The sequence below is a fragment of the Flavivirga jejuensis genome (genome assembly GCF_030540765.1).
Taxonomy (GTDB): Bacteria; Bacteroidota; Bacteroidia; order Flavobacteriales; family Flavobacteriaceae; genus Flavivirga; species Flavivirga jejuensis.
The window spans coordinates 403,700-634,385 of the sequence record NZ_JAUOEL010000003.1 but is presented as its reverse complement, the minus strand read 5'-3'; the positions used below and the strand labels follow the sequence as shown (position 1 = coordinate 634,385).

General features: G+C 32.7%; 177 protein-coding genes and 2 tRNA genes (1 of these 179 only partly in view). 101 read left to right on the top strand and 78 right to left on the bottom strand.

The features are described 5' to 3' along the window. Positions 1-383 carry the 5' portion of a MarC family protein gene (locus Q4Q40_RS11230; RefSeq protein ID WP_303301888.1) on the bottom strand. 205 nt of this gene lie to the left of the window's left edge, so the window shows 383 of its 588 coding nt (coding positions 1-383); the start codon lies at positions 381-383; its stop codon lies beyond the left edge, outside the window. A 90-nt stretch (positions 384-473) separates the two neighbouring features. On the opposite strand from Q4Q40_RS11230, the gene Q4Q40_RS11225 reads away from it, so the two are divergent. From Q4Q40_RS11225 to Q4Q40_RS11210, 4 genes are all read left to right on the top strand, one after another. Continuing rightward, the gene (locus Q4Q40_RS11225; RefSeq protein ID WP_303301887.1) at positions 474-1,046 is read left to right on the top strand and encodes a DUF3109 family protein; all 573 of its coding nucleotides are present in this window, start codon (positions 474-476) and stop codon (positions 1,044-1,046) included. 292 nt (positions 1,047-1,338) lie between these two features. Then, the gene (locus tag Q4Q40_RS11220) at positions 1,339-2,319 is read left to right on the top strand and encodes a ribonucleotide-diphosphate reductase subunit beta (protein ID WP_303301886.1); all 981 of its coding nucleotides are present in this window, start codon (positions 1,339-1,341) and stop codon (positions 2,317-2,319) included. 215 nt (positions 2,320-2,534) lie between these two features. Next, positions 2,535-5,024: a ribonucleoside-diphosphate reductase subunit alpha gene (locus Q4Q40_RS11215; RefSeq protein WP_303301885.1), complete on the top strand. Its 2,490-nt coding sequence runs from the start codon at positions 2,535-2,537 to the stop codon at positions 5,022-5,024. Positions 5,025-5,105: 81 nt separating this feature from the next. Continuing rightward, entirely contained in the window at positions 5,106-5,552 is a 447-nt protein-coding gene (locus tag Q4Q40_RS11210; protein WP_303301884.1) for a DinB family protein, read from the top strand. Between the two features lie 103 nt (positions 5,553-5,655). On the opposite strand, the gene Q4Q40_RS11205 is transcribed toward Q4Q40_RS11210, so the two are convergent. The 3 genes from Q4Q40_RS11205 to Q4Q40_RS11195 all read right to left on the bottom strand — a co-directional run bounded on the left by Q4Q40_RS11205 (position 5,656) and on the right by Q4Q40_RS11195 (position 10,022). Then, entirely contained in the window at positions 5,656-6,375 is a 720-nt protein-coding gene (locus Q4Q40_RS11205; protein WP_303301883.1) for a DUF6503 family protein, read from the bottom strand. Between the two features lie 85 nt (positions 6,376-6,460). After that, positions 6,461-8,764 (bottom strand): inorganic phosphate transporter, encoded by a 2,304-nt coding sequence (locus Q4Q40_RS11200; RefSeq protein ID WP_303301882.1) that lies wholly within the window; start codon positions 8,762-8,764, stop codon positions 6,461-6,463. Positions 8,765-8,834: 70 nt separating this feature from the next. After that, positions 8,835-10,022 carry a porin gene (locus Q4Q40_RS11195; protein WP_303301881.1) on the bottom strand — a complete coding sequence of 396 codons (1,188 nt, stop codon included), beginning with the start codon at positions 10,020-10,022 and terminating at the stop codon, positions 8,835-8,837. A 385-nt stretch (positions 10,023-10,407) separates the two neighbouring features. Between Q4Q40_RS11195 and Q4Q40_RS11190 the strand changes: the two genes are divergently transcribed. Then, positions 10,408-10,761 (top strand): toxin-antitoxin system YwqK family antitoxin, encoded by a 354-nt coding sequence (locus Q4Q40_RS11190; protein ID WP_303301880.1) that lies wholly within the window; start codon positions 10,408-10,410, stop codon positions 10,759-10,761. Between the two features lie 259 nt (positions 10,762-11,020). On the opposite strand, the gene Q4Q40_RS11185 is transcribed toward Q4Q40_RS11190, so the two are convergent. The 3 genes from Q4Q40_RS11185 to Q4Q40_RS11175 all read right to left on the bottom strand — a co-directional run bounded on the left by Q4Q40_RS11185 (position 11,021) and on the right by Q4Q40_RS11175 (position 17,091). Next, the gene (locus Q4Q40_RS11185; RefSeq protein WP_303301879.1) at positions 11,021-13,075 is read right to left on the bottom strand and encodes a beta-helix domain-containing protein; all 2,055 of its coding nucleotides are present in this window, start codon (positions 13,073-13,075) and stop codon (positions 11,021-11,023) included. A 251-nt stretch (positions 13,076-13,326) separates the two neighbouring features. Next, a complete protein-coding gene (locus Q4Q40_RS11180; RefSeq protein WP_303301878.1) occupies positions 13,327-16,077 on the bottom strand; it encodes a TonB-dependent receptor in 2,751 nt (916 codons plus the stop codon). A 642-nt stretch (positions 16,078-16,719) separates the two neighbouring features. Further along, positions 16,720-17,091: a carboxypeptidase-like regulatory domain-containing protein gene (locus Q4Q40_RS11175; protein ID WP_303301877.1), complete on the bottom strand. Its 372-nt coding sequence runs from the start codon at positions 17,089-17,091 to the stop codon at positions 16,720-16,722. 165 nt (positions 17,092-17,256) lie between these two features. On the opposite strand from Q4Q40_RS11175, the gene dgt reads away from it, so the two are divergent. Then, positions 17,257-18,600, top strand: a complete 1,344-nt coding sequence (gene dgt / locus Q4Q40_RS11170; protein WP_303301876.1) for a dGTP triphosphohydrolase — start codon at positions 17,257-17,259, stop codon at positions 18,598-18,600. A 51-nt stretch (positions 18,601-18,651) separates the two neighbouring features. Then, a complete protein-coding gene (locus tag Q4Q40_RS11165) occupies positions 18,652-21,840 on the top strand; it encodes a PA domain-containing protein (RefSeq protein WP_303301875.1) in 3,189 nt (1,062 codons plus the stop codon). 251 nt (positions 21,841-22,091) lie between these two features. Here Q4Q40_RS11165 and dxs read toward each other — a convergent pair whose 3' ends face one another. Further along, a complete protein-coding gene (gene dxs / locus Q4Q40_RS11160) occupies positions 22,092-23,855 on the bottom strand; it encodes a 1-deoxy-D-xylulose-5-phosphate synthase (RefSeq protein ID WP_303301874.1) in 1,764 nt (587 codons plus the stop codon). 41 nt (positions 23,856-23,896) lie between these two features. On the opposite strand from dxs, the gene Q4Q40_RS11155 reads away from it, so the two are divergent. Then, positions 23,897-24,346 carry a nucleoside deaminase gene (locus Q4Q40_RS11155; protein WP_303301873.1) on the top strand — a complete coding sequence of 150 codons (450 nt, stop codon included), beginning with the start codon at positions 23,897-23,899 and terminating at the stop codon, positions 24,344-24,346. 250 nt (positions 24,347-24,596) lie between these two features. On the opposite strand, the gene Q4Q40_RS11150 is transcribed toward Q4Q40_RS11155, so the two are convergent. From Q4Q40_RS11150 to aspS, 3 genes are read right to left on the bottom strand one after another with little or no spacing between them, the layout of a single operon-like run. Further along, entirely contained in the window at positions 24,597-24,827 is a 231-nt protein-coding gene (locus tag Q4Q40_RS11150; protein WP_303301872.1) for a hypothetical protein, read from the bottom strand. 3 nt (positions 24,828-24,830) lie between these two features. Beyond that, positions 24,831-26,618: a chloride channel protein gene (locus Q4Q40_RS11145; RefSeq protein ID WP_303301871.1), complete on the bottom strand. Its 1,788-nt coding sequence runs from the start codon at positions 26,616-26,618 to the stop codon at positions 24,831-24,833. Positions 26,619-26,665: 47 nt separating this feature from the next. Further along, positions 26,666-28,420 (bottom strand): aspartate--tRNA ligase, encoded by a 1,755-nt coding sequence (aspS, locus tag Q4Q40_RS11140; protein WP_303301870.1) that lies wholly within the window; start codon positions 28,418-28,420, stop codon positions 26,666-26,668. A 257-nt stretch (positions 28,421-28,677) separates the two neighbouring features. Between aspS and Q4Q40_RS11135 the strand changes: the two genes are divergently transcribed. The 3 genes from Q4Q40_RS11135 (at position 28,678) to Q4Q40_RS11125 (ending at position 36,069) form a co-directional block, all read left to right on the top strand. Beyond that, positions 28,678-31,545, top strand: a complete 2,868-nt coding sequence (locus Q4Q40_RS11135) for a TonB-dependent receptor (RefSeq protein WP_303301869.1) — start codon at positions 28,678-28,680, stop codon at positions 31,543-31,545. Between the two features lie 195 nt (positions 31,546-31,740). Beyond that, positions 31,741-34,734 carry a SusC/RagA family TonB-linked outer membrane protein gene (locus Q4Q40_RS11130; RefSeq protein WP_303301868.1) on the top strand — a complete coding sequence of 998 codons (2,994 nt, stop codon included), beginning with the start codon at positions 31,741-31,743 and terminating at the stop codon, positions 34,732-34,734. Positions 34,735-34,752: 18 nt separating this feature from the next. Then, on the top strand, positions 34,753-36,069 hold the full coding sequence (locus Q4Q40_RS11125; RefSeq protein ID WP_303301867.1) for a RagB/SusD family nutrient uptake outer membrane protein: 1,317 nt from the start codon (positions 34,753-34,755) through the stop codon (positions 36,067-36,069). Positions 36,070-36,229: 160 nt separating this feature from the next. On the opposite strand, the gene Q4Q40_RS11120 is transcribed toward Q4Q40_RS11125, so the two are convergent. The 5 genes from Q4Q40_RS11120 to Q4Q40_RS11100 form a co-directional block, all read right to left on the bottom strand. Next, a complete protein-coding gene (locus tag Q4Q40_RS11120; protein ID WP_303301866.1) occupies positions 36,230-39,763 on the bottom strand; it encodes an efflux RND transporter permease subunit in 3,534 nt (1,177 codons plus the stop codon). A 99-nt stretch (positions 39,764-39,862) separates the two neighbouring features. Then, positions 39,863-41,032 carry an efflux RND transporter periplasmic adaptor subunit gene (locus Q4Q40_RS11115; RefSeq protein ID WP_303301865.1) on the bottom strand — a complete coding sequence of 390 codons (1,170 nt, stop codon included), beginning with the start codon at positions 41,030-41,032 and terminating at the stop codon, positions 39,863-39,865. A 30-nt stretch (positions 41,033-41,062) separates the two neighbouring features. Continuing rightward, complete coding sequence (locus tag Q4Q40_RS11110; RefSeq protein ID WP_303301864.1) at positions 41,063-41,323, bottom strand: four helix bundle protein; 261 nt, start codon at positions 41,321-41,323, stop codon at positions 41,063-41,065. 30 nt (positions 41,324-41,353) lie between these two features. After that, positions 41,354-42,673, bottom strand: a complete 1,320-nt coding sequence (locus Q4Q40_RS11105; RefSeq protein ID WP_303301863.1) for a TolC family protein — start codon at positions 42,671-42,673, stop codon at positions 41,354-41,356. Between the two features lies 1 nt (position 42,674). Further along, positions 42,675-43,280 carry a TetR/AcrR family transcriptional regulator gene (locus Q4Q40_RS11100; protein WP_303301862.1) on the bottom strand — a complete coding sequence of 202 codons (606 nt, stop codon included), beginning with the start codon at positions 43,278-43,280 and terminating at the stop codon, positions 42,675-42,677. 124 nt (positions 43,281-43,404) lie between these two features. Between Q4Q40_RS11100 and Q4Q40_RS11095 the strand changes: the two genes are divergently transcribed. The 5 genes from Q4Q40_RS11095 (at position 43,405) to Q4Q40_RS11075 (ending at position 47,701) form a co-directional block, all read left to right on the top strand. Continuing rightward, positions 43,405-44,379 carry a polyprenyl synthetase family protein gene (locus Q4Q40_RS11095; protein WP_303301861.1) on the top strand — a complete coding sequence of 325 codons (975 nt, stop codon included), beginning with the start codon at positions 43,405-43,407 and terminating at the stop codon, positions 44,377-44,379. Continuing rightward, the gene (locus Q4Q40_RS11090; RefSeq protein WP_303301860.1) at positions 44,379-44,729 is read left to right on the top strand and encodes a hypothetical protein; all 351 of its coding nucleotides are present in this window, start codon (positions 44,379-44,381) and stop codon (positions 44,727-44,729) included. Before Q4Q40_RS11095 ends, Q4Q40_RS11090 begins: the two co-directional genes overlap by 1 nt. Before the next feature lie 57 nt (positions 44,730-44,786). After that, on the top strand, positions 44,787-45,221 hold the full coding sequence (locus Q4Q40_RS11085) for an RrF2 family transcriptional regulator (RefSeq protein WP_303301859.1): 435 nt from the start codon (positions 44,787-44,789) through the stop codon (positions 45,219-45,221). Positions 45,222-45,271: 50 nt separating this feature from the next. After that, positions 45,272-46,003: an iron-sulfur cluster repair di-iron protein gene (ric, locus tag Q4Q40_RS11080; protein ID WP_303301858.1), complete on the top strand. Its 732-nt coding sequence runs from the start codon at positions 45,272-45,274 to the stop codon at positions 46,001-46,003. A 501-nt stretch (positions 46,004-46,504) separates the two neighbouring features. Further along, on the top strand, positions 46,505-47,701 hold the full coding sequence (locus Q4Q40_RS11075; RefSeq protein WP_303301857.1) for a hypothetical protein: 1,197 nt from the start codon (positions 46,505-46,507) through the stop codon (positions 47,699-47,701). Between the two features lie 133 nt (positions 47,702-47,834). On the opposite strand, the gene Q4Q40_RS11070 is transcribed toward Q4Q40_RS11075, so the two are convergent. The 8 genes from Q4Q40_RS11070 to Q4Q40_RS11035 form a co-directional block, all read right to left on the bottom strand. Next, complete coding sequence (locus Q4Q40_RS11070; RefSeq protein ID WP_303301856.1) at positions 47,835-48,617, bottom strand: ABC transporter permease; 783 nt, start codon at positions 48,615-48,617, stop codon at positions 47,835-47,837. Beyond that, complete coding sequence (locus tag Q4Q40_RS11065; protein ID WP_303301855.1) at positions 48,610-49,317, bottom strand: ABC transporter ATP-binding protein; 708 nt, start codon at positions 49,315-49,317, stop codon at positions 48,610-48,612. The genes Q4Q40_RS11070 and Q4Q40_RS11065 overlap by 8 nt, the downstream gene beginning before the upstream one ends. After that, positions 49,311-50,546, bottom strand: coding sequence for a nitrous oxide reductase family maturation protein NosD (locus Q4Q40_RS11060; protein WP_303301854.1), 1,236 nt, complete (start codon positions 50,544-50,546; stop codon positions 49,311-49,313). The genes Q4Q40_RS11065 and Q4Q40_RS11060 overlap by 7 nt, the downstream gene beginning before the upstream one ends. A gap of 4 nt (positions 50,547-50,550) precedes the next feature. Further along, a complete protein-coding gene (locus Q4Q40_RS11055) occupies positions 50,551-50,988 on the bottom strand; it encodes a nitrous oxide reductase accessory protein NosL (protein WP_303301853.1) in 438 nt (145 codons plus the stop codon). Between the two features lie 50 nt (positions 50,989-51,038). Beyond that, positions 51,039-51,635, bottom strand: a complete 597-nt coding sequence (locus Q4Q40_RS11050) for a hypothetical protein (protein ID WP_303301852.1) — start codon at positions 51,633-51,635, stop codon at positions 51,039-51,041. A gap of 239 nt (positions 51,636-51,874) precedes the next feature. Continuing rightward, on the bottom strand, positions 51,875-53,839 hold the full coding sequence (gene nosZ, locus Q4Q40_RS11045) for a Sec-dependent nitrous-oxide reductase (protein ID WP_303301851.1): 1,965 nt from the start codon (positions 53,837-53,839) through the stop codon (positions 51,875-51,877). Between the two features lie 28 nt (positions 53,840-53,867). Beyond that, entirely contained in the window at positions 53,868-54,437 is a 570-nt protein-coding gene (locus Q4Q40_RS11040) for a fasciclin domain-containing protein (protein WP_303301850.1), read from the bottom strand. A 104-nt stretch (positions 54,438-54,541) separates the two neighbouring features. Beyond that, positions 54,542-55,042, bottom strand: a complete 501-nt coding sequence (locus Q4Q40_RS11035; RefSeq protein WP_303301849.1) for a c-type cytochrome — start codon at positions 55,040-55,042, stop codon at positions 54,542-54,544. A gap of 118 nt (positions 55,043-55,160) precedes the next feature. Between Q4Q40_RS11035 and Q4Q40_RS11030 the strand changes: the two genes are divergently transcribed. Beyond that, on the top strand, positions 55,161-55,592 hold the full coding sequence (locus Q4Q40_RS11030; RefSeq protein WP_303301848.1) for an RrF2 family transcriptional regulator: 432 nt from the start codon (positions 55,161-55,163) through the stop codon (positions 55,590-55,592). Positions 55,593-55,839: 247 nt separating this feature from the next. Here Q4Q40_RS11030 and Q4Q40_RS11025 read toward each other — a convergent pair whose 3' ends face one another. Continuing rightward, on the bottom strand, positions 55,840-56,370 hold the full coding sequence (locus tag Q4Q40_RS11025) for an alpha-ketoglutarate decarboxylase (RefSeq protein WP_303301847.1): 531 nt from the start codon (positions 56,368-56,370) through the stop codon (positions 55,840-55,842). 157 nt (positions 56,371-56,527) lie between these two features. Between Q4Q40_RS11025 and Q4Q40_RS11020 the strand changes: the two genes are divergently transcribed. Together Q4Q40_RS11020 and odhB are read left to right on the top strand one after the other, a co-directional pair. Then, a complete protein-coding gene (locus Q4Q40_RS11020; RefSeq protein ID WP_303301846.1) occupies positions 56,528-59,269 on the top strand; it encodes a 2-oxoglutarate dehydrogenase E1 component in 2,742 nt (913 codons plus the stop codon). 46 nt (positions 59,270-59,315) lie between these two features. Next, on the top strand, positions 59,316-60,524 hold the full coding sequence (gene odhB, locus Q4Q40_RS11015; RefSeq protein ID WP_303301845.1) for a 2-oxoglutarate dehydrogenase complex dihydrolipoyllysine-residue succinyltransferase: 1,209 nt from the start codon (positions 59,316-59,318) through the stop codon (positions 60,522-60,524). A gap of 519 nt (positions 60,525-61,043) precedes the next feature. On the opposite strand, the gene Q4Q40_RS11010 is transcribed toward odhB, so the two are convergent. The 6 genes from Q4Q40_RS11010 to Q4Q40_RS10985 all read right to left on the bottom strand — a co-directional run bounded on the left by Q4Q40_RS11010 (position 61,044) and on the right by Q4Q40_RS10985 (position 68,656). Further along, complete coding sequence (locus tag Q4Q40_RS11010) at positions 61,044-61,676, bottom strand: response regulator (RefSeq protein WP_303301844.1); 633 nt, start codon at positions 61,674-61,676, stop codon at positions 61,044-61,046. Between the two features lie 48 nt (positions 61,677-61,724). Next, on the bottom strand, positions 61,725-62,177 hold the full coding sequence (locus tag Q4Q40_RS11005) for a retropepsin-like aspartic protease family protein (protein ID WP_303301843.1): 453 nt from the start codon (positions 62,175-62,177) through the stop codon (positions 61,725-61,727). Further along, the gene (locus Q4Q40_RS11000) at positions 62,146-64,746 is read right to left on the bottom strand and encodes a CHAT domain-containing protein (RefSeq protein ID WP_303301842.1); all 2,601 of its coding nucleotides are present in this window, start codon (positions 64,744-64,746) and stop codon (positions 62,146-62,148) included. The genes Q4Q40_RS11005 and Q4Q40_RS11000 overlap by 32 nt, the downstream gene beginning before the upstream one ends. A gap of 29 nt (positions 64,747-64,775) precedes the next feature. Then, positions 64,776-66,734: a DUF7849 domain-containing protein gene (locus Q4Q40_RS10995; RefSeq protein ID WP_303301841.1), complete on the bottom strand. Its 1,959-nt coding sequence runs from the start codon at positions 66,732-66,734 to the stop codon at positions 64,776-64,778. A gap of 317 nt (positions 66,735-67,051) precedes the next feature. Then, positions 67,052-68,080, bottom strand: a complete 1,029-nt coding sequence (locus Q4Q40_RS10990; protein ID WP_303301840.1) for a hypothetical protein — start codon at positions 68,078-68,080, stop codon at positions 67,052-67,054. An 81-nt stretch (positions 68,081-68,161) separates the two neighbouring features. Further along, complete coding sequence (locus tag Q4Q40_RS10985) at positions 68,162-68,656, bottom strand: hypothetical protein (RefSeq protein ID WP_303301839.1); 495 nt, start codon at positions 68,654-68,656, stop codon at positions 68,162-68,164. Positions 68,657-68,787: 131 nt separating this feature from the next. Here Q4Q40_RS10985 and Q4Q40_RS10980 point away from each other — a divergent pair, with 131 nt between their 5' ends. The 10 genes from Q4Q40_RS10980 (at position 68,788) to Q4Q40_RS10935 (ending at position 75,546) form a co-directional block, all read left to right on the top strand. After that, positions 68,788-69,369, top strand: coding sequence for an RNA polymerase sigma factor (locus Q4Q40_RS10980; RefSeq protein WP_303301838.1), 582 nt, complete (start codon positions 68,788-68,790; stop codon positions 69,367-69,369). Between the two features lie 5 nt (positions 69,370-69,374). Further along, positions 69,375-70,106, top strand: coding sequence for a tetratricopeptide repeat protein (locus Q4Q40_RS10975; protein WP_303301837.1), 732 nt, complete (start codon positions 69,375-69,377; stop codon positions 70,104-70,106). A 101-nt stretch (positions 70,107-70,207) separates the two neighbouring features. Beyond that, entirely contained in the window at positions 70,208-70,975 is a 768-nt protein-coding gene (locus Q4Q40_RS10970) for a TatD family hydrolase (RefSeq protein WP_303301836.1), read from the top strand. A 3-nt stretch (positions 70,976-70,978) separates the two neighbouring features. Next, entirely contained in the window at positions 70,979-72,010 is a 1,032-nt protein-coding gene (locus Q4Q40_RS10965) for an asparaginase (RefSeq protein ID WP_303301835.1), read from the top strand. Positions 72,011-72,086: 76 nt separating this feature from the next. Further along, positions 72,087-72,174, top strand: a tRNA-Ser gene (locus tag Q4Q40_RS10960). Between the two features lie 72 nt (positions 72,175-72,246). Beyond that, positions 72,247-73,017, top strand: a complete 771-nt coding sequence (locus tag Q4Q40_RS10955; protein ID WP_303301834.1) for a MotA/TolQ/ExbB proton channel family protein — start codon at positions 72,247-72,249, stop codon at positions 73,015-73,017. 19 nt (positions 73,018-73,036) lie between these two features. Continuing rightward, positions 73,037-73,468, top strand: coding sequence for a hypothetical protein (locus tag Q4Q40_RS10950; protein ID WP_303301833.1), 432 nt, complete (start codon positions 73,037-73,039; stop codon positions 73,466-73,468). A gap of 3 nt (positions 73,469-73,471) precedes the next feature. Further along, a complete protein-coding gene (locus Q4Q40_RS10945; RefSeq protein WP_303301832.1) occupies positions 73,472-74,059 on the top strand; it encodes an ExbD/TolR family protein in 588 nt (195 codons plus the stop codon). A 16-nt stretch (positions 74,060-74,075) separates the two neighbouring features. Further along, a complete protein-coding gene (locus Q4Q40_RS10940) occupies positions 74,076-74,552 on the top strand; it encodes an ExbD/TolR family protein (RefSeq protein ID WP_303301831.1) in 477 nt (158 codons plus the stop codon). A gap of 301 nt (positions 74,553-74,853) precedes the next feature. Further along, positions 74,854-75,546, top strand: a complete 693-nt coding sequence (locus Q4Q40_RS10935; protein WP_303301830.1) for a porin family protein — start codon at positions 74,854-74,856, stop codon at positions 75,544-75,546. On the opposite strand, the gene Q4Q40_RS10930 is transcribed toward Q4Q40_RS10935, so the two are convergent. From Q4Q40_RS10930 to Q4Q40_RS10870, 13 genes are all read right to left on the bottom strand, one after another. After that, entirely contained in the window at positions 75,541-76,146 is a 606-nt protein-coding gene (locus Q4Q40_RS10930; protein ID WP_303301829.1) for a hypothetical protein, read from the bottom strand. The genes Q4Q40_RS10935 and Q4Q40_RS10930 overlap by 6 nt on opposite strands. Then, entirely contained in the window at positions 76,146-77,603 is a 1,458-nt protein-coding gene (gene rpoN, locus Q4Q40_RS10925) for an RNA polymerase factor sigma-54 (RefSeq protein WP_303301828.1), read from the bottom strand. Before rpoN ends, Q4Q40_RS10930 begins: the two co-directional genes overlap by 1 nt. Positions 77,604-77,671: 68 nt before the next feature. Beyond that, positions 77,672-79,105 carry an asparagine--tRNA ligase gene (gene asnS, locus Q4Q40_RS10920; protein WP_303301827.1) on the bottom strand — a complete coding sequence of 478 codons (1,434 nt, stop codon included), beginning with the start codon at positions 79,103-79,105 and terminating at the stop codon, positions 77,672-77,674. Between the two features lie 96 nt (positions 79,106-79,201). Further along, complete coding sequence (locus Q4Q40_RS10915) at positions 79,202-81,589, bottom strand: efflux RND transporter permease subunit (RefSeq protein WP_303301826.1); 2,388 nt, start codon at positions 81,587-81,589, stop codon at positions 79,202-79,204. Between the two features lie 47 nt (positions 81,590-81,636). Continuing rightward, positions 81,637-82,911 carry a DUF5686 family C-terminal domain-containing protein gene (locus Q4Q40_RS10910; protein ID WP_303301825.1) on the bottom strand — a complete coding sequence of 425 codons (1,275 nt, stop codon included), beginning with the start codon at positions 82,909-82,911 and terminating at the stop codon, positions 81,637-81,639. Positions 82,912-82,990: 79 nt separating this feature from the next. Continuing rightward, positions 82,991-83,548, bottom strand: coding sequence for a ribosome recycling factor (frr, locus tag Q4Q40_RS10905; RefSeq protein ID WP_303301824.1), 558 nt, complete (start codon positions 83,546-83,548; stop codon positions 82,991-82,993). A gap of 149 nt (positions 83,549-83,697) precedes the next feature. Next, on the bottom strand, positions 83,698-84,405 hold the full coding sequence (pyrH, locus tag Q4Q40_RS10900; protein ID WP_303301823.1) for a UMP kinase: 708 nt from the start codon (positions 84,403-84,405) through the stop codon (positions 83,698-83,700). Between the two features lie 458 nt (positions 84,406-84,863). Beyond that, positions 84,864-85,838 (bottom strand): translation elongation factor Ts, encoded by a 975-nt coding sequence (tsf, locus tag Q4Q40_RS10895; RefSeq protein WP_303301822.1) that lies wholly within the window; start codon positions 85,836-85,838, stop codon positions 84,864-84,866. 86 nt (positions 85,839-85,924) lie between these two features. Further along, positions 85,925-86,731 (bottom strand): 30S ribosomal protein S2, encoded by an 807-nt coding sequence (gene rpsB, locus Q4Q40_RS10890; RefSeq protein ID WP_303301821.1) that lies wholly within the window; start codon positions 86,729-86,731, stop codon positions 85,925-85,927. 213 nt (positions 86,732-86,944) lie between these two features. Beyond that, entirely contained in the window at positions 86,945-87,331 is a 387-nt protein-coding gene (gene rpsI, locus Q4Q40_RS10885; protein WP_303301820.1) for a 30S ribosomal protein S9, read from the bottom strand. Continuing rightward, positions 87,331-87,786, bottom strand: coding sequence for a 50S ribosomal protein L13 (rplM, locus tag Q4Q40_RS10880; RefSeq protein ID WP_303301819.1), 456 nt, complete (start codon positions 87,784-87,786; stop codon positions 87,331-87,333). Before rplM ends, rpsI begins: the two co-directional genes overlap by 1 nt. A 168-nt stretch (positions 87,787-87,954) precedes the next feature. Then, complete coding sequence (locus Q4Q40_RS10875; protein WP_303301818.1) at positions 87,955-88,098, bottom strand: hypothetical protein; 144 nt, start codon at positions 88,096-88,098, stop codon at positions 87,955-87,957. Positions 88,099-88,407: 309 nt separating this feature from the next. Further along, entirely contained in the window at positions 88,408-88,572 is a 165-nt protein-coding gene (locus Q4Q40_RS10870) for a hypothetical protein (protein ID WP_303301817.1), read from the bottom strand. 125 nt (positions 88,573-88,697) lie between these two features. On the opposite strand from Q4Q40_RS10870, the gene Q4Q40_RS10865 reads away from it, so the two are divergent. The 4 genes from Q4Q40_RS10865 to Q4Q40_RS10850 all read left to right on the top strand — a co-directional run bounded on the left by Q4Q40_RS10865 (position 88,698) and on the right by Q4Q40_RS10850 (position 93,767). After that, positions 88,698-90,647, top strand: coding sequence for a YgiQ family radical SAM protein (locus Q4Q40_RS10865; RefSeq protein ID WP_303301816.1), 1,950 nt, complete (start codon positions 88,698-88,700; stop codon positions 90,645-90,647). Between the two features lie 519 nt (positions 90,648-91,166). Further along, positions 91,167-91,751: a YceI family protein gene (locus tag Q4Q40_RS10860; RefSeq protein ID WP_303301815.1), complete on the top strand. Its 585-nt coding sequence runs from the start codon at positions 91,167-91,169 to the stop codon at positions 91,749-91,751. 32 nt (positions 91,752-91,783) lie between these two features. Further along, the gene (locus Q4Q40_RS10855) at positions 91,784-93,055 is read left to right on the top strand and encodes a hypothetical protein (protein ID WP_303301814.1); all 1,272 of its coding nucleotides are present in this window, start codon (positions 91,784-91,786) and stop codon (positions 93,053-93,055) included. Positions 93,056-93,194: 139 nt separating this feature from the next. Beyond that, on the top strand, positions 93,195-93,767 hold the full coding sequence (locus tag Q4Q40_RS10850) for a YceI family protein (protein ID WP_303301813.1): 573 nt from the start codon (positions 93,195-93,197) through the stop codon (positions 93,765-93,767). A 312-nt stretch (positions 93,768-94,079) separates the two neighbouring features. Here the strand turns inward: Q4Q40_RS10850 and Q4Q40_RS10845 are convergent, their stop codons facing one another. Then, complete coding sequence (locus Q4Q40_RS10845) at positions 94,080-94,445, bottom strand: endonuclease domain-containing protein (protein WP_303301812.1); 366 nt, start codon at positions 94,443-94,445, stop codon at positions 94,080-94,082. Between the two features lie 497 nt (positions 94,446-94,942). Continuing rightward, on the bottom strand, positions 94,943-97,783 hold the full coding sequence (gene polA, locus Q4Q40_RS10840) for a DNA polymerase I (RefSeq protein WP_303301811.1): 2,841 nt from the start codon (positions 97,781-97,783) through the stop codon (positions 94,943-94,945). 177 nt (positions 97,784-97,960) lie between these two features. Here polA and Q4Q40_RS10835 point away from each other — a divergent pair, with 177 nt between their 5' ends. Further along, positions 97,961-99,196 carry a metallophosphoesterase gene (locus Q4Q40_RS10835; RefSeq protein ID WP_303301975.1) on the top strand — a complete coding sequence of 412 codons (1,236 nt, stop codon included), beginning with the start codon at positions 97,961-97,963 and terminating at the stop codon, positions 99,194-99,196. A 55-nt stretch (positions 99,197-99,251) separates the two neighbouring features. After that, complete coding sequence (locus Q4Q40_RS10830) at positions 99,252-99,548, top strand: thioredoxin family protein (RefSeq protein ID WP_303301810.1); 297 nt, start codon at positions 99,252-99,254, stop codon at positions 99,546-99,548. On the opposite strand, the gene Q4Q40_RS10825 is transcribed toward Q4Q40_RS10830, so the two are convergent. Both Q4Q40_RS10825 and Q4Q40_RS10820 read right to left on the bottom strand, forming a co-directional pair. Continuing rightward, on the bottom strand, positions 99,545-100,219 hold the full coding sequence (locus Q4Q40_RS10825; protein WP_303301809.1) for a polysaccharide deacetylase family protein: 675 nt from the start codon (positions 100,217-100,219) through the stop codon (positions 99,545-99,547). The genes Q4Q40_RS10830 and Q4Q40_RS10825 overlap by 4 nt on opposite strands. A gap of 226 nt (positions 100,220-100,445) precedes the next feature. Next, complete coding sequence (locus Q4Q40_RS10820; protein ID WP_303301808.1) at positions 100,446-103,760, bottom strand: glycosyltransferase family 117 protein; 3,315 nt, start codon at positions 103,758-103,760, stop codon at positions 100,446-100,448. A 238-nt stretch (positions 103,761-103,998) separates the two neighbouring features. On the opposite strand from Q4Q40_RS10820, the gene Q4Q40_RS10815 reads away from it, so the two are divergent. Together Q4Q40_RS10815 and Q4Q40_RS10810 are read left to right on the top strand one after the other, a co-directional pair. Further along, positions 103,999-104,071 (top strand) — tRNA-Gln (locus tag Q4Q40_RS10815). Between the two features lie 297 nt (positions 104,072-104,368). Next, positions 104,369-107,416: a choice-of-anchor I domain-containing protein gene (locus tag Q4Q40_RS10810; RefSeq protein ID WP_303301807.1), complete on the top strand. Its 3,048-nt coding sequence runs from the start codon at positions 104,369-104,371 to the stop codon at positions 107,414-107,416. Between the two features lie 129 nt (positions 107,417-107,545). On the opposite strand, the gene Q4Q40_RS10805 is transcribed toward Q4Q40_RS10810, so the two are convergent. After that, positions 107,546-108,370 carry a universal stress protein gene (locus Q4Q40_RS10805; protein ID WP_303301806.1) on the bottom strand — a complete coding sequence of 275 codons (825 nt, stop codon included), beginning with the start codon at positions 108,368-108,370 and terminating at the stop codon, positions 107,546-107,548. A 135-nt stretch (positions 108,371-108,505) separates the two neighbouring features. On the opposite strand from Q4Q40_RS10805, the gene rimP reads away from it, so the two are divergent. The 7 genes from rimP to Q4Q40_RS10770 all read left to right on the top strand — a co-directional run bounded on the left by rimP (position 108,506) and on the right by Q4Q40_RS10770 (position 116,105). After that, entirely contained in the window at positions 108,506-108,967 is a 462-nt protein-coding gene (rimP, locus tag Q4Q40_RS10800) for a ribosome assembly cofactor RimP (RefSeq protein WP_303301805.1), read from the top strand. Between the two features lie 12 nt (positions 108,968-108,979). Then, positions 108,980-110,212 carry a transcription termination factor NusA gene (gene nusA / locus Q4Q40_RS10795; protein WP_303301804.1) on the top strand — a complete coding sequence of 411 codons (1,233 nt, stop codon included), beginning with the start codon at positions 108,980-108,982 and terminating at the stop codon, positions 110,210-110,212. Between the two features lie 29 nt (positions 110,213-110,241). Continuing rightward, positions 110,242-113,139 carry a translation initiation factor IF-2 gene (gene infB, locus Q4Q40_RS10790; protein ID WP_303301803.1) on the top strand — a complete coding sequence of 966 codons (2,898 nt, stop codon included), beginning with the start codon at positions 110,242-110,244 and terminating at the stop codon, positions 113,137-113,139. 187 nt (positions 113,140-113,326) lie between these two features. Next, positions 113,327-113,911, top strand: a complete 585-nt coding sequence (locus Q4Q40_RS10785; RefSeq protein ID WP_303301802.1) for a phage tail protein — start codon at positions 113,327-113,329, stop codon at positions 113,909-113,911. 443 nt (positions 113,912-114,354) lie between these two features. Further along, entirely contained in the window at positions 114,355-114,456 is a 102-nt protein-coding gene (locus Q4Q40_RS24205) for a tail fiber protein (protein WP_437439724.1), read from the top strand. A 360-nt stretch (positions 114,457-114,816) separates the two neighbouring features. After that, positions 114,817-115,404, top strand: a complete 588-nt coding sequence (locus tag Q4Q40_RS10775) for a phage tail protein (RefSeq protein WP_303301801.1) — start codon at positions 114,817-114,819, stop codon at positions 115,402-115,404. A gap of 11 nt (positions 115,405-115,415) precedes the next feature. Further along, positions 115,416-116,105 (top strand): T9SS type A sorting domain-containing protein, encoded by a 690-nt coding sequence (locus Q4Q40_RS10770; protein WP_303301800.1) that lies wholly within the window; start codon positions 115,416-115,418, stop codon positions 116,103-116,105. 449 nt (positions 116,106-116,554) lie between these two features. On the opposite strand, the gene Q4Q40_RS10765 is transcribed toward Q4Q40_RS10770, so the two are convergent. Continuing rightward, the gene (locus Q4Q40_RS10765) at positions 116,555-116,947 is read right to left on the bottom strand and encodes an SPOR domain-containing protein (protein WP_303301799.1); all 393 of its coding nucleotides are present in this window, start codon (positions 116,945-116,947) and stop codon (positions 116,555-116,557) included. Positions 116,948-117,164: 217 nt separating this feature from the next. Here Q4Q40_RS10765 and Q4Q40_RS10760 point away from each other — a divergent pair, with 217 nt between their 5' ends. The 12 genes from Q4Q40_RS10760 to Q4Q40_RS10705 all read left to right on the top strand — a co-directional run bounded on the left by Q4Q40_RS10760 (position 117,165) and on the right by Q4Q40_RS10705 (position 139,964). Then, positions 117,165-118,463, top strand: coding sequence for a c-type cytochrome (locus Q4Q40_RS10760; protein ID WP_303301798.1), 1,299 nt, complete (start codon positions 117,165-117,167; stop codon positions 118,461-118,463). A 63-nt stretch (positions 118,464-118,526) separates the two neighbouring features. Continuing rightward, positions 118,527-121,634 (top strand): TAT-variant-translocated molybdopterin oxidoreductase, encoded by a 3,108-nt coding sequence (locus Q4Q40_RS10755; RefSeq protein WP_303301797.1) that lies wholly within the window; start codon positions 118,527-118,529, stop codon positions 121,632-121,634. A gap of 30 nt (positions 121,635-121,664) precedes the next feature. Further along, positions 121,665-123,413: a helix-hairpin-helix domain-containing protein gene (locus Q4Q40_RS10750; protein WP_303301796.1), complete on the top strand. Its 1,749-nt coding sequence runs from the start codon at positions 121,665-121,667 to the stop codon at positions 123,411-123,413. A gap of 9 nt (positions 123,414-123,422) precedes the next feature. Beyond that, positions 123,423-123,953, top strand: a complete 531-nt coding sequence (locus Q4Q40_RS10745) for a DUF3341 domain-containing protein (RefSeq protein ID WP_303301795.1) — start codon at positions 123,423-123,425, stop codon at positions 123,951-123,953. An 8-nt stretch (positions 123,954-123,961) separates the two neighbouring features. Continuing rightward, entirely contained in the window at positions 123,962-124,513 is a 552-nt protein-coding gene (locus Q4Q40_RS10740) for a c-type cytochrome (RefSeq protein WP_303301794.1), read from the top strand. 22 nt (positions 124,514-124,535) lie between these two features. Then, on the top strand, positions 124,536-125,891 hold the full coding sequence (locus Q4Q40_RS10735; RefSeq protein ID WP_303301793.1) for a quinol:cytochrome C oxidoreductase: 1,356 nt from the start codon (positions 124,536-124,538) through the stop codon (positions 125,889-125,891). 29 nt (positions 125,892-125,920) lie between these two features. Beyond that, positions 125,921-126,988: a cytochrome c oxidase subunit II gene (locus Q4Q40_RS10730; protein WP_303301792.1), complete on the top strand. Its 1,068-nt coding sequence runs from the start codon at positions 125,921-125,923 to the stop codon at positions 126,986-126,988. Positions 126,989-127,015: 27 nt separating this feature from the next. Continuing rightward, positions 127,016-128,809, top strand: a complete 1,794-nt coding sequence (locus tag Q4Q40_RS10725) for a cytochrome c oxidase subunit I (RefSeq protein WP_303301791.1) — start codon at positions 127,016-127,018, stop codon at positions 128,807-128,809. A gap of 350 nt (positions 128,810-129,159) precedes the next feature. Further along, complete coding sequence (locus tag Q4Q40_RS10720; protein WP_303301790.1) at positions 129,160-133,377, top strand: Ig-like domain-containing protein; 4,218 nt, start codon at positions 129,160-129,162, stop codon at positions 133,375-133,377. Between the two features lie 29 nt (positions 133,378-133,406). Continuing rightward, on the top strand, positions 133,407-134,363 hold the full coding sequence (locus Q4Q40_RS10715) for a PorP/SprF family type IX secretion system membrane protein (RefSeq protein WP_303301789.1): 957 nt from the start codon (positions 133,407-133,409) through the stop codon (positions 134,361-134,363). 18 nt (positions 134,364-134,381) lie between these two features. Then, positions 134,382-136,268 carry an OmpA family protein gene (locus Q4Q40_RS10710; protein ID WP_303301788.1) on the top strand — a complete coding sequence of 629 codons (1,887 nt, stop codon included), beginning with the start codon at positions 134,382-134,384 and terminating at the stop codon, positions 136,266-136,268. Positions 136,269-136,478: 210 nt separating this feature from the next. Then, the gene (locus Q4Q40_RS10705) at positions 136,479-139,964 is read left to right on the top strand and encodes a T9SS type A sorting domain-containing protein (protein ID WP_303301787.1); all 3,486 of its coding nucleotides are present in this window, start codon (positions 136,479-136,481) and stop codon (positions 139,962-139,964) included. 79 nt (positions 139,965-140,043) lie between these two features. Here the strand turns inward: Q4Q40_RS10705 and Q4Q40_RS10700 are convergent, their stop codons facing one another. Continuing rightward, positions 140,044-142,725 (bottom strand): TonB-dependent receptor, encoded by a 2,682-nt coding sequence (locus Q4Q40_RS10700; RefSeq protein WP_303301786.1) that lies wholly within the window; start codon positions 142,723-142,725, stop codon positions 140,044-140,046. Positions 142,726-143,056: 331 nt separating this feature from the next. Here Q4Q40_RS10700 and ruvB point away from each other — a divergent pair, with 331 nt between their 5' ends. The 4 genes from ruvB (at position 143,057) to queG (ending at position 147,178) form a co-directional block, all read left to right on the top strand. After that, a complete protein-coding gene (gene ruvB / locus Q4Q40_RS10695; protein ID WP_303301785.1) occupies positions 143,057-144,079 on the top strand; it encodes a Holliday junction branch migration DNA helicase RuvB in 1,023 nt (340 codons plus the stop codon). Between the two features lie 54 nt (positions 144,080-144,133). Next, positions 144,134-145,471 carry a cytochrome P450 gene (locus tag Q4Q40_RS10690; protein ID WP_303301784.1) on the top strand — a complete coding sequence of 446 codons (1,338 nt, stop codon included), beginning with the start codon at positions 144,134-144,136 and terminating at the stop codon, positions 145,469-145,471. A 217-nt stretch (positions 145,472-145,688) separates the two neighbouring features. Continuing rightward, positions 145,689-146,000 carry a GIY-YIG nuclease family protein gene (locus Q4Q40_RS10685; RefSeq protein WP_303301783.1) on the top strand — a complete coding sequence of 104 codons (312 nt, stop codon included), beginning with the start codon at positions 145,689-145,691 and terminating at the stop codon, positions 145,998-146,000. A gap of 248 nt (positions 146,001-146,248) precedes the next feature. Beyond that, entirely contained in the window at positions 146,249-147,178 is a 930-nt protein-coding gene (queG, locus tag Q4Q40_RS10680) for a tRNA epoxyqueuosine(34) reductase QueG (protein ID WP_303301782.1), read from the top strand. 4 nt (positions 147,179-147,182) lie between these two features. Here queG and Q4Q40_RS10675 read toward each other — a convergent pair whose 3' ends face one another. Then, positions 147,183-148,217 (bottom strand): LacI family DNA-binding transcriptional regulator, encoded by a 1,035-nt coding sequence (locus Q4Q40_RS10675; RefSeq protein ID WP_303301973.1) that lies wholly within the window; start codon positions 148,215-148,217, stop codon positions 147,183-147,185. A 158-nt stretch (positions 148,218-148,375) separates the two neighbouring features. Between Q4Q40_RS10675 and Q4Q40_RS10670 the strand changes: the two genes are divergently transcribed. From Q4Q40_RS10670 to Q4Q40_RS10620, 11 genes are all read left to right on the top strand, one after another. Continuing rightward, complete coding sequence (locus Q4Q40_RS10670; RefSeq protein WP_303301781.1) at positions 148,376-151,006, top strand: TonB-dependent receptor; 2,631 nt, start codon at positions 148,376-148,378, stop codon at positions 151,004-151,006. 270 nt (positions 151,007-151,276) lie between these two features. Next, a complete protein-coding gene (locus tag Q4Q40_RS10665; RefSeq protein ID WP_303301780.1) occupies positions 151,277-152,503 on the top strand; it encodes an MFS transporter in 1,227 nt (408 codons plus the stop codon). After that, positions 152,487-154,352, top strand: coding sequence for a trehalase family glycosidase (locus Q4Q40_RS10660; RefSeq protein WP_303301779.1), 1,866 nt, complete (start codon positions 152,487-152,489; stop codon positions 154,350-154,352). Before Q4Q40_RS10665 ends, Q4Q40_RS10660 begins: the two co-directional genes overlap by 17 nt. A gap of 84 nt (positions 154,353-154,436) precedes the next feature. Further along, complete coding sequence (locus tag Q4Q40_RS10655; protein WP_303301778.1) at positions 154,437-156,734, top strand: NADP-dependent malic enzyme; 2,298 nt, start codon at positions 154,437-154,439, stop codon at positions 156,732-156,734. Positions 156,735-156,784: 50 nt separating this feature from the next. Then, positions 156,785-157,366, top strand: a complete 582-nt coding sequence (gene ruvA, locus Q4Q40_RS10650) for a Holliday junction branch migration protein RuvA (RefSeq protein ID WP_303301777.1) — start codon at positions 156,785-156,787, stop codon at positions 157,364-157,366. Positions 157,367-157,372: 6 nt separating this feature from the next. Beyond that, positions 157,373-164,662 (top strand): T9SS outer membrane translocon Sov/SprA, encoded by a 7,290-nt coding sequence (gene sov / locus Q4Q40_RS10645; protein ID WP_425555947.1) that lies wholly within the window; start codon positions 157,373-157,375, stop codon positions 164,660-164,662. Positions 164,663-164,731: 69 nt separating this feature from the next. Then, the gene (gcvH, locus tag Q4Q40_RS10640) at positions 164,732-165,112 is read left to right on the top strand and encodes a glycine cleavage system protein GcvH (protein WP_303301776.1); all 381 of its coding nucleotides are present in this window, start codon (positions 164,732-164,734) and stop codon (positions 165,110-165,112) included. Further along, on the top strand, positions 165,105-165,482 hold the full coding sequence (locus Q4Q40_RS10635; protein WP_303301971.1) for a VanZ family protein: 378 nt from the start codon (positions 165,105-165,107) through the stop codon (positions 165,480-165,482). Before gcvH ends, Q4Q40_RS10635 begins: the two co-directional genes overlap by 8 nt. Positions 165,483-165,542: 60 nt before the next feature. Then, positions 165,543-166,262 (top strand): energy transducer TonB, encoded by a 720-nt coding sequence (locus Q4Q40_RS10630; RefSeq protein ID WP_303301775.1) that lies wholly within the window; start codon positions 165,543-165,545, stop codon positions 166,260-166,262. 180 nt (positions 166,263-166,442) lie between these two features. Further along, entirely contained in the window at positions 166,443-167,180 is a 738-nt protein-coding gene (locus tag Q4Q40_RS10625; RefSeq protein WP_303301774.1) for an energy transducer TonB, read from the top strand. Between the two features lie 356 nt (positions 167,181-167,536). After that, a complete protein-coding gene (locus tag Q4Q40_RS10620) occupies positions 167,537-169,636 on the top strand; it encodes a gliding motility protein RemB (RefSeq protein ID WP_303301773.1) in 2,100 nt (699 codons plus the stop codon). A gap of 219 nt (positions 169,637-169,855) precedes the next feature. Here Q4Q40_RS10620 and Q4Q40_RS10615 read toward each other — a convergent pair whose 3' ends face one another. Next, positions 169,856-170,722, bottom strand: coding sequence for an MBL fold metallo-hydrolase (locus Q4Q40_RS10615; protein ID WP_303301772.1), 867 nt, complete (start codon positions 170,720-170,722; stop codon positions 169,856-169,858). 152 nt (positions 170,723-170,874) lie between these two features. On the opposite strand from Q4Q40_RS10615, the gene cyoE reads away from it, so the two are divergent. The 16 genes from cyoE (at position 170,875) to Q4Q40_RS10535 (ending at position 184,203) form a co-directional block, all read left to right on the top strand. Then, positions 170,875-171,768 carry a heme o synthase gene (cyoE, locus tag Q4Q40_RS10610; protein WP_303301771.1) on the top strand — a complete coding sequence of 298 codons (894 nt, stop codon included), beginning with the start codon at positions 170,875-170,877 and terminating at the stop codon, positions 171,766-171,768. Positions 171,769-171,770: 2 nt separating this feature from the next. Next, entirely contained in the window at positions 171,771-172,352 is a 582-nt protein-coding gene (locus Q4Q40_RS10605) for a cytochrome c oxidase subunit 3 (protein ID WP_303301770.1), read from the top strand. Positions 172,353-172,489: 137 nt separating this feature from the next. Further along, positions 172,490-173,473 (top strand): cytochrome c oxidase subunit 3, encoded by a 984-nt coding sequence (locus Q4Q40_RS10600; protein WP_303301769.1) that lies wholly within the window; start codon positions 172,490-172,492, stop codon positions 173,471-173,473. A 69-nt stretch (positions 173,474-173,542) separates the two neighbouring features. Then, the gene (locus tag Q4Q40_RS10595; protein WP_303301768.1) at positions 173,543-173,923 is read left to right on the top strand and encodes a cytochrome C oxidase subunit IV family protein; all 381 of its coding nucleotides are present in this window, start codon (positions 173,543-173,545) and stop codon (positions 173,921-173,923) included. A gap of 283 nt (positions 173,924-174,206) precedes the next feature. Next, positions 174,207-174,923: a hypothetical protein gene (locus Q4Q40_RS10590; protein ID WP_303301767.1), complete on the top strand. Its 717-nt coding sequence runs from the start codon at positions 174,207-174,209 to the stop codon at positions 174,921-174,923. Between the two features lie 155 nt (positions 174,924-175,078). Further along, a complete protein-coding gene (locus Q4Q40_RS10585; RefSeq protein WP_303301766.1) occupies positions 175,079-175,822 on the top strand; it encodes an SCO family protein in 744 nt (247 codons plus the stop codon). Further along, complete coding sequence (locus Q4Q40_RS10580) at positions 175,815-176,351, top strand: DUF420 domain-containing protein (RefSeq protein ID WP_303301765.1); 537 nt, start codon at positions 175,815-175,817, stop codon at positions 176,349-176,351. The genes Q4Q40_RS10585 and Q4Q40_RS10580 overlap by 8 nt, the downstream gene beginning before the upstream one ends. Before the next feature lie 9 nt (positions 176,352-176,360). Next, positions 176,361-176,579, top strand: coding sequence for a hypothetical protein (locus Q4Q40_RS10575; protein ID WP_303301764.1), 219 nt, complete (start codon positions 176,361-176,363; stop codon positions 176,577-176,579). Positions 176,580-176,668: 89 nt separating this feature from the next. Beyond that, complete coding sequence (locus tag Q4Q40_RS10570) at positions 176,669-177,370, top strand: ABC transporter ATP-binding protein (protein WP_303301763.1); 702 nt, start codon at positions 176,669-176,671, stop codon at positions 177,368-177,370. After that, positions 177,363-178,592 carry an ABC transporter permease gene (locus Q4Q40_RS10565; RefSeq protein WP_303301762.1) on the top strand — a complete coding sequence of 410 codons (1,230 nt, stop codon included), beginning with the start codon at positions 177,363-177,365 and terminating at the stop codon, positions 178,590-178,592. The genes Q4Q40_RS10570 and Q4Q40_RS10565 overlap by 8 nt, the downstream gene beginning before the upstream one ends. A gap of 1 nt (position 178,593) precedes the next feature. After that, positions 178,594-179,838, top strand: coding sequence for an ABC transporter permease (locus Q4Q40_RS10560; RefSeq protein WP_303301761.1), 1,245 nt, complete (start codon positions 178,594-178,596; stop codon positions 179,836-179,838). Positions 179,839-179,915: 77 nt separating this feature from the next. Next, positions 179,916-181,049, top strand: a complete 1,134-nt coding sequence (locus Q4Q40_RS10555; protein ID WP_303301760.1) for an efflux RND transporter periplasmic adaptor subunit — start codon at positions 179,916-179,918, stop codon at positions 181,047-181,049. 13 nt (positions 181,050-181,062) lie between these two features. Further along, complete coding sequence (locus Q4Q40_RS10550; RefSeq protein ID WP_303301759.1) at positions 181,063-182,427, top strand: TolC family protein; 1,365 nt, start codon at positions 181,063-181,065, stop codon at positions 182,425-182,427. Positions 182,428-182,492: 65 nt separating this feature from the next. Continuing rightward, on the top strand, positions 182,493-183,176 hold the full coding sequence (gene tsaB, locus Q4Q40_RS10545; RefSeq protein ID WP_303301758.1) for a tRNA (adenosine(37)-N6)-threonylcarbamoyltransferase complex dimerization subunit type 1 TsaB: 684 nt from the start codon (positions 182,493-182,495) through the stop codon (positions 183,174-183,176). A 142-nt stretch (positions 183,177-183,318) separates the two neighbouring features. Continuing rightward, complete coding sequence (locus Q4Q40_RS10540; RefSeq protein ID WP_303301757.1) at positions 183,319-183,612, top strand: hypothetical protein; 294 nt, start codon at positions 183,319-183,321, stop codon at positions 183,610-183,612. Positions 183,613-183,657: 45 nt separating this feature from the next. Next, positions 183,658-184,203 carry a hypothetical protein gene (locus tag Q4Q40_RS10535; RefSeq protein WP_303301756.1) on the top strand — a complete coding sequence of 182 codons (546 nt, stop codon included), beginning with the start codon at positions 183,658-183,660 and terminating at the stop codon, positions 184,201-184,203. Positions 184,204-184,962: 759 nt separating this feature from the next. On the opposite strand, the gene Q4Q40_RS10530 is transcribed toward Q4Q40_RS10535, so the two are convergent. Continuing rightward, complete coding sequence (locus Q4Q40_RS10530; protein ID WP_303301755.1) at positions 184,963-185,853, bottom strand: LysR family transcriptional regulator; 891 nt, start codon at positions 185,851-185,853, stop codon at positions 184,963-184,965. 134 nt (positions 185,854-185,987) lie between these two features. On the opposite strand from Q4Q40_RS10530, the gene Q4Q40_RS10525 reads away from it, so the two are divergent. Together Q4Q40_RS10525 and Q4Q40_RS10520 are read left to right on the top strand one after the other, a co-directional pair. Beyond that, positions 185,988-186,380: a rhodanese-like domain-containing protein gene (locus tag Q4Q40_RS10525; RefSeq protein WP_303301754.1), complete on the top strand. Its 393-nt coding sequence runs from the start codon at positions 185,988-185,990 to the stop codon at positions 186,378-186,380. 11 nt (positions 186,381-186,391) lie between these two features. After that, positions 186,392-186,835, top strand: a complete 444-nt coding sequence (locus Q4Q40_RS10520) for a GNAT family N-acetyltransferase (RefSeq protein ID WP_303301753.1) — start codon at positions 186,392-186,394, stop codon at positions 186,833-186,835. A gap of 818 nt (positions 186,836-187,653) precedes the next feature. Here Q4Q40_RS10520 and Q4Q40_RS10515 read toward each other — a convergent pair. From Q4Q40_RS10515 to Q4Q40_RS10495, 5 genes are all read right to left on the bottom strand, one after another. Beyond that, positions 187,654-188,466 carry a mechanosensitive ion channel family protein gene (locus Q4Q40_RS10515; protein WP_303301752.1) on the bottom strand — a complete coding sequence of 271 codons (813 nt, stop codon included), beginning with the start codon at positions 188,464-188,466 and terminating at the stop codon, positions 187,654-187,656. A gap of 21 nt (positions 188,467-188,487) precedes the next feature. Continuing rightward, a complete protein-coding gene (locus Q4Q40_RS10510; RefSeq protein ID WP_303301751.1) occupies positions 188,488-188,841 on the bottom strand; it encodes a DUF1304 domain-containing protein in 354 nt (117 codons plus the stop codon). After that, a complete protein-coding gene (locus Q4Q40_RS10505; protein WP_303301750.1) occupies positions 188,838-190,874 on the bottom strand; it encodes a thioredoxin domain-containing protein in 2,037 nt (678 codons plus the stop codon). Before Q4Q40_RS10505 ends, Q4Q40_RS10510 begins: the two co-directional genes overlap by 4 nt. A 145-nt stretch (positions 190,875-191,019) precedes the next feature. After that, entirely contained in the window at positions 191,020-191,220 is a 201-nt protein-coding gene (locus Q4Q40_RS10500; RefSeq protein WP_303301749.1) for a dodecin family protein, read from the bottom strand. A 72-nt stretch (positions 191,221-191,292) separates the two neighbouring features. Beyond that, a complete protein-coding gene (locus Q4Q40_RS10495) occupies positions 191,293-192,201 on the bottom strand; it encodes a NifU family protein (RefSeq protein ID WP_303301748.1) in 909 nt (302 codons plus the stop codon). A gap of 168 nt (positions 192,202-192,369) precedes the next feature. Here Q4Q40_RS10495 and Q4Q40_RS10490 point away from each other — a divergent pair, with 168 nt between their 5' ends. Next, complete coding sequence (locus Q4Q40_RS10490; RefSeq protein ID WP_303301747.1) at positions 192,370-193,371, top strand: PorP/SprF family type IX secretion system membrane protein; 1,002 nt, start codon at positions 192,370-192,372, stop codon at positions 193,369-193,371. Between the two features lie 190 nt (positions 193,372-193,561). Here the strand turns inward: Q4Q40_RS10490 and Q4Q40_RS10485 are convergent, their stop codons facing one another. The 4 genes from Q4Q40_RS10485 to Q4Q40_RS10470 all read right to left on the bottom strand — a co-directional run bounded on the left by Q4Q40_RS10485 (position 193,562) and on the right by Q4Q40_RS10470 (position 198,615). Next, entirely contained in the window at positions 193,562-195,790 is a 2,229-nt protein-coding gene (locus Q4Q40_RS10485) for a TonB-dependent receptor (protein ID WP_303301746.1), read from the bottom strand. Between the two features lie 215 nt (positions 195,791-196,005). Continuing rightward, complete coding sequence (locus tag Q4Q40_RS10480) at positions 196,006-196,452, bottom strand: hypothetical protein (RefSeq protein ID WP_303301745.1); 447 nt, start codon at positions 196,450-196,452, stop codon at positions 196,006-196,008. Positions 196,453-196,895: 443 nt separating this feature from the next. Continuing rightward, a complete protein-coding gene (locus Q4Q40_RS10475) occupies positions 196,896-198,053 on the bottom strand; it encodes a VWA domain-containing protein (protein ID WP_303301744.1) in 1,158 nt (385 codons plus the stop codon). Positions 198,054-198,066: 13 nt separating this feature from the next. Further along, positions 198,067-198,615, bottom strand: a complete 549-nt coding sequence (locus tag Q4Q40_RS10470; protein WP_303301743.1) for a rhodanese-like domain-containing protein — start codon at positions 198,613-198,615, stop codon at positions 198,067-198,069. A gap of 210 nt (positions 198,616-198,825) precedes the next feature. On the opposite strand from Q4Q40_RS10470, the gene Q4Q40_RS10465 reads away from it, so the two are divergent. The 3 genes from Q4Q40_RS10465 to Q4Q40_RS10455 all read left to right on the top strand — a co-directional run bounded on the left by Q4Q40_RS10465 (position 198,826) and on the right by Q4Q40_RS10455 (position 202,409). Then, the gene (locus tag Q4Q40_RS10465) at positions 198,826-201,000 is read left to right on the top strand and encodes a histidine kinase (RefSeq protein WP_303301742.1); all 2,175 of its coding nucleotides are present in this window, start codon (positions 198,826-198,828) and stop codon (positions 200,998-201,000) included. Between the two features lie 68 nt (positions 201,001-201,068). Next, positions 201,069-201,803, top strand: a complete 735-nt coding sequence (locus Q4Q40_RS10460) for a LytR/AlgR family response regulator transcription factor (RefSeq protein ID WP_303301741.1) — start codon at positions 201,069-201,071, stop codon at positions 201,801-201,803. Positions 201,804-201,893: 90 nt separating this feature from the next. Next, entirely contained in the window at positions 201,894-202,409 is a 516-nt protein-coding gene (locus Q4Q40_RS10455) for a gamma carbonic anhydrase family protein (RefSeq protein ID WP_303301740.1), read from the top strand. A 19-nt stretch (positions 202,410-202,428) separates the two neighbouring features. On the opposite strand, the gene murI is transcribed toward Q4Q40_RS10455, so the two are convergent. The 8 genes from murI to Q4Q40_RS10415 all read right to left on the bottom strand — a co-directional run bounded on the left by murI (position 202,429) and on the right by Q4Q40_RS10415 (position 210,965). After that, the gene (gene murI / locus Q4Q40_RS10450) at positions 202,429-203,208 is read right to left on the bottom strand and encodes a glutamate racemase (protein WP_303301739.1); all 780 of its coding nucleotides are present in this window, start codon (positions 203,206-203,208) and stop codon (positions 202,429-202,431) included. A gap of 163 nt (positions 203,209-203,371) precedes the next feature. After that, on the bottom strand, positions 203,372-203,872 hold the full coding sequence (locus Q4Q40_RS10445; RefSeq protein WP_303301738.1) for an OmpH/Skp family outer membrane protein: 501 nt from the start codon (positions 203,870-203,872) through the stop codon (positions 203,372-203,374). Between the two features lie 29 nt (positions 203,873-203,901). After that, positions 203,902-204,873, bottom strand: a complete 972-nt coding sequence (locus Q4Q40_RS10440) for an OmpH/Skp family outer membrane protein (protein WP_303301737.1) — start codon at positions 204,871-204,873, stop codon at positions 203,902-203,904. A gap of 178 nt (positions 204,874-205,051) precedes the next feature. Continuing rightward, entirely contained in the window at positions 205,052-207,706 is a 2,655-nt protein-coding gene (locus Q4Q40_RS10435) for a BamA/OMP85 family outer membrane protein (protein ID WP_303301736.1), read from the bottom strand. Further along, entirely contained in the window at positions 207,639-208,379 is a 741-nt protein-coding gene (gene uppS, locus Q4Q40_RS10430; protein WP_303301735.1) for an undecaprenyl pyrophosphate synthase, read from the bottom strand. The genes Q4Q40_RS10435 and uppS overlap by 68 nt, the downstream gene beginning before the upstream one ends. 3 nt (positions 208,380-208,382) lie before the next feature. Continuing rightward, positions 208,383-209,072, bottom strand: a complete 690-nt coding sequence (porG, locus tag Q4Q40_RS10425) for a type IX secretion system protein PorG (protein ID WP_303301734.1) — start codon at positions 209,070-209,072, stop codon at positions 208,383-208,385. A 263-nt stretch (positions 209,073-209,335) separates the two neighbouring features. Continuing rightward, a complete protein-coding gene (locus Q4Q40_RS10420) occupies positions 209,336-210,220 on the bottom strand; it encodes an NAD kinase (protein WP_303301733.1) in 885 nt (294 codons plus the stop codon). 85 nt (positions 210,221-210,305) lie between these two features. Further along, a complete protein-coding gene (locus Q4Q40_RS10415; protein WP_303301732.1) occupies positions 210,306-210,965 on the bottom strand; it encodes a CBS domain-containing protein in 660 nt (219 codons plus the stop codon). A gap of 135 nt (positions 210,966-211,100) precedes the next feature. Between Q4Q40_RS10415 and Q4Q40_RS10410 the strand changes: the two genes are divergently transcribed. From Q4Q40_RS10410 to clpX, 6 genes are all read left to right on the top strand, one after another. Further along, complete coding sequence (locus Q4Q40_RS10410) at positions 211,101-211,823, top strand: pyridoxine 5'-phosphate synthase (protein WP_303301731.1); 723 nt, start codon at positions 211,101-211,103, stop codon at positions 211,821-211,823. A gap of 325 nt (positions 211,824-212,148) precedes the next feature. Further along, positions 212,149-212,913 carry an alpha/beta fold hydrolase gene (locus tag Q4Q40_RS10405; RefSeq protein WP_303301730.1) on the top strand — a complete coding sequence of 255 codons (765 nt, stop codon included), beginning with the start codon at positions 212,149-212,151 and terminating at the stop codon, positions 212,911-212,913. 135 nt (positions 212,914-213,048) lie between these two features. Beyond that, positions 213,049-213,396, top strand: a complete 348-nt coding sequence (locus Q4Q40_RS10400; RefSeq protein WP_303301729.1) for a phage holin family protein — start codon at positions 213,049-213,051, stop codon at positions 213,394-213,396. A gap of 230 nt (positions 213,397-213,626) precedes the next feature. Beyond that, positions 213,627-214,955, top strand: a complete 1,329-nt coding sequence (gene tig, locus Q4Q40_RS10395; protein ID WP_303301728.1) for a trigger factor — start codon at positions 213,627-213,629, stop codon at positions 214,953-214,955. A gap of 141 nt (positions 214,956-215,096) precedes the next feature. Then, a complete protein-coding gene (gene clpP, locus Q4Q40_RS10390) occupies positions 215,097-215,771 on the top strand; it encodes an ATP-dependent Clp endopeptidase proteolytic subunit ClpP (protein ID WP_303301970.1) in 675 nt (224 codons plus the stop codon). 76 nt (positions 215,772-215,847) lie between these two features. Further along, on the top strand, positions 215,848-217,080 hold the full coding sequence (clpX, locus tag Q4Q40_RS10385) for an ATP-dependent Clp protease ATP-binding subunit ClpX (RefSeq protein ID WP_303301727.1): 1,233 nt from the start codon (positions 215,848-215,850) through the stop codon (positions 217,078-217,080). A 245-nt stretch (positions 217,081-217,325) separates the two neighbouring features. Here the strand turns inward: clpX and Q4Q40_RS10380 are convergent, their stop codons facing one another. The 3 genes from Q4Q40_RS10380 to Q4Q40_RS10370 form a co-directional block, all read right to left on the bottom strand. Further along, positions 217,326-218,924: an OmpA family protein gene (locus Q4Q40_RS10380; RefSeq protein WP_303301726.1), complete on the bottom strand. Its 1,599-nt coding sequence runs from the start codon at positions 218,922-218,924 to the stop codon at positions 217,326-217,328. Positions 218,925-219,550: 626 nt separating this feature from the next. Continuing rightward, positions 219,551-221,116 (bottom strand): OmpA family protein, encoded by a 1,566-nt coding sequence (locus Q4Q40_RS10375; RefSeq protein ID WP_303301725.1) that lies wholly within the window; start codon positions 221,114-221,116, stop codon positions 219,551-219,553. A gap of 118 nt (positions 221,117-221,234) precedes the next feature. Further along, positions 221,235-222,758 (bottom strand): GH3 auxin-responsive promoter family protein, encoded by a 1,524-nt coding sequence (locus Q4Q40_RS10370; RefSeq protein WP_303301724.1) that lies wholly within the window; start codon positions 222,756-222,758, stop codon positions 221,235-221,237. 42 nt (positions 222,759-222,800) lie between these two features. Between Q4Q40_RS10370 and Q4Q40_RS10365 the strand changes: the two genes are divergently transcribed. After that, positions 222,801-223,595: a DUF2797 domain-containing protein gene (locus tag Q4Q40_RS10365; RefSeq protein ID WP_303301723.1), complete on the top strand. Its 795-nt coding sequence runs from the start codon at positions 222,801-222,803 to the stop codon at positions 223,593-223,595. A gap of 146 nt (positions 223,596-223,741) precedes the next feature. Here Q4Q40_RS10365 and Q4Q40_RS10360 read toward each other — a convergent pair whose 3' ends face one another. The 4 genes from Q4Q40_RS10360 to Q4Q40_RS10345 form a co-directional block, all read right to left on the bottom strand. Then, positions 223,742-224,365: a LysE family transporter gene (locus tag Q4Q40_RS10360; protein WP_303301722.1), complete on the bottom strand. Its 624-nt coding sequence runs from the start codon at positions 224,363-224,365 to the stop codon at positions 223,742-223,744. Positions 224,366-225,053: 688 nt separating this feature from the next. Continuing rightward, on the bottom strand, positions 225,054-225,248 hold the full coding sequence (gene rpsU, locus Q4Q40_RS10355) for a 30S ribosomal protein S21 (protein WP_274182812.1): 195 nt from the start codon (positions 225,246-225,248) through the stop codon (positions 225,054-225,056). Between the two features lie 205 nt (positions 225,249-225,453). Beyond that, complete coding sequence (locus Q4Q40_RS10350) at positions 225,454-228,150, bottom strand: AsmA family protein (protein ID WP_303301721.1); 2,697 nt, start codon at positions 228,148-228,150, stop codon at positions 225,454-225,456. An 88-nt stretch (positions 228,151-228,238) separates the two neighbouring features. Beyond that, entirely contained in the window at positions 228,239-228,952 is a 714-nt protein-coding gene (locus Q4Q40_RS10345) for a queuosine precursor transporter (protein WP_303301720.1), read from the bottom strand. Positions 228,953-229,102: 150 nt separating this feature from the next. Here Q4Q40_RS10345 and folK point away from each other — a divergent pair, with 150 nt between their 5' ends. Continuing rightward, positions 229,103-230,233 carry a 2-amino-4-hydroxy-6-hydroxymethyldihydropteridine diphosphokinase gene (gene folK, locus Q4Q40_RS10340; protein ID WP_303301719.1) on the top strand — a complete coding sequence of 377 codons (1,131 nt, stop codon included), beginning with the start codon at positions 229,103-229,105 and terminating at the stop codon, positions 230,231-230,233. The last annotated feature ends 453 nt before the right edge of the window (positions 230,234-230,686 follow it).

Below are 230,686 nucleotides of genomic sequence, written 5' to 3'. Positions count from 1 at the left end.
GCTCTTAACGATAATAAGGTGGTTAAACTACCAGGCCCCGCAATTAATGGAAAAGCTATAGGGAATACAGCGGTAGTCAAAGCGTTGCTTTCTTCTTGTTTGTATAACGTAATACCTAAGATCATTTCTAAAGCAATAAAAAACAAAATAAAAGCGCCAGCTACAGCAAAAGAATTTACATCAATACCAATAAGGTTTAAAATGCTTTTTCCTAAAAATAAAAATAGAATTAATATAATACCAGCGATTATAGAAGCCTTTTCGCTTTGTATATGACCCGCTTTTTTTCGTAAATCTATAATTATTGGAATGCTTCCAATAATATCTATAACGGCAAATAACACCATAAAAGCCGTAAAGATTTCTTTAAAGTTTAATTGCATTTTTTTGGTTATTAAATTTGTAGGCAAAGTTCGGTATTAAATACGAAATTATTGCATTAAATAATTCTAAAGATTGTCTATTTTTGCCTAATGTTTCAATTAGGAAAAACCATCGTATCTGAAGATATTATAGAGAAAGATTTTATGTGTAATCTTTCGGCATGTAAAGGGGCGTGTTGTGTAGATGGGGATGCAGGAGCTCCTCTGGAGGCCGATGAGGTTAAAATACTTGAAGATATATACCCTAAGGTAAAGCCTTTTTTACGTAAAGAAGGTGTAGAGGCTATTGAATCTCAAGGAACATATATAACGACCCAAGAAGGCGAATTAGAAACCCCTTTAATTAATGGAGCAGATTGTGCGTATGTTATTTTTGATGAAAAAAAAGTAGCCCTTTGTGGTATAGAAGAAGCTCACAACCAAGGCGAAATTTCTTGGAAAAAACCAGTATCTTGTCATTTATACCCAATAAGAGTTCAAAATTATAGTGAATTTTCAGCAGTAAATTATCATAAATGGCAAATTTGCGACGATGCTTGTGCATTAGGTAAAGAATTGCAAATACCTATCTATAAATTTGTAAAAGAAGCCTTAATTAGAAAATTTGGAGAAGATTGGTATATGGAATTAGAAAAGGTAGCAGATTCCAAAAAAAATGAATAAAAATTTCTTTTTATTTTTAAAATGGAACACTTATTTGTTTGTAATTTTTGCAAACAAAGAACCCTTACTCTATAGGGGTTGAGCGAATTCTGTTAAATATAAAACACTGATAATAAGCAACTTATAACTTGTCAAAGTTTTCCTTAAAAACATAAATTTGTTTAGTTTTGTTAAAAACTTGTTGACAATGTTTATAACTATGCCTTTCTTTTATCGCTACATTTTTCGTTCTTTGTTACTCCCAAATCGAATGCTATTTTCGTCCAATATTTTATAAAATTTAAAAAAAACAATGTCTCAGTCCATAGAACCGATTCTGCAAGAAAACAAAGACCGATTTGTTATTTTTCCAATTCAACACCACGATATTTGGGAGTGGTATAAAAAATCGGAGGCTAGTTTTTGGACAGCAGAAGAAATTGATTTACATCAAGATCTTACAGATTGGTCTACAAAGCTAAATGATGATGAGCGTTATTTTATAAAACACATTTTGGCATTTTTTGCTGCAAGTGATGGTATTGTAAACGAAAATTTAGCTGAGAATTTTGTTAACGAAGTACAGTATAGCGAGGCAAAATTCTTTTATGGATTTCAAATTATGATGGAAAATATTCATAGTGAAACCTATTCGCTTTTAATAGATACCTACGTAAAAGACGAAAATGAAAAAGATTTGCTATTTAATGCTATTGAAAATTTTCCTGCTATTAAAAAGAAAGCAGATTGGGCTTTAAAATGGATTGATTCGCCAAGTTTTGCAGAGCGTTTAATCGCTTTTGCTGCCGTAGAAGGGATTTTCTTTTCTGGAGCGTTTTGTTCTATTTTCTGGTTAAAGAAAAGAGGGTTAATGCCAGGTTTAACGTTTTCTAATGAGCTAATCTCTCGTGATGAAGGTGTACACTGTGATTTTGCAGTACACTTACATAATGAACATTTAATAAATAAAGTTCCAAAAGCTCGTATTAGAGAAATACTAGTAGATGCTTTAGATATTGAACGTGAATTTATAACAGAGTCATTACCAGCTAGTTTGATTGGTATGAATGCTGTTTTAATGTCACAATACTTAGAATTTGTAACCGATAGATTGTTATTTGAATTAGGTTGCGATAAAGAATACAATACAGCAAACCCATTTGATTTTATGGATATGATTTCGTTACAAGGAAAAACTAATTTCTTTGAGAAACGGGTGTCCGAATATCAAAAAGCGGGTGTCCTTAATAAAGAAGAGGATGAAGATAAATTCAGTTTTGACGCCGATTTTTAATTGAGCCCCTAGTTTTTAAAGAGCTTTTTTTTTTGAAAATTCAATTAGAATGATATTTCCATAATATGGGAAATTAAGAACCAACCTTTTATTGTAGTAAACGGAGTAACGGAGTAACTGAGTTTTGTCTAATTAATCATTAGAACTAAATTTTAGAGTAACAGACTAACCATTTTTCTGAAGGTGTATCAGAAAATCTAAAAAGTGTAATAAATATGTATGTAGTAAAAAGAGACGGAAGAAAAGAGCAAATCATGTTCGACAAAATCACTGCTAGAGTGAGAAAACTATGTTATGGATTAAACGAATTAGTAGATCCATTAAAAGTAACCATGCGTGTTATTGAAGGATTGTATGACGGTGTTACCACAAGCGAACTTGATAATCTTGCAGCAGAAATTGCTGCAACTATGACGACAGCACATCCAGATTATGCACGGTTAGCTGCACGTATTTCGGTTTCTAACTTACATAAAAACACCAAAAAGACCTTTAGTGATGTTATGGAAGATTTACATAAATATGTAAATCCAAGAACAGGTAAAGACGCGCCACTTTTAGCAGACGATGTATACGAAGTAATTATGGCGAATAAAGAACGTCTTGATTCTACCATTATATATAACCGCGATTTTGGTTACGATTATTTTGGTTTTAAAACACTAGAGCGTTCATACCTTTTAAAATTGAATGGGGAAATTGCAGAACGTCCTCAGCATATGCTTATGCGTGTTTCAATAGGAATTCATTTAAATGATTTAGATGCTGCTATTGAGACTTACGAACTCATGTCTAAAAAATATTTTACACACGCTACACCAACATTATTTAATGCGGGTACACCAAAACCGCAAATGTCGTCTTGTTTTCTTTTAACTATGAAAGAAGATAGTATCGATGGTATTTATGACACTTTAAAACAAACAGCCAAAATTTCACAATCTGCAGGAGGTATTGGTCTGGCTATGCACAATGTTCGTGCTACAGGTAGTTATATTGCAGGCACCAACGGGACTAGTAATGGTATTGTACCTATGCTTCGTGTGTTTAATGATACAGCTCGTTATGTAGATCAAGGTGGCGGAAAACGTAAAGGAAGTTTCGCTATTTATTTAGAAACTTGGCATGCCGATATTTTTGATTTCTTAGATTTAAAGAAAAACCACGGTAAAGAAGAAATGCGTGCACGTGATTTATTTTATGCGATGTGGATTTCAGATTTATTTATGAAGCGTGTTGAAGAAAATGGCGATTGGACGCTAATGTGCCCTAATGAATGTCCTGGAATGGATGAGTCTCATAGTGAAGAATTTGAAGCCTTATACCTAAAATATGAAGCCGAAGGTAAAGGTCGTAAAACAATTAAAGCACGTGAACTTTGGGAAAAAATATTAGAATCTCAAATTGAAACGGGCACCCCGTATATGCTATATAAAGATGCGGCAAATCGTAAATCTAATCAGCAAAATATAGGAACCATTCGTTCTTCAAATTTATGTACTGAAATTATGGAGTATACAGCTCCAAATGAGGTGGCGGTATGTAACTTAGCATCTATTGCATTACCAATGTTTGTTAAAAATGGGGAATTTGATCATAAAGAATTATTCCGCATTACAAAACGCGTTACTAAAAACTTAAACAGAGTTATTGATAGGAATTACTATCCTGTTGTTGAAGCAGAATATTCAAATTTAAAGCACCGACCAATTGGATTAGGCGTACAAGGTTTAGCCGATACGTTTATTCAATTACGCATGCCTTTTACAAGTGATGCTGCTAAAAAATTAAATCAAGATATTTTTGAAACACTTTACTATGCAGCGGTTACTGCAAGTATGGAGGAATCAAAAGAGTTTGGCCCTTACGAAACCTATGAAGGGTCTCCAATAAGCAAAGGGAAGTTCCAACACAACTTATGGAATTTAAAAGACGAAGAATTAAGTGGTAACTGGGATTGGGAGAAATTACGTAAACAAGTGCTTAAAAATGGTGTGCGTAACTCGTTATTAGTAGCACCTATGCCAACAGCATCAACATCTCAAATTCTTGGTAATAATGAGTGTTTCGAGCCTTATACTTCTAACATATATACGCGCCGTGTGTTATCTGGGGAGTTTATTATTGTGAATAAACATTTATTGGAAGACCTTGTTGATCTTGGTCTTTGGAATGAAAGTTTAAAACAAGATATCATGAGAGCCAATGGTTCGGTACAAGATATTGACATCATTCCTCAAGATATTAAAGACCTTTATAAAACAGTTTGGGAATTAAGTATGAAAGATATTATAGATATGTCTCGTCAAAGAGGTTACTTTATAGATCAGTCACAATCACTTAACTTATTCTTAGAAGGAGCTACGATGGCTAAACTAACATCCATGCATTTTTACGCATGGAAAAGCGGTTTAAAAACAGGTATGTATTACTTGCGTACAAAGAGTGCCGTTGATGCTATTAAGTTTACTTTAAAAACAACCAAAAAAGAAGAGCCTACAGCAGCAGAAGTTGTTGAAGTAGTAGATGATCAAGTTGATTTGAAAGAAGAAACAAAAAAGAAACGTGTAGCAGCTAAAAATGCGGCTAAATTTGCTAAACAAAATGCACCAGAGGTCGAGCCTATGAGTGCAGAGGAAATGAAAGCGCTCATAGCGCAATCTAAAGCAGGACAGGGTGATGATTGCTTGATGTGTGGATCTTAAGAATAGATTTTAATATATTTATCAAGTAGAAAGCACTCTGAAAAGAGTGCTTTCTTGTTTATATAATAAATTGTAAATAAAATGAAAGAAACAGTTTATAAATTAGAAAGCTTAATGGATAAAGGGTTAGACTGTTTATCGCAATCTTCCGAAATAGAATTGACTCAAAAATTATCACCAGGGAAGTGGTCAAAAAAAGAGATTTTGGGACATCTTATAGACTCTGGAATTAATAACCTACAACGGTTTACCGAAATTCAAACTGAAAATAAACCTTATAAAATAAGACCCTATAAGCAGAACGAATTGGTAAAAGCGAATGATTATCAAAATGCCGAATTAAAAGAAATTACTAGTTTATGGTTAGCAATCAATAATAGAATATTGAGTTTGATAAATCAACAAACAGAAGACACGCTTAGTTATAAAATAGAGATCAATGATGGAGGAATATCCGATTTAAGATTTCTAATTAAAGATTATGTAGACCATTTAGAGCATCATTTAGAGCAAATAATTCGCCTTTGAATAAGTGTGACTGTTATCAAGAAGCTCTGCCGTTGTTCAACTCAATGACATTGAGCTGTTGGTCAGACAAGGAGTAACGACTAGAAGAATCTAAAATTATTTCTTATTTTAAAATATCTGTTCCTAAATACGTATTATCCTTGTTATAATACCAAGCTCTGTTTTTGGGTATTCTAATATCGTTAATAACCTTTTCTTCAGTTAATATAATGTATTCGCCAGAGTCATTAATTTGTTCCCCGTTCTTATCAGTTTTAAAAAACTGATAAACTTCCATGGCATAAGATTCTGGATTAAAGTAAAAATACCAAAGGTCACTTCCAACACCATCCTTATAAGAAACCTTTAAAACCAAATAGTTTTTTCCTTTAAAGACTTTCTTATCAACCTTTTGCTCTATAATTGTTCCAGGATCTTTTAATTTCATTGGTAAACCATATAGGTATGTATAATAGTTTTTGTAAAGTTTAGCACGTTTACAACTAAGACCATATTTTTTTATGTTTTCTTCCGAAATATTTGTTGAATTATTTAAAGAAAAATAGCAGTTGTCTTTATTAATAGTATATCTGGTAGTTACTGAGTCTTTGGTTGCAATAACTTGAAAATAGTCCTCAGGTAAATTTATGATAATATTACTATTTCTGGGCGACTTATTAGGTGTTTCCATAGTCACATTCAATATCTCATTAAATGAAGACCAATTTCCATTTATATCATGATAGGTTATAGCTTTTTCAAGAAGTTGAGTCCCAGTTAAATTTTGGCAATTTAAATGTGATAGGAAACAAATAAAGGTTAATGTGAAGACTAGTGATTTCAAAATGGCGTGTTTTATGGCTAAGGTACAAAACAAAAAAACACCTCAATTTAGAGGTGTTTTTTTAATGATATTAAAATTTGTTCTTCTATTCCCCTTCAGGAATTGTAAGGGTTGCAGGTGCAACAGAGCTGTCATGAGCATTATGATATTCTTCTAAGAGGTTCATGGTTGCCGTTAACAAATCTTTTGTTTCTAAAAGAAGACTAAAGTATAAGGTCGTATTTTTTGGACTAGATTCTTCTGTTCTGGTACGTTCTACTTGTTTTCGTATTTTTTCAGAGACTAGGTCAAAAACTTCTTTTTTGTTATTTAAAATAGCACCAATTTGTTCGAAAGATCGAGAATCGAAAGCTGTTTTGGTGGTATTAAATAACGTTTCCATAGCTTCATCTATTTGTTTAAGCTCTTTAATCTGATTGAATTTAAGCTTTTTGTGGTTGTTGTTCACATGTTTATGACTTACTTTAGAAATGTATTCTAACGACTGTATCATATCTTGTAAGTATCCTAAAATATTAATATAGAAATTACTTGCATCAACACTGGATTCATCTAAATTTTTAATGAAATAAAAGATATTATCTCTTAGATCATCAACTTCATTCGATAATTTATCAACTTGCTTTTTATTCTTTTTAAGTGATGCTAAATCTTGTTTAGCAAGCCCTTTAATAGCATTAGAATAAATTTTATTTCCACGTTTAACAACATTTGAAATGTTGTTTGCACTTTCATGAATAACGCCTTGTACAGAACTGCTTTCTGCTTTTGTTAAGCTATCTTCGGCTCTAACTTCTTTAGATTTTTTACTATGTACGATAGAACTTCTTATTAACAACGCAAAAGCTGTTAATAATAAGATAGGGAACATAACCTCTAGATTTAGGTTCAATAAATAAGCTACCAATGCAGCAGCTGTGAAAGCACTTAAAGCTGTAAAGAACCAACCTCCAATAACATTTATTACACCAGCAACTCTGTAAACAGCGCTTTCTGCTCCCCAAGCTCTATCTGCTAAAGAGGTACCCATGGCGACCATAAATGTAACGTAAGTTGTAGAAAGAGGTAATTTGTACGACGTTGCTATAGAAATTAAAACCGCAGCTACCATCAAGTTAACGGCCGCCCTAACTAGATCGAATGCTGGTAATTCGTGTACTTTATCTTTAGACAATTTAATGACTGGAGCTTGAAATTGTTTTTCAATTTTTTCTTGCCATGATTTTGGTAATATATAAGATGACATTTGAGACATTAGCATAGCAGATCTTACAAATCCACGAGACAATGAGTTTGGTTGAAAACGTTCTTTTGTTTCTCCTTGGCTTGCCAGATCTAAAGACGTTTTTACGACTCCTTTTGCCTTTGAAGAAAACCATAAGGTTAATACCATGATTAGACCTGCTCCAAGCAATAACCAGTTATTTGTTGGTACTTTAGCAGCTAATGCATCCATAGGGAATTCACTGGCAGAAACACCAGAAGCGGTCCACTCTAAAAAAGCATTATAGGCAGCAACTGGTACACCTATAAAATTTACTAAATCATTACCAGAAAAAGCAAGTGCTAAAGCAAAGGTGCCTACAACAATAATTAGTTTGTAAATATTTGTTTTAGCTACTGTTATTAATGTGTATGAGAGCAGTGACCAGAAAACAGAACTAACCAAAACAATGGGTAATACTTGATTTTCTAAGAAATCTTTCATAGTGCCTCCCCCAAGAATACTAAAAGATTCTTTTGCATATGAGGTTCCTTTTAAACCTTTCATAAAAATGAAATAGGTAATAGCAGTTAAGGCAACCCCTCCAAATAGAGCACCGACCCATTTTGCTTTATTTTCAAAATTATAAGACAAGAGTAACCGTGAAACCCATTGTACAAATGCGCCAATAGAGAACGCGACGACGACCGATAGAAGGATGCCGAATATAATCTGTGATGCCTTGGATGTGTTAATGTAGTTTATTAAATCACTAAAGTTTCCTCCATCAGAACCAATTTTAATTAAAGCCATAGCTACAGCAGCACCTAATAATTCGAATACAATGGATACTGTAGTAGATGTTGGCATACCTACAGAATTAAAAAAGTCCAATAATAGAATATCTGTTATCATTACTGCCATGAAAATGATCATGATCTCATTAAACATAAATTCACCAGGGTTAAAAATACCTTTTCTGGCGACCTCCATCATACCGCTTGAAAATACTGCTCCAACAGCTACGCCAATACTAGCGACTATCATAATAGTTTTAAAAGAAATGGCCTTGGAACCAATGGCCGAATTTAAAAAGTTTACGGCATCATTACTAACCCCAACCACTAAATCTGCTATAGCTAAAATAGCAAGGGCTATAATCATGTATAAATAAATATTGTCCATAATTTAATTAAAATTAAGTTTACAAATATCTTAAGTGTTTCTATGTGTTATGTTAAGTAAATGTTATGTTTTAAAAATGAATATCGAATTGTAATCGCCACATAAGTTCATTATTACTGCCGTCTACCTCTAAATGACTAATATCGGTTTGTACCTTTAAATTATGACCTGCTATATATTTTGAAACCCCTAAAGTATATTGGTTTTCTGGATTTTCACCAGTAATAACTTTGTCTAATTCGATATTTGTATACCGACCAGAAATTTCCCAGTTGCTTTTTAATAAATAACCCGTTTGTAAGTTTAAACCTTTTCCAACTTGAACGACATATGCAATAGAATCATCAGAGTTTCTAGCAAATGGGTCTTTAGCATCTCTATCGGCATATTCAGCCATAAAAGAAAACCCTTGATATTTAAACATGGCATCAATAAATAAGGTGCTTATATTGGTTTCATGAAAACCAGTATCTGTAACCATATACGAACCTTGATTTCCTCTATTTTTAACAGCATTATTGTTAAAATCGTAAGCTGCAGCAACAGATAATTTAGGCGTTTTTTCACGTTTTAAATCACTCCCTTTGTAATCTCCTTTGCTGGAAAAATTCCCAAATGGAAATAGTTCAATACGTCCTGTATATTGATGACCACCTAAGTTTCCTGTTGTTATATTTCTTCCTTCTCCCTGGGCAATAGAAATTATTTCTTTTATAATAAATGTATCTGAAAGAGCGGTTTGATGCCTTAATTGAATTCCCATATCTCTATCAATCGTAAATCTACTATTTAATAAAGAACGATCTACTTGCTGAAGATTTGCAGATGAAATAACACGTTCTCTATTTCCTGGTAATTTTGTTTGACCAAACCATAACTCAAAATTTGGTGCAAAATTCCATTTCATAACCGCATCCAATATATATCGTGGTGCGTTACTTGTATATATAGAAGCTCCAGAAAGATCTCTATTTGATAATCCAAGTTCTATTTTATATTTAAGTTTTGGTGTAAATGCATAACCATCAAATTTTAAACGAGAACGTCTTACCAAAAAGTTTGACTCATTGCTTTCGCCATCTGGCCAAGTAGATGTAGCTAGTATTTGGGCTCTTAATCCAATTTTCATGGTCCAGCTACTATCCTTTCCTACCAGATTAAATAATCCTTTTCCAAATTTTGGAGCATTGGATTCTTGTGCACATACAGAAAAAAGAGCAAATAAAGATATTGCTACTAGAGTAATTTTAAGTCTCATTGTAAGTATTAGTTTTTGTCGCTGCAAATAACCAATACTAATGTTAACTCAATGTTAACTAAGGATTAAATAAAAACGAATAAAAAAGGCTGCCTTGGCCAAGGCAGCCTATTAGAAATCATAATAATGTAGTCGACAAAAACTAATAGATTATAATGAAATACTAAATTGTTTGTCTCAAGACATTACAAATTTCTTAGTTTAAAGTGATCTAAATGTAATGAGAATATTAAGTAATTATTAAGGTTTTTCAATGTTAAATCTTTAGTGTTAATTTTCTTGTAATCAGCTATTTATGTTTTCAATGTTAATTTAATGTTATGGAAAGGTTGATTTAGTGTTATCTAATTTGTATATTTGATATATAATGTTAAAACCCATAATTATGAAGAACTCAATTTTATTTTATTTTGCCTTTTTAATTACTGTGGTATCTTTTGGTCAACAAAAGAGAGATTTAAAACTTAATAAAGACACGAACTTAATTGAAGTGGTTTATTATCATGACAATGGTGTTGTAAGTCAAACAGGAACTTACACAGCAGATGGTAAATTACAAGGTGAGTGGTTGAGTTTTAACACAGAAGGCAAAAAAGTAGTTTCTGCAAATTATGATAATGGTAAAAAAGTCGGCAAGTGGTTTTATTGGAACAATAAAACTGTAAAAGAAGTAGATTATAGTGCTAATGTTATAGCTGGTTTAAAGGAATCTGAAACTAAAGGAAATAACGGTCTTTGAACCTAGTATGGCTAAAAAAATATAAAGAGATCGTCTAAAAAGCAATTTTAGGCGATTTTTTTTTTAGGTTTAGTTTAGTGATTTTCACTGATATTTTAAGATAAAAATCATTCAAAAGAAAAGCTAAGCTATATTTTTTAAGGTTGTGTGCCTGCTATAGCTATAAGCCTTATCTTCAACATTGACTCTATCAAGAAGAAACAAAAAAGACTACCTTTTCAGGCAGTCTCTTTTTTTTGTCAAACAAATGAATCATATTCTATAATCCCGCATCTTTCCAAGTCCACCCTGAAATATCTAATACAGTAGCATCTTTACCTGAATTAAGCGAGTATAAAGTAGTCTCTCCTGAAATTAGAGTAGCATTAGCATCAGTTCCTTCTATTTGAACGTTAGATAAAGCGCCTCCGTCTACCATGTCTAAATCAACATCATATCCACTTAAATGTAAACCAGTAATAATTCCTCCAGATGTTTTCTTGAATTGCAAAGCAGTTCCACCTACAGTAGATATAGCTGTGATATTAGTAAACGTTGGATTTCCATTGTCTTTATCTCCTTCAAAAACAGTAGAAAAATCAGCAATAGTATGAGAAATGTAGGCGTTCGTTACAGAGCCATTCCACCCTTCAGTCCAGTCGATAGAATCATCATCGTTGTTTTCTAAATATAAATTTGTTGCAGAAACAGTTCCTCCAAAAAACTCTATTCCATCATCAGAACCGTTTATAACAGCAATGTTTTCTATTGTTGTTCCAGATCCAACAGCATATAATGAAAGACCATTGTATTGAGACTCTGAGTTAATTTGAGCTCCAGTACCTTTAAGTATTAAGTATTTAATAGATCCCGAATTATCAGTATCTGTAGTCCCTCCATAAATAAAACCTCCAATTTCAGCTTCGGCATCAACACCTGCAGAGGTTGTTGCATTACCACATATTGTTAATCCTCCCCAGTCTCCACGTTCAGCATTTGCAGAAGCAATTACAACTGGATTATCAGAAGTTCCTTGAATATCTATTTCTCCACCTTGTAGAACAGCAATATAAACTCCTGTTCCTCCATCTCTTGCAGTAATTTTAGTTCCTGCTGGTATAGTTAATTTACCACCATCTTGAACTATATAAGACGAATTTAATATATAGTTTATCGAAGCATTTAAAGTTACTTCACCTGTAACAGCACCTTGTAACAAACTACTTTCAAAAGATATATCAAAATCTACCCAATCAAAATCTGAAACATCTACAGTAGGAACAACGGTCGTATTTAAAGCAAATGTATAAGCACTTTCATCTACATCTGGTGTTTCATCGTCATCTTCAACCATTGCTACAGGAGTATATCCATCAGAGAAGATTATATTATCAGAAGGATTTACACCATCCTTCATATCTAAATCTATATCGTATCCACTTAAAGATAAACCAGAGATAGTTCCTCCAGATGTTAATTTGAATTGCAAGGCAGTTCCACCTACAGTAGATATAGCTGTGATGTTAGTAAACGTTGGATTTCCATTGTCTTTATCTCCCTCAAAAGCAGTAGAGAAATTAGCTATAGTATGAGAAATATAAGCATTAGTTACAGATCCATTCCATCCTTCAGTCCAGTCGATAGAATCGTCATCATTGTTAACCAAGTATAGGTTTGAAACTTCAACAGTTCCTCCAAAAAACTCTACTCCATCATCAGCACCATTTATAACAGCTAAATTATCCACCAACGTACCAGAACCTACAGCATAAAAAGAAACACCATTATATTGAGAATCTGTGTTAATTTGAGCTCCTGTGCCAACAATCTGCAAGTACCTTATAATTCCAGAACTATCAGAATCTTCAGATCCGCCATAAATAAATCCACCAACTTCAGCTTCAGCATTTGCACCTGCTGTAGTAGTTGCTTTACCACAAAGTGTTAAACCACCCCAATCTCCAGAGTTTCCATTAGCAGAAGACATTACTACTGGATTAGTAGCATTCCCATTAATGTTAATTTTACCTCCTTGCAAAACAGCTATATATACCTCAGTACCACCATCATCAGCGAGAATTTTTGTTCCTGCAGGAATATTTAAAGTAACTCCATCAGTTACAATAAATTGTCCAGTTAAATTATATACAGTTGAAGCATTAAGAGTATAGTCTTCTTCTAAAGTACCATTCATTATTCCAGAATCTAAATTTTCTATAACTTCTTCTTCAGATTTTTCTATAGGATCTGGGTCGTCAGAGCTACAGCCAGTTAAGTTAATAGTAGCAAAGGCTAATAATACTACAGCAAATAGTTTTAAAGATAAATTTTTCATTTTTTTTTATTAGTTTTATTATTATGCAAAGAAAATTGATTAGTGTCTCTTCATGTTTATTAGAATATTAAGCATAGGTTACGTTTTCTTATTAAAAATATCTGTTTTGTTACCTTAGTGTTAATGGGGAAAGCATACAAATTTATGCTTAGGATTATGTACGCTTTTTGTAATGATATTCGAGTTTGTCATTTAAATAAAAACCCCAAGTTAAACTTGAGGTATTTTATTATGTCAGATTTTAACTTAGGCTAAAATGTATATTTTAAATTTAAGCTTAACAAGCTTCCCTTTTTGTATGAACTTACAGTTTCATTAGTCTCAACACTTGTATTAATGTTTCTAACTAACTGTGTTTGTTCTATATCTGGATTGAGAAGATTTCTTCCAATAAATTTTGCTGTTAGCTTATCTGTAATTTTTTTGCTAATTACTAAATCCATAGTAAAAAAACCTTTTTCTATAATTTCATCATTATAAAATGTATCACTATTTACAAAATCTTCTGGAGATCCTAAGGCAAATATTTTGTCTGATGAATAATTGCCCGTTAATGTAGCAATGAATTCCTTTTCTTTTTGATTATTGTAACTTAATGACCCATTTAAAATTAAATCTGAAGCGCCTTGTAAATCTGATTCTGTAACATCTTTATATTGGAATTCTTCCAGTAAATCCTGATTAAACCACATCTTTGTTATATTAGTGTTAAAATTAAGGATTGGATCTTCTTCTTCATTTTCAATTAAATTCAGTCGTGTTTCTAATTCAATACCAAATACATTGGCTTTATCACCAGTATTTGAAAACTGAAAAATTCCAGCAGACCCTCTGGTTAAGGCTAAATTAATTGGATTTTTTATTTGTTTGTAAAATGTCGTAGCTGAAATTAACTCTCCTTGTTTAGGAAAAAGTTCCCATTTTAAATCGACATTAAAAACATCCGATTTTTCCAGATCAGGATCACCTCTTGTAACACGCCCCGTTGGAGAAACGTATTCAAAAGGAGATAATTCTTTAAACTCAGGTAGGGTTTGGGTAAAGCTTGAAGCAAAACGTAAAAAGTTTTTCTCGTTTAACTCATATTTTAAATTAACACTTGGGTATATATCATTATATTCTTTTTCTATAGAACCAACACGACCAACATAGTTAGCCACATCCCATAATACATTTATTTCATCTCTTTCATATCTTATCCCTAGATTCCCAGAGAATCTTTTATTTAATCCAAAATCTAAGTTTACAAAACCAGCCATGATTGCTAAATCTGCATCATATCTATCTGAATCTGGTTCTCTTAAAACCAGTCCATTCTCAAAATTAGCTTCGGTAAAAGTAAGTGAAAAATCATCAACAGACGGCACTTGAAACCCCCTAGCTCTCACACCAATAAATAACGAGCTAAATACTCTTTCCTTTTTACGGAAATTAGCCCCTGCAGTTAGTTTGAATGGCTTCTTATCGTCCTCATCTAATTTTCCAAAACTTATTTCGTCTCTTAAAAATGTATTGTATTCAATATCTTCAATTTTCTGGTTAGATTTTCTTTGTTGAAAATCACCAACATGGGCATATTGAGTTAGGGTAGATGTTGTTATATCTAAAATATTTGCTTCGTTTCTTACTCTGTTAGGTTCTTCAGCTAACACAAAATTATAACCAGCTGCCCATTTTAAAGTATTGTTTTCACTTATTTCGTGATCCCCAATTATTTGGTTAACGAGTAACTTAGTTTGTTTAAAATTTTGGTCTCTTACAAAAGCCCCTTCTTCTTGAGGGTCTTGATCGAATACGTAACCTAAACCATTTCTACCTTGCTCATAAACGTTATCCTCGCTTCTGTTAACCGATAAACTGCTTATTTTTATTCTGTGGTTGTTACTCAATTTAAGCCCCAGATTTATATATCCAGTAGAATTTGTATTAGTTGTAAATGATTCGACATCAGTAAACTTATTATCTAATACATTTGATCTAAAGCTTCTAAACACACCTTCTTGATATACATAAGACTTTGAATGAGATCCAGAAGCAAAAACGCTTAACTCTTTTCCGAAAATATCAAATTTATACCCCCCCGATAAAGACAGACTATAATTCCCAGTACTTTTTTGCTCTACTGGCTCCCAACCCTGTCTTGTAATCAAGTCAACTGTGGCATATTGCTTTTTATGAAAACCAAGTGTAACATCTTCAGAAGCTATACTTCTTTTAAAATCACCATCTAATCCTAAAACATTAGTGTTATAGCCTGAACCTAAGCTAACTGAGAATTCCTTTTTAGAATATTCTTTTGAAGAAATATCTACATTTCCAGAAGATTGGTCGGCATAACCAGAAGTAGCATACGTTTTACTAATTCCAACATTTTCAATCATGTTAGTTGAAAATAAATTCAGATTAATATTTTTATTATCAACATCATCAGAAGGGATAGGCAGACCATTCATTGTAGTTGATAAATACCTGTCTCCTAAACCTCTTATGTATATTTCTCCAGTTCCCTCACTTTTAGTAACTCCAGAAATTTTAGTTGTTGCCGTTGCAGCGTTTGAAACTCCAATTTTACCTAATCTATCTGCTCCAATACTTTCCTTGATTACTACAGCTTTTTTCTGCTCTAATAATAAGGCCGTTTCACTTTCCCGTTTAGTTGTTGTAGTAATTACAATTTCATCTAAAGAAGCAGCACTGGCTGCCATAGGTACATTAAGCTCAGTTGCTTTGCCTGCAACTATTTGTACGCTTGTTTCTTGAGTTTCATACCCAACAAAACTAAATATTAATGTATACGATCCAGGGGTTAAACCTTCCAAACGATAATACCCATCAAAATCTGAAGTTGTTCCTTTAGTAGAACCTTTTATTAGCACATTAGCAAAAGCTAAAGGTTCATTGTTATACTCTTTGTCTATTAGTTTTCCAACTACAGAACCTGTACTTTGAGCTTGCAAAAAACTAGCAGTAAATACTGCTAATAAAACTATAAATTTTTTCATTATTTTCTTTTGATTTCTAGCTGCAAAGAACGATAGCACATGTAAACACTATGTTACCTTTAGATTAAAGAACAGTAATTAAAAAGTTATCTTAATGTTACTTAAGGGGTGTCTGTTTTTTAATTTGGAAACAATAAATTAACATTGAAAACACTTTTTGGGAAATGATTTTTTTTTTTTTTATGAAGTTACAAGGAAAGTTGATTAAGCTTTATAAGTGATAAATAATCAATAACACCAATTATCACTAAAAATGAGCAATAAATAATAATTGGTATAAGACCTGGAAAAGTATTCTTGTCACCTTACCTTTTTTAATCTAAAAATTCTCCGACTCTTGGGTCGGGGTTTCCAATTAACCTCTCCTCCTTTGGAGAGGTCAGAACTGCCTTTTTTTGCAGTTCTGGGTGAGGCAAAATAAAAAATTCGATTTTTGCCTCTATAAAAGGCAAAATGAAACTGGCGAAATACCCCTATGGCTTGCGGGGATAGTCAGTTTCAAAATTTTTTTAATAGTTAAAATGGCGGTAAGTTTTTGTTTCGTATGAGAAGGTTGAAAAAATAGATATAATAGGAATAAACACAATAGTAATATAATAAGTTGCTTGAACCTTTCTTTGCGCTTTGCCTACAAATTTAATGCTATTTTATTGTGGCTTTTTCACTTACACTAGCAATTGATGCGAGTTCAATTAAAGAAATAGTGCTAGCGCTTAAAGACGTTTTTATATATTCAGATTCCCCCGAAATAACTTTTACTTTTAATTCTTTAGTGTCGTAACCTGTAAAACTACAAACTAAAGTATAGTCACCATCTTCTAAGTTTTCGATAACAAATAATCCTGTTTGATCTGTAGTCGATTTAATAGAAGTGCCTTTAATAGAAACATTAGCAAATACTAAAGGATTGTTATCAAACTCTTTATCCATTAGTTTACCAGCAATCAGCCCTGTGTTTTGTGAAAAACAAAAAGAAGTAAAAACCAGTACAAAAAGTGTTATTAGATGTTTCATTTAGTTTATAGTAAAATAATCGAGTACAAATAACTAATTTTCAGACCATCCAAATGTTATCAAATCATTAAAGAACAATCATTAAAATGTTACTTTAATGTTAACAAGTTTTGAGAGCTTATTTATATTGAATTTAATTATCTTGCTTGTTCTTAAACATATAAAATGAACTGGGAACAATTATTATCCTTAAAACGATTTGGTGACACTAATAAACGCATACGAAAAGAACAAGATGAAACTCGTTTAGGGTTTGAGGTAGATTACGATCGGGTTATTTTTTCTTCAGAATTTAGAAGTCTTCAAGACAAAACACAAGTAATTCCTTTATCACAAACCGATTTTGTACATACCAGACTAACCCATAGTTTAGAAGTAAGTGTGGTTGGACGTTCCTTAGGAAGATTAGTAGGTAAGAAATTATTAGAAAAACATCCACATTTATATAGTGTTCATGGATATCAAGCTAACGATTTTGGGGCTATTGTTGCAGCAGCAGCTTTAGCTCACGATATTGGTAATCCGCCTTTTGGGCATTCTGGAGAAAAAGCTATTGGGGAGTTTTTTAAAACAGGAGAAGGAAAGCAGTTTAAAAATGAGTTGACTGAAAAAGAATATCAAGACTTATGCGATTTTGAAGGTAATGCTAATGGGTTTAAAATTTTAACTGAGAGTAGAGCAGGGCGTGATGGCGGACTTCGCTTAAGTTACGCCACTTTGGGCGCTTTTATGAAATACCCAAAAGAGTCTTTACCTAAAAAACCAACAAATCATATTGCTGATAAAAAGTATGGTTTTTTTCAAAGTGAAAAAGAAGCGTTTATTGACGTTGCCAATGAATTAGGTTTATTAAAAAGAAGCAAAGAAGCTATTAGTTTTTCCAGACATCCACTCGCTTTTTTAGTTGAAGCTGCAGATGATATTTGCTATACGATAATCGATTTTGAAGATGGTATAAATCTGGGTTTAATACAAGAAGAGTTTGCTTTGGAATATTTAATAAACATAGTAAGAGACAAAATTAAAACTAAAAATTACTACGAACTTTCAAATAAAGAAGATAGAGTAAGTTATTTAAGAGCTCTGGCGATAGGAACATTAATAGACGAAGCTGTTGCTATTTTTATGAAAAATGAAGAAGCTATTTTAAATGGTAGTTTTGATTGTGCCCTGTTGGATAAAAGTAAATACGAAGCGCAAATAAACGATATTATTAGAATTAGTATTGAAAATATCTATCAATCAAATGAAGTTGTAGATAAAGAAATAGCGGGTTATGGTGTTATAAATACATTATTAAAAGCGTATACAAATGCTGTAAATAATTGTTATGATAATACCGCATCAAATTATGATAAACTCATTTTAAAAAGCTTACCAAAAACCATTAAAATTAATGATGTTAGCTTGTATATACGTTTATCCAGTATATGTCATTTTGTATCCTTACTTTCAGATAGTAAAGCGATATTGAATTATAAAAAATTGAAAGGTTTTCAATTTAGTTAAGACGAACAAATCTGCTAATCAATTTATATTTAAATATAACCTACCTAAATAATGAAAAAAAGCCTACTTACTGTATTCGTGATGTGTTTTTTACTTGCTTCGTATTCTGTTTATTATTTTAATTCAAACGTAGTTAACGATGATTTATCTATTGAAAAATTAAAATCAAAACACAAAGCTTTTTTAGAGAATAGTCCATTTAAAGACACTAAAAAACTATCAAAGAAAGAACGGAAATCGAGAGGAATACCGCCAAATAGTTATTTTGAAAGAGAGTGGGAGCTTACAATGAACCCAGAATTAGGAAGACCAACTTCGGAAAACTTAAGTAAAATACAAAAGGACATTAAAAACTCTAGTGCTAATATTTTCGCAAGGGTTTCTGGTGACAAAACTGATAATGGCTGGGTAGAACGAGGTCCTAATAATGTTGGAGGAAGAACCAGAGCCATTATGTTCGACCCTAATGATGCAACTAATAAAATTGTATTTGCTGGCGGTGTTAGCGGTGGCATATGGAAGAACACAGATATAACATCATCTTCATCTTTATGGGAAAGTGTTGATATTCCAGAAAATCTTAGCATTACAAGTTTGGCTTTTGATCCGAATAATACAAATACTTTTTATGCTGGCACAGGAGAATCTTATGTAGGAGGGGACGTAAATGGAAGTGGGCTTTGGAAATCAACGGATAGAGGAGTGACTTGGGAAAGAATTTTTGGAGGCGCTACAGCTAATGGTGAAGGTGCCAAACTTACTGTAAATGTTCCAGGTTCTATAGCTGGAGAATACAATGCGCTTCAAGCAGCTTTTGGTAGTCCTTTAACTGAAATTACTGGAGATTTAGTATTGGTTGATGACGGTGTAGCAACAACAACAGATGGTTGTAGTACTTTAGTAAACGGCGCAGCAATAAATGGAAAAATAGCAGTTATTGAAAGAGGAGCTTGCAATTTTGATATAAAAGTTAAAAACGCGGAAAATGCCGGAGCTATAGCAGTCGTTGTTGTTAATAATATATCAGATCCAATATTTGCTATGGGAGGTGGTGATTATACCATTTACATACCAGCAATTATGGTTTCTCAAGCAGACGGACAAGCTATCATGGCACAACTTGGTAGTACAGTGAATGTAACTATAGCGCCTGACGCTACTCCTTCAACTGGAAATTTTATTTCAGGAGGGATTCAACATATTAACGATGTTGTGGTTAGGGATTTAGGGAGTACTAGTGAAATTTATGTAGCTGCTGCTGCTAGTTCATATACTGATGCAAACCCTACAGGGTTTAGTGGAACAGGAACTTATGGTTTATATAAATCTACCGATAATGGAATCACTTGGACTAAAATTGTTTTACCAACAAACGGTACCAATAGTGATATAGCACCAAATAATATTGAAATTGGACAGGATAATAAAATTTGGATTTCAACAACACGAAGTTTAGTTACTCCTTCAGACCCTGGTGGTCAAATCTTATCCTCTTCAGATGGAATAACATTTACTTTAGAACATACCATTACAAATGGAAGGAGGACAGAAATTGCAGTTTCATCTTCAAACCCTGAAAAAATTTATGTATTGGCCGAACTGTCCTCTGGAACAAATGGAGTTGAATTGATTAGAACAGATAATGCCTTTGCATCTACTACCAATTTGGCTTTACCAGATGATGTAGATACAGGTATTCCATCTACTGATTTTACAAGAGGTCAAGCTTTTTATAACTTGGTAATTAAAGTAGACCCAACAAACGATGCTAATGTCTTTGTTGGGGGTATCGATTTGTTTAAATCAAGCAATAGCGGAACATCTTGGTCACAAATATCCAAATGGTCGAATAATAATAATTTATCAACCTTAAGTGTTCCTTTGGTACATGCAGATCACCATGCTATAACTTTTGGTAATAATAATGCAGGTGCGATGCTTTTTGGTAACGATGGAGGGGTCTATTATTCAAGTAACGGAGGAACAAACATTAATAGTAGAAACTTGGGATATAATGTAACACAGTTCTATAGTGTAGGAGTAGCACCTACTACCGCTATTATTGGAGATTATTTTTATGGAGGAACCCAAGATAATGGCACTCAATTCTTCGAAAACTCTAATTCAGAGATTGATGGTTCAGTAACAAATCCAACAGGTGGGGATGGTGCAGCAACTATGGTCGATCAAGATGGAACGGATACTTATTTTATTTATAATTTTGTTTACAATAACAGAATTACCAAAAGGGACTATCCGTCGGGTGTAGAAACGACAATTAATGATGAAGATTTAAATAGAGGGGATTTTATCAATCAAGAAACCCTGGATTCTAATTTAAACATCTTGTATACAAATTATTCTACGGGATCGACATACGAGGTTAGAAGATATGACTTTAGTGGGGCTGGGGCAGTAAATAAATCCATTTTATCAAACGGATTACTTGATGGGAACCCTACTGCTTTTAAAGTATCCCCTTTTACTATGGCATCTACAACATTATTAATTGGTGATGAAAATGGGAAGTTGATTAAGGTTACTAATGCAGATGGAGCAGCAACACCTACTTGGGCAGAAATAGGAAGTACTAATTTTATTGGAAGTATCTCTGATATTGAATTTGGTCAATCTGAAGCCGATATTTTTGTAACCATGCATAATTATGGCGTTATAAACATTTGGTACAGTTCTAATGGAGGAGCCACATGGCTTGAAAAAGAAGGAGATTTACCAGATTTACCAGTTAAAGCCATACTCCAAAACCCCTTAAATATAGAGGAGGTTATTGTAGGGACAGAATTAGGTGTTTGGTATACCAATAATTTTTCTTCTACGAACCCAACATGGAATCCTGCATTCAATGGTATGAGCAATGCTAAAGTCACAGATTTAGATCTAAGAAATGATAACGTAATTTATGCTTCTACCTATGGAAGAGGGATTTTTTCTGGTGAATTTACCGCAACATCGTTAAGTGTTATAGATAACGAATTGGAATCTCAAATAAAATTATATCCAACAGTTTCAAACGGAAAAATGGTTATATCAGCAAACGGAATTACAGGAAAAGTTGATTTGCAAGTATTTGATTTGAATGGAAAAAGCATTTATAAATCTGAGCTTGAAATGAATGGAATAAAAAGGCCTTTAATTTTAAAGGATTTGTCTTCAGGGCTTTATCTAGTCAGGTTTAGCAACGATAATTTTTCAGAAACTAAGAAAATTATTATTAAATAATTAGTGGGTTCAATATAACAAAAAGAAGTTTGATTTTTGTCCGTTCGAGCGCAGTCGAAAACTAAAACACGTCATTAAATATGAAGGTTTCAACTTTAGCCTGTCTTGAGCGGAGCCGAAAGGCTCAACTGGACATTCCATGTTTTATGGGGTATTTGAGTTATAATTGGTAAATACCCCGAAGTAGTTTATTTACCTTTTTAGAGAGTCTCTTTTTTGATACTATTTATAGAGTTATAAGCCAAACCCAATCACAAATCATTAATATACTTAAATAAGCTTTCAACATCTAACCCAATAGATTGTTGTAGCTGATTAACACTGCCATGTTCAACAAAATGATCGGGAACACCCAGCATGTTTATATTATTTTTATAATTGTTTGTTGATGCAAACTCTAAAATAGCACTTCCGAAACCGCCTTTTATAGTATTATCTTCAATAGTTATAATGGTGCTATGTGTTTTAAGAATATGATGCAGAAGTTTTTCATCCAAAGGTTTTACAAAACGCATATCGTAATGTGCAATATCTTGTGGTGTGTTGCATTTTTGAATGGCCTCACTTATGTTTTTAGCAATAGTTCCAATACTTAAAACGGCTATCTTATTGCCTTTTTTTAGTTGTATGCCCTTACCTATTTCTATTTTAGAAAAAGGTTGTCTCCAATCTATGGTAACTCCGTGTCCACGAGGATAACGAATCGCTATAGGTTGATCTAAACCCAACTGTGCGGTGTACATAATGTTGCGTAATTCGATTTCGTTTCTTGGAGAAAAGATGATAAGATTAGGGATGCATCTTAAATACGATAAATCATAAACCCCATGATGTGTAGCACCGTCTTCTCCAACCAGCCCAGCCCGATCTAAACAAAAAATAACAGGTAGTTTTTGAAGTGCCACATCATGTATTACTTGATCGTAAGCGCGTTGCAAAAAGGTTGAGTAAATATTACAAAAAGGAACCAAACCTTGTGTTGCCATACCAGCTGCCAATGTTACAGCATGTTGTTCTGCAATACCAACATCAAAAGCGCGTTCAGGAATTTTTTCCATCATATATTTTAATGAACTTCCTGTAGGCATGGCAGGTGTAATACCTACAATACTTTTATTTTGTTTCGCTAATTCTACAATAGTAAGCCCAAATACATCTTGATATTTAGGAGCTTGGATGGGTTTAGATTTTACAATTAAATCCCCTGTTTGTGCATTAAATTTTCCTGGGGCATGGTATTTAACCTGATCTTCTTCAGCCTGTTTTAAGCCTTTTCCTTTTGTAGTGATAATATGCAAAAACTTAGGGCCTTTTATAGTCTTTAGGCGTTCTAATTCAGCAATTATAAGATTGATATCATGGCCATCAATAGGCCCTGAGTAATCAAAATTTAAAGCCTCAAAAATATTGTCTTGCTTTTGAGTCCCTTTTTTAACATTGGTTAAATACTGTTTAAGGGCACCAACACTTGGGTCGATGCCTATAGCATTATCATTTAAAATAACCAGTAAATTAGCATCGGTTACACCAGCATGATTTAAACCTTCAAATGCCATTCCGCTAGCTATGGAAGCATCTCCAATAATAGCGATGTGTTGTTTTTTAGTATCGCCTTTTAATTGTGAAGCGATGGCCATACCCAATGCTGCAGAAATGGATGTAGAAGAATGTCCGACCCCAAAAGTATCGTAGTCACTTTCACCTCGTTTTGGAAAACCGCTTAAGCCTCCAATTTGTCTATTGGTGTGAAATATGTCCTTTCTGCCAGTTAGTATTTTATGTCCGTAAGCCTGATGTCCTACATCCCAAATTAATTGATCTTCAGGTGTATTAAAAACATAATGTAATGCAATGGTTAATTCTACGACACCTAAACTAGCCCCCAAATGCCCCTCTTTAGTGGCCACAATGTTAATTATGAATTTCCGTAATTCTTTTGCAAGTTGCGATAAGTCTTTTTGGTTTAAAAGACGAAGTTCTGAAGGTGTGCTAATATGGTTTAATAATTTTTGCATGCGATTACAAATGTACTATTTGAAATTGTATTTTTGCTTTTATGTTAGAACCTTTTGATGATACCTATTTTATGAAAAAAGCACTTCAGGAAGCTGAGGCTGCTTATGAAAAAGGAGAGATTCCTGTGGGAGCTGTTATTGTTATCGATAATAAAATAATTGCCAGAGGACACAATTTAACTGAAACATTAACAGATGTTACTGCGCATGCGGAAATGCAGGCGATCACTGCAGCAGCTAATTTTTTAGGTGGTAAATACTTAAAGAATTGCACCTTGTATGTAACCTTAGAGCCTTGTCAAATGTGTGCAGGTGCTTTATATTGGAGTCAGATTTCTAATATTGTTTATGGCGCTAAGGATGAAGAACGTGGTTGTATAAACTTAAATACAAAATTACATCCTAAAACCGTTATAAAAGGTGGTGTTATGGCAGATGAGGCTTCTGAACTAATGAAGCGGTTTTTTATTGAAAGGCGGAATTTGAATTAAAAATCCTGAGACACGAGTTGTTTCGCAGAGATTCACAGAGCTAACACAGAGATACGCAGAGTTTTTTATATAAGGACTGAATACTGCAACTGAACACTGCTAACTTTTATTTTCACGCTCACACATTTAATCTAAATTTTCTTTAGTAAGCATGTAGTCTTTAAGGTCTTATAAATAAATTGTTTCGCAGAGATTCACAGAGTTTCGCAGAGTTTTTTATATAAGGACTGAATACTGCAACTGAACACTGCTAACTTTTATTTTCACGCTCTCGCATTTTATCTAAATTTTCTTTAGTAAGCATGTAGTCTTTAAGGTCTTTGTCTTTCCAACGGTAATAGGAAAACAAAGGGAATACAACGAGAAATAATCCAAGAACACCAAAACCAATAAGTTTTTGGGACCATTCATTGTCTATAACATAGCCTGTTACTATACTTCCTAAAGCTGCTAAAAACAAAAAAAGAATAATATATTTCATTAGTTATTTTGTAAAATTGATTAGTTGCTGTCTGTAAGCCGTTAGCAATTTAGATTTCGAAATGTATCCGTAATATTTACCATGTTTAATAACTGGTAAATTCCATGCACCACTACTTTTAAACTTATCCATGATATCATTCATAGAGTTTTCTTCGTAAATAATAATATCTGCATCTGCATGCATTAAACTTGAGGCATCAACTTTATCATAAAGGTGTGAGTTGAACATAATGTGCCTAACATCATCTAAGCGAATAACACCTAAAAGTTCATGGTTATCGTTAACCACAGGAAAATGGTTTCGAGAAGATTTTGCAACAGCTTGTTTTAATATAGCACCTAGTTTCATGTCTGGTTTTAATGTGATGAAATTAGTTTCTATGATCTTATCAATATCTAAAACCATTAATACATTTTGATCTTTATCATGGGTCATCAATTCACCTCGTTGTGCTAGCCTAAGTGTGTAAATAGAATGAGAAACGTAATATTTAGTGATGGCAAACGATATGGTTGATACGATCATTAAAGGGACAAATAACTCGTAACCACCTGTAATCTCTGCAATAAGGAATATTGCTGTAAGCGGGGCATGTAGTACCCCAGCCATTAACCCTGTCATACCAATTAAGGTGAAATTCGATTCGGATACTTGAAAATCTAAGCCAATATTATTGATGATTTTTGCAAAAGCATTTCCCAGAGCACTACCCATAACAAGTGTTGGGATAAAAACACCACCAACACCACCAGCACCAAAGGTAGTCGTCATAGCAATAGCTTTAAACACTGCAATACCAAGTAATAGAGCAATAACGACCCAGATATTAGATAAATCTAAATTAAAAGGGGTTGTACCTATAGCAGATAAATGATCACCTTTTAAAAGATTATTCATAATGCCATAACCCTCACCATAAAGAGGCGGAATAAAATATAATATAGAACCAATAGCAATCCCTCCAATTAACAATCGTTTAGCACGACTTTTAAATTGCTTAAAGAAATTGGTAATACCAAAGAATACTTTTGAAAAATATACCGATGCGATACCCGTAACAAGTCCTAAAACAATATAGAATAAGATATCGTTAACTTCAAATTTATCGGTTAATTGAAATCGTAATAATACATCAGTTCCTAAGAACATATAGGATGTTACGACTGCAGAAACAGAAGCTAATAAAAGGGGGATTAATGAGGTAAAAGCAATATCTAAGCTAAATATTTCGACAGCAAAAATAATAGCAGCAATGGGCGCTTTAAACATAGATGCCATTGCACCAGCTGCGGCACAACCAATTAAAAGCATTCTCGTTTTTGTATTCATATGGAATAAGCGTGCTGCATTAGATCCTAAAGCAGATCCAACGCTTACAGCAGGGCCTTGCAAACCTACCGATCCACCAAAACCAACCGTTAAAGGAGCGGTTATTAATGCGGCATAAATATTATATCTAGGTATAATACCGTTTAGTTTTGAAATGGCATATAAAGTTGAAGAAATGCCATGACCTATATGTCTTTTTAACCAGATTTGTTTTATCATGTAAACGACTAGAAGACCAATAATTGGAAATATAAAGTATAGGGAGTTTTGGTTGTTGTTAAAGAAATCTAATTCAAAAAGTAATCGAATATAATGTGTTAAGTTTTTAAGAAGTACCGTACCCATTCCTGCTAAAAATCCAACCAGAATACTAAGTATATAGATAAATTGAAGTTCAGAAATATGCTTGTATTTCCAGATTAAAAACTTTCTTAAAAGACTTTTAGTACTTAGAGGCATTTTATAAAATTACTAAAAAAAATCCTGCAAAGAGCAGGATTTAAATTTTATGGTTTTAAATTAAGCTTTAAACTTAATTCTGTTAACTGTTCATCGTCAATTGGAGCAGGTGAATCAATCATGACGTCCCGTCCAGAATTGTTTTTAGGGAATGCAATAAAATCCCTAATAGTTTCTTGTCCACCTAAAATAGCGACCAATCTATCCAGTCCGAAAGCTAAACCACCGTGAGGCGGTGCGCCATATTGAAAGGCATCCATTAAAAACCCAAATTGAGCTTTGGCTTCTTCGGGAGTAAATCCTAAATAATCAAACATTAATGATTGGGTCTCTTTATCGTGAATCCTGATGGAACCTCCACCTATTTCGTTTCCATTCAAAACTAAATCGTAAGCATTGGCTTTTACATCTCCTGGATTCGTTTTTAATAATTCCAGTTGACCAGGTTTTGGTGATGTGAACGGGTGATGCATGGCATGGTAACGTTCTGTATCCTCATCCCATTCTAATAATGGAAAGTCCATAACCCAAAGTGGTGCAAATTCATCTGGTTTACGTAAACCTAAACGTTCTGCCAATTCCATACGTAATGCACTTAATTGTGCACGCACTTTATTTTTGTTGCCAGACAGCACACAAATTAAATCACCTGCTTTTGCACCAGTAACTTCTGCCCATTTAGCTAAATCGTCTTGATCGTAAAATTTATCGACTGAAGATTTAAAAGTACCATCGTCGTTACAACGAGAATAAACCATACCTAAAGCTCCAACCTGTGGACGCTTTACCCAATCAATTAATTTATCTATGTCTTTTCTGGTATAACTATTCCCTCCAGGTACAGCGATACCAACTACTAATTCTGCATTATTAAAAACACCAAAATCTTTATGTTGAGCAACGTCATTCAGTTCGCCAAATTCCATGCCAAAACGAATGTCTGGTTTGTCATTACCATACAAACGCATAGCATCGTCATAAAGCATTCTTGGAAATTTTTCTACGTCTACACCATTCACTTCTTTTAATAAATGACGTGTCAATCCTTCAAAAGCATTTAAAATATCTTCTTGCTCTATAAACGCCATTTCACAATCTATTTGTGTGAATTCTGGTTGTCTATCAGCACGTAAATCTTCATCTCTAAAACATTTTACAATCTGGAAATATTTATCCATACCACCAACCATGAGCAGTTGCTTAAAGGTTTGTGGTGATTGAGGTAATGCATAAAACTGACCTTCATTCATACGTGATGGCACTACAAAATCACGTGCTCCTTCTGGTGTCGATTTAATTAAGTATGGTGTTTCAACTTCAATAAAACCTTCTTTAGATAAGTAGTTTCTAACTTCTTGAGTGACTTTGTGTCTAAAAATCAGACTATCTTTTACAGGGTTTCTACGAATATCTAAGTAGCGATATTTCATTCTTATATCTTCGCCACCATCTGTTTTATCTTCTATTGTAAAAGGAGGAAGTAATGATTCGTTTAATATATTTAGTTCCGAAACCAATATTTCTATATCTCCAGTTGAGATATTAGGATTTTTTGAAGTACGTTCAATAACAGTTCCTTTAACCTGAACTACAAATTCACGACCTAGGTTTTGAGCTTGTTGCAGCATGTCTTTAGAAGTGCGTTCTTCATCAAAAACCAATTGGGTAATACCGTAACGGTCTCTTAAATCTACCCAAACAATAAATCCTTTATCACGGGATTTTTGAACCCAACCTGCAAGGGTTACTTCTTCATTTATATTTGTAACGTTTAATTCGCCACAATTATGACTTCTATACATAGTTGAAAATTGAAGTGCATTCCTATTGCTTTCAAGTTAATTAAACAATCGTAAAATGCATTAAACAGATTGCAAATTTATGAAGATATTACTTTGTAGTATAACCTTTTTTGCAAAGATTTAAATAAAAACCACTTTGTTATATTCTTAAAATTCAATAGTATTTTTTATTAAATTATGAATTTACATGTCTTATTTGTGTGAATACTCGTATTTTTTTTGCATATTTAAGGAAACTAATTCAAAAAAATGACATTATGAGCAAACTTTTACAATTTAAGATGTTTCTATCTTTGTTACTTTTTATGCCTGCAATGATTTTTTCTCAGCAGGTTTCAGGTACGGTAACAGACGGAGAAACAAATTTGCCTTTAGCTGGGGCAAATATTATTATTAAAGGAACTAGTACAGGAACCATTTCAGATTTTGATGGAAACTTTACTTTAAACACAGAGGGCTTTCCTGTAACTTTGGTAGCCTCCTCGGTAGGGTATGAAACTCAGGAAGTTACTGTGTCTTCTTCTCAAAAGGTGATTATTGCTTTAAAGGAAGGTGTTGCTTTAGATCAGGTTATATTAATTGGATCGAGAAACCCGAGTAGAACTGCTGTCGATACACCAGTTCCAGTTGATGTTATTAACATTTCTGAACTAACATCGCAAGGACCACAAGTTAATTTAAATCAACTTTTAAATTTTGTGGCACCTTCATTTACATCAAATACACAAACAATTTCGGATGGAACGGATCATATCGATCCAGCTTCTTTAAGAGGTTTAGGCCCCGATCAAGTACTTGTTTTAATTAATGGAAAACGAAGACATAACTCATCTTTGGTTAATGTTAATGGAACTTTTGGCCGTGGTAGTGTTGGTACTGATTTAAATGCAATCCCTTCAGGATCTATTAAAAGATTAGAGGTTCTGCGGGATGGGGCAGCAGCTCAATACGGTTCTGATGCTATTGCAGGAGTTATTAATATTGTTTTAAACGATAATGTTAATGAACTTACTTTAAATGTGACCACTGGAGCTCATTTTGCTAAAAATGCGAATGATCAAACAGGAGGTGTAGATGGTGAAACAATTAATGTGAGTGCAAATTATGGCGTGTCTTTAGGAGACAAAGGGGGCTTTGTTAATTTTACTGGTGATTTTGATTATAGAGAGGATTATAGTAGAATGAAAGAATGGGAAGGAGATATTTTTAATCTTTATAATACGGTTGAAAGATTTGCTAATAATGATGGGTATAATTTATCAGATTTGTTAGATGATGATGTTTCCGATGTTATTCAATATGGAAATGCTGCGGGGTTAGGTTTAGATCCTTTGGCAACTAAAGCAGATTTACAGGGCATTTTAAGTGCAGATAATACAACTGCAGAGTTAGCAGCAAGAAATTTAGTTCGTAGCGATTTTAATATGCGCGTTGGTCAGTCCCAAGTTCGCGGTGGTCGTTTCTTTGCTAACTTATCATTGCCTTTAGATGATAATGGTACAGAATTATACTCTTTTGCAGGGACGAGTTCCAGAAAAGGAAACTCTGCAGGGTTTTATCGTTTACCAAATCAGAGTAGAACCTATACACCTGCATATATAAATGGGTTTTTGCCAGAAATTAATTCAACTATAACAGACAAGTCTTTAGCAGTAGGAATTAAAGGTAAAATAAATAATTGGCATGTGGATTTGAGTAATACTTGGGGGAAAAATGCCTTTCTATACACCATTGGAAATACCTTTAACGCATCAAGACAAAATGCTTCACCAACAACATTTGATGCAGGGGGATTTAATTTTGCACAGAATACAGTTAATTTAGATATCAATCAATTTTATGACGATATCTTTAATGGTTTTAACGTAGCATTTGGTGCTGAGTATCGATTAGAGAATTATGAAATTGTTTCTGGTGAAGAAGCATCGTATGGTCAATATACAAGCGAAGGAGAGTTAATCACTTTGCCAACTCAAGTTCCTTCAAGTGACTTTTTTGAAAGAGGAAGACCAGGAGGTTCTCAAGTATTTCCAGGATTTAGTCCTGCTAATGAGTTATCTAGAGATAGAAGTAGTATTGCAGGGTATTTCGATTTAGAAGCAGATTTTTCTGAAACGTTTTTAGTCAGCTTCGCGACCCGTTTTGAAAACTATTCAGATTTTGGTTCAACCATTAACTTTAAGTTAGCAACTAGATTAAAAGCTAGTGAAAATGTTAATATTAGAGCTGCATTAAATACAGGTTTTAGAGCACCTTCTTTACATCAGTTAAACTTTAATTCTACGTCTACAATATTTCAGGATGGTATCCCTGTTGAGGTAGGAACCTTTTCAAATGATAGTAGAGCAGCAAACCTTTTAGGCATTCCAGAATTAAAAGAAGAAACATCTAAAAGTATCAGTTTAGGATTTACGGCTAAATTACCTGATGCTAATTTAACCGTTACTGTTGATGGTTATTTTGTAGCGATTGATGATAGAGTGGTTTATACAGGTCAGTTTGCAGGCCCTGGAACAGGAACAGAGTTAGATAATTTATTATCCCAAGCGAATGCTTCGGCAGCGTCATTTTTTGCCAATGCTATAGATACAGAGTCAAAAGGATTAGACATTGTATTAACACATAAAGCGAATATTGGTACCAAAACGGGATTAAAATCTGATTTGTCGGGGACATTCTCTAAAACGAAAAAAGTAGGACCTATTAAAGCATCTCAGGTTTTAGAAGATGCTGGTTTGGTAAATACTTATTTCCCAGAAGATAGTAGGATTTATCTAGAAGAAGCAGTGCCAAGAACTAAACTAAATTTAACGAATAGTTTAACAACTGGTAAGTTTAATATATTCTTAAGGAATGTTTGGTTTGGTGAAGTTTCCGAGGCCACTACCAACATTGCGAATCAACAAGTTTTTGGTTCTAAACTTGTTACCGATTTGTCTTTTGGTTATAAAGCGTCAGAAAGTTTAACAGTAACTATTGGAGCAAATAACCTTTTAGACATTTATCCAGATAGAGCGATTGAAGCTAACCGAAGCAGTGGTCGTTTTGATTGGTCTAGACGTTCTCAGCAATTTGGTATTGGTGGTCGTTTTCTTTTTGCCAGACTTAGCTTTAATCTGAAATAAGAATATCCATATAAAAAAAATATTTATAAGCCCCATGAAGATGTTCATGGGGCTTGTAGTGTTTGTTCTAGTTTTTGATATATTCTTAAAAACACGCGTTCATTTTTATTAAATTATTAATTTATAGGCGTAATATTTATGAATATTCATATTTTTTTAAGATATTTAAGCTGACTAATTTCAAATAATTATATTATGAACAAACTTTTACAAATCAAATTACTTTTGACTTTGTTGTTTTTTATTCCTGTAATTGCTTTCTCGCAACAGGTTTCAGGAACAGTAACAGACGGAGAAACAAATTTGCCTTTAGCTGGGGCAAATGTTATTATTAAAGGAACAAGTACTGGAACGATATCAGATTTTGATGGACGTTATAGTTTAAATGTTAGCAGTTTTCCTGTTACATTAAAGATTTCTTCTTTAGGCTTTGAAACGCTTGAAAAAGTAGTGAGTGAGGCTGGAACAGTAAATGTTACTTTACAAGAGTCGGCAGAATCTTTAGAAGAAGTGGTAGTTACAGGATTAGCATCTTCAATTAAGAGAAGTAATGCTGCGAATGCTGTAGCATCTGTTTCTGCTGATGACTTGGTGGGTAGAACACCACCACAAACTTTAGATGGTGCAATGGCTGGTAAATTTGCTGGAGCTCAAATAACAGCAGCATCTGGTGCTCCTGGTGGTGGAATGTCTGTAAAATTAAGAGGGGTAACCTCTATTAATGCTAATGGACAACCTCTATATATTATAGATGGGGTGTATGTAAACAACAATAGTATTTTTGCAGGTGGATTAAATGAAGTTTCTGATGCAGCAGGTGGTGGAGCAACTTCTGTTGATTCTCAAGATAATGCATCTAACAGAATTGCAGACATTAATCCTGATGATATTGCGAATATTGAGATCCTAAAAGGAGCTTCTGCTTCTGCCATTTATGGAGCTCGTGCTGCTGCGGGTGTGGTGATTATTACTACTAAAAGAGGTAAGCAAGGAAAAACAAAAATTAAATTTACGCAAGCTTTAGGTTGGAATGAAGCCATTAACCTATTAGGTACAAGAAAATGGACAGCTGATTTAGCCGAGAATGGAAATGCTGCTGGTGCTGGTATTGGAGGGCGAACAGGTGCAGGTGCTTTATTTACTGCTGCCCAAAACGCAGGTAAGTTGGTTGATTGGGAAGATGAGATTTATGGAGAGAAAGGATTTATTACGAACACCAATCTAAGTGTTTCTGGGGGAAATGAAAAAACAACATTCTTTAGTAGTTTTACTAGCAACGAAGAAGATGGTATTGTGAAAAATACAGGCGCTGAAAAAAAGTCATTTAGAGTAAATGTGGATCACAAAATAACGGATGATATTAAATTGTCTTTAACTGGTAATTATATAAATTCTAGTGCAGATAGAGGGTTTTTTAATAATGAAAATAGTGGAACTACAATTGGAGTGACACAATTATTTTCTAGACCATGGGATGATTTTTTTCCAGTTAATGGTATTTATCCTGATAATTTAACAGGAAGTTCAAACCCAATACATACCCGTGATGTGATTACTAATAATGAATCAGTAGACCGGATTATTGCTGGATCAGGTTTAGATATTAATTTATTTAGTACAGATAAACAAAGCCTAAAATTGTTTTTAAAGGCAGGATTTGATAGTTATACATTAAGAACAACAGTGTTTTTTCCTAGAGAATTACAGTTTATGAATCCAGTAACTGGTTCATTGGGATTGGATGGATTGACATCAGATGGAACGACTCAAAATACCGATGCTAATTATTCTGCTTTTTTAGTTCATAATTATACTACGGATAACGATCTTAATTTTAAAACTCAGGCAGGGGTAACTAATAACCAATTTGATCAAAATACGATTAGAGTGACTTCAAATGGGCTAATAGCTTCAGAATCAAATGTAGATCAATCCACAAATGTAGGAGTCTCACAAACTAGACTAGTGCAGGAGGATTTTGGTTTTTTCGTTCAAGAAGAAGTGAATTATCAAGATAAAATTATAGGAACTTTAGGTATAAGGGGAGATAAATCATCAAACAATGGTGATGCTAATGAACTTTTTTATTATCCTAAAGTATCTATAGCAGCTAATTTACACAATCTATTTACGATGCCTGAATCTATGCAATTAAAACTTAGAACTGCATATGGTGAAGCTGGGAATTTTGCGCCTAATGGTGCCTTGTTTACTCGTTACTTAAACACATTAATTGGAGGTAATGTAGGAATCGTAACGTCTAATACATTAGGAGATCCAACAATTCAACCAGAACGTCAAAAAGAATTAGAATTGGGGTTTGATTTGGGGTTATTTAATAAACGCGTGTCTTTAGAATTTACTTATTATAAAAAGGCAGTGGAGGATTTAATTCTTTCTGCCGATAACCAGGGGTCTTCTGGCTTTTCATTTCGTTGGGCAAATGCTGGTGAATTAGAAAATAAAGGTGTTGAAATAGCATTGAATGGAAAAGTGTTTGAGGAAGAAAATTTTTCTTGGGATACTGGAATTATTTTCTTTAAAAACGAATCTGAAATTACTAGATTGGATGTAAACCCATTTAACACGCAAGGGTTCAGAACAAGTTTAGGAACCTTTAGAATTGTAGAAGGTGAAAGTGCTACAGCAATATTTGGAAATGATGCTAATGGTATGCCTGTTGTGATGGGTGATTCAGAGCCAGATTTCCAAATGTCTTTTAATAATAATCTTAGATATAAAGATTTTACTTTATCGTTTTTCTGGCATTGGAAACAAGGCGGAGAAAATGTTAATTTAACACGTCTTCTTACAGATGATTCGGGAACTAGTCATGATTTTGACAGTACTAGTTTAGATCCAACTGGTGCCACTGTAAATGGGTTGTTTAGACTTAATTCTTTAGGGAATGGTACAAATGCGTACATCGAAGATGCTAGCTATTTAAAATTAAGAGAGGTTGGTTTATATTATAACATTCCTAGCAATAACATAAAGAAATGGTTTAATGGCAATGTTTCCGATATAAAAGTGGGACTTTCAGGACGGAACTTAATCAATATTTTTGATTATGATAGTTATGACCCAGAAGTATCAAACTTTGGTTCAGCAGCGGCAGGTATAGGAATTGAGGTAGCACCTTTTCCATCATCTAAAAGATTTATGTTTCACTTATCTGTTGGACTTTAATACTTAAAAAATAATAATATGAAAATTTCAAATAAAATAAAATTTTTGAGCATACTCATTGTATTGGGTATAACTTTTTCTTGTAGTCTTAACGAAGGGGAAAGTTTAAATGGACCTCAAATTACTTCAATTTCTGAAGGACTTTCAAGACCTGAACTTCCACAGGTGGTTGCTGGGATATTATCAGATATGAGAGTTGACATGGAAACAGAAAGAGATGTATTATCTGTATTAGGGAGAGAATATTGGCATCTTCAAAGTTCTGACCCAGGATGGGGTACAGAATTAGCTGCTGGATTGTTGAGTAATGCGTCATTTTTTATAAATAGACCGTATACTGCAAGGTACGCTACTGTTAAGGCATGTAATATTCTATTAGAAAGTTTAGAAGCAGAAAGCACTACTACAATTTTTTCAGCAAATGAAATAGCCGCTATTAGAGGATTTGCTAATACCATTAAAGCTCATGAATTATTGTCGGTTTTAAACTTGGTATATCAAAATGGGATACGTACAGATGTGGCAAATCCTGATAATTTAGGCCCTTTTGAAACTTATGATACTGCCTTAACTACTATTATGGGACTTTTAGATTCGGGCTTTACAGATCTTACTACTGGAGGAGATGTTTCTCCTAATACCTTAGGTGTTTCTTATTCAGAATTTAATAGAGCGATTGCAGCTAGAGTTGCAGCATATCAAGGAAATTCGGCTGGAGTTTTAAGTGCTCTAGCAGATTCTTTTATGGATATGAATGGTGATATGAATTCGGGTGCTTATTTTCGATATTCTGCGGCAGGAGCAGATGTGTTAAACCCATTATTTATTGCTTTGAATTCTGGTGATACAGGGGCTGCGATAGCTTATCCCGATTTTATAGAAGATCCTTCTGCACCTGCCTTTGAGGCTGGAGATAATAGATTAGATAAGGTTGTTGCTCGTTCAAACTTTCCTGTTCAATTAGAACTTGCTGGTATGGCTGGAGCATATGATGTATGGATATATCAATCTAGTACAGCTCCTGTAGGAATAATAAGAAATGAGGAATTACTATTATTATATGCAGAAGCGAGTATGGTGTCTGATCCAGATGGGGCAGCAGATGCGATTAATGCTGTAAGAAGCGCTGCTGGATTATTGCCAGTTGTTTCAGGAACTGTAGATGAAGATCGGATTATATTTGAAAGAAGATATTCTCTTTTTGGAGAAGGTCATCGTTGGATTGATATGAGACGCTTTGGAAGACTTACTGATATAAACCAAGATCATGATAGAGCTGGTGATTTATCACCTGTGCCTAGTGAATTTCCAATTCCTCAAAGTGAGGGACTATAATGTTTTTATGCCGATTTATAAGTTAAATTGGTATAACTCATAATTAAATAAAATTGAAAAGCCTCAACATAACGTTGAGGCTTTTCTGCTATTAACCCTTTGCTAAAGTAAAAGATTATTGTAATAGTTACATTTCAAGTTGTCTTAGTTCGATTGGAAATTAATCTAATTGTTTCCCTTCATATTCAAGACCTTCTTTTAATTCGTTTTGAGAATATTTAGCTACTCTGTTGTTATATAACCACATTTTAAATTTAGTTACTAAATAGAATAGTATTGGTACTACAATTAGCGTAAGGAACGTAGCGACAAATAATCCGTAAATAACGGTCCATGCAAGAGGCCCCCAGAAAATAACATTATCACCTCCCATGTAAATATGCGGATTGAACTCGCTAAACAAAGTAAAGAAGTTAATGTTTAATCCTGTTGCTAGTGGTATTAACCCTAAAATAGTAGTGATAGCTGTTAACAGTACAGGGCGTAAACGCGCTTTTCCACCTTTTATAATAGCTTCTAACAAATCAGAAGTTTCAAGGTATTGATCATCTTCTAAATTGTGTTTTATTTTTTGTCTGTCGATTAAAAGTTGTGTATAATCTAAGAGTACCACACCGTTGTTTACAACAATACCTGCCAGCGATATAATACCCATCATGGTCATCATAATTACAAAGGCGCTACCGGTTGCGACAATACCACCAAATACACCAATTAAACTCAGGAAAATAGCAAGCATAATGATACCCGGTTTAGATACGGAGTTAAACTGGAAAATAAGAATAAAGAAAATTAAACCTAAACCTGTAAAGAACGCTCCCATTAAGAAGGCCATTTGTTTGTTTTGCTCCTCTATTTGTCCGGTATAATCAACTTTAACCGTAGCAGGTTTTTCTGTGAAACTTTGCATCTCATTTTGAATTTTTGAAACAATGGCTCCGGCATCAGTAAACCCGGGTGCTAAAGCAGAGTATAAGGTTACCACACGTTTTACATCTCTATGTTTTATGGCACTAAATCCAGAGGTGTTATTTTGTTTAGCAACGGTAGAAACAGGAACTTCTTTTATTTGCCCGCTGGCAGGGTCTCTAAATGTTATTTTCTGGTTGAAAATAGCACTGGTATTATACCTGTTTTCTTCATTAAAACGCACATAAATATCATAATCTTCACCGTCTTTTTTGTAAATACCAGCTTTAGATCCAAAGATAGCATTACGCAATTGTTGCCCTACTTGTCCAGAGGTTACACCTAATTCTCCTGCTTTTTTTCTGTCCACCTGAACCTGCATAGATGGTTTCGATTTATTTACATCGATTTTTAATTCGTCTATACCTTGAATGTTTTTCGAATTTATAAAATCACGCATTTTTTCAGCAGTTGCTATAAGTTCTGAATAGTCGTTTCCTTCTAATTCAAGATTTATAGGATAACCTGCCGGAGGTCCCACAGCATCTTTTTCAACAGAAATAGCAACGCCAGGGTAAATATCTTTTAAGTTTTCCTGTACTTTTTTAAGAAGGACATTACTATCGGCACCATCTCTATATTTATATTCACGCATGGTCGCCGTTATTTTACCACGATGTGGCATTTCTGCTTGCGACCCTCCATCTGTTTGTGGATTTCCAGCACCTTCTCCAACTTGAGATACGGCACTTTCTGTCAGGAAGTTATAATCACCATGCATATAAGCTTCTTCGTTTATAATTTTATAAACACGCTCTTCTATATCTTTTGTAATAGCATTGGTTTTTTTAATATCTGTTCCTTCGGGATATTCTATATATACTATAATTTGATTTGGCGTATTATCTGGAAAAAATTCAACTTTGGTACGTTGACTTCCAACAGATGCTCCAAATCCCATAAAGGCTATGATGAGTAGAACAAATGTTCCGATGGCAATAAATGCTGGTTTTCTTCCACTTAATGCAGCGCGAAGTGATTTTTCATAAAAACGTTCCCACTTAGGTAGCACATTATTTTGAAATCCGTTAGCCCAACCTCTTAGAAATAAACGATATAACCAAAGTAAAATAACAGTTACGATCATTAAGGTTCCCAAACCTCTGTAGCTTCCGCCAACAAGCATGATGAGTAAGCCAATACCCCCAACTATCGCGGAAATTTTGATAATGTTTTTTAAAGGCATGTCTTTATCCTCAGTAGTCATAAATTGAGATACCATAACAGAGTTAAAGAAGATAGCCACAAACAACGAGGAACCTAATACAACCGACAAGGTAATAGGAAAATAAATCATAAATTGTCCCATAACGCCAGGCCATAAACCTAAGGGTATAAAGGCCGCTACGGTGGTTGCTGTAGATATGATAATAGGAAATGCGATTTCGCCAATCCCTTTTTTAGCCGCTTCTATACGACTCATACCTTCTTCACTCATTAAGCGATATACATTTTCTACAACGACAATACCATTATCAACCAACATTCCAAGTCCCATGATAAGTCCGAAAAGAATCATGGTATTCATGGTATACCCCAACATGTTTAAAATCATAAGCGACATAAACATAGACATTGGAATTGCAAACCCAACAAACAAGGCATTTTTAAATCCTAAAAAGAACATTAAAACAGTAACCACGAGAATAATACCAAAGATAATATTGTTTACCAGGTCATCAACCTGTCCAATGGTTTTTGAAGATTGATCATTTGCTACAGTAACTGTTAAGTCTGGAGGAAATACATTGGCAATAGCCTCTTTAATAATAACCTCTATTTGTTCTGCCGCAGCTACCATGTTTTTTCCTGCCCGTTTTTTAACGTCTAACATCACAACAGGTGCTCCAAATTCTCTTGCGTAAGTCGTTTTGTCCTCATCTTTAAAGGAAACTTGAGCAATATCTTTTAAATAAATAGGGTGCTCCTTTTCAGACTTTACAACAAAGGTTTCAAGCTCATCAGGGTCATCAATTTCACCAATAATTCTAATAGTACGTCTTTGTCCGCTAGTAATTAAATTACCTGCAGACATGGTCATGTTTTCATTGCTAATGGCATTGGTAATATCTTGAAAACTAACCTGAGCAGCCATCATTTTATAAATGTCTACAGCTACTTCTACTTCTTTTTCCTGAGCCCCACGAATATCAACTTGCTTAATTTCCTGTAGGCTTTCAATTTCGTCTTCAAGGTATTCTCCGTATTCCTTTAATTTATCAACCGGGTAATCTCCAGAGATATTAATATTGAGGATTGGTGTTTCCTCAGATATACTTAAATCGAAAATATTAGGTTCTACTTTGGCACCGTTAAATGTTGGCCAATCTTCACTTGAAGTTTCCGTGTCTACTTCGTCTTTTACTTTTTGTTTTGCAGCTTCAACCGTAATATTCTCATCGAATTCTACAACAATAATAGAATAGTCTTCTTGAGATGTTGAGGTGATTTCAATAACATTACTAACTGTCTTAAGTTTGTCCTCAATAGGGTCGGTTATTAGTTTTTCAATATCCTCGGCGGTATTTCCTGGATACAAGGAACTAATATAGATTTTGGTTTCCTTAATTTCTGGGAAATTCTCTCTTGGCATACTAAAATAAGCACCAGCTCCAAGAAACAAGATTAAAGTAATTAAAACATACATGGTTGTTTTATTATTAATGGCCCATGATGATAAACCAAACTCCTTATCTACGTTCTTTTGTTTTTTATTTTTACTCATTAGTTCTTTATTTTTTGTCATTCCTGCGAAGGCAGGAATCTAATATTTAGAAACTGAATTTTAATAAAATGGATTCCTGCCTTCGCAGGAATGACAAGTTTATTCTACAACAAGTATTTTTATATCTTGTCCATCTTTAACACTTCTAGCACCTTCATCAATAATCTCACTTCCATTTGATAAACCAGAAAGAACTTCAATGTCATCGCCTTGTGTTTTTCCTGTTGTGATGATAACACGTTTCGCTTTTGCTTTATTTTCAACTTTATTGGTCACAGTATATACATATTGATCACCTTCTGCATTTTCTGAAATAATACTTTGTGGTATTAGTATCGCTTTTTCGTTTGTATAATCATTAATCTTAAGCTTCGCTGTTAAATTAGGCTTAATAGATTTGTCTTTATTTGAAACAGCTACTTCAATTTTAAAGGTTCGGTTGGCTGGGTTTATAAAGTTTCCAGCTTGGCGAATTTCAGCATCTATCTTTTTTCCTAGTATTGGAAATTCTACCTGTACATTTTTTCCAGGTGTTATATTAGAAATATAACGTTCTGGCACATCAGATTCAATGTACATGTCTTGAAGATTTACAATTCTAAAAAGCTGAGACTGACCAGGAGCAACAACACTTCCTTGCTCTGAAATTACATCGTCTATAGTACCAGAAAAAGGGGCGCGAACAACTGTTTTTCCAACTTGTTGTTGTAATTGATTAACGGCTCTTTGTTGTGCTTCGTAGTTAGATTTAGCTTGTAAATACTGAATTTCACTACCAATTTTCTGATTCCATAAGCGTTCTTGACGCTCAAAAGTTGTTTTTGCTAACTCAGCTTGAATTTGTAGTTGTGCTACTTGTTGGCTTAATCCGCCATCATCAATTTTTGCTAACATTTGTCCTTTAACTACTTTCTGTCCTTCTTTAACGTAAACTCTTGCTAAGGTTCCAGAATACTCTGGGTATATTACAAGGTTTTTCTTTGTGCTTACATTTCCTTGCAATTCTACAAAGTGATTGAAAATACCTTCTTTAGCAGCAAAGGCTGTTATTAAAGGAACTCTTTCCTGTGGATCCAGTTTTTTAATTTCTAATTGTAATTGTTTTAATTGTGAAGAAATTTCTTGAGCAGAAGCATCTAACTCCGTTTTCTTTTGTCTTATTTGCTCTAAATTTCCAGAAGCTATAATATCTTCAACAGACATTTTTTTATCGCTCCCACAAGAAGTTAAAAGTAGTGTTACGATTACTAGTGAATATATATTTTTCATTTTTAATTGAGTTTAATAGGTTGATTTTGTTTATGAGTTTATTTTTGATTGTGATTTATATAGGTCATCAAGCATAGCGGTTATTTCTGTAAACCTTGCTTTGTCTTTTGCTGAATGTCTTCCAGTTTCTTCTGCAATGTTTGATGAAATTGAAATAGTACATCTTCTCATTTGACTAATTAATCCAAAGGGTTCATCGTCAGGGAATAACTTTGTTAATTTATATGTTTTAACAGCTAATTTTATTGATTTTTGCCAAACGGATAATTTTTCGAAAGAATATGTTTTCATCTTTATTTTTTTTAAACTTTAAACAATAAACTAATCAACTTTATTTAATACGGTTTCTAATTCAGCTTTTTTGTTTATAACATCAAGCATAGCCTGTAAAAATTCTTGTTGAGAACTGTACAGTTGTGTTTGCGCTTGTCTTAACTCAAAACTTGAAGCAATACCTTCAAAAAACTTAGTTTGATTTTTCTGTTCGATACGTTCTGCCAGATTTAAATTTTGTTTTTTGTTGTCGTAATCTTCAATAGCAAATTGATAATCGCTTTTAGCTGATGCTATTTGAAGTTTTAATTTTTGCTGCGTTTCTGTTAGATCCTCTTTGGCTTTTTCAAGATTAATTCTAGCACGTTGTGTTGACGCGCTTCTTTTTCCTGAACTAAAAATAGGGATGTTCATACTAACTCCAAAAGCAGCAGTTCCTGCCCAAATTTGGTTACTATCTAAAAATTTAAAATTTTGATTATTTCCAACATAAGAAGCGTTTGCAAAAGCACTCAATGTTGGTAGTGCTTTGCTTTTTTCTAATTTTAAAAGAAGTTCTTTAGAAATTTTATCGTTTTCTGCAATTTTAAAATCTATATTGTTTTCAACCTTATCTTCAGCATTAAGAAGATCAAAAGTAATGTTTTGAGTTGTTAAACTTTCTAAATTATCAGTTAATACAGTTTTAGAATTTATATCTGTACCTAAAGTAATATTCAACATTTGGTAAGCTAAAGTTTTTAAGCGTGATGTATTGCTTAAATTACTTTCAACTCCAGATAATGTAATTTGTAACTGTTCTACACTTTCCTCTTCTTCTAAACCATTTTCATAAATTTTTGTAGTTTCGTCAAGGTTTTTCTTTAAGACAGCTATGTTGCGTTCTAAAATCTTAACACTCTCTTCAGCGAGTAAAACATTGCCATATGCATTAACAACGGCTTTTCTAATCTCTAAATCGGTTTTTTCTTTGGCATTTTCAGAAATTTCCAGGAATACTTTTGCAGATTGCAATCCGACTAAATAAGACCCGTCAAAAAGTAATTGATCCACTCGTATTGAAGGAGTAACAGATTGTTTAGCTCCGAAATCTATAACACCATCTTGGTCAAAATCTATGGCGTCAAATTGTTGTTTTATATTATTTTGATAATCTATATTAGCACTTATTTGTGGAAGTCCTGTTGCTGTGGTTTCCCATTTTTGTTTTTCGGCTACTTCAATATCTCGTGTAGCATTTTTTGCAGTTCTATTATTTTCTAATGCAAAGTTTATGGCTTCTTGTAAAGAAAAACTTTTGGTGTTTTCTTGAGAAAACATGGCAATAGAGCATAATAAACTAAATATTAAAATTAGTTTGTTCTTCATTTCATGATTGATTTGATGTTATAAATTTGTTTAAATATTCTAATCCTTTAGGAGTACATATGCCTCTTAAATGATATTCTAAATAGTTTTCCATAAGCATTGGCATGGTGAAGTCTTTATTGGGAAATAACTCTTTGTCTTTTATTGCTAATATGAGTGAGAAATAAATTCTTGAAATAAACTCAACATGTATCGATTTTCTATAAAGCCCAAGATCGATGCCTCGGTTAAGGTTATCAATAACACATGTTTGCATGATCTCGAATTGTTTGTTTTTTAAAGTATTAAATATGTTTGGGTAATATTTTTGTAATTGGTATTGGGGTGAGGATTTTTCATCTTTTAAATGTTCCATCACGAATTGTTTAATACTAAAAGTTTCTTCAATAGGGTTTTTTCCTAAAGAACAAATGTTGTCTATACCTTGTGATATAAAATCGAACAAGCATGTAGAACAGGCTTCGACTAACTTAATTTTATTGTCGAAGTGCTGGTAAATAGTTTTTTTAGATATGCCCAGGTTGTTAGCAATATCATCCATGGTAACACTCTTAAAACCATAGTTTAAGAATAAATCTGTTGCGCCTAATAATATTTTGTCTCTCATAATCAGGCACAAAACTAGTGAAGGAAACTTTAGAAACCTAAAAAGTTTCTGTAGTTTTAATAATTATTTAACATATCATTTGTATTAGGCTTTTAAATGTGATGAATTCCTTTATTTTTGCTAAATGCTATCAATAGAGAAATATCAAGAAGAGTTTGTTGCATATTTAGAAGAATATGCCACTATTAAGGAACCTGAAAATCTATATATCCCTATTCAATATATCTTAGGCTTGGGGGGTAAAAGGTTGCGCCCCGTTTTAACTTTAATGACTGCCGAGATTTTTAATAGCGATTATAAGAAAGCTTTAGATGCTGCATTAAGTATTGAAGTTTTTCATAATTTCTCGTTGGTTCATGACGATATTATGGATGATGCTCCTTTGCGCCGCGGACAGGAAACTGTACACGAAAAATGGGACATTAATAGAGGGATTCTTTCTGGAGATGCTATGTTGATTATGGCGTATCAATTATTCGAAAATTATGAAGCCAATACGTTTCAAGCTTTAGCAAGATTGTTTAGCAAAACGGCGATAGAGGTTTGTGAAGGTCAGCAATATGATGTTGATTTTGAAACCAGAAACGATGTTACTATCCCAGAGTATTTAAAAATGATTGAATACAAAACTGCTGTTTTGGTGGGAGCAGCTATGAAAATGGGAGCTATTGTTGCTAATGCATCTGAGGCTGATCAAAATAGTATTTATGAATTTGGACGACATTTAGGTGTTGCCTTCCAGTTACAAGACGATTATTTGGATGCTTTTGGGAATCCAGAAACATTTGGAAAGCAGGTTGGCGGTGATATTATTGAAAACAAAAAGACCTATTTATACTTAAAAGCTTTGGAGTTTTCTAGTAAAGAAGATCAACTCAAGTTAAGGGACTTATTTAATACAACCCCTAAGAATAATGATGCCAAAATTAGTATAGCTAAGCAAATTTTTAATACTTCTGGAGCATCAAACGTCACTCAAGAAGAAATAAAAAATTATACCAATAAAGCCTTTTTGGTTTTAGAATCCTTAGATATTTCTGAAGAGAAAAAAACACTTTTATATGATTTTGGTACTGACTTAATGAATAGAAACGTTTAATGAAATTACCTACTACTTTCGAAAATCTAATTGAAGAAGCCAATCAATTAGGTTTATATAAAAAATTAATTATTCAACTTAATAAAGATTTTCTTTTAGCTAATCTCGATTTAGATTTTCATGAAGAAGTGCTGCCTTCAAGTTTGAAATTGATACTCCACGAAGCGGTTTATAAGTTAATTCAAGAAAAATTCACCGAATATTTGAATCTGCTTTATATTATTGATGTTCCCGAAAAAGAGGTTAAAGCCTTAAATGGAGATGATCTATTAGAGTTGTCGGAAGCCGTGTCTTTTTTAATCCTTAAACGCGAATGGCAAAAAGTATGGTTTAAAAACAATTTTAATTAGGATAGTCTTGTCCTAATTAAAAAAATCACTTATTTTTGTATCAAATTATAATCAATTATGTTTTCTAAAGCCTGTGAATATGGTATTAAAGCGTCAATTTTTATTGCGCTTAGTTCTTATAAGGGAGTTCGTGTTAGCCTTAAAGGTATAGCCAAAGAAATTAATTCCCCCGAGGCATTTACTGCTAAGATTCTTCAGGATTTGGTAAGGCATGATGTTATCAATTCTATAAAAGGAGCTCATGGTGGTTTCGAAATTGAAAAAACGTTAATATCTTCAATAAAATTATCACATATAGTAAACGCTATTGATGGTGATTCTATTTATAGTGGTTGTGGGTTAGGGCTTGATACTTGTGATGAAGATCATCCATGCCCGGTTCACCATAAGTTTAAGTCTGTTAGGGAAGAATTAAAGTTTATGTTAGAAAATACGAATCTTGAGGAGTTGGCTCTTAATATTAAGTCGGGAGCATCATTTTTAAAAATGTAAAAAAAATTAACTAAAAATAGGATAAAATTATCCGAATTAAAATAATTATTATGGAAACAATACTTAAAGATTCACAAAAACAAATCGGACAATTTGTTGCCGAAGATTTTAGAACGGCTGCAATTTTTAGTAACTATGGTATCGATTTTTGTTGTCGCGGACATAGAACAGTGGAAGAGGTGTGCGATAAAAATGGTATAAACACATCTGAACTATTAGATAAACTTCAGAAGGTTTTAAGTGCTACTACGGAGCAGAACATAGATTATAAATCATGGCCATTAGATTTGTTGGTTGATTATATTGAAAAAAAACACCATCGCTATGTTGCAGAGAAAGTGCCTGTGTTACTTCAGTTTTTGGACAAGCTTTGTAAAGTTCATGGAGAAAGACATCCTGAATTAATTAAAATCAATGAACACTTTAAAGCGTCTGCAGGCGAGTTGGCTGCACATATGAAAAAGGAAGAATTAATTCTGTTTCCATTTATTAAAAAAATGATTCATGCAACTATTAGCCAATCAGGAATACAAGCGCCTCATTTTAGAACCGTAGAGAATCCAATAACCATGATGAAGGAAGAGCATGATAATGAAGGAGTACGTTTTAGAGAAATTGCAGAATTAACAAACAACTACAACCCGCCTGCAGATGCTTGTAATACTTTTAGGGTTACTTATGCCATGTTAGAGGAATTTGAAAAAGATTTGCATTTGCACATTCATTTGGAGAATAATATTTTATTTCCAGAGGCCATTAAATTAGAGAAACAGTTTGGTTAATAGTGAGTTCTAAATTAATTTGTAATCGTTTGTTCAGAGCGCAGCGAAGAATCTTTATAATTAATTTCTATAGATTCTTCAGTCGTACCTCCTTCTGAATGAACAAACCTTTTGCAAACATAGGATGAACACGAACCTTTTGAGCAAAAATGGAGTTGCCATCATCCAGAAGCCTACCTAAGAATCGGCAGACAGGGGGGGTACGACTGAAGAATCTGGAAATTATTTTTATTTACCAATAAGTATATAAATGTAGTAGTTATATGGATTTTTAGTTTTTGTTTGATAAAGTAAAGTGAGATTCTTCGACTCCGACAATTGTCGGAATGCCTCTGGATGATGTGGTATCTTAGATGTCTAACTTAGTACTTTCTAAGTGGATGCCCGCCATAGTTTATCTTGAGCGAAGACGAAAGGAAGGAATGATAAAACAAACCAATTAATAGGTTAAATTTGTTTATTTAAACCGAACTTATCTTTTAAATAAGAGAAATAAATTTTATGCCAAAAAAACTTGTAATTACATGTTTAATTAATTTCCTGATAGCTGCTCTAATGGGGTTGGTATTAAGATATACGCATATTAACTCAATATCTTTTAATTATAGGTTTTTAACACATGCGCACTCTCATGTGGCCATGTTGGGTTGGGTTTACCTTATGTTGTTTACCCTTTTTGTACATTATTTTGTTCCTGAAAAAAGGGCTATATACAATCGTTTATTTTGGGTTACAGAATTTGCTGTTGTTGGTATGATGCTAAGTTTTCCTTTGCAAGGTTATGCCGTTGTTTCTATATCATTTTCTACATTGCATATATTCTGTAGTTATTATTTTGTTTACCTTATCTGGAAACATCAAAAAGCCGATTCGTTAGTAACCCGTTATTTACTACGAGCTTCTCTTTTGTTTATGCTCTTGTCTACCGTTGGCGTTTGGTGTTTAGGTCCTGCTGTATCAATACTTGGTCAGGCTTCAGCATTTTATCAAATCGCAATACAATTCTTTTTACATTTTCAGTTTAATGGTTGGTTTTTAATAGCCGTTTTTGCTATACTTTTTCATGTATTACATATTCAGAATTCTAAGCAATTTCAATATTTTTTTTGGGTATTGATAGCTTCAACAATCTTAACTTTAGCTTTGCCAGTACAATGGTTTGCACCTCATGATGTGTTGTTATATATTAATGGTATTGGGGTGTTTCTTCAAATAGTGATGTTGTTTTTCTTTTTTAAACTGATACATCCAAAACTACAAGGCGTTTTTAAGAAGCAACCAAAACTTATAAATGTCACACTTGGTTTTGCGATATCTTTTTTTGTATTAAAAACAGTTTTAGGTTTATTATCGCTATTCCCTGAATTTTCAACTGGAGTTTATCAGCATCGCAATTTTATAATTGGATTTATCCATTTAGTCATGTTGGGTGCTATTTCTGGGTTTTTGTTTGCCTACATATTACAAAGTCGATTGGTAACCTTCAACAGAATTTTAAATGCAGGGGTCTTCATTTTTATTTTCGGTTTTATTTTTACCGAATTAATCTTAGGTATTCAAGGGTTCATGTTTTATTTCAAACTAGGGTTATTACCAAACTATTACCTGCTATTGTTTCTATTTAGTTTGTTATTACCTATCGGAATTGTTTTTATTATAATTAATATTATTAGAACGAAACAAGTTATTGTGGTTTGATGTGACAAATGTTAATGTATAGATAATAAATAGATATATTTAAAAAAGAATACTAATACTATAAAAGGCAGACATAAATTTTGCGTGTTTATATTTATTGCCTTTTAATGGTTACATGTAATTTTTAGTTTAACTAAAAGTCTTTCTTTTTCGATTTTATTACAATTCGCAATACAGGTAAAACAACCCAAATGCTTAGCATTATAAAAGATATAATGAGTCCGAAATTGGTTCCAAAGAATTTTTTAAAGACAGCTCCAGTATATCCTAACAATGCTGAAATATCCAATTTTAACAAAATGAGTGTTCGGGATAAATCTATGGGGTTTAGCATGGTGCCAACTAAAGATAGTTTGTCTAATGGGTAATCTTCAAACAATACCAAAGACATTAAAAACAAGCCGTCGTAAATAATGGCTAAAAACAGCCAAAGTAATATGGCATATCCGAAACCTTTAATCTTATTTTCGTTGGTGAGTGCGATATTAAAAGCCAATGCTGTAAAAATGAGCGTTAAAAATGTTCCTGTAATAAGTAGTAACGAGAAATCCCAAATGGCATTCGATTTGAATAAACCATACGCAATAAATGGGATGCCTAAGCCAAAAATTAAACTCATGGATAAAGAGATGGCGACGCCTAAGTATTGTCCTAGAAATATGGACGAGCGTTTTAAGGGTTGTGCTAATAATAGTTCTGTAAATTCTTTGGAATTATAATAATACATCACACCAAAAATGGTTCCTATGAGAGGGACTAGCACGATAATGACATTCATTAATGTAATGACTGCTTTTGATAAATCGTTATTAAGAAATAGTAAAACGATTCCTAATAATAAGTAGAAAGCAAAATAGACATAACTCCAACGGCTACGCATTAAATCGAAAAAACTATATCTTAGTATTTTAAGCATGATTTTCTATTAAAATGGATGCGATGGCGTGTTCAAAATCTGGTTGATTGGTTTTGTTTTTTAATTCTGAAATAGAACCTTTAAAGTAAATCTGTCCTTCTAAAAGAAATACAATTTCATCTGAAACCTCTTCAACAAAACTCATAATATGAGAGGTGATTAGAATGGTTTTTCCTTTTGTTTTTTCTGTTTGGATTAACGCTTTTAATCGGATGAGCGAAATAGGGTCTAAGCCTGTAGTAGGTTCGTCTAAAATAATTAGAGGGCTATCAAACATAAAGGTTAAAACCAAATTTACTTTTTGTTTAGTTCCACCAGAAAGATTGCCTAGTTTTTTATCTAAAAAGGGCTCTAGCGTAAAGCGTTCGATTAAACGTTGGTCTTCATTGGTATGGCCTCGTAAATCTTTTATCATCTTAATAAGTTCTTTAACTTTTAAGTTGCTAGGAAAATTTGCAATCTGCGGTAAGTAGTCAATTTTATGTCTGTAACTGGAACTGTTTTTAATGTTTTTCCCAAGCACATTAATAGTCCCTTTATTTGGAATAACCATACCCAGAATAGATTTAATAAGTGTTGTTTTTCCCGATCCGTTTGGTCCAAGAATAGCAAAAATCCCCCCTTCTTTAATGTTTAAGTCAACGCCGTTTAGCACAACATTTTTATTAAATTTTTTATGTAAATTTTCAATGCTTACCATGTTATCCTCTTTGTTAATGGGTTTTTGTCTAGTAAGTTGTCGGGTGTGAAAACTGGTGAGACTTTTTCGGAAAAATCAATAATATCAATAAATAAACTGCGTAACAGAATAATGGTTTCTGGTGTTCTGTTTACAATGTATGAAAACAACTTTACGGGTCTGTATGGCACATCACCAATACCATTTTTATCCAGATCGTAACCAGTATAGCTAGTCCAGTAATTTTTATTAAAAACATTATCATTTATCTTACTGTTATATGAAATATCAAAAGAGTTGTAGAGAAAGTTATTTTCTGTAAAACTGTTAGTATAGCAGGCGCCACGGACTTTAATAGCCCATCCGTTATTGATAAAATTATTGTTTTTATAGATGATGCGGTTGGAACCTTCTATGTTAATACCTATGGTGTTTTCTTCAAAAGTATTTCCTATAATTTCAGCATCATTTATTTCTTTTAAAAGCATACCGTAAGATGCTGTTCCCCAGTTTTCTTTAAAAGTGTTATTTAACATCTTTATTTTTTTCGAAAACATAACGGCTACACCAGCACCGTTTTTTTCAAACGTATTATCCTGATAGATATCGTTGTTAGAAAACATAAAATGTAAGCCATAACGTAGGTTCTCTGCGCTAACATTATTCTTAATTAAACAATCATCAGAGAATTCTAAATAAATACCATCACGTACATGTTGTACATAATTGTGTTCAATTTCAATATTTTTACTATACCATAATTGAATCCCATTTCCAGAATTATATTCTTGAATAGCGTCTCCAATAATCTTGTTATGAAACACTTTTCCGTCTCGTGATTTTTCTATATAAATTCCAAAAAACAGCTTTTCTAAAACTAAATTTTGAATTACAAAATCCTTACTTCTTCTTACCCGAATGGCAGCATAGTCTTCGGTATAACTAGTGCCTACATTTATAATAAATAAGCCATCTACGGTTACATTATCGGAAACAATCGTTATAATTTCACCTTTTAGCTCACCGTCGATTACTGGGTAATTTTCACCAATAATGCTTAAAGGTTTGTCAACCAAAATATTGTGCTCTTTGTAAGTGCCTTTTTTTATCCGAATAGTGTCAAAATCTTTGGCAATTGAAATGGCCTTTTTTAAAGTTGAAACAACGCATGTGTTACAAACTTCAATATTTTGAGCATATATAGGGTAGACCATTAAAATGGCAGCGAAAAAAAGCAATGTGTTTTTCATAAGATTAGCCTTTTAAATGTGCTAATAATGCTTCCCAATTATATAATATTCCACCTTTTTCTTCCTGAGTTTTTTTAGCGTCTTCTTGAGATTTGAAAGCTGATAGGAATGCACCCATAGGACTCGGAATGTTTTTACTTATTAAGAATGTTGCTTGTGTGGCGTCTATTAAAACTTCTGGTTCTTTATAATTGTTCGATAAGTAAAGTTGAATTTTTGATGTGTCAAATTCTTTTATGAAATTGATCATGCATTCTGTAGCATCAAATTTATAGGTCTTGCCTTTTTTTGTAACAATTTCGGCCGCATGAACCTTGTCTACAATAGTCATTTTACAAAAATGACAACTGTCATTTCCGTAATCAATGGCTTGTGGTTTAACATTACAGCTAAAGAATAGCAGCAATAATGTTATTGTTGAATAGTATCTTAGTGTTTGCATGCTTTAGTGTTTTATCCCATCTTAAACCCTTCCCAAAAGGAAAGACTTGATTAAGATGAGTTTTTTTGTTTGTTTTTCTTTCCAGTTAAATAGGCTATGAAGGAAGCAGCAATTCCAAGTCCTAAGAAGAGCGCACCTAATCGTGGATAAGAATGTGCTTTGAAATTTAGGATGTCTTTACTACCAAAAAGAGGGGGTTGAAAGCCCATAACACTCCCATCTGGGTTTGTGAATTTCATAATGGCTTTAGGATCTAAATCATGACCATAATCGTGTTCCCATAGATAGAAATCATAGAGACCTGCACTGCTTAAAACGATCATTAAAATAAACCAAAACAGGAACCATTTATAATTGCCTTTAAAAGCAATTATTAGGCCTATAAAAGATGTAATAATAATTCCTATAGGGAAGATCTTAAATTCTGGGATCGCTTCAGGAATGTATTTCATTCCCACATAGTGATTCATTAAATTAATGTTTTTAATGTCATGTGGGTGTACATCGGAAAAATCATTAATATGAATATACATACCTAATGGCGTAGGGTATTGTGGTGCTTCTAGTGTTATTTTCCAAAGAGGAAAGAAGAATAACCCCAGTGGCAATAACACGGCGATAAGCATGATGATATTTGATCTTTTCATCTGTTAAAGTTCTCGTGGAAACGAGAATCTCGTTTTAAGTTATACTATTATTCTTTAGGGTATTAGCCTTATCTAAGAACATTAAACATTTAAATGTTAATTAGTGGAATGTTTTTAAGGTTCTTGCCTTCGCAGGAATTTTAGTATTTTAAAAAGAAAAGCGAGAGCGAAATAAATTACTCTCGCCTTTTTAAATAGGGAAATAAACACTAAAACAAAATTCCCCTAATATTATTTATCTATTCAATATCTTCACCAAGCGACCATTTTAATGGTGTGTTAGAGTTTGCTGGAGATACGCGAACATATCCTTGCATTTCTTGGTGTAATGCAGAACAGAAATCTGTACAATAAAAAGGCCATACTCCTATTTGTTTAGGTTCCCATAGGAAGGTCTCTGTTTGTCCTGGCATAATTAGTAATTCTGAGGTATTAGCTCCAATAATACTTACACCGTGAGGTACATCGTAATCCTGTTCTAAATTTGTTATATGGAAATATACTTTGTCTCCTACTTTAACTCCTTCAATATTATCTGGCGCAAAGTGACTCCGAATCGTGGTCATATAAATATGAACTGTTTTGCCATCTCTAACAACTTTTGTGTCTGCTTCATTTAAAGTAGCATATGGATGTTTATTGTCTTCTAATTTGAAAAGCTTTTTAGAACGTGGTTTTATTAGATCTGCAGGGCATCCAGCGGCATAATGGGGTTCTCCAACTGTTGGGAAATCTAATAATAATTCCATTTTCTCCCCAGAAATATCGTAAAGCTGGGCTGATTGTGTTACTTCAGGTCCTGTTGGTAAATAACGGTCTTTAGTAATCTTATTCATTGCTAACACATATTTTCCAAATGGTTTTTGAGAGTTTCCTCCAGGGATCATTAAGTGACCAACTGAATAGAAACAAGGTTGTCTGTCTACAACTTCCCAAGTTCCTAATTTCCATTTTACGACTTCAGAAGAAATAAAGAAGGTCGTATAGGCATTTCCTTTACCGTCAAATTCTGTATGTAAAGGCCCTAGACCTGGTTGTTCTACAACGCCAGCTAATACATCTTCGAAATTTAAGATAGGAATGCCGTAAGCATCACCAGCTACTTTATTGTTTTCAATGGCGGCTAGCATTTTAGTAAAAGAATGCACTGTTAAATTAGCCGATAGTTTTCCGTTACCAACAATATATTCGCCAGAAGGGTCGACGTCGCAACCATGTGGCGATTTTGGTGTTGGTAAGAAGTAAACAGCTCCAGGAACATCTAAAGGATTTACAACACGTACTTCTTTTTTCATAGTTGATGTTGCAGAATGTGTAGCTTCATCATATACATTATGTGCATAGTTTGCTGGCATCATAGTACCACCACCATTATTTACATAGTCTTCAATTTTTTTCCAGTTAACAGCGGCAATAAAATCTTTGTCATTTTGAGAGGCGTTTACTTCTAAAAGAGTACTCGCTTCTTCGGTATTATAAGTAGTAAAGAAGAACCAACCGTGAGATTTACCACGACCAGGATGCGATAAATCATAATCGAAACCAGGCATTATTAATTGGAATTTAATATCCATATGACCGTGTTTTGGGTCTATAGAAATAAAAGATAAAGCGCCTTTAAAGTTGCTTTTATAATCTTTTATAGGCATATCTTTTTGAGGTATTGGTATAGAAAAGCGAGTTCCTGCAACAACATACTCCGAATTTTCAGTTACAAAAGAAGAACTGTGGTTACCAGCACTATTTGGAACTTCAATGATTTCTGTAGTTTCAAAAGTCGATAAATCTATTTTTGCAATACGAGGTGTGTTATTACCATTAATAAACACCCAACGCCCATCTATTTCACCATTTGTTTGGGAAATGTCTGGGTGATGCGAATCATCCCAAGGCACAAAACCATGAGACGTGTTTAGCATCGGTTTTGTTTCTTCGTTATATCCATAAGCTTTTTCTGCATCTAGAGAGAATACAGGGATTACTTTAAATAAACGTCCAGATGGTAATCCGTAAACGGAAAGTTGTCCACTAAAACCACCAGATATAAAGGCGTAGAATTCGTCATGTTCTCCAGGAGCGACATAAACTTTTTCTGCTGCACTACTAGAAAGTGCTCCAGAGTTAGATTTTGATGCCGTATCACAGCTTGTAAATGCTACAAGAACACTTAATAAAGCAACAGTTGATTTTAAAATATTTCTCATTGTCTTTTAATTTAGTTAGTGTTTTTTATTATTCTGTAGGCAATAATACTTTATCAATTACATGTACAATACCGTTCCCTGCTGGGATACTCGCAATAATTTTAGCACCACCAATTAGCGGTTCACCATCTACAACTTCTACCTTAACATAGCCGTTGTTAGCTTGTCCTAGTTTTTTAAATTTTTTAAGAAAATCTTTTGAATAGTTTCCAGGGGTTACGTGGTATTTTAAGATATTAGCTAAAGCGTCTTTGTTTTCTGGCTTTAATAAGTTTTCTACAGTGCCTTCTGGTAAAGATGCAAATGCTTCATTTGTTGGAGCAAATACCATTAACGGTCCTGCATTTACTAAAGCATTCTCTAACGATGCTGCTTGAACTGCCGCGACCAAAGTCGTATGATCTTTAGAGTCAATGGCAATATGTAAAACGGTTGGTTTCCCTTCATCATCTTTAATAAAAGCTTGGCCAGTTTTTTCTGTTGCAGGTGTTACTTGTTCAGGTTTTGAACTCGTTGGGATCTCTTTGTTTTCGTTTTTACAAGCGGTGAATGCTATAATACACAACAATGTAAGAACGGTTTGCTTCAATGTTTTCATCTGTGTTATATTTATTGTTAGTTAGTAATCAGATGGTATTCGCATAGAAACTATTTCGGTCTGCATTGAAATTTTTAACTATGCTAATTCTTATTTCATAGGGGCTATTTTAATGTTCTAAAGTATTCTAATATAGCTCTGGCATCTTCTTCAGATAAATTTTGATTTGCCATAGGAGATCCATTAAATTCAATAAGTAATGCTTTTGCTAATGGATCTTTTTGTACCATTTCATCAGGATTCAATATCATATTCATAATCCATTCAGGTGAGCGTCTGCTTAAAATATTTGTTGGAGCAGGACCAATGAATTTTTTATCTAGTCTATGGCAAGCAGTACACAATTTTTTAAATACATCTGCACCGTGAGTTACCATGGTTTGATCAATTTCAGAAGGAAGACTTATAGAAGTGATTGGACCAACACCTTTATTTGCTAGATCTATTTTTTTTGAAGCAGGAACAGACTCATCTTTTTTTACTTTTTGTTCTGTAGGGGCTTTTTTCTCATAAGAGAACCCTTTTTTCTTCTTTTCTTCTTTACCGCCACAACTCATTAGAAGGGAAACAAATAATACCATTACAAAGTTTAGTGTTTTTTTCATAATTGATGTAATTTTGTGCCCAAATTTAAAGCCATATACTTTAATATAATATGATAAAAATCATATTTAGGACAAAAACATCCTTTTTATATTTGTTCTGGTTTTATTATATAAAAAAATGTTATCAAACTCATCAAAATACGCTATTAAGGCAGTATTGTTTTTAGCTTTAAATTCCAGTGAAAAAAATAAGGTTATGGCTAAGGACATCTCTCAACCCATAAATGTTCCACAAGCTTATATTGCTAAATTGTTGCAAGAATTGGTTAAAGAAAAAATAGTATCGTCTGTTAGGGGGGCTAAAGGAGGGTTTTATTTAGACGACAAAAATTTGAATCATTCTATAATGAGTATTGTGAATGTTATAGATGGGGAAAAAAGATTAAATTCTTGTATGATGAGTTTAAAAAAATGTAATGAAGAAAAACCTTGTCCGCTACATTCTATATTAAGCACTTCCAGGAGCCAAATATTAAACAGTTTAAAGTCTAAAACTATTAAAGATTTGGTTGAGGAAGTTGAATTAGGGAATGCTTTTCTTCCTCTTTAAAACCTGAGTTCGACGTAAGGAAAATGAGGTTGTTTTTTAAAACACTGTTTATTAAATTTTTATATTAAACAAGTGGATTCCTGATATCTGAAACATATTCAAATCTATTAGTTTCAAGCTAAAAACCAATAAGTATACCATCTTCTTCCTTAAATTATCATAAACTAGCTAGCTAGTCTATGATAATTATAAGTTGAATCTAGCATATTTATTGCCTTTTATCTACGATCCTACGTCGAACTCAGGTTTAAAAATAGAATCTTACAAAAGGGACCCAAGGATCAATATAAATGCTTTTATTTTCGTCATATAAAACATCGTATCGTATTCCAAAAGTAACATTGCCATTTCTATAACCAGCACCAAGAAATAAGGCAGGTGACCAATAATTTTCGTTTGGAATATTTAAATTAAAATTATAGCGTCGGTTCACATTAAGTTGTTCAAATTCTGCCGAAAGTTGTATCTCATCAATTACATTAAATAATCCGAGTAAACTACCTCCTAAAATAGTTGATTTATAAACACCTTTTTGGTTATCGAAGGTTCCATTGAGTCCTAAACCTAAAGCAAAGGGTTTATCAAATTCGTAAATAGCACTAGGAGCAAGGGTTCCGCTAAAAAAATTATTACTAAAATTTAATCCAATACCACCACCAAAACGTACATGACTCCAAAAATAACTATTTTTTTGCTGCGCCATTAAATTAGTTAGACTAAACAAAATAATAATGATAATTAATACTGTTTTTTTATTAATGTTAAGAAATGTCTTCATGAAATCAGAAATCGTTAAAAAATTAACATGTAATAATATGATATTCGTTAAAAGGCTATTACATGCTTATAAATATAGTCAAAGAAACATCTAATTTTAGTAAAAGTTGTATTTTTGGAGAATATTTTGACTAACCTACACGGTATTAAGAATAACAATGGATAAATTTTCATTTTTAAACGCGGCACACACAGCATATTTTGCTGATTTATACGATCAATATTTACAAAACCCTGATGCGGTAGAACCAAGTTGGAGAGCTTTTTTTCAAGGTTACGATTTTGGTAGCGAAAACTATGGCTTAAGTGGCGAGATTGTAGAAGGTGTTTCTACTCAAATTCCAGAACACGTTCAAAAAGAATTCAATGTCGTTAGACTTATTGATGGTTACAGAATGCGGGGTCATTTGTTTACTAAAACAAATCCTGTAAGGGAACGTAGAAGTTATTCACCTACTTTAGATTTAGTAAATTTCGATCTTTCCGAAAACGATTTAGATACTGTTTTTAATGCAGGAGAAATTTTAGGTATTGGTGTTAAAACCTTGCGTAGAATAATTGTTCATTTAGAAAATATCTATTGTAGTTCTATTGGCGTTGAGTATATGTATTTGCGAAACCCTGAGGTGATTCGTTGGTGGCAGGAACAGCTTAATAAAAACGATAATCAACCTAATTATTCGGTTGAAACCAAAAAATATATTCTTTCTAAATTAAACCAAGCTGTAACGTTTGAAAACTTTTTACAAACCAAATATGTAGGGCAAAAACGTTTCTCTTTAGAAGGAGGAGAGTCTTTAATACCAGCTATTAGTAATGTGCTTTTTTCTTCAGTAGAAAAATACGGTGTAAAAGAATGTGTTTTAGGAATGGCGCATCGTGGACGTTTAAGTACGTTAGTTAATATTTTTAGAAAACCAGTAAACGAACTTTTTAGTGAGTTTGATGGTAAAGATTTTGAAGATGAGAATATTGATGGTGATGTAAAATATCATTTAGGTTTAACATTAGATAAAACGTATCAAAACGGAAAGAAAATAAAGATGAATTTGGTTCCAAATCCATCCCATTTAGAAACTGTTGCTCCAGTAGCAGAAGGCATTACACGAGCAAAGATTGATACGGATTATGATGGTGATAATTCAAAAATAGTACCCATTATTGTACATGGAGATGCTGCTATTGCTGGTCAAGGCGTTGTATATGAAGTAGGGCAAATGAGCCAATTAAATGGCTATAAAACAGGGGGGACTATACATATTGTAGTTAATAACCAAATAGGTTTTACTACTAATTATTTAGATGCGAGGTCTAGTACCTATTGTACCGATATTGCTAAGGTAACTTTATCACCTGTTTTGCATGTTAATGCGGATGATGCTGAGGCTGTAGTACATGCTGTTGAAATGGCTTTAGAATATAGAATGCGTTATAAAAAGGATGTTTATATAGATTTATTAGGCTACCGTAAATATGGGCATAACGAAGGTGATGAACCTCGCTTTACGCAACCAAAATTGTATAAAAAAATATCAAAACATGCCAATCCGTTTAAAATATACTCTGATAAATTAATTGCAGAAAACACTATAGATAAAGCTTATTTAGATAAAATTGTTGCAGATTTTAAAGAGACACTAGAAAGCGAATATGCAAAATCTAAAAAAGCAGAGTCTTCAAAAGTTAGAGAGTTTATGCAAGAGCGTTGGACAGCGTTTGAGCGTAAAGGCTTAGATGGGATGCTTGAAACCGTTAAGACTGCGTATCCAAAAAATAAATTAGAAGGTATTTCGAAAGTGGTTTCGACAGTTCCAGAGGGGGTTAAATTTTTGCGTAAAGCGGAAAGAATTCTTGATGGACGTAAAAAAATGGTTTTTGAAACCGACACATTGGATTGGGGAATGGCTGAAACTTTAGCCTATGGTAGTTTGATGGAGGAGGGCTTTAATGTGCGTATCTCAGGTCAGGATGTGGAGCGTGGAACCTTCAGTCACCGTCATGCTATTTTACGTGATGAAATATCAGAAGAACGTATTAATTTATTAAATATAAATCCAGAGAATAAAGGTAAAATGGATATTTATAATTCCTTTTTATCTGAATATGGTGTCCTTGGTTTTGATTATGGTTATGCCATGGCTAACCCGAATACGTTAACCATATGGGAAGCACAATTTGGTGATTTTAGTAATGGCGCACAGATTATTTTTGATCAATATTTATCGGCTGCAGAAGATAAATGGAAATCTCAAAATGGTATTGTTGTTTTATTACCTCATGGGTATGAAGGACAAGGATCTGAGCATTCGTCTGCTAGAATAGAGCGTTATTTACAATTGTGTGGAGAAGATAATATGATTGTTGCAGATTGTTCTACACCAGGAAACTTTTTTCACTTATTGCGTCGTCAAATGAAACGTGATTTTAGAAAACCATTAATAGTATTTACGCCTAAAAGTTTGTTGCGTCATCCTAAAGCTGTGTCATCCATAAATGAATTAGCTAATGGTGAATTTGAAGAAGTTATAGATGATACTATTGATCCTAAAAATGTAAAAAAATTAGTTTTCTGTACTGGTAAATTCTATTATGATTTATTAGCAGAAAGAGAATCATTAGAAAGAGAAGATGTTGCTTTGGTAAGAATTGAGCAATTGTTTCCATTGCATTTAGAAAGAATACAAGAGGTTATAAACAAGTATCCAAATGTAGAAAAATATGTTTGGTCGCAAGAAGAACCTAAAAACATGGGGGCTTGGAGCCATATGGCACAACGCATGGATTTGGTTAAGTTAGAAGTCGCTTCAAGACCATATAGTTCGGTGCCAGCACCAGGATCAAGTACACGAGATAAAAGAAGACAACAATCTGTAATTGATGCTGTTTTCAATATCGACTAGTTTATATTAAAAAGAAATAATTCATATACAATTAAAATTATAAAGAATGATTTTAGAAATGAAAGTGCCTTCGCCAGGGGAATCCATTACAGAAGTGGAAATAGCAACATGGTTAGTGGAAGATGGAGATTATGTTGAGAAAGATCAGGCTATAGCTGAGGTAGATAGTGATAAAGCAACATTAGAATTACCAGCAGAAGTTAGTGGAATAATTACGCTTAAAGCTGAAGAAGGTGATGCTGTTGAGGTTGGAGCTGTTGTATGTTTAATAGATACGAGTGCTGCAAAACCTGAAGGGGCTGCTCCTGCAGAAGCCAAAAAAGAAGAAGCACCAAAAGCTGAAACACCAAAGCCAGCTGCTACTGAAGCAAAAACATATGCAACAGGTTCTGCAAGTCCAGCAGCTAAAAAGATTTTAGCAGAAAAGGGTATGGATGCAGCTTCTATTTCTGGAACAGGAAAAGACGGAAGAGTTACTAAAGAAGATGCTGTAAACGCAGTACCTTCTATGGGAACACCAACTGGAGGTAGTAGAGGAACATCGCGAAGTAAAATGTCTATGTTACGTCGTAAGGTGGCAGAACGTTTAGTTGAGGCTAAAAATACAACAGCTATGTTAACCACTTTTAATGAGGTTGATATGTCTCCTGTTTTTGCATTACGTTCTGAATATAAAGAAACATTCAAAGCCAAACATGGTGTTGGTTTAGGATTTATGAGTTTCTTTACATTGGCAGTTGTTAGAGCTTTACAAATGTATCCTGCAGTAAACTCTATGATTGATGGGAAAGAAATGTTGAGCTATGACTTTTGCGATATTAGCATCGCTGTTTCTGGACCAAAAGGATTAATGGTTCCTGTAATGCGGAATGTAGAGAATTTAAGTTTTAGAGGTGTTGAGGCAGAAGTAAAACGTTTAGCGATTCGTGCTCGTGACGGACAAATTACAGTTGATGAAATGACAGGAGGAACTTTTACAATATCTAATGGTGGTGTATTTGGTAGTATGCTATCTACACCTATTATTAACCCACCTCAAAGTGCTATTTTAGGAATGCATAATATTGTAGAACGACCAGTAGCAATAGATGGAAAAGTGGAAATACGTCCAATTATGTATGTGGCGCTTTCGTATGATCATAGAATTATTGATGGTAAAGAAAGTGTAGGCTTTTTGGTTGCTGTAAAAGAAGCTTTAGAAAATCCAGTAGAATTGTTAATGAATAATGATGTTAAGAAAGCTTTAGAGCTTTAGTAAATATTTTATATTTTATAAATTAAAAGGAGCTATCAATTGCAATTGATAGCTCCTTTTTAACTAATAGACTAATATGAAAATTAACTAAAACACATCATAAGGTTTATAGTAATAACAATAATTACTAAAACAGCTAATCCTATTATACAATATTTGTCAAGAATATCATTGTCTTTTTCCATTGTTATTACTTTAAAATTTATTAATCTTTTTTAAATGGTTAATGTTTAAATGTCTTTTTTTTTGATTAAAAACTCTGCGCCTAAGCAACGCAGAGTTTTGTAAAAAATTCTCTCTCAAAGAATTAATTAATAGCTTGGTAAAGGTATGTTACAAGGACGAAAAAAAAAATACGCACTTCTACGTATTTTTAATTTAGAGACTAGTTTTATAAAAAGCGAAAGCTCTAAATCATTACAATTTAGAGCTTCCAATAATTCTCCCTAAGAACTAATTAATAGCTCTACAAATATATGTCCTAGATATGAGATAAAAAATACGTACTTCTGCGTATTTTTATAAATATTTTTTATTTAAATTGGCCCAAATTGAAAGTGATGTAGGTTTGTTATCCAAATTTAATTTGGCAACGATATTACTTCTGTGTTTATCTACTGTGCGAACTGATATTGAAAGCTCTTTAGCAATATCATGACTCGTTTTGTTTTCAGAAATGAGTTTCACTATTTTTAGTTCAGATTTGGTTAGTAAATCTAATGCATCAGGTTTTTGTTCTAAATTACTGGAGTTTAAATAAGATGCTATTTCTTCGCTAAAGTATGGCGTGTTATCTATAACGTGTTTAATACATGTTTCAATTTCTTCAATAGCAAACTCTTTTAAAATATATCCAAAAACATTAAACTCCTTAGCTTTATCATAGAGCTCTTCTTCTTTATCAAAAGTGATAAGGATAACTTTGGTGATTAAATTATTTTTTTTACAAGCTTCTGCTATTTCTAACCCAGTTTTATGCGGCATTCTTATATCAAGAATGGCAATTTCAGGTTTTAGTTTTACTATTAGATTATATGCGGTATTTCCATCTTGGGCACTACCTATGATATTGTACCCTTTCGAAGTCAAAAAATCAGTGAGGCCTCTTAACATTAGCGGATGGTCGTCAGCAATTACTATTGAGGTATTCATTAATTAGAGGAGAATTAAAAGCTATTAATTAAAAATATTTAGATTTGTTTAAATATGTTTAAGTTTTAAATATAGATATTTCTTTTCATAATCTATAATGGCTTTCGCTTTTTTTAAGATATCAGCACCAATAATTCCGTCTACGGGCTTCGAATTATGATTTATTAAAGCTGTATTTACATGAGCGAGGTTAAATAAAACTAAAACAACTTTATTGTGTTTCCATTTTCCGATTTTCACTTTGTTTTTTTTAGACATTTTGGTCTCCATATCGGTAGCTCCTGCACCTGCAGCCTTAATAATAGAGTCTTCAGCTTTAAGGTTAAAAGTCTCAATGGCTTCAAAACCAACACAAGAACTTGATGCGCCAGTATCTAAAATAAATAATCCTTTGCGGCCATTTATAGTCGCTTTTATTTCAAAGTGGTTTGTTTTAGTAAGGTGTAATTTTACTTTAGTATATCTTTTTTCATGAAGGAATTCCTGTAGTGTTTTTTCCATAAGCCCTTTTGGTTTTCAACAATAAAAGTAATATAATAAGTAAAATAAATAAGCCGATGAGGGCATAAATTAATTTGCTGCTATTAGTTGGCTTTGTTAATTCACCATAATAAACAAATGCGCTCCAATAATAAGGAGACTTTTTTATGTTGCTAACGGCTTCATTTTTTAAATAATCTAATTTAGACTGATGGTTTGAAATATAAGCAGATTGATTGTCGCTATAATTTTTATAAAAGGATTGCATGATTTGAGACGTAGATAAATCGTTTATCTGCCATAAAGAAAATAATACGTTTTGTGCCCCAGCATATTGAAAGCCACGAGCTATACTCATAGCGCCTTCTCCTTTATATAACTTCCCAATGCCAGTTTCACAAGCGCTTAAAACGACAAGATCTGTATTTAAGTTAAGACTGTATAACTCGTTTAGAAACATGGTGTCTCCATAAAATTCGATATTTGCAGGGGTTGAAATATTGCCACTATTGGCATGGGTAGATAGATGTAAAATACTATAATTTGAACTATTCTTAATGAAGGCTCTTTTTGTTGCTTTTTCCTTTAAAAAAAGATCGGAATGCATTTCTTCTTTTATAGCGTTTGCTTCATTAATAGAATATGTTAAACTGTTTTTTGTATTTTCAAACACAGGAAAGATTCCAAGAAGATTGTTTGCTTTGTTTTTTACTTCTTTTTTTAGATAAAATGCGGTACTTGTATTGTAAACGATATGCTGTTTTTTTACAACAAATGGCATTTTTGAAAAGTTTGTTGTATTGGTTTTAGAAGTAAGCAAAGCTTCAAATGGGATAAAATTTAATATCCCATCTGGAATAATAATAGCGTTTTTGAAGGTTGCTGTTTTTGTGAGCTCCAAGATGTTATAAAGCGTAAAAGCAGCGGTTGTAAATTTGTCTATGTCATTATTTATTATGGAAGCGGCATCAAATAAATGAATAAAATCTGTGATGTGTTTTTTTGTAGAGGCATCTAAATTGATTTTGTTAAGATGCATGCCTTCATTATTAATTATAAATTGATAGATGTTTTTTTTACCATAAAAGTATTCAACCAAAACAGCATTTTCCTCCAATAGTTTATTTTGGATCTCATCAACCAAAAAAATACGGTCTTCTAATTCGGGATATTTTTTATTTATAGTTTCTTTAAGTATTTTTAATTTAATACTTATAGTATTTAGATCGGAGCTCAAAGCTGTAATTATTGATGCTTGAGATTTGCCTAATTGTTCATTTATTAAAAGGTTGGTTATTTTTTCTTGTTCTTTAAGTAGATTCGCTTCTTTAAGTAGTAAGCTATCGTTAGGGTGCTTATGTAAAAGTGTTTTTTTTATAAATCGTTCTTTTAATATCCCCGATTTATTAAGTTCTGCATATTTAAAAGCGGTGAATAAGAGTGTGTCATTTTTAGTGTTTTGGTAGGCATTAAAGATAATATCTATACATTTTTCGCTGCGAATTCTGTTTGCTGTCTGATTTGATATTTTGTTTTCTTGCGAGGTCCAATTGTTTTCTAATAATCGGGATACATAAAAACTTAGATCATAATAATTAAGTGCCAATTTAGGATCTTCTTGAAGAGTAGCGTACAGGTCGAAAATATCTATAAATGTGTTTTCGGCATATAAGTTGTTTTTATTAAGAAGATCAATAGAACTTATATTTGGCAATAACATTTTGAGAGCTAAATTAGCACTGTTTTTAGCGTCGTCTAAATGGTTTAATAGTTTATTGAGTTGAACCTCTTCTAGATAAAATTTTGCTAAATATCTAGACGATAAATGATTTTTTGCATGGAGTATCTTCTTTGCTTTGTTATGTGCAATTTGTGCCTCTTGATAATTACCTTTTTGTAATTCGATAAGATAGCTGTTATTAAGTATATTGAATTTAGAAAGAATGTGCGGATTGTTATTTGCAATTTTAGCATTATCAAATTGTTCTAAAATTACCAAACTAAATATTTTTGCGTTTAAGAATTTCTCTTTTTGTGTGGGTTTAAGTTGTTTTAGCTTTAAGGCATCGTCACAAAGTTTTATTACCGTTTTATGCTCTCCAAGGGTTTTGTAGAGTGTGATAAGATTAATTAAACCACCTATTTGATGTTTTAAGTTCTTACTCTTTTTAGCAAAATGGATGTATCGTTTTATTGTATTAACGGCATTGGTATAATCTCCTGTTTTAGTATATAAATTCCCAAGAGGTTTCAGGCAGTTTTCAATAATATCGAAATCGGAAAGTTTCGAAAGTTCATTTATCTTAAAACGATCTAAAGCATTTTCGAAAGTGCTAATGGCTTCTTTTAATTGCGAGTATTGTTCTAAATAATAGCCTTTATGACATTGTAAAAAAACAAGCGCTAATTGTTCGTTTTTGCTTTTTACCTGTTTCTTGAACGTAGATTCTTGTTCGCATAAAAGTTTAAGTGACGCATTATTCGTCTTGTTTAGAAATGTCTCGGTCGCTACATAAATGTCTTCTTCAAGGTTTTGAGCAAAACCAAATGAACTTAAAAAAAAGAATATAATGTATGCGTTTCTTACCATAAGAATGAATTGCCAAAAGAATCTTAAGGTTAGAATTTCCAAATGGCGTAGAATTGCCAATAGTTAAAATCGTTTTCAAAATTCATTATATAACGCGCACCCAAACTCGGGCCTATTCTAGCAAAACCAGCAGTAGCCTCAAACAACAATCCAGTTCTTAAATTGGTGAAAGAATTGGTTTCACTAAACGTGTTTTCTTCAGTGCCAAAAGCGAAAGCGTCTGGAAAATCTCCTTCAAATTGTTCTATTAAAACATGTTGATCTTTTTTTTCACTTAAAGAGATGGTATTTTGTATCCCTGCACCCAAACCTAAATAATTATTAATGTTATATCGAATTAAAATGGGAATATCCCAATCAATATTCTCATAAGAAACGTCCGTTGTGGTACGTTGCAAAAAACGAAATCCTTGAGCTCCTTCTTCTATAAATTCATCAACGACATTCGTTTCATTATCGTAGTTATGCAGATTATTCATTAACTCTACTTGCCAATACCATCTATAAGATTTAAAAGGAGAAAGTGTTGCGCCAAAAAAATAGCTTTCAGAATTTTTTAAACTATTAAACGAATTATAGCCAACTTTAGCACCAATGGAAATACCAGGTAAAAAACGAGTGGTTGAATAGTTAGTCATAATAGGATCGTTTTTATCAAAAATAATGGCCGTTCTACTTTTAGTTTTTTTCTTATGAAAATCTTTGGCAAATTTGATACTATATTTTACGAAGCCTTTCGTAGAATCGTATTCTTTTACGTTTTTTTGTTCACTTCCTGGGAGGTAAATATTTTTAAAGGTAAAAATGGCTTGTGTATCTGTGAATGTAGTGTCTAGGCAACTATACAACACGTCTCGTTTGGGGCATATATCACATTTAGGATACATGTCTATCACCTTTAAGGTTGATTTATCCAACATTTCTGGAATATCGGTTTCCAATCGTATGGTTCTTGCTGGACCTTCGCCATTATTTTGAAATTTAATTTTATATTTTAAGGTTTTAAAGCGAACCAATCTATAATTCATAAATGTACCGTTTGATGACATTTTGTTAGGATCATGTGAGGTAACAATTTCCATTTCCATGTCTTTTACTTTATGATTATCATAATTATCGTCTGGCACATAAATACCTCTAACCGATATAATAGCACTGGTATCTTTAACCATTTCTGGTGTGGTTTTTAAACTGAAAAAAATATGGCGTTCTTCGTTAGGTTGTATGTTATCGAATTCTAAAAGACTCCAGTCTTTATAATATGTTTTAGATTGTGCGATGGTTAAAGGGAGGTTTGTTTTTTCTGTTGAATCTTGTAATACGGCACTCGATTTAATAATATCATTATTTAAAGACGCTAAATAAGTGCCTTCGTTATCAATGTTATGCGTATATGCAAAACCATCTGTTGAAACGTCCTTTTCATTATGATGGGTTCTGGTCTCTAGCAATTCGAAATTATTGGTTTTATATTTAAGCTCGTTATAGAACAGGTATATTTTACCATTGGCAACATATTCTTTAGTGTTTTTATAACTCATTACAACCACCATTTCTTCTTCGGGGACAGGCTCGCGATTGCGTTTTAATGTAAAGTCTTCATCCATAGTGGCGAGATCCTCATAGTTGGTTGTCATGGAAGTAATGGCAATTTTTTTAGGTCTTGTTGTTGGTGGTTTACCCGTATCGTAATTATTGGTGGCCCATAGCTTTACTTCGTATTCACCTTTGTTTTTATAGACATGCTTTGGTTTTTCTTCGGTGCTATAATGCCCGTCTCCAAATTCCCAAAAATGGGTATAAAACGCTTTTGGTGCACCAGCAATTTGATTTAAAGCTGGTGTTTCTGGAGTAAAAATTATTTCATTGCCATTTGTAGTACTCTTAATAGTTGCTGTTCTAGTAAGGCTATCGTTTACAAGCAAGTGTTGCGCATAACTATATGAGCATATAAATGAGAGACAAATAAAAAGGGATAGTTTGTTCATGAAAGTTAGTTAAATAGGTTTAAATATACAAAAAGTGCATCTTTAAAATACTTTTACATGATTCTAGCTTAAGATGCTGTATGAAAATTAGATATAGTTATTATAATATTAGCAATTAATACTAATATTATGATAATAATTGCAACTAATAATTGAGTTGTTTTTTTCACAGTACTTTTATCTTTATATACATAGTACATACATTTTGTTACCCCCTTTTTTATAAAAAAACCAGAAACACAAGGTTTCTGGTTTAAAAGCAAGTTAACCATTGAAGCTAACCAATATAAGCAGGCAATTAAAATGAGTAGATATTTTTAAGGTAAACCATTAATAATGGTTGTTAATTGTGCTTCTGTAGCTATAGATGTATCGCCTTCTACAAATGTTATAATACCGTTTTCTTCAATAGTTACAGCTTTAATAGCGTATTTCCAGTCGTCACCATCTTCGGTAGCAAAAATAATATGACATTCTAATCCAATAGGGATTTGTCCGTAATGCTCACTAAATAAGCCTGTATTAGCATCATAAGTATCTAAATTGGCTAAGCCAGCATCTTCTCCATCATAAGAGATAAAAACAGAACTATTTGTGTTATCATATCCTTCAGGTACAGCAACTAGGATAGTTGTTTTTTCACGTGGGTCGTTATAAAAACGATCTACGTTAGACCATCCAAACGATTGAAAAAAACCATAGTATTGGTCTCCCTCTCCAAATATACCACCATCTTGTCCAGCATCTTCATCAACTTCAGCCCATGCAAGGTTTCCGTCTTGATCGACTCTACCTTCCCAAAGTGTCATATCATTATCTACGCCTCCTGTTAAATCTCCAGGAATTAACATTTGAAATCCGCAATTGGTCTCTAGAGCAGCGCCATTTTGAGTCGCATTCACAAAGAATTCTCCTCCAGAAATAAGCAATGCTTTATCGCCATTTGGTAAAGTTCCCATGGTTGGCTTATTTGTTGTAAGCATGCTACCTTTGTCAAAAAGTTCAACAAATTCTACATCGATAGTTCCAGTTACAGCGTCTCCATTTAAAGTTAAACAAGAACTACTAATGCTAATTTGTACACCCTTATCAGATGTTAGTGTTACATAGCCGTCATCTGTATTAAACTGAAATGTTTGCGTTAAGTTTTCAAGGGCAGCTTCTTTTAACTGATTAAAATCTTCAGCTGTTGGACGAATTAAAATATCGCCATCGTTATCGTCATTATTAGAACAGCTAGTTAATAATAAAGCTGACATAAAAATGGTTCCTAAAAAGTGTTTTAAATTTTTACTCATGTTGTTTAGATTGTTTGAGTGTGTGTGAAATTGTTTTGTAATTTTCATGATTAATTGGGTTTTAAATTGTTATTCAAGTTTATATAAACAGGGTTATTGTTTTGTTACCCTGTTTTGGTAATTATTTTTTTATTGTTGTGGTTGACTGATTATTTTTTTAGATACAATAGCATCTCCAGAGGCAACTAATTGTATCATTTTATGTGCGTATGCCTCAGTTGAAGCATATCCTTTTGCAAATCCTGTTATAGTTTCTACCTCCCAGAAATAATTTCTTTTAGAGTTGTTTTTTACTTCAGCCTTTAAAACAAAATAACTTTCAATTTTTGATGCTCTTACAATGTCTCCAGAACTTGTTAATGCAATCATTCGTTTTGCGTCTTCTACAGAAAAAGATGTTCCAGAATAAGATCTTTTATTCGTTTCTACTTTCCAGTCATAAGCTTTAAGTACGTTTTCATTTGTAATGTTCGCACTAATAGTAATTGTGTTAAGATCTGCTGTTAGGGCTGTAGCATGAGAGTTTAATATTGATAGTACTACAGTGCCAATAATTAGAATTGATTTTTTACGCACATCATTAATATTGTTTAAGTGCTCGTGAAATTTTTTTGTAATTTTCATGATCTTTAATTTTTATGGATTAATTAATTGTTCCAGTATTTTTACTGTTACACCCTTATATCAGAACCATTTAAAAATTGTTACCCTTTTATTTCAAAGTTTTTTTATTTTAGTAGCAAATACAAGGGGTAATGAGTGAAAAAAAAATACACGAAGACCAGAAATATATAGATGGATTGCTTAAAAACAATTCGTTTATTATACAAGCTATATATGATAAGTTTGTTCCTAAAGTGATTAACTATATAAAGCAGAATAGTGGAGATAGTGATAAGGCTCAAGATGTCATACAAGATACTTTGTTAACGATCTACAATCAGGCAAGCGAAAATAAATTACAGCTTACTTGTCCTTTTGATGCCTATTTCTTTTTGCTGTGTAAACGGAAATGGTTAAACGAATTAAAAAAATCTTCTAATAAAGAGGTAACAATTAGTGAAGATCTTTTATCTAAAGGTGACGATGCTCAGGAATTAGCTTTTGAAACATCTGTATTTGGAGAAAAACAAGCCTTATTTACAGAAATGTTTCAAAAATTAGGAACCGCTTGTAAAGATTTATTAACAGCTACTTTTAAAATAAAATCTATGGAAGAAGTAGCAAAAAAATTAGGTGTGACGTATGCTTATGCCAGAAAAAAGAAATCTTTATGTATTGGTAAATTAACAGAGCTGGTTCGAGAGTCACCAAAGTTTAACCAACTTAATAATTAATAGCCATGGAAGAAAATCACATATTATTCGAATCCTACTTATCTCAAGAGTTGTCTCAAGATGATATCATTACTTTTGAATCAAGATTAAAAAATGAATCAGATTTTAATCAAGCGTTTAATACGTATAAAGAATTATCGTCTTTTTTAGAACATAAATTTAAAAATGAAGCAGATTCTACCGCATTTCAGAATAATTTAAAAACCATTTCTAATACTTATTTTGAAAAACACGAAACCGCTAAAAAAGGAGTTCGTTTTAAACCTTGGCAATATGCTATGGTAGCAAGTGTTGCTTTATTAATAGGAATCTTTACATTTAATAATTTCTCTAGCCCAACTTTTAGCGATTACAATAATTATGAGACCATTAGTTTGACAGTTAGAGGAGCTCAGGATGACCTTTTGAAAGACGCTGAGAATGCTTTTAATAATAAAGATTTTGTTAAAGCAAAAGCTGTTTTTGAGAAATTATTAGTTCAAGATGATTCAAATAAAGAATTGCACTTATATAGAGGTATTGCGCTGTTAGAATTAGACGAATTTGATGAAGCCGATAGTTTGTTCAGTAAACTTTCCAAAGGATCATCTGTTTATAAAAATAAAGCAATATGGTATTTAGCTTTAAGTAAACTTAAACAGAAAGATAATGGTGCTTGTATAAAAATATTAAAAACGATACCAGAAGATGCAGATGCTTATAATGAAGCCCAAAAACTCATTCATAAATTAGAATAAAGATGGGGCTGTTAGAATGTAAACAAGACCTAATGTTTGATACAAAATAAATAAACTTGAAGAAGTCATCAATTTAATGGTGACTTTTTTATTTTTACCAAATGATTATTACAGATACGCATACCCATTTATATAGCGAAGCTTTTGATGAAGATAGGAACGAGATGATTGATCGTGCTATAGAAGAAGGGGTCTTACGGTTTTTTATTCCAGCAATAGATTCTGAGTATACAGAAGCGATGCTTCAACTTGAAAAAGATTATCCCGATAATATGTTTTTAATGATGGGCTTGCACCCCACGCATGTAAAAGACAATTATAAGGAAGAGTTAAAGCATGTAGAAAACATGCTTGGTAAACGTCCTTTTTATGCAGTAGGTGAAATTGGAATAGATTTATATTGGGATAAATCAACGTTAGGAATTCAAAAAGAAGCATTTAAATATCAAATCAGACTTGCTAAGCAATATAAGTTACCAATAGTGATACATTGTAGAGAAGCATTTGATGAGATATTTGACGTTTTAGAAACAGAAAAAAGTGATGACTTATTTGGTGTTTTTCATTGCTTTACTGGAACATTGGAACAAGCGCACCAAGCTATTTCTTATAATATGAAACTAGGCATAGGTGGTGTGGCTACTTTTAAGAATGGGAAAATTGATACGTTTTTAAATCAAATAGATCTAAAGCATATTGTTTTAGAAACAGATGCCCCTTATTTAGCTCCTGTACCATACAGAGGAAAACGAAATGAAAGTGTTTATGTCATAAAGGTATTAGAAAAATTAGTAGATATATATGGTGTACCTTTAGAAGCTATAGCAGCAATAACCACTCAAAATTCTAAAGATATCTTTAAAGTTTAAAATATGAGCGATATAAAACCAAAGATATTACTAATATATACTGGGGGAACTATTGGTATGGTTAAAGACTTTAATACAGGATCGCTTCGTGCATTCGATTTTAAAACGCTTTTAGAAAAAATTCCAGAATTACAACTTTTAGATTGTAATATAGATACCGTATCATTTAAAGAGCCTATAGATTCAAGTAATATGAATTCAAAATATTGGATTCAAATTGCCGAAATAATAGAAGATAACTATAAAGCATTTGATGGTTTTGTGGTTTTACACGGAAGTGATACCATGAGTTATACAGCTTCAGCATTGAGTTTTATGCTAGAAAATTTAGCAAAGCCAGTCATATTTACAGGCTCTCAGTTGCCAATTGGAGATTTAAGAACCGATGCAAAGGAAAATTTAATTACATCTATACAGGTAGCTTCGTTACAAAGTGAAGGCAAGCCTATAATTAAGGAAGTGTGTTTGTACTTTGAATACAAACTATACAGAGCTAATAGAACTACAAAAATAAATGCAGAACACTTTGAGGCTTTTGCATCTTTAAACTATCCTGATTTAGCAGAGTCTGGTGTGCATCTAAAAGTTAATAAAGAATATTTGTTTAAGCCTGATTTAACGAAGGGGCTAACAGTTCATAAAAAATTAGATGATAATATTGCGCTAATAAAACTTTTTCCTGGAATTAGAGAAGACGTATTGCAAAGTATTTTTAATACCTCAAATTTAAAGGCGGTTATTCTTGAAACCTACGGAGCGGGGAACTGTACCACAGAAAAATGGTTTATTGATATGCTAAAAGAGAATATTTTAAAAGGCATACATATTATAAATATTACACAATGTTCTGGAGGAAGTGTTATGATGGGGCATTATGAGACGAGTAATGAGCTAAAAAATATAGGCGTTATTTCAGGAAAAGACATCACAACCGAAGCAGCAATAAGTAAATTAATGTATCTGTTGGGACAAAATATGTCCAGAAAATACCTCAAAAACATCTATGAAACATCCTTAAGAGGCGAAATGTCTTAAAATTAACTCATAAAGTTTTAACGTTTAAAGTTTTTTTTGTTATTTGAGCCCTCGTAATTAAAGAATGATAAAATAAAGAGAGGTGGCCGAGTGGTCGAAGGCGCACGCCTGGAAAGTGTGTATACGTCAAAAGCGTATCGAGGGTTCGAATCCCTTTCTCTCTGCTGTTATTTTATCTTTAATTGCTTTTTTTTTAATATCTTTAACACTTTAACTAATATTTTAAGATCTAGAACATGAAAAGATTATTTTCTCTCCTTGCCATAACAGGAATGATGGCATTCGGAACAACTAATGCAACAACAATTGCAAACACAACTGCAGCCGTAACAACGACAATACAAGAAGATGCGACAGAGGCTGTTGCTGATGAAGACCTTGGGTTTCATCAAGAATTGAAAAAACGTTTTATTGAAGGTGGTGCAGGCTTTATGGGTATCGTATTACTATGTTTAATTCTTGGATTAGCAATTGCTATAGAAAGAATTATCTTTTTAAACCTCTCAACTACAAATACAAAAAAATTAACACAGAGTGTTGAAGATGCTTTATCTTCAGGTGGTGTTGAAGCAGCAAAAGAAGTATGTAGAAACACTAAAGGACCAATCGCGTCTATTTATTATCAAGGACTTGATAGAACAGATGAAGGTATAGAAGCGGCCGAAAAAGCTGTTGTAGCTTATGGTGGTGTTCAAATGGGACAATTAGAAAAAAATGTATCTTGGATTTCATTATTTATCGCTTTGGCACCAATGCTTGGTTTCATGGGTACGGTAATAGGTATGATTCAAGCATTTGATAAAATTGAAGCTGCTGGTGATATGCAACCATCGCTTGTTGCTGGTGGTATTAAAGTAGCACTTTTAACAACCGTATTTGGTTTGGTAGTAGCTATTATACTTCAAATTTTTTACAATTATATTATTGCTAAAATTGATAGTATTGTTAACGATATGGAAGATGCTTCTATTACGTTAATGGATCTATTAATTAGAAATAAAAAGTAATAATTAAATATAAAGAATTATGAATTTACATAAAATTTTAAAAATAATAGCTTTTGCACTTGCTATTATTGGCGCGATTTTTGCGCTAATGATAATATCGGGTGACGATGAATCTGCTCTAAGTATGAGTGGAAACATGCTATATATTGCATATGCTGTACTTGGATTAGTATTAGCAATGGTTTTAATATTTGTTATTAAAGGACTATTTGCAGGAAATATAAAGAAGACATTGATGACTGTAGGAGCGTTTTTAGCCATTATAGTTATTTCTTATACTATGTCATCTGGTACAGATTTAGATTTAACACCTTTTATAAACAAAGGATTAGATGTTACTGAAGCTACTTCAAAACAAGTAGGTGCTGGATTATACGCATTTTATGTATTAGCTTTTTTAGCTATAGCATCTATGTTATTTTCAGGAGTTAAAAAAATATTTAATAAATAAATTATGGCGAAAAGAGCAGCACCAGAAGTAAATGCAGGCTCCATGGCCGACATTGCGTTCTTACTATTAATATTTTTCTTAGTAACAACTACTATCGAAACAGATTCTGGGATTAATCGAAAACTTCCTCCTATAGAAGAGTCTGAAGAAGATGTTGTTATCAAGAAAAAAAACATTTTTACTGTTATGTTAAATGGTAACGATCAACTGATGGTAGAAGATGAGTTAATGGAGATTGGAGATTTAAGAAAAGCAGCCATTGAATTTTTAGATAATGGTGGCGATAAGTCGTGTGATTACTGTAAAGGAAAAAAAGATGAAGCATCTTCAGATAATCCAGACAAAGCGATTATCTCTTTAAAGAATGAACGTGAAACAACTTATAAGATTTATATAGCTGTTCAAAATGAATTGGTAGCAGCTTATAATGAATTAAGAGATAGAAGAGCTCAAGAGCAATTTGGATTGTCTTTTGCTGAAATGGAAGCAAATTATGAAGATGTAAATTGGCCTGGGAATAAGGAGAAGTTAAAAGCTAGGATCGATCAAATAAAAATTGATTACCCTCAAAAACTTTCGGAAGTACAATAATTTAACATTTATAAATATGTCTAAATTTAAAAAGAAAAAGAGTGGCGATTTGCCAGCGGTTAATACAGCATCATTACCAGATATTGTATTTATGTTATTATTCTTTTTTATGGTAGCCACAACAATGAGGGAAACTACTTTAAAGATTGAAAATAACTTACCATTTGCAGATCAGGTAGAAAAGTTAGATAAAAAAGGTTTGGTAATGTATATATATGCAGGTAAGCCAAGTGCTAATTATACTAAGTTTGGGACAGAAGCTAGAATACAGCTTAATGATGATTTTGCAAGTGTAAATGACATTGCTGCTTTTATTGCTGCAGAGCGAGCTGATAAACGTGAAGAATTAATACCATTTTTAACTACTGCTTTAAAAGTAGATAGTGATGCTAATATGGGATTAATCGGAGACATTAAGCAGGAGTTAAGAAAAGTAAATGCGCTTAAAATTAACTACACTACTAAAAAAGGTACTGTGCTAGGAAGAAATTAGTTTTATACTTTTGATATTATATATAAAAGGCGTTTTGATAATTCAAAACGCCTTTTAATTTTTAATTGAAAAGAATTCTCTAAGCTCTGACTTTGGGTTTTTGCTGAAATTGTCATTCCGTGAACCTGTAAAGGAACGGGAATCTAAATACAGAATTTTGGTTTTTGACCTTTTTAGGTCAAAATGAAGCCAGCGAAATATGGCTATGGCTTTGCATCGAAGATAGTTGGTTTCAAGAAATTCTTTATTACTTAGACAATTTTAATTATAATTGCATGTTAGTAAAATAATACTGTTATTAATGAAACATCCATCCGTTATCATATTTTTTTTATTGAGTTATGTGTGTTGTTTTGCTCAAGAGCATACTAATAAAGAAGTTGATTCTCTTTACAAAGAAGACCAATTTTATGCAGGCATAACGTATAATTTGCTAGGCAAAATACCAGAAGATGTTTCGCAAAGTGGATTTTCTTTGGGCTTTCATTTAGGCTTTATTAAGGATATGCCTATTAATAAAAACAGAAACGTTGCTATAGGTTTAGGCCTTGGATTTTCTGCCAATTCATACAATCAAAACTTGCTCATCAATAAAGATGATTTAGGTAATACGACCTATACTGTTATAGAGGATACGGGCACATATACAAAAAACAAATTCTCTAGCCATTTAATAGAACTTCCGATTGAGTTTAGATGGCGTACATCAACTGCAACAGATTATAACTTTTGGCGCATTTATACGGGTTTTAAACTAGGTTATGTACTTACGCATAGAACCAAGTACATAGGTGATTTAGGAAAGATTAGATATAGTAATATTGAGGATTTTAATAATTTTCAATACGGATTAACACTTAGTGCTGGCTATAATACGTGGAATTTATTTTTGTATTATGCCTTGAATCCTATTTTTTCTAGCGATGCTAGATTAAACGGAAGTGAAATTGATATGAATGCTGTGAAAATAGGATTGATATTTTATATCCTATAGCCAATAGGGTACTAAAATTAACTGTGGAATTACTCCAATAAACATGCCCATAATAAGTTCTTTATAAGTATGAGCGTTTAAGAGTAGTCTAGATGTTGCAACTGCACCGATTATTATTACCATTAAAGCTAGTGTATTATTAATGTTAATACTAAAATGGATACTTAAGATAGCCATAAACATAAATAGTCCAGAAATAGAGATCATATGTATGCTTGCTTTAAACTTAAAAATGGCTAAGATTAGGCATACCATGGTAGAAATTAGTATGCCAACAAAGAAAAAATAGAGCTCTATAGTTTGAGAAGGCGTTATAATACGTTGTAATATTATTATAACAACAAAGCAGTTTAGTATTAGAGGAATAATACGTTCGTTTGTAGTTTGTAGGTAAATTGATTTGACCTTGCCCAATGTTTTTAATAAAAAATAAAGGAGAATAGGTAATATAACTGTTAGTATAAAAAGGGATACTAACTTAGCCTTCACCATTTCTTCTGGTATAAATCGTGGTGATTTAAAAAAATAGAAAATAACACCTAGTATAGGTATTAATAATGGATGAAAAATGTATGAGATACTTTTTAGTATTTTATCCATTATATTTTTTTACGTAATCGAGCCACTGGAATATCTAATTGTTCTCTGTATTTTGCAACTGTACGACGTGCGATAGGATATCCTTTTTCTTTTAAGATAGCTGCTAATGTTTCGTCGGTTAAAGGTTTCTTCTTGTTTTCTTCTTCTATTACAGTTTCTAAAATTTTCTTTATTTCTCTTGTAGATACATCTTCTCCTTGGTCATTTTTCATAGATTCAGAAAAGAACTCTTTAATTAACTTAGTACCGTAAGGCGTATCTACATACTTACTATTTGCAACCCTTGAGACTGTTGAAACATCCATAGAAATTTCATCGGCAATGTCTTTTAGAATCATCGGCTTTAAATTGCGCTCATCGCCTGTTAAAAAGTATTCTTTTTGATAATGCATAATAGCACTCATTGTAATGAATAAAGTTTGTTGACGCTGTTTTATAGCCTCAATAAACCACTTTGCAGCATCTAATTTTTGTTTGATGAAAATAACAGCATCTTTTTGCGATCTAGATTTGTCTTTGGTGTCTTTATAGCCTTTAAGCATGTTGTTGTACTCTCTTGATACATGAAGTTCTGGAGCATTTCTTCCGTTAAGTGTTAACTCTAGTTCTCCATCAACAATTTTAATAGCAAAATCGGGTACGACGTGTTCTACAATTCTATTATTTCCAGCATAAGAACCTCCTGGTTTTGGGTTTAAATGTTCTATTTCCGAAATGGCACCTTTCAATTGTGCCTCGGATATATCAAACTTTTGAATTAATTTCTTATAATGCTTTTTTGTAAATTGATCGAAAGCATTGTCAATTATTTTAATTGCTAATTCACAATGTTGAGTTTTCTCTTTTCTATGTAATTGAATGCTTAAACACTCTTGTAAGTTTCTTGCTCCGACTCCAGCTGGATCTAATTGATGTACAATTCTTAAAACATGTTCAATTTTCTCTTCGGTGGTATAAACGTTTTGAGTAAAAGCCAAATCGTCCATAGTATCACTTAACTCTCTACGTATATAGCCGCTTTCATCAACACTGCCTACTAAAAATTCCGCGATCTCCCGTTCTTCTTCATCAAGGCGGTAGGTGTTTAATTGATTTATTAAATGTTGCGTGAATGAGGTTCCTGCAGCATAGGGTATCGTCTTTTCATCATCATCACTACTATAATTATTTACTTGTGTACGGTAATCTGGAACTTCATCATCACTTAAATATTCATCAACATTAATATCATCAGCATTTATAGATTCAGTGTCACCAAAGTCATCAGTATTATCGAATTCAGAATCATATTCGTCTGTATTATCATCTTTACCACCCTCAAGCGCTGGATTTTCTTCCAGTTCTTGTTTTAAACGTTGTTCAAAAGCTTGTGTAGGCAGCTGTATCAACTTCATTAGTTGAATTTGCTGCGGTGATAGTTTTTGTGATAATTTAAATTGTAAATACTGCTTAAGCATATTGTGATTTGGTTTAAGATAAAAGTAAAAAAAACTTTTACCTGTAAATAGCTAAAGAACGATTTTTTTTAAAATTCTGCATTTTGAGGTGTTCTTGGGAACGGAATAACATCTCTAATATTACTCATTCCTGTTGCAAACATAACTAAACGTTCAAAACCTAAGCCAAAACCAGAATGTACAGCTGTACCAAATTTTCGCAAATCTAAATACCACCAAAGGTCTTCTTCTGGAATATTTATGGCTGCCATTTTTTGTTTTAATACATCCAATCGTTCTTCCCGTTGTGCACCTCCAACAATTTCGCCTATACCAGGGAATAGAATATCCATAGCGCGAACCGTTTTTCCGTCTTCATTTAAACGCATATAGAAAGCTTTAATATTTGCTGGATAATCAAATAAGATTACTGGACATTTAAAATGTTTTTCTACAAGAAAACGTTCATGCTCGCTTTGCAAATCTGTTCCCCATTCGTTAATTAAATACTTGAATTTCTTTTTCTTATTAGGTTTGCAATTGCGTAAAATATCAATAGCTTCTGTATAACTAACGCGTTTAAAATGATTATCGGTAACAAAGTTTAACTTTTCTATTAAAGTCATTTCGTTTCTTTCGGCCTGAGGCTTTGTTTTATCCTCGTCTTGTAAGCGCTTATCTAGAAATTCTAGATCCTCACGATTATTTTCTAAAACGTATTTTATAACAGACTTCATAAAACCTTCAGCTAAATCCATATTGCCAGCTAAATCCATAAAAGCAACTTCTGGCTCAATCATCCAAAACTCAGCTAAGTGACGTGATGTATTTGAGTTTTCCGCTCTAAAAGTAGGGCCAAAAGTATAGACTTTACCTAAGGACATCGCATAGGTTTCTGCTTCAAGCTGACCAGAAACCGTTAAATTGGTTTCTTTTCCGAAGAAATCTTTTGAATAATCTATACTCCCTTCATTAGTTAAAGGTGGATTTTTAGCGTCTAGATTAGAAACTTTAAACATTTCTCCTGCTCCTTCAGCATCACTTCCTGTTATAATAGGGGTGTGCATGTAGTAAAAACCATTCTCGTTAAAATATTTATGTATAGCAAACGACAATGCCGAGCGTAAACGCATAACGGCACTAAATGTATTTGTACGCGTGCGTAAATGTGCGTTTTCTCGTAAAAACTCAAACGAATGCTTTTTGGGTTGAATAGGGTAGGTTTCTGGATCTGAATCTCCTAAAATAGAAATATCACTTACTTGTATTTCAACTTTTTGCCCTTTGCCTTGGCTTTCAACTAACGTGCCTTTAACATGTACTGCGGCTCCTGTTGTAACACGTTTTAAAAGATTTTCATCGAAACTTTCAAAATCAACAACACATTGGATATTATTTAGTGAAGAACCATCATTTAAAGCAATAAAACGATTTGCTCTAAAGGTTCTAACCCAACCTTTAATTTCTACTTCTGGAAAAACAATATCTTGAGATAATAATTCTGAGATAGTTCGTGATTTCATATGTCTGTCTTAAAATTTATAATGTAAATATAAAAAAGCCAATTGGCTTTCTAGCATCAAAATATTTAAAAAACGAAATCAGTTTTACATTAGGATTTACTCCTTTTCGTCTTCTTCGGGAATAATATTAATAGCGGGTTCTCTAAGTACTTCTTTATTAGCAATACTACGCTCTAGTGATAGTAATAAAGAAGGTAATAACAGTAAATTTGATAACATGGCAAATAGTAAAGTGGCAGACACTAAAGCTCCTAAGGCTACTGTGCCACCAAAACTTGAAATAGTAAATACCGAAAACCCAAAGAATAATACGATGGATGTATAAAACATACTGACGCCAGTTTCTCGTAAAGCTCCATAAACAGAGACTTTTATTTTCCAATGGTTTGCTTGAAGTTCTTGACGGTATTTTGCTAAAAAGTGAATGGTATCATCTACAGATATCCCAAAAGCAATACTAAACACTAATATTGTTGAAGGTTTTATAGGAACTCCTAAATAGCCCATTAAACCTGCTGTTACTAATAATGGTAATAAATTTGGTATGAGTGATACTATGATCATTTTTCCAGATCTAAACATATATGCCATAAATAACGATATTAAAAAGATGGCAAGCGATAATGATATAGCTAGATTCTTAACAAGGTATTTGGTGCCTTTTTGAAAGACTAAAGCTTTACCTGTCATGGTAATCTCATATTTTTCTTTAGGAAAAACTTTATCTATCTTAGTTTGAAGGTCTTCTTCGATGCGTTCTATTTTATCGGTTCCAACATCTTTCATAAATGTTGTAATACGGGCATATTGACCAGTACTGTCAACAAAATTCTTAAGTAAGTCTACATTTGAAGACGAATTTTTAGCATACGATAGAATGAAACTATTTTCTTGTGATGTTGGTAATTGATAGAATTTAGTATTACCGTTATAATAAGCCTGTTTAGAGTATTTAACTAAACCTACTACAGAGATTGGCTTGGATAGTTCTGGAATTTCAATAATTAGATCTTCTAATTGATCCATACGTTTTAAAGTAGAAAGTTTCATAACCCCTTTTTTACGTTTGGAGTCAATCATAATTTCTAAAGGCATAATGCCATTAAACTCTTCCTCAAAAAAACGGATGTCTTTAAAAAACTCAGTATTCTTAGGCATGTCTTCTATCAGACTACCAGAAATTTTTATTTGGTAAATACCAATAATGCTTACTATTAATAAAACCAAAGAAGTGCAGTAAATGGCAATACGTTTTTGTCTTACCATATGTTCCATCCAATTTACAAAACCACCTATCCAACGCTTATTTAAATGCTCTAAGTGCCTTTCTTTTGGATAAGGTAAAAAAGTGTAAATAATTGGAATGATAAGTAAACACAGAATAAAAATTGCTAGAATGCTTAATGATGCTACGATACCAAACTCTTTTAAAAGCTTGCTCTCTGTTAAAATGAATGTTGCAAACCCAGAAGCGGTTGTTACATTAGTCATTAAAGTGGCATTACCAATCTTAGTAATAACACGTTGCAACGATTTTACTTTGTTACCGTGTAATTTTACTTCGTGTTGGTATTTATTAATTAAAAAAATGCAGTTAGGGATCCCTATAACAATGATTAGCGGTGGGATAAGGGCGGTTAAAACGGTTATTTCGTAGTTTAATAAACCAAGAATTCCTAGAGTCCACATCACGCCAACACATACTACTATAAGTGAAATTATAGTAGCTCTAAACGATCTGAAAAATAAAAAGAAAATAAGAGATGTGACTAATAGCGCAGCGCCTATAAATAAACTAATTTCATCAACAATGTTTTGCGAATTTAAAGTTCTAATATAAGGCATCCCAGATATTCTAACATCTAGGTCATAAGATTTTTGAAAGGCATCTATACTCGGTATTAAAACATTAACTACAAAGTCTTTTCTAATAGAAGTATTTACAATATCCTTTTTTATATAAAGTGCTGTACGAATCGTTTTTGTTTCCTTATTAAACAAAAAGTTATCATAGAATGGGTATTTTTCAAAAAGCTCTTGTTGGAGCGTTTCAATCTGTGCAACAGAAGAAATAGAATCTTTTATAAAAGGTTCTAAATTAAATTTTTCATTTTTAGAATCTTTTATAAGCTTTTGAAGATCTTTAATAGAAATAACTGTTTCAATTTCATTATATTTTTTAAAGCTTTCCGAAAGTTTATTCCAGGCATTTAACTTCTCAACAGTAAAGAGTGTACTATCTTTTAAACCTAGTACAATAAGATTCCCTTCTTCTCCAAAGGTTTTTAAAAAGTTATTGTAAGTTATATTTACCTCATGCTCATCTGGTAACAAATTTGCCTCAGTATAAGTGAAACGCATGTTTTCCCACTTTGTACTAAAGAATATAGTAACTAATATAATACCAATAAGAATAATAATTTTATTACGCAAAATGAGTCTTGCAATAATATCCCAAAAACCTGTACTAAATAATTTAAACATGCTATATATAAAAGAAGCGCAAAGGTAGAAAAAAGAAGTATAACACTTTATAAAGAGACGTTAAATGTAAATTTAAAAGCAATATTATCACTAAATTCTGGTAAGTGGTAGAATCCGTATCGGTATGTGAAGCTTAAACCGAAGCCATAGAGGAATTTATTAATTTCAAACCCAGATTCTGTATAACCCTTTTTTAAAGACCCGAAAGTTACATTTTGATGTAATTCGGGTTTTTTTATGTCACCTATGGCATATCGGGTAATTAAGACGACTTGTGGTTTATAATGTTCTGAGATATTAAAAGGTTTTAAATAATGTTTTAATTGGACTGTAGTGAACTTATCTGAAAAGAATTCATTGAAATACATGGTTTCAAAGCTATTTAATCCAGCTACCGAAAAGCGTTGTAAAATGGCTTCTTTAGTAATGTTATTAGGGTAAGCGTGGTATAAATGTGTTAATGGGGTATTCCCATTTGTTATTCCTGAAACCAAAGTTATTTCGGAAAGGCCTTCATCTTCATTTCCAATTTTATAAATAGTTCTAAAATCTAATTTAGAAAAGTTAAAATCACTTTTAAAAACATTTTTAAAGCTTTTTGTGTATTGAAGTGTAAACTGTGGATAGCCTTTTTTAGTTTCTTTTAATTCATTTTTTATGGTTTCGAATTTACTAAAGGGATTCCACTGCAGTGATACTTTAGCGGTACTTAAATGAAAAGAGTTTACGATGATGTTATTGCTTAAAACATACCCATAGTTGTAAGTCGGGTCTATGTTGCTAACAGCGAATTCTGCTTCGGTAAATAATTTGGGGTTTAATTGATGTTCTAAATTTATAGATTTTGTGATAAGCTTGTGAAATAAATCTATGTTTAATAAACGGGGCTCAAAAAATTGAAAGAACCGACCATCTGTTAAAAATTTAGTGCTTCCTGTTTCTTGTAAATCATCCGTATAAGAAAGGTTTATCCAAGTATTTGTTTTTTTGTCTACTCTAAAACCACCCCCAGCACTATATTTGAAACGATGATCTCTAAAACCATATACGCCATAACCATTTAGACGGTATTTTTCTGAAAAGGCGTCATTAGTAACACCTCCTATACCAGTTCTTACACCTTCATATTGATTGTATTTAATTAAATACCTTAGATCGAAGTTAAAATATCTGGTAGGCATATAGCCGTTACCAAGATGTTTTATAAACTCTCTCTTTTTTATAGAATCTTGAGTGGGTTCTAAAAAGTTTTCTGACGAAGATTGTGCTTGTGCAAAAATTGCACAAATAAAAAAAAGTATGGGAGTAACGTGTTTTGACATTTAACAGTGAGGGAAACCGAAAAAATTATGAAAAGTAAAGTTTGGTACTGATCGTAACCTAAGTCTATTACTTTTTTAATTATACAGTCATGATTTCTTTTTCTTTTGCATCGAAAACATCCTCAATCTTTTTAACGTAAATGTCGGTCATTTGTTGCACATCAATTTCAGCATTCTTTTTTAAATCTTCCGATACATCGTCCAACTTTTTAATTTCGTTATTAGCATCTTTACGTGCTGTTCTTATACTAACTTTGGCATCTTCAGATTCGGCTTTTGCTTGTTTTGCTAAATCACGTCTGCGTTCCTCTGTTAATGGTGGTACATTAATAATTATAGTTTCACCATTATTCATTGGGTTAAATCCAAGATTGGCATAAGCAATACCGCGTTCTATTTCTTGTAGCATATTTTTTTCCCAAGGTTGTACCGTAATAGTTCTCCCATCTGGTGTATTTACATTGGCAACTTGACTTAATGGTGTTTGTGAACCATAGTAATCTACCATTACACTACCAAGCATAGCTGGACTTGCTTTTCCTGCTCTAATATTAACAAATTGCTTTTCTAAATGCTTTATCGCATTATTCATAGCCTCTTTTGTAGAATCTAATATAAATTGTATGTCTTCGTTCATTGTATCAAACTTTTTAGGTCAATATAAATAGTTATCTGTGCATATTCGTTCGTTATATAACATAACTTGTACAGATGTGATTCGTATTTTTAGTTTATTGGCTCAAAAACCAAATCTGATATATTTAATTTCAAAAATTAAGCCAAGATTTATAAATTGACTTCGGTACCAATTTTTTCGCCAGAAACAACTTTTAATAAATTACCTTTTTTATTCATATCGAAAACAATGATAGGTAATTCATTTTCTTGACTAAGCGTAAATGCCGTGGTATCCATTACTTTTAAACCTTTGCGTAAAACATCGTCAAAAGATATGAAATTAAATTTAATCGCGTTGTTATCTTTTTCAGGATCTGTATTGTAAATACCATCAACACGAGTGCCTTTTAAAATAACATCTGCTTCAATCTCTATAGCTCTTAAAACTGCAGCCGAATCTGTCGTAAAATAAGGATTTCCTGTACCTCCACCAAAAATAACAACACGTCCTTTTTCTAAATGACGCATGGCTTTTCTTCTAATAAAGGGTTCTGCTACTTCGTTAATTTGAATGGCTGTTTGTAAACGAGTTGGGATGTCTGCATCTTCTAAAGCACCTTGTAGCGCTAAACCATTTATAACGGTTGCTAACATACCCATATGGTCTCCTTGCACTCGATCCATGCCTTTACTAGCACCTGCGACGCCTCTAAAAATATTTCCACCTCCAATAACTATGGCAACCTGTACACCTTGGTCTGTAATGGTTTTTATGTCTTGAGCATATTCTGCTAATCGTTCTGGATCAATACCATATTGGCGGTCTCCCATTAATGCTTCACCAGATAATTTTAGTAGTATTCTTTTATATTTCATTTGTAATGAATGGTTTTTCGCTTTCGCAGAAAAATGAGTTGAGCAAAATTACATAATTTTTTTATTCTTAGGATTTATATGAATATTGAATTCAATATAAAATTTTGGATTGTTTGAACATTAATAGTACAGAGAAGAATTTTTGTGTAAAATAGGTTCATTGATTGTCCTCTTTCTGAATAAAAACAAGCATTTTTTAGATAGGTGTTTTGAATGGAATTTTGTCATCCAGAAGGAGGGACGACTGAAGAGTCTCTTAAATTTTGATGTTTTTGATTTTTAAATAAAAATTTTCCGTTTTACTTTTAATGATAGAGTTAATCCCTTTTTAGATTTCTTCTTTTTTCGCTAATTGTCGTTAGCGGCTATATTCCTTTAGCATTAATAAAAAAAACCACTATTCTAAAATTAGAATAATGGTTTAAATTTATAAGATTTCTGCTTTTGCAGGAATATATCTAGCCTAAAGAAGCACGTTTGAAATCTGTAATTTCAACCTCACCATAAGATGCTACATATTTAGCAACATTTAGCTTTTCATCTTTAATAAAGTTTTGATCTAATAAACATTTTTCTTGATCAAGTGTTGTATTGTCAGAAATAAAACGTTCCATTTTTCCTGGTAAAATTCTATCCCAGATTTGTTCTGGCTTACCTTCAGCTTTTAATTCCGCTTTAGCAGCTTCTTCAGCTTTAGCCAAAACTTCTGGCGTTAATTGTGCCATAGAAATAAACTGAGGTACATTTTTAAGTGTTTTACCTAAACGACCTAATTCGATATTGTCTTTTTCAATAACAGCAATTCTAGATTCTGTTTCTGAAGCAATGAATGCAGGATCGAAATCTTTATAAGATAATGTTGTTGCTCCCATAGAAGCTACTTGCATCGCTACATCTTTAACTAATATTTCGGCTTTGTCAACTTTAGAAGATAAACCTACCAATGCAGCAATTTTATTGATATGCACATAAGTTCCAACAAAAGGAGCTTCTAATTTTTCAAAAGCAGTGATATCTAGTTTTTCACCAATAACACCAGTTTGTTCAGTTAACTTTTCTGCAACTGTCATACCGCCAAAATCTGCAGCTAAAAACTCTTCTTTTGTATTATAGTTTAAAGCAACTTCAGCAAATTGATTTGCTAATGCTACAAAATTCTCGTTTTTACCAACAAAATCAGTTTCACAACCTAATACAATGGCCACACCTTGAGTTTGGTCTGCATTAATTTTAGAAATAGCAGCACCTTCAGAAGATTCTCTGTCAGCTCTTTTTTCAGCTACTTTTTGTCCTTTTTTACGTAATACTTCAATGGCTTTGTCAAAATCGCCTAGAGCTTCAACTAAAGCTTTTTTGCAATCCATCATACCTGCACCAGTTGCTTGTCTTAGCTTGTTTACTTCTGCTGCTGTAATTTTTACTGTAGATTCCATATTTTTTTATTTAAAAAAAAGTCGTTCAAATAATTTCAGCTAAGAAAAAAATTAAACGACTTATTTGTATTGTGTAATTGATTAATTTATTCTTCTTCTTCGGCTGCAACTATTTTAGCTGGAGCTTCCTTAGCAGGAGCCTCTTCTTTAGCTTTTGGAGCTTTAGCCGCAGGAGCTGTAGTCTCTTTAGCTGTAGCATCTTTTTCAGCTTTACGTTCTGCTAATCCTTCAGAAATAGCATCCGTTACGTGAGTTAAAATTTTATCAATCGATTTAGAAGCATCGTCATTTGCAGGGATTACATAATCAACTTGACGTGGGTCTGAGTTGGTATCTACCATTGCAAAAATAGGAATGTTTAATTTTTGTGCTTCTTTAATCGCGATATGCTCACGTTTAATATCTACAACAAATAAAGCGCCTGGTAAACGAGTCATATCATTAATAGAACCTAAGTTTTTTTCCAACTTAGCTCTTAAACGGTCTACTTGTAAACGCTCTTTTTTAGAAAGCGTCATAAACGTACCATCTTTCTTCATTCTATCAATAGAAGCCATTTTTTTAACAGCTTTTCTAATAGTAACAAAGTTTGTTAACATACCACCTGGCCATCTTTCTGTGATGTAAGGCATGTTAATAGAGCCCGCTTTTTCTGCTACGATATCTTTTGCTTGTTTTTTTGTTGCAACGAATAAAATTTTACGACCTGAATTAGCAATTTTGCTTAATGCAGCACCTGCTTCATCAATTTTAGCCGCTGTTTTATAAAGGTTGATAATATGGATGCCATTACGCTCCATATATACGTAAGGAGCCATGTTAGGATCCCACTTACGTGTAAGGTGACCGAAGTGTACACCTGCTTCAAGTAATTCTTTTACTTCTACTGCCATTTTGTAATAGTTTACGTTCTGTTGAATTAGCAATGATTAAGTGGTCATTTTTTAAATCGCCTTAATCATTTAGATGCTAAACTAAATCCTGTCTTTTGGACAAGGACAACAATAACTAGTTTATTTTTTTAAGCTGAAATTTTTTCAGCTTCTTTTAATTGTCTTGAAAATGGTTCTAATATCTGATATACAAATACTGAAACACGTTCAATATTAACGTTTAGAGAATTGGAATTTCTTACGCGCTTTCTTCTGACCGAATTTTTTACGCTCCACCATTCTTGGATCTCTAGTTAATAAACCTTCTGGTTTTAAAATTAATCTGTTCTCTGCATCAAGTTCGCACATAGCGCGAGATATTGCTAAACGAACAGCTTCTGCCTGACCTGTAATACCTCCTCCAAATACATTTACTGTAATATCAAAGTTGCTATCATTGTTAGTCATAACTAAAGGTTGTTTTACTTTATACTGTAATGTTGCAGTAGTAAAGTAAGACGTCATGTCTTTTTTATTAATCGTGATGTTCCCTTTTCCTGGGGCTACATACACACGAGCAACAGCCGTCTTTCTACGGCCAATTTTGTGAATTACTTCCATTATTTGAATTCGTTTAGGTTAATTGTTTTAGGTTTTTGAGCTTCATGAGTATGAGCTGAACCAACAACAACGTTTAAATTACGGAATAAATCTGCACCTAATTTGTTTTTAGGTAACATTCCTTTTACTGATTTTTCTACCACTCTTGCAGGGTCTTTCCCAAACAATTCTGTAGCAGTTAAACTTTTTTGACCACCTGGGTAACCTGTATGACGAATGTACGTTTTATCGTTCCATTTGTTTCCAGATAAGCTGATTTTTTCTGCATTGATAATAATAACATTATCTCCGCAATCAACATGTGGTGTGAAGTTTGGCTTGTGCTTACCTCTTAAAAGTTTTGCAACTTTAGAAGCGAGGCGACCAAGTGCTTGACCTTCAGCATCAACTAAAACCCACTGCTTATTTACAGTAGCTTTGTTGGCTGAAATCGTTTTGTAGCTTAATGTATCCACACTAATTAATTTTTATTTATTAAACATTCCTCTCTCGAAAAGAGTTTGCAAATTTACGATTATATATTTGATTACCAAACAGTGAAGAGAGATAATTTTACGTAAATTTTAATGTGTTAAATTGATAAATAAAATATAAGCTGAATGCTAGGTTTTAATTAGCTATTATTAAGGTGTGTAAACTTCTGGATTTGGATAAAATGCAGCTATAGAAAACCAATAAGTCATAACAGATTTTACACCTATAAAGTGTTTCTCCTGTTCTGGGATTTTTAATAGCTTTTCCGAAAATAGACCATGTGTTTCCTTCATCGTCTTTAAAGAAAATTTCTGAGCTACTAAAATCATAATTGAACGTGAGACTTTCGTCTTTATCAGATAAATTAAATCTTCATTACCTACAATTAAATAATTTGTACCGTTAAAAGATACGCTGGAGAAGTGTAAGTGTCTTAAGAAAAGTAAACTGATCTGAAAAGCTTAATAAAGCTTGAAATTCATTACCAAATTTGTATGTTGAATTAATTACCCAGAAAATCATTATCTGTTCCTGTGCTTCTATATAGAAAATACAGAATCTTGTGTTGTCATTTAGAGTTTCAGTTCCAGAGTTTAATGTGTTTAAATTGTGTAATCGTAATTTAAACCTATTTGAATTGTGCCTTTTTCAGATAGTGGTAAGCTAATGTTGTTTGATAATGGAATCCACCCTGAGCAACATGTTTGAGCATCAATTTGAGTGTAAGCCAAAATGAATATAGTGAAAAAAAGTTCTTTGGAATTCATGGCAAATCTTTTAAGCAATATATATGGTGTCGTTAAAAAAGCTTAGCCTTACTAATTTTAACATTGGTAATGATTCGTTTAAGGATTCTGTTTAAGAGTCAATTTTTGTCTATTTTTGCAACGTTATGCAAGAATTAAAACTTTCAGATTGGTTACCTACCACAAATAAAGAGGTTAAAATACGCAGTTGGGAAGAGCTAGACGTGATTTTATTTAGTGGTGATGCTTATGTAGATCACCCATCGTTTGGACCTGCAGTAATTGGTCGTATTTTAGAGAGTTATGGTTTGCGTGTTGCTGTGGTGCCACAGCCCAATGTTAACGACAATCTTCAAGATTTTGTAAAGCTAGGTGCTCCAAAATTATTTTTTGGAGTTACTGGTGGTTGTATGGATCCTATGATTAGTAACTATAATGCTAATAAAAAACGTCGAGATAAAGATGCCTATACACCCAATGGAGATATTGGATTCAGACCAGATTATGCGACTACCGTTTATTCTAAAATTTTAAAAGAAAAATGGCCTGATGTTCCTGTTTTAATTGGAGGGATTGAAGCGTCGTTGCGTCGTGTAACGCATTACGATTATTGGAGTGATATGTTGATGCCAACTATTTTAGAAAGTTCTAAAGCAGATATGTTGGTTTATGGTATGGGCGAACAGCCTTTGCGTGAGGTGGTGCGTTTGTTACAAAAAGGGGTGCCTTTTAGTAGTATTACAACTATAAAACAAACGGCAGTTCTATTAAACAAAGATGCCAAAGTACCTAAGAATAGTAATTGGGAAGATGTTGAAATAGCTTCGCATGACATTTGTTTAAAGGATAAGAAAAAATATGCTTCGAACTTTAAAGTGATAGAGCAAGAGTCTAATAAATTGGCTGCACGACGAATTTTTCAGAAAGTGGGGGACAAAACCCTGATGATTAATCCGCCGTATCCTACCATGACAGAAGATGAGATTGATGCGTCTTTTGATTTACCGTATACACGATTACCACATCCAAAATATAATAAACGTGGGCCAATTCCTGCGTTCGAAATGATTAAGTTTTCCATTAACATACATCGTGGGTGTTTTGGGGGCTGTAGTTTTTGTACTATTTCGGCACATCAAGGAAAGTTTATTGCATCTCGTAGTCAGGAGTCTGTATTGCGAGAAGTCGATACTGTGGCAAATATGCCAGACTTTAAGGGGTATTTATCTGATATTGGCGGTCCAAGTGCGAACATGTACAAAATGAAAGGGAAGGTTCAGGCTATATGTGATAAGTGTGTAGCGCCTTCGTGTATTTCGCCTGTTATTTGCAGTAACTTAGATACCTCTCATAAACCATTAACCGAGTTATACCAAGCAGTCGATAGTCATCCGAAAGTTAAAAAATCGTTTATTGGTAGTGGTATTCGGCATGATATGCTAGTACCTGAATTCAATAAAAATGCCGACCCAAAAGAATTAGATGATTATACTGAAGAAGTGATGACTAAGCATGTGTCTGGGAGACTTAAAGTAGCACCAGAACATACTAGCGATCCCGTTTTAAAATTGATGCGCAAACCATCGTTTACTTATTTTCATAAGTTTAAAGAGCGTTTCGATAAGATTAATATTAAAAAAGGGTTGAAGTTGCAATTGATTCCTTATTTTATTTCTAACCATCCCGCGTGTGAAGTTGAAGATATGGCGAATTTAGCTGCCGAAACTAAAGACATGGGTTTTCAATTGGAACAAGTACAGGGGTTTACACCAACACCTATGACGGTGGCTACCGTAATTTATTATAGTGGATATCATCCTTACACGCTTAAAAAGGTAAACACACCCATAACCCGTAAAGAAAAAGACGAGCAGCATCGTTTTTTCTTTTGGTATAAAGATGAAAACAAAGCTTGGATTAAAAAGACTTTAAATAAATTGGGGCGTCATGATTTATTAAAAGTATTACTTCCAGAAAACGACAAGTGGCGTAAAAATAAACCTAGAGGAGAAGCGAAGCATACATTTGATGATGCTATTCCTTTTAATCGACGTAAAAATAAGACTAAGTTTAGGAGTAAGAAGAAGCGTAGGTGATTTTTAAGCTTTTGATTACTTTCCTAAGGGGCTTTAGAGTTTCTTTTAGGGAATTATTTTTTTAAACAATACCATTAATTTCTTCATTTTATTTATTAAAAAGTATTCAATAACTAGATTTTTAAGTTTATTCAATTTTTAACAAGCTTGCTTAGTTATTTATCTATAATAAAATGTCAATCATAAAAATGATGGTCTTCATCTTACTGATTCTGATAGATTAAAGCTGTTCGTTTGCTTTTTTTATTAAGTGATACTTCTTAAATTTTATGATTTACATCTTTGTCATCCATACCTGTTATTTACGGTTAGAGTAAGTTCTTGATTTTTAGTAATCAGAAAGTTTTTTCTTTTAAAAATCAACATTTTATTTAAGGAACTCTTCGCAATATGTATCGGAGGTGATTTACTTCTAAACTCCGATTATTTTTAGGATTGCCTCATATTATATTATGATAAAAATCATAGTTTTCGATTCAATTTGGACAGAGATTTGTAGCATAATTAAAAAATATAGTCATGAAAATATTCAAAGAAACAAGGAAAAAATATTTAAGTTTAATAGTGCTTTTTGTCATAACCGCAAATGTAATTCAGGCGCAAGAATTTAATTTAATAAATAGCGAATCATCTTTAACGGTTTCAGGAACATCAAGTATACATGATTGGGATATATCAGCCGAAAAGCAAGATGGAAAAATAAGTTTTAAAGATGTTAAAACTTGCCAAGTAGAAAAAATCACCATAAACATAGTGGCAGAGAGCTTGAAAAGTGGAAAATCCTCAATGGATAAGAACACTTATAAAGCCTTAAAAACAGATCACAATAAAACCATTTCATTTCAATTAATTGAAGTTAAAAACATTGTCAGTAAAGAGGACGGTGTGTTTTTAGTAAGCACGCTGGGTGACTTAACTATTTCTGGAGTAAAAAAAACTATCACATTAGATTTTACCGCGAGTATCATCAAATCTAAGATAACGTTAACTGGTGAGAGAAAAATTAAAATGACAGATTTTAATATAAGCCCACCAAAAGCCCTATTAGGCACAATTACTACTGGGGATGATGTAACAATTAAATTTTCAACAGTATTTAAATAAATTAAATAATAAACAGTTAAAAAATAGAAGTTATGAAATCAATTTTAAAAAAATCATTATTATTAGTAATCCTATTTATCGGATTTAGTTTTTATGCACAGAACAGAGATCTAGATAATTATAGGCAACCAGATCAAAGAGGGGTTAATGTATTCGAGAGTCCAAAAGCAAAAGATACAGTCTCAAATTTTAATGGTGTACAAGTAAGACTAGGTGGAGCCTCCACACTCCAGTTTCAAGCTTTAGACAATGAGAATTCTGGTGCCATTCCTTTGTTAGAAGTAGGTAGTAATTTTAATTTAGCAACAGCTAATTTAGATTTAGATGTGGTACTTTATGATGGTGTGAGAATGCATTTAAGAACTTATTTGTCTTCTAGACATCACAACGAACCTTATGTTAAAGGGGGATATTTCCAAATAGATAAGCTAGATTTTATTAGTGAAGGCTTTATGGAAGGTCTCATGAAACATACTACCATTAAAATTGGACACATGGAAAACAACTATGGAGATGCCCATTTTAGAAGAAGTGATAACGCTCAAACCATTCACAACCCATTTGTGGGAAACTTAATTATGGATTCATTTACAACAGAAGTTGGAGCCGAGTTTTATTATCGTAATAATGGATTTTTAGGTATGGTTGGATTTTCTAATGGTAAATTAAACCAAAATGTAGAAGAGTCCAATGGCACAACAGGAGGAGGTGCTTTTTTAGCAAAATTAGGGTATGACAAACAAATAAATGATGATTTTAGATTTAGGTTAACAGGCTCTTTATACAATACAGGTTATGCAAAAAGTGTTTATTTGTATAGTGCAGATAGAGCAGGTTCTAGATATTACGATATTATGCAAGATGCAGATGCCGCTAGTGATAATTTTAGATCAGGGCGTTTTAATCCAAGTTTTAATAATAAAATTACTGCTATTATGGTTAACCCTTTTATCAAATACAAAGGAGTTGAAATATTTGGAACTGCAGAGATAAGCTCTGGAAGAAGTTTAAGTGAAGTTGATAGGAGAGAAGCAAAACAATTTGCGGGTGAGATTATATATAGATTTGGTAAAACAGAAAACTTATATTTAGGCAGCCGATACAATACAGTAAGTGCTGAGTTAACGAGTGGTGATGATATAAATATTAATAGATTTCAATTAGGTGCTGGTTGGTTTATGACCAAAAACATCTTGATGAAGGCAGAATATGTAGTTCAAGAATACAAAGATTATCCTACTGGAGACCTTTTGGAAGATGGTGAATTTAATGGGTTTATGTTAGAAGCGGCTATAAGTTTCTAAAGACTAATTAAAAAAATAAATGTGAAATTAAGTCTAAAAGTAGCATTATTGAGTTACTAATTTAATTAATAGTGCAAATACTTTTAGACTTGATTTTTATATTTGATAACACAAAAAGTATATTGGTTAAAAAAAGAATATGAAAAAAGTATTGTTTTTTATTTTTATCTTCACAATGTTGGCTTTTTCAAGTTTAGGGGGTATCTCTGTAATAATTACACCTAGTAGCCAACTTGTTATTAAGGGAAAAACCAATGTTAATAGTTTTAAGTGCCAATACAATATCTTGAAACTAAATAAACCAATCCCTGTTTTTTTTAAGAGGGATAAAGAAAAAATTATTTTTAATAAAACAACTTTAGTATTAGAAAATACTGATTTTGATTGTGGTGGAAGAGGGATAAATGCTGATTTTCAAAAGCTTTTAAAATCTGAAACACATCCACAAATATATATTAAATTAAAAGAGATAAGTAAAGATCCCAAAGATGAAAATCTTGTAAATGCACTATTAGATTTAGATCTGGCAGGAGTTACAAAATCTTATGTAATTCCAGTAGAATTAGAAGGTGAAGATATATTAATTGTTAAAGGGGTGCTGAGTTTAAATATTCGAGATTTTAATTTAGAACCACCTAAAAAAGCCTTGGGATTGATAGTGGTTGAAGATCTTATTGAAATCGATTTTCAATTGAAGGTTAAAGAGTATTAATTTAGTTTTAGATAAAAAGACACTATCCTTTTGGATAAATTAATATTCAATATTTATTAAAAGTATTACTTCATGCTGCTGCTATTCCTTTTAACCAGCGTAAAAACAAGACTAAGTTTAAATCTGAGAAGAAACGGAGGTAGTAATACCCCTGTAATCCCCTTGAGTAGGCAATCTAAATCATGAAACCTAAATACAAACTAAAGTTATTAATATAGTAATAATATTTGAGCTGCGTACATAGATATGCCGTTATAATTGTCCCCTTGAGGGGACTTTAGGGGTGTATTGTACAGAATTAGTTTTTTATAATTATTCCATCAATTCTTTTACAGTCTCTTCAATAACCAATAAAATACTGAACATATTTTTCTTGACTTCTTCATTTGAAAATCTCAAAAATTTAACATCATAAACTTCTAATTCTCCTTGCCTTTTAGCATCGTATAAAAAACTATGGTCATGACTATTATCATCAATTTCAATAGCTAAACCAATTTCATGACAATAAAAATCAACAATATAATTAAGCATAGGAACTTGTCTGTGAAATTGAACACCGTAAGCACGTTGCTTAATATTCTGCCATAACAAAACTTCGGGTAAAGTGCTGTTTTTTCGAAGCTGTCTTGCGAGTTGTTTTAATTTAGGGTTGTATGGGATTACTTTATTTCTCATGGTTTACATTTTGTACTCTGACACCCCTAAAGTCCCCTCTAGGGGACAATCCTCAAATTAAACTTAGGAACTAATATCCTCTTGAGGGGATTATAGAGGTGTTTTTCAGTTTAAATTTAAAACAACATTATTCGTTACTAGTCCACTAAGGTAAGTTTACTTTTCTTACTTTTAATAAAAATAATAATGAATACAATTTTAATCATACTTGTTTTTGCTGTTTTAGTTTTCACAGTTTGAAATATAAATATGAATTCATTGTTGCAGTTTTTTCAATAATTGTTGCTGTTAGGAGATTATTAGGTTATCATTCAATTGATAGAGCTAAGGAAGAAATTAAAAAAGAATTATCAAGTGAGCTAAAACCTTTAAATTTTTTAATTAAGGAGTAGACGTATTTAATATCAATACTGAAAGTTTTCAAGTTAGGGTCACTTTTGGTTATGGGAATGAAAGAAAAACTTATTTCAATGTAATGATAATTGAAAATAAATAATTTAATGTGCCTCTAACCAATTATCACCAATATCTAAATCAACATCTAAAGGAACTTCGAGTTTATAAGCATTTTCCATTTCGGTTTTAACGAGAGATTTGATAGTTTCTAATTCGGGTTTATACACATCGAAAACCAATTCATCATGCACTTGTAAAAGCATTTTAGTTTTATAATTTCCAGAAGATAGCTTATTATAAATATTAATCATAGCTATCTTAATAATATCGGCAGCACTTCCTTGTATGGGTGCATTTACGGCATTACGCTCGGCAGCACCTCGAACAACAGCATTACGGGAATTTATGTCTTTTAAATAGCGGCGACGTCCTAAAACGGTTTGTACATAACCATTATCACGAGCAAAATCAACTTGTTCGCTAATAAAGCTTCTAAGTTTAGGGTAGGTTTCATAATACGTATCGATGAGCTCTTTAGATTCGCTTCGCGATAAATCTGTTTGATTACTTAATCCAAAGGCAGAAACGCCATAAATAATACCAAAATTGACTGTTTTAGCATTACTACGTTGTTCGCGAGTCACTTCATTTAAAGGCACATTAAATACTTTTGAAGCTGTAGATGCGTGAATATCTTCTCCGTTTTTAAATGCAGAAATCATAGTTTCTTCCTCGCTTAAAGCAGCAATAATACGAAGTTCTATTTGAGAATAATCGGCAGCTAAAAGGGTGTAATTTTCGCTTCGCGGAATAAAAGCCTTTCTTACCTGTCTACCACGCTCGGTACGAATAGGAATATTTTGAAGATTAGGATTGTTACTGCTTAACCGTCCTGTAGCTGCAACAGTTTGCATATAATCGGTGTGTACACGACCTGTTGACTCTTCAACCTGACTTGGTAAAGCATCCACATAGGTGCTTTTAAGTTTAGCCAAACCTCTATAATCTAAAATATTTTGAATAATATCATGCTCTTTTGCTAAATAGGATAGAATATCTTCGGAGGTTGCATATTGACCTGTTTTGGTTTTCTTAGGTTTGTCTACAAGTTTTAATTTTTCAAAAAGTATAATCCCAAGTTGCTTTGGTGATGCTATATTGAATTCCTCACCAGCGACCTCATAAATTTTAGTTTCTAATGAAGTAATATCTTTGTTTAATTCTTCCGAAAGAGAATTCAAGAAATTTTTATCTAAATTGATGCCTTCTAATTCCATAGCAGCCAGTACACGAAGTAATGGGACTTCAATATCATCGAAGAGTTTTTGAGTATTGGCTTCGCCTAACTCTTTTTCAAAATGTTCTTTTAATTGAAGTGTAATATCAGAATCTTCAACCGCGTATTCGGTTTGTTTTTCTAAAGGAACTTCACGCATCGATAATTGGTTTTTTCCCTTTTTCCCAATAAGCGATTCAATAGAAATTGGTGTGTAATTCAAATATGTTTCCGCTAGCACATCCATATTATGTCGCATATCTGGGTTTATGAGATAATGTGCCAACATGGTATCAAATAATTTACCTCTAACTTCAATATGGTATTTACCCAGAACTTTAATATCATATTTTAAATTCTGACCTATTTTCTGAATCGTTTCACTTTCAAAAAACGGACGTAATTGTTCAATAAGTGCTTGTGCTTCTGTTTTATCTTCAGGAAATGGTAAATAAAAGCCTTTACCAACTTCCCATGAAAAAGCAATACCAACTAGTTCTGCGGTAATAGGATTTAATCCTGTAGTTTCAGTATCAAAACACACCGAAGTTTGATTCATTAAATTTTTAATGAAGAGTTTTGTGGCGATTCCAGAATCGACACTTTGGTAAAAATGAGAGGTGGTTTCGGCTGTTTTTCGAGTATATTCTGTTTCAGTTTCGGTATTTGTAGCAGTTGAAGGATCGCCTCCAAATAAAGAAAACTGACCTGCCCCTGCAGAGGCTTGTTCTTTTGGTGTCGCTTTTGTAGTTGATGAGGCGTCAGTTTGCAGTGCTTCACTACTGGTAGCAAATGTTTTATTAAAATTATCAATTAAACGTCTAAATTCTAATTCTTGAAAAATTTCACTCACCTTAGGAATATCTGGTTGAGACATTTCAAAATCTTTCTCATTAAATGCAACAGGAACATCTAGCATGATAGTGGCCAGTTTTTTTGAAAGGATTCCTAAGTCGCCATTCGCTTCAATCTTCTCTTTCATTTTACCTTTAAGCTCATGCGTGTTTGCTAAAAGATTCTCCATACTACCATATTGCGCTAAAAACTTTTTAGCTGTTTTTTCTCCAACGCCAGGAAGCCCAGGGATATTATCACTAGAATCTCCCATCATTCCTAAAAAGTCGATGACTTGCAAGGGATCTGTAACTTCAAATTTCTTTTGAACTTCTGGAATGCCCCAAGTTTCGTAACCGCCTCCAAAAACAGGACGGTACATAAAAATGTTTTCAGAAACCAATTGAGCAAAATCTTTATCAGGTGTTACCATAAAGGTTTTATAACCTTCTTTTTCGGCTTGTTTAGAAAGTGTTCCAATAACATCATCAGCTTCATAACCTTCCTTAACCATAATAGGAATATGCATGGCTTCAAGTATGCTATAAATGTATGGAATAGCAATTTTAATAGCCTCGGGAGTTGCGTCCCTATTCGCTTTATATTCTTTATACATTTCAACACGATCGGTACTCCCTCCTTTATCAAAACACACCGCTAAATGATCGGGACGTTCACGCTTAATAACATCTAAAAGCGAATTCATAAATCCTAAAATAGCAGAGGTGTCTGTGCCTTTAGAGTTAATTCTCGGGTTTTTAATAAAGGCATAATAACCACGAAATATTAAAGCATAGGCATCGACTAAAAAAAGACGTTTTTGATCTGACATGTTATTTGTTTTGAAAGAAAACCAAAACTACGAAAAGTAAATCGTAAAATAAATTTAAATATATAAGTGATTATTTATTTTTAGAAATTAGAATATATTAATTCTTAACCATAAGTTAAATATAGTGTATTAAAGAAGTATTACTTTAGAATACTATTATATTTGGTAAAAAAGAATATGCTTCGTTGGATTATTTTTCTTGTCATTTTTGGGATTGCAGATATTTATGCTTTTCAAGCATTTAAAACAGTTTCAAAAAATAATTGGATTCAAATATCCTATTGGCTTATTACAGTTATAGTAATTGGCAATTTTGTATTTCATTATTATGGTTTTAATAGAAGTGATGGTTTTTCTCATGGGCATGCATACGCTTTCGGGCTTTTTATAGCCTTGCTGGTGCCAAAAATGGTTTTGCTGGCTGTGATGATTGGTGAGGATATTTTTAGGGTGCCACAAGCGGTTTTCAGGTATTTTACAGAAGGAGACACAGCCAAAGGGAATTATTTTGCATCTAGAAGACAATTTATAAGTAAGCTTGCGCTGGGTATTGCAGCTATTCCATTGGCTTCCATTATTTATGGTATCTATAGAGGGAAATACAATTATAAAGTATTAAAATATACACTTCATTTTGAAGATTTACCAGATGCTTTTAATGGGTATAAACTTACTCAAATTAGCGATATTCATTCTGGGAGTTTCGATAATATGGATAAGGTTAATTATGCTGTAGATTTAATAAATGAGCAGCAAAGTGATGTGATATTGTTTACTGGTGATATAGTAAATAATAAAGCCGAAGAATTAGTGCCTTACAAAAATGTTTTTGGTAAACTAAAGGCGAAAGACGGTTTGTTTTCTGTACTAGGAAATCATGATTATGGAGATTATGTTAAATGGGAGTCTGAAGACGCAAAAAAGCAAAACTTAGAAGATTTAAAAAGCCTTCAAAGAGAAATAGGATTTGATCTATTGTTGAATGAAAGTAGATACTTAGAAAAAAATGGAGAGCGTATTGCTTTGATTGGTGTTGAAAACTGGGGAGCAGGAGGATTTAAAACGGCAGGCGATTTAGAGAAAGCTTCAAGTACTATTAATAAAAATGACTTTAAGATTTTAATGAGTCACGATCCGTCACATTGGGAAAAAAAGGTGATTCAAGATGATTATCATTATCATTTAACACTAAGTGGACATACTCATGGTATGCAGTTTGGTATTGAAATACCTGGATGGTTTAAATGGAGCCCTGTGAAATGGCGCTATAAATATTGGGCAGGTATTTATGAAGAGTTGGGGCAGTATATAAATGTAAATAGAGGTTTTGGGTATTTAGCATTTCCTGGGCGTGTTGGAATATGGCCAGAAATAACAGTTATAGAACTTAAAAAGGGCTCACATAATGCATAATTGCTAAGAAATGCTATATTTGTATAAGCACGTTTGACTAATAAACAATTAAAGTATGTCAAAATTTGGGGAACTAATAGATGTGGAAATTCCTGTTTTGTTGGATTTTTATACAGAATGGAATGATCAATCAACAGCCATGCATCTTGTTTTAAGAGATGTTGCTGCCGCATTAGGTGATAGAGCTAAGGTTATAAAGATTGATGTTGAAAAGAATGAAGAACTTGCCGAAGCTTTAAGAGTAAAAACCTTGCCAACGCTTATTATTTATAAGGACGGTGAGATGAAATGGCGTCAAAGTGGAGAACAGGATGCTAATACACTTATAGGTATTATTCAGCAGTACGCTTAGTCTTTTATAGCTTTAAAGGTGTATCCTTTCTTGCTGAAAAATTCCAATGTTTTCGGTAAAGTATACAGCATGTTTTTTGAAGCCTTTACGCTATCATGAAATACAATAATACTACCGTTTGTTGCTTTACTAGTAACATTGTTTAAACAAGTCTCCTTGCTAACGTTATTCTGCCAGTCAAAAGACAATACATCCCACATTATTATTTTGTACCCCAATGTTATTAGCTTTCTCCCTTGTTTAGGTGTTATTTGCCCATGAGGTGGACGGAATAGATTAACGACTGATGATTGATGGTTGACGATTTTAGAATTACTATTTGAAATTTGATCATTAATGATTCTTTGTGTTTCTTCAACATTCTTCAAATAGTCTTCGCTTTTAGTTCGCCACCCCTTAACATGATTGTAAGTATGGTTCCCGATACTATGCCCGTCATCTAAAATGTTTTGAAAGATGTCAGGATGTTTTTTTATGTTATTTCCAATACAAAAAAAAGTGGCTTTTGCGTTATATTCTTTTAAAGTATTTAGCGTCCAATTAGTAATTTCTGGTGTTGGACCATCATCGAACGTTAGGTATATAACTTTATCCGTAGTCGGAATATCCCAAACATAGTTTGGGAATATTTTTTTTACAAGTAAAGGTGTCTTTATAGGTATTAAGGTCATGCCTTGTACTAATTAATCGAAAAGAATTCCCCGAGGCTTTGCCTTGGGGTTTTCGTTGAAATTGTTATTCCGTGCCTGTGCTGAACTTGTTTCAGTAAAAACGCGAATCTAAATACAGAATTTTGGTTTTTGACCTTTTTAGGTCAAAATGAAACCAGCGAAATATAGCTCTGCCTCGAGCCTGCCTGCCAGCAAAGGCAGGAATAGTTGGGTTTCAAGAAATTCTTTATTTAGTACTATCTATTTTTAAACCACTACTATCTGTTGCTGGAATATCTTTATCAACTTTTGGTGCTAGTGTTTCTTCTGGTTGATCACCATAAAAATGTCTAAATGATTTTAAGAAATTGTTAAACGTTTGGCCTTCTGTTTCGGCAAACTCGATATCATATTGTATTAAAACATCTACCAATCCTTTGTAGCGTTGAATATCTGTGTAAATATCTTCGAATAAATGTTCTTGATGATCCGTTTTTAAACTACTGTAATAGCTTAAGCTTTCTTGATATTTGTTAGCGACATCCTTAAACAGACGTTGCGCTTTTTCTTTATTACCAACTTCATAATAGGCATTAATATAAGGTTCCAATAGCGTATAGTATCCAAAATATTCAACAGGCATGTTGTTCATGGCTAGATCTGCAATCTCTTCAGCCTTATCCAGCTTTTCTTCATTAATTAGTTTTTCAATAAGTCTAGCCAAATTGCCTCTATAAGTTATAGAGTTTTTACGAGTTTCAACATCATGGTAAATATCTGGGCTTCCACTATTACCCCAATCCCATTTTTTTACTTTCTCATACATAAGATCTGTATCTACGCGTCCCATGTCAAATGGGTTGGCTCTATCTACAGCTGTTTTAATAGGCACTAGTTTATAACACATACCATCAAGCTGTAGGTAATCTTTCATCCAGATGTAATCATCATCACCAAAACTACCTCCTGTAAAATATATAGGACGTTTCCATTCGTTATTGGCAACGACATCTAACATAAGTAATCTATTCTTATAAAGTGCTCCTCCTTTAATGTTTAAATCAATATGAGATACTATTTTACCAGCATCTTCTGGTTTTACAATACCTGAATTTAGGGCATTCTGTTTGTTTACAGGAAGGCGTAAAAACTCGGTGGGCATATAGGTGGCATTTAAATCTTGACTTCTAACTTGGGTAAGATCTACACCTTGTTTTTCTAAAACATGCTTGTATTTTGTTTTAGGATTGTTACTCGCTACAAAATCTAAAAATTGTTTTATCTCTAAAGTGTCTTTAATAACGGGCTGTATTATGATATAGTCGTTTGTACCGTATTTGTATAAATCATGAGTTAGTTGAGAAGGTATAGGGTCACTTGCATAAGCCTTACGTTTCATTTGGTCTATATACCAATCGGTTTGAAATAAACTTGTATTTACCACTCTTACATCGGTTCTATAGCCTTCAATTTCTTGAGCATACCAAAGGGCAAAAGTATCATTATCTCCAATGGTGAATAAAATACCATTTTCTGCACAAGAGTCTAAATACATTCTTGCCATTGCTCTGGCAGTGTATTTATCCGATCTATCATGGTCATCCCAATTGTTGGCGGCCAAAATACCTGGAACTAATATTAGACAAGCTATTGTGATTATTGGTGCTGCTAATTTTTTTGGTATATATTCTTTTAACGTATCAAAAATGGCGTAAACTCCAAAACCAATCCAAAGTGCAAACACATAAAAAGAGCCTACAACTGAGTAGTCACGTTCACGAGGTTCAAAAGGCCGTACATTGGTGTATACTTGAATGGCTATTCCAGTAAAAAGGAAAAACACAAGCATAGTCCAAAACAACTTTTTATTTTTATTAAACAAAAAGAAAAAACCAATAATCCCTAAAATAAGAGGTAAAAGATAATAAGTATTTCTCGCTTTATTGTTTTTAACATCACTTGGTAAATTGTCTTGCGAGAAACCTAAAAGGAATTCATCCAAAGGTTTTATACCAGTAATCCAATTGCCATGATTATCATAGCGTCCTTGAATATCGTCTTGTCTTCCTGAAAAATTCCACATAAAATAACGCCAGTACATGTATCCTAACTGGTACTCAAACATGTAGGCGATATTACTCCCTAGTGAAGGTTTTTCAATATCTATATAGCTTTTAAAACGTTTTAAGAAATTATTATAATCTTCATAATCAACATTGCCTTGAGCGACATTGTTTTTAAAATCTGAAACAGTCGTCCGTAATTGGTTTTCCATTTGATAATCGGGCTTTAACTTAAAGTTTAAAAACCCAGAAAACATCATGTAATTTTCGGCATGTTCGGCACTCCACATACGAGGTAAAATAGAAGCGTGTTTAGAGTTGTAATTTTGCTTTGCGTCCTCATAATCGTTTACAACAACATATTCACCTTTTGTTTCGTCCTTTTCGTATTTAGGCTTATCATCTATATAAGGATTGTTGTCATCAAGATAAGCGTATTGATCTGTAAATTGAGGCCCGTAAAATAAATGCGTTTCGGGATATTGCTCTAAATTATAATAAGCTAGTAACTCTCTGGCACTTGATGGATTGTTCTCGTTAATAACCACATTAGCATTAGCACGAATTGGTAACATCAGCCATGTAGAAAATCCAATAATTACAAAGGTTAAACAAAGGATTCCTGTGTTTAAATGAACAAAGTTTTTTTGTCTGGTATAACGCAATGCATAGTATATAACAGTCACTAATAAGATGCCTGCAATTATAGAACCTGAATTGAAAGGCAATCCAATAGTATTCACAAAAAAGATTTCGAAAACACTAAAAATTTTGAGAATATTTGGTGCTAAAAGTTTAAAAATAAATAATAAAACAGCTACTGAAACAACGTTGGCTATAATAAAGTTTTTAGCCGTAATAGTCTTGTAGTTTTTAAAATAATAAACCAGGCCAATAGCGGGAATAGTAAGGAGTCCCATAAAGTGGACTCCAAAAGATAACCCAATAACAAAAGCAATTAAAATGAGCCAACGATTACCGCGGGGTTTATCCATGTCTTGCTCCCAACGTAACCCTAACCAAAACAATACAGCCATAATCAAGGTTGCCATAGCATATACTTCGGTCTCAACAGCATTAAACCAAAAAGAATCTGTAAAAGTAAATGCTAAACTGCCAACTAGACCACTTCCTAGAATAGCCATAGATTGATTTTTATTAAGATCGTTAGTATTACCAACAAGTTTTTTTAGTAACAAAGTAATCGTCCAAAACATAAACAAGATGGTGAATGCACTGGATACAGCACTCATCATATTCATCATCCAACCAATTTGTGAAGGCTCTAAAGCAAAAATTGAGAAGAATGCACCAAGCATTTGAAATAATGGTGCTCCTGGCGGATGTCCTACTTGTAATTTAGAGGATGTTAAAATATATTCGCCTGCATCCCAGAAGCTTACGGTAGGTTCGACCGTTAAAGTATAGGTTATAAGAGCTATTAAAAAAGAGAACCAGCCTAAAAGAGTATTCCATTTTTTAAAGTTAAAATGTGCCATATATATCGTGTTTGTTTGCTTTGGCGAATTTAATAATAAATATGAGATGGAACATAACTATTTAGTTAGTCTTAACATAAAAGGTTGATGCCAAATAGTATTAGACATAAAAATAGTGTTAATAGAACTCATGATATTCCAAATGTTTTTAAGGAAACGTTAATTATTCGAAATTATTTTTCATAAAATGCTTGTACAAATAAAACTTTGTGTTATTTTTGCACCCTCAATTGCATATTGGCCTATGGTGTAACTGGCAACACGTTGGTTTTTGGTACCAAAGAGTCTAGGTTCGAGCCCTAGTAGGCCAACATAATTGTAAAATCCTAATCATTAATTTGATTGGGATTTTTTGTTTTCGTTAAAATAGGTCAGTTTCAAAAGTTTTTACAAAGATGTTTTAGTAAAAAAATAGATTGAAATAATAATATTTTAATCATGTTTTTTTGATATGAGAACTTTATTAATATCAACTTAACATTCTTAATACTTGGATAGCAATAAATACATATTAAAAGTAAATATTTTACAACAACATAATTATTGAGTAATATTAAATATATTTTTAAATGATTCCTTTAAAGGATTAATTAATCCTATTTAAAGACATGAAAAAAATTACTCTTATTGCTGGTTTACTAGCACTCACTTTTACGACGGTTAAAAGTCAAAATCCTCTCCAACACTTAGCGACTTATAATACAAATGAAGAAGGCTCTGCTGAGACTGTTGCTCATGATGTAATAAATCAACACGTCTTTTTTACAAACTCTGCAACCAATAGTTTTACTATTGTAGATATTAGCACACCTGCAACGCCAACTTTGGTTAAAACAGTAGATTTGTCAACGTATGGAGCTGGGCCTAATTCAGTCGCAATACACGGAAGTATTGTTGCTGTAGCAGTAGAATCTGATCCAAAACAAGAACCTGGAAAAGTCGTGTTTTTTGATTTAGATGGTGTTTATTTAAACCATGTTGTAGCTGGTGCGTTACCAGATATGTTAACATTTACACCAGATGGAGCAAAGCTTTTGGTAGCTAATGAAGGAGAGCCTTCAGATGATTATACTAACGATCCAGAGGGAAGCATTACAGTAGTAGATTTAAGTTCGGGTGTTATGTCTGCGACACCAAGTACCATTGATTTTAATGGGTACGATGCTAAAAAAGTAGCACTGCAAAACAAGGGCATTCGTATTTTTGGAAATAGTGGTACAGCTAGTGTTTCTGAAGATTTAGAACCAGAGTTTGTAACAGTTACCGAAGACGGATCAAAAGCATATATTAGCTGTCAGGAAAACAATGCGTTAGTTGTTGTTGATTTAACAAATAATACGATTCTAGATATTTTACCATTAGGTTTTAAAAACCATCTTTTGGGAACACCTACCGTAACAAGCTATACTATAAATGAGTTAGTTGCTAATTGGCCAGAACTTGGAGCGCCAGTTTACGATGGTGGTCAAGCGCCAGTATTATTAGGTGGGTTTTCTGGGCTTTTTTATGATGAAGCTAACTCAACCGCTACCGATTATGTTTTCTATGCTGTCCCAGATAGAGGTCCTAACGGAAGCACTGTTGGTAAATTGGATGTCACACCAGCTGCAGCACAAAATTTAAGACCATTTAAGTTGCCAGACTATCAAGGCAGAATAGCAAAATTTACATTAAACAAAACAACAGGTAGTGTTACTTTAAACGATCAAATCTTATTAACCAGAAAAGACGGTACAACACCTATTACTGGAAAAGGTAATATCCCTGGGTTTGATGAGGTTCCAGTAACGTTTACAGATGCTACAACTGCTTATGCGAATGCTGATTATGTTGATGGATCATCAGAAGAATACCATGCATTACCTTACGATGCATATGGAGGTGATTTTGAAGGTGTTATAATTGATAAAAATGGTGGCTTTTGGATGTGTGATGAGTACAGACCTGCCATATATCAGTTTGATTCTAATGGGAAATTAATAGAACGTTATGTGCCATCTGGAACATCGTTATTAGGAACAACACCACAAGCGGAAGGCACTTATGGAAAAGAAACGTTACCTGAGATATATTCTAAAAGAAGAGCGAATAGAGGTTTTGAGGCTATTGCCTACGATGATGTGAATCATATTATATATGCATTTATTCAATCGCCAATAGAGAATCCGTCAAGTACGGTTAGGAATAACTCTGATGTTATTAGAATCTTAGGTATTAGTTGTGATACGGGAGTTCCAGTAGAAGAATATGTGTATTTATTAGAAAGAAATAAAGATGCTGGTTATGCTTCATCAAGAGTAGATAAAATGGGCGATGCTGTTTATGCAGGAGATGGTAAGTTTTTGGTTATAGAAAGAGATTCAGAAGGGCCAACCGTTTCTACAGGGAAAAAATATGTTTTCGAAATAGATATTAACTTTGCTACCAATATTTTAAATACAACCATAACAGGCGGCAAAGAACTGGAAGAGTTAACAGCCGATGAAATAGCAGCTCAAAACATTCAGGCAGTCCATAAAACAAAAGTACTTAACTTACCATCAGTAGGATATCAGGGGTCAGATAAAGCAGAAGGCATCGCGTTACTACCAAATAATGAAATTGCTGTAATAAACGATAATGATTTTGGTTTAGCTGGAGCAGGAATTACAGATTCCAGTGTATTGGGAATTATTTCTTTTGCAAACGATTATGGTTTCGATGCATCTAACAAAGATGATGCTATCAATATTACACAGCACCCTACTTTGGGGGTGTTTATGCCAGATGCTATTACTTCCTATGAAGTAAATGGCGTAAATTATATCGTAACAGCAAATGAGGGTGATTCCAGAGATTATGATGGGTATTCGGAAGAAGAACGTGTTAAGGATTTAACATTAAACACAGCATATTATCCAGATGCTGTAACGCTTCAGGAAGATGAAGATCTTGGCAGGCTAAAAACAACAACAGCTACGGGTGATTATAATAATGATGGAACGATCGAACAAATTTATTCTTACGGAGCTAGATCTTTTTCAATTTTTGATGAGTATGGTAATTTGGTGTTTGATAGTGCTGATGATTTTGGACAGAAAATAGCCTTAGAAGAGCCTACATTGTTTAATGAAGATGAAGGAGGATTAGATGACAGATCTGATGATAAAGGTGGTGAGCCAGAAGCATTGGCTGTTGGTACTATTGATGGTGTAACATATGCCTTTATTGGTTTAGAAAGACAAAGCACTATATTGATGTACGATATCACAGATCCTACAGATGTAGAGTTTATTACTTACTACAAGTATAACAGAACAACAGGAGATACAGCACCAGAAATTATAAAATTTGTTTCGGCAGCCGATAGCCCTAACTCGAAAAATTTACTTTTAGTAGGTTATGAAGTAAGTGGCTCATTGGGAATTATACAGATAGACGACGCCTCATTGAGTATTAGTGAGGAAGTTGCTAAAAATAACTTTAAAATTTACCCAACAATAGTTGAGGCTAACTTAAGGTTTAATAAAACACTGTCTGGGATTATTTATAATGTTAGTGGTCAGGAGGTGAAAAGGTTTGAGGAAGAGAGTCATTTAAATGTTTCTGGATTAACTTCTGGAATCTATATTATAAAAACAAAAACGTATGGCGTAAAGCGTTTTGTTAAATTATAGAAATCACATTAAACTTATTTTTTTAAGTAAAATGGGTTTTCGAGGTAAGAAGGGTATAAAAACCGAACTAAGATATATCTAGTAAAAAAGTCTTTCGTGAGAAAGACTTTTTGTTTTGTTAGAGCAGCGTTATATCTTAAAAGTAATCACAGGGCGTTTTGCATGATTCACCAAATCCTCACTAATGCTGCCATTAAAGAAGTGAGAAATACCTTGTCTGCCATGGGTGCTCATTCCGATTAGATCCGCTTTAATAGATTGCGAAAAATTCATGATCCCTTTTTCAATACTAATATCATTATAAATATTAATTGTGTAATTAGAGAAATTAAAAGCTTCAACAAATTTTTTCATTCTGTCTTCCGATCTTGCAGAGGTCATAAATTTATTAGGCGTATTGACCATGAGCAGATGCATTTTAGCTTGTAACATGTTGGCAAGATCAATAGCTTTTTTATAAGTTGCTTTGCTTTCATCTTTAAAATCTGATGCGAATACGAAGTCATTAACTTTAAAGGTTTTGTGCTCATTTTTTACAACTAAAACAGGGGTTTCAGATGTGCGAACCACTTTTTCGGTATTGCTGCCAATAAGCATTTCTTTTAAGCCGCTAACACCATTAGAACCCATAATAACTAAATCTATATCGTGTTTTTTACAAATATGAAAAACACCTTTAAAAATCTCATGAAATTGAACGGTTTCATGTATTGTTAAGCCCGTTAGGTAATCATTCGTTTTTAATTCTTCAAACTGCTTATGTGCTAGTTTCATAAAATAAACAGCCTCGGGTAAATTGCTGTAAGAGCTTAAAGCATCAATTTCCTGCAGCGGTATTTCAAGTATATGTAATAAATAAATTTCGCAGTTATATTTTCTTGCTAATTGACCTGCTACTTTTAAAGCGTTTTCGGCTTGATCTGAAAAATCAGTCGGAACAAGTATATTTTTCATAATTTAACAAGTTATACGTATCTAAATTTATGAAATATTTCTTTAAAAATCAATAAAATATATATATATTTGCACCGTTGAAAGGCGAAATTTAATAAATGAGGGGACGGAAAGTCCCCTCTTTTTATACTAAAAATGTTTAAAAGTACTGTTGCAGATTTACTAGAGACTGCGTTAATTGAAAGACCAGATTTATTCCTTATAGATTTTTCTATTGAAGGAGATAATCAAATTAAGATAACTATAGACGGCGATAGTGGCGTTTTAGTTGAAGATTGTATGTTTATTAGTAGAGCCATTGAGCATAACCTTGATAGAGAAGATCAAGATTTTTCTTTAGAAGTTATGTCTTCAGGAGCAACATCGCCTTTAATTCACAAAAGACAGTATAAAAAGAATTTAAACAGAGTGCTTAATGTGAAGACAACTTCTGATGAATTAGAAGGAACACTTACAGAAGCAACAGATGGTGAAATTAGATTAGAATGGAAAGTTAGGGAGCCAAAACCTGTAGGTAAAGGTAAAGTGACTGTAAAAAAAGAAGCGAATATCGCTTACGGAAATATTGTAGAAGCAAAAGTTATGATTAAATTTTAATTCAAAAGAGTTATGGAAAATGTCGCGTTAATTGAATCTTTTTCAGAATTCAAAGACGATAAGCTAATTGACAGAGTAACGTTAATGGCAATTTTAGAAGATGTATTTAGAAGTGCCTTAAAAAAGAAGTATGGCGACGATGATAATTTTGATATAATTGTGAATCCTGATAAAGGAGATTTAGAAATATGGAGAAATAGAGTAGTAGTTGCAGATGGAGAAGTTGAAGAATCAAATCAGGAAATTTCTTTATCAGAAGCTCAAAAAATTGAACCAGATTTTGAAGTAGGAGAAGATGTATCTGAAGAAGTAAAGCTTATAGATTTAGGAAGAAGAGCCATTTTAGCTTTACGTCAAAACTTAATTTCTAAAATTCATGAGCATGATAATACTATAATATATAAACAATTTAAAGATTTAATAGGAGAAATTTATACAGCAGAAGTACATCATATTCGTCACAGAGCAGTTATTCTGTTAGATGATGATGGTAACGAAATTGTATTGCCAAAAGACAGGCAAATACCTTCAGATTTCTTTAGAAAAGGAGATAATGTAAGAGGCGTGATTGATTCTGTTGAGCTTAAAGGAGCTAAGCCAACTATTATAATGTCTAGAAGCTCTCCTGCGTTTTTAGAGAAATTGTTTGAACAAGAGATTCCAGAAGTTTTTGATGGCTTAATTACCATTAAAAATGTGGTTAGAATTCCTGGGGAAAAAGCAAAAGTAGCGGTAGACTCTTATGATGATAGAATAGATCCTGTTGGAGCTTGTGTTGGTATGAAAGGTTCCAGAATTCATGGTATTGTTCGTGAATTAGGTAACGAGAATATTGATGTTATTAATTATACAAATAATTTACAACTATACGTTACAAGAGCATTAAGCCCAGCAAGAGTTACTTCAATAAAATTAAATGAAGAGACTAAAAGAGCAGAAGTTATTTTAAAACCAGAAGAAGTAAGTAAAGCGATTGGTCGAGGCGGACATAATATCCGTTTAGCTGGTCAATTAACTGGTTACGAAATAGATGTATTTAGAGAAGGCGCTGAAGAAGATGTGGAATTAAGAGAGTTCTCTGATGAAATAGAAGCATGGATTATTGATGAGTTTAGTAAAGCTGGATTAGATACTGCAAAGAGTATTTTAGAGCAGGAGGTAAACGATTTAGTAAAAAGAACAGACTTAGAAGAAGAAACAATTAATGAAGTTATTAGAATTTTAAAAGAAGAATTCGAAGAATAACATATATTTGAGTATTTTAAAGGCGATTTATGGCTGAAACAATTAGATTAAATAAAGTATTACGCGAGCTTAACATCTCTCTAGATCGTGCTGTAGAATTTTTAGATTCTAAAGGTATAGAAATAGAGAAAAGACCCACTACGAAAATTTCAGAAGAAGTATATACTGTCCTTTCTAATGAATTTCAAACAGATGCTAGTAAAAAAGTAGCATCTAAAGAGGTTGGTCAAGCTAAAATAAAAGAAAAAGAAGTGTTGCGTGAGCAACGCGAGCGTGAGCTTGAAGAGAAACAAAAGGTGACAGCCAGAAAGGGAGAAATTGTTAAAGCTGCTGCGGCACTTTCAGGGCCTAAGAAAGTTGGAAAAATTGATTTAGAACCTAAAAAGAAAAAGCCCGAAACCGTTTCCAAGAAAACTGAAAAAGTTGAAGAGGTTGCAGAACCTGTTAAAAAAGAGGTTAAAGTAGAGCAGCCTGTAAAAGAAGAGGTTGTAAAACCTGTTGCCAAAGAGGAGGTTAAAGTTGAACCTGTAGTTAAGGAGAAGGTCAAAGCAGAAGCTGTTGTTAAGGAAAAGGCTGAACCAAAAGTTGAACCTGTTGTTAAAGAAAAAACTGAATCAAAAGTTGAGCCTGTTGTTGAGGAGAAAGTTGAAGAAAAGCAGGTAGTAAAACCTAAGAGGGAGATTATAAATGAAGAAGGAGAAGTCCTTCCTGATGAAAAGGTAGAAACAAAGTATAAAAAACTTACAGGTCCAAAAATAGCTGGTGATAAAATTGATTTATCTCAATTTAATAAGCCAAAGAAAAAGAAAGAAGAAAAGAAACCTGAAGCTAAAACAGGAGAAGCAGGCGCTGCAAATAAGAAAAAGCGTAGACGTATTAGTAAAGTTGGAGGTCCTCAAGCAGGAAACGGTCAAGGTAATAGATCTGGTGGAGGAAGACCTGGTGCAGGAAGATCAGGAGGAAATGATAGATTTAAAGGTAAACCTGGACAAGGACGTCGCAATATCGTTAAAGAAGAACCTAGTGAGGAAGATGTAAAAAAACAAGTGCGTGAAACACTTGAAAAACTTCAAGGGAAATCTTCAAAAGGTAAAGGCGCAAAATATAGAAGAGATAAAAGAGATCAACATAGAGAACAAACAGAGATTGATCAACAAATAGAAGCAGCAGAAAGTAAAATTCTTAAAGTTACAGAATTTGTTACTGCAAGTGAAGTTGCAACTATGATGGATGTCTCTGTAACTCAGATTATTTCTGCATGTATGTCATTAGGTATGATGGTAACAATGAATCAGCGATTAGATGCTGAAACATTATCTATTGTAGCAGATGAATTTGGTTACCAGGTAGAATTTGTAACAGCAGATATAGAAGAATCTATTGAAGAAGTTGTAGATAACGAGGCAGATTTAAGACCGAGAGCACCTATTGTAACTGTAATGGGACATGTAGATCATGGAAAAACATCGCTTCTGGATTATATAAGAAAGGAAAATGTTATTGCAGGAGAATCTGGAGGAATCACACAACATATTGGAGCTTATGGTGTAGAACTGGAAGGCGGACAAAAAATAGCGTTCTTAGATACACCAGGTCACGAGGCCTTTACGGCGATGCGTGCACGTGGTGCTCAAGTTACAGATATTGCTATTATTGTAGCTGCTGCAGACGATGATATCATGCCGCAAACTAAAGAAGCCATATCTCATGCTCAAGCAGCTGGAGTTCCTATTGTTTTTGCAATTAATAAAATTGATAAACCAGATGCAAATCCAGAGAAGATTAAAGATGGATTAGCACAAATGAATCTTTTAGTTGAAGATTGGGGTGGAAAAATTCAATCCCATGATATTTCTGCTAAAGTTGGTACTGGTATAAAAGAATTGTTAGAAAAAGTATTGCTTGAAGCCGAATTATTAGAGCTTAAAGCAAATCCAGATAAACAAGCTGTTGGTACAGTAGTAGAAGCATTCTTAGATAAAGGACGTGGTTATGTATCGACTATTTTAGTACAGGCAGGGACACTACGTGTTGGTGATTATGTACTAGCAGGTAAAAATAGTGGTAAGGTAAAAGCCATGCATGATGAACGTGGAAACGATGTTGCTGAAGCGGGGCCTTCAACACCAGTATCTATATTAGGACTAGATGGAGCGCCACAGGCAGGTGATAAGTTTAATGTATTTGCAGACGAAAGAGAAGCAAAACAAATTGCATCAAAAAGAGCACAATTACAACGTGAACAATCTGTTAGAACGCAACGTCATATCACGCTTGATGAGATTGGTCGTCGTATAGCACTTGGTGATTTCCAAGAATTGAATATCATCCTTAAAGGAGATGTGGATGGTTCTGTTGAGGCATTAACAGATTCATTCCAAAAATTATCTACTGAAGAAATTCAAGTTAATATCCTACATAAGGGTGTTGGAGCGATTACAGAAAGTGATGTGTTATTGGCTTCTGCATCCGATGCCATTATTGTTGGATTTAATGTACGTCCAGTTGGAAATGCCAGAATGATTGCTGATAAAGAAGAGATCGACATTAGAACATATTCTATTATTTACGATGCTATTAACGATCTTAAAGATGCGATGGAAGGTATGTTATCTCCAGAGCTTAAAGAAGAAATCACAGGTACTGCAGAGATTAGAGAAATATTTAAAGTCTCTAAAATTGGAAGTATCGCTGGTTGTATGGTAACTAATGGGAAAATACTTAGATCATCAAATGTTCGTTTAATTAGAGATGGTGTGGTCGTTTATACAGGTGAATTAACTTCTTTAAAACGATTTAAAGATGATGTTAAAGAAGTAACAAAAGGTTTCGATTGTGGTATGCAAGTTAAAAACTATAATGATATTAAAGAAGGTGATATCATCGAATCCTTCCATGAAGTTGAAGTTAAAAAGAAACTTAAATAATATGTACTATTTTCATTGATTCTGTTGTTTCAGAATCGTAACGAAAAATATAAGAGGCGACCAATTTGGTCGCCTTTTTTATGTCTTCTATATAACGTTAAATAGTATTTTTTTTACAAATATGTATTTACGTAAGATTTTATTTGCATATATTTGAAATAACTAACTAACAAAATCTTATATTATTATGAAAAAATCTATTACTATTTTTAGTTTACTATTATTTTTCTTCTTAAATAATAATGTTAATGCGCAAGAAGCATACCTTGGAGATATTAAGTTAACGGCCATTTCGTTTGATCAACGAGGTTGGGTGTCTTGCGAAGGGCAATTACTGCCAATATCTCAAAATACAGCATTGTTTTCTTTATTAGGAACAACTTATGGTGGAGATGGTCGTACTACATTTGGGTTGCCAGATTTAAGAGGTCGTGTACCTATGGGAACAGGCACTGGTGCAGGGCTTAGTTATAGAAAACAAGGACAAAGGGGAGGATCTGAAAGAAATGTGTTAGATGTTTCTCAAATGCCAACACATTCTCATGCAGTAAATGCTGTTGTTGAAGATGGTAATCAATCTGTTCCAACAAATCATTTGTTAGCAGGAACCAAAGCATTTGATATGGAATATTCTAGTACAGCACCTAATACAACGATGAATCCATTGATGATTAGTAGCTCGGGAGGAAATCAATCTGTAAATAATTTACAACCTTATTTAGTGCTAAGATATGTAATCTGTATTCAAGGGTTGTTTCCATCGCGTAGTTAATAAAATTAACAACTTCGAATACTATGTTTACTTGTCATGTTCAAGATTGGAGTGTCATCAAAAAGTTTAAGTGAGCTGGTTGATATCTTTCTCAATCCCGCTAGTTGATTTATTAGTACAGATTAATTCGAAAAAGGAGTTAAAGCCTGTGATAATTTATGATATAACTAAAAAAGAGGTTTTTTAGTAAACGTGACAATTTAAAACGAGTAGATCTCTCTCTATTATATAAAAGACTTTACTTTTTTAAAGTTAGAATTTTTAGATGAAGATATTGGAATAAATAAAATGATAATAGTTAATCAATGATATTAAAGCGACTTCTGGTAAAAGAGGTCGCTTTTTTATTAGAAATAATTTTGATAGATTGTTGGTGTAAAAGTTTGATTAAAAAACCATTATGAAAATCAAAGACTCAGTTTCAACATTATTTTTTATACTAAATAATTAATAGCACATTAAGTGCTCAAGAGCCCTTTCTAGGAGAAATTAGAATGTTTGCAGGTAATTTTGCTCTAAGAAGTTGGGCTTTCTGTGATGGGTAAACATTACAAATAAGTCAAGTATTCTGCATTGTTTTTTTGTTAGAAACCACTTATGGTGGTATAGTAGAGCAATATTTAATTTACCAGACCTTATAGGAAGAACTCCTGTTCATGTAGAACAAGGAAGAGACTTAAAATATAAAAACAGCCTAGAGTTTTTTTATTGTTTTGTCGGGTTATATATGTTTTCTGAAAACCCTATATAATTCCTCTTCTTAAGCATGTAAGTGTCTAATTACAAATAAGTTTGAAGTGTTTTTTTTAGTACTTGTTAGTTGAAACAAGTACTTTTTTTTATTTTAAAAGCATATCTTGCATCTGCTAATTTTAAAAATATTATTAAACTCTAACCTATTAATTATGAAAAAAACAATTAAAGTTTTAACCTTATTCCTATGTTTATGTTTTGCAAATACTATTAATGCCCAAGAAGCATACCTTGGAGATATTAAGTTAACGGCCATTTCGTTTAATCAACGAGGCTGGGTGTCTTGCGAAGGGCAATTACTGGCAATATCTCAAAATACAGCATTGTTTTCTTTATTGGGAACAACTTATGGTGGAGATGGTCGTACTACATTTGGATTACCAGATTTAAGAGGTCGTGTGCCTATGGGAGTAGGTTCAGGACCAGGACTTCCAAGCTATAGAGAAGGTCAAAAAGGTGGTTCTACAACAAACACATTGACAGTTGCCAATTTACCAGCACATAATCATACTGTAAATGCAGTTCTAGAAGATGGTAATCAATCTGTGCCAACAAGTAATTTACCAGCAGGAACTAAGCTGTTAGATAAGGAATACTCAGACGCATCTGCAGCTAATACAACTATGAATTCTGGAATGATTAATAATACAGGAGGGAGCCAAGCTGTAAACAATATGCAACCTTATACTGTTGTAAGATATGTTATTTGTACATCAGGGCTTTTTCCATCTAGAAATTAAAACTACTTGTTATGAAATTATATATAAAAATAATTTTTTTTTTAGGTTTTTGTGTGCCCTGCTTTTCCCAAATCATATTCAATGGAGCGCATCCATTATTAGAAGATCAAAGTTATGTTTTTAATTTTGAGGCAATAGATGCCACGGGAAGAAATAGCTACTCAACAATACCTATAGATGGCGGTCAACCATGCAGTGGTATTGGCATTTGCGAATTAAGAATAGCATGGAATGATATGGATAGCCAATGGGAAATGTTGGCAGATGATGGTAATGGCGGGTTTTCTTCAACATTTTTAATATTTAAGAATACTGAAGCTTCAACTCCAAACCCTCCTAGTTTAACATTAGGCAGTTGGGATGAGAATCTCGCAATTACGGAAGGCAAAGCTGGAGGTAATTTAACAACTTTAAATGCAACTTTTACTGGAAATGTTCAAGATACAACAACCCTAGGTTTGCCAGATTTAGCTTTGAACGACCTAGTTAACGTGTTTCCTAACCCAGTAAATTCAATATTATATATCCATTCAAATAAAGATATAACTCAAGTGAGGATTTATGATATAACAGGAAAAGAGGTTTTAGTAAGATCTAATAACTTAAAAGAAATTGATGTATCCCAATTGTACAAAGGACTTTATTTCTTGAATATTAAAATTGATGATTACGATATTACAGAAAAAATAACAATTAATTAAATGAAATGGGCTGTCTAAAAAGTATCATTCTAAATGCAATGAAGAATCTGTAAGAATTTTAATGTTTTGATTTTTAGATAAAGTAAGGTGTTTCGCTCTGCTCTGATAAAGCTTTGAACAAAATAGAATGACTATGTCATTAAGAAAGCTAGCGAAAACAAAATATATTTTGTTTGAAGATATAAGCGAAGCTTACGACTGAAGAATCTAAAACAGTATTACTTTACTCTAGTACAGATTTAATGCTCACTAATAGGTATAAAATGTAATAGTTATATGAATCTTTAATTTTCATTAGATGTAATAAAGTATAGAGAGACTCTTCAACTCTGACAATTATCGGAATGTTCTGAATGGTATTAGCCTTTTGCAAACATAGGATGATAAAGGTCATCACTTTTAGACAACCTCTTTTATTTATATCTTTTGTTGAAATCTAACTATTAGCTTTACTTTTTTTTAGGCTTAAAGATAAAAGCACTGGGAAATTTTCTTTTAACCCTTTTTAAAGCTCTGTCGGCTTCTAAACGAGATCTAAAATTACCTGCCCAAATTTTAAAATTTGGTGATTCATAGTGTTTGGACGGTCTCCAATCTGAAAATGAATTACTAAATTCGTTTTGAGCGTTTGTAGCACCAGAACGATTCCCAGAATAAATTTGTATTTTATATCTGTCAGGATTGTCTACATTTTTATTCATCTTTTTCTTGGTATCTAATAAAGTAGCTATGTTTTTGTCCTGATTTATAGTGACATTACCTTGTTGAGCTAAACAACAAATTGAAGTGGTTGCAAAACAAACAATGGTCAAAAAACTAATTTTTAGATTCGATGATTTCATATATTTAAATTATATTTATACAAATGTATACGTTATAAACTTATATTGCGGTTCTTTTTGTTATTTAGAATTTGTCTAAATTATCAATTACGGTTCTGTAACATTTCTAAAATCGACTTTAAGTATTACTTTTGCCTGAGATTTTACGATTATGGTTTTTTTTATTATTACATGAAAAAAATCATGTTAAAGTTAAGAAGTTAATTTAACCAAAAATATGGAAAAGGTGATTCACCGCAAATTAGGGAAAAACACTCTTTGTTTAGGCTTAACTATTTTATTAGCGTTTACAATTTCTCTTTCTGCTCAAGAAGGAGATCCAGCAAAAGGAAAAGCTTTATTTAATGCCAATTGTGCAGCCTGTCATCAATTAGATAAAAAAATGACGGGGCCTGCATTGCGTCATGTAGAGCAACGTTTAGCAGATGAGCAAGGTTTGGATAGAGATTGGGTTTATGCTTGGGTTCGTAACAGTGCAGGCGTAATAAAATCAGGAGATGCATACGCTAACAAGATTTATAATGAGTATAGCAGTGCTGCGATGACAGCATTCCCGCAATTATCTGATGATGATTTAAATAATATTTTAGCATATACTGCACAAGAAAAAGCAGCGCCACCTGCTGCAGCTACTACTGCAGGGGCTCAGCCGACTGCTTCAAGTTCAGGAGGTATTTCAAACGAAATTATTTTAGGAGCTTTAGCTATTTTATTTATACTATTAGCTGCAGGGCTATATATAGTAAACAAAACATTACGTCGTTTTGCTTCAGCCCAAAATATAGATATACCAGAAGCTACAAAAAGAACGCCTTTGTGGAAAGCCTTTATTAAGAATCAATTCTTAATGTTGGTGACAGCTATATTCTTTTTATTAGCGAGTGCTTATTTTATATTTGGATATTTCATGCAAATTGGTGTTGATCAAGGGTATGAGCCAGTGCAGCCAATACATTATTCGCACAGAATTCATGCAGGTGATAACGGTATCGATTGTAAATACTGTCACTCTTCTGCTAGAGTAAGTAAAACGTCTGGGATTCCTTCATTAAATGTATGTATGAATTGTCATAAATCTATTTATGAAGTGGCACCAGAAACTTTGGCTGAAGGAAAACAGATAGGTGTAGATTACAATGCCGAAATTCAAAAGCTATATAAAGCTGCAGGATGGGATGATGCCAATCAAAAATATACAGGAAATTCACAGCCAGTAAAATGGGTGCGTATTCACAACTTACCAGATTTTGTTTATTTTAACCACTCGCAACACGTTTCTGTTGCTGGAGTTGAATGTCAAACATGTCACGGTCCTGTTGAAGAGATGGAAGTAATGTATCAACATGCGCCATTAACAATGGGTTGGTGTATTGAGTGTCATAGAACAACAAATGTGAATGTAAAAGACAATGCCTACTACACGAAGATACATGAAGAATTATCTAAAAAGTATGGTGTAGAAAACTTAACAGCTGCTCAAATGGGTGGATTGGAATGTGGTAAGTGTCACTATTGATATTATTTTCGTCAAAAACGGAAAACTTTAAATAATAAATAAGAAGTAATTCAATTATATAATATGTCATCAAACAAGAAATACTGGAAAAGTGTTGAAGAGCTAAACGAGAATAGCTCTATTGTTGAGACGCTAAAACAAAACGAGTTTGTAGAAGAGATTCCTACTGATGAATTTTTAGGTGATAAAGAAACATTAGAAGAAACATCTACAACGCGTCGCGATTTCTTAAAATATGTAGGTTTTAGTACAGCTGCTGCATCATTAGCAGCTTGTGAAGGTCCTGTTAAAAAATCTATTCCTTACATTGTACAACCAACAGAGATTATTCCAGGTGTCGCTAATCATTATGCAACAACCATTGCAAATGGATTTGATTTTGCTAGTGTTTTAGTTAAAACTAGAGAAGGTCGTCCAATTAAAATTGAAAATAATAACTTGGCAACTACTAATGGTAGTGCTAATGCCAGAGTGAATGCTTCGGTTTTAGGTTTGTATGATAGCTTAAGAGTTCAAGGGCCAAAGAAAGCAGGTGAGTCTATTTCTTGGAGTAATTTTGACTCTGAAACAAGTCAGAAATTAACAGAATTAAGTGCTGCTGGGGAAGCGATTGTGTTACTAACACAAACATTTGCAAGTCCATCTACAAGCAAGTTGATTTCGGAGTTTAAAGAAAAATATGGTAATGTTCGTCACGTAGTATACGATGCTGTTTCAGAATCTGCTGCATTAGACGCTTACCAAGCTAAGTATGGCGAACGCGGATTAGCAAATTACGATTTCGCTAAAGCAATGACTATCGTTTCTGTTGGAGCAGATTTCTTAGGAGATTGGCAAGGAGGCGGTTTTGATGCTGACTATTCTAAAAACAGAGTGCCAGATCACGGTAAGATGTCACGTCATATTCAGTTTGAGTCTAACATGTCTTTAACAGGAGCAAATGCAGACAAACGTGTGCCATTAAAACCTAGCGAGCAAAAATTAGCATTAGCTAAATTATATAGTTATGTAGTTGGAGGTTCTGTTTCTGGAACATTGCCAGAACATATTGAAGCAGCAGTTAAAAATGCGGCGTCTCAATTAAAGAAGGCTGGAAGTAATGGTTTGGTTGTTACAGGGATTCAAGATGTAAACGCACAAACAGTTGTTTTAGAAATAAACGAAGCTTTAACTAGTAGAGCGTTTGATAAAACAACACCTATTAAAACAAGACAAGGTAGCGATGCGGCAGTAACTAAGTTAGTTGCCGATATGAAAGCTGGAAATGTTGGCGCACTTATTATGAGTGGTGTTAATCCTGCTTATAGTTTACCAAATGCTTCAGACTTTGTTGACGGATTAAAGAAAACAAAATTATCTGTAGCGTTTTCAATGAAAGTTGATGAAACGTCTTCAGAAACACAATACATTGCAGCAGCACCTCATTACTTAGAGTCTTGGGGAGATGTTGAACTTAAAAAAGGACATTACGGGTTAATGCAACCAACCATTCGTCCTTTATTTGATACCAGACAATTTCAAGAAGCCTTATTAAAATGGACAGGAAACGATGTTTCTTACCATGATTATATAAAGGATACTTGGGGAACAGGAATATTAGGTGGTGGTTCTTTTAACAGAGCATTACACGATGGTGTATTTGTTGGTACTATTGCTACTGAAACTGTTGAGACAGCTGAGGCCTCAAACACAGACACAGAAGAAACTGCTGAAATACCTTCAGGAAATGCAGCAAGAACTTTAGCAGCATCTGCAAAAAACGAAGGGTCAGAATTAACATTATATACCAAAGTAGGTATGGGAGATGGGCAGCAAGCCAATAACCCATGGTTACAAGAGTTTCCAGACCCTATTACAAGAACATCCTGGGATAACTACTTAACGGTTTCTAAAGCTGATGCAGATGCATTAGGTTTAATAAATCATCATGTTGCTAATGGCGCATTAAATGGTAGTTATGCTAAAGTGACTGTAAATGGTGTGTCTGTTACCGCTCCAGTAATGATTCAACCAGGACAAGCTAAAGGTTCATTCGGTTTATCTTTTGGGTATGGTAAAACTTTAGGTTTAAAAGAAGAGATGCAAACAGGTGTTAATGCGTATGCATTATACCAAAACTTTAATACCGTACAAAACGTAACAATTGAGAAGGCTGCTGGTGAGCATGAATTTGCTTCCGTACAGTTGCATAACACCTTAATGGGACGTGGAGATATCATTAAAGAAACAAATTTAGAGATCTTCAATACTAAAGATAAGAAGCATTGGAATGCCGTTCCTATGGTATCTTTAAATCATGAACCAGTTCCAGTAACATCACCAGAAGTTGATTTATGGGATGAGTTTGATCGTTCAATTGGACATCATTTCAATCTATCTATAGACTTAAATGCCTGTACAGGATGTGGTTCTTGTGTAATTGCTTGTCATGCTGAAAATAATGTACCTGTAGTTGGTAAAACTGAAGTACGTCGTAGCCGTGATATGCACTGGTTACGTATTGATAGATATTATTCATCTGAAACATCATTTGAAGGCGATAATACTAAGAAGGATAATATATCTGGATTAGGAAGTTCATTAAGTGAATTTGGTGAAATGGAAAATGCTTCAGATAACCCTCAAGTAGCATTCCAACCAGTCATGTGTCAACATTGTAACCACGCACCTTGTGAAACTGTATGTCCAGTGGCAGCAACATCACACGGTCGTCAAGGTCAAAATCATATGGCATATAACCGTTGCGTAGGTACTAGATATTGTGCAAACAACTGCCCTTATAAAGTACGTCGTTTCAACTGGTTCTTATATAACGGAAATGATGAGTTCGATTATCATATGAATGATGATTTAGGACGTATGGTATTAAACCCAGATGTAGTAGTACGTTCTCGTGGTGTTATGGAAAAATGTTCTATGTGTATTCAAATGACACAAAAAACAATTCTTGATGCAAAACGTGACGGGCGTGAAATCAAAGATGGTGAATTCCAAACAGCATGTTCTGCAGCTTGTAGCAGTGGCGCTATGATATTTGGAGATATCAATGATAAACAAAGCGAAGTTGCAAAACTTAAGGAAGATAACCGTATGTATCACTTGTTAGAAAGTGTTGGGACAAAACCTAATGTGATCTATCAAACGAAAGTGAGAAATACAACTGAAGCATAAAATTAACTAAGTAACAATTATAAAAGGATTATGGCGTCTCATTACGAAGCACCTATTAGAAGACCTTTAGTTTTAGGCGAAAAATCATACCACGACGTTACTGTGGATGTGGCAAAACCTGTAGAAGGAAAAGCGAATAAAGCTTGGTGGATAGTTTTTTCTATATCACTAGTAGCTTTTCTATGGGGAATTGGATGTATTATTTATACAATATCAACAGGTATTGGAACTTGGGGTTTAAACAAAACTGTAGGTTGGGCTTGGGATATTACTAACTTCGTTTGGTGGGTTGGTATTGGTCATGCAGGAACACTTATTTCTGCGGTACTTTTACTATTCCGTCAAAAATGGAGAATGGCAATTAACCGTTCTGCAGAAGCAATGACTATTTTCTCGGTTGTGCAAGCAGGTTTATTTCCAATTATTCACATGGGGCGTCCATGGTTAGGATATTGGGTACTACCAATTCCAAATCAATTTGGATCACTTTGGGTAAACTTTAACTCGCCATTACTTTGGGATGTATTTGCAATATCTACATATTTATCGGTATCACTGGTATTCTGGTGGACAGGTTTATTACCAGATTTTGCCATGCTTAGAGATAGAGCAATCAAACCTTTCCAAAAGAAAATATATTCTCTATTAAGTTTTGGATGGTCTGGTCGTGCTAAAGATTGGCAACGTTTTGAAGAAGTATCTTTGGTACTTGCAGGTTTAGCAACACCATTAGTACTTTCTGTACACACGATTGTATCGTTTGACTTCGCAACATCGGTAATTCCAGGTTGGCATACCACGATTTTCCCACCTTACTTCGTTGCTGGAGCAGTATTCTCTGGGTTTGCTATGGTAAATACACTTCTTATTATTATGAGAAAAGTGTGTAGCCTTGAAGATTATATAACAGTACAACACATCGAATTAATGAACATTGTAATTATGATTACAGGTTCTATAGTAGGTGTAGCATATATTACAGAGTTATTTATTGCATGGTATTCTGGTGTAGAGTACGAACAATATGCATTCTTAAATAGAGCAACAGGACCTTACTGGTGGGCATATTGGGCAATGATGACCTGTAACGTATTCTCTCCACAATTCATGTGGTTCAAGAAATTAAGAACAAGTATTATGTTCTCTTTCTTAATCTCTATTGTAGTAAACATAGGGATGTGGTTTGAGCGTTTTGTAATTATTGTAACATCATTGCACAGAGATTATTTACCATCATCATGGACTATGTTCTCACCAACATTTGTAGATATAGGAATATTTATAGGAACCATAGGATTCTTTTTTGTATTATTCTTATTATACTCAAGAACATTCCCAGTAATTGCGCAAGCAGAGGTTAAAACAATTTTGAAATCATCTGGAGAACGTTATAAGAAAATTAGAGAAAGAGGCGATAGTTTAGTAGGAACTGGAGTGGATGTAAGAACTTCAGGAGGGCAAGCACCAACACCAGCTGCAGAAACAGCTACTGAAGCAGAAGATAATTCAACAGAAGATAACTCAGCTAAAGTAAATGACTTACTTGGAAGTATAGGAGCCTTTGATGCTGCTACACAAGAAGCTGATGACTTGAAGCAAGTAAATGGTATCGGACCTAAAATGGAAGAAACACTAAATAGTATTGGTATTTATACCTTCCTTCAGGTTAGCAAGATGACGAAAAAAGAATATGATTTGTTAGATTCAATTACAGGTTCTTTCCCAGGAAGAGCTGAACGTGATGATTGGTCGGGACAAGCTAAAAATTTAATAAAATAAATATAGTCAATGGAAGCTTCAAAAGTTATTCACGCTATTTATACGGATGATGATGTATTAATGTCGGCTGTTAAAAAAGTTAAGGCAGAAAGACATCACATTGAAGAGATATATACACCATTTCCAGTTCACGGACTAGACAAAGCCATGGGGTTAGCACCTACACGTATCGCTATTACAGCATTTATGTATGGTTTAGTTGGTTTAACAGTTGCTATCACGATGATGAATTTCATTATGATTGAAGATTGGCCTCAAAATATTGGGGGTAAACCAAGCTTTAGTTATATAGAAAACATGCCAGCATTTGTGCCAATTATGTTTGAGTTAACGGTGTTTTTTGCAGCGCACTTAATGGTAATAACATTTTACTTACGTAGTAGAATGTGGCCATTTAAACAAGCTGAGAATCCAGATACTAGAACTACAGATGACCATTTCTTAATGGAAATTGCTGTTCATGGAAATGAAAATGAATTAGAAAACTTGCTTAAAGGTACAGGAGCAGTTGAAATTAATTTAGTTGATAAAGCCCATTAATAATAAATATGAAAAGCTTAATTAAAATATTAGTAGTAGCAGTGGTTTTAGTTGCTGTATCATGTAAAAAAGATACAGCTCCAAACTATCAATTCATGCCTAATATGTATGAATCTGTAGGATATGAAACTTATGGTGAAGCAGCGTTTTCTAATGGAGTAGAAGCACAATTACCTGCAGAAGGATCGATCCCAAGAGGGTATGTGCCTTTTGATATTGATAATACAACAGCAGGTTATGAGTTAGCAAAAACGACATTAGTAAGTACTTTAGATTCAACGCAAGTTGATTTAGAAAGAGGGAAAGCATTATATGATATATACTGTGGTATTTGTCATGGTAATAAAGGGAATGGACAAGGAAAACTTGTAAAGCGTGAAAAAATCCTTGGTATTCCAAGTTATGATGATGCAGGAAGAGCCATAACAGCAGGAAGTATTTACCATACTATTTATTATGGTAAAAATGCCATGGGTTCTTATGCAAACCAATTGAACAAAGAAGAACGTTGGCAAGTAGTATCATACGTGTTGAAGTTGAAATCAGATTTAGAAAAGTAAGATTGATAAGATTATTATAGATATGTATACATTTTCAAATAAGTTAAAGACATTTTCTATCATTCTAATGGTTTTAGGATTATTAGGTGTTGGATATGGTTTTATGGCATCTCATAAATCTTTAGATGAAGTAAAGACAATGCTAGCTGAAGAAGCATCTCATCATGGAGGTGGTCATGCAGAAGAAGCAACACATGCTGTAGCAGATACACATGCGAAAAAAGGACACGGGGAAGCAGCACATGCTGTCGATGCACATCACGGTGATGAACATGCAAAACACGTACAACACCAAATACATAACAGACCATGGTCTGCTTTATACGTAGCAGCCTTTTTCTTTATGATGATTGCTTTAGGAATTTTAGCCTTTTATGCGATTCAAATTGCATCTCAAGCAGGATGGTCTCCAGTATTATTTAGAGTCATGGAAGGTATGACTGCTTATTTATTGCCAGGTGCTTTAATAGTGGTAGCTATAGCAATGTTCTCAGGAGATCATATTTTTATTTGGATGAATGAAAACATAACAAATCCAGATCATGCAGATTATGATAAATTAGTAGATGGAAAATCAGGTTGGTTGAATAAAACGGGGTTTTTAATTCGTGCACTTATATTTATAGGAGGATGGAGTTTATACCGTCATTTCTCTCGTAAGTTTTCAATTGCTCAAGATACAGCAGAAGATAAGAGTAACTTTAAAAAGTCATTCCGTATAACAGCAGGATTTTTAGTATTCTTCATATATACTGAGTCTATGATGTCTTGGGATTGGATTATGAGTGTAGACCCACACTGGTTCTCAACATTGTTTGGATGGTATGTGTTTGCTAGTATGTTTGTAAGTGGAATAACCGTATTAAGTTTAATCACTTTGTATTTAAAGACAAAAGGACAACTAGAGTTTGTAAACGAAAATCATTTACATGATGTTGCTAAATTTATGTTTGCATTCAGTATTTTCTGGACGTACTTATGGTTCTCACAATTCATGCTTATTTGGTACTCAAACATTCCAGAAGAAGTAACTTATTTCGTAACACGTTTCGAGGATTATCAATTACCATTCTTAGGGATGGTCGTTATGAACTTTGTATTCCCAATATTAATGCTAATGAATGCCGATTACAAACGTATTCCTTGGTTTGTTGTTATGGCAGGATTAGTGATATTAGCAGGACATTATATTGATGTTTTCAATATGATTATGCCAGCAACTGTTGGAGATAGATGGTTTATAGGAATTCCAGAAATAAGCTCAATATTACTATTTGCAGGGTTATTCATATTTATAGTATTTACAGCTTTAACAAAAGCACCATTACTAGTAAAAGGATATCCTTTTAGAAAAGAAAGTGAAGAATTTCATTATTAATAAGATATAAATAAAGACGAACGAGAACAATGACTGCTTTATTAACAATTATAGTTTTAGTATTTATTTTAGTAGCAATCTGGCAAATGGTGAAGATCTTCGATTTGGCTCAAGCTAAAAACGAAAACACTCAAGTTGCTACAGATAAGGATAACACAATGAATGCATATTTAATGATGGGCTTTTTAGCTTTCATTTATATCATTACTATTGTATGTTTTGTAAAATGGGGAGATTTACCTTTAATGTCTAATTCTGCTTCAGAGCATGGACCGACTATTGATAATTTGATGATTATCTCTATGGTAATTATCTTCATAACGCAAACCATAACACAATTCTTATTACACTATTTTGCCTATAAATATAAAGGTGAAAAAGGAAAAAAAGCATTATTCTTTGCTGATAATAACAAACTAGAAGCCATTTGGACTATCATTCCAGTAATTGTTTTAGCAGGTTTAATTATTTACGGATTAAACACTTGGATTAACATTATGGGTGTAGATGAAAGTGATGATCCTCTAGTCGTTGAATTATATGCACAACAGTTTAACTGGAAAGCCAGATATGGTGGTGCAGATAATACTTTAGGTAAAGCCAATGTACGTTTAATTGATATAGACCGTGCAAATATCTTAGGTTTAGATGAATCAGACCCTAATGCGCAAGATGATGTCATTACTACAGAGTTACATTTACCAGTAGGTAAACCTGTATTATTTAAAATGCGTTCACAAGATGTATTACACTCGGCTTATATGCCGCATTTTAGAGCCCAAATGAACTGTGTACCAGGAATGATTACACAATTTGGTTTCACGCCAACAGTTACAACGGTTGCTATGCGAGAAACACCCCAAATGCAAGAAAAAATTAAAAGAATTAATAATATTAGAGTTGAGAATAGTAAACCGCTATTAGCAAAAGGAGAAGACCCTTTAGAAAGTTACGAATTTGATTATTTATTATTATGTAATAAAATTTGTGGAAAGTCTCACTATAACATGCAAATGAAGATAGTTGTAGAAACTCAAGAAGAATATGATGCTTGGATTAAAGAGCAAAAAGAATTCAAAAACTCTCTAGTTAACTAATTTAAAAGATAAAAACGATATAAGATTATGTCAGCACACGCAGATACTCACGACCACGACGACGACCACGGACATCATCATAAAGAAACGTTTGTAACTAAATATATATTTAGTCAAGACCATAAAATGATTGCTAAGCAGTACCTTATTACAGGTACTATAATGGGCGTTATTGGCGTATTAATGTCTATGATGTTTCGTATGCAAATCGCATGGCCAGAAGAACCTAATGTATTGTTTGAAGCATTATTAGGTAAATGGGCACCAGATGGCGTTATGGATGCAGACATTTATTTAGCATTAGTAACTATACACGGTACCATTATGGTATTTTTTGTATTAACAGCTGGCTTAAGTGGTACGTTTAGTAACTTATTAATTCCATTACAAATTGGTGCACGCGATATGGCATCAGGCTTTTTAAATATGGTATCATATTGGTTATTCTTCCTATCAAGTATAATCATGGTCATATCTTTATTTGTTGAAGCAGGGCCTGCCGCAGCAGGATGGACAATCTACCCACCATTAAGTGCTTTACCAATGGCTCAAGGAGGTTCTGGAATGGGGATGACCTTATGGTTAGTGTCTATGGCTATATTTATTGCCTCTTCATTATTAGGATCACTTAACTATATAGTTACTGTAATTAACTTACGTACTAAAGGTATGTCTATGACAAGACTTCCATTAACGATCTGGGCATTTTTTGTTACAGCTGTTATAGGTGTCGTATCATTCCCTGTACTATTATCGGCAGCCTTATTGTTAATAATGGATAGAAGCTTTGGAACATCATTCTTCTTATCTGATATATTTATTCAAGGTGAAGTATTACATTATCAAGGAGGATCTCCAGTTTTATTCGAACACTTATTTTGGTTCTTAGGACATCCAGAAGTATATATAGTAATATTACCAGCAATGGGTCTGGTGTCCGAAATTATGGCATCAAACTCACGTAAACCAATATTTGGTTATCGAGCCATGATTGCCTCAATATTAGCAATTGCATTCTTATCAACAATCGTATGGGGGCACCATATGTTTATTTCAGGAATGAATCCATTTTTAGGGTCTGTATTTACATTTACAACTTTATTAATTGCAATACCATCAGCCGTAAAAGCATTTAACTGGATAACCACACTCTGGAAAGGTAATTTACAGATGAATCCCGCCATGTTATTCTCAATTGGTTTTGTATCAACATTTATAACAGGAGGTTTAACGGGAATTATTTTAGGAGATAGTGCCTTAGATATTAATGTACATGATACTTATTTTGTAGTGGCTCACTTCCACTTAGTAATGGGTATCTCTGCATTGTATGGTATGTTTGCAGGGATCTATCATTGGTATCCTAAAATGTTTGGGCGTATGCTTAATAAGAATTTAGGTTATATCCATTTTTGGATAACAGCCGTTTGTGCTTACGGTGTATTCTTCCCGATGCACTTTATAGGTATGGCAGGATTACCACGTCGTTATTATACAAACAGTAACTTCCCTTTATTTGATGATTTAGCAAACGTAAACGTTATTATTACCATATTTGCTTTAATAGGTGGGGTGGTTCAAATCGTTTATTTATACAACTTTTTTAGTAGTATTTTCTTTGGAAAGAAAGCAGTTCAAAATCCATGGAAATCTACAACATTAGAATGGACAGCTCCAGTAGAACATATGCATGGAAACTGGCCAGGTGACATACCACATGTTCATCGTTGGGCTTACGATTATAGTAAACCAGGACATGATGTCGATTTTGTTCCTCAAAACATTCCTCTTAAAGATGGGGAAGAAGAGTTACAGCACTAGTAAATATTATTCTTTATTATATAAAAAGCCTTTCTAAATTTATTTAGAAAGGCTTTGTCTTTTAGTAGTTTATCCTTTTTTATCTCATTTTCAAGTAAGTTTTTTACTACAAAAAAGGTGTAAAAACGAAATTTAAACCTTAAAAAGAGCACTTAAAAAGCTTTGAACCTCGCTTAAATACAGATTTAATCGATAAAATGTAAAAAAAATACAAAATAATCGATGAAGTACAATAAAATCCGTTAAATTGCACATCGAATAAACTTATGTTTAGAATTTTACTTAAAAATTAAAAGTAAAACGAACACAATTTTATTTAAAGCTATTAATATGATTTTAACTACTCAATTATGAAACCAACATTACTATTTAGAAATGTATTAAAAAATACATTCTATGTTTTGCTGTTACTTTGTGCTTCATTTTCAGTTTCTGCGCAATGCCCCACGATACCAGTTACAAATCCGTCACCAATATGCGATGCGTCTGGATTGACTTTTAACGATCTAATGAACGCGCCATATAATTTTGTGACAGATGAGGGGGACGGTGTTGTTTGGTATGATGCCTTAACAGGGGGCAATTCTTTTAATTTAACAGAACTGGTTCAAGAAAGGACTTATTATGTTGATGATATCTTTGGTTCCTGCAGTGGTTCTAGAGAATCTATAACTATAGATTTTACAGTGGATCCTACTGGGCGCGTTTTAGATCGTATTTATTGTAGTAATGTAAGCCCAACTATACAAGATTATATAGACGAGGTGTTGACTACGAGTATTCCATTAGGTGGTAGCGTTGAAGTTTATTACCCTTCTGCTCCTCCAAATCCTCATACTCTAGCAAATCCTACAGATGTATTACCACCTTTTGCAACAAATGTACTTATAGCATTTGTTGATAATTTAAGTTGTAAAAGTCAATTTGAGTATGGCCAAATATTTGTGATTAGTGCACCGCAAGACCCAACACCTACAAGTCCACAAGAATTTTGTGCAAGTGCGAATCCTACAATAGCAGATTTAGATACAGGTACTTTAGCTACTAATATTAACTGGTATCAAAACCTTGATGGTTTTGGTAACCCTATATTACCATCATTACCACAATCTACACCATTAGTAGATGGGAATACATATTATGTACAAATAGATGATATATTCTGCGATAGTAATCCAATACCTGTAATTGTAAATATTGATGCTCAGGTAGATGCAGGTACTTCAGCGATTATGCCGCCATATTGTGAAGATGACATTCCTACTACGGCACCTTTCAATTTATTTGATGAATTGGGAGGTTTTCCACAGACAACAGGTAATTGGACAAGTTCAACTTCTTTAGCAATAACTAACGATCATTTAGGAACCGTAGATATCTCAACATTGATTGCAGGTACTCATGTGTTTACTTATACGATTCCAAGTAATGGCGTTTGCCCTCCTGGTATTTCAACGGTATCTATTATAATTTATGAAACACTTACTTCGGGTACACCATCGACCATAACAAACCCTACAACATTTTGTGAGGCAGGTTTACCAGCAGCATTTGATTTGACAACCTTATTAAATGGAGACGAAGATCCTAATGGTCAATGGAGATTAGGAACCCTAAGTACCGACCCTATAGTGACGTCACCAATAGATTTAACCACAGGTACTTTTACACCCGCAACTTATAATTTCACATATACACAGAATGTTTTAACACCATGTCCAGAAGAATCTACAACAGTCCAAGTTGTAGTATTGGCAGACCCGAATGCTGGGACAGCTATAAATGACACATTTTGTGAAAACGATTTGGCAACAAATTCTCCTTATAGCTTATTTGATGCTTTAGACGGATCTCAAGATAATAATTTAGGAACTTGGACAGATGCAACAAATGCAATAATAACAAACCCAATAGATATTACAGGACTTACTTTAGCAGGAAGTCCTTATACATTTAATTATACAATTGATAACGGAACCTGTTCTGATACAGAAGCAATAACACTAACAGTTCTACCTGCGCCAGAATCTGGAACACCAATAGCAACTTTCCCAGAGTTTTGTGAAGGAACAGTACAAACAGTTAATTTATTTGATTTATTGACTGGAGAAGACCCAACAGGAACATGGAATGATGATGATACCTCTGGTGCATTATCAGGAAACGAGGTTACAATTGGAGGTCTTGTATTTGGAACTTATGATTTTACATTTGATGTAGATGCTATAGGGGGTTGTGATGATACCAATGTGACAGTATCCATTATAATAAATCCATTACCAAATACAGGTACACCAATACCAGCGATATATTGTGAAAATGATTTAGGACCGACACCTACTTCTTTAAATTTATTTGATCAACTTACAGGAGAAACAGGAGGAGGTGTATGGACCGATGATAATACTACAGGAGCATTAACAGGTAGCAATCTAGATTTAACAGCTCTAGCGATAGGTTCATATAACTTTACATATATTATTACAGATGTTAATACATGTACAAATAGTTCAATAGTAACAGTAACAATTAATGATGCTCCAGAATCAGGAACACCAGTAATGCCTTTTTCAGAATTTTGTGTTGTAGATATCACTGCTGCTCAAACGGTAAATTTATTTGATTTACTAACAGATGAAGACCCAACAGGAACATGGAGCGATGACGATGCTTCAGGAGCATTATCTATAAATACAGTAACTATTGATGGTCTTGCACCTGGAACTTATAATTTTACGTATGATGTCACTAATATTGGAACTTGTGACGATGTAGATGTAACCGTATCAATTACTATAAACGATACACCAGTACCAACAACAAATGCAACTCAAGAATTTTGTGATGTAGCAACAGTTGGAGATTTAGTCGCAACAGGAACTACAATACAATGGTATGATGATGCAACAGGTGGTACTGCTTTAGTTGGGACTGTAGCTTTAATAGACGGAGAAAACTATTTCGCAACAGATACGGATGCAGTAACAGGATGTGAATCTTCAACAAGAACAGAAGTAACGGTTACAATACATCAATCTCCAAATGCAGGAATTGCTGTTAACCCAGGAATTCTTGAATGTAATGATACAACAATAGATCTTTTTGATGGATTAGATGGTACTCAAGATGGAGGAGGTATCTGGTATGAAGGTCCTGATAATACTGGAGCAGTAGTAGTAACTCCAACGACCTATGATGTAACAGGGTTTAGTGCTAATAGTTATGAATTTACATATTATGTAACAGCTTCTTCACCATGTGTAGATGACAGTACAACAATAACAGTTACTATAGAAGAGCCTTTAAGTGCAGGAACTTCCAATGGAGATCCTACATTCTGTAGTACAGATGGAATCTTCGATCTAGATTCTAATTTAACAGGCGCAAGCCCTGGAGGAGAATGGACCTTTAATTCAGCAGTGATTACTAATCAATTTGATCCAGCAATAGGTCAATCAGGAACATATACATATACAACCTCTAATGCATGTGGTAACTCAAGTACAAGTTTTGATATATCTGTCACACCAGCACCAAATGCAGGTACTAGTGCTCCAGTTTTAATATGTGTGATTGATGGACCAACAGATTTATTTGCCTTTTTAGGAAGTGCAGATACAGGAGGCACATGGTCACCAGCATTAACCAGTGGAACAGGAGTTTTTGATCCTTTAGCAGATACCGATGGTGTTTATACATATACTGTGACAGCAAATTCACCTTGTGCAACAAATGCGACCGCAGATATAACAGTAACAGTTAGTGATATTATACCGCCAGTTGTAAATAATGCAACCATGACGTTTTGTTTAGTTGATAATCCAACAGTAGCAGATTTAGACGCGGCTTTAACGGTAACAGGAGCCATTACCTGGTATGAAGATGCTACTTTAACAACACAACTTAATACTACAGATACCTTAGTAGATGGTGAAGATTATTATGCAACCCAAAGAAATGCTTCTGGTTGCGAATCTTCAATAAGCGTACAAGTTGATGTTATTGTTAATGATACACCAACACCAACAATACTCAATCCAAGTGTAGAATATTGCATCAATGATGGACCAACAATTAACGACCTCACATTAAATATTGCTGAATATAATGCATCAACAGATAATATCATTTGGTATGATGAAGAAACAAATGGCGCCACTATTTCTAGTAGTTCAATTTTAAATCATGATACTACTTATTATGCTGTTTTAGTAGATGCTATTACTGGCTGTGAAAGTAGTGTTCGTTTAGAGCTAACAACAGATTTAACGTCATGCGGTAAATTAGTACTCCCAGATGGGTTCTCACCAAATGGTGACGGTACTAATGATACCTATGATTTTGATAATTTACATATTCTATATCCAGATTTTGTAATAGAGATATTTAATCGTCATGGAAACATTGTTTATAAAGGAAATGCTAATACACCAAGATTCGATGGGATATCCAATCAATCCAGAACACTTGGAAGTGGCGATTTGCCAGTAGGTGTCTATTTCTACATTTTCAATTTCAATGATGGCGAAAATAAACCAGAACAAGGACGCTTATACTTAAGCAGGTAATTTATATATAAAGCAAAATTTAAGAAACAATGAAACATTTAAATATATATTATAAAATAGCTGCTTTGTTAAGTTTGACTTTCCTGTCATTACAAAGTTTTGCACAACAAGACCCTCAATTTACACAGTATATGAATAATATGAGTGTTATTAATCCAGCTTATGCAACAGCACAAGAGGCTATTCTAAATTTAGGAGGCTTATATAGAACACAATGGGTTGGCATTGAAGGCGCTCCAAATACAGGAACCTTTTTCGCTCACACACCTATTAATGATAAAATTGAAATAGGGATTTCGTTTACAAACGATAATATTGGTGATATTGTAAGTGAAAATAATATTTACGCAGATTTTGCCTATGTATTACGAGTAGGGTTTCAAGCAAAATTATCGCTTGGTATTAAAGCAGGAGTGACATTATTTGATGTTAATTTTGATGGGTTCAATTTACAATCGGGTAACACATCAACAGATTTGGCATTTAATGAAAACGTTAACAAAACATTCCCGAATTTAGGTATTGGAGCATATTACTTTACAGATAACTATTATATCGGTTTATCTGCTCCAAATATGTTAACATCAAAACATATAGAAACAGAAAACGGTGTAAAATCTACAGGTGTTCAAGACATTCATTATTTTTTAACAGGAGGTTATGTTTTTGATATTAATAGAGATTTAAAATTCAAACCCGCCTTTATGGCAAAATCGGTTAGAGGCGCCCCTTTAGCACTTGATATAACGGCAAACATGTTATTTAATGAAAGGTTTGAAGCAGGATTGGGGTACCGATTAGATGATGCTATAAGCGGCTTAGTAAGTTTTAGAGTTTCACCAGAATTAAAAATTGGATATGCTTACGATTTTACAACCACAAACTTAGGGGATTTCAATTCAGGATCTCATGAAATATTTATTCTGTTTGATATTGATTTATTCGGACTTAAAGGAGGATACGATCGTTCACCTAGATTCTTCTAAACATATAAAGACTATAAAATGAAAAAACATATATACATATTTACGAGCCTTTTATTAGTTAGTGGGATAGCATTAGCGCAAAAAGGAAATTTAAAAAGAGCCAATAAGCTTTTCGAAATGAGAGCCTATGTTGAAGCGGCCGAAATTTATGAAAAGAAAGAACGCAGTCAGGAAGTACTACAAAATTTAGCAGATAGTTATTATTACAATGCTAATTTGCAAAAAGCCATAAAAACGTATCGTGAGTTATTTGTAGCCTACGGAGATTCTATAGACATCGAATTACATTTTAGATACGCACAAGCTTTAAAAGGTGTTAAAAATTATAAAGATGCCGATTTTCATTTAAGTAGATATTTCAATAAAACAATAAACACCCCTGCTTTTATAGATGGTTTGGAGAAAACAGCACCTCATACATTTAAACTAAAACAAATGGAGAGTGCTAAATCAGGTAGTGATTTTGGCTTATCATTCTATGGCGATAATAAAGTAGCCTTTACTTCTTCAAGAAATACTAAAAATCCATCGTACTCATGGAATAATTTACCATATTTAGATTTATATAATGCTACAATAACAGATAGTGGCACCTTGGAAAATGTGATGCCTTTTTCAAATGAAATAAATACAGGTTCTCACGAAAGTAACGCTACGTTTAGTAAAGATGGTAAAACCATGTACTTTAATAGAACCAGTAAAACTCGTACTAAAACAGGAGAAGAGCGCATAGCTCATATTAAAATTTTTAAAGCAGAGTTGGTAGATGGTAACTGGACGAATGTTACAGGATTACCATTCAATTCAGATACATACAGTTCTGAACATCCAGCTTTAAGTAAAGATGGAAAAACACTTTATTTTGCCAGCGATATGCCAGGAACCATTGGTAGTTTCGATATTTTTAAAGTCGTTATAAATGATGATGGTACTTATGGAACCCCAGAAAATTTAGGTGATAAAGTAAATACAAAACATCGCGAACAATTTCCTTATTTAAGTGACCTCGGCGTGTTATACTTTTCATCAGATGGTCATCTAGGATATGGTGGTTTAGATGTCTTTAGAAGCAACATCGTAAATGGTGATTTTGATCAACCTGTAAATTTAGGAGGTTCCATAAATAGTAACTTAGATGATTTCTCATATACAGTTAGGGAAAAAACCAATAAAGGATACGTGTCTTCAAACAAAAGTGGCTATGATAGGCTGTATGGCTTTGTAAGAGAAGAAAATATTTTAACCAAGTATTTAGTAGAAGGTATTGTACAAGATAAGAATAGTAACGAATTATTAACAGGTGCTTTAGTGACATTATTTGATGAAACAGGCACAGTAATTCAAGACTCTATTGTTGGAGAAAAAGCAGATTACCTGTTTAAGATAGAGCCCAATAAGAAATATAAAGTTCGTGGAACGCGAAAAGCATACATTCCACAAGATGTAGAATTCTCAACAGATAGTAAAGGTAAAATTAGCCATAATATCTATTTAGCTCTAGAATCGTATGTAGAAGCAGAAGAAACGGTTAAGGAAAACGAAAGAGGCGATGTTCAAATTCAATTAGATAAAATCTATTTCGATTTCGATAAATCCGAAGTTCGTGAAGATGCCGCAATAACTTTAAATGTACTTGTAGATTTACTAAACAAGTATACTGGCATGGAAGTTGAAGTGTCTGCACATACCGATGCGCGAGGACCAGATCAATACAACCTAAACTTATCTAAAAGCAGAGCAGCAGCTACTTTAGAATATTTGGTAAGCCAAGGCATCGATAGAAACCGATTAAAAAGTATTGGATACGGAGAAATGCAACCCCTTAATAAATGTATTAAAGAAGGAATCTGTGATGATAAAGAATACGATATTAACAGACGCTGTGAATTTACCATTATAAATTAACCAACCAACCATTTATAACTAGCCATAATTCTAACCAAATTATTTGCTAAAGCCTTTCCAGTCTGGAAAGGCTTTTTTTATCAAAAACATCGACTAAACGTAAAAAAAACACGATAAAATGTGAAATGTTAAAGCATTTATGATATATTAGCTTTCTGTAAGTATTATAATCTTAATACTACAAAACAACACTAACCAAATCAAAATACAATGAAAAAAATTACATGCATTCTAAATTTATTTCTTTTAACCTTTATTATTCCACAACTTCTCAATGCACAATGTACTCCTGATAATACAGATATATCACTACCTCAGGCAGGAGGACCGGGGCGATGGAGCCAGAGTTTTCAAGCTACATGTACTGGAACACTGGATGCACTCAGGATAGTTGCAGCAAACAACGTCTCAGGTATTACCGTAACCATTTATGAGGGAGATGGGTTCGCAGGCTCCAACTTAGGATTCTTAACTAACCAAAGCATTTCCCAAGCAACGGGAGGAGTGCCAGCATTATACACTGACTATTCCGAATTTGATTTTTCTGGAGAGGGTATTTTACTAACATCTGGACAGACGTATACATTTGATCTCTCGGCAGCTGAGGTGCATTATGATCAATCAAATTCACCAAGTTACAGTGGTGGGCAAATGTATTTTGCGGGTGATGCCTATTCAACATTAGATTTGTTATTCGAGATTGATATTACAGCATCCAATGCAGCTCCAGTAGTTACAGCCCCTTTAGCTCCCACTGTATCAGAAGATGACACCAACATAGCTTTAGACAACTCCATAGACATCACAGACTCAGATGGAGACAACCAAACAGTGACGTTTACCATAACAGGAGGTACGTTAACCACTGGAACAACAGGAATTACGTTTGGAGGTAGTGGAAACGGTTCTTCTAGTTTTACGGCTTCAGGTACTCTGTCGGCTATTAACACTGCATTAGATGCAGCCACCTTTACTCCCACACCAGGTCTAAGTGGCACCAATGCTGGAACCATACAATTTGTATCTAATGATGGAACAGACGACAGTAATACAGCTTCGGTCACTTTCGATATCACTGCCACTAGTAATATCACTATCGACGACCCATCAGTAACAGAAGGGAACGCTGGGACAACAGTTCTTACTTATACCGTAACATTATCACCTTCAAATGCAGGGACAGTAATCGTAGACTATGCCACAGCAAATGGGACAGCTACAGCGGGTAGTGATTATTTAGCTATAGCCACAACGACACTCACGTTTAATTCGGGACAAACCTCAAAAACATTTGATGTTACTGTGAATGGTGATGCGATGTTGGAAGCTAACGAAACGATTCTTGTAAACTTATCAAATATCACGGGTTCAAATGCAGTTATCACTGATTCGCAAGGAAGTGGAACAATTACCAATGACGATACAGCAGCAGTAACCATAGCCAATGTAAGTGGCAACGAAAATGATGGAGCCATTACGGTAACCGCAACATTGGATAATGCTGTGCAAGGTGGGTTTACAGTAGACGTAAGTACAGCAGATGGCACTGCGACCACAGCAGATAGTGATTATTCTGCGGTAACCAGTCAGACCCTAACCTTTACAGGAAATGCGAGTGAAAACCAGACCTTTACTGTGACGCCTACAGGAGATACTAAATTGGAAGCTAATGAAACTCTCATAGTTTCGCAATCAAACTTGGCATCAACAACATTAGCAGTAAATATTGCCGATGGAGCTACTGTAACCGTAGACAATGACGATACAGCAGCAGTAACCATAGCCAATGTAAGTGGCAACGAAAATGATGGAGCCATTACGGTAACTGCAACACTGGATAATGCTGTGCAAGGTGGGTTTACAGTAGACGTAAGTACAGCAGATGGCACTGCGACCACAGCAGATAGTGATTATTCTGCGGTAACCAGTCAGACTTTAACTTTTACAGGAAATGCGAGTGAAACCCAAACCTTTACTGTGACTCCTACAGGGGACACTAAATTGGAAGCTAATGAAAATCTCACAGTTTCTCAATCAAACTTGGCATCAACAACATTGGCAGTAAATATTGCCGATGGAGCTACTGTAACGGTAGAGAATGACGATGCAGCCGCAATAACCATAGCCAATGTAAGTGGCAACGAAAATGATGGAGCCATTACGGTAACTGCAACACTGGATAATGCTGTGCAAGGTGGGTTTACAGTAGACGTAAGTACAGCAGATGGCACTGCGACCACAGCAGATAGTGATTATTCTGCGGTAACCAGTCAGACTTTAACCTTTACAGGAAATGCGAGTGAAACCCAAACCTTTACTGTGACTCCCACAGGGGATACCAAACTGGAAGCTAATGAAACTCTCATAGTTTCGCAATCAAACTTGGCATCAACAACATTGGCAGTAAATATTGCCGATGGAGCTACTGTAACCGTAGACAATGACGATGCAGCCGCAGTAACCATAGCCAATGTAAGTGGCAACGAAAATGATGGAGCCATTACAGTAACTGCAACACTGGATAATGCTGTGCAAGGTGGGTTTACAGTAGACGTAAGTACAGCAGATGGCACTGCAACCACAGCAGATAGTGATTATTCTGCGGTAACCAGTCAGACCCTAACCTTTACAGGAAATGCCAGTGAAACCCAAACCTTTACTGTGACACCTACAGGGGATACCAAACTGGAAGCTAATGAAACCCTCACAGTTTCGCAATCAAACTTGGCATCAACAACATTGGCAGTAAATATTGCCGATGGAGCTACTGTAACGGTAGACAATGACGATACAGCCGCAGTAACCATAGCCAATGTAAGTGGCAACGAAAATGATGGAGCCATTACGGTAACTGCAACACTGGATAATGCTGTGCAAGGTGGGTTTACAGTAGACGTAAGTACAGCAGATGGCACTGCAACCACAGCAGATAGTGATTATTCTGCGGTAACCAGTCAGACTTTAACCTTTACAGGAAATGCGAGTGAAACTCAGACCTTTACAGTGACACCAACAGGAGACACTAAATTGGAGACCAATGAAACCATTACTGTTTCACAATCTAACTTGGCAGCTACAACATTGGGAGTAGATATCACTAATGGTGCAGTAGTAACCGTATTAAATGATGATTTTCAGGCTACAGTAACTACTAGTGATGCAAATTCAATAACATCAAATGCGGTTGATTTGGGAGGTGAGGTAACAGCAGAAGGGTCATCGTCGGTTACAGCACGAGGCATCGTATATGCGATTACCTCAGAAAATGCAAGCCCACAAATAGGAGGTGCAAATGTAATTACTGATGATAATGGTATAGGTTCAGGTGTTTTTAATGAAACTATTTCCAGCTTGGCAGCGAACACCCAATACTCTTATGTTGCTTATGCCACTAACACTCAAGGCACAAGTTATGGATCTGTGAAAACATTTTCAACTACAACATTAGGTATAGAAGAAGAGCCGTTAAAAGTTTCAGTAAATGTATATCCAAATCCAGTTAATAAGATATTACACATAAACACCAATAATATCAAGCTTGAGAAAGTAACATTATACAATATTTTAGGAAAAATGATAAAGCACATTGAAATCGAAAATAAAGAGATTGATTTTTCTAGTATGACTAATGGTATTTATTTATTAAAAATAGTTACTAGTGAAGGAACGCTAGTAAAGAGAATTATTAAGAAATAAGATTAAAGCTAAATTTAACATGATAACAAAAAAAGCCTTTCCAATTTGGAAAGGCTTTTTTACTTGTAAATAATAGTATTTAAAATGTATATCTTAATGTTAACTCGGCATTGCGAGATTCACCAGGTAACCCACCTAAAAACATAGCTTTTGAATAGTATCTTTCATCAAATAAGTTAGCTACATTTAAACGAACATTCCATTTTTCTAAATCAAAGCTTAAACCCGTATCCCAAACCACATAGCTATCAAGATAGGCATCTGGTAATCCAAAACCAGTACTATTTACAGTACGCTCACTTTCATAACGCATACCAAAATTAAATCTAACAGGCGTTTTCGATTTCCCTAATAAATGTTTGTATTCTCCCCAAAAACGAGCATATTTCTTTGGGACACCTTTAGTCTGTTCGGATGCTTCATCAGCACGAATACTAATGGCATCTTGGTAAGTAGCATTTGCATTCATAGACCAATGTTTGTCAAAAATAAATCTCAAATCAAATTCTAAACCTTCGGTTTTATCCTCATCATCATAAAAGTATTGAGGGACATCAACATTAAAATCAGGATCTCCAATATTATCATTATAGAGTTCGTTAGCATAACGCAAGTTTGTTCGTTTAGTTTCAAAGTAAACTAGAGAAGCTAATAGTTTTTCTTGAAAGGCTGTAAATCGTAAACCTAAATCAAATGATTTTGATTCTGAATCAGGGCGATCATCCTCACCTGTTACAGATCCTAGTATGCTATATGCTGTTCTACCTTTAGCATAATTCGCAAAAGCTGAAATACCATTAGTAATCATATAATTTAAACCTAAATTGTATGAAAAGCCAGAATCATCTGTATCAGCTTCTGGTGTGGCTATATTGTTATTAGCATCTGTGGCTTTCGATTCGTAGGTTTGTTTAATGGTACTATAAGCAGCACCAAACCTACCAGTAAGTGTTTTATTAAAGTAAAGAACTTCTTGGAAACTAACACCATAACTTTGTATCGCTTTATCATAGTTAGTTCGTAAACTTGGATCGTAATCCCAAAAACTACCAGGTGGCCAATTAGGATCTCTAATATCAAGAATATAAGGTACAGGTGTATTATCACCAGTTGTTCCATCGGCATCCCAAATAGACCAGGACATTAATTCTGCAGCACGTTTTTCGTAATTAAAGCTTAGCAAATGTTCTCCTTTAAATTTATTTGATTCCCATACATTTTGTAAATCTGCAAAGTATTGAATAGCCTTTTCTTTAGCTTCTTGATGACGGTATTCTTGGCGACGCGCAGCAAAGGGATAAATAACATCATCTATAACTAAAGGTGCTCTTGCACCAGCATTAATTTCACCATTTCTATTCCAGTATATGTAGTTAAATCCACCAGTTTGACGTGTAAATTCAGATTCGTAAGTACGGTACTGAAGTTGTTGAGTAAAGTTCGTGTTATTAGATAAAGTCCAATTGTGGCGTAATTTTACACGAAACTCTTCCCCCTGATTTGGTTCAGACAATGGAGAAATTAAATTGCCGCTACCAAGGTTGTAAGGTAATAACCCATCTGTATCTGTAATTGAATTTGCTAATATTTGACGCTGTTCATCTGTTAATTGTACACCAAAAATACCATCGTTATCTGCATCAAAATCATTTACTAAATTTTCCCAAACATAACCAGCATCAGGATCAATAAGGCTGGCTTCGTTTAATATTCTAACGGGATCTCCAATAGCATCGATTTGATTTTCATCATCAATATAAGCAGCAGATAATAAAAATTCACTTTTATTGGAAAAATTATGTCGTAACGAGGCATATAGTTCATCACGAGCACTGCTTAAGTCTCTATAACCGTTTTCTGCTTCTGTTGCAGCTACAATACGATAGCTTGTTTTATTGTTAATGGGACCTGTTACATCTAGCATGCCTCTATAATGATTCCATTTTCCATATTGAAATTCTAAATTAGTTTGTTGAATATCTAAAGGTTTTTTTTCAACCATATTTATAAGACCACCAGCAGAGCCAATACCATATAGTCCTGTGGCAGGTCCTTTTAAAATTTCCATTCCAGAAATATTTGTTAAGGATCGTACAGGATTGTAATTATTACCTAAACCCCCACCAGCATACATCCCATCGTATGCGTAGTTAGCTCCTAATCCACGGATAATTAAATTATCACCAATTCCATAGTTGTTACCAGCTTGAGTAAGTCCGCTAACATTTCGAATAGCTTCTTGTATTGTTGTGTTTGCTTGTTGATCGAGAAGCATTTTATCAACAACAACAACAGCAGCAGGAGTTTGTAAAAGACTCATGTTTGATTTGGTGGCTGTTCTAGCTTTTAATACAATTTGTTCTTTTTTATTAGTTCCTTGAAGAACTACTTGATCCAAATCTTCTGAGGTTTCTTTTAATTTAAAATCAATTTCTAAGATGTTTTTAGAATTTACAAAAACATTCTTTTCAATATTATTATACCCTAATGCAGATATTAATAATGTATAATTACCTTCTGGAGCATAAAAACTAAAAAAACCATTTTTATTTGATGATGTTCCATAGTTCGTGTCTTTAAAAACAATTGAAACGTCTGATATTGGTGAACCGTTTTGAGTTGTAATTTTTCCTTGTATTTCTCCTTTTACTATGTTACCAGCTTGCTGAGCTTTTGTGTATTGATGCTGAATGAAGATTAAAAAAAATAAGGCTAGTTTTAATATACTTGTAGCATATATTTTTAGTGTTAAAAATTTCATGTTTTGTTTTGATGTTGCTTTAATTATTATTGTTAGAGGATATTACACCAGTATGTCGTTTGGAGACGGCATGCTGGTTTTTTTAGATTATTATATTAATTCTATTTCATTTTTATCGTTTTAATTAAAAATTTTCGGCAAATATAAATCATTATTGTTATTTAGATTAAATAAAAATAACAAATTTTAAATATTATATTTATTCATAAAATGAAGTCATTAATTTGTATTTAATAGAAATGTTTAATGGGGTTTTGGTAGTTTATATTTGTTTATATTTGCTTGTATTAAACATGCTTAAGTATCTTTATTGTTTAAGAAACCTTACTTGATGAACGAAAACCTAGATCCATCCAACGAAAATTTCTCACCAGAGGAATTAGATGTAGAGAAAAAATTAAGACCACTATCATTTAATGATTTTACAGGTCAGGATCAAGTATTGGAAAATCTTCAAATTTTTGTTCAAGCAGCGAATTTAAGAACAGAAGCTTTAGATCATACCTTATTTCATGGCCCTCCAGGTCTGGGAAAGACAACTTTAGCACATATATTAGCCAACGAATTAAATGTAGGTATAAAAATAACATCAGGACCCGTTTTAGATAAACCAGGAGATTTAGCAGGTTTATTAACTAATTTAGATGAACGTGATGTCTTATTTATAGATGAAATTCATCGATTGAGTCCCATAGTAGAAGAGTATTTATATTCAGCTATGGAAGACTATAGGATTGATATTATGATTGAGTCTGGTCCTAATGCACGTTCTGTACAAATCAATTTAAACCCGTTTACATTAGTTGGAGCAACTACGCGCTCAGGATTATTAACCGCACCAATGCGTGCACGTTTTGGTATACAAAGCAGATTACAATATTATAAAACAGACTTACTAACAACCATTATACAGCGAAGTGCCAGTATTTTAAATATGCCAATATCTATGGAAGCAGCTATAGAAATAGCAGGACGAAGTAGAGGGACACCAAGAATAGCAAATGCTTTATTGCGTCGTGTTCGGGATTTTGCTCAAATAAAAGGCAATGGAACTATCGAGATTAAAATTACAAAGTTTGCATTAGAAGCTTTAAATGTAGATGCACATGGGTTGGATGAAATGGATAACAAAATCCTATTAACCATTATAGATAAATTTAAAGGAGGACCAGTTGGTCTCACAACGATTGCTACAGCTGTTAGTGAAAGTCCAGAAACCATAGAAGAAGTTTATGAGCCCTTTTTAATACAACAAGGGTTTATTATGCGTACACCACGTGGACGAGAAGTTACAGAAGAAGCTTATAAACATTTAGGAAGAGTAAAAGGACATACTCAAGGTGGGTTGTTTTGACGCTTGCCTTGCGTCATTCTGAATATATTTTCAGAATCTTATTAAGTTTAACTTATGGATACATATAAATACCCCAATAGAGTTCCTTTTTATAAATTCTTAATACAATCATCTACCATAGCAAAAAATCCTATTCCATTTCATAATAAATGGTTTAATGAGGTGGGAGATACCTTTGCAATCAAATCCCCTTTTTATGGGCATATAGTTTTAACGCGCGATGCTGCTATTACGAAGCACATGCTTCAAAAAAACCATAAAGTGTACCACAAATCAAAAATTCAAACCACTTATTTGTCAAAATATGTTGGTTATGGTTTATTAACCTCAAGTGGCGATTATTGGTTAAAACAACGGCGGCTAATACAACCAGCATTCCATAAAGAGAAAATTCAAAACCTTGTTGAAATTATTGATAAGGCTATTAACGAACAAGTAAAGAATATTAATACAGAGGGGGTTATAGCATTATATCCAATAATGAATGAGCTGGCGTTCGAAGTCGTTGCTAAATCATTATTTAATTTCTCGGCAGAAAAAGAAACCCTAAAAAGATTGCAGTTTATCATTGAAAAACTGCAATTGTTTATTGTTAAAGAGCTAAGAATGCCATATAAAAAATTATGGTACACACTAACAGGCGCGATTAAATACCATATGAAACTGGTAAAAGAAAGCCGAGATATTATTAATACAATTATTGATCAAAGAAGAGAATCGGATAATGAGCATGACGATCTTCTAGACATGTTATTATCTGCAAAGTATGAAGATGGAACAAGTATGACTAATGATCAATTAATTGATGAGATCTTAATTTTGTTTGTAGCAGGTCATGAAACAACAGCGAATGCATTAACTTTTACCTTAAAATTGTTGGCTCAAAATAAAGAAGCACTAACAAAAGTTGAAACTGAGATAAATAAAACAAATACAGAAAAATTAACACCTTTACAGAAGCTTCCCAAACTTAATTATACGAAGTGCTGTATTGAGGAAAGTCTGCGTTTATACCCTCCCGCCTGGATAACAGATAGAGTAAATATTGAAGATGATAAGATAGACGACTATGTGTTAAAAAAAGGAACCATTATAGGCGCATCTATTTATGAAATACATAGAAACGAGAACTATTGGAATAATCCCGAATCATTTAAACCATCTCGTTTTTTTGAGGAAAACAGAAAAGACATCATGCCTTATTACATGCCCTTTGGTGCAGGGCCAAGATTATGTATAGGCAATAACTTCGCTATGTACGAAATGATTTTGGCGGTGGATGCCATATTGCAAAAGTTCCATATATCTACAGATAATGATATCATAAAAGTAAATCCTTTAATAACCCTAAAACCTGTTGATGTTACATTGAAATTTGCTTTAAAAACTTAATTGTCGGGCAGAGTGTTTTGGTTATATTCAACATAAACAAAAGTTGAATCCTGATTGTAATATAAAATTAAGTTAAATTGCACTTCGACTGCGCTCAGTGTGACAATTAGATGAAAATTAACAGTAAAGGTTAATTACAAACTCTAACCTTGTCGAGTCTTTAATGAAGTATTAATGGTAATGTCAGAGTGCAGTCGAAGCCCATAAAAAATTAAACATGTATTTATATTATGTCTATATAATAAAATGTTCAGATGATTCCTATTATACAGGAATAACGAATAATATAGAAAAACGTTTCAAAGAGCATGAATTAGGATATAAAAAAGGCTCATATACATATAAAAGAAGACCATTAATATTAGAGTTTTATCAAGAATTCAATAATGTCTTACAAGCAATTTATTTTGAAAAGAAAATTAAGGGATGGACGAGACTAAAAAAGCAAGCGTTAATAAATGGAAATTTTGATATGCTTCAAATACTATCAGAATGTCGAAATGCCACACATTATAGATATAAAGATTAAGTTTACGAATGTTAAATTTTTATCGATTTTGTCAGGCTGAGCGCAGTCAAAACCCTATAGATATTAATACATAAATAAGCACTTTGACTGGACTCAGTGCGACATCAGAGAATTCATTTATATTTACACCATCAAAAAAACACCTAAGATATTAACAAGTTATAGGTTTGTCGAATTGTTGTTAAAACTAAAATATTTTTACTGCTGCCAGGCTGAACGCAGTCGAAGCCCTAATATGGTTGATATTTATGATAGATAATAAAATTAAATATACGCAACTCATAAAAACCGAAGCAAAACGTCTCGGGTTTTTATCTTGTGGTATCAGTAAGGCGCATTTTTTAGAAGAAGAAGCACCACGATTAGAAAACTGGTTAAACAAGAATATGAATGGCCAAATGCAGTACATGGAAAACCATTTTGATAAACGTTTAGACCCAACAAAATTAATAGAAGGCTCCAAAAGCGTTGTTTCGTTATTATTGAATTATTATCCATCAGAATCTCAACAAGATAAAACCGCTCCAAAAATTAGTAAATATGCTTATGGAACCGATTATCACTTTATAATAAAAGATAAACTTAAATTACTTTTAAATTTTCTTCAAGAAGAAATTGGAGACGTCCATGGACGTGCTTTTGTAGATTCAGCTCCCGTTTTAGATAAGGCTTGGGCAGCCAAAAGCGGATTGGGTTGGATTGGAAAACATAGTAATTTACTAACCCAACAAGTAGGTTCCTTTTATTTTATTGCAGAACTTATTATAGACTTAGATTTAGAGTACGATTTACCAACAACAGATCATTGTGGTACCTGTACCGCTTGTATTGATGCCTGCCCAACAGAAGCCATTACAGAACCTTATGTAGTAGACGGCAGTAAATGTATTTCATACTTTACAATCGAATTAAAAGAAAACATTCCAACAGAATTTAAAGGGAAATTTGATGATTGGATGTTTGGTTGCGATGTATGCCAAGATGTTTGCCCGTGGAATCGATTCTCAAAACCACATAAAGAACCTCTTTTTAACCCGCATCCAGAATTGTTATCCATGACCAAAAAAGATTGGGAAGAGATCACCGAGGATACATTTAAGGAAGTGTTTCGAAAATCTGCAGTTAAACGCACAAAATTTGCTGGACTTCAACGAAATATTAAGTTTTTAAAAGACTAAATAATTAGGTGGATTCTCTAACAATAAGACTAGTTTTCATTTCAATAGTTTCATATGAGATATCAACATTTTTAGTTTTTATTTCTTTATATAAAAGCTTAAACGCTGTTTTCCCCATTTTATAACCAGGCTGATCAATAGTCGTTAGAGTTGGTGTGATTACAGAAGACATAAACCAATTACTAAATCCAATTATTGCAATGTCTTTAGGTATTTTTATGCCATGATCATTAAAGTATTTTAGCGCACCAATAGCCACCATATCGGTAATAGCAAAAAGAGCATCTACATTTTTACCATGCATATCAATTAGCTTTTTTGCAGAAGCATGACCATCATTAAAATCGTCATTATTATTGCAGATATAAACCAATGAAGAATCAAACTCAATATTATTGTTTAATAATGCTTTTTTATATCCTAAAAATCGATCTATAGAAACTTGCGGATTTAAATCACCTCTAAAATGAGCAATACGCTTATATCCTTTTTTTATCAAATACTCAACAGCATCATAAGCTGCTTTTTGATCATTTATAACAACTTTAGAACAATCTGTAATTTTAGAAATCTTATCAAATAAAACTAACGGGATATCATGATTTTTTATTTTTTCTAAATGGTCAAAGTTTTGCGTTTTATTAGAAAGAGAAATCATAATACCATCAACACCTTTGCTAATGAGTAAATCCACAGATTTAATTTCTTGCTCAGCATCTTCCTCAGATTGCAATAAAATAACCATATAGTCCCTCTTTTTAGCAGTCTTAATGATTCCTTTTATTACAGTTGCAAAAAAATGATGTACCGTGGTAGGGACAATAACACCAATGGTTTTGGTTTGCTGCGTTCTTAAGTTTACAGCAGAAGCATTAGGAATATAATTTAACTTTTTAGCTAATTCCTTTACCTGTTTTTTTGTTTTTTTACTTACATCAGAATAACCCTTAAGAGCTTTAGAAACGGTAGTTACAGAAATATTCAACTCTTCTGCAATTTGTTTTAAAGTGATAGTTTTCATGTTACGAATGTAATAAATCACTAAATTATGAATAATTATTTAGTAATTGTAAGTGATGTAGTAAAGCTTTCGAAAACGTTTTCGGTAAAATCGAAAACGTTTTCGATAAAGATTTGAATTGTTAAAATATATAGAAAACTACATTTGAGTAACTTAAACTAAAAAATAATTAAACTATGTTACAACAAATTACAACCTTAAAAAAGCTTTGTTTTGCAATGCTAACTTTAGTGTCAAGTTTAGCATTAGCTCAAAATGGAAGCGTTGAAGGAGCTATAACAGGCACCAATGGTAGCCCATTGCCAGGTGTAAATGTATTAATTCAAAATACAAGTAAAGGAGCCGTTACAGATTTTGATGGAAATTATATAATAAATAATGTAGAAGATGGAAGTTATACACTAATAGTTTCCTATATAGGTTTTAAAACTCAAGAGCTTTCTTTTACAGTAAGTAGTAGCAGTGTACAAGTAGATGTAGTACTTCAAGAAGATTTAATGTCATTAAGTGAAGTTGTTGTAACAGGCTCAGGTAATCCAAGAAAGAAAATGGAATCCAGTGTTGCCATTACAACTATGGGTTCTAAGCAAATAGAAGAACAAGCACCACAAAGTACTGCAGACTTATTACAATCTATACCAGGATTTTTGGTTGAAACATCAGGTGGTGAAACAGGAAACAACCTATTCGCAAGAGGTATTCCTACAGCAGGAGCCTATGAGTATGTTCAATTTCAAGAAGATGGTATGCCAGTGTTTGAAGATGGTGCATTACAATTTGCTAATATCGATAACTTTCAAAGAACAGACCTTACTGTTAAAAGATTAGAAGCAGTAAAAGGTGGCACAGCCTCAATATATGCTTCGGGTGCTCCAGGAGGTATTATTAACTTTATTTCGAATACAGGTCAGAACGAATTTAAAGGCATTACAAAACTAACAGTAGGAGATTACGGTTTATTTAGAACCGATTTTAACCTTGGTGGAGCCATTGTAGAAGATAAATTATTTTATAATGTTGGTGGATTTTATAGAGTAGATGATGGAATTCGAGATCCAGGATACAAAGCAAATAAGGGTGGACAAGTTAAGTTTAATATGACTTATAAGTTTGATAAAGGCTATGCCAGAGTGCATTTTAAAAGTTTGGATGACAGAACCATTTTCTATCAATCAACACCTTTTGTAAAAGATGGTGATGAAGTGAAAGAATATTCAGGATTTGATGCCAACTATGGAACATTTGCAAATCGCGAAATGACTAAAATTAATGTACCACAAGGGGGTGGTGGATTCTTTAAAGCAGATTTAGAAGATGGAATACACCCAAGAACAAATGCTATAGGAGGTGAATTTAAATACAAACTTTCAGATATTGTTTCGGTAAAAAACAGCTTCAAGAATACAGATATCAATTTAGATTACAATGCCATTTTTGCTGCTGCATGGATGGGAGGTGTTACCAGTCAAGCAGATTACGCCGCAGATTTAGGGATTGCAAGTGGAGATGCTGTTTTTACATACAATAATGGAGGAGCAGCACTAGGATCTAATATTAATTTAAAAAGAGCAGACTTTTGGAATATTAGAAAGCAGATGAACAACTTTGCTAATAATTTATCATTCAATTTCAACTGGGATAAGGTTAACTTAAATGTAGGGTATTATTATTCTAACTGGAAATCAAATCAAAACTGGAACTGGAGTAGTTTCTTAACAAGTGTTGAAGATGAAGGACGATTAGTAAATCTAGTGGATTCTAATACAGGAACTGAATACACATACAATGGTATCTCTGGTATTTCATGGTTACAAAGAGAATCTCAAATAAAAGGAACATTAAATGCCATTTTTGTAGACGCTGAGATTGAAGCTAGTGAAGATTTAACTTTAAATTTTGGTTTTAGATATGATGATGATAAATATTCTGGTGCAGGAGACCACGGAACTTGGGGTAACGATATTGGCGTATTACCAAATAATACAGCAGACGATGGTGTAAATATCTTAAGAGGAGATTATGTTTATTGGGACTATGATGTAAGCGAAATATCTTATACAGGTGCTGCAAACTATAAGTTTAATGATAATATGGCATCTTATGTAAGATACAGTAGAGGGTTTAGATCTCCTATTGAAGAAGCCTTTTATATTGCTGTTGAAAGTGGTGAAGGAAACCAAAATCAAGCATTTCAAGATTTAGAACCAACCAAAGTAAATCAAACAGAGCTTGGATTTAAATATTCTTCGAAAAAATTAGCATTATTTGCAAACTTATTTCATATGAAATTAGACAACATAACTTACCAGGATATAGGAGCAGGAGGTGTGTCTGAAAGAAAGTTTGCAAACGTAAAGAATATAGGTTTAGAACTTGAAGCTATTGTAAAATTAGGAAAATTTAATGCCACATTAAATGGAACACTTCAAAATCCTGAGTACGATGGTTATGAAGGAACTCAAGAAGCCTTAAATGGAAATTTAGCAAGAAGAATTTCAAAGTTTTACTATAACATACGACCAGATTATAACATTACAGATAATTTCAATGTATACGCTAAGTACTCATATTTTGGCAAAAAGTATCATGATATTGAAAACACGTTTGAATTACCAGGATTTGGCGTTGTAAATGCAGGGGCATCATATAAAATAAACAACTTAAGGTTCGGCTTAGATGCATCAAACTTATTAAATACGATCGGACTTACCGAAGGAGATGGAGCTGCACCAGCAGATGGAGAGGTGTTTTTAGGACGATCGATTCTAGGAAGAGCAATAAGATTATCAGTAGCAATTAATTTTTAATAAAGAGAGTGATTAAATTTGTTTTTATATGTGATTGATAAAAAATGCTGTTTAGTAAGTTACATCTAGGCAGCATTTTATTTTCAAAAAACGAAATGGAACACGCATAAAAAGATGATTAAAAAGTCTTGAAGTTGTCATTGGTAGCGTAGTCGAAAAACCTCAAACGCTTATATGAAAGTTAAAGAAGATTCTTCATTCTTATTCAGAATGACATATTTTAAGTAGTCTCGTTACACAATATGCAGAGAATTAAAGAATTATAAATAGATGAAAAACCTAGGAATTAAAGCAGCCCTTTACATTAACTATTTTGTATTTGCTATTTTGCTTAATAGCGTAGGTATAGTAATTAAGCAATCTATAGATAACTACAATGTAAGTGAAACAAACGCAAGTGTTTTAGAAGCATTTAAAGATTTACCCATTGCTTTTGTATCGTTTTTTGTAGCCTCATTTTTACCAAAAATCGGCTATAAAAAAAGTATGCTATTTGCTTTACTAATAGTTTTTTTTGGATGTATTTACATGTACTATGGAAATACATTTGGAAGCACAAAAGTGTTGTTTTTAACCATAGGAGTTGCTTTTGCTTTTATTAAAGTTTCAGTGTTTTCTATGATTGGGTTACTTACAGAGACACCACAAGAGCATAGTAGTTTTATGAGCTCTATTGAAGGGTTTTTTATGGTAGGGATAGCCTTAGCATATTTTATATTCCCAGCTTTTTTTGATGAATCTAATCCAGATGCCTGGCTGCGTGTATACCTGTTTCTGGCAGGTTTAATAGCTGTATCATTTGTCATTCTTTTATTCTCAAAAATAAATATAAAAGCAGAAGTCTCAGATAAATCTGTAGCCCAAGACTTTTTAGAAATGGTGAAGTTAATAGCATTACCATTAGTTATCTTTTTTATACTTAGTGCCTTTTTATTTGTAATGGTAGAACAAGGTATTATGACCTGGTTACCAACATTTAATAAAAATGTGTTATCACTTAACGATTCATTAAGTGTTCAAATGGCAAGTATTTTAGCAATTTCATTAGCCTTAGGTAGATTGCTTGCAGGTGTTATTGTGAAAAAAATACCATGGCTTAAAATAGTAATAACTTGCTTAATAATAGCGATGGTAATTGTTGCTTTGGTATTGCCAAATGCACTTAATTCAAAAACTATAGAAATTAATAATGTATTTGACATTCCGTTAATAGGATTCATATTTCCAATTATAGGGCTTTTTATCTCCCCAATTTATCCACTTATAAATTCTGTAGTGCTTTCGGCATTACCTAAAAAAATGCATAGTTCCATGACGGGTTTAATTGTCATTTTTTCTGCATTGGGGGGCACATTTGGCTCCAGAATTATAGGGTATTTATTTGAACATATTGGTGGGGGAAAAGCCTTTTTCTTTATGCTGATTCCAATGTTAATTCTAATAGCTACTCTTTTTATGTTAAACAAAACCACCAAGAAATATGAAGTTGCCCGTTAATAAATCTAAACTCATAAGTGAATTAATAAAACAAGAAGATACCACTGGCAGTTACACTATAACTGTTGACGATTTAGGTGAAAAAGAATTTTTTATAGGAAATGAAGAAGGTGAAAATGTCGTTATAAAAGGAACATATCATTTATCTAATTTGTTACAAGAAGCAGCGCTTTTAATTAATAAAGAAGAAGATATTATTTTAAAACATATAGTTGAAGAACCAGTAACACGGATATCTAGAGTTATTAAAGATTACTATTGGGATAAACTTACCAGAAGTTTTGATAATGAAGATTTGTTAAATGTACTTGAAGATGAAAAAATGCAAGGTGATTTTTTACGGTTATATGTACCAGAATCTGATGCTGAAGCACTAGCGTTTTACAAGCAAAAAACAATAGGACATACCCATGTTAAAGTCGAAACAATTTCGGAAAATATTTCAAACGAGGAAATAATAGCTTTAAATAAAAAGCCAGGAATTTTAGCATTGGCATATTCAAAAGAAAAAGAGAAAAGTATTCCATTTGTTGTTCCAGGAGGCCGTTTTAATGAAATGTATGGATGGGACAGCTATTTTATTGGTTTAGGTCTCATAATTGATGATAAATTTGATCTTGCTCAAGCGATGATTGATAATTTAGAGTATCAAATTATTCATTACGGAAAAATATTGAATGCCAATCGTAGCTATTATTTATCTCGGTCTCAACCACCCTTTTTTACATCATTTATTAAAGAGTTTTACGAAACTTATTCAGATAAATTACAGCTAAGTTGGTTAAAACAAAAATTGACCACAGCCATTTCTGAATATTTTAATGTTTGGATGACAGAAAATGTAAGATTAACCGATACAGGATTAAATCGCTATTTTGGAGAAGGAGCAGGAGTCCCTAATGAAACAGAGCCAGAACATTTTGATACTATATTTAAAACCTTTGCAAAAAGGTGTAACATGTCACTTATAGAATTTAAAGAAAAGTACAATAAAAAAGAAATTGTTGATGAAACTTTAGATAAGTATTTCATACATGATAGAAGTATGAGAGAAAGCGGACATGATACAACAAATAGATTAGATGATTGTTCAGCGCACCTAAATACTGTTGATTTAAATAGTTTACTCTATAAATCTGAAACAGATATAGCCTATTTTATTACAACATATTTTAATGATTCGTTTTCATATAACAATAATACTTTTAACGCTGATGAATGGTTGCAACGTGCAAACAAACGAAAGCAGTTAATGATAGACTTTATGTGGAACGAAAAAGAAGCTACGTTTTACGACTACAATTTTATTAAAAAGGAACAGCAACCATGTGTTTCTACTACAAACCTATATCCGTTATGGGCAAATTTATGTACGCAAGAACAAGCAGAAAATTTAATTGATAAACAATTACCTAATTTAATCTGTAAAGGAGGCTTAGCATCAACATCTAGTTTGGAAATCATGCCAAAAGATGGTATCGAGAGACAATGGGATTTTCCATATGGTTGGGCGCCCCACCAAATGTTAATTTGGCAAGGTCTAAAAAGCTATGGATTTGAAGAAAAAGCGCAAGAGCTTATTTATAGATGGTTATGGCTTATTGTAAAAACAGTTGTAAATTATAATGGTTTAATACCAGAAAAGTTTGATGTTAACAAATGTACGCATCAAGTAGATGTAGAGTATGGTAACGTAGGCACAAATTTTAAATATGTTACAGACGGTGGTTTTGGCTGGACTAATGCATCTTATAAATTAGGAATTAAATTTTTAGAAGATAAACATTTAGATAGCCTGAATATGCTCATAGACCCAGATTTAATTTTTTCAAAAACACTTAGAATTTAAAAGAAATATCAATTTTTTAAAAGAACAAGTGTTTCCTTAATAGGATTATTATCTTTGTAAGCTTAGTTAATTAATCATGACATTATGAGCGAAGAAAGCAAACGAAGAGAGGCCCTAATATATCACGCAAAACCAACTCCAGGGAAAATCGAGGTTGTTCCAACTAAAAAATATGCTAGTCAGAGAGATTTATCTTTAGCCTATTCGCCAGGTGTGGCAGAGCCTTGTTTAGAAATTGAAAAAAACAAAGAAAATGCTTATAAGTATACTGCAAAAGGAAATTTAGTTGCAGTAATATCTAACGGAACTGCGGTTTTAGGCTTAGGGAATATTGGGCCAGAAGCCTCAAAACCAGTGATGGAAGGAAAAGGACTTCTGTTTAAGATTTTTGCAGATATTGATGTATTCGATATCGAAGTGGGAACCGAGAATGTTGAAGAGTTTATTCAAACCGTGAAAATGATCGCACCTACTTTTGGAGGGATCAATTTAGAAGATATTAAAGCGCCCGAAGCTTTTGAAATAGAAAAACGTCTTAAAGAAGAACTTGATATTCCTGTGATGCATGATGACCAACACGGTACAGCCATAATTTCGGCAGCTGCGTTGTTAAATGCTGTAGAAATAGCAGAAAAAAAGATTGACAAAGTTAAAATAGTAATAAGTGGTGCTGGTGCAGCTGCTATTTCTTGTTCTCGTTTATACCAAGCCTGTGGAGCAAAACTAGAAAATATGGTGATGCTCGATAGTAAAGGTGTTATAAGAAAAGACAGAGAAACGCTTACCAAAGAAAAAGCAGAATTTGCTACCCATAGAAAAATAGATACCCTGGATGAAGCAATGAAAGAAGCCGATGTTTTTATTGGTCTTTCAATGGCAAATATTGTATCGCCAGAGATGTTATTAACTATGGCAAAAAATCCAATTGTCTTTGCTATGGCAAACCCAGATCCAGAAATAAAATACGATGTAGCTGTTGCAACACGTAAAGATATTATTATGGCAACGGGTCGTAGCGACCATCCTAATCAAGTTAATAATGTTTTAGGATTTCCATTTATATTTAGAGGCGCCTTAGACGTTCGTGCTTCAAAGATAAACGAAGCCATGAAAATGGCTGCAGTTAAATCATTAGCAAAATTAGCTAAAGAGCCCGTTCCAGAACAAGTTAATATAGCCTATGGAGAAACTAGGCTCACCTTTGGTAAAAATTATATCATACCAAAACCTTTTGATCCACGACTCATCGCAGAAGTGCCTCCTGCTGTAGCAAAAGCAGCTATGGAAAGCGGTGTTGCTAAACAACCAATTACAGATTGGGAAAAATATAAGGATACACTGTTAGAACGATTAGGGTCTGATAATAAGCTGGTAAGACTATTGCTAAATAGAGCAAAACTTAATCCAAAACGCGTTGTGTTTGCAGAAGCAGACCAGCTAGATGTTTTAAAAGCAGCTCAAATAGTTTATGAAGAAGGGATTGCACAACCCATTCTATTGGGAAGAAAGGAAACCATAGAATCTCTTATGCAGGAAATTGAGTTTGATGCTAATATTCTTATTATTGATCCAAAAACAGAAGAAGAGAATGCACGTAAAAACAAGTACGCTAAAGTGTATTGGGAACAACGTAAACGAAGAGGCGTCACTTATTATTCTGCACAACGTTTAATGAGAGAACGTAATTATTTTGCAGCCATGATGGTAAATGAAGGCGATGCAGATGCGCTTATTTCAGGGTATTCTCGTAATTATCCAACAGTAGTAAAACCTATGTTGGAACTTATTGGAATGGCTCAGGGCGTTACTCGTATAGCAACTACCAATTTAATGATGACAAAAAGAGGACCATTGTTTCTAAGCGATACCTCTATAAATATTGATCCTAGTGCTAAAGATTTAGCTAAAATTACTCAAATGACATCTAAAGTAATTAAGATGTTTGGTTTAGACCCTGTGCTAGCCATGGTGTCTTATTCTAATTTTGGCTCTTCAGAAAATGAAAAAGCATCTAAGATTAGAGAAGCCGTATCTTATTTACATCGTCATTTTCCAGATATGAATGTAGATGGTGAGTTACAAACAGATTTTGCTTTAAATGATGATATGCTTCGGGAGAAGTTTCCATTTTCAAAGTTAGTAGGGAAGAAAGTAAATGCATTAGTTTTTCCAAATCTAGACTCGGCAAATATTACTTATAAATTATTAAAAGAATTGCATAAAGCCGATTCTATTGGGCCGATTATGATGGGGTTGAAAAAACCAGTGCATATTTTACAATTAGGTGCTAGTGTTGATGAGATTGTGAATATGACTGCTATTGCGGTGATCGATGCTCAGCACAAAGAAAAATGGGAATTAGAAAATGCTGGCAGGAAGTAATTTAGTGCGAATAAATTTATTACATTTGGTCGGTTAACGAATAATATTAAATGATAACACATATTCAAGGAAAACTTACTGAAAAAAATCCAACACATGTTGTTATAGAATGTAATGGTGTCGGATATATGTTAAATATCTCATTACATACCTTTTCTCAAATTCCAGAGAATGAAAATTTAAAGTTATTTACGCATCTTCAAGTTAAAGAAGATTCGCATACACTTTATGGGTTTTCGTCGTTGGCAGAAAGAGAAATTTTTAGACTGCTAATATCTGTAAGTGGTATTGGAGCAAGTATTGCACGTACCATGTTATCATCATTAGCACCAAAACAAGTAAGAGAAGGAATTGCTACAAGTGATGTTGCTTTAATTCAGTCTATAAAAGGGATTGGAGCAAAAACAGCACAGCGTGTTATTATAGATTTAAAAGATAAGATCTTAAAGATTTATGATATTGATGAAGTTTCCGTTTCTCAAGGCAATACCAATAAAGATGAAGCGTTATCTGCATTAGAAGTGCTAGGTTTTGCTAAAAAACAAGCAGAACGTGTCGTGGATAAAATTATGATTGCACAACCTGATGCTAATGTAGAAACCATTATAAAACAGGCTTTAAAAAATTTATAATAGATTTTGAATAAAACCAACTTTAGATTTTATGAATTAATTAAAAAGAGTGATACTCAGCCTTTCGACTACGCTCAAGACAAGTTTCGTCGAAGTGCTTTTTTAATTCTTGCTCTATTCTTTTCGGTTACAGTATGGTCGCAACAAATTCCTGCACAAGATTCTGTTAAAACAGGGTATAATTTAGGTCGTTTAAAAACACCAAACCCTAATAGCGTAGAATCTAAATATACTTACGATCCTATTACCAATAGATACATTTATACAGAAAAGATAGGCCGTTTCGATATTAACTACCCCATTATTTTAACACCTAAAGAGTATTATGATTTCGTAGCAAAAGAAAACTTACGATCTTATTATAAAGAAAAAATTGATGCTTTCGATGGTAAAAAAGGAGACGCAAAAGATGAACAAAAAAATCTATTGCCAGAGTTTTATGTGAAATCGGATTTATTCGAAACCATTTTTGGAGGTAATACGATTGAGGTTATTCCACAAGGGTCTGTAGAAATGGATTTAGGGGTGTTGTTTTCAAAGCAAGATAATCCGTCATTTTCACCCAGAAACAGGAGCAGTTTTACGTTTGATTTTGATCAACGAATTAGTTTAAGTTTATTAGGGAAAGTCGGTACTCGATTACAAGTGACTGCTAATTATGATATGCAATCAACTTTCGATTTTCAAAATCTAATTAAATTAGAATACACGCCTACAGAAGATGATATTATTCAAAAAATAGAAGTAGGTAATGTAAGTATGCCTTTAAATAGCTCGTTAATTACAGGAGCACAAAGTTTATTTGGTGTAAAAGCACAATTGCAATTTGGAAAAACCTCTGTAACAGCAGTGTTTTCCGAACAAAAATCAGAATCTAATACAGTTATTGCTCAAGGAGGAGGTACCGTAGAAGAATTTGATTTATTCATTAGAGATTACGATGAGAATAGACACTTCTTTATAGCCCAGTATTTTAGAGACACCTATGATACGGCTTTAGAGAATTATCCGTTTAAAAATAATAAAGGATTACAAATTACAAGGCATGAGGTTTGGATAACTAATAGAAGCAATGCAACCGAAAATGTTAGAAACATTGTAGCACTTCAAGATTTAGGTGAGTCTAGTGGTGATCCTAATCAAGTAGGCTCAGATGTCAATATACTAGCTCCAGGAGCCTTACCAAATAACCCGAATAATGGGTTCGATCCAACCAATATTGGAGGCACTGGGTCTCAACTTACAGATGCTATTAGAGATGTTGCAACGGTACAATCGGGAATAACTGTAACAGGAGTAAAGGAAGGGTTTGATTATGCAAAACTAGAAAATGCTAGAAAATTAATAAGCGGTCAAGAATATACTTTAAATTCAGAACTAGGATATATATCCTTAAATCAACGTTTGAATAACGATGAGGTTTTAGCCATTGCATTTCAGTATACATTAGGCGGAAAAGTATACCAAGTAGGAGAATTTGCTAATGATGGTGTAGATGCTACCGATGTGACTACTAATACGTCGGGTGAGGTAACACAGGTTGTTAATACTAATTTAATTTTAAAATTATTAAAAAGTAGCATTACTAATGTAGATCAACCAGTTTGGAATCTAATGATGAAGAACATCTACGATACAGGAGCTTATAATTTAAGCGCGGACGATTTTACACTTAATATCTTTTATAACGAGGCTTCGCCTTTAAATTTTATAACACCAGTAGGAGGTAGTTTTGATCTTGATATAAATGGAAACCCAGTTAATGGAAATACAGAGGAAGAAGATTTAATACAAAATGTGCCTTTATTAAGGTTGTTTAATTTAGATAGACTTAATTTTAATAACGATCCACAGATTGGAGGTGATGGTTTTTTTGATTTTTACGAAGGAATAACGGTGATTTCTCAAAATGGAAAAATAGTTTTTACCAGTGCAGAACCTTTTGGAGAATATCTTTTTAATGCATTAGGAGGTGGAGATTATGATAACAATGTTTCATATAACGATAACCAAAGTAAATATGTATACGATGTGCTTTATAAAAGCACAAAAACAGAAGCCTTAGAAGAAGTTGAAAAAAACAAATTCAAGCTAAAAGGACGTTATAAATCTACTGGAAGCGATGGTATTCCTATAGGATCTTTTAATGTGCCACGAGGTTCTGTTAAAGTTACTGCAGGAGGGCGTGTTTTAGTTGAAGGTATTGATTATACTGTGAATTATCAATTAGGGCGTGTTCAAATTTTAGACGAAGCTTTAAAAGCATCCAATACCCCTATTGAAGTTTCAACCGAAAACAATGCTGTTTTTGGTCAGCAAACAAAGCGTTTCACTGGAGTAAATGTAGAACATAAGTTTAACGAAAATTTTGTATTAGGAGCAACACTTTTAAATCTTAATGAGCGACCAGTAACCCAAAAAGCAAATTATGGTACAGAACCCATAAACAATACTATTTTTGGGTTTAATGGTAATTATGCTACTAAAGTGCCTTTTTTAACACGATTAGCTAATAAATTACCAAATATAGATACCGATGTTGAATCGAATTTGTCTTTAAGAGGTGAGTTTGCGTATTTAGCACCGGGAGCACCAAAAGGGACTAACCTTAATGGTGAAGCCACATCATATGTTGATGACTTTGAGGGCTCACAAAGTAGCATTGATTTAAAATCGCAACAATCGTGGTTTTTATCTAGTAGGCCTTACGATTTAGATGGAGATGGTCTAGAAGGTGCAGAAGATCTAAATGGTATTGAAAATGGGTATGATAGAGCCTTATTAAACTGGTATAGTATAGATCCTATTTTTTATAGTAGTCAACGCCCTACTGGAATCTCAGATGAAGATGTTTCAAGTTTGTATACCAGTCGTGTATTTATAAATGAACTTTTCCCAGATGTAGATTTAGTACAAGGACAAAACTCAGTACTATTTACATTAGATTTAGCTTATTACCCACAAGAAAGAGGGCCATATAATTTTAACCCCTCTTCAGTAGATGGTATTGATGCAATTGAAGCAGAAAATAGTTGGGCTGGTATTACGCGCCAACTAACTTCTACAGATTTTGAACAACAAAATGTAGAGTATATTGAATTTTGGTTACAAGATCCGTTTCAAGAGGATCCAACAAATTCTGGAGGGAAATTAGTATTCAACCTCGGAAATATTTCAGAAGATATTATAAAAGATGGAAAGAAACTCTATGAAAATGGGTTGCCAGAAGATGGAAATATAGATTTATTACCAGTAACAACATGGGGTACAGTGACACCTCAAAATCAATCGTTAGTTTACGCGTTTGATACTACAGGTGATGAACGAACAAATCAAGATGTAGGATACGATGGATATAGTGATGCTGATGAAATAGGTGTTTTTGGAACCAGTTTTGGAGACGATCCTGCAAACGATAACTATACCTATTTTTTAAATACAGAAGGCGATATATTTGAGCGTTATAAAAAGTATAATGGTGTAGAGGGAAATACACCAGAAACTTTTACAGATACAGACAGAGCAGCTAATACACAACCAGATGTAGAGGATGTTAATCGTGATAATACTATGAATACGATTGATAGTTATTATGAATATGAATTAGACATAACAAGAGAGAATTTACCTGCTTCTCAAACAGATTTTGATATCATTCCAGATAGTAATCCATTAAAAGAATTTTTAAGAGATTTTAAGGATCAGCCTCGTGAATTGGCTAATGGTGAGACTGAAAATGTTAGATGGTATCAATTTAGAATTCCAGTAGAAGGGGATCATGCAACTCCTATTGGTGGTATAAGTGATTTAAGATCGATTCGATTTGCAAGAATATATCTTAAAGAATTTACAGAAAAGACGGTATTTCGTTTTGGAACATTAGATTTAGTTCGAAGTGATTGGAGACGTTATACACAAGCTTTAGATAAAAACGATGCAACACCAGACGATCCACAAACCGAATTTTCTGTGGGTGTTATTGGTACGCTTGAAAACGAAGGTAGTTATGAAAGCCCTCCAGGGATTGAACCTGAAGAGTTATTTAATAATAATACCGTAGTTGAACAAAATGAGCAATCCTTAGTTGTAAAAGTATGTGATCTTGAATCTCAAGATTTAAGGGGAGTATATAAAAATATAAACATAGATATGCGTCAGTATGAACGTTTAAGAATGTTTATACATGCAGAAGATAGCGAATCTGGAACAGGGAATTTGGACGATAATGATTTAGTTGGATTTATTAGAATGGGTAACGACCTTACCGAAAACTATTACCAAATAGAAATTCCTTTACAGCTTTCAACTTCGATTACAAGTGAAGGGCTTTGGCCAGAAAGTAATGAAATTAATATACCTACAGCGTTATTAGGTGAAATTAAATCACTGGGTATTTCAAATGGAACCCTATCAAACGAAGACCCAACATTTTACGATGTTGTAGGTAGCGATTTAATTCCTGTAACGAACCAGTTTCAAGGCTATGTGTCTGGTCAACATCGAATAGCTGTTAAAGGGAATCCAAATTTTGGAGATATAAGAACTCTTATGGTTGGAGTTAAAAATATCACCACAAATAATGATGTTTGTGCCGAAACTTGGTTTAACGAACTTCGTTTATCTGGTATGGATAATGAAGGAGGTTGGGCAGCAGTATTAAGTATGGATACTAATATTGCAGATTTTGCTAATATAAGTGCTACAGGTAGTAAAAGTACTTCTGGTTTTGGTGGGATTGAGCAAGGACCAAGTGAACGTAGTTTAGAGGATGTACAGCAATACGATGTGGTTACCAATATTAATGTTGGGAAATTATTACCAAAAAAATGGGGGATTCAATTGCCTTTTAATTATGCCCAAAGTGAAGAGCTTATTACTCCTAAATACGATCAGTTTTACCAAGATTTAACCTTAGATTCCAGAATAGCCGCCGCAGATACACAAGAAAAAAAAGATGAAATTAAAGAACAGTCTGAAGATTATACCAAAAGACAAAGTGTTAATTTTATAGGAGTTAGAAAAACCAGGACTTCCGACGCAACACCTCGTTTTTACGATGTTGAGAATTTAACTTTAAATTATTCATACAATAAGGTAGAACATAGAGATTTCGAGATAGAGAATTCTATTGATAAAACATTACGAGTTGGTGCAAATTATGCATTTAATTTTAACCCCATTACAGTAGAACCTTTCAAGAAAAACGATTCATTATTTACTGGAAAATACTGGAAAATATTAAAAGATTTAAACGTAAACTTATTACCAACAAGCTTTACAATTAATACCGATATAAACAGACAATTTAATAGACAAAAGTTTAGAAATGTCGATCTAGGAGAATCAGACATAAGTATAGACGAATTATTTAGAAGAAACTATACTTTCGATTTTCAATATACCATTAATTACAATCTAACAAAATCATTACAGTTAAATTTTACGGCAGCGAATAATAATATAGTTCGTAATTATTTTAAAGATAACATTATTAATGGAGAACAAGATCCAGATCTAGATGTTTGGGATGGGATCTTAGATTTTGGAGATCCTAATAGTCAAAGCCAAAATTTAGGTATAAGCTATCAATTGCCAATCAATAAAATTCCAACATTTAGTTTTATTGACGCCACGTATCAATATACAGGTAATTTCCAATGGCAAAAAGGCTCTGATTTGTATGGTGATTTAGAGTTAAACGGAGAAACATATAACTTAGGTAATACCGTTCAAAATTCAAATGTTCATAATATCAATTCAAGTTTAGATATGAATAGGTTTTATAAATATATTGGATTAGTAAAAAAACCTATAAAAAGAGTGCGATCCAGAACACCTTCAAGGGCAGGAGCGCCTCCTGGAGCAGGTGAAAAGAAAAAAGCACCACCAAAAGCAAAGAATCAATCGGTTACTAAATTATTAAATGCAGGAGTTAGTGTTTTAACAAGCGTAAAAAGAATTCAACTTAGTTATTCCGAAAATAACGGAACATATTTACCAGGTTATTTACAATCTCCAGGTTTTATAGGAACTTTAAAGCCAACAACAGGATTTATATTTGGTAGTCAAAGCGATGTAAGAGACCTTGCAGCAAGAAGAGGCTGGTTAACCGTTTTTCCTGAATTTAACGAACAGTACTCAGCAACACATACAAAACAATTGGATTTATCTGCGAGTTTGGAACCTGTAAAAGGTTTAAAAATTGATCTAGTAGGAAGTCGTAGCTATCTCGAAAACTATTCTGAGAATTTTATAGTTAACGGAGATCCTGAGACATACGAATATGAGTCATTAACACCGAATACCTTTGGCAATTTTAATATATCAACTATTTTAATAAAGACAGCGTTTAGCAAAAGTGATGAAAATATATCTGAGGCGTTTAATGATTTTAGAACAAACAGACTTACTGTTGCTAGAAGATTAGCCGCAAAGAATGGGGCAAACTTAAACGATTTAGACGATGATGGTTTTCCTAAAGGATATGGGAAAAGTAGTCAAGCAGTATTGTTGCCAGCGTTTTTAGCAGCTTATACAGGTAAAGATGCTAGTGGAGTAGAATTAGGAGCATTTAGAGATGTGCCTATTCCTAACTGGGATTTAAAGTATTCTGGTTTTATGAAATTTGCATGGTTTAAAAAGCGTTTTAAACGTTTTTCATTAACACATGGATACCGCTCAACATACACAATAAATCAGTTTCAATCTAATTTAGATTACGTAGCAATAAACCCAAACTTAGATTACGATAGTCAATCAAGCAATACTAAAGATCAATCAGGGAATTATAAAAATGAAGATTTACTTAGTAATATCAACTTAACTGAGACGTTTAGCCCTTTGGTAAGACTTGATTTTGAAATGAAAAATTCTGTTAAAATCTTAGCCGAAGTTAAAAAGGACAGACTCATATCACTTAGTTTTGATAATAATTTAATGACGGAGGTGCTAGGTAATGAATATGTTATAGGCTTGGGGTATAGAATTAAAGATTTACGAATACGTTCTAAATTAGCAGGACCACGAAAACGTATTGTAAGTGATTTAAATATGAAAGCAGATATATCTGTTAGAGATAATAAGACTATTATTAGATATTTAGACGTAGAAAATAATCAAGTAACATCTGGACAAACTATTTGGGGCTTGAAATACTCTGCAGATTACGCCTTTAGTAAAAACTTAACAGGACTCTTTTATTTTGATTATTCGTTTTCAGAATATGCCATTTCTACAGCATTTCCACAAACAACCATTCGATCTGGTTTTACCATTAGATATAATTTTGGGAATTAGTAAAATAAGTATTTGAAATTAAGATTTGAATAAATACATTTGCTGAATAAACGAATTTAAATTAATGATATGAATATTCCATCAGAATTAAAATACACTAAAGATCACGAATGGATAAAGCTAGAAGGTGATGTTGCAACAATCGGTATAACAGATTTTGCACAAAGTGAATTAGGTGATATTGTATATGTCGAAGTAGAAACAGTAGATGAAACATTAGACGCAGAAGAAATTTTTGGAACGGTTGAAGCTGTTAAAACAGTATCAGACTTGTTTTTGCCATTATCTGGGGAGATCATAGAATTTAATGAATCTTTAGAAGACGAACCAGAAAAAGTAAATAGCGATCCTTATGGTGATGGTTGGATGATAAAAGTAAAATGTTCAGATCTTTCCCAAGCAGAAGAACTTATGTCTGCAGACGATTATAAGGCGTTAATTGGTGTTTAAAAAATTAACGCCAATAGCAACCATAATATACTCATTAGCTTTAGGTACAGCTAGTTTAATTAAGCTTAACAATGTTCCAGATTTGGGCATTTCTTTTGGAGATAAGGTATTTCACTTTATAGCTTATTTTGTCTTAACCATTTTATGGTTTTATACATTTTCGTATACTTTTAAATTAAAAAAAAGAAGGGCGCTATTCTTTGCTGTTATTTTTTCTGTTTTTTTTGGTATAGTTATTGAGGTATTACAAGAGAGTATGACGGTTTCTAGAGCTCTAGATGTTTATGATGCCGTAGCAAATACCCTTGGAGCCTTGTTGGCATCATTGGTATTGTCGTTTAAAAGCAGTTTGCACGTTAAAAACGTATAAACACTTGTTTTTTTTATAAATAAATAGTTATTTTAGCAATCTTGATAAATGATATAAATTATGGAATCTAAAAAAAATCCCAAAGCTAATGTAGGTCGTAATAGTTCACTTTACTTCGCTATAGGTTTAGCTTTAATGTTATTTTTAACAAACTATGCTATCAATTACAAAACATATGACAAGTCTGATATAGATATAGGCATGGTTAGTATGGATGAAGAATTAGATGAAGAAATTCCAATCACAGAGCAAATACAAACACCGCCACCACCGCCACCGCCACCAGCAGCACCAGAAGTTATTGAAATTGTTGAAGATGAGATAGAAATAGAAGAAACGGTAATAGAATCGACAGAAGTAGATCAGGAAACTGAAATAGTTGAGGTAGAAGAGGTTGAGGTAGAAGAAGTGGAAGAAGATATAGATGTACCATTTTCAGTTATTGAAAATGTACCTGTTTTTCCTGGATGTGAAAAAGGAAATAACACTAAGAAGAGGGATTGTATGTCTAAAAAAATATCGCAATTTGTTAGTAGAAAATTCAATACAGAATTAGCAAGTGATTTAGGGTTATCGGGAAGACAACGTATTAATGTTATTTTTAAAATAGACAAAACAGGTAATATTACAGGTATACGTGCAAGAGCACCGCACCCAGGTTTAGAGAAAGAAGCTGCTCGTGTTATTGGTCTGTTGCCAAAAATGAAACCAGGAAAACAACGTGGAAAACCAGTAAATGTTCCATATTCATTACCAATAATTTTCCAGGTTCAAGATTAGATTTTAACCTCCTGTAAATCAGGAATCATCATAATATAAAATTCCGTTACAAATTTTGTAACGGGATTTCTTTTTTGGTATACTTATTGTGTTTTTATCATAATATTAACATTTATACTATAAATTATTATGATTAATTCAAAGAAAACTCACGAACTCATTCGGCAAAATGAGCAAATCGTGAAAAAATCACAAAAGCATGATGCAAATTTACAAAAAAACTCAACCCTTTACTTTCAAATAGGGCTAATTCTATGTTTACTGGCCGCCTTTGGCTTGTTAGAAGCCGAGTTTGAAACTACGATTCCAACTTATGTGGATAAGTCTCCAATAGATGAGCCGTATAGTATTGATATTCCAATAATAAAACCAGAGACTCCAGTTATTCAGGAACCTGTTGAGCAAAAACAAAGGAAACAATCTAGCAAGTTGGTAGAAGTTCCAGATGACATTCCTATAAACCCTATAATAGATAATAAACCTGAAGATCCAACCGTAAAGGATAATCTACCAATAGACCCTGATGATATAAATTTGGCAGAAGTTGAAGAAGATGTCTTTATTCCTTTAAATTTAGTTCAAGTAGTACCTATTTATCCTGGTTGTGAAAAGAAAAAATCGAATGATGAAAGACTTAAATGTATGTCTGGAAAAATAACTAAGCTTATTCAAAGAAAATTTAATGGCAATGATATTGCTATAGACTATGGTTTAACTGGAACGCAAAAAATTCATGTACAATTTAAAATTGACAAAACGGGGCAAGTAACAAACATAAGAACCAGAGCTTCACATCCAAAATTAGCAGATGAAGCAGAACGGGTTATCAACATTATACCAGAAATGTTGCCAGCGAAACAGCAAGACAAAAATGTAGGTGTTATGTACACCGTACCAATAGTCTTTAGAGCGGAATAACCGTATATAGAGAGAAGCATGAGTGACGAGACATCTCATAAATAAGAGATTCCTCCTCGTACCTCTTTCGGAATGACACAATTTCTTTATTTATAGACAACAAATTAGTCATTATCAATATTTAATATATTGAACTGACGTATAAATTTTAAAACCACTATCAATTAAAATCGATAGTGGTTTTTCTTTAACCTGAATTTGTTATTTACAGAGATTTCAATATTAAACCCGCATTATTCATTTCGAAGTTTTAATACATAATGCGAGTTAAAAATAAACTTCAACAATTGACTAAAGTATGTACCTGAAAAAAATATAGTATCTTTCTCCACAAAATCAATTCTTAATAGATTTCCATGAAGAGAACCATTGTACTACTCCTACTATTAGTCCAATATCATAGCTATTCGCAAGACACTTTTTTGGCTGAAAAACCACCCGTTTTTCCAAATTGTAATGCCATAGCCATAGATTCTTTACAAAAATGTTTTGATAAACATGTATTCGAACATATTTATAACAATTTTAAAGTACCACAAAAAGTATACGACGAGAAATACAAAGGAGAAGTTGTAGTGCTTTTTGAAGTAGATACAATTGGACAGTTTAGGATTATTTATGTTGATGCCATTTATAATGAGCTAAAGGAGGAAACCAAACGCGTATTCTCAACAATGCCTAAGATAGAACCAGCAACCTATAGTGGAAGAAAAACATACAAACAATATTCGCTACCTATAAAGATTCCTTTAGTTAACCAAGCTGTACAAACACAGGATTTAGCAAAAGATAATGAGATCTCCAAACAGGAAAAACAATTAAAAACAGAGTTTGATAATGTTAATGCCAATTTAAAAACCTTTGAAGATAAAGCGTATAACAGTCAGTTAAATATACAATTTACACATAGCGACTATTCAAGATTCGATAGAAGTATGAATCTTGTAGGAACCAATAGCCATACCGCTTCAAAACCATTTATGTACGATGAGGTATCAAAGTATTACGATTTTAAGGCTGAAAAAGAAAAATTAAAAAAAGAAACAGATACATGGGTAGGTAAAAAACTTTGGAATGAACATTTAGTACAGTTACAAGGAGACGATTATTGGTTTACAGTAGACCCTATATTCGATTTACAAATAGGAAAAGATACCGATGCTAGTTTTAATACAACATACAATAATACAAGAGGTCTTTTAGTTCAAGGTGGATTAGGGAAAAAGTTTAATTTTTATACCACCGTTTTTGAAAGCCAAGGTAGGTTTGCACAATACGTAAATGAATATGCAGAGAGCTTAAAAGCTTTTGGACCCGATCCTGCAATTATTCCTGGTCGCGGTATTGCAAAACGTTTTAAAACCGATTCTTACGATTACCCTGTAGCCGAAGCATATTTATCTTATTCGCCAGCTAAGTTTATAAATGTTCAATTTGGACATGGTAAAAACTTTATTGGAGATGGATACCGTTCATTATTTATTAGCGATGTAGCAAGTCCGCATCCCTTTTTAAAATTAAATACTAAGTTTTGGAAAATAAAATACACCAACACTTGGATGTGGTTAAAAGATGTGAGACCTGAGGTTGAAGTAGATAAAGCATTTTTAACAAAGTACATTGCAAATCATTATTTAAGTTGGAATGTTTCTAAACGATTGAATATAGGATTGTTTGAATCGGTGCTTTGGACAAACTCAAATGATAGAGGTTTTGATATCAATTACCTAAACCCTATTATATTCTTTAGAGCCATTGAGTTTGAGACAGGACAAGGTGCAGGAAATGCACTTCTTGGTGCATCAGCTAAATATAAATGGAATGATAATATAAATGCATATGGTCAATTTATTTTAGATGAATTTTCTCTTAGCGATGTTAAAGGCGGTGAAAAAAGTTGGAAAAACAAGTTTGGCTTCCAACTTGGGCTTAAATATTTTAATGCTTTTAAAGTTGATAATTTACTGTTACAGTTCGAATATAACAGGGTAAGACCATATACCTATTCGCATAATACCATCGTATTAAATTATGCACACAATAACCAGCCTATGGCGCATTTATGGGGAGCCAATTTTAGCGAAGCGATTTTAATAGGACGTTATCATTACAAACGTTGGTTTGCAGATGCAAAACTTATTTATGGAATACGCGGACTGGATTTTAATGACGGCACAGATAATTTTAGTTATGGAGGTGATATTTATAGAGATTATAATGACAGGCCTTTTGATACTGGTGTTGAAGTTGGTCAAGGTATAAAAACTAAAACCTTTAATGGGAATTTACAAGCAGGCTATGTTATTAACCCAGCATCTAATTTAAAAGTATTTGCAGATATTAGTTTTAGGGATTTTGACCCAGAAGCAGAAACGGCAACAACTTTTAAAAGTAATACCGTTTGGTTTAATTTTGGAGTTCGAACCGATTTATTTAACTGGTACTTTGATTTCTAATTCCTGAGAAGGCAGGAATCTTATAAATTGAACTTAAAATTTGATATTGAGTTTGATACTTCCTTATTGATCTCAATTGTAGTTAAACTATCTAATTTAGTGTATGCCGCTTTCAGCTTCTAAAAATTTTTGATACGAATTTTACGAATTCAGTTTTACCTGTTTTTTATTTTGGTATTAATCAATAAAATTTCTGAAAGATCAAATAGAATGTATATTTTACTTTTTCAAACTTTTATAAAAAATTCTCCTTACCCTTTCACTATTAATGAAATAATTACCATAACCTAAGGCGTCATATTTTGCAGTAATCTTAGTATTATTAGCGACGTCATTTTCCGTTTTACCTATTTCAATCTCTGCTAGCACATTGGCTTTTAATGTTTGTAGCATGGTTAAAAACGATTCGTATTCGGCTTTGTTTGAAATAGCACCATGCCCAGGAACTATTTTGCTTTCACTATCTAAAAGCATTAACCCCTTTTTTATTGCTTCAATATATCCATTAACGCTACCACCAGAATTTAAATCGATATACGGATATCTGCCATTAAAATAAACATCTCCAGTATGGAGCACATTGTTTTCAGTAAAATAAAGCATACTATCTCCATCAGTATGGGCGTTTTCAACATGAAAAGCAATAACGAGTTCATTATTAATATGGAGGTTTAATTTGTCGTTAAAGGTAATTACAGGTAATGATTCTTTTGATTGCTTAGTATTAGCTTTAATGCGCTTATACACATTATCATGAGCTATAATATTGGTTCCAAGTTTAGATATGTTTGCATTGCCTCCACTATGGTCTCCGTGATGATGTGTATTTGCTAAGAATTTAATTTGCTTTTCACTTAATTGTTTAATGGCTGTTGTAATTTTGGGAGTTAAATTTGCAAACTGACTGTCAATCATAAAAACACCATCATCTCCAATTGAAATAGCAATATTGCCACCTTTTCCTTCAAGCATATAAATGTTTTCGGTGAGCTTGTGTGTTTTAATAATCACTTCTTTATTTTGAGTGTAGGCAACCAAAGTGATTAAAAAAATAAAAAGAGTACTAAGTGTTTTTGTCGATTTCATAATGAGGCATCTTAAGCATTGTAGAATACCATAAAAGTACAAAATAATTTATGCTTGAATAGATGAATAAATTAACCAATAAAAAGCATTGCTCGAAAAGCTTTAATAAGGTATCTTTGCACTCGCTATAAAAAGCCATAAATAAAAAAATATTGAGTAATTCAAAATCTTCATTAGCAACACCTTCTGTTATTTCAGATTTTAAAGAAATCACAAAAATGCGTTTAGCATTGAGTGTGGTTTTTTCTTCATTAGCAGGATATTTATTAGGCATTGATACCGTTGATTTTAAAACATTAACGCTACTCGCCTTTGGAGGCTATTTTATGGTAGGAGCATCGAATGCTTTTAATCAAATTATTGAAAAAGATTTAGATGCCTTAATGAACCGTACTAAAAACAGACCCATTCCTGCAGGGCGTATGTCTGTAACCACAGCATTCATCATTGCGGCTGTTTTTACCCTATTTGGCATCATTATTTTATACACTATCAATAAGCAAACAGCTATGTTTGGTGCTATCTCAATATTTTTATATACCTGTGTATACACGCCTTTAAAAACAAAAACACCACTTGCCGTATTTGTAGGTGCCATTCCAGGAGCTATCCCTTTTATGTTAGGATGGGTAGCAGCTACAGATGATTTTGGTATAGAACCAGGAACCTTATTCGCTTTACAATTTTTTTGGCAATTCCCTCATTTTTGGGCTATAGGTTGGTTTTTATTTGACGATTATAAAAAAGGAGGATTCTTTATGTTGCCAACAGGAAAACAAGATAAAGGAACGGCAGTGCAAACTATTATGTATACCATTTGGACCTTACTAGTATCTATTATACCAGTATTTGGTTTTACTGGGACATTACAATTATCAATTGTTGCAGCCATATTAGTTTTTATTTTAGGATTAGGCATGTTGTACTATGCCATTCGATTGTTTAAAGAAATGACCGAGAAAGCAGCAAAACAACTTATGCTAGCTAGTGTTTCCTATATAACGCTTGTACAAATAGTTTATGTAATAGATAAATTTATAAGATAATCATGGATTTAACTCAAGGAACACAAGAAGAGAAAAATAGTAGAGCAAAAAAAATGATGCTTTGGTTTGGTATCATTTCACTAATTATGTCTTTTATGGGCTGGACGAGTGCTTTTATTGTAAGTAGCTCTAGACCCGATTGGTTAAAAGATTTTGTATTGCCTAATGCTTTTATAATAAGTACCGTGGTTATACTTATTAGTAGTTTATCTTTCATTTTAGCTAAAAAAGCTTTAAAAAAGGGAGATAGAAAAGCAACAACTCTTTGGCTATTTGTAACACTCATTTTAGGTGTTATTTTTATTTTTAATCAATTTACAGGCTTTCAACAAATCATAGATTTAGGTTATAATTTCACTGGACCAACCAGTAATGTAACCATGTCTTACATTTATTTAATAGCCATTGTGCATATTTTGCACGTGGTTGTTGGATTAATTTGTTTGTTGGTGGTAATTTATAATCATTTTAAACAAAAGTATAATGCAACGAAAATGCTTGGATTAGAACTTGCTGCTACCTTTTGGCATTTTATAGATATACTATGGGTTTATCTCTTTTTGTTTTTATATTTCATTCGATGATTTTTATTGATTTCTAATAGTCTCATACAACATCCAAAGTAGCTTTTTTTTGAAGTATGTATAATTTAGTGTTGGATGTTTTATTAGATGAATAAATTGATTATTTTTGTGCAACTTTTAAAAAACAACCATTATATATGAGTACTACAGTTGTAAATACTGGAACAGAAGGTAAAACTTGGGGAGGAGCAACAAAGCCTCTAAATTCAAGTTATGGTAAAATGATGATGTGGTTTTTCATCGTTTCGGATGCTTTAACTTTTTCTGGGTTTTTAGCAGCCTACGGATTTTCAAGATTTAAGTTTATTGATTCATGGCCTATAGCCGATGAAGTGTTTACTCACTTTCCTTTTTTACATGGTGTAAACGCACCTATGTATTATGTGGCTTTCATGACATTTGTGCTTATTATGTCGTCTGTAACTATGGTGTTAGCCGTAGATGCTGGTCATCATTTAAATAAAGCTAAAGTTACCATTTACATGTTTTTAACCATTATAGGTGGTTTAATATTCGTTGGCTCTCAAGCTTGGGAATGGGGAACATTTATTAAAGGAGACTATGGTGCAGTACAAACAAAAGGTGGAAACATTTTACAGTTTGTAGATACAGAAGGACATCGTGTTGCATTAAGAGATTTTGTTGTAGTTGATGCACATGCAGAAAGATCAAAACACGAAAGTAAAAGCGGATTATGGTTTGTTTCTGAAGGTACTTTGCCAACATATACTGTTGAAGAAGTGATACACGGTCTAGAATCTCATGATAATGTTTTAGTTAGAACACAGATAATTAATGAAGCAGGAGAGAAAACAGTTTTATCTAGAGCTGAATCATTAAAACAAATAAAACAAAATGGAAAAGCAGTTGTAGAAGGCGCTAATTTATATGTTAACGAATATGGATCGCCACTATTTGCAGATTTCTTTTTCTTTATCACAGGCTTTCACGGTTTCCACGTATTTTCTGGAGTTATTATAAATATCATTATTTTCTTTAATGTGATTTTAGGAACTTACGAGAGAAGAAAAAACTATGAAATGGTTGAGAAAGTTGGTTTATACTGGCACTTTGTAGATTTAGTTTGGGTATTTGTATTCACATTCTTCTACCTAGTTTAATTGATTAAATTAAAAAATATTTTCATTTCCTTATAAAGAAAAGCAAGGAAATATAAAAAGCATTTAAAAATGGCACACGAACATAAATTAGCAATATTTAGAGGTTTAGTTAAGTTTAAATCGAATACTCAAAAAATATGGGGGGTTTTAATTTTCTTAACCATAGTAACTTTAATCGAAGTTGGTTTAGGTATTGTAAAACCAGAATCCTTAATGGCGCAGGTTTTAGGAATGAAAGCACTTAACTGGATATTCATTATTCTAACGATTGTAAAAGCATATTATATTACTTGGGATTTCATGCACATGCGTGACGAAGTAAAAGCTTTAAGACGTATGATCGTTTGGACTGCGATATTCTTAATTATATATTTAATATTTATTTTATTACAAGAAGGCGGTTACGTATTCGATGTATATAAAGATGGATATATAAAAAGAGATTTTTAACTAAATTCGTTTAGCTGGTAGTTAGCGAATACGAAGTGTTAAATACAGATATAAAGACGGTTTTTAAACCGTCTTTTTTTTATTTTTGCAAACGTATGTTTTTATAATGCCATTTCTCATTTGAAATTACAGTAAAAGAAAATGATGATTTTTTACTTTCTACAAAATAGAAAAATAAAGCATAGCCTTAGTTACGATTTCTTTCTCTATTGAAGTAGAAAGTAAAAAAGGGCGTTTTATTGCGATTATTTCAAATGAGAAATGGGATAAATACTGTTATTTGATGGATTACAAAAAAGTAAGTCGGTATGTGGTTTTAGGGGTTTTGTTTTTTCTTCCCGTAACGTTTTTGTTGTTCTTATATCCAGCAACTCATAATTATACGCCGTTAGATATTGTTAATGAATCGGTTTTAGATTTACAGCAGTTTACTTCAAATTCAGAAGAACAAATTCTTTTAAAAGATCATATTACCGTATTAGGTTTTTTTGGTCATAATCCTTTAGATAAAACCATAACAGCATCTAATTTAAAGGAATTAGTTTATGATAAGTTTAAAGGCTTTAAACGCTTTCAAATAGTTGTTTTAATGCCTAAGGGAACCGAAGAGGCGGTTGAAAAACTTAAAGCAGAGATTAACTCGTATGAAGATTTAAGATTTTGGCATTTCATTTTTGGAGAACCTAATAAGATTCAAAAGGTGTTTTTTACTTTAGAAAGTCATACAGATCTTTCTGAAAATTTAGATACAGATCGGGTGTTTATTATTGATAAAGATTTAAACCAACGCGGACGACTAGATGATAGAACCGACAATGAACTTGAAAAAAAGAAACCTGTTTATGGCTTAAATTCTTATGATTGTATAGAAGTAGCAGAAATAAAGAATAAAATGAGTGAAGATATGCGTATTCTATTCACAGAATATCGACAAAAAAGAAAAGGCGAGTTTAATTCTGATACAAGAAGAGCAAGCGATTTAAAAGCAGAAGTAAATTAAGTTAGTTCCCGCGAAGGCGGGAATCTTATAAATTGAAACTGAAAATAGAATATGGATTCCTGATTTAATCTCTGCTAGCCCAATATAAGAGACAGGAATCAATAAAAATAAAGAGATTCTCCCTTCTTCAAGGGAATGTAAAAAAGATTGATTAAATGAAAAAAACTAATTATTCATATATAGGAATCGCATTTATCATTCTGGTTTTTGGTATTATTTTTATACCAAAAATTGTGGATAGAATATCTAATAAAGATATTATTAGAAACGAAAGTAGAAGTGATTTTGCAGACGATAAAAAGTCAATGACATCAGATTTATCATTTATTGAAATAAATGGTGAACCTAAAAAAGTGCCTGCTTTTTCTTTTATAAATCAACATGGAAAAACAATCACTAACAAAGATTATGAAGGAAAAGTTTATGTTATAGAATTCTTTTTTACAACATGTCCAACTATTTGTCCGAGAATGAATGCCAACCTGATTCAAATTCAAAATACGTTTAAAGATTTTAAAGATTTTGGAGTAGCATCATTTACTATAAATCCAGATTATGATACACCAGATGTTCTTAAAGCCTATGCAGATACTTATGGCGTAACAAACCCTAATTGGCATTTAATGACAGGAGATAAAGACACTATTTATAAGTTATCAAACGAAGGGTTTAATTTATATACTGCCGAAGAAGAAGATGTAGCAGGTGGTTTTGAACATTCAGGAAACTTCGCTTTAATTGATAAAAATGGATATATCCGATCAAGACAAGACGATTTTGGGAATCCAATTATATATTACAGAGGTATCGTTTCAGAAGCTGAACAAGTTGATGATGACGGTGTAAAAGAAGAAATTAGTGCATTAAAAAAAGATATTAAAAAGTTGCTTAATGAGTAGTTCAAAAGAAATTCTAGACGACAAAAAATACAATAAATTAATAGTAGTATTATCTATATTAATACCAATAGCAGTAGCCATTTTGTTTGGAGTAAAAATTCCAAATGTAGAACCACTGGCATTTCTTCCTCCTATTTATGCATCAATAAATGGGGTAACAGCTTTGGTTTTAATAGTAGCAGTCTTTCAAATTAAAAAAGGAAATAGAGCAATACATGAAAAATTGATGAAGTTAGCAATCCTACTTTCTGTGTCATTTTTAGTGATGTATGTAGCCTATCATATGACGAGCGATTCAACTAAATTTGGAGGCGAAGGCGTTATTAAATATGTCTACTATTTTATATTGTTAACTCACATATTATTGTCAATCATCATTATTCCGTTTGTATTAATTACTTATGTTAGGGCGATTACTAATAATATAGAGAAGCACAAAAAAATAGCAAAAATAACATTTCCGTTATGGTTGTATGTAGCCATAACTGGTGTTGTGGTTTATATTATGATTTCACCTTACTATGTTTAAGTCTTAATTATGAAAAGTAAAATTTTCTTTTTTCTTTTTTCTTTCCTCTTTTTTCTAGAGACCAATGCACAATGCGCTATGTGCCGTGCTGTTTTAGAAAGTGAAGAAGGGCAAGCCACAGCAGAGGGTATTAATGATGGCATTGTATACTTAATGGCTGTTCCATACATTCTTGTTGGAGGGATTATATACTTTATTTGTAAGAAATACAACACGTTAAAAAAATAATAAAAACTTTTCGGAACAATTTTTGTAACATTTCTTTGCTTTAGAAGTCTAATTATAAAGTTTAACCGCTTATTCTAATCAATCAGAAAATGTTAAAGATAAACCAACTCCACAAATCCTATCCAATAGGTGATTCCAGTTTACATGTTTTAAAAGGTATAGACCTTAAAGTTGAAGAAGGCGAAATGGTAGCCATCATGGGGTCTTCGGGTTCTGGTAAATCTACATTACTAAATATTATAGGGATGTTAGATGAAGCAGATTCTGGGGATTATATACTAGATGGACTGCCTATTAAAGACCTTACAGAAAAGAAAGCAGCCGTTTACAGAAATAAGTTTTTAGGTTTTATCTTTCAGTCTTTCAACCTTATAAATTATAAGAATGCTCTAGAAAATGTAGCATTACCCTTATACTATCAAGGAATGAAGCGTAAAGAACGTCAAGAAATGGCCATGTTTCATTTAGAAAAGGTTGGATTATCAGATTGGGCAAAGCATTTACCAAAAGAGCTTTCTGGAGGGCAGAATCAACGTGTTGCCATAGCTAGAGCTTTAGCTGCAAATCCAAAATTATTACTAGCAGATGAGCCTACAGGAGCGTTAGATACTAAAACGTCTCATGAAATTATGGCGTTTATTCAACAATTAAATGATGAAGGAAAAACCATTTTAATGGTAACACATGAGGAAGATATAGCTGGTATGTGTAAACGAATTGTTCGCTTACGAGATGGGGTGATCATGGAAGATAAAAAAGTAGAACAAGTAAGAGCAGAACAGTATGTTTGATCTAGATCTTTGGAGGGAGATATTTCAGAGTATTAATATGAACAGAACCAGAAGCTTGTTGTCTGGTTTTACCGTAGCTTTTGCAATATTATTATTCACTATTCTTTTTGGGATTGCCAATGGCCTACAAAACACCTTTGCAGAAGCATTTATAGACGATGCTACAAATTCAATTTTTATACAATCGGGAAAAACAACAAAAGCGCATAAAGGATTGCAGGCAGGGAGGCGCATTAATTTTAAAAATGAAGATTTTGATTTTGTAAAAGAGGAGTTTGGAAATAAAGTAGAATTTATTACCGCCCGTATTTACAGAAATGTTCAAGCATCATTTCGAAATGAACAGAGTAGTTACACTTTAAGAGCAGTCCATCCAGACCATCAGTTTTTAGAAAAGACAATGATAAGAGATGGTCGATATATCAATCAAAGTGATATACAAAATAGAACGAAAGTTGTTGTTATAGGTAGGTTAGTAGAAGAAGATTTGTTTATAAAAACAACAGCTTTGGGTAAATATATAAACCTTAGCGGTATTCAATATAAAGTGGTTGGTGTTTTTACAGACGATGGAGGAGATAATGAAGAGCGTTTAATTTATATGCCAGTTTCTACAGCACAACATCTTTATGGTAATAATGATTATATAGATCAAATAAATTTAACCTATAATCCAGAAATGGATTATGACGAAGCACTATCTTTTGGAAATCTCATTACTAAAAAAATGAAGGATCGCTTTTCTGTAGCTAAAAGTGATCAACGTGCTATAAGAGTTCGTAATATGGCAGAAGGAACAAAAGCTGTTGGGCAAATGACTTTTGGACTTAGCGTTATTATTTTGGTTATTGGTTTCGGAACACTTATAGCAGGCATAGTTGGTGTTAGTAATATTATGATTTTTATTGTAAAAGAACGTACTAAAGAAATAGGAATCCGTAAAGCATTAGGAGCATCTCCCAGATCTATTGTGTCCATAATTTTAATTGAATCTATATTAATTACAGCTATTGCAGGATATGTTGGTTTGTTAATAGGCGTAGGTGTGCTGGAGTTAGTTGAACCTATTCTAAAAGTATATTTTATAAAAGACCCAGGTGTAAGTAATAGTTTAGTAATAGGAGCTACCATTACTCTAATAACAGCAGGAGCCATTGCTGGATATTTGCCAGCAAAAAAAGCATCAAAAATAAAACCCATTGTAGCACTAAGAAACGATTAATATGTTTAAGTTTTTATTTGATAGAGATACCTGGCAAGAAGTTTACGATAGCTTTAGTAAAAATAAACTAAGGTCTATTCTAACTATGGTTGGTGTTTGGTGGGGAATTTTACTATTAATAGGGTTATTAGGTTCTGCAAGAGGATTAGAAAACTCATTTAACCGTTTGTTTGGCGATTTTGCTACCAATAGTGTTTTTGTTTGGGGGCAAAGTACAAGTAAACCATTTAAAGGATTTCAAGAAGGTAGGAAGGTTAGACTATCATTATCGGATGCAAAAAAAATAGAAAAGAATGTTGAAGGTATAGAGTTTGTTGTTCCAAGAAGTCAGGACCAAGCAACTGTTGTTAGAAAATTTCTTTCGGGCAGTTTTCAAGTGGCAGGCGATTATCCTTTGTTAGATCAAGTACAAAAGAAAAAATTAATTTATGGAAGGTTTATCAATCAAAATGATATTGATTTTGATAAGAAAGTAACTCTGTTATCCGAAGAGACTTATAAACAATTATTTGAAAAAAAAGAAAATGCTATTGGGGAATATGTACAAATTAATAGCATGAGTTTTAAAGTTATTGGCATATTTAAAAATGGCGATGTTAATATGGGACCATCAACAGATATGCATATTCCATTTACTACATTTCAGCAAATATATAATAGAGGTGATGAGATAGGTTGGATGATGATAACAGGAAAACCAGAATCCGATATTAAGCAAATTGAAGCCGATGCTAAATTGCTGCTTAAAAATTTAAATAAAATTCACCCGAAAGATAGTCGTGCTTTTGGTAGTTTTAATTTAGGTAAGGAGTTTGGTAAGTTAACAGGGTTTTTAACAGGGATGCAATTTTTAACATGGTTTGTTGGTATTGCCACATTAATAGCGGGGGTATTTGCTATAGGCAATATTTTGCTTATTACAGTAAAAGAACGTACTAAAGAAATTGGGGTGCGTCGTGCTTTAGGAGCTACACCTTTTGAAATTAAAAGGCAAATAGTTGTAGAAGCTGTATTCTTAACATTAGTTGCTGGTGTACTTGGAATAATAACAGGGGGATGGATTCTAATAGCCTTAGATGCAGCTTTTGGTCAAGGAGACGATGCCGCTATAGTTAATGCATCCGTATCAATTGCCGTTGTATTTATAGCATTAATAATATTAGTTGTTCTAGGAACTTTAATCGGACTAATTCCCGCATTTAAAGCTACAAGCATAAAACCAATAGAAGCATTAAGAGAAGAATAAACAATCAAATAAAACGAACCATCTATGTTAATAATTTTATGTGTAGATGTACTATGTGACCAAATAAAAATAATCAAATGAATAAGACAGTAAAAATCATTTTAGTAATAGTTGTCATCATACTATTAGCGTTTGTATTAAAATATTTTAAAGATTCAAATTCCAAAGATATTGTAGACTATAAAACAGAAATACCTTTTTATACCTCTATAAATACAAAGGCAGTAGCAACTGGTAAGTTAAACCCTGAAGAAGAGATTGAATTAAAGCCACAAATTTCTGGAATAGTAGATGAAATTCTTGTAGAAGAAGGAGACATTGTAAAAAAGGGCGATTTAATTGCTAAAATTAGAGTGGTTCCTAATGAGCAAAGTTTAGTAAGTGCCAAAAGTAGAATAGCATCTGCGAGATTATCTTTCGATAATGCCAAAGTATTATATAATAGAAATAAAACACTATTCGACAAAGGCGTTATTTCTATTCAGGATTTCGAAAATAGTGAGCTATCATTCAATCAAGCAAAAGAGTCGTTAGCACAAGCTCAAAACGATTACCAAATTATTAAAAGAGGTTCTATTTCGGGAGGGAGTTCGGCAAATACAAATATAATAGCTCAAATAGCAGGAACCATATTAGAAATTCCTGTTCGGGAAGGCGATCAGGTAATCCAAAGTAATAACTTTAATGCAGGAACCACTATTGCAACGATTGCAGACATGAGCTTTATGATTTTTGAAGGCAAAGTTGATGAAGCAGAAGTGGGAAAACTAGAAGAAGGTAAAGAAATAAAAGTGATTCTTGGAGCTATTAACGACAAAGAGTTTCCTGCAACACTAACTTTTGTAGCACCAAAAGGCATAGAAGAAAATGGTGCAGTTCAATTTACAATTAAAGCGAATGTTGCATTAGATTCAACTACAAATGTAAGGGCTGGTTATAGCGCAAATGCAGAAATAGATATTGAAAGCAAGGATAGTGTTTTTGCAATTAGAGAAGCGTTGCTTCAGTTTAATAGAATTACAGAAAAACCTTTTGTTGAAATATTAAAGAGCGATAATAAATTTAAAAAAGAAAAGGTTAAACTAGGACTGTCCGATGGTATTAATGTTGAAATTACGGAAGGCCTAAAAGAAGGAGATAAAGTTAAAGTATGGAACAAAGCATCAAAAGATAACGACGATAATGAAGATGAAGAAGATAATAATGATTAATTTTAAACGACATATGAAACATAGTTTAATAATAGGCACATTATTTTTTGTGGTTTCATCCTTTGCACAAGATAAAAAATGGACCCTCCAAGCATGTGTAGACCATGCTTTAGAAAATAATATTTCAATCAAACAAACTCAGTTGGATGCTTTAATAGCTAAAGAAGATATAACCACAGCTAAAGCTGCTTTTTTACCAACAGTTAGTGGATCTGCTTCGCAAAATTATAATTTTGGATCATTCATCGGTAATGACGGTAGTAGGATAGCGAGTGATTCTAGAGGGAATAGCTTTGGAGTAAGCACAGGAATAACAATTTTTAATGGTTTTCAAAATATAAATTTATATAAGCAATCTAAACTGGGGTTAAAAACGAGTCAACTTCAATTAGATATTTTAAAAAATAATATTTCATTAAATGTTGTTAATGCCTATCTAAATATTTTACTTAATAAAGAGGCTTTAAAATTAGCTGAAGAACAAGTTACAATTAGTCAGAAAAGTTTAGACCAAGTACAAGGATTTGTTGATGCAGGAGTAAGAGCTAAAGCAGACCTGTTGCTATCTAAATCTCAATTAGCAACAGATAGTGAACGTTTGGTAAATGCAGAAAATAGTGTGATCTTATCTTTATTAAGTTTATCTCAACTATTGCAAGTATCTAAAGATGGGTTTGATGTGGAAAATATTCTTATAGACCTAACCAATACGGTTTTAACTTATAATTCTACAAATGAGATCTTATCTTATGCATTAACTAACAGGCCTGAAATAAAAAATGCAGAGTTAAACGTTGAGAATGCAGAGTTTAATATTGCTGTTGCTAAAAGTTCGTATTACCCTTCATTGACCTTTGGTGCTGGGGTAGGAACTTCATATCAACATTTTCAAGGACAAGATGACGTTATTCCTATTTTCGATAATACAGGAGCTTTAACCGAACTTAGACCAAATGGTTTTGCTGAACAAATAGAAAACAATTTAGGATATAACTTTGGATTTAGTCTAAATGTTCCAATATTTTCTGGATTTAAAAACGATGCCAATGTTAATAGATCTAAGATCAATAAGGAGCGGCTAAACTTAGAATTGGAGCAAGAAAAACAGACTTTAACAAGCAATATAGAGCAGGCATATGCAGACGCTAAAGCATCTTTAAAGCAATATGAGGCTTCAAAAATATCTATGACAGCCCAAGAAGAGGCTTTTAAAAATGAACAAGAAAAATACGACTTAGGAGTCAGTACGTCTTTTGAGTTAGAACAGGTAAGAAACAGATTAATTAATGCACAGTCCTCTTTTTTAAATGCAAAGTATAATTTTGTTTTTAAGACAAAAGTTTTAGACTTTTACATGGGAAAATCTTTAACTAATTAATTGAAAAAATAGTAGTGGTAATCTAAAAGTATATTTATAATTAATTTATACACTGAACACTGAAAATGAATACATACATTCTAAATATAGAAACAGCAACAACTAACTGTTCGGTATCACTTTCAAAAGAAGGGAAAACATTAGTTTTAAAAGAGGATTATGATAAAAACTACTCACATGCCGAAAGACTTCATATTTATATTGACGAAGTTTTAAAAGAAGCCAACATAACATCAGAAAATTTAGAAGCTATTGCAGTAAGTAAAGGTCCAGGCTCTTATACGGGATTACGAATTGGAGTTTCGGCGGCAAAAGGGCTTTGTTTTGCTATAGATAAGCCTTTAATCTCTGTTTCTACACTAGAAGCTTTAGCTCATCAGGTAACTTGTGATAGTGGCGTTATTATTCCTATGTTAGACGCTAGAAGAATGGAAGTGTATTCTGCTATTTTTGATGCTGATTATAATCAAATACGAATTACTGAAGCACAAATTTTAGATGAAAGTTCCTTTCAAGACTATTTAGAAAAAGGAACCGTTTACTTTATTGGAAATGGTGTTGAAAAAGCAAAAACATTAATTAAACATTCAAATGCTATTTTTGTTGATGGTAAATTACCATCGGCAAATGAGATGAGTCATTTGGCTTATAATAAATACAAAATAAACGAGATAGAAGATGTCGCTTATTTTGAACCTTATTATTTAAAAGATTTTGTGGCTTTAAAGCCTAAACCTAGATCTTTTTAAGCTTTTACAACTGAAATTTATACCCACCTGCAATAAAACGTTTAAAAGCATAAAATATTTATTAATTTGACCACTCACATAATGGGAATATAGTTACCATGTTAACTATATTCAATTGTTGTGTGTAATTTGAGAAAAGATAATGCAGAGAACAGAAATCATAGAGAAAAATCAACTTTTTGAACTGATTAAGTACATTTTTTCGGACTCAAAAACGGAACTTTATGAATCGGACTCTGAAATGGAAAAAGAAATTATTAGAATAAACTCTATGTCTGAGTTCCAAAACTATTTTGACAATGGAATCACGAATGGAAAAAAGCATTTCGGATTCGGAATTTATAACTCTGAATCAAAGGGCAAGTTCTTTACGACAAAAATAGAGCTTAATCCAAAATATTGTAACGGAAAATATTTTCAATTAGTGATGAATTAAAAAGAAAATATTTAAAAATTATAGTTGGTACTATGTTATAAATTTATGAATACAGATAAATTAAAAGTTTTAATTAATAAAAAATATCCCGAAATTCACTTTTCAGTAGTACGGTATACTTACATAATAGAAAATCAGGAAAAAGAAATTCTGATTATGTACTCAAATGAGGAATATTATCCCTACCAAATATTTTGTAATAAATGGGAGCTTTTCTCTGACACCTCCTTTTTTAACGATACCTTCATTAGCAATGATTTTGATGACTTTACGTTAGAAATAATAGAAGAATCCTTAACTCTAGATGTTTCCAATAGTAAAGTATCTTTGATTGCTTTAAATCAGTTTAACTATTCTATTATAGATATCGAGTCAACATTTGAAGAAAATGAACAACCCAAAAAAAGAACAGACAATTATCTTAATTTATATTTATTAATTCCAAATGTAGATGCCAATAAATTTAAATCAACTAGGGATCTTGATTATGTTACGGAATGGATTAAACCAGAACGTGCCCTAGAAAAATTGCAAATTGAAAAGGATAAAGAAGTATTAGGGCAGTATCTTAATAACTTGAAAAAAAACTAAGCAAAATGTTTAATAAATAACTGTAGCTAATAAAAGCAATAATTAATAAGGGTTTTGATGCTTAACCCAAAGTTTAGTGTATTTTTATAGAGTCCGCCAAATCTTTTGATTGGCTTTAAAAATAAAAAATTAAAACAAAATAATTTTTTTTAGCTAAGTGCTTAATCGGAAATTAATCGCTTATTAATTCCCGTACTAATCATAGCCGAAGTCATTAGCATCAATTGAATGAACAGCATAAATCTAACACAGTAAAGGTGAAACCCAATATTGATAATAATATGACTAAAGCACTTGTATTCATTCTAGTAATGGGAATACTATTGGGGCTCTTCACAAGTCTTAACTTCTTATTAATATATCTGATTGGATATGAAGCCATTTATACGGGAATACTAATATTACTATTAAATATGTATCTGATTTTAAAGTGCTATGACAAATATTTCAAAGTAAATATAACTTTTAAAAACACTCTATTCATTGGAGTTCCAATACTGTTTATTTTGACAATTATAAATTTCTTAATTATTGACTATGATTTTCAAGGAACTGTGACATATTCATATTACAGAAATGGATACTTATTTCACGTAATCGAAGAGTCAAGTAAGCAATTTATTCCTGTTAGTTTAATTTTTATAATAATTTTTGCTCCAATTTATAGATACTTAAAAAAGAAGAAAACAGGTGCTAACAGATAGTTGTACTTTTGTTACGTCTTATTTTCCTATATAAAACCCTCGGACACAAAACCACTCAAACCTTTGAAAAATCATCTCCGAAATTTGAAATAAAATCGTTAATGTATTTCTTTGATTTATCGGATTTTCGGAAAACTAAATGATGTGTTCTTTTTAATCCATTTCTGCCAATTCGTTTAAAAATCAAATCATCAGACAATTTAAAAGATTTTAATGCCCATTTAGGCATACACGTTATTCCCATATTGGCATCGACCATTTCTAAGGCAACCTCGGTAAGAGGAATAGCGGAAATCTTGAGTGGAGTAATTTTATTCGGTTTTAAAAACTGGTCATATACCGAAACTGTTTCTAAAGGAAAAGAATGGATTATCAAATGTATATTTGAAAAATCATTTGCATCTAAAAAATCTGTTTTGTTCAACGTATTTTCTTTATGAATAATTGCAAAAATCTCATCTTCATAAATTTCAATACTTGATAAAGTTTCATTTTCAGGCTTTGAAGTAATTATAGCAATATCAATTTCGTTTGACAAAATTTTTGGTATTGGTTGGTGTGTTGCTTCAAGAATTAAATCAACATTAATATCAGGATATAAAAGCCCCATTTTTTGTATAAAAGCAGAAAGACCTTGATAAAAACTATAACATTCTGTACTTACTTTGATTGTGCCAACAGAACCAGTTCGTAACTGCTCAATATTTTGAAAACCTTTTTCAATACTTTCAAGAATTGTATTCCCTAATTTATATAATTCAAGACCTTCATCTGTCAATTCCCATTTATTTCTAGTTCTAATAAAAACCTTAAATCCCAATCTTTCTTCCAGTTCCCTTAATTGGTGACTCAAAGCTGATTGTGTTAAAAATAATTTTTCGGCAGAATTAGCAATACTACCTTCTTCTGCAATTGTTTTTATAAGTCTAAAATATTTGATTTCCATAGCTTCAAAGTTACGACAATATGATAAAGCTAAATTTGAAATATTTTCATATATAAATTAAAATCATTCAATTTCAGTACTATTTCCAAACTATTAATGTCATTAGGTTTGTATCAAATTAAAATCTAAAAATTATGAATAAACAAATTAAATTTTACGAAAACAAATTAGCTTACGAAATGGATCCATCAGATTTATATGATGGCTTTGAAAACAGCACAGATTATATTGCATTAGATGCACGCCAAGCCTTTGGGTTTGATAAAGAACATATTCCAACAGCGATTAACATTCCACACAGAGAAATGAACGAAGAAACTACAAAGCATCTTGACAAGTCAAAAACATATGCTATTTATTGTGATGGTATAGGTTGTAACGCTTCTACAAAAGGTGCGTTAAAAATGGCTAAATTGGGCTTTAAAGTAAAAGAACTTATGGGTGGAATTGAATGGTGGAAATTTGATGGCTATGCAACTGAAGGGACAAATTCTACCGAAGGCTCTATGTTTGAATGTGCTTGTTAAATTAATGATTTATGGCAATAAGAATTGCAGAAAAAAAAGATTTCGAAGCTATTAAAAAATTAGTTAAAGCGCACGCCAAATTTGAAAAGGCAGGCACTTTAAGTAATAATAGTCTAAATAGATTAAGTAATTATATTTTCAATATTGATGTTGTAGAATGTTTAGTTGTGGAACTCAATGATGAAATTGTTGGTTACGCAACTTTTATGAAACAATTTTCTACTTGGAATGCAAATTATTATATCTATTTAGATTGTTTGTTTTTAAATGAACAAACTAGAGGAAAAGGCATAGGAACACAAATTATGGATAGTATAAAAATATACGCAAAATCTATAAATTGTTCTGAAATTCAATGGCAAACACCTGATTTTAATAAAAAAGCAATTGACTTTTATAATAAAATTGGTGGTAAATCGAAAAGCAAAGAAAGATTTTGTCTAAATATCTGGTAGTAGAAAAGCCAGCAGGTAGTAACAAAGTATAAAAGCGATAGAGGTTTAGGTAAAAACTCGAACCTTCTTTGTGTTTGTTTAAGTATATTGATTTCTGAAAAATAAGTACATATAAATCCGCTACTGCTCTTATGCGTGCCGAGAATAGTGAAGGGCTGACAAATTTCATTGTTAACTATTTATAAGATGGTATAAGGTGTTTTCATTTTGTTCAAATCGTAATACTATTCCATGCTTGCAAAAGGTTCGTGTCATTCAGAACATTCCGATAATTTTCGGAGTTAAAGAATCTTATTTGTCTAAAAATAGAAGGATTAAATTATAAGAGATTCTACGATTGACGTGTTTTATAAGCACTTAATTTTCAATCGTTTGTCATTCAGAGCGCAGCGAAGAATCTTTATAATTAATCTCTAAAGATTCTTCAGTCGTACCTCCTTCTGAATGACACCCGTATTACGTCATCACATCCGCTTGCTAAAATATTAGCAGATGTCTACCATTGACGTGCTTTATAAACAACTAACTTTCTATTATTTCATTCAGAGCGCAGCGAAGAATCTTTATCATTAATCTCCAAAGATTCTTCAGTCGTAACTCCCCGTCTGCCAATTATTAGGCAGGCTTCAGGATGACATAGCAACTTCATTGCATTTGGAATGTCACTTTTAAGGCCTCCTAAATGTTACGAAACAAATTTTAACTATAGATTACTTAATTTAAAAGTGCCTCTTTACATTCAATAGTACCAATTCTAAGATGTATTATTGGAGGATGTTTAACAAGTAATTTGATAAAATTATTATTTGCCTATAATCTTAAGCTTCTTTTTGTATTTCAACAGCATGTGGGTAAGGAATCTCAATGCCAGCAGCATCTAATGCTTCTTTTACATTTTCGGTAATTCCAAAATAAACATCCCAATAATCATCAGCAGTACTCCATGGTCTTACAGCAAAATTTATAGAACTATCTGCTAATTCAGATACGTTTACTGTTGGAACAGGTTCTTTTAAAACTTTTGGATGAGATGTTAATACATTCATTAAAACTTCTTTGGTTTTCTTAATATCAGAATCGTAACCAACACCAAAAGTTAAATCGACACGACGCGTGCCTTCTGTGGTATAATTAATAATATTTCCGTTAGACAAAGACCCGTTTGGAATTATAATTTCTCTATTAGATAAACCTGTTAATTTGGTTGTAAAAATTTCAATTTCTTTCACGACACCTAATTCGCCTTGAGCTTCAATTAAATCACCGATTTTAAAAGGCTTAAAAATCATGATTAAAACACCGCCAGCAAAGTTTCCTAAAGATCCCTGTAGTGCCATACCAATAGCTAAACCAGCAGCAGCTAAAATGGCAGCAAACGATGTGGTTTCAACACCTAATTGAGAAAGAATGGCTATGAATAATATAATTTTTAAAGCCCAACCTATTAAATTTAATAAGAATTTTTGAAGACTCTCATCATAGCTTCTTTTTGCCATTAATTTAGACATCCCCTTGTTTAATTTTTTAATAACCCAAGAACCAATAATCCAAATAACTATGGCACCAATTATTTTTATGCCATATTCCATAATAAAACTTTGAGCAATGTCAAGCCATTTTTCTAAATCCATAATTTTTAAATATTTATAATTTTAAATTAAACTTACTATTAAAGCTACAATTGCTGGAACAGCTTGTATATAAAACAGTTTTATTTTCTTCGTTGAGTAAGACCCATAGATTCCTGCAATAGTCACACAAATAAGAAAGAAAATAGCAAAAGTTATATCATTCTGAATGATAGAAAAAATGAGCCCTGCAGCCAGAAATCCATTATATAATCCTTGATTTGCGGCTAAAACTCTGGTTTCTTCAGCAAATTCTTTAGATTTTAATCCAAAAGCTTTTATCCCTTTGGGTTTGGTCCACAAAAACATTTCTAACACAAGAAAATATAAATGTTCGAAGGCTACTACTGCAATTAATAAGGTTGTTAAAAAAGTCATTCTTTTAATAGTTTTATAGCATTATCAACTTCAGATACTGGGAGTTTACAGGCTTTGTTTACACAAACGTAAATAAGCGTGTTGTTAGGGTTGTATCTGTTTTCTAATAAGGGTAAATTGTTTTCTGAAGTACTACCAGCAATAAGCTTATTAGGAATGTACGTTTTGTTCAATTCAGTAATTTTATTTTTTGCATTTTTTCCAACTATAGCAACTTCATAGTATGGGTTGGTATAGTTTAACATTAAATCAAACCAATTCGAATACCCCGATGGGTACTCTAGCATTTCGGGTTTCACATTATTTAACATGCTCATAGCAGTTTTACTATAATGAACATTATCAAAATAATGAGATAGCTTAAATAGGTTTTTTGCCATTATAGAATTACTTGCAGGGATCACATTATCTCGATATTCAATGCTTCTTGAAACCAAAGATTTATCTTCATTAGAGGTGAAATAAAACATTTTACTAGTATCATCAAAAAAATGATCGAAAGAATAGTTAGCAAGATCTCTAGCGGTTGTTAACCAGGTTTCATCTAAGGTATTTTCATAAAGTCCTAAAAAGGCATCAATGGTAGCTGCATAATCTTCTAAATAACCGTTGATATTACTTTTTCCATTTTTGTAATTATGGTATAAGCCACCATCTTCTCGTAATTGATTTTTAATTATAAAATGGGCATTTTTTTCAGCGGAAGCTAAATAAGACGGATCGCCAAAAACTCTATAGGCATCAATATAACCTTTAAGCATAAGGGCGTTCCAAGAGGTGAGTGTTTTGTCATCTAATCGTGGTTTAGAACGCTTATCGCGAACTTCGATTAAGACTTGTTTCCAATGCTTTTTCTTTTCGGCTAAAAGAGGCTTTGTTATATTGTATTTTTCAATGATTTTTTCATCATCATCTTTTCTAATTAAAACATAATTACCGTGTTCCCAAAACCCATAATTATTAATATTATAATAATCACTAAACAATTCGAAGTCTTCTTTTAAAAGCGTTTTTAGTTGGTCTTTTTGCCAAACATAAAAAGCGCCTTCCTCTAATTCGCCTTCTGGGGTATCACTATCTGCATCAAGGGATGAGTAAAACGCCCCATTTTCGGTGGTCATGTCACGTTTTATGTACTCTAAAGTTTCTGTAACAATATCTTTATACAATTCATTTTTAGTGATGAGGTAAGCATCTGAATAAAGGCTTACTAATTGTCCGTTGTCGTAAAGCATTTTCTCAAAATGTGGGACATGCCATTTAGCGTCTACAGAGTATCTCGAAAAACCACCGCCAATTTGATCAAAAACGCCACCATAAGCCATTTTTTTGAGCGTTAAATTTACATAGTCTTGTAACTTTTCATCATTTGTTTGATAGGCATACCTTAATAAAAAATGATAGTTATTAGGCATCATAAATTTTGGTGCTCTATTCATACCACCAGCATGATTATCAAATTGCTTAGACCAATTTTCAATGGCAGTATTTATATAAGTCTTTTCAAAAACAGGTGCGTCTGTATTTAACTGAACAACATCTAGCGATTTTATCCCTTCCTCTAATTTATCGGCGTATTCATGAAGTTTTTCAGGTTTCTCAACATATAACTTAGAAATTTGTTCTAAAGCACTTATCCATTGCTCTTTCTTAAAATAAGTGCCTCCCCAAACAGGTCTTCCATCTGGTAAAGCTACAGCGTTTAAAGGCCAACCACCACTACCTGTCATGAGTTGTACAGCATTCATATAAACTTGGTCTACATCTGGTCGTTCTTCTCTATCAACTTTTATATTAATGAAGTTTTTATTCATTACTTGGGCGACCAAACTATCTTCGAAACTCTCATGTTCCATAACATGGCACCAATGGCAAGCAGAATAACCAACACTAATTAAGATTAATTTGTTCTCTGCTTTAGCTTTTGCTAATGTGTTCTCATTCCAAGCATTCCAATTTACAGGATTATGAGCGTGTTGTAATAAGTACGGACTTGTTTCATTTACTAGATCGTTGGTGTATTTATGTTCCATAGATTTTGAGTTCTGACCTTTACAGCTTATAATTAAAATAATAAACAGGATTTTTTGGAGGTGCTTCATTTACCAAAGTTAGCGAAATTTAAGCATAAAAAAAGCGTTCACTTTAAGAACGCTTGTGTTTTAAATGAAGAGAACCTTAGTTTACTTCAAATGTAATTTTAAGATTCACTCTAAATTCTGTGACCTCACCATCTTTTACGCTAGCACTTTGATCTTGAACGTATACAGAGCGAATATTTTTTACGCTTTTAGAAGCATGTTTTACGGCTTTTTTAGTGGCATCTTCCCAACTTTTGTCTGAATTTGATAAAACTTCGATTACTTTTAATACTGACATGTCTTAATTTTTAAGTTAAAATATTACTCACTAAGAGTAACTACTAACTTTGACACATGTCATTTAAAAAAGTCACCCATTTATAGCTTCAACCGTTTCAACTCTACCAGGAAGCATTTCTTTTAGCATGTTTTCTATACCACTTTTTAAAGTATAAGTAGAGGATGGACAACCACTACATGCCCCTTGAAGCATGACACTTACATTTTTGGTGTTTTCATCGTAAGATATAAATTGAATATTACCACCATCGCTAGCTACAGCTGGTTTTACATACTCTTCAAGAATATTTATTATTTCTTTTGATGTGTCGTCTAGTGTTTCATAATGATTATCTAGTTGTGTTGTCGATTTTTGTAAAGTTTCAGCAGCATTAGGTAATACGACTTCTTTACCATTTTCAATATAGCTTTTTATAAACTCACGAATTTGTATGGTAATATCTTGCCATTCTGCAATGTCGAATTTAGTAATCGATACATAATTCTCATCTATAAAAACACTTTTTACAAAAGGAAAATGGAATAATTCTGTTGCCAATGGTGATAGTTTTGCTTCATCAATAGATGTAAACTCAAAAAGAGCAGCCACTATTTTTTTGTTAGTAACAAACTTCATGACAGCTGGATTTGGTGTACTCTCAGCATAAACCGTTACAGGAATTTTTTTAGCAACAGTAGTTGCGTCCTCTACTATAACCTGGCCACCATCATTTAAATACGCTTCAATTTGTTCGGCAACTTCATCTTGAACATCGTTCCATTCAACAATATTATAACGTTCTACAGCAATGAAATTTCCAGAAATGTAAACCTTTTTTACAAATGGTAAATAAAATAATTGCTGCGCTAAAGGAGATGCTTTTGCTTCGTCTATATTATTAAATTCAAAGCTTTGATGCTTTGTTATAAATTGATTTAATTCAAATTTAACTATGGTATTATTGGATGTTTCTTGCACAGAAACCTTGAAAGTGTTCATTTTAGCTAATTTTTTACAAAAATACTAAAAGAAAACTTTAGATGCTATATATTTGAGTTCTGTGATTTTTGATTAAGGCAAAAGATGACGTTTGAAATTTTTATTCTCTTTTTTTGTCTGTAAATTTTTAACAATCAGTACTCTAATGTTAAACCAAACCTACTTGAAATGAAATTTAATAACATTTTAATGATAGTTATAGGGATGTTATTCACCCATATGGTGATTTCTCAAGAAGGATTGCCAATATATGCTGATTATCTCACAGACAATTACTACTTGATTCATCCATCTATGGCTGGAGCTGCTAATTGTGCTAAAGTAAGACTAACTGCAAGGCAACAATGGTTTGGGCAAGAAGATGCTCCAAGACTTTTAACTTTAAGTTTAAATGGTAGAATAGGAGACTCTCAGTCTGCCATAGGAGGTATTTTATATACCGATAAAAACGGGTATCATTCACAATCTGGAGCTTATGTTACTTATGCACATCATTTATTATTTTCTAGAAGCGAGCTAGATTTAAACATGCTTTCTTTTGGTTTAAGCGCTGGTTTTATTCAATATAGATTAGATGAAACGTCTTTTTTGTTTGATGGGCCAGATCCTATAATTAGTGGTGCTGTTGAGAGTGAAGCCAATTTTAATGTGGATTTTGGATTCTCTTACCATTATTTAGATTACTATGCACATGGTACTATTAAAAATGTATTAAAGAATTCGGGGATTAATAGAGACACTAATATAACTAGCAACTTAAGACGTTACTTATTTTCTGTTGGAAGTGTGTTTAACAAATATGGCAGTAAATGGAGTTATGAGCCTTCATTAATGTTTCAATATAAAGATGGGACAAAAGAGTCTTCAATTGATGTTAATGCAAAAGCTTATATGGAAATGGATTTTGGAAAAGTTTGGGGAGGCTTATCATATAGGCAAAGTTTAGACGGTGCTGAATTTATTAATGGCACCAGGGTAAGCAGTCAAAGACTACAGCAGATTACACCTATTTTAGGTATTAACTATAATGAGTTTATGTTTGCATATACTTATACATATCAAACAAACTCGGTGGTATTTACTAATGGTGGCTTACATCAATTTACACTGGGTTATAACTTTAATTGTAAACGGAAACGTTACGTGTGTAATTGTCCCGCAGTTAATTAAAAAACTATTTAAAATAGGATTTTCCAGTAATGAAGTTATTTCTGCTGGTATTTATATAGAAGAACAAAATATCAATTAAAGAGGCTGTCTAAAAAGTGTCATTCAGAATGACACTAATCTTTTGCAAACATAGATAGAATGACAAGGTTTACCGCTTTTTAGACAACCTCTTGAAAAAATAGTTTTGATTTTAAAAAGATACAGATACTTTCCCTCTAATATAAAAAGGTGTCCCTGGCGTAAAATGTATTTCCTCTATAGGGGAAGCTTCATTAAACAAGCGACTTTCTGTAGCAAATTGAGTTTCGTTCCACGCTGTGTCAAAAAGATTTTCTACAACAATGCCATACGTCCAGTTTTTCCAATTGTAATTAAGATTAAAATCGGTAACAAAATAGCCTTCAGCTATTATCGAATCATTTTCGTTTGCTGGTCTATTGTCTACAAAACGATACGTCAATGCACTTGAAAAGTTACCCAGACCTTTCAATAAGATGCCTCCTGATGAAGTCAGGTCTGGAGCAAGCGGAATAAAATCTTCTCCATTGGCTTCTTCTGTACTTCTTCCATAGGTATAGTTGATATCCCCATACAGGTACAACCAATCCATAGCTTGATAGCGGGTTCCGAATTCCACACCTAAACGGCGTGTCTTTCCACTGGGTTCAACTATTCCAGCATCGCCTACATAGACAAATTCTTGTTCTAAGAACAGCCCCCAAAGCGTCGCATTTAAGGCCAATCTGTTGGTTGGTTTTACGATTGTACCTAAATCTATTCCGTAGGCAGCAGGGAGTACGTCCTTCCCATTATTGGCTACTACAACTCTGGTGTCATTAGAATGGAACCCGATACCAGATTTGAGAAAAAGTTGCCAATTTCTGTTCACCGAAAAGATGGTATTCAATTTTGGACTAAAAGCAACTTTAGACTCACTTTGATTATCGTAGGTTTCTGTAATCTTGTTCACATAGTCGAATTTGAAATAATCCAACCGTAGGGCAGGGTTGAAGGTCCACTTTCCAGTTTTAAATTTTGCATTTAAAAACCCGTAAGTGTTTATTTCATCCACATCTCCCAAGGATATTCTGTTAAGTGTTGTTTGGCGGTTCAAAGTGCTTGATAGCTCAATATCATCGACATTATCATACCGAAATCCAATTCCAGATTCATATTCGAATTGAACATCATGACCCAAAATCATATTCTTTTTTTGGAACACACTTTCAGCACCTAGGATAATACGGTGTTCTTTTTGACGTATCTGATCGCCATTTACGGGGTCTTCTAAAAAGAAAGTAAAGTTAGAATACAGCTCAAAATCGTATAAAGACAGGAAAGCCTTAGTCTTAAAAAGCTGGTTTTCATCGATTGCTTTAGTATGGTTTACCAAGAGGTTGGTTCTACTTGTTTGACCTCCTTCGGTATCGTCAATAGCTCCAAATCTATCTACAATGCCTAGATCTATTGCTCGCTGAGGAATTTGTCCTGAGGCATCCCATTTACTTTTAAAATGCGAAGCTGTAAGATTTAATTCCTGATCTCCAGATAAATTATAGTTATATCTACCCATAATATTGATGCGGTTGAAATTCTGTGGAGAATCAAATGGGCCATCGGTTAGATAAAGTTCCGATGCAATATAGGCATTGCTGTTTTCCGACTCTAAAAAATTGAACATACCTAACAATCGTGAGGTGTTGAATTGCCCAGCTTCTAACGAGATCAAACTTTTATTCAGTGTTTTTCGCAAGCGAAGGTCAACATACCCTGCTGTATTGAAATTTCCTTTTTCTGAATAATAGGGACCTTTGCCAAAATTTACATTTTCTATGGTTTCTGGAATAACAAAATGTAAATCGGCATAGCCTTGACCGTGCGCATGGCTGGTCATGTTAACAGGAATACCGTCTACACTAATGGCCACATCTGTACCATGGTCAACATCAAAACCTCGAAGGAATATCTGTTCTGCCTTACCGCCTCCAGCATGCTGTCCGATTATCAAACCTGGTACCTTACGTAGGATCTCCTGTGATGATTTTACAGCACTTTTCTGTACATCCACATCCACGATACGGCTTAGCGCATTAAGTTCTGATGTTATGATTACTTGATTAAGAGAAATGTCCGATTCTTCCATAACTATCGTTACTCTTGAGTTCAAGTTTTCTTGTGATACTTTGATAAGGTTTGTTTTGTAACCTAAGCTAGAAAAATAGACCGAATCCTGAGCGGATGTATTAGTTATAGTAAATGAGCCTGTAGCATCTGTATGACTGTGTTTTCCTGTATTTTGGTTAAAAACACTAACATCTTCAAGGGGTTGGTTCGTTTTATCGACGACGTTTCCCTTCAAATTTTGAGCACAAATAGTGCTATTAGAAATGATTAATAATACAATTATTATATATTTCATTTTTTGAATTTTATAATTTGTTAAATGATCTCCCGAGGGGAAGACCTATTTGTAATGTATTTGAAATTATAAGACACAAACAATTAATTCCCTACCCCAAAATCTTGATTTTAGGGTAGGGGAAATGAATGCACACCTAATACCATTATAATGGACATAGGTATACTGAGGTCATAGACTTAATAAATCTATGAACTTAAAAAATTGAAAATATCTTATGTGAAAGTTGTTTTGGGAGGGGGGATATTTACATCCAATCCACGGCTAATTATTTTAGTATCATAAAACCAAATTATTGGAGATATAGCTAAGGGGAATTGTTCTTGACCGATTCTTTTTTCAGGAAGAATATGCTTATCTAGTTTAATATCAAAAAGGTGCTTTTCTTTATCATTAGGGGTCGTATCGATATTGAAAACCGAACTTAAAAAAGAAAGGAACTCATGAGTGTGATGCTCAGCATACTCTTTTTCTTCGTGATGATGCTTTTCTGAAGAAGAAATGTAAGATAGAAACACGTGGTCGTGATGGCTATTGTGATTATGACTGGCTTCTGCATGTTTCTCTTTGTGATGATTTTCTGAGATCAGATGATGCGATATTTTGTGAAGTAGTCTGTATACTTGAGTCTGTAATGGGCTCAATATGTAGAAAAAAGACATTACAATAATGAATTTTTTGAGGAGTAAAAACTTTATTGAATTAGTGTTTTTCAAATTATGGGAGCAATTCTGAGTCTAAAGATAAATGTTCTGATTTTATTTATAAAATATAAATCACATTCGTTTTTCCAGAAGTTAAAATTAATTGTCGACCAGTTTTATGTAGTCAAATAAATCATGGAATTTTTATAACATCTCATGATTAATATGTCATTATAAATCAATATTTTAATGGTAATAAAAAACGGGTTCAACTCTAAAAAGTAAACCCGTTCTAATTCTATTTATATAAAACTTTGGATACATTACAGCATAAATTCAATTTTACTATGTTGCTATATTTTAAAACAAAATAAATTGGAGGTTTTAAGTTTAAAACCTCCAATTTATTAGATTACTTCGATTATACTTTTCTCAAACTAATGACTATAATATGTATCTTCTTAGTTCCAACTATACTTTTTCTTTTTAGCTTGCTCTTTTATAGCTTTAGTCATTGCATTTTCTAACCCATTATTTTCTCCTTTTTTCTGATTCGCAACGTATTCTTTTCGCTTTTTATTAAGTTCTTGAATCTTTTTTTGGATGGTGTTACGTTCTTTACTTTTCTCTGCGACATAGGTTTTTATTTCAGCTTTTGTTTTTCCTTTTAATTCCTCAGGTAAGGCATTGTCTTTAATATCTTCAATAACGACCTCCTGTTCTTCTACAGCATCTACTAAATCCCATTTTTTGTTTTTGTATAAATGAGTGCTTTTACTTACTGTTCTGCTTACTGCATTTGCTTTACTATAAGACCCAGCATTAGAATCTTGTTGAGATTGAAGTGCCTTTTTTTGTTTTCCCATTTCTCCGTAAACGATATAAGTTCTATTTAATTTCTTATTTAATATTAAAATGTCATCATCGTAAGGCGATGCAATATGGACTGTTGTTTTATTTTGATTTATGGCCATATAATCGCCATTAGTTAATTGAGCACCATCTTTCCAAGAAGAAGAAATGCCTTGTTTATAATCACCACAAAAGATCGTATTTATAGTAATATCCTTTTCTTTTGCATTTATAGAAGCATCTTTATAATTTACTTTTCCTTGATTAAATGGTTCGTTACCAGCTATAAAGATAAGCTTCAGATCATCTGCATTCTTACCCCAATTTAATTGATTTAATGAGGTTTGTATAACTTGTCCGCAATATTCTTCACCACCATTGGTCGTTAGAGAGAATAACTCTTTGGAGATTTCATCTAAATCATCACTAAAAGTTAATACTTGCCTAATATAACCTTCGTTTCCGTTTAATCTATCGTTACCATATTCATATAAAGCAATTTGCAGATTGGGTTTATTTGTTCCGCATTTAGCATAAGACAATTCGTTTACTATATCCCAAAGCTGGGCTTTAGCTTGATCTATAAGCCCATCCATACTATTACTCGTGTCTAATAAAAGCGCCACTTTAATAAATTGCTTGCTGGGATCATGATGTATTTTTTCTGTTGGAGTATATGCTAAGTTTTGCTTTTTATTGTTTGCGTTGCATGCTGTAAATCCAATTAAGGCCATGCAGAAAATGAATGTTTTAAAATGTGTTTTCATGATATTTTATTTTTTAGTTTATTGCTGTTCCTTTGTATTCAACTCTTTCATCAAAAAGAGTAATCAGTTCTGATAATTCATATACATTTCTGTAACCGTAGCCATAAAGGTTTATATATGTAGGTATATTTAGGGCTAGCGTAATTGGTTTTATATCTTTCTTAACTATTTTTGGAAGCACAATTTTACTTGCAAAATTAATTTCATCTCCTTCAAAATTATTGTTGCAGTAAATAAGAATGGTTGTTTCTGGATTAGGAATTAATTTATTAAGGTTTTCTTGTGTGAAATCTGAAAAATTTAAATGAATGGCACCTTTAATGTGTTTGTTAGTAAACATTTCTTTGGAGCGTGTATCCAAAATAACTACATTTTCTAATTTGCTTTTAGCTAAAAATTGATTAAAATTAATGAGTCTTTTCTGTCGATGCTTTTTTACTTGTTTTACTAATTCTTCAAATGCAGAATAACTAACTTTTGCTTTTGGATATTTAACGACTTCGGTTTTGCTATTTGAAAATACTAAGAGGGAAATAATAAAAGCGGAAAATATAATTTTCATAAGATTATTGTTTTCTGATTAACACTGTAAATCTATATTCAACTTAGTTCTTAAAAAAAATAGAATGAGTAAAGCGCACGTTTGATTGAGTAAAGCGTGCTTTTAAATGTGTAACAACCTCTTTTTCGTATTAAAAAGATGCAAATTTGTAAAACCACCATTTTATTATACCAATGAAAGTGCGTAAGTTTATCTACTCTAAAATAAATCATGCGAATAGTAGTTAAACACATATGGTTTTTATGCATTATGCTTAGTACAACATTTATGTCTGCACAAGTATATAGTAAATCTATAGATCAAGAGCCAAGATTCACGGTAAGGGGCTCTGTGATTGAAAGTGACACACGCGATCCTATTCCGAATGTAAATATTGAAATTAATGGAGGTGCTTATACCACAACAGATTATTTTGGTAATTTTAGAATTCAAGCTAAAAAAGGGGATGAACTTACAATAAGATACAAAGATTTTGAAACAGTATATTATACAATTCAAAGTAATGAACGTATTGTAGTTAAGGTAGAGTCTAATAAAGAAGAAACTGAATATAAGAAGAAAAAACTTTTGAGGTCCAATTCCAATCAGTTTAAATCATTAATAGACTCTGCTGAAACATATTTAAAAGAGGATGCGAAACGTAGTCTTCAATTTATTGAATCGGCATTTGTTGAAAGTAATTCTGTAAAAGAAAATGCCGAAGCATATGAGGTTTTAGGAGATATCTATATGTTTTGGAAACAATATGATCTGGCGGTCTTTAATTATAGAATAAGTGATCAAAACCAAGAGGCCAATGGTGTTAAATTAAAATTGGCAGCTGCGTATAAGCAAAATAGCAACTACCAAGAAAGTATAGAGACCTATAACGAAATTAATAAAAAGGAATTATCTAACTGGGAATTGGTTCAACTATACGAAGGTATTGGTGATGTTTATTTTTCAACCAAGGCTTACCAGGTTTCAATTGATACTTATGAAACTGGGTTAGCAGTTGCTCAAAAGCATTTAATAACGCCCAAAATAACCGATTTAAACTCTAAGATTGCTCAAGTTTATAACGCAAAAGGAGAGTCTCAAAAAGCGGAAGGGTATTTTAAGACTTCTATGAGGTTGGCGAATACAGAAAATAAAAGACGCGCTGTTGAAGAGAAAATTAAGGTTGCCGATTTTCAAAGTAATAGAAGTAATTATTTAGATGAGATTCAATTACGAAAAGAAGCTTTAGTAGATATAAAAGATATAGAGAACGATTCTGTTTTAGATAATGAAAGCGCTTTAACATCACAAAAACAAAACTATCATATAGGTAAAGCGTTTGCGCTTCAAAAGGACTATAATAGTGCGATTCCTTATCTTGAAAAGAGTATTGAAGAGGCAGACAGTAAAGAAGATCTTATTGTACAGAAAGACGCTACCAGAAGATTATCTGAAATCTATAGAGATGCAGGACAGTTTGATAAAGCGCTAATTGCTTATCAAAGTTATGTTGATTTGGTAGATAAACTCTATTCTAAAAAAGAGCAAGAAATATCGCAAGCAGCAAGGTTTAGTAAAGATATCGTTAGTAAACAAAATAGAATCTTAAGTCTGGAAAGTGATAGAGCTTTGACTGAGAGTAAATTTCAACTGACTACTGAAGAAGCTAAACGACAGAAATTAATTATTTATTCGCTTATAGGAGGACTTTTATTGTTATTAGTAACTGCTTTTTTAATGTTTAAGTATATTAAACAACAACGATTAGCTAATAATCTATTAGCATTAAAAAGCTTACGTAGTCAAATGAATCCCCATTTTATATTTAATGCGTTAAACTCTGTAAATAGTTTTATCGCATCAAATGACGAGCGTACAGCTAATAGATATCTCACTGATTTTTCATTGTTAATGCGTGCCGTTTTAGAGAATAGTGAAGAGGATTTTATTCCACTGGAAAAAGAGATCGAACTATTAGAATTATACACGAAATTAGAACATTTTAGGTTTCAAGATAAGTTTGATTATAGTATTAATATTCATGAAAGTGTCCATGTACAGGATTTTGTAATACCACCTATGTTGTTACAACCATATATTGAAAATGCAGTATGGCATGGGTTACGTTATAAAAAAACAAAGGGACATCTAGAGATAGGGGTTACTCAAACTGAATTAGACGAAATAAAAATTACCATTACAGATGATGGCATTGGGAGACAAAAATCAAAAGATTTAAAAACGACACACCAACAAAAGCAAAACTCAAAGGGGATGGGGAATATTAAAAAGCGTGTTTCTATTTTAAACGAGATGTATAAGGATAAAGTAAATGTGTTTGTTGATGATTTTCAAGATGAAGAAGATGTGGGAACCAAAGTTGTTGTAATGTTAAAAAAAGATTGAAGTATGGATTGTGAAGTTTGAAGAAATGACTTCTAGCTTCCATCTTCTTGATTCCAACTATAAAGTATATGAAACTAAATTCCATCATAGTCGAAGACGAAGAAACAAGCAGAGATATTTTAAAGAATTATCTCAAAAAATATTGTCCAAATGTAACAGTTTTAGGAGAAGCTGAGAATGTAGAAGAAGCTTTAGTGCTTATTCGGAATAATGATTTAGATCTCGTGTTTTTAGATGTAGAAATGCCCTATGGTAACGCTTTTGATTTATTAGATAAGGTAGGCGATATTAATTTCGAAACCGTCTTTGTAACTGCTTATAATCATTATGCTATAGATGCTTTAAATGCCCACGCGTCTTATTATTTAATGAAACCGATTTCTATCGATGAACTTATAAAAGCGGTTGATTATGTTACTGAAATTAAAACAAAAGAAGAAGCGCTTCAAGACCAGGTACTTATTCCAAAAACAAATAGTGTGAATGGAAAAATAACTATTCCGCAATTAGATGGTTTTGAAGTTATAAATACGTCTGATATTTTATACTGCAAAGCAGATGATAATTATACAGAAATCTATCTTAACACAAATAAAAAGAAATTGGTAAGTAAAACACTTAAGTATTTTGAAGATGCTTTAAACAATAGTAGTTTTGCACGTGTACATAAATCGTATTTAGTCAATGTAAACGAAGTTGTAAAATATGTAAAAGGAAAAGGAGGAAGTGTGGTACTTAGTAACGGAAAAGAAGTTATGGTATCCGCCTCAAGAAAATCAGATTTATTGTCATATTTTAAATAGTATTCCTATGCAGGCAGGAATCTCAATGTTCAATTTAGAATTTTAAACGAAAGATTTCCGCTTTTGCGGAAATGAAAAATAGATATAGTTATGCCAGTAATATTACCAGTAAAAGGAAAATCACCCCAAATACCAAACGATTGTTTTATTGCAGAGAATGCTACCATAGTAGGGGAAGTTACAATGGGGAATCAATGTAGCATTTGGTTTAGTGCCGTTGTTAGAGGTGATGTAAATTACATTACAATGGGTCATAAAGTAAATGTGCAGGATGGTGCTGTAATACATGGTACATATAAAGCTACCGCAACCACTATTGGTAATAATGTGTCTATTGGTCATAATGCCCTTGTACATGGTTGCACGATTCATGATAATGTTTTAGTAGGCATGGGGAGTATTATAATGGATGGGTGTGTAGTAGAAAGTAATAGTATTATAGCCGCTGGAGCCGTAGTTACTAAAAATACTCGAGTGGAAACAGGGAGCATTTATGCGGGAGTTCCTGCGAAAAAAGTAAAAGATATTAGTGAAGAACTTATTTCTGGTGAAATAGATAGAATTGCTAATAACTATGTTGAATATTCGAGTTGGTTTACAGAGTAATAACACATTACAGTTTTAATTAAAAGTCCAAATACTCTACTAAAAATTTAGAATTTAAAAGAGATTGCATAATACTAGGATCTGCATTCGTGTAAAAGTAGTTTTTGCTATTTGTAGTTTCTGTATTTAATAAGTTATTTTTCTTTAAGATCGCCTTTGTTTGCCTTGCGACTGCCTCACCAGAATCAATAATTTTAACATGGCTAGGTAGTAATTCAACCAATAAGGGCATTAAATAGGGGTAATGCGTACAGCCTAGAACTAAATAATCTATATTGGCATCGATCATCGGTTTTAGATAATCTTTTAAAAGGGTTTTCATTTCGTTAGACCATAATTTGCCATTTTCTATAAGTTCTACGATACCTTCTCCAACTTGCTCAATAACATGTATATTACTGGCAAATATGCCAGATGTTTTAGAGAATAACGCACTACTTAAAGTTCCTTTTGTTGCTAAAATACCAATAGCATTATTTTGGGTTTGTAAGGCTGCAGGTTTTATGGCTGGTTCTATACCAATAAATGGCAGGTTGTACGTATCCCGAAGAATATCTATAGCATTCGTGGTAGCTGTATTGCAGGCTACAACAATAAGTTTACAACCTTTATTAATTAGGTACTCCGTATTTTTTATACTTAGATCAATAATGACCTCTTTTCCTTTTTGTCCATAAGGCGCATTAGTACTATCTGCTAAATAAATAGTGTTCTCATTTGGTAAAAGTGTGTGGATCTCTTTCCATATAGAAGTGCCACCAACACCAGAATCGAAAATACCAATAGGCTGTTTGCTCATATAACTATAATTCGCATAAAAGTAAATAATTCAATTGGAATAATTTATTAGATCTTATCACGAGTTCGTTAAATATATTTAAAAGGTCTTTAACGAAAGTATCACTAATAAAAAAGCTGCCTTGTAGAGACAGCTTTTAAGTAAATTATTTATAGTGTATTTTCTATAAACCTAATTCTTTTTTAACATCGGCTAAAATATCTTTACCATCAGCTACAATTAATGTTGTTCTTTCTAAAACATATTCGTAACCTAATGCTTTTGAAACTTTATTTATTGCTGCGAATGCTTCTTCCTGAATAGGTTTAAACAATTCTGCTTCTTTTTTTGCTAAATTTTGTCGAGCATCAGCTTGAAATTGTTGAATACGTTGTTGACTTTCTTGTAACTCTAAGCCTCTTTTTTGGTTTTCTTCATCTGTTTTTGTACTAGCTTCAGCTTCGTATTGCTTAACCGTATTTTGGTACTCTGTAGCCATAGCTTGCATATCGGTTTGATATGTTTTACCTAAAGCTTCAAGCTCAGATTGTGCCGCTTTAGCTGCAGGCATAGCTGCTATTAATTCTTGAGTATTTATATGAGCAACTTTGCTTTGGGCTTGTGTAAAACTTATAGTTCCAATGCTTAATGCAGTTGCTAATAAAAGAGTTTTGAATTGTTTCATTTTTAATAGTATTAGTGTGTTATAAATTATTAATTATTTAAACTGTCTTTTGCTTTTTGACGGTCTTGTAAAATTTGTTTTTTTCTAGCTTCTCTTTCCTTTAATTTTTTTTGTCTATTTTCTTCAACAAGTTGCGCTTTAGTTTTTGTTTCTCCTTCAGTTTTTGCTGTATCAGTTTTTTCTGTGTTTTCTTCCTTGGTAGCCGCTTGTGTTGTTTTATTTCTAGCGTCTATTTTTGCCTGTTTTGCTTTTTCGCGATCCTCAATAATTTTTTGACGTCTAGCTTCAGCTTCTTTTTTCTTTGCTTCGCGAGCATCTAAAATTTCTTGTCTACGTTTTTCAAAAGCACTTTCTCGTTCTGCTTTTTTCTCATCTAATGCTTTTTGACGGGCTTCTAATTCATAATTAATTTCTGGAACTAATTCTTCTTTTTTAGCGGCTCTGCGTTCTGCTTTAGTTTTTGCTTGTTTACGTTTAGAAGTTCTTGTTATACTTCTTAATATTTGGTCGCTTAAATCGAATTGTTTTGCAGAAAACAAGATCCCAGAATCAAATGATTTATCAAAAATAAAATCATATTTTCTGCTTGAAGCCAGCTCCTGAATTGCTGCAAAAATTTGATCTTGGATAGGCTGCATTAATTGTTTTCTTTGAATGAACAAATCGCCATTAGGACCAAAACGTTTTTGTTGATAATCTAATATTTCATTTTCTTCAAAAGTGATATCTTCTTCTCTTTCATCAATAAGCTCTTTTGTTAAAAGTGCTTTTTCGTTACTTAGTGCTTTTCGCTTTTGATCAATAGTTCCTAATTTAGTACTAATTTCGTTTTTCCATTTGTCTGCTTTTGCATTTAATTGTGCAATTGCTTCTTGGTATTCTGGAACATTTTCTAAAATATACTCAGTGTCTATGTAGGCAATTCTTACGCCACGTTGTGCGTGCATTGATAAACCTATCATAAAAGCTAATGTCAGTAAAAAAAGAACTTTATTTTTCATCTGTATGTATTATAATTTATTGACTTATAAATTCTAAAAATGACAAATGATTTTTTTTGTTTCTGTCTTTTTTGAATCATATCTCCAAAATTAACGAATTTTAATCTTAAAAATTTTAATTCTTATGCAAATCATTATAATGTTATTAGAAAATATCGTGCCAAAATAAATATTCAACTTAAAACTGCTGTCCAATAATGAAGTGAGTTTCCCAATTATTGCTGGATCCTGGACTTCCTGGAATATCATCGAAACGATGACCAAAATCAATTCCTAATAATCCAAATGCAGGCATGAAAATACGGATACCTAGACCAGCAGATCGATTCACATTAAAAGGATTGTAATCTGTAAAACTATTGTAAGATGCCCCACCTTCTAAGAACCCTAATGCATAGATTTTTGCTGAAGCTGCTAATGTTATAGGATAACGAAGCTCTAAAGAAAATTTATTATAAATGGTTCCACCATCTGCATCTGATAACGATTGGTTTGGATAACCACGTAATTGAACAGCCTCTCTGCCGTCTAAACTGTAGTTTCCTAATCCATCACCACCAAGAAAGAAACGTTCGAAAGGAATAACGCCTCTAGCGTTATTGTAAGCTCCTAAAAAGCCAAATTCCACACTTGGTTTTAATACCAAGTCTTTTACGATTTGAGTATACCAATCACCTTTAAAGGTTACTTTATAAAATTCTAACCATTTATAACGCTCTTGATCTATTTCTGAAATTCTATCTGAGGCATCTTCTATCTCTAAAGTAGAACTATCATTATCTGATATTATCGCATTGTTAGAGTCACGTTCTTTTTCAAGCGCATCGTAATCTACCCCATTAAATAAAGAATAAGGAAGCGATAACTTAGCGGTTGCACTAAAACTTGAACCTGCAGTTGGAAAAACAGGATCTATACTGGTATTGTTTCTACTAAGACCAACAGTATATGATAAATTGTTTGAATAACCATCACCAAAAGTAAATAGACCCGTGTTATAATTATTTAAATCATAACGTTGAAAACTAACAGCTTGAGATAAGGTGAAGAAATCATCTGGAACAGTTAAGCGTTTTGCTAAACCAAAAGTAATTCCAGTGATATTAAAGCTTCTATTTTTATCTGCGTTTCCAGTTTGTGAATTATATAGAAATTGTTTAGTTTGTGATAATGATGCTGAAAATTGAACAGGTCTTTTTCCCCCTAGCCATGGTTCAGAAAATGAAAAACTATAGGTTTGATAAAAACGACTTGCTTGTAAACGTAACGCTAATTTTTGACCATCTCCCATAGGAATAGGTTTATAGGCGTCTTTTTTAAAGATGTCTTTTATGGAGAAATTGTTAAAAGATAATCCAAGTGTACCTATAAAGCCACCACCGCCATAACCACCTTGTAATTCGATTTGACTAGATCCTGTTTCTTTAACAACGTAGTCTATATCTACAGTACCTTCAGTTGGATTTGGGTTTTTAATATCTGGCACAAGTTCTTGGGCATCGAAAAACCCTAATTGACCCAATTCTCTAATAGTACGCACTACATTGGCTTTACTATATAATTGGCCTGGGCGTGTACGTATTTCTCTGTATATAACATGATCGTTGGTTTTATCGTTACCAGAGATGCTTACATTATTAAAGTAAGCTGGTTTACCTTCCGATATCCTTATTTCCATATCAATAACATTATTATCTGCACTTACCTCAACTGGGTTTATAGTAGAAAATAAATAACCATTGTTTTGATATTGGTTTGTAATATCTTGTGCGTCTGGTTTAGAGTTGTCTGCAATTCGTTTTTGTAATAACACCCCATTATAGGTATCACCTTTTCTAATACGTAATAACCTGCCTAATTGCTCATTTGTATAAATGGTATTACCAATAAAGGTTATATCTCCAAAAGTGTATAATTCACCTTCATTTACATCTATTTTAAGCGATATGGTTTTATTATCGTTAACTATTAAGCTGTCAGATAAAATACGAGCATCTCTATAGCCATTCTCTTTGTATTTTTCTATCACGCTAGATAAATCTGCTTGATAGGCAGAATCAATAAATTTAGAGCGTTTTAAGATTCTAAAACGGTTTATTTTTTTAGTGCTTTTCATACTTTTTCTAAGCTTTTTATCACTTAAAACAGTATTGCCATTAAAAACAATGTCTTTAATTTTAACTTTTTCGCCTTTATCAATGTTAATCACCATATTAACACGAGCCGTTTCGATAGAATCTTTTACATCTATGGTATTAATATGTATTTTAGAATTTAAAAACCCTTCTTTTTTGTATTTGTTTTCTAAAAAGTTTTTAGTCGTAGTCCTTAGATTTTCTGTTACTTTAGTCCCCTTTTTTAGTTTGTTCTCTTCAATTATTTTTTCTTTTTTAGATTTTTTTACACCATTTATTTTTAACTCGTTAAGTTGTGGTAAATCGGATAGTCTTATTTCTAAATGAGCAATATTATCTTCTATTTTAGTTATATATATTTCTATATCACTAAATAATTTAGAGTTCCAAAGTTTTTTAATAGCTGCACTAATATCTTCTCCAGGAATCTTAATTTCTTTTCCTTTTCTTAAACCAGAATAAGCAACTATTGTTTGTTCACTAAACGAGGTGTTTCCAGAAACAGAAATGTCTCCCAAAGTATATTTTTCACCATCGTTATATAGTAATTCTTGTCCTTGAATGTTAAAGCTACTTGCAAAAAGTAATGCAGCTATGAAATGCTTTATGTGTTTTGCTAAAAATGAAATATTAGCTAAGTTGTTCACTTGTTTTCCCAAATCGTCGTTCTCTTTTTTGATATTCAATAATAGCTTCATACAAATGTTGCTTTGTGAAATCTGGCCACAATACATCTGTAAAATATAATTCTGCATATGCTATTTGCCAAAGTAAAAAATTGCTGATGCGCTGCTCTCCACTTGTTCTAATGAGCAAATCTACATCGGGTAAATTTCGCGTGTAAAGATGCTCATTTATAATTGATTCATCAATATTTCCAGGCGAAATTATATTATTTTTAACTTTAATACTAATTTCTTTAACAGTGTTTAAGATTTCTTCTCTGGAACCATAGCTTAATGCAAGAGTTAGAGTCATTCTTTCATTATGCTTTGTGTTATCTATAACATCATGAAGTTCTTTATGAACTTTTTTAGGAAGTGTATTTAGATTTCCTATAGCCGTAAGCTTTATGTTATTGTCTTGAAGTGTTTTTATTTCCTTTTTTAATGAAGATACCAGAAGTTTCATTAAAGTTTGTACTTCTAATTTTGGTCTGTTCCAATTTTCAGTAGAAAAGGCATAAAGCGTTAGGTTTTCAATGCCAAGTTCAGCACAAGCTTCAACAGCTTGTCTTACAGATTTTGTTCCGTTTTCATGACCAAAGGCACGTAACATACCTTGTTGTTTTGCCCAACGGCCATTCCCATCCATTATGATGGCTATATGTTTTGGTAATTCTTTGTTTTGTATACTTTCTTTTAAGTCCATCTTTTAATAGCCCGGGCAGTAACAGGGATTTTCGCCAAATGTATATGTTAAAGTAATACCTGAAAACATATACCAATCGTTATTATTTAAATTACCAAAGTTGTATTGTTGTCTAGATGCATTTTTTGGAGCACTTCCATCTAGATTATCTGAAAATGTATAACGGGCACCAATTTCTATGCCCAAAATAATATTGTCTATAAAGGAAGCTTTATACCCTAATGCCATAGGAATACCATAAGCCCAGCTTTTAGTGTTTTCTGACGTCTGTACATCATTTAAAAAATAATAATTGTTATGTCTGGCAGTACTTATGCCTGTATATAGGTATGGAGTTCCTATTTTTTGTCCAGAATGTAAATCGAAATCTAGAAATGTAAACTCAAATCCTAACGAAACCTCTAAAATTTTATTTGAAAAATCATAGCCTCTTTGAATACGCTTCTGGTCATGAGACTTTGTATCAATGCCTTTTAATTCGCTAAAAATTATCGAAGCTCTATAAGAGTGTCTTTTACTTCTGTTCCATTTATAAATACCACCAAACGCTATTTGGTTTGGTGAAATATAATCGGTAGCGCCTACATCTCCAATAAAATTACTGCCTCCCAAAAAAACACCTAATTCGTTAATTTGAGAATAGCTTAAATGGATGCTTAAAATACTTAATATCAATATGATTAAATGCCTCATAAATATTCAAAAGTTTGCAAATATAATAAATAAGATTAGCTCAATACCAATTAAACTCTAAAAGACCACATATAATTCGTTTCTTTTTCACTTATATAGCTTCAAAAAATATAAACGTAATCCGTTTTATGCATATATTTTATTTATTACCTAAGCAAAAATTAATTCAAATTATTTTATGTATTATTTTAGAGTTTAATTGGTCTAAAATAATTTGAGTTAAATTGTATTAGTGTAAAACAGTATTTCTTATGAATTATTGTTTAATTGCGCTTGTCTTCTCCCCAAAGAAGCTTTTTTCGGAGTGTACCCAAAAAACTTTCATCTAAAAGATCAATCATTTTAATCTTGAAGTCTGCTTTTTTTATTTTGATTATGGTTCCATTATCTAATGTTGCAATTCTGGAGTCTAAAGATACTAAATGGTTTTCTTCTCGTCCATTAACTTTTAGTTGTATTTCTGTCGAATCTGGAATTATTAAAGGGCGTGCACTTAGATTATGTGGCGCTATAGGGGTTATAACAAAACTATTTGTACTTGGAGTAATTACGGGGCCACCACAGCTTAATGAGTAACCTGTTGATCCCGTTGGGGTTGAGACTATTAAGCCATCACTCCAATAGGATGTAAGATATTCACCATCTAAATGCGTTTCGACAGTAATCATAGATGTTGTGTTTTTTCTGCTTACTGCTATTTCGTTTAAAGCAAAGTTTAACGATGTAATATTTTTATTTTCTGGAGTGGTTTCTATAGAGAGTAAACTACGTTCTGATATTCTATAATTTCCGTCAATTATATTTTGAATAGCATGCTCAATGGCATCTACTTGTATCGTTGCTAAAAAACCTAAACGCCCTGTATTGACACCAACTATGGGGATGTCAATATCTTTTACAAAGGTAATAGCTCTTAGAATAGTACCATCGCCTCCAACACTTACAAGAAAATCAAAAGATTTATCTAAGGTATCAAATGTTTTAAATGAAGCAAAGTCTTTTATGTTAGGAGATTCATTATGAATGATATTAAAAAACTGTGTTTCAATATAGGCATCAATATCTTTTTTTAATAAGTAATTAAAAAGTGTTTCTACAGATGCTGTGGTAGTTTTGTTGTAGAATCGTCCAAAAATGGCAACTTTCATGCGTTTGTTTTTATTGTTTTTTTATGGGTTACATGGTGCATCCATATAATCATAGTTTTTATGAAGCTAATTTTTAGCTCGTAATTTACATGTTTAAGTATTTATTCAAATAATCCGATCGGTCTTTAAGGCTTTCAATATAACTGTCTTCTTCATGACCAGATATAATATTATAGCTATATCTACGAAAGGTTTGAATAATTTCATTAAGTCCGGTATTCCCTATTTTAAGAGTAACTTGTGCAACATCATTTTTCATTTTCGAAATAAAAGCACCTAAAAGTTTACCATTGTTAGATTCTACTATTTGACTTATCTCACTAAATGAATAATCATTAATTCCTTTTTCAATGACTAATACACCTCCAGCTTCAAAAAAGAAAGGAGATTCATTAAAGAGGCTAATAATATCATTAAGCTCATAATAGCCTAAATAATTATTTTTTTCATCTAAAACAGGCATGATATTAGCCGAATTTTGGGCAAAAGCCTCTAATACATCTAACCAGAGCGTATTGCTTCTTACAAAAAAATCTTCAATGGAATAGAGGTATTCACTAATAAGCTTACCATTTTCAAAACAATGCGCATCTGTCTCAAAAAAAGTACCTAAAAAAACACCGTTCTCATCCTTAATAGGAATATGAGAATAGGTTAACTGATTAAAGAGTAATTGCAAATCACTTATTTTGCTATTACTATTCAATGGTTTTATATCGTTTATAATATATTCTGAAAGTTTCATTGTTCAGCTTTATGAGTATGCAAATTAATTAAAAAAATAGTATATAAGCCTGTTCTACTTTGTATTTTTGCAGAACTAATCTAAACTTTTAGCTAATGTTAAAAATTTAGATTAGTTCTTTTTTAAAATTCATACATGACAAAGTTAAGTGTAAATATCAATAAGATAGCAACTTTAAGAAACTCAAGAGGTGGCGATGTACCAAATGTAGTTCAGTTTGCAAAAGATGTACAGCGATTTGGTGCTGAGGGAGTCACAATTCATCCAAGACCAGATGAGCGTCATATACGTTACCAGGACGCACGTGATTTAAAACCAGAAGTTTTTACCGAGTATAATATTGAGGGAAACCCTGTCGATTCTTTTGTAGAATTAGTCTTAAATGTAAAACCAACGCAGGTTACATTGGTGCCAGATGCTGTTGATGCTATTACTAGTAATGCTGGTTGGGATACTATAAAGCATAAAGCTTTTTTAGTTGATGTTATTAAGGAGTTTCAGAAAAACGGAATTAGAACATCTATTTTTGTAGATCCTGTTCTAAATCAAATAGAAGGAGCTAAAGCAACTGGTGCAGATAGAATTGAATTATATACTGAAGCTTTTGCACATCAATATAGTTTAGGTAATAAAGATGCGATAACACCGTATGTTGAAAGTGCTGAGTTGGCTAATAATTTGGGTTTAGGTATTAATGCAGGACATGATTTGTCTTTAGATAACATTGAATTTTTTAAAAAAAATATTCCAGGATTATTAGAAGTTTCCATCGGGCATGCTTTAATAGCAGAGAGTTTATATTTAGGAGTAGAGAATGTTATACAAATGTATCTTCATAAGCTTAAGGCTCAATCTTAATCTTTCCCAAAGAGAAAGAAACTTTGTCGAAAACATAATGGGATTAAACAGATAGATTTTAAAATAACAATAAAAAATTCTTGAAACTGACTATCCCCGAGGCAAGCCATAGGGGTATTTCGCCAGTTTCATTTTGCCTTTATAGAGGCAAAAATCGAATTTTTTTATTTTGCCTCACCCAGAACTGCAAAAAAAGCAGTTCTGACCTCTCCAAAGGAGAGGTTAATTGGAAACCCCGACCCAAGGGTCGGAGAATTTTTAGATTAAAAATGGGTGAGTGATCACGCAATAATTTCCCTCCTTTGGAGGGTATTAAAGAAGGATTATGATATTACATTCTAATATAATAGGAGAAGGTCAACCATTTGTGATTCTTCATGGTTTTTTAGGAATGAGTGATAATTGGAAAACATTGGGGCGTCAATTTAGCGAACAAGGGTTTCAGGTTCACTTAGTAGATCAACGCAATCATGGCAGAAGTTTTCATAGTAACGATTTTAATTACGATATTCTTGCTGAAGATTTAAAGCATTATTGTGATACGCATAATCTTACTAATATCATATTATTGGGGCATTCTATGGGAGGAAAGACGGCTATGTTGTTTGCAACGCAATACCCCGAAATAGTCTCGAAATTAATTGTAGCAGATATTTCTCCACGTTTTTATCCCGTTCATCATGATGCTATTCTAGAAGGTTTAAGTGCCTTAGATTTTAATGAAATTAAAAATAGAGGAGAAGCGGATAAGTTGTTAAGTGATTATGTGTCTGACTTTGGAACACGTCAATTTTTACTAAAAAACCTGTACTGGATTGAAAAAGGAAAATTAGCGTTACGTATAAATTTGGAAGTTTTAAAAGAAGAAGTTAGTGAAATAGGAGAGGCTTTGCCAAGCTATGCGACGTTTAAAAAGGATACCTTGTTTTTGCGTGGAGATAGATCAGAATATATTGGCGTAGAAGACGAAAGAATCATTTCTAATCATTTCTCGAAAGTAGAAATTACTACCATTTCTAATTCAGGGCACTGGTTACATGCCGAAAACCCAAAAGACTTTTTTGAAGCTGTTACACGGTTTGTCAAGTGATTTTTTTTGTATATTTAATTAAATAGTCTGTTTGTAACCAGACACTAAATACGCATAATAAAAAAATCAGCTACCATTGAAACATTTACTATGTATATAGCGTCTTATGGGTAAGAACGAATTAAAAATAAACAAATGAATCTTATAACCAAACTTTTATTAAACGGAGTCGCTGTATTTGTAATAGCATATTTTTTAAATGGTGTACATGTAGATGGTTATTTAACAGCTTTAATAGTAGCAGTTGTACTGTCTGTTTTAAATCTATTTGTAAAGCCTGTATTGATTGTTCTAACCTTACCAATAACCGTGGTTACTTTAGGCTTGTTTTTGTTAATAATTAACGCTTTAATTATCTTATTAGCCGATAAATTAATTGATGGTTTTTCGGTAAATAGTATTTGGATAGCCGTGTTATTTAGTATCCTACTTTCTGTTTTGCAATCGATACTTCATTCTCTTTTAAAAGACGATAAAAAATAACTTTAAATGAACGTGTACTTCGTTGATTTTTAAAACTTAATATTTTAATGTGAATTATATATGACCTTTGAAAATCAATAAATATCATCACATTAAATCAAGCTGCTAAAAACTTTGTTGGGATGTAAAAATATTATATTTTTGCATCCCAATTTTGGTTACATAAGTTTTAGTTTTTAAAAGAAAACTTTATTGTTAAATGCCTGACATAAGGCTTTATATAGTTTAAAATGAATATTACAAGAGAAAACGTTGATGCATTAAATGCTGTTGTGAAAGTAGATATCGCTAAAGAAGATTATAGCGATAAAGTTGAAAAGATCTTAACAGACTATCGTAAAACAGCAAATATTCCTGGTTTTAGAAAAGGACATGTGCCAATGGGGATGGTAAAAAAACAATACGGAAAATCTGTTTTGGTAGATGAGGTTAATAAGCTATTACAAGATGCTTTAAATAAATATCTTACAGAAGAAAAACTAGATGTATTAGGACAGCCTTTACCAAGACCACAAGATGATATAAACTGGGATGCTGAAGGGTTTTCTTTTGAATTCGAATTAGGTTTAGCGCCAGAATTTGAAGTAAACTTAAAAGGTAAAAAGGCTATTACACAATATAATATTGTGGCTGATGATAAAATGATTGACGAGCAGATTGAACGTATTCAAAAACAATACGGGAAATTAGTGTCTCAAGAAGTTATTGTAAAAGACAGTGAAATTACTGGAACTTTTAGTAATGAAGAAAAAGAAATTGATAATACTGTCACTTTAACTTTAGATAAATTTAAAGGGAAAGCAACCGAAAAACAATTTTTAGGAGCTAAAGCAGGTGATGTAGTTACCTTAAAAACTAAAGGACTTTATGATGATGAGCATGAGTTAATGCATGCTTTAAAATTAGGTCATGATGATATACACGATTTAGATATTGAAGTTAATTTTACAATTACTGAGATTAATGAGCGAGAATTAGCAGATTTAGATCAAGAGTTGTTTGATAAACTTTTTGGAAAAGATACTGTGACTTCGGTTACAGAATTAAAAGCCAAGATAAAAGAAGATGCCGAAAAACAATTTGTACAACAAGCAGACCAAAAGCTTTTAAATGATGTTACTGAGTATTTAGTTGAAAATACTAAGTTTGATTTACCTGCCGAATTTTTAACCAAGTGGATGCAAACTGCTGGTGAAAAAGTAATGGATGAGGTGCAAGCAAGAGAGGAATACGAAAAATCAGAAAAAAGTTTACGCTATCAATTAATCGAAGGAAAGCTTATCACCGATAATGACGTTCAAGTAACTATGGACGATATTAAAAATCATGCAAGAGAAATGATTAAAGGGCAAATGGCTCAATTTGGTCAATTAGATCCATCTGATAAAGAATTAGACGATATAGCTGCCAGAGTATTATCAAATCAAGATGAGGCTCGTAGAATTTCAGAACAATTAATTAGCCAAAAGTTATTAGCGGTTTATAAAGAAAAAGCAAATATTAAGGTTAAAGAATTAAGCTACGAAAAGTTTGTTAAAGAAGTTTACGGAGATAAATAGGTAAGAATAATTCATTATATTTAAGCGCTTAAATCTGATGATTTAAGCGTTTTTTATTCAAAAGAAAGCATTTTTTTAAATAGATTTTTTGCCATTTGAATGTAAATCAGGCAATTAATGAAATTAAATACTAAAAAAACTATGGATTACGCAAAAGAATTTGAAAAATTCGCGATAAAAGATCAAGGTATTAGTAGTACATATTACAATAAAATTGTAAGTAGTATGTACCCAAGTAGCTTAACACCAAACATTATTGAAGAGCGTCAAATGAACATTGCTATTTTTGATGTGTTTTCTCGTTTGATGATGGACCGTATTATTTTTATGGGTACCGCTATTAACGATCAGGTCGCTAATATTATACAGGCGCAATTATTATTTTTAGAAAGTGTTGATGCCTCAAAGGATATTCAAATTTATATTAATTCTCCTGGAGGAAGTGTTTATGCAGGTTTAGGGATTTATGATACGATGCAGTTTATAAAACCAGATGTAGCAACTATTTGTACTGGTATGGCAGCCTCTATGGGAGCTGTTTTATTATGTGCAGGCGAGAAAGGAAAACGTAGTGGTTTAACACATTCTCGAGTTATGATACACCAACCCTTAGGAGGTGCACAAGGTCAGGCAAGTGATATTGAAATTACTGCTAGAGAGATATTAATTTTAAAAGAAGAACTTTATAAAATTATTAGTAAGCATTCAGGACAAGATTACGACAAAGTATATGAAGACAGTGATAGGGATTATTGGATGAAATCCGATAAAGCCAAGGAATATGGTATGATTGACGAAATTTTATCTCGTAATTAAATAAAAAAATCGTAAATTTAGTTAATTGCTATAGAGGGATTTATAATAATGCACAACCAAAAATAGATATAGATTAATGGCAAAGGAAGAATTAGAATGTTCGTTTTGTGGTAGGAAAAAACCTGAAACAAATTTATTAATAGCAGGTTTAGATGCTCATATATGTGATAGATGTATAGAGCAAGCACATGGTATTGTGATTGAAGAATCTAAGCAAAGTGATAGTAGCGATTTATCTGCAGAGCTAAAGCTTCGCAAACCTCAGCAAATTAAGGCATTTCTAGATGAGTATATTATTGGGCAGAGCATGACTAAGAAAGTAATGTCTGTGGCCGTTTATAATCATTATAAGCGCTTATTGCAACCAGCAACTAAAGATGATATAGAAATACAAAAAAGTAATATCATTATGGTAGGGCAAACTGGTACAGGAAAAACCCTAATGGCAAAAACGATTGCTAAAATGTTAAATGTGCCATTAGCTATTGTTGATGCTACCGTTTTAACAGAAGCAGGTTATGTTGGAGAAGATGTAGAGAGTATTTTAACGCGTTTACTACAAGCCGCAGATTACAATTTAGAAAAAGCAGAAAAGGGTATTGTTTTTATCGACGAGATTGATAAAATTGCACGTAAAAGCGATAACCCATCTATTACTCGTGATGTTTCTGGAGAAGGTGTGCAACAGGCTTTATTGAAACTTTTGGAAGGTACAGTTGTTAATGTACCACCTAAAGGAGGGCGTAAACACCCAGACCAAAAATTTATTGAGGTTAACACAGAAAATATTTTATTTATTGCTGGCGGTGCCTTTGATGGTATTGACCGCGTTATCTCAAAACGATTAAATATGCAGGCAGTAGGTTATAGTGCCTCTATGTCTGACGAAGTAGTAGATCAAGATCATTTACTACAATATATTATTCCGAAAGATTTAAAAGATTTCGGATTAATCCCAGAAATTATTGGTCGTTTACCAGTGCTTACCTATATGAATCCTTTAGATGCAGATACTTTAAAAGCCATTTTAACAGAACCAAAAAATGCCATCATTAAACAGTATAAGAAGCTGTTTACAATGGATGAAATTGATTTTAATATAACAGATGGTGCTTTAGATTTTATTGTAAATAAAGCAATTGAATACAAATTAGGGGCAAGAGGATTACGTTCGCTTTGTGAAGAAATATTAACCGATGCTATGTTTGAGTTACCTAGTAGTACTGAGAAAAAGCTAAATGTGACTAAAGTGTATGCTGAGGATAAATTAACAAAAACGACTTTAAAGAAATTAAAGGCAGTTTCGTAAAAAGTAAATATTAAATAAGAGCATAAAAAAACCACGCTAAATAGGCGTGGTTTTTTATTTATGGATGTTAATTAATAAAAGACATTATGGATAAATTTTCATCAGTGTTTTTTAAAAACTTCGTTAAAAGTATACTTAATTAAATGGCTCACAAAGGTTTTTTATGTCTTTTAGATGATTAGACAAAATACTCGTTTAAAAACTTTCATTAATGTATTTAGTCGAAAATAAAGGCTTCTTCACTATTATAGAATAACGAATTCCACACGTCTATTAGTCTTTAAATCTTCTTTGGTACATTTGTTTTTGCAATCAACTTTTGGTTTAGTTTCACCATAACCTTTAGATTGTAGTCTGTTTTTACTAATGCCGTTGTTTGTTAAATAAGCTACTGTAGATGCGGCACGTTTTTTAGATAGACCTAAATTATAAGAATCTCTACCTTTATTATCTGTGTGAGCATTAATAACTAATTTCATTTCAGGATGTTCTTTTAAGACTTTAATGATTTTATTTAAAGAAATAAAAGACTCTTCTTTTACATTCGATTTATTAAAATCGAAATAAATATTTTCTAAAACAATGCGTAACTCGTCTTCAACTTTTGCAATTACTGGTTCTGTAGTGAGTAATTCTAAGTCTTTATCATAAGATGTATTGTAGCTTCGTGTGGTTGTAAATTTAAAATCAGCATCTTTAAATCCATCCTTTTGTGTTGTAATACTATATGATTCAAAAGGAATAACATTAAAGTTATAAGTAGCTTGTTCTTTAGTTAATTGTCTGGCAATTTCGTTGCCCTCATCGTCTTTTAAAATAACTAAGGTATTAGGGAGTTTTATTTTAGTTTCTAAGTCTAATACTTTACCTTTTATTGTCTGAATTATTTCATCATTAGTTGCAGTATAAATATCGAAGCCTCCTTTTCCGTTTGGTCTGTTAGAAGACACATACCCTTTATTTTTTGCAGCTAAGAAATAAGCAATTTCATCATACCGAGTATTAATTGTATTCCCCATGTTTCTTGGAGCTCTATAGCCATTACTTAAAACCTTACTTGTAAAAAGATCAAAACCGCCTATGTTATCGTGTCCTTTTGAAGAGAAGTATAAATATTTAGAATCCATAGAAAGCGATGGATATTTTTCATCTAAAGGCGTATTAATAGTCCGTCCTAAATTTTCTGGAGTACTTAAAGAGCCATCCGTATTTATATTTGAAACATAAAGGTCGTAACCACCAAAGGATTCGGGCATATTAGATGAGAAATATAGTTTGTCACCTTTAGGACTCATAAAAGGGTTTTCTATGGAAACATCCGTTTTATTAATACTTAATAATTCTTCATTAATCCAATTGCCATGTGAGTCTTCTTCTAAAACAGCTTTATATAGTTTATACTCCATAGAGTTTTCTTTACTACTTCTAGTGTAATAAACTGTTTTTTGATTAGGAGAGAATGTTAATTGATCTTCACTATCGTTTGTGTTTAATATTCTAGAAAATAATAATGGTAGGCTTAATGCGCCATTTTTGCTAATATCTAAACAAAACAAATCTTTATATGCCTCATTAGTATTGGGATCTATTTTTGCTAAACCACCAAGTTTTTTTGAAGAAACCATAATAAGTTTATTTCTAAAAAAACCTGAGCCAATTTCAGAATATTTAGAATTAACACCAGCGTCTAAAAGTTCGAACTCAAATCCGTTTGCACCAATGGAATTTGATGAAGTACGCGAATTGTTAATTGAAAAATTATTTGATGCTATTAAATTTGCTGGTCCTTGACTAAGTACAATATTAGAAATAAGGAAAATGAAAAAACATAATTTAGTTCTCATCTTAAGAGGGGTTTTAGATGTTGGAATTAATTAGATGATAAATATAGTCTTGAATCTAAGCTTTATGGAAATTTCTTAGACCAATAGCTATTTAATTCGTTGACTAATTGTTTTATTGGAAATTCTAGTAACGTCAGTTTCGATATATTGATAATGATAATGAGTAATTTGTGTCTATAAATAATGAAATTGTATCATTCCGATGGCTATCGAAAACAAAATATATTTTGTTTGAAGCTATGAAGCGTAGCTTTTGAGGAAGAATCTCATCTTTAATAAGGCGTCTCGTCACTCATACTTCGCTCTGTAGATGTGGAAAAACGCTGTTTATCAATATATATTGTATTTTAGTGTGTTCTAAGTAGTATTTGAAAATCAGGAATTTATACTTTATAAATTTTGGAGTTCATATTTTTAGAATATCATTTTGGAAAAATAAAAGTTAATCTGATTTTTTTAATTTTAGCCGAGCTTTTATATTCTTTATTGGTCTAATCGTTTTTAAGACTTTCATAACTGGTATGTATGTGATTGTCAGAAAAATCGTTCTTATTTCTTCAAATTTTTCATTGCTAAATGAATCCAGGAGCTATAACATGATAATTTTCTGTTTAATTAACTGTAATTTAAGGTGTGTTTTCTGGAGAAGAGTCTAAGATAACAAATTCAACACGTCTATTGGTTTGTAAATCTTCTTTGGTACAAAGATTTTTACAATCAATTAATGGCTCTCTTTCTCCATAGCCTTTAGAAAATAATCTATTTTTTGCAATGTCATTTTTGACTAAATAATTTAAAGCTGATTCAGCTCGTTTCTTAGATAAGTTTAAGTTAAAAGCATCTGTTCCATTATTATCTGTATGCGCATTGATTTCTAATTTTATTTTTGGGTGATCGTTAAGTATTTTTATTATTTTATCTAAGGTAACATACGATTCTTCTTTTATTTCATGTCTTGCTGAGTCAAAGTATATATTTTCAACATCAACTCTAACTCTAACTTCATTAACTTTAACTTCATTAATTTCTAAATCTTTATTGTAAGTTGTTTTTTCGCTTTTGTACGATGTAAAATCAAATGAAGTATCTTTAAAGTTACTTTTTTTAGTTGTAATTGTGTAAGATTTTAATGGGGAAATATCAAACTTATAGGTGCCATCTTCTCCAGTTATTAATTGATCTATCTCTTTTTGATTTTCATCTTTTAGAATAACGATGGTATTTGATACTACTTTTTTAGTATTAAAATCTAAAATTTCACCTTCAATGGTTTGATTGATCTGATCTAAAGTGAAGTAATAAATATCAAAGCCGTTTTCTTCTTTTCTGTTTGATGAAAAATACCCAGAACTGCTACTTGCATTGAAATAGGCAATTTCATCATATTCTGTATTAATAGTGTTACCTAGGTTTTTAGGAGTATGGTATTTGTTATTGGAAATTTTACTAGTAAAAAGATCAAACCCTCCCATGTTCTCATGACCTTTTGAAGCAAAATATAAATGCGTATCATCCTTAAAAATATAGGGATGTTTGTCGTCAAAAGGTGTATTTATTTTTTTTCCTAAATTTTTAGGAGTGCCTAATGTTCCATCGGCATTAATATCAACAACATAGATGTCGTAACCACCAATAGCATCAGGCATGTTAGCAGAAAAGTATAGTTGATCTCCCTTAGGACTAACAAAAGGGTTTTCTATTGATACATTTTCACTATTAAAGCTTAACAACTCTTCGTTAATCCAATTACCGTTTGAGCCTTCTTCTAAAACGGCTTTGTAAATTTTGTATTCCAAAGAATTTGCTTTACTACTTCTAGAATAGTATACCGTTTTTTGATCTGGCGAGAAGGAAATTTGACCTTCGCTGTCGTTTGTATTCAAAACCCTTGAGAATAACAAGGGATTGGATAGCTTGCCATAACCTAAAGTATCTAAACAATATAGCTCTTTGTAGGCTTCATTTGTATTAGGGTCTTTTTTTGTTAAATCACCGATTTTTTTAGAAGAAACCATGATTAGCTTACATTTAAAAAAACCACTTCCAATTTCTGAAAATTTAGTATTAATGTTGGTGTTAGAGACTTTAAATTTAAAACCATTATTTTCAATAGTAGGCTTAGTTTCAATAGTAGTTTGACCAAATAAAAGGATGGATTGAAACCATATAATAATTATAAAATAAACTTTCATCTTAGGGGCTGAAGATTTGTTTTGTTATTAAATTTGTTTTTATGCTTTTTTAAAAGTATAGTTTTAAAAGATGAAAAACAAAACTAATCGCTTAAGTGCTTTTGTTGAAAATAAATCCCTACAAAACATGCTTGTTTAAGTTAAGTAGCTCGTCTATGTAGACCCTAGTGTTAGAAAGCCGAGGTATTTTATGTTGTCCCCCAAGTTTATTATTTTGTTTTAACCAATCATAAAACAAATGCTTTCTGGCTATATTAATTTTAGGTTTATTAAGGGTTAAGTTGTTATAGCGTTTTGCTTCGTAGTCTGAATTTAATGCTTTTAAAGCATTGTCGAATAACTCATTAAAATAATCTATATCTTTTGGAGGTGTTTTAAATTCAATAAGCCATTCATGAGCTCCTTTTTCTCTGTCTTTCATAAATATTGGAGCGGCTGTAAAATCTACAATTTCGGCTTTAGTTCGCTTACATACTTTTTTTAAAGCATTTTCAGCATTTTCTATAATAAGCTCTTCTCCAAAAACATTAATATGATGTTTGGTTCTCCCAGATACTTTTATTCTGTATGGGTTTAATGAAGTAAACCTAATAGTGTCCCCAATTTTATAACGCCATAGTCCAGCATTTGTAGTGATAATTACAGCGTAATTTTGATTCAGTTTAACCTCGCTTAAATGAACCGCCTTTTCTTCAGAAGTAGCATAAATATTCATAGGAATAAATTCATAGAAAATCCCATAATCGAGCATCAATAATAATTCATCAGAATTGTTTTGATCTTGAATAGCGAAAAACCCCTCTGAGGCATTATAAATCTCATAATATTTAAAATCAGTTTTAGGGAGAATTTTTTTGTATTGATCCTTGTAAGGCGAAAAACTAACCCCGCCATGAAAATACACTTCTAAATTTGGCCAGATGTTATGTAGACTTTGTTTTCCTGTTGTTTCTAAAACATTATTAAGTAACACAAGCATCCATGAGGGTACGCCTGCAAGACTTGTTACATTTTCTTGTATGGTTTCATCTACAATAGCTTGCATTTTATGTTCCCAATCGCTCATTAGGGACACTTTATTACTTGGTGTGCTACTAAATTCTGCCCAGAAAGGCATATTGTCAATTAAAATAGCCGATAAATCACCAAATACAGTACCGTTTTCTTTGTATAATTCTTTACTTCCGCCTAAGCGTAAACTCTTTCCTGTAAACAATTGGGATTCTTCATTGTTATTAAGGTACATACATAATAAATCTTTGCCAGCCGCATAATGGCAATCTTCAAGCGATTCTATACTTACTGGAATAAATTTGCTTTTCGCTCTGGTGGTACCACTAGATTTTGCAAACCATTTTATAGGGCTGGGCCAAAAAATATTAGCTTCTCCTTTTCTGGAACGCTCAATAACATTTTGCCAACCATCATAGTTTTTAATAGGAACACGTTCTGAGAATGTTCTATAGTTTTTTATAGAAGCGAAGTCGTATTTTTTACCAATCTCCGTGTCTTTAGCGTAATCTATAAGGTTTAATAGTAATTCATTTTGTACTTCGTTTGGGTATTTTAAAAATAATTCTATCTGATGGAATCGTTTTTTTAAGAACCAAGAAGCAATCGAATTTACTATAGGTATTGGCATATTTCTTTTATCTTTAAGGTTTTAAAAATAAGACTTTTTTTTATGACTTACCAAGGTGTTTTAACAAAAATGGAGACTGAGTTTGCTAACCCTATTCAATATTATTTGGTGTTTGAAAATGATTTTTTAAATATGAACCAATTATTGAATAAAAGTATCTCTATTCAATTTGTTAAATATCAATGTTTAAATTGTGGATTAGATAAGCCTATTTATAGACAAGGGTTTGATAAACAGTGTTTTTATGAAGTGCCACAAGCAGCCGATTGGATTATGCGTCCTGAGTTGAGCACGGCTCATTTAGGTAAAGAAGATAGGGATTTAGAGTTTGAAAAACGTGCTCAATTACAACCTCATATTGTGTATTTAGCTAATTCCAGTAATGTGAAGGTGGGTGTGACAAGAAAAAATCAAGTACCAACACGTTGGATCGATCAAGGAGCTCATGAAGCCCTTGAAATTGTTGAAGTGCCTAATCGTTATTTAGCGGGTATCACAGAAGTTGCTTTAAAGGATTATGTAGCTGATAAAACAAATTGGCGAAAAATGCTTAAAAATGATATTGAAGATGAAAATTTAGTGGCGTGGCGAGAGCGTTTGAAACAATATATTCCTGATGAGGCTAAAGATTATTTTATTGATGCTAACACAGAAACTAATTTAGAGTTTCCTGTGCTTAAATATCCAGAGAAGCCTAAAAGTTTAAATATAGTTAAACAACAGCAGTACTCAGGTAAATTAGTAGGAGTTAAAGGGCAGTATCTTATTTTTGAGGATGATACTGTTTTTAATGTTCGTGCTAATGAAGGGTTGGTTGTGAGTATTTCTATTAATTAAATTAACTTCTGCGCAAGTATGTTTAGGTTTTTAGAGCTTTAGTAAGTAGACATTATTTGTTATTTCTGCTTTCGCAAGATGACAAAAGTTATTTATAAAGATTAGGATGTTAGTATGATAAGACAATAATTACGAAATAATCCAGGTTAAATTGCGTACAATTTTACTGCTTGTATAAAAGCAATAACAACTAATAAAACTCCTGTAACTCTATTAATTACTAAGGTTATGTTTTGAACCTTCTTTTTTATAAGGATACTAAATTGGCTGTAAAAGTAAAGCGTTAGTAGTTTACCTAAATACACTCCAAAAAAGAATAAGAATAATACAGAAAACGATGATTGTAAGGATAACATGATGTCGTTATTATTTATAATTCCAAAAGCGATAACCCAATAGATTAAAACGGGAGGGTTTAATATACCAAGAAAGAAACCAGTTGCATATTTCGACTGTGTTATTCTTCTTTTCTTAGTATGTTTTTTAGACTGTTTTTTAAAGAATAAAAAAGTACCTATAATGAATAATAGCATAACAACAATTACTTGTACCCATATGTTATGATTAAAAAAATCTGCAATAATCATATTACAATGTAAGGCGTAATAAGATAGAATAACCTCCGCCATTCCAGCAGTTATAGCAATTTTAAAAGCTTTTTTTGCGTTTTCTTTTAGTGTGGTATTTATTACTGCAATGTTAGAAGCTCCTAAGGGAAGGGCCCCTAGAATTGCTGCCAGTATGCCAATTAATAAATAAACTAAAATCATAGAGCTTTTGTAGCGAATAGACTTGAAAGCTTACATAATTTTTGGTCAAAAATGAATCTTTTAACGTTAGTTTGATGTGTTGAGTGTTGATAATGAGTGATTTGTGTGTATGAATGATGAAGTTGTGTCATCCTATGTTAGGAAAAGCTTTGTTCATTCAGAGATCTGTGTTAAAAATTTTAACTAGTGGATGAAATGACGTAATTGGGGTGTCATCCTATGTTTGCAAAAGGTTCGTGTCATCCAGAAGGCTATCGAAAACAAAATATATTTTGTTTGAAGATATAAGCGAAGCTTACGACTGAAGAATCTTTAGAGATTAATAATAAAGATTCTTCGCTGCGCTCTGAATGACAAGTAGTTGAAAGTTAGTTGTTTATAAAGCATGTCAATGGTAGGCTATCGAAAACAAAATATATTTTGTTTGAAGGTATGAAGGGTAGCTTTTGAGGCTGCATCTTATCTTTATGAGCTGTCTCCTTACTCATGCTTCGCTCTGTAGATATGACAAAAATCTGTTTATCAACAATATACGTTATTTGCCTTTTTTAATTTACGTCGAGTTTTAAGAGTAGTGATATTAGTCTAGACTAATGAAATAATATCTTGAATTTTTTGCAATAAAAAAGCCGTATTCATCTTTTATAACAGAATACAGCTTTTTTATTATTTAGTAATTCTAATTCTACTAAATATCTTCTTGGTCTCTTAAGTTTTGTATGTACGCAGCTTTTTGAACTTCACGACGTCTCTTAACAGATGGTTTTGTGAAAAACTGCCCATCTCTTAAGTTTTGCATAACTTTAATGTTTCTGTGCTTTCTTTTGTAACGTTTTAAGGCACGTTCTATATTTTCGCCATCCTTAATGATAATTTTTAACATATAAAATTTTTAAATTTGTTCGAGTTAGGGTTATCCTAAAATACGTTTTTTATACTTCACTTTTTGAAGTATGCTCTTAACCTAGCTATTTGTTTTTTTTATAAACGAAATGCAAAGTTAATCGTTTAGTTGACAATAATAACTTTTTTATATTATTATCCTAATAAAAAAAGGATTTATTCGAAAAAACAGGGTGAATTTCATTTTATTTAGTTGTTTTTTTCTTTTTACTTAATAAACCGCCAAGCACATTTTTTACAGCCTCCTTTTTTGCGTCTGTTTTTTCAGCAGAATCCGTTTGGTCTTTTTCGCCTCCAATAATACCTCCTAAAACATCTTTAACCGAATTGTTTTGTTCTTTCTTTATGGAATCTGTTTTAGTTTTATTACCGCCAATAACCCCGCTAATTAAATCTGTTACTTTGCTTTTACCTGTATTGAGTAATTTTTGTTTTTCAATTTCAATAAGCTGATTTGTTAGGTTCTTAACACCGCTTTTTAAATCTGTTTTCACTAAAGGTTTTGTATACGTGCCTTCAATGTCGGCTGTCACAGGAATGCTTATATTTTTTGCTTCTTTAGTATCAATTTTACCAATTAATTGATTAACATCACTTCCTAAATACTTAGCTGGTACATTAAAAATGGCATTGTATTTTAAATTCGTATCAAAACCATGAGACCCAGAAACATCAATAGTGATGTCTTCATAGTTTACTTGAAAGGGTTTTACGCTAACTTCACCATTAGCGAATTCTAAATTTGTTTTAAGGTCTTTTAAATTTAATTTATCAAAATCTATAAAGCCTAAAGATCCTTCTAATTTGTTAAACAGCTCGCCTTGATCTGTGTTAATTTTTGTAGCTAGTAACTCGGCAAGGGCACCACCAGAAAGACTATTTAAATCAGGTAAGAGTTCGTTGTCTAAATTACCTGTTAAACTTAAATTACTATTTAGCTCTCCTTGGAGTAGTTGAGCTATAGGAGCCAGGTTTCTTAATAGTTCTAAATCTTTAAATGACTTAGAAATATCAAAGCCATCTATCCCTAAGTTTACATTAAAAGTAGGTGTTTCATTTTTTGTGGAAACATCACCAGAAACGGCTAACGTACCATCAAATATACTAGAGGTGATTTCTTTAAGTATAGCACGTTGATCTTTAATAATAAGTGTGCCTTTTACGTCTTTTAAATTTAGATTATCATAAACGACCGTTTTTGCATTGGCATTAATAGTACAATCTAAAAAGCTCGGGATTTTCAATGATTCTGTATCTTGAGTTGTATCATTGCTCTCTGAAGTAATAGTTTCAGTAGCAGTACCTGTACCTTCTTCAGACACAAAATCATCTATTTTAAAGAAAGTAGAATTCAAATCAAAATATCCTTGAAGAGTATTATCACTTAAAAGAAATCCTAGTAAGTTTTTAATAGTTCCTGTAGCATTCAAATCGCTATTCCCTGTTCGAGCTTTAAAACTATTAAGAGATATAACTTCAGGATTAAAAGTCATATTCGCGTCAGAGATATGAATAGGACTCGTCATATCCTCCGAAGAAAACACAAAATCACTAATGCTTACAGATCCATTATTTTTTATACGTTCGTAAGCATTTGTTTCGATAGCTTTCATATCGAAAACCGTATTAATGCTTCCTTTTAGAATACCTGTTAAAGTACTTTCTAATTCAACAGGATATACTTTTGTAATATTTGCTAAATTTAAAACCCCATCAATGCTAGCATTTACTAACATGTTTTGAGTGATGTTTTTTAAAGAAATAGACGATTTAAACACATCTTCATCAATTTTAAAGTTGAGTGCTTTTATATCTACATAGGTATCATCAATATTGCCTGTGGTGTTTTTTATAGATGTATTTATAACAATGTTTTCAACCCGTTTTGGTAAATCGGGATATTTAAATGACGCGTTGTTTGAAATGATGCTAATATCTAAATTAGGAATCGTTTCTTCCGAGCTTATGCCCTTAATCATACCCTTAACTTTAAAATCGCCAGTAGTTTCAACACCTTCAATGTCTTTTGAAAACTCTTCTGGAATTAGTGCTAAGAAATTTTTAAAAGATGTTTCTGGATTTTCAAAAGTAACGTCTATTTCTTGACCATTTTCTAATAGTTGTACATACCCTTGAAATTCTAAAGGGAGCTTATTTATAAGTCCTTTGTTTTCTTTAAAAGTGTATTTACTATTTGCTAAATCTAATCCTATTATAGCATCTAATTTAATAGGGTTGTTACTTAAATAATTACTGCTATCCATGATGAAACTAATATTAGCTTCACTTTTTGTGTCTAATTCTAACGATTCAGCAGAAAATATACCTTTACCTTGGTGATTAAGTTCCGATATGTATACGGTCATTTTCGATACGTCATCAATATATGCTAACGCACTATTGTTGATGCTGTAATTTTCAATGTCAAAAGAAAAACTCCCAGATTCAGTTTCAGTTTCGGTTGGAGCATCCTCGGTACTTTTAGCAATATCATAATTAGCATTCCCAAACTTATCTGTTTTGAGTGTTAGTAAGATTTCATCAACGGCAATAGATTTTACAACAATAGGATCTTCACCAGATGTTTTAAATAATTCCATAATAGACATTGTAAGGGCAATGTTTTTAGAGGTTACAAATGTTTGACCTTTAAAAGGTTCTAAATTTGTTATAACCAAATCACTTACAGATACATGAGCTTTAGGGAAGCTTTTTATAAAACTTAAACTCACGTCGCTAAATTCTACTTGCGCATTTAAGTTTTCGTTTATAGAGCGCTTAACCATGTCTTTAATTTGTGACTTAAACGCAAAAGGAGTAGCAATTAAAAGGGCTAATATAATGAGCAAACTAATGCCCGATATTTTTAAAGCTTTTTTCATAATGTAGGTTTTGGGTTACTATATATAATATGTATAGTGAATATACGTAAAAACATGTAAAAAAGATGAACCCTGTATTTATTCAATGTTAACTTTCATGTAGTAAACTAATTTCTTCATTCACTTTCAAATTGAAACGTTTTCTAAACAAAAAAACACCCAAATATAATAAAGGTGTATCTAAAAAGGCTATTAAAACTTTAAATAAAAAACCACTAATTAATAAGCCTTTAAAATTTGCCCAATCAATGATACCAAATGAGCATAATAAAGTTACTATTGTAAAAGTATCAATAAATTGAGAGAACCATGTGGAAAAGTTATTTCGTAGCCAAAGGTGTTTGCCTTTAGTGAGTTGTTTCCAGAAATGATAAATCTGAATATCTACAAACTGTGCAAATAAATAAGTAAGCATACTTGCAAACACGGCAATAATAGAATTACCAAAAACAGTATTAAACATATCGTCCTTTACATAAGACCAACTTGTTGCAGGAACACTGTCTGCAACCAGAATTATTAAGAGTGAGAAGACCGAAGCGAAAATACCAGTGATTACAATATCATTGGCGCGTTTTTTACCATAAATCTCACTAATTAAATCGGTTATTAAAAAAGTAATAGGATAGGGTAGTATACCAACAGAGATTTCAAAAAGTTTATTTCCAAAAATTTCAACATCTAAAGGGAACCAATAAAAAAACTTCTGAAAAATAAGGTTAGATACCACTAACGATGTTATAAATAAAGCCCCGAGTAGCATGTAAATACGCTGTGCAGCGAGTTTGTCTTTAATACTCATTTAAAATGATGTTGTTAATTTTATACGTTTTTTGGATGTTATTTATTGCATGTTATTAGTTCTAGCACAGTCTAGAACTATTAATTGTGAATAAATACGTTGTGTAAATATAAAGGATTAAAAATTGTTTTAGTTATTTTGCTTTTACTTATGGTAAAGCCAAAACTTTTTTACATAGCATTGGGGAGTAATAAAGGGGACAAAATTAAAAACCTCCAAAACGCTGTTGATTTAATACATGTTAGAGCGGGTAATATAAAACTGATTTCTAAAGTGTATAAATCGCCCGCCTTTGGGTTTGAAAGCGACGATTTTTTTAATGCTTGTTTGGTTTTAGAAAGTTATTTAGCGCCTCAAAATTTACTTCAAGTTTTATTGGATATTGAAACCGATTTAGGGCGCACTAGAAATGGTGTTGGAGGTTATGAAGCACGTATTATAGATTTAGATATTGTTTTTTGTGAAGATGGTATTATAGATACCGAAACGCTTCAGGTACCACATCCAGAAATGGAGAAACGTAAGTTTGTTTTATTACCACTTAACGACGTAGCATCTAAAATAAGACACCCAAAACTTGATAAAGAAGTGTCTGTTTTGTTATCTGAATGTAAAGATGAAAGTGTTTTAGAGCCTGTTAATATCTGGTTGAAAAATCCGAGAAAAGCTTTTGACTTTTCAACATATAATTACATTGCTATTGAAGGTAATATTGGGGCTGGAAAAACCAGTTTGGCAAATAAAATAGCACAGGACTTTAATGCGAGACTGATTTTAGAACGTTTTGCTGATAATCCGTTTTTACCTAAATTTTATAAGGATGCGTCACGTTATGCCTTTCCTTTAGAAATGTCTTTTTTAGCCGATCGCTACCAGCAAATATCTGATGATTTATCGCAACTCGATTTGTTTAAAGATTTTATTGTGAGTGATTATGATGTGTTTAAATCGCTTATTTTTTCAAAAATCACCTTGCAAGAAGATGAGTTTAAGCTGTATCGAAAACTTTTTTATTTAATGTATAAGGAGATTGCAAAACCTGATTTGTACGTCTATTTGTATCAAAATACCCAAAGATTACAGGAAAATATTAAAAAAAGGGGGCGTGATTATGAGCAGGATATTGATAACGATTATTTAGAAAAAATAAACACAGGGTATTTAGAGTTTTTAAGATCGCAACACGATTTTAATGTGAAAATTATTGATATCTCTGATAGGGATTTTGTTGAAAATAGATTGGATTATTTGTGGATTTTGGGTGAGATTTGTGGGGCGTGATTTCTCTAAATAAATATGTTTTCCCTCTTTTTATGCCAGTTCTTTCAATTAGTATTTCAAGATTTTCTAAATCATCTATTAGTTTATAAACTGACGGAGAAGAGAAACTTATTATTTTCTTTGCTTTTTGAGTATTTAAGACGTGCATACTTATAAATAAATCAATATTTGGAATATATGTCAAGTCTTTCAAGTTACTTGTCGGCCTTAACTTAAAAGGTTAAATACTTCCATGTCTTCAATTTTCCATTCTTGATTTACCTTGTTAGGTTGGAAGCTTTTGCAGGTTCATTGATTTATGCGATTTCTAGCTTTAAATGTTTTCATTACGAATTAAGTATAAACTTAATCAAAGACACTTCTTACTTAATAATTATGCAAAAAACTTAAATAGTGATTGGTGTAAATTAATTTTTATGACGAAACTTAATTATTAGAGAGGCTTGTTTAATA

Excerpts from the sequence above, each read along its gene's own strand:
- Q4Q40_RS11225 (WP_303301887.1), top strand. The coding sequence starts at position 474 with ATGTTTCAATTAGGAAAAACCATCGTATCTGAAGATATTATAGAGAAA.
- Q4Q40_RS11220 (WP_303301886.1), top strand. The coding sequence starts at position 1,339 with ATGTCTCAGTCCATAGAACCGATTCTGCAAGAAAACAAAGACCGATTT.
- Q4Q40_RS11215 (WP_303301885.1), top strand. The coding sequence starts at position 2,535 with ATGTATGTAGTAAAAAGAGACGGAAGAAAAGAGCAAATCATGTTCGAC.
- Q4Q40_RS11210 (WP_303301884.1), top strand. The coding sequence starts at position 5,106 with ATGAAAGAAACAGTTTATAAATTAGAAAGCTTAATGGATAAAGGGTTA.
- Q4Q40_RS11200 (WP_303301882.1), bottom strand. The coding sequence starts at position 8,764 with ATGGACAATATTTATTTATACATGATTATAGCCCTTGCTATTTTAGCT.
- Q4Q40_RS11195 (WP_303301881.1), bottom strand. The coding sequence starts at position 10,022 with ATGAGACTTAAAATTACTCTAGTAGCAATATCTTTATTTGCTCTTTTT.
- Q4Q40_RS11190 (WP_303301880.1), top strand. The coding sequence starts at position 10,408 with ATGAAGAACTCAATTTTATTTTATTTTGCCTTTTTAATTACTGTGGTA.
- Q4Q40_RS11185 (WP_303301879.1), bottom strand. The coding sequence starts at position 13,075 with ATGAAAAATTTATCTTTAAAACTATTTGCTGTAGTATTATTAGCCTTT.
- Q4Q40_RS11180 (WP_303301878.1), bottom strand. The coding sequence starts at position 16,077 with ATGAAAAAATTTATAGTTTTATTAGCAGTATTTACTGCTAGTTTTTTG.
- Q4Q40_RS11175 (WP_303301877.1), bottom strand. The coding sequence starts at position 17,091 with ATGAAACATCTAATAACACTTTTTGTACTGGTTTTTACTTCTTTTTGT.
- dgt (WP_303301876.1), top strand. The coding sequence starts at position 17,257 with ATGAACTGGGAACAATTATTATCCTTAAAACGATTTGGTGACACTAAT.
- Q4Q40_RS11165 (WP_303301875.1), top strand. The coding sequence starts at position 18,652 with ATGAAAAAAAGCCTACTTACTGTATTCGTGATGTGTTTTTTACTTGCT.
- dxs (WP_303301874.1), bottom strand. The coding sequence starts at position 23,855 with ATGCAAAAATTATTAAACCATATTAGCACACCTTCAGAACTTCGTCTT.
- Q4Q40_RS11155 (WP_303301873.1), top strand. The coding sequence starts at position 23,897 with ATGTTAGAACCTTTTGATGATACCTATTTTATGAAAAAAGCACTTCAG.
- Q4Q40_RS11150 (WP_303301872.1), bottom strand. The coding sequence starts at position 24,827 with ATGAAATATATTATTCTTTTTTTGTTTTTAGCAGCTTTAGGAAGTATA.
- Q4Q40_RS11145 (WP_303301871.1), bottom strand. The coding sequence starts at position 26,618 with ATGCCTCTAAGTACTAAAAGTCTTTTAAGAAAGTTTTTAATCTGGAAA.
- aspS (WP_303301870.1), bottom strand. The coding sequence starts at position 28,420 with ATGTATAGAAGTCATAATTGTGGCGAATTAAACGTTACAAATATAAAT.
- Q4Q40_RS11135 (WP_303301869.1), top strand. The coding sequence starts at position 28,678 with ATGAGCAAACTTTTACAATTTAAGATGTTTCTATCTTTGTTACTTTTT.
- Q4Q40_RS11130 (WP_303301868.1), top strand. The coding sequence starts at position 31,741 with ATGAACAAACTTTTACAAATCAAATTACTTTTGACTTTGTTGTTTTTT.
- Q4Q40_RS11125 (WP_303301867.1), top strand. The coding sequence starts at position 34,753 with ATGAAAATTTCAAATAAAATAAAATTTTTGAGCATACTCATTGTATTG.
- Q4Q40_RS11120 (WP_303301866.1), bottom strand. The coding sequence starts at position 39,763 with ATGAGTAAAAATAAAAAACAAAAGAACGTAGATAAGGAGTTTGGTTTA.
- Q4Q40_RS11115 (WP_303301865.1), bottom strand. The coding sequence starts at position 41,032 with ATGAAAAATATATATTCACTAGTAATCGTAACACTACTTTTAACTTCT.
- Q4Q40_RS11110 (WP_303301864.1), bottom strand. The coding sequence starts at position 41,323 with ATGAAAACATATTCTTTCGAAAAATTATCCGTTTGGCAAAAATCAATA.
- Q4Q40_RS11105 (WP_303301863.1), bottom strand. The coding sequence starts at position 42,673 with ATGAAGAACAAACTAATTTTAATATTTAGTTTATTATGCTCTATTGCC.
- Q4Q40_RS11100 (WP_303301862.1), bottom strand. The coding sequence starts at position 43,280 with ATGAGAGACAAAATATTATTAGGCGCAACAGATTTATTCTTAAACTAT.
- Q4Q40_RS11095 (WP_303301861.1), top strand. The coding sequence starts at position 43,405 with ATGCTATCAATAGAGAAATATCAAGAAGAGTTTGTTGCATATTTAGAA.
- Q4Q40_RS11090 (WP_303301860.1), top strand. The coding sequence starts at position 44,379 with ATGAAATTACCTACTACTTTCGAAAATCTAATTGAAGAAGCCAATCAA.
- Q4Q40_RS11085 (WP_303301859.1), top strand. The coding sequence starts at position 44,787 with ATGTTTTCTAAAGCCTGTGAATATGGTATTAAAGCGTCAATTTTTATT.
- ric (WP_303301858.1), top strand. The coding sequence starts at position 45,272 with ATGGAAACAATACTTAAAGATTCACAAAAACAAATCGGACAATTTGTT.
- Q4Q40_RS11075 (WP_303301857.1), top strand. The coding sequence starts at position 46,505 with ATGCCAAAAAAACTTGTAATTACATGTTTAATTAATTTCCTGATAGCT.
- Q4Q40_RS11070 (WP_303301856.1), bottom strand. The coding sequence starts at position 48,617 with ATGCTTAAAATACTAAGATATAGTTTTTTCGATTTAATGCGTAGCCGT.
- Q4Q40_RS11065 (WP_303301855.1), bottom strand. The coding sequence starts at position 49,317 with ATGGTAAGCATTGAAAATTTACATAAAAAATTTAATAAAAATGTTGTG.
- Q4Q40_RS11060 (WP_303301854.1), bottom strand. The coding sequence starts at position 50,546 with ATGAAAAACACATTGCTTTTTTTCGCTGCCATTTTAATGGTCTACCCT.
- Q4Q40_RS11055 (WP_303301853.1), bottom strand. The coding sequence starts at position 50,988 with ATGCAAACACTAAGATACTATTCAACAATAACATTATTGCTGCTATTC.
- Q4Q40_RS11050 (WP_303301852.1), bottom strand. The coding sequence starts at position 51,635 with ATGAAAAGATCAAATATCATCATGCTTATCGCCGTGTTATTGCCACTG.
- nosZ (WP_303301851.1), bottom strand. The coding sequence starts at position 53,839 with ATGAGAAATATTTTAAAATCAACTGTTGCTTTATTAAGTGTTCTTGTA.
- Q4Q40_RS11040 (WP_303301850.1), bottom strand. The coding sequence starts at position 54,437 with ATGAAAACATTGAAGCAAACCGTTCTTACATTGTTGTGTATTATAGCA.
- Q4Q40_RS11035 (WP_303301849.1), bottom strand. The coding sequence starts at position 55,042 with ATGAAAAAAACACTAAACTTTGTAATGGTATTATTTGTTTCCCTTCTA.
- Q4Q40_RS11030 (WP_303301848.1), top strand. The coding sequence starts at position 55,161 with ATGTTATCAAACTCATCAAAATACGCTATTAAGGCAGTATTGTTTTTA.
- Q4Q40_RS11025 (WP_303301847.1), bottom strand. The coding sequence starts at position 56,370 with ATGAAGACATTTCTTAACATTAATAAAAAAACAGTATTAATTATCATT.
- Q4Q40_RS11020 (WP_303301846.1), top strand. The coding sequence starts at position 56,528 with ATGGATAAATTTTCATTTTTAAACGCGGCACACACAGCATATTTTGCT.
- odhB (WP_303301845.1), top strand. The coding sequence starts at position 59,316 with ATGATTTTAGAAATGAAAGTGCCTTCGCCAGGGGAATCCATTACAGAA.
- Q4Q40_RS11010 (WP_303301844.1), bottom strand. The coding sequence starts at position 61,676 with ATGAATACCTCAATAGTAATTGCTGACGACCATCCGCTAATGTTAAGA.
- Q4Q40_RS11005 (WP_303301843.1), bottom strand. The coding sequence starts at position 62,177 with ATGGAAAAAACACTACAGGAATTCCTTCATGAAAAAAGATATACTAAA.
- Q4Q40_RS11000 (WP_303301842.1), bottom strand. The coding sequence starts at position 64,746 with ATGGTAAGAAACGCATACATTATATTCTTTTTTTTAAGTTCATTTGGT.
- Q4Q40_RS10995 (WP_303301841.1), bottom strand. The coding sequence starts at position 66,734 with ATGAACAAACTATCCCTTTTTATTTGTCTCTCATTTATATGCTCATAT.
- Q4Q40_RS10990 (WP_303301840.1), bottom strand. The coding sequence starts at position 68,080 with ATGAAAATTACAAAACAATTTCACACACACTCAAACAATCTAAACAAC.
- Q4Q40_RS10985 (WP_303301839.1), bottom strand. The coding sequence starts at position 68,656 with ATGAAAATTACAAAAAAATTTCACGAGCACTTAAACAATATTAATGAT.
- Q4Q40_RS10980 (WP_303301838.1), top strand. The coding sequence starts at position 68,788 with ATGAGTGAAAAAAAAATACACGAAGACCAGAAATATATAGATGGATTG.
- Q4Q40_RS10975 (WP_303301837.1), top strand. The coding sequence starts at position 69,375 with ATGGAAGAAAATCACATATTATTCGAATCCTACTTATCTCAAGAGTTG.
- Q4Q40_RS10970 (WP_303301836.1), top strand. The coding sequence starts at position 70,208 with ATGATTATTACAGATACGCATACCCATTTATATAGCGAAGCTTTTGAT.
- Q4Q40_RS10965 (WP_303301835.1), top strand. The coding sequence starts at position 70,979 with ATGAGCGATATAAAACCAAAGATATTACTAATATATACTGGGGGAACT.
- Q4Q40_RS10955 (WP_303301834.1), top strand. The coding sequence starts at position 72,247 with ATGAAAAGATTATTTTCTCTCCTTGCCATAACAGGAATGATGGCATTC.
- Q4Q40_RS10950 (WP_303301833.1), top strand. The coding sequence starts at position 73,037 with ATGAATTTACATAAAATTTTAAAAATAATAGCTTTTGCACTTGCTATT.
- Q4Q40_RS10945 (WP_303301832.1), top strand. The coding sequence starts at position 73,472 with ATGGCGAAAAGAGCAGCACCAGAAGTAAATGCAGGCTCCATGGCCGAC.
- Q4Q40_RS10940 (WP_303301831.1), top strand. The coding sequence starts at position 74,076 with ATGTCTAAATTTAAAAAGAAAAAGAGTGGCGATTTGCCAGCGGTTAAT.
- Q4Q40_RS10935 (WP_303301830.1), top strand. The coding sequence starts at position 74,854 with ATGAAACATCCATCCGTTATCATATTTTTTTTATTGAGTTATGTGTGT.
- Q4Q40_RS10930 (WP_303301829.1), bottom strand. The coding sequence starts at position 76,146 with ATGGATAAAATACTAAAAAGTATCTCATACATTTTTCATCCATTATTA.
- rpoN (WP_303301828.1), bottom strand. The coding sequence starts at position 77,603 with ATGCTTAAGCAGTATTTACAATTTAAATTATCACAAAAACTATCACCG.
- asnS (WP_303301827.1), bottom strand. The coding sequence starts at position 79,105 with ATGAAATCACGAACTATCTCAGAATTATTATCTCAAGATATTGTTTTT.
- Q4Q40_RS10915 (WP_303301826.1), bottom strand. The coding sequence starts at position 81,589 with ATGTTTAAATTATTTAGTACAGGTTTTTGGGATATTATTGCAAGACTC.
- Q4Q40_RS10910 (WP_303301825.1), bottom strand. The coding sequence starts at position 82,911 with ATGTCAAAACACGTTACTCCCATACTTTTTTTTATTTGTGCAATTTTT.
- frr (WP_303301824.1), bottom strand. The coding sequence starts at position 83,548 with ATGAACGAAGACATACAATTTATATTAGATTCTACAAAAGAGGCTATG.
- pyrH (WP_303301823.1), bottom strand. The coding sequence starts at position 84,405 with ATGAAATATAAAAGAATACTACTAAAATTATCTGGTGAAGCATTAATG.
- tsf (WP_303301822.1), bottom strand. The coding sequence starts at position 85,838 with ATGGAATCTACAGTAAAAATTACAGCAGCAGAAGTAAACAAGCTAAGA.
- rpsB (WP_303301821.1), bottom strand. The coding sequence starts at position 86,731 with ATGGCAGTAGAAGTAAAAGAATTACTTGAAGCAGGTGTACACTTCGGT.
- rpsI (WP_303301820.1), bottom strand. The coding sequence starts at position 87,331 with ATGGAAGTAATTCACAAAATTGGCCGTAGAAAGACGGCTGTTGCTCGT.
- Q4Q40_RS10875 (WP_303301818.1), bottom strand. The coding sequence starts at position 88,098 with ATGAAGGAAACACATGGTCTATTTTCGGAAAAGCTATTAAAAATCCCA.
- Q4Q40_RS10870 (WP_303301817.1), bottom strand. The coding sequence starts at position 88,572 with ATGAATTCCAAAGAACTTTTTTTCACTATATTCATTTTGGCTTACACT.
- Q4Q40_RS10865 (WP_303301816.1), top strand. The coding sequence starts at position 88,698 with ATGCAAGAATTAAAACTTTCAGATTGGTTACCTACCACAAATAAAGAG.
- Q4Q40_RS10860 (WP_303301815.1), top strand. The coding sequence starts at position 91,167 with ATGAAAATATTCAAAGAAACAAGGAAAAAATATTTAAGTTTAATAGTG.
- Q4Q40_RS10855 (WP_303301814.1), top strand. The coding sequence starts at position 91,784 with ATGAAATCAATTTTAAAAAAATCATTATTATTAGTAATCCTATTTATC.
- Q4Q40_RS10850 (WP_303301813.1), top strand. The coding sequence starts at position 93,195 with ATGAAAAAAGTATTGTTTTTTATTTTTATCTTCACAATGTTGGCTTTT.
- Q4Q40_RS10845 (WP_303301812.1), bottom strand. The coding sequence starts at position 94,445 with ATGAGAAATAAAGTAATCCCATACAACCCTAAATTAAAACAACTCGCA.
- polA (WP_303301811.1), bottom strand. The coding sequence starts at position 97,783 with ATGTCAGATCAAAAACGTCTTTTTTTAGTCGATGCCTATGCTTTAATA.
- Q4Q40_RS10835 (WP_303301975.1), top strand. The coding sequence starts at position 97,961 with ATGCTTCGTTGGATTATTTTTCTTGTCATTTTTGGGATTGCAGATATT.
- Q4Q40_RS10830 (WP_303301810.1), top strand. The coding sequence starts at position 99,252 with ATGTCAAAATTTGGGGAACTAATAGATGTGGAAATTCCTGTTTTGTTG.
- Q4Q40_RS10825 (WP_303301809.1), bottom strand. The coding sequence starts at position 100,219 with ATGACCTTAATACCTATAAAGACACCTTTACTTGTAAAAAAAATATTC.
- Q4Q40_RS10820 (WP_303301808.1), bottom strand. The coding sequence starts at position 103,760 with ATGGCACATTTTAACTTTAAAAAATGGAATACTCTTTTAGGCTGGTTC.
- Q4Q40_RS10810 (WP_303301807.1), top strand. The coding sequence starts at position 104,369 with ATGAAAAAAATTACTCTTATTGCTGGTTTACTAGCACTCACTTTTACG.
- Q4Q40_RS10805 (WP_303301806.1), bottom strand. The coding sequence starts at position 108,370 with ATGAAAAATATACTTGTTCCGACTGATTTTTCAGATCAAGCCGAAAAC.
- rimP (WP_303301805.1), top strand. The coding sequence starts at position 108,506 with ATGTTTAAAAGTACTGTTGCAGATTTACTAGAGACTGCGTTAATTGAA.
- nusA (WP_303301804.1), top strand. The coding sequence starts at position 108,980 with ATGGAAAATGTCGCGTTAATTGAATCTTTTTCAGAATTCAAAGACGAT.
- infB (WP_303301803.1), top strand. The coding sequence starts at position 110,242 with ATGGCTGAAACAATTAGATTAAATAAAGTATTACGCGAGCTTAACATC.
- Q4Q40_RS10785 (WP_303301802.1), top strand. The coding sequence starts at position 113,327 with ATGAAAAAATCTATTACTATTTTTAGTTTACTATTATTTTTCTTCTTA.
- Q4Q40_RS10775 (WP_303301801.1), top strand. The coding sequence starts at position 114,817 with ATGAAAAAAACAATTAAAGTTTTAACCTTATTCCTATGTTTATGTTTT.
- Q4Q40_RS10770 (WP_303301800.1), top strand. The coding sequence starts at position 115,416 with ATGAAATTATATATAAAAATAATTTTTTTTTTAGGTTTTTGTGTGCCC.
- Q4Q40_RS10765 (WP_303301799.1), bottom strand. The coding sequence starts at position 116,947 with ATGAAATCATCGAATCTAAAAATTAGTTTTTTGACCATTGTTTGTTTT.
- Q4Q40_RS10760 (WP_303301798.1), top strand. The coding sequence starts at position 117,165 with ATGGAAAAGGTGATTCACCGCAAATTAGGGAAAAACACTCTTTGTTTA.
- Q4Q40_RS10755 (WP_303301797.1), top strand. The coding sequence starts at position 118,527 with ATGTCATCAAACAAGAAATACTGGAAAAGTGTTGAAGAGCTAAACGAG.
- Q4Q40_RS10750 (WP_303301796.1), top strand. The coding sequence starts at position 121,665 with ATGGCGTCTCATTACGAAGCACCTATTAGAAGACCTTTAGTTTTAGGC.
- Q4Q40_RS10745 (WP_303301795.1), top strand. The coding sequence starts at position 123,423 with ATGGAAGCTTCAAAAGTTATTCACGCTATTTATACGGATGATGATGTA.
- Q4Q40_RS10740 (WP_303301794.1), top strand. The coding sequence starts at position 123,962 with ATGAAAAGCTTAATTAAAATATTAGTAGTAGCAGTGGTTTTAGTTGCT.
- Q4Q40_RS10735 (WP_303301793.1), top strand. The coding sequence starts at position 124,536 with ATGTATACATTTTCAAATAAGTTAAAGACATTTTCTATCATTCTAATG.
- Q4Q40_RS10730 (WP_303301792.1), top strand. The coding sequence starts at position 125,921 with ATGACTGCTTTATTAACAATTATAGTTTTAGTATTTATTTTAGTAGCA.
- Q4Q40_RS10725 (WP_303301791.1), top strand. The coding sequence starts at position 127,016 with ATGTCAGCACACGCAGATACTCACGACCACGACGACGACCACGGACAT.
- Q4Q40_RS10720 (WP_303301790.1), top strand. The coding sequence starts at position 129,160 with ATGAAACCAACATTACTATTTAGAAATGTATTAAAAAATACATTCTAT.
- Q4Q40_RS10715 (WP_303301789.1), top strand. The coding sequence starts at position 133,407 with ATGAAACATTTAAATATATATTATAAAATAGCTGCTTTGTTAAGTTTG.
- Q4Q40_RS10710 (WP_303301788.1), top strand. The coding sequence starts at position 134,382 with ATGAAAAAACATATATACATATTTACGAGCCTTTTATTAGTTAGTGGG.
- Q4Q40_RS10705 (WP_303301787.1), top strand. The coding sequence starts at position 136,479 with ATGAAAAAAATTACATGCATTCTAAATTTATTTCTTTTAACCTTTATT.
- Q4Q40_RS10700 (WP_303301786.1), bottom strand. The coding sequence starts at position 142,725 with ATGAAATTTTTAACACTAAAAATATATGCTACAAGTATATTAAAACTA.
- ruvB (WP_303301785.1), top strand. The coding sequence starts at position 143,057 with ATGAACGAAAACCTAGATCCATCCAACGAAAATTTCTCACCAGAGGAA.
- Q4Q40_RS10690 (WP_303301784.1), top strand. The coding sequence starts at position 144,134 with ATGGATACATATAAATACCCCAATAGAGTTCCTTTTTATAAATTCTTA.
- Q4Q40_RS10685 (WP_303301783.1), top strand. The coding sequence starts at position 145,689 with ATGTATTTATATTATGTCTATATAATAAAATGTTCAGATGATTCCTAT.
- queG (WP_303301782.1), top strand. The coding sequence starts at position 146,249 with ATGATAGATAATAAAATTAAATATACGCAACTCATAAAAACCGAAGCA.
- Q4Q40_RS10670 (WP_303301781.1), top strand. The coding sequence starts at position 148,376 with ATGTTACAACAAATTACAACCTTAAAAAAGCTTTGTTTTGCAATGCTA.
- Q4Q40_RS10665 (WP_303301780.1), top strand. The coding sequence starts at position 151,277 with ATGAAAAACCTAGGAATTAAAGCAGCCCTTTACATTAACTATTTTGTA.
- Q4Q40_RS10660 (WP_303301779.1), top strand. The coding sequence starts at position 152,487 with ATGAAGTTGCCCGTTAATAAATCTAAACTCATAAGTGAATTAATAAAA.
- Q4Q40_RS10655 (WP_303301778.1), top strand. The coding sequence starts at position 154,437 with ATGAGCGAAGAAAGCAAACGAAGAGAGGCCCTAATATATCACGCAAAA.
- ruvA (WP_303301777.1), top strand. The coding sequence starts at position 156,785 with ATGATAACACATATTCAAGGAAAACTTACTGAAAAAAATCCAACACAT.
- gcvH (WP_303301776.1), top strand. The coding sequence starts at position 164,732 with ATGAATATTCCATCAGAATTAAAATACACTAAAGATCACGAATGGATA.
- Q4Q40_RS10630 (WP_303301775.1), top strand. The coding sequence starts at position 165,543 with ATGGAATCTAAAAAAAATCCCAAAGCTAATGTAGGTCGTAATAGTTCA.
- Q4Q40_RS10620 (WP_303301773.1), top strand. The coding sequence starts at position 167,537 with ATGAAGAGAACCATTGTACTACTCCTACTATTAGTCCAATATCATAGC.
- Q4Q40_RS10615 (WP_303301772.1), bottom strand. The coding sequence starts at position 170,722 with ATGAAATCGACAAAAACACTTAGTACTCTTTTTATTTTTTTAATCACT.
- Q4Q40_RS10605 (WP_303301770.1), top strand. The coding sequence starts at position 171,771 with ATGGATTTAACTCAAGGAACACAAGAAGAGAAAAATAGTAGAGCAAAA.
- Q4Q40_RS10600 (WP_303301769.1), top strand. The coding sequence starts at position 172,490 with ATGAGTACTACAGTTGTAAATACTGGAACAGAAGGTAAAACTTGGGGA.
- Q4Q40_RS10595 (WP_303301768.1), top strand. The coding sequence starts at position 173,543 with ATGGCACACGAACATAAATTAGCAATATTTAGAGGTTTAGTTAAGTTT.
- Q4Q40_RS10590 (WP_303301767.1), top strand. The coding sequence starts at position 174,207 with ATGGATTACAAAAAAGTAAGTCGGTATGTGGTTTTAGGGGTTTTGTTT.
- Q4Q40_RS10585 (WP_303301766.1), top strand. The coding sequence starts at position 175,079 with ATGAAAAAAACTAATTATTCATATATAGGAATCGCATTTATCATTCTG.
- Q4Q40_RS10580 (WP_303301765.1), top strand. The coding sequence starts at position 175,815 with ATGAGTAGTTCAAAAGAAATTCTAGACGACAAAAAATACAATAAATTA.
- Q4Q40_RS10575 (WP_303301764.1), top strand. The coding sequence starts at position 176,361 with ATGAAAAGTAAAATTTTCTTTTTTCTTTTTTCTTTCCTCTTTTTTCTA.
- Q4Q40_RS10570 (WP_303301763.1), top strand. The coding sequence starts at position 176,669 with ATGTTAAAGATAAACCAACTCCACAAATCCTATCCAATAGGTGATTCC.
- Q4Q40_RS10565 (WP_303301762.1), top strand. The coding sequence starts at position 177,363 with ATGTTTGATCTAGATCTTTGGAGGGAGATATTTCAGAGTATTAATATG.
- Q4Q40_RS10560 (WP_303301761.1), top strand. The coding sequence starts at position 178,594 with ATGTTTAAGTTTTTATTTGATAGAGATACCTGGCAAGAAGTTTACGAT.
- Q4Q40_RS10555 (WP_303301760.1), top strand. The coding sequence starts at position 179,916 with ATGAATAAGACAGTAAAAATCATTTTAGTAATAGTTGTCATCATACTA.
- Q4Q40_RS10550 (WP_303301759.1), top strand. The coding sequence starts at position 181,063 with ATGAAACATAGTTTAATAATAGGCACATTATTTTTTGTGGTTTCATCC.
- tsaB (WP_303301758.1), top strand. The coding sequence starts at position 182,493 with ATGAATACATACATTCTAAATATAGAAACAGCAACAACTAACTGTTCG.
- Q4Q40_RS10540 (WP_303301757.1), top strand. The coding sequence starts at position 183,319 with ATGCAGAGAACAGAAATCATAGAGAAAAATCAACTTTTTGAACTGATT.
- Q4Q40_RS10535 (WP_303301756.1), top strand. The coding sequence starts at position 183,658 with ATGAATACAGATAAATTAAAAGTTTTAATTAATAAAAAATATCCCGAA.
- Q4Q40_RS10530 (WP_303301755.1), bottom strand. The coding sequence starts at position 185,853 with ATGGAAATCAAATATTTTAGACTTATAAAAACAATTGCAGAAGAAGGT.
- Q4Q40_RS10525 (WP_303301754.1), top strand. The coding sequence starts at position 185,988 with ATGAATAAACAAATTAAATTTTACGAAAACAAATTAGCTTACGAAATG.
- Q4Q40_RS10520 (WP_303301753.1), top strand. The coding sequence starts at position 186,392 with ATGGCAATAAGAATTGCAGAAAAAAAAGATTTCGAAGCTATTAAAAAA.
- Q4Q40_RS10515 (WP_303301752.1), bottom strand. The coding sequence starts at position 188,466 with ATGGATTTAGAAAAATGGCTTGACATTGCTCAAAGTTTTATTATGGAA.
- Q4Q40_RS10510 (WP_303301751.1), bottom strand. The coding sequence starts at position 188,841 with ATGACTTTTTTAACAACCTTATTAATTGCAGTAGTAGCCTTCGAACAT.
- Q4Q40_RS10505 (WP_303301750.1), bottom strand. The coding sequence starts at position 190,874 with ATGGAACATAAATACACCAACGATCTAGTAAATGAAACAAGTCCGTAC.
- Q4Q40_RS10500 (WP_303301749.1), bottom strand. The coding sequence starts at position 191,220 with ATGTCAGTATTAAAAGTAATCGAAGTTTTATCAAATTCAGACAAAAGT.
- Q4Q40_RS10495 (WP_303301748.1), bottom strand. The coding sequence starts at position 192,201 with ATGAACACTTTCAAGGTTTCTGTGCAAGAAACATCCAATAATACCATA.
- Q4Q40_RS10490 (WP_303301747.1), top strand. The coding sequence starts at position 192,370 with ATGAAATTTAATAACATTTTAATGATAGTTATAGGGATGTTATTCACC.
- Q4Q40_RS10485 (WP_303301746.1), bottom strand. The coding sequence starts at position 195,790 with ATGAAATATATAATAATTGTATTATTAATCATTTCTAATAGCACTATT.
- Q4Q40_RS10480 (WP_303301745.1), bottom strand. The coding sequence starts at position 196,452 with ATGTCTTTTTTCTACATATTGAGCCCATTACAGACTCAAGTATACAGA.
- Q4Q40_RS10475 (WP_303301744.1), bottom strand. The coding sequence starts at position 198,053 with ATGAAAACACATTTTAAAACATTCATTTTCTGCATGGCCTTAATTGGA.
- Q4Q40_RS10470 (WP_303301743.1), bottom strand. The coding sequence starts at position 198,615 with ATGAAAATTATATTTTCCGCTTTTATTATTTCCCTCTTAGTATTTTCA.
- Q4Q40_RS10465 (WP_303301742.1), top strand. The coding sequence starts at position 198,826 with ATGCGAATAGTAGTTAAACACATATGGTTTTTATGCATTATGCTTAGT.
- Q4Q40_RS10460 (WP_303301741.1), top strand. The coding sequence starts at position 201,069 with ATGAAACTAAATTCCATCATAGTCGAAGACGAAGAAACAAGCAGAGAT.
- Q4Q40_RS10455 (WP_303301740.1), top strand. The coding sequence starts at position 201,894 with ATGCCAGTAATATTACCAGTAAAAGGAAAATCACCCCAAATACCAAAC.
- murI (WP_303301739.1), bottom strand. The coding sequence starts at position 203,208 with ATGAGCAAACAGCCTATTGGTATTTTCGATTCTGGTGTTGGTGGCACT.
- Q4Q40_RS10445 (WP_303301738.1), bottom strand. The coding sequence starts at position 203,872 with ATGAAACAATTCAAAACTCTTTTATTAGCAACTGCATTAAGCATTGGA.
- Q4Q40_RS10440 (WP_303301737.1), bottom strand. The coding sequence starts at position 204,873 with ATGAAAAATAAAGTTCTTTTTTTACTGACATTAGCTTTTATGATAGGT.
- Q4Q40_RS10435 (WP_303301736.1), bottom strand. The coding sequence starts at position 207,706 with ATGAAGCTATTATTGAATATCAAAAAAGAGAACGACGATTTGGGAAAA.
- uppS (WP_303301735.1), bottom strand. The coding sequence starts at position 208,379 with ATGGACTTAAAAGAAAGTATACAAAACAAAGAATTACCAAAACATATA.
- porG (WP_303301734.1), bottom strand. The coding sequence starts at position 209,072 with ATGAGGCATTTAATCATATTGATATTAAGTATTTTAAGCATCCATTTA.
- Q4Q40_RS10420 (WP_303301733.1), bottom strand. The coding sequence starts at position 210,220 with ATGAAAGTTGCCATTTTTGGACGATTCTACAACAAAACTACCACAGCA.
- Q4Q40_RS10415 (WP_303301732.1), bottom strand. The coding sequence starts at position 210,965 with ATGAAACTTTCAGAATATATTATAAACGATATAAAACCATTGAATAGT.
- Q4Q40_RS10410 (WP_303301731.1), top strand. The coding sequence starts at position 211,101 with ATGACAAAGTTAAGTGTAAATATCAATAAGATAGCAACTTTAAGAAAC.
- Q4Q40_RS10405 (WP_303301730.1), top strand. The coding sequence starts at position 212,149 with ATGATATTACATTCTAATATAATAGGAGAAGGTCAACCATTTGTGATT.
- Q4Q40_RS10400 (WP_303301729.1), top strand. The coding sequence starts at position 213,049 with ATGAATCTTATAACCAAACTTTTATTAAACGGAGTCGCTGTATTTGTA.
- tig (WP_303301728.1), top strand. The coding sequence starts at position 213,627 with ATGAATATTACAAGAGAAAACGTTGATGCATTAAATGCTGTTGTGAAA.
- clpP (WP_303301970.1), top strand. The coding sequence starts at position 215,097 with ATGGATTACGCAAAAGAATTTGAAAAATTCGCGATAAAAGATCAAGGT.
- clpX (WP_303301727.1), top strand. The coding sequence starts at position 215,848 with ATGGCAAAGGAAGAATTAGAATGTTCGTTTTGTGGTAGGAAAAAACCT.
- Q4Q40_RS10380 (WP_303301726.1), bottom strand. The coding sequence starts at position 218,924 with ATGAGAACTAAATTATGTTTTTTCATTTTCCTTATTTCTAATATTGTA.
- Q4Q40_RS10375 (WP_303301725.1), bottom strand. The coding sequence starts at position 221,116 with ATGAAAGTTTATTTTATAATTATTATATGGTTTCAATCCATCCTTTTA.
- Q4Q40_RS10370 (WP_303301724.1), bottom strand. The coding sequence starts at position 222,758 with ATGCCAATACCTATAGTAAATTCGATTGCTTCTTGGTTCTTAAAAAAA.
- Q4Q40_RS10365 (WP_303301723.1), top strand. The coding sequence starts at position 222,801 with ATGACTTACCAAGGTGTTTTAACAAAAATGGAGACTGAGTTTGCTAAC.
- Q4Q40_RS10360 (WP_303301722.1), bottom strand. The coding sequence starts at position 224,365 with ATGATTTTAGTTTATTTATTAATTGGCATACTGGCAGCAATTCTAGGG.
- rpsU (WP_274182812.1), bottom strand. The coding sequence starts at position 225,248 with ATGTTAAAAATTATCATTAAGGATGGCGAAAATATAGAACGTGCCTTA.
- Q4Q40_RS10350 (WP_303301721.1), bottom strand. The coding sequence starts at position 228,150 with ATGAAAAAAGCTTTAAAAATATCGGGCATTAGTTTGCTCATTATATTA.
- Q4Q40_RS10345 (WP_303301720.1), bottom strand. The coding sequence starts at position 228,952 with ATGAGTATTAAAGACAAACTCGCTGCACAGCGTATTTACATGCTACTC.
- folK (WP_303301719.1), top strand. The coding sequence starts at position 229,103 with ATGGTAAAGCCAAAACTTTTTTACATAGCATTGGGGAGTAATAAAGGG.